We start from the raw sequence: 214363 nt of genomic DNA, 5'->3' as shown, positions 1-214363 counted from the left end.
TACTACGCCGCCGAACGCGGCCTGGTCGACGACGTCATCGACCCCGCCGAGACCCGCGAGGTCCTCATCAACTCCCTCGCGATGCTCGCCAACAAACACGCCGACCGCCCGGCCCGCAAACACGGCAACCCCCCGCAATGACGCACCCGCGCTGACCCGGACAGGCACGCGGTGACGCCCACGACCGGAGGTCCCATGCCCGCAGCAGCCGACATCCGCATAGAAAAAGGCGAGGTCACGGACGCCGAACTGGCAGCCCTGACCGTCCTGCTCCTCTCCCTCACCACCCCCCGCCCCACCACCCCCTTCACCCCCACACCCCCCACCACAGCCTGGCGCCGAGACAACTACCGGCCCCCCCACAGCTGGCAGACCTGACTCCCCCACAAGCAACAAAAAGGGATCGGCTCCCCCAGGAGCCGATCCCTTCCCTTTTGCGGCGGCACCGGATGCTGGTCATGGCACAGGAAGACGCGACCTGGACAAGTTCGCGCCTCCCCGAAGCAGCTGAGAAGTCAGTGAAGGGGTGCAGCGCCGCTTGGTCTTCGGCCGAGGCAAGCACGGCGTTGCCGTTCCCGGCTCAGTCGGCGGTGCCGGGCTCCGCGACCCACTCGGCTCGCAGCCCGCTCACCGAGGCGATCATGTCGAAGTCGCCGTCGTAGTGCAGGAGCGTGGCCCGGTGCCGTTCGGCGGTTGCCGCGATGAGGACGTCGGCCAGCGACAGCGTCCGGTGAAAGCCGGCGTTCAGCGCCAGAGCCTGGATCGCGAGCGCCCGCTCGAACTCCTCGTCATTGCAGGGCATGTAGTCGAAACCACGGAGCAGCGTACGCAGGCGCAGCGCCTCGGGCTTTCCGCGCGCCGAGTACAGCACCTCGTACTCGGTCGGGGCGCAGACCGCCAGGAGCCCATCACGGTCCAGCGCATCCAGCCGCGCCCGCACCGCCGGCTTGCCTCGGCGGGCCAGCGCGGACTTGTCGATGAGGTAGCGCCCCTTCACGCCGCCGAAGCCCCGCCTTCGCGCTTCAACGAGCCGTCCGGATTCCGCGGCCCCGTCTGCGACCGGATCTCCGCGAACGCGTCCTCGAACTCACCCTCGTCGATGGCATCGAACAGCTCCCGGCGCAGCCTCAGCCGCACCCCCTCCTCCACGGCCGCCCGCACCGCGGCGGCCTTGGTCCATCCAGCACATCCAGCACCACACGGCCGGACAAATTGTGTACACATGGAACACTCGGTACGCTTGAGCGCATGACGCAGCCGCTGCCCATAGAGTCCATCCGCGACGTGCGCGCCCACCTGGCGGAAGTCGTGGAGCGCGCGGACCGCGACGACGTACCCACGGTCATCACGCGCCGGGGCAAGGAGGTCGCCGCCGTCGTCTCCATCGAGGTGTTGCGCAAGTACCAGGAGTGGGAAGAACGCGAGATCAACCGGATCATCGACGAGCGCATGGCGAACCCCGCGCCCGGCATCCCGATCGAGGACATCATGAGGGAGACGCTGGCACGCGGTGAGTGAGTACCGAACCGTCTTCCGCCCCGAGGCGCAGGCCGAGCTTCGGAAGATCCCTCGCGACATGGCGCTGCGCATCCTGGCCAAGCTGACCGAGCTGGAGAGCGATCCCCTCGGGTTCAACACCACCGCGCTCGTGTCGCAGCCGGAACGCCGCCGGCTGCGAGTCGGCGACTACCGGGTCGTCTACACGATCGACAACGGAGAGCTCGTGGTGTGGGTCGTCCATGTCGGACACCGGTCCACCGTTTACGAGACCTGATCGCCGCTGACCCCGCGTCAGAATATCCAGCACCCATCCAGCACGGTGACGGCGAAGGGATCGGACTCGACAGAGTCCGACCCCTTCTGACCTGCATGTTTGCCACGTCAGCGACGTGGTGTTAATTCATCCGCTCAGACGTTGAAGCGGAACTCCACCACATCCCCGTCCTGCATCACATACTCCTTGCCCTCCATGCGGGCCTTGCCCGCCGCGCGGGCCTCGGCTACCGAGCCTGTTTCGACCAGGTCGGCGAAGGAGATGACCTCGGCCTTGATGAAGCCCTTCTGGAAGTCCGTGTGGATGACGCCGGCCGCCTCGGGGGCCGTCGCGCCGCGCTTGATCGTCCAGGCGCGGGATTCCTTGGGGCCGGCCGTCAGGTACGTCTGGAGGCCCAGCGTGCGGAAGCCGACGTGGGCCAAGGTGGCGAGGCCCGGCTCCTCCTGGCCCACCGACTGGAGGAGTTCGAGGGCCTCGTCGTCGTCCAGTTCGGCGAGGTCCGCCTCCAGCTTGGCGTTGAGGAAGATCGCCTCCGCGGGGGCGACCAGCGCGCGCTGCTCGGCCTTGAAGTCGTCGTCCGTCAGCTCGTCCTCGTCGACGTTGAAGACGTAGAGGAAGGGCTTGGTGGTGAGGAGGTGGAGGTCGTGGAGGAGCTCCGAGCGCTCCGAGCCCTGGACGACGCCCTGGGAGAAGAGCGTGTCGCCGCGCTCCAGGATCTCCTTGGCCTCCTCCACCGCCTTGACCTTCGGCGCGACGTCCTTCTTGATGCGCGATTCCTTCTGGAGGCGCGGCAGGACCTTCTCGATGGTCTGGAGGTCGGCGAGGATCAGCTCGGTGTTGATCGTCTCGATGTCGTCCTTGGGCGAGACCTTGCCGTCGACGTGCACGACGTTCTCGTCCTTGAAGGCGCGGATGACCTGGCAGATCGCGTCCGACTCGCGGATGTTCGCGAGGAACTTGTTGCCGAGGCCCTCACCCTCGCTCGCGCCGCGCACGATACCGGCGATGTCGACGAAGTCGACCGTCGCGGGGAGGACCTTCTGCGAGGAGAAGATCTCGGCCAGCTTCGTCAGGCGGGGGTCGGGGACGCCGACGACGCCCACGTTCGGCTCGATCGTGGCGAACGGGTAGTTGGCCGCCAGCACGTCGTTCTTGGTCAGGGCGTTGAACAGGGTCGACTTGCCGACATTGGGCAGACCGACGATTCCGATCGTGAGCGACACGTTGCGACTTCCCGTACGTCAGGGCTGGGTGGGGCGGCCCTTCGTACCCGCGCCTGGTGCGTGCGCTTCGTACGGGGGCCGATCCACCAGTCTACGGCGTGCCGCCGGCTGCCCCTCCGGACGGCCGCCCGCCCGGCCCCCGCCCGGTCCTCTGCCCGTCCTGTCCCGGCCGCTCCCCGTCGAACGCATGGCCAAGGTCACTCAAAGGGCGTGTCCCGCGCCTGATTCCGCGCGGGAGCCGACCTAGGTTGGTCCAGTGGAGCAACACAGGACGCGTCCCCCTCAGCCCGACCCGAAGGCCGCCCCGGCGGCCCGGTCCCGACGGACCGCGCCCCTGCCCCCGCAGGGCAGGGCCGCGCGGCCCGGCACGGTGTACCGGGCCGCGGCCCGGTCGCGCCGTCCCGTCCCGCCGTTCGTCGAGGCGCTGCGCCGCGCCCCGCTGTACCGCAGGCTGCGGCAGCTGCCGAACCCGCGGCTGACCGGGCTCGGCAGCGGGCTGTTCTGCGCGACCGTGATGTTCCTGTTCGCCTGCCTGCTGCGGCTGCTCTTCGGCGGTTCCCTCGTCGCGTACGGCGTGCTGTTCCTGCCCGTGGCCGCGCTCACCGCGTTCTGGGTGCGCCCGGCCGACCTGGTCACCGCGCCGGTGGTGGTGCCGATCGCCTTCGCCGCGGGCGTCCTGCCGATCTCCGGCGGCAGCGGGGGGTTCGGCGGCCAGTTCATGGGGCTCGTGACGTCGCTGGCCCTGCACGCCGGCTGGCTGTACGGGGGCACCCTCGTCACCGGGGTCATCGTGACCGTGCGCAAGGCGCGGCTGATGACCGAGCGGCGCAGGACTCCCCGTCCGGCGCCCCGGCGGCCCGACGGCAAGGGCGTGCCCGCCGCCTGACCTCCCGGGACGCCTTCCCGGACGTCGGCCCGCGGCTACGCCTCGCCGGCCGCCGCCATCGCCGCTCCGACGATGCCCGCGTTGTTCTGGAGCTGGGCGGGGACGATCTCCGCCTCGATGCCCTCGATCAGCGGCAGGAACTTGTGCGCCTTGCGGCTGACACCGCCGCCGATGATGAACAGCTCCGGCGAGAACAGCATCTCCACGTGCGCGAGGTACTTCTGGACGCGCCGCGCCCAGTGCTCCCAGCTCAGGTCCTCGTCCTCGCGCGCCTTGGAGGAGGCCTTCTTCTCCGCGTCGTGGCCGTGCAGTTCGAGATGGCCCAGCTCGGTGTTGGGCACCAGCCGGCCGCCTGTGAACAGGGCGCTGCCGATGCCCGTGCCGAGGGTGAGCATCAGGACCGTGCCCGTGCGCCCCTTGCCCGCGCCGAAGTGCATCTCCGCGACGCCCGCCGCGTCCGCGTCGTTCAGGACGGTCACGGGGGCCCCGCCGAGCCGGTCGGAGACCAGCTTGCTGATGTCCTTGCCGATCCAGCTCTTGTCGACGTTCGCGGCCGTGCGCGCCGTGCCGTCGGTGATCACGCCGGGGAACGTGGCACCGACGGGCCCCGTCCAGCCGAAGTGCTCCACCACCTCGCACACGCCCTTCACCACCGCGTCCGGCGTCGCCGGATGCGGGGTCAGCACCTTGTGCCGCTCTTGCGCCAGGTCTCCGCGCTCCAGGTCCACGGGCGCGCCCTTGATCCCTGATCCGCCGATGTCCACACCGAAGATCTGCATGGCCCCCACGTTACGGCGAGGGTCGGCGCCGTGACAGCTCGGCCGGCACGATCAGCCCCGCGACAGCTCCGCCGCCTCGGCGCGCAGGTCCCTGCGGAGCTCCTTGGGCAGCGAGAAGGTGATGGACTCCTCGGCCGTCTTCACCGTCTCCACGTCGGCGTAGCCCCGCTCGGCGAGCCATTCGATGACGCCGTCCACCAGGACGTCCGGCACGGACGCGCCCGACGTCAGACCGACCGTGGTGACGCCCTCCAGCCAGGCCTCGTCGATCTCGCCGGCGTTGTCGACGAGGTAGGAGGCGGCGGCGCCCGCGTCCAGGGCGACCTCGACCATGCGGATGGAGTTCGAGGAGTTCTTGGAGCCGACGACGATGACCAGCTCGGCGTCCTCGGCGAGCTTCTTGACCGCGGTCTGGCGGTTCTGCGTGGCGTAGCAGATGTCGTCGCTGGGCGGCGACAGCAGGTTCGGGAACTTGCCCTTGAGGGCGTCGACCGTCTCCATCGTCTCGTCGACGGAGAGCGTGGTCTGGGAGAGCCAGACGACCTTGTCGGGGTCGCGGACCTCGACGTTCGCCACGTCCTCGGGGCCGTCGACCAGCGTGATGTGGTCGGGCGCCTCGCCGGAGGTGCCGATGACCTCCTCGTGGCCCTCGTGCCCGATCAGGAGGATGTCGTAGTCCTCCTTGGCGAACCGGACCGCTTCCTTGTGCACCTTGGTGACCAGCGGGCACGTCGCGTCGATCGTCGCGAGCTTGCGCTCGGCGGCCTCCGCGTGGACGGTCGGGGCGACGCCGTGCGCGGAGAACATGACGATGGAGCCCTCGGGCACCTCCGCCGTCTGGTCGACGAAGATCGCGCCCTTCTTCTCCAGGGTCTGCACCACGTACTTGTTGTGGACGATCTCGTGGCGGACGTAGATCGGGGCCCCGTACTGCTCCAGGGCCTTCTCGACGGCGATCACGGCACGGTCCACGCCCGCGCAGTAGCCACGGGGAGCGGCGAGCAGGACACGGCGGGAGCCAGGCGTTGCAGTCATGCCCCCCATCGTAAGGCCGCGTCCAGCGCGTCAAAGATCGCCGCGTTGGAGAGACTGGAGCCCTGCGTCGAGCTACGGAGGCACGATGTCCCGACAGTCCGCCAGTACGGGAGCCCACTCCGCGGGCGCCGACCCCGCCAAAGCCCCCGGGCCCGCCGAGGGTACGGGGCTGCGGCGCAGCCTCGGCTTCCGGGATCTCGTCGTCTACGGGCTGCTCTTCATCGCCCCCATGGCGCCGGTCGGAGTCTTCGGCACGCTCGACGCGAAGTCGCACGGCGCCGTCGCCCTCGTCTACCTGATCGCCACGGTCGCGATGGCGTTCACCGCTTTCAGCTACGCCCAGATGGTGCGGGTCGTCCCCCAGGCGGGGTCCGTCTTCGCGTACGCGCGCGTGGCGCTCGGCAAGGGCCCCGGGTTCATCGCCGGCTGGATGGCGATGCTGGACTACCTGCTGATCCCCGCGGTCGCCTACCTCTTCTCCGGGATCGCGATGAACTCGCTGGTCCCCTCGGTGTCCCGGTGGGTGTGGACGGCGATCGCGGTGCTCGTCACGACCGCGCTGAACCTGTGGGGCGTGCGGACGGCGGCACGGGTCGGCTTCGCGGTGCTCGCCATGGAAGTCGTGGTGCTGCTGGTCTTCGTCGTGGCCGCCGTGGTGGTCCTCGTGCAGGACGGGGCACGGCGGGACTGGCTGTCGCCGCTGACCGGGGACGGCTCGCAGGGGGCGTTCGCGCTGTCGGCGGTGGTGGGGGCGGTGTCCATCGCCGTCCTGTCGTATCTCGGCTTCGACGCGATCGCCTCCTTCGCGGAGGAGGTCACCGGCGGCTCCGCCAAGGTCGCGCGGGCGGTGCTGTTCTGCCTGGCGCTCGCGGGCGTGCTGTTCGTCGCCCAGACGTACCTGGTGGCGCTCCTGGAGCCGCTGTCCTCCGCCGAGCTGGCCGCCGAGCCCGGCAAGCAGGGGACGGCCTTCTACGACGCCGTGAACTCGGCGGCCGGGACGTGGCTGCACGATCTGGTGGCCGTCAGCAAGGCGATCGGCGCGGCGTTCGCGGCGCTGGCCGGGCAGGCGGCGGCGGGGCGGCTGCTCTTCGCGATGGCGCGGGAGCGGCGGCTGCCGAAGGCCCTGTCCCGGACGGACTCCGGCACTCCCCGGGTCGCGCTGCTGTGCGCGGCCGTGGTGACGCTGGTCGCCGCGGTGTGGGCGGCTCGGCGGGACGACGGGATGGATCACCTGGTGTCGGTGGTGGACATCGGGGCGCTGACGGCGTTCCTGCTGCTGCACGCGAGTGTCGTCGGGTGGTTCGCGGTGCGGCACCGGGAGGACGGGTTCAGCTGGTGGCGGCATCTGCTGGTGCCCGTGCTGGGGGCGGTGATCGTGGTGGCGGTCATCTGGGAGGCGTCCGGGGCGGCGCAGGTGGTGGGGGCGGTGTGGTTGGGGGTGGGGCTTGTCGTGCTTTTCGCACAGCGGGGCCGTTGGGGGGTGCTTTGAGCCGCCGCTTCGCGGCGGGTGTCTCCACCCACCCACCCGTTTACCCGGGGTCGTGCCCGTGCCGTAGGGACGCCCGGTTGCCCCGGGTCGCGTCCGTGCCGTAGGGGCGCTTTCGGTCCGCCCTGGGTGTCATACCCTCCGACTACGCTCGGCGCATGGCTCTCAACACGTCCGCGGACGCGCCGCTCCCCGTGGGGCAGGTGTCGCGGCTCATCGGTGGGTGGATCGACCGGCTCGGCGCCGTCTGGGTCGAGGGGCAGATCACCCAGCTGTCCCGCAGACCGGGCGCCGGCGTGGTCTTCCTGACGCTGCGCGACCCCTCGCACGACATCTCGGTGAGCGTCACCTGCTACCGCCAGGTGTTCGACGCCGTGGCGGACGTCGTCTCCGAGGGCGCCCGTGTCGTCGTCCACGCCAAGCCGGAGTGGTACGCGCCGCGCGGGCAGCTGTCCCTGCGGGCCGCCGAGATAAGGCCGGTCGGCGTCGGTGAGCTGCTGGCGCGGATCGAGCAGCTGAAGAAGAGCCTCGCCGCGGAGGGCCTGTTCGCGCCCGGGTGCAAGAAGCCGCTGCCGTTCCTGCCGCAGCTCATCGGCCTCGTCACGGGCCGCGCCTCGGCCGCCGAGCGGGACGTCCTGGAGAACGCCCGGCACCGCTGGCCCGCCGTCCGCTTCGAGGTGCGCGCCGTGCCCGTCCAGGGCGTGCACGCGGTGCCGCAGGTCGTCCGGGCCGTGCAGGAGCTGGACGCGCTCGACGAGGTCGACGTGATCATCGTGGCGCGGGGCGGCGGCAGCGTAGAGGACCTGCTGCCGTTCTCCGACGAGCAGCTGATCAGGGCGGTGGCGGCCTGCCGTACGCCGGTGGTCTCGGCGATCGGGCACGAGCCGGACAGTCCGCTGCTCGATCTCGTGGCGGACCTGCGGGCCTCCACGCCCACGGACGCCGCCAAGAAGGTCGTGCCGGACGTCGGCGAGGAGTACGAGCGCGTACGGGGTCTGAGCGAGCGCGCCCGGCGCTGCGTGGACGCCTTCCTCGACCGGGAGGAGCGCGGCCTCGCGCACGCCCTGGCCCGCCCCGCCATGGAGCACCCGCACCGGATGGTCGAGGAGCGCGAGGAGCAGGTCTCGGCGCTCGTCGACCGGGCCCGGCGCACGCTCGGGCACCTGTTGGACCGGGCGTCCTCGGAGCTGACGCACACGCACGCACGCGTGGTGGCCCTCTCCCCCGCCGCGACCCTCCAGCGGGGGTACGCGGTGCTGCAGAAGGCGGACGGCGCGGTCGTCCGGGCCCCGCAGGAGGTGGACGCCGGCGAGGAGTTGCGGGCCCGCGTCGCCGAGGGCGAGTTCACCGTACGAGCCGAACGGGCCGAACAGGCCGAACAGGCCGAGCCAGCCGAAGCAACCGCGCCGACCGAACCAACCGCACGAGCCGGACGAACCGCACGGAACGAGAATTAGGGTGACCGCATGACCAGCAAGACGGACGAGGCCGTGGGCCCGGCGGACGCGCTCGGGTACGAGCAGGCGCGGGACGAGCTGATCGAGGTCGTACGCCGCCTGGAGACCGGCGGCACGACCCTGGAGGAGTCACTCGCCCTGTGGGAGCGGGGCGAGAAGCTGGCGACGGTGTGCCGCCGCTGGCTGGACGGCGCGCGCGCCCGCCTGGACGCGGCGCTCGCGGGTGAGGGCGGGGAGGGGACCGGGGCCACCGAGGACGTCGACGACCCCGAGGACCCCCGCGACGGCGCGGACGTCTGAACGGGCGAGGCTTGTGAGGCGAATCACGACCCACCTCATTTGGTTGAAACTTAAACGTTGCGGTCGTACTATCGTCCATGCCTGTTGATATCCCGCCGTAACGAGAAGGTTGATCATGTCTCTCGCCCTTGACCCCGCCGCCCAGGACCTGCTCTTCCGCGAGGCCCGCACCGCGAACACCTTCACCGACGAGCCGGTCACCGAGGAGCAGGTCCAGGCGATCTACGACCTGGTCAAGTACGGCCCGACCGCCTTCAACCAGTCGCCGCTGCGCGTCACCCTGGTGCGCTCCCCCGAGGCCCGCGAGCGCCTGGTCGCGCACATGGCCGAGGGCAACCGCCCGAAGACGGCGACGGCCCCGCTGGTCGCGATCCTCTCCGCGGACAACGAGTTCCACGAGGAGCTCCCGGCGCTTTTCCCGCACTTCCCGCAGGCCAAGGACGTCTTCTTCGCCGAGCGCCCGGCCCGTGAGCAGGCCGCGCTGGTGAACGCCACGCTCCAGGCCGGCTACTTCATCGTGGGCGTGCGCGCCGCCGGTCTGGCCGCGGGCCCGATGACCGGCTTCGACTTCGCGGGCGTCCAGAAGGAGTTCCTGGACGACGACCACACCCCGCTGATGATCGTCAACATCGGCAAGCCGGGCGAGGACGCCTGGTTCCCGCGCTCCCCGCGGCTGGCCTACGAGGACGTCGTCACCACGGTCTGATCCGCACGGTCTGATCCGCGCCGTCTGATCGGCACGGTCTGATCGGCGGGCGCCCTCAGCGCCCGAACCGGCACGCGAAGGGCCCCCGGCACGCCGCCGGGGGCCCTTCGCGTGCCCGCGCACCCGCCCGCCCGGGCGGGTCAGCCGGTCCGCAGCGACTGCGCCATCTTCGTGAGCTGTCCGAACGACGCCGTGCCGGTGACGACGGTCGTCGCGCCCTTCTCGGTGCTCACCAGGGCGTCGTACGTCGAGCCCTCGTAGCGCTGCCACGTCCGGCCGCCGATCTTCTCGGTGGCGTCCGTCCTGCGGGCCTCCTGCGTGGCGCCCTCGATGAACCTGGCCGGCTTGGCGGTGGACTGCTTGATCGCCACGTACTCGCCGTCGGGGTCGAGGAAGCCCAGGTGCCACGCGTCGTGGTCGGCGCCGTCGAACCGCACGGACGTCGGCTTCCACTCCTTGGACAGGCCCTCGGGCGCCGCCACCGGATAGGCCGCGGCCCGCCGGGCCGTCAGAAGCTCCACGCGGTAGTCGACCCGCTTGACGGGGGTCTCGGACTCGTCATGCGGGACGAAGATGTAGATCACGCCCGCGACCAGGGCGATCACCACCAACGACCACAGCATGTTCTTGACGGTCTGGTTGCCTTGTCTGCCTGCCACGCCCCCATGGTCTCAGGCGCCGGCCGCGCCCCGTCGCCCGGTGCCCGGTCCGCTCATGCGTGGGGCCCACTGCTCATTTTGTCGGCCTACGGATAGAGTCGTTCACAATCCCTCATCCGGCCGTCGTCGTATCAGCAGAGAGGTGCGTCCCGATGACCGAGCATCATCTTCCGTCCGAGCTCGAGGTTTCCCCCGAGGCTCCCGACCGCAACCTCGCCCTGGAGCTCGTCCGGGTCACCGAGGCGGCCGCCATGGCCGCGGGCCGCTGGGTCGGCCGCGGCGACAAGAACGGCGCGGACGGCGCCGCGGTCAGGGCCATGCGGACCCTGGTCCACACCGTCTCGATGAACGGCGTCGTGGTCATCGGGGAGGGCGAGAAGGACGAGGCCCCGATGCTCTTCAACGGAGAGCGCATCGGTGACGGCACCGGCGCCGAGGTCGACATCGCCGTCGACCCGATCGACGGCACGACGCTGACCGCGAAGGGCATGCCCAACGCGATCGCCGTCCTGGCCGCCGCCGACCGCGGCGCGATGTTCGACCCCTCCGCCGTGTTCTACATGGACAAGCTGGTCACCGGCCCCGAGGCCGCGGACTACGTCGACATCAACGCGCCCGCGTCGGTCAACATCCGCCGGGTCGCCAAGGCCAAGAACTCCTCGCCCGAGGACGTCACGGTGATGATCCTGGACCGCCCCCGCCACGAGGGCATCGTCAAGGAGATCCGCGAGACCGGCGCCCGCATCAAGTTCATCTCCGACGGCGACGTCGCCGGCTCGGTCATGGCCGTGCGCGAGGGCACCGGCGTCGACCTCCTGATGGGCATCGGCGGCACCCCCGAGGGCATCATCTCGGCCTGCGCGATCAAGTGCCTGGGCGGCGTGATCCAGGGCAAGCTGTGGCCGAAGGACGACGCGGAGCGCCAGCGCGCCCTCGACGCCGGTCACGACCTGGACCGCACGCTCTCCACGGACGACCTGGTCAAGGGCGACAACGTCTTCTTCGTCGCGACCGGCATCACCGACGGCGAGCTGCTCCAGGGCGTGCGCTACCGCGCGGCGACCGCCTCGACGTCGTCCCTGGTCATGCGGTCCAAGTCGGGCACCATCCGCAAGATCGACTCCGACCACCGGCTCTCGAAGCTGCGGGCGTACAGCGCGATCGACTTCGACCGCGCGAAGTAGTCCCACCGCGCGAAGCGGCGCGTACGACGAAGGGGGCGTCCCGTGCGGGGGACGCCCCCTTCGGCATGGGCCAGCAGGGGGTCTGCCGCGCCGGGGCTAGCCGGCCGCGGCGATCCCCGTCGCGGCGGCCGCCTTCTTCAGTTCCACGTCCCGCCTGCGGCGGCGGGCCAGGACCACGCGGCGCTCGGCGGCGGTCAGGCCGCCCCACACGCCGTACGGCTCGGGCTGGAGCAGAGCGTGTTCGCGGCACTCGACCATCACCGGGCAGCGGCCGCAGACCCGCTTGGCCGCCTCCTCGCGCGAGAGTCTGGCCGCGGTCGGCTCCTTGGACGGGGCGAAGAACAGTCCGGCTTCGTCGCGGCGGCACACCGCCTCCGTGTGCCAGGGCGCGTCATCGGTCCGATCACGCGCGGGCCCCCGCTGAGCCGGGACAGCGGCGACCTGCAGGGACTGACGCGAGGGTTGCAGCACGGTCTACTCCTGACGACGGCTTCGCGAGCGAGAGACGATGCAGCAAGCTCTACCCGCTGTGTGCGCGCCTATGCACTGAGTTCCGACGCGCGGAAGTGCGGCCTCCCCTCGCGGCGCGCGGACCGTCAGTGCCCGAGGTGCTTGCGCAGCCTCTGATGCAGGTCACGGACGAACTTGCCGCGCTTGGGCCGCGCCTCGATGCTGCCGAGGATCGCCATGCCGTCCACGAAGACGACCGGGGCGTCCTGGTCGGGCGAGTCGAGGGTGTCCACCTCGAAGCTGCCGAGGACGCCCGTGCCGCTGCCGCGCAGCGAGACGTTCTCCGGGAGGCGGATCTCGACCGAGCCGAAGATCGCGATCGCCTTGATGACGACCTGGCGCTGCTCGAAGATCGCCTCGCTCAGGTCTATCTCGACGCTGCCGAAGACGGCGTACGCGTGGGTGCGCCGGGCCACCCGCCAGCGGCCCTTGCGGACGGAGCCGCTGAGGACGGCCACCAGGTTCTCGTCCGCGACCGGCGGGATCGCTCCGGGGGACGGCCTGGAGGGGACGGGGCCGGGGGTGGGCCCGGACGGGGTCCTGGGGTGGGCGGCGGAATCCTGGGCGGCGGGCAAGTCCCGTACCAGTGGCTGCAGCTCGGCCATCGTCTTGGCGCGATAGACGCCCTCGACGCGGTCCGCGTGCTCGTCGGCGGTGAGGCGGCCCTCGGCCAGGGCCTCGCGGAGGATGTCCGCGGTGCGGTCCCGGTCGGCGTCGGAGGCGCGGAGGGATCCCGGCTCCTCGGCTGGGGCGGGAGCGGGCTGCGGGAGACGCTTTTCGAGGTCCACGTCGGCAGCGTACCCAAACGCGATAGATCGCGACTACCCCTGTGGACGACCGGGCGCGGCGCCCCGGATCCTCTACTGAGCCTTACCTCACAGACTCCGCCCGCCGGGTGCGTTCTACGCTGGTTGGCGCGTCGCCAATGGAGGCCGCGCCGCTGTCTGCCGAGTGAGGAATGGCCGCAATGTCCGTTAGCCCCCGCCCGCCCATCCCGGCGTTCGAGTACTCCGACCTGCTCCCCCTGGGAGAGGACACCACCCCCTACCGGCTGGTGACCTCCGAGGGTGTCTCCACCTTCGAGGCCGACGGGCGGACGTTCCTCAAGGTCGAGCCGGAGGCGCTGCGCACGCTCGCCGCCGAGGCGATCCACGACATCCAGCACTATCTGCGCCCCGCGCACCTGGCGCAGCTGCGGCGCATCGTGGACGACCCCGAGGCGTCGTCCAACGACAAGTTCGTGGCGCTCGACCTGCTGAAGAACGCGAACATCGCGGCGGCGGGCGTGCTGCCCATGTGCCAGGACACCGGCACCGCGATCGTCATGGGCAAGCGCGGACAGAACGTCCTGACCGAGGGCGAGGACGAGAAGGCGCTCTCCAAGGGCGTCTTCGACGCCTACACGAAGCTGAACCTGCGCTACTCCCAGATGGCCCCGCTGACCATGTGGGAGGAGAAGAACACCGGCTCCAACCTGCCGGCGCAGATCGAGCTGTACGCGACCGACGGCGGCGCCTACAAGTTCCTGTTCATGGCCAAGGGCGGCGGCTCCGCCAACAAGAGCTTCCTCTACCAGGAGACGAAGGCCGTCCTGAACGAGGCCTCCATGATGAAGTTCCTGGAGGAGAAGATCCGCTCCCTGGGGACGGCCGCCTGCCCGCCGTACCACCTGGCGATCGTCGTCGGCGGCACGAGCGCCGAGTTCGCCCTGAAGACCGCGAAGTACGCCTCCGCGCACTACCTGGACGAGCTGCCGTCCGAGGGCTCCCCGACCGGGCACGGCTTCCGGGACAAGGAGCTGGAGGAGAAGGTCTTCGAGCTGACGCAGAAGATCGGCATCGGCGCGCAGTTCGGCGGCAAGTACTTCTGCCACGACGTGCGCGTGGTGCGCCTGCCCCGGCACGGCGCCTCGCTGCCCGTCGCCATCGCCGTCTCCTGCTCGGCCGACCGCCAGGCCACCGCGAAGATCACCGCTGAGGGCGTCTTCCTGGAGGAGCTGGAGCGGGACCCGGCGCGCTTCCTGCCGGAGACGACGGAGGAGACCCTCAACGACGACGCCGAGTCGGCGGACGTGGTCGAGATCGACCTCAACCAGCCGATGGACGCGATCCTCGCCGAGCTGACCAAGCACCCGGTCAAGACCCGCCTGTCGCTCACCGGCCCGCTCGTCGTGGCCCGTGACATCGCGCACGCCAAGATCAAGGAGCGGCTCGACGCGGGCGAGGAGATGCCGCAGTACCTCAAGGACCACCCGGTGTACTACGCCGGTCCCGCGAAGACCCCCGAGGGCTACGCCTCCGGCTCGTTCGGGCCGACGACGGCCGGGCGCATGGACTCCTACGTGGAGCAGTTCCAGGCGGCGGGCGGCTCCAAGGTGATGCTCGCCAAGGGCAACCGCAGCAAGCAGGTCACCGACGCGTGCGACGCGCACGGCGGCTTCTACCTCGGCTCGATCGGCGGCCCGGCCGCGCGGCTGGCCCAGGACTGCATCAAGAAGGTCGAGGTCGTCGAGTACGAGGAGCTCGGCATGGAGGCGGTCTGGAAGATCGAGGTCGAGGACTTCCCGGCCTTCATCGTCGTGGACGACAAGGGCAACGACTTCTTCCAGGACCCGGCCCCCGAGCCAACGTTCACGCACATCCCGGTCCGGGGCCCGGGCCTGGCGTAGCGCGGGAAACCGGCGGGTGCGCCCCATGAGGGCGCACCCGCCAGGGGCGCGGGGCGCGGCGCGGCCAGCCGCGACGCGCCCGCGGAAGGACGGCCCCTCAGGCGAACCGCTGATTCGCCGTCCCCGCACACTTCTGCAGCCGCAACGGCTCCTTGGCCCCCGCCAGGGTCAGACAGAGCCCGCTCGCGGCAGCGGCCCGCACGGTCCCGGCCTCACGGACGAACTTCTGGTTGCCGCCCCCGTGGCAGTTCCACAGGACGACGGCGGCGCCCTCCTTGTAGGCGCCGTCGGGCACGTCGAGGCACCGGTCCTGGGTCAGCCCGGTGTGCAGGGACTGCCGGTCGCCGTCGTACCACCAGGTCTGGTTGCGGTTGCCGGTGCAGTCCCAGCCCTGGACCTTGGTGCCGTTGCGGCTCTTCGAGGCGTCGACGTCCACGCACGTCCCCGTGCCCTCGTTCCTCAGCGGCTTGTACGCGTCGTCCCAGGCGCCCTTGTACAGCTTCGGGCCGCCCGTGCTCGCCGGGTCGGCGCAGCCCGCCTCGCGGTAGCCCGACTCCTGGAGCTGCGTCAGGCAGGAGGCGAAGGCGGCGTGGCCGCGGGCGTTGGGGTGGAAGGACTGGCGCACGGAGTTGGAGTCCGGCGGGAAGGGGTGGGTGACGTCCACGAAGAGGCCGCGCGCCCAGGTGTCCTCCATGCAGACCTCGTGGCCGTGGAAGAGGCGGGAGTTGTCGAGGTAGGTGGCGCCCGCCCGCCTCGCCGCCTCGCGCATGCCCGTCGCGAAGGTCGGCACCGCGTGGTTGCGGCCCCACTCGGTGTCCGAGTCGTAGCCGAGCCCGCCGCAGGCGAGCTTGCCCGGGAACGCGGGGTTGTCGCGGAAGTCCGGGCCGATCGGGCTCGGGTAGCCCATGGCGACGAGCCGGTAGTCGCCCTCCTGGTAGCCCGCGTCCCGCATGACCGTCCTCAGGTCGCGCAGGGACTGCTCGACCTTGGGCACGAGGGCGTCCACACGCGCCTGCCAGCCGTCGTGGTACTTGCCGGCGCACGGCCCCTGGCTCAGCAGGTAGCGGGTCACGCAGTCGGTCATCACCGGTGAGAACTGCAGGTCGTCGTTGGCGCCGACGACGAGCAGGATCGTCTTGATCCTGGTGTTGCGCGCCTTGATGGCGAGGTTGTCGCTCTGCACCAGCTCGTCGGCGTACTGCTTCTGGCCGCCGATCCTGATGTTGACCGTCTGGGCCCCGGAACAGGCCACGTTGTATGTCACGTCGGCGGGGATGCCGGTGCGGTGTATCGCGGCGTCCGGCGAGCGGTGGCACCAGTTGTCCGGGCCGTCGGTGCCCGGTTCGTACGTGCCGACGCCCTCCCCGGAGATCTCGCTGTCGCCGAGCGAGATCAGGCCCGTCTTGCGCTCCGCCATGGGGCGTTCGGCCGGGCCGCCGTACAGCTCGGTGGCCTCGGCCGCCCGGATCTTCTCCAGTTCGGGCGGAAGGGGCACCGCCGCCGACGTCCGGGCCCCGCCCCCGTCCGCCGCCTGCGCGGGTACGGCGGCCGCCGCGCCGAGCACGGTCGCCATCGCGGCGGCCGCCGCGAACGTCCCTCGCAGCCGGGCCCGTCCGCTGCGTCTGATGCGCTTCATCGCGCCTCCCCGGGTTGGTGTTACCCAGGGTTTTTACTGGTGGGTAGAGGTCTTGGGAATACCTGGAACAAGACAAGTGCTCAACTTTTCCGGGGCTTTCGACGGCCTCGGAGCGGAGAGGTAGGTTCACGGCATGACCAGCGACGCCAGCGACAGCGAGAACGGCACCGGCACCGGCGAGTACCGGATCGAGCACGACTCCATGGGCGAGGTGCGGGTCCCCGCCGGCGCCAAGTGGCGGGCGCAGACCCAGCGCGCGGTGGAGAACTTCCCCATCTCCGGGCAGCGCATCGAGCGCGCCCACATCGCCGCCCTCGCCCGGATCAAGGCGGCCGCGGCCAAGGTCAACGCGGGGCTCGGGGTGCTGGACGAGGACGTCGCCGAGGCCATCGTGGCGGCGGCGGAAGAGGTCGCCGAGGGGCGCTGGGACGCGCACTTCCCCGTCGACGTCTTCCAGACCGGCTCGGGCACCTCGTCCAACATGAACACCAACGAGGTCCTCGCCACGCTCGCCACCGAGCGGCTCGGGCGCCCCGTCCACCCCAACGACCACGTGAACGCCTCGCAGTCCTCCAACGACGTCTTCCCGTCCTCGATCCACATCGCGGCGACGGGCGCGGTCACCGGCGAGCTGATCCCGGCCCTCGACCACCTCGCCGCCGCCCTGGAGCGCAAGGCCGAGGAGTTCGCGGACGTCGTCAAGTCCGGGCGCACGCACCTGATGGACGCCACCCCGGTCACGCTCGGCCAGGAGTTCGGCGGCTACGCGGCGCAGGTGCGGTACGGCATCGAGCGCCTGGAGGCCTCGCTGCCGCGCCTGGCCGAACTGCCGCTCGGCGGCACGGCGGTGGGCACCGGCATCAACACCCCGCCCGGCTTCTCCGCGGCCGTCATCGCCGAGGTGGCGCGGGCCACCGGCCTGCCGCTGACCGAGGCGCGCGACCACTTCGAGGCACAGGGCGCCCGGGACGGCATCGTAGAGACCAGCGGGCAGCTGCGGACCATCGGCGTGGGCCTGACGAAGATCGCCAACGACCTGCGGTGGATGGCCTCGGGCCCGCGCACCGGCCTCGCCGAGATCAACCTCCCCGACCTCCAGCCCGGTTCGTCGATCATGCCGGGCAAGGTGAACCCGGTCATCCCGGAGGCCGCGCTGATGGTCGCCGCCCAGGTCACCGGCAACGACGCGACGGTCGCCGCGGCGGGTGCCGCCGGCAACTTCGAGCTGAACGTCATGCTTCCGGTCATCGCCAAGAACGTCCTGGAGTCGATCCGGCTGCTGGCCAACGTCTCCCGGCTGCTCGCCGACCGGACCATCGACGGCATCACCGCCAACCGCGAACGCGCCCGCGAGTACGCCGAGTCCTCGCCCTCCGTCGTGACGCCGCTGAACAAGTACATCGGCTACGAGGAGGCGGCCAAGGTCGCCAAGAAGTCCCTGGCCGAGCGCAAGACGATCCGCGAGGTCGTCCTGGAGGCCGGCTACGTCGACCGGGGCGACCTCACCAAGGAGCAACTGGACGAGGCCCTGGACGTGTTGCGCATGACCCGTCCTCAGGCGTGAAGGCTGTCGAGGGGCTCGGGACCGGCACCGAAGAGGCGTCTAATATCTGTCCATGACAGACCTCGACGGGAAGACGACGGACGGTGACGGTGCGGCGGCCCGGTGGGCCCCCGGCGACCACATCCTGTGGCGCTACCGGGAGAACGCCGGGGACCGCGTGCACATCTGCCGCCCCGTCACCGTCGTCCAGGACAGCCCGGACCTGCTCGCCGTGTGGATGGCGCCCGGCACCGAGTGCGTCAAGCCCGTGCTGGCCGACGGGACCCCGCTGCACCACGAGCCCCTCGCGACCCGCTACACCAAGCCGCGCGCGATCCGCAGGGACCGCTGGTTCGGCACCGGCGTCCTGAAGCTGGCGCGCCCCGGCGAGCCGTGGTCGGTCTGGCTGTTCTGGGACCAGGGCTGGCAGTTCAAGAACTGGTACGTGAACCTGGAGGAGCCCCGCGTCCGGTGGGCGGGCGGCGTCGACTCCGAGGATCACTTTCTGGACATCTCCGTGCGCCCGGACGGCAGCTGGCGCTGGCACGACGAGGACGAGTTCGCCGAGGCGCTGCGGGTGGGCCTGATGGACGCGGGAAAGGCCGCCGACGTGCGTGCGGCCGGGCGGGCCGCGCTTGACGTGATCCACGCGTGGGGGCCGCCGTTTTCGGACGGCTGGCAGCACTGGCGCCCCGATCCGTCCTGGGGCGTACCGCCCCTGCCGGATGACTGGGACCGTACGCCCGCGCGCGTGTCCTCATGAGACCCTTGATGCGCCCCCGTGGTTCAAACGTAGGATCGTCCTCCGCAAGGGCGCACAGTAACAACTCCGTGGGTTTGCGCGCTGTCTGACAGGAAGTCATCGAGGGGCGGCAGAACGTGAGCGAGGACCGCAGAGGCCAGGCCGAGGCCTTTGACGCCATCGGGCAGCAGTACGACGACGCCTTCGCGCGCAAGGAGGGCCAGCTCGCCGCCGGACGCGCTCTGGCCGACGCGCTGGCGCCCGGTTCCCGCGTCCTGGACGTGGGCTGCGGCACCGGTCTGCCCACTGCCCGGCAATTGGCCGAGAAGGGCCACTCGGTCCTCGGCACGGACATCTCCTCGGGCATGCTCGCCCTGGCCGAAAAGAACGTACCGGCCGCCGAGTTCCGGCAGATCGACATCGCGGACCTCACGGCCGAGGGGCCCGACGGCGTCGGCCGGTTCGACGGCATCACCTGCTTCTTCGCCCTGCTGATGCTGCCGCGCCGGGAGATCCCCGGGGCGCTGCGGCGGCTGCACGGCCTGCTGCGGCCGCGAGGCCTGATGGAGCTGTCCATGGTCGAGGCCGATCTGGACGACGCACCGATCCCGTTCCTGGGGCACACGATCCGGGTATCGGGATACCTGCGGGACGAACTGCGGCAGGTCGTGCGGGACGCGGGCTTCGAGATCACCGGCGAGGACACGTACTCGTACACTCCCGAGAGCACCGACGCCTCCCCGGGCCCGCAGTCCCGTGCGAGCAGGGAAGGCCCCAATCCGGAACATCAGATCTTTCTGCACTGCCGACGCGGCTGAGCGACGTGCAACGCTGGACGGCGCGCACGGCGCGCAGCCCCGGACGGACGGATTCAAGACGCGTGACGGAGCACCTCACCCCCCACGAGGGTCGCAAGGCACCAGCTGCCCGGCCGACCGCCCCCGCGGAGCCCCGCGGGGCGCTGCTGCGTTCCCGCGAGTCGCCACAGGGTGCGCGTGACACATCCCCGGGAGCATCGGTGCCGCCGACCAGTGAGCATTCCCAGCCGTCCGCCTCCGAGCCGGACCCGGGCCGGCCGCGGCCCGCCCCCGACGGCGTGCCGGCGCAGCCCGGTCCCGCGGGCCCGCCGGACGGCACGGAGCGCCGCACCGGTCAGCCGCGGCCCCCGGGCACCGGCCCGGCGGCGATGCGGCGCGACGGCGACCGGCTGCGCTTCGTGGGCGCCGCGACCCGGCGCATCGCCCGCGGCATCGACCTGGACGAGATCGTGATGGGCCTGTGCCGCGCCACGGTCCCCACGTTCTCCGACGCGATCCTCGTCTACCTGCGCGACCCGCTGCCCGTCGGCGACGAGCGGCCCACGGGCCCGCTGGTGCTGCGCCTGCGCCGCACCGACCGGCTGCGTTCCCTGGAGGAGGGCACCGAGGAGCAGCCCGGCGCCGAGGGCGGCACGCTGCCCACGCTCCAGGTGGTGCGGCCCGACGTCACCGATGTGACGGGCACCGCCGAGCTGTGCGAGGTGCGGCACGGCGGCGCGCTCGCCGAGGTGCTGCGCGGGGTGCGGCCGGTCTTCGCGGACTCGGCGGCGGCCCGGGCGGCGCTGCCCGAACTGCTCGGCGAGGGGCGGACCGTGCCGACCGGTCGGCGGGCCATCCTCGCGCCGCTGCGGGGCCGCCGCAGGGTGATCGGCGCGGCCGTGTTCCTGCGCCGCCCGGACCGCCCCGCGTTCGAGGCGGACGACCTGCTGGTCGCCGCCCAGCTGGCCACGCACAGCGCGCTCGGCATCGACAAGGCGGTCCTGTACGGCCGCGAGGCGTACATCGCCGACGAGTTGCAGCGCACGATGCTGCCCGAGACGCTGCCGCGCCCGACCGGGGTGCGGCTCGCCTCGCGCTATCTGCCGGCCGCCGAGACCGCCCGCGTCGGCGGCGACTGGTACGACGCGATCCCGCTGCCCGGCAGCCGGGTCGCCCTGGTCGTCGGCGATGTCATGGGGCACTCCATGACATCGGCGGCGATCATGGGCCAGCTGCGGACGACCGCGCAGACCCTCGCGGGGCTCGACCTGCCGCCCCAGGAGGTCCTGCACCACCTGGACGAGCAGGCGCAGCGGCTCGGCTCGGACCGGATGGCCACCTGCCTCTACGCGGTCTACGACCCGGTCTCGCACCGCATCACCATCGCCAACGCCGGACATCCGCCGCCGGTGCTGCTGCACCTGGGCGGGCGTGCCGAGGTGCTGCGGGTGCCGCCGGGCGCGCCCATCGGGGTGGGCGGGGTGGACTTCGAGGCCGTGGAGCTGGACGCCCCGGCGGGCGCGACGCTGCTGCTGTACACGGACGGCCTCGTCGAGTCCCGGCTGCGGGACGTGTGGACCGGCATAGAGCAGCTGCGCGAACGTCTCGCGGCGACCGCCCAGCTGACGGGCCCGGACCATCCGCCGCCCCTGGAGGCGCTCTGCGACGAGGTGCTCGACATGCTCGGGCCGGGCGACCGGGACGACGACATCGCGCTGCTCGCCGCCCGCTTCGACGGCATCGCGCCGAGCGACGTCGCGTACTGGTTCCTGGAACCGGAGAACGCGACACCGGCCCGCGCCCGCAGGCTGGCCCGCAGCGCGCTGGTCCGCTGGGGCCTCGAGGAGCTGACCGACTCGGTGGAGCTGCTGGTCAGCGAGGTCGTGACGAACGCCGTGCGGTACGCGTCGCGGCCGATCACGCTGCGGCTGCTCCGTACGGACGTACTGCGCTGCGAGGTCGGCGACGACGTCCCGCAGCTGCCCCGGCTGCGCCAGGCACGCGCCACCGACGAGGGCGGCCGCGGCCTTTACCTGGTCAACAAGATGGCGCGGCGCTGGGGCGCCACGCGGCTGAGCACCGGAAAGGTGGTCTGGTTCGAAGTGAACCGGAGCTAGCGCGCACAGTGCCTCCGTACAGGGCACAGCGCCCGTACGGGGAAGGCGCCCGGAACCTCGAAGGTTCCGGGCGCCTTTCCTTTCGCCGTGCGCGGGGCGGCCGTCAGTCCCTGCGGGGCCCGCGGTCGTCGGGATCGTCGGGGATCTCGATCGTCTCCGTGGGAAGCGGCTCGTGCGTGGGCGGCTTGGACGACGGGCTCTGCGACGGCGGCTTGGACGACGGGCTCTGCGACGGCGGCTTGGAGGACGGGCTCTGCGTCGGAGGCTTGGACGTGGGGTCCTTCTCCGGCTTCGTCGGCGTGCTCGACGGCTTGGCCGGCTCCTTGGACGGCGTGGGCTCGGGGGGCGGCGCGATGGCCGCGCCCATGTTCGTGTCGAGGTCGAACTCGCTCGGCGAGCCCATCGCGTCGAACGTGTACGCCGCCCAGATCTCGGCCGGGAAGCTGCCGCCGTCGACGCGCGGCCGGCCGCCGGCGCCCTTCATGGAGACCTGCTTGTTCTTCTCGGGGGTGCCGGGGGCGCCCTCGCCGAACAGGCCGACGGAGGTGACCAGCTTCGGCGTGTAGCCGGTGAACCAGGCCGACTTGTTGTCGTCGGAGGTACCGGTCTTGCCGGCGACGTCCTGCGCGGGGTTGCGCACCGCGTGGCCCGTGCCGTCGTCGACCACGCCGGTCAGCACGGAGGTCAGCGAGTCGGCGGTGCCGCGCTTGACCACCTCCTCGCCGATCGGGTCGGGCAGGTCGATCGTGCGGTCCTTGTGCTCGACGGAGCCGACGAGGGCCGGGGTGACCTTCTTGCCGTGGTTGTCGAGCGTGGCGTAGACGCCCGCCATCTCCAGCGGGCTCGCGCCCATGGAGCCGAGGGTCTGGGCGGGTACGGCGGGCAGGCCCTTGACGTCCATGCCGAGCTTGCCGGCCGTCTCCATGACCTTCGGCATGCCGACGTCCACGCCCATCTGCGCGAAGACCGAGTTGATGGACTTGTTCATCGCCTTCTGCACGGTGACGGGACCGTAGTCGACGTGGTCCTCGTTGGGCGGTGCGAAGGCGACGTCGCTGCCCCGGACCGGGCGCCCGCTGGTGCCGTCGTAGACGGTGCTCGCCGTGATCGGCGTGCCGTCCCGGGTGGTGGCGCCCTCCTCCAGGGCCGCGGCGAGGATCAGCGGCTTGAAGGTGGAGGCGGGCTGGTAGTCGCGGCGGGTGGCGTTGTTCGTGAAGTGCTTCACGTAGTCCTCGCCGCCGTACATGGCGAGCACCTTGCCGGTCTTCGGGTCGACGGACGCCGCGCCCGCCTGGACGCGGGCGTCGGCCTTGTTGTGCTTCCGGTCGAGCTTGTCGTTCAGCTTCCTGTCGACGGCCTGTTCGAGCTGCTTCTGCTTCTTGGGGTCGATGTTCAGCGTCACGGTGTAGCCGCCGGCCTCGAACTCGGCCTCGCTGAGGCCGCTGTTGCGCAGGACCTCCCGCTTGGCCTCCTCCACGAGGTAGCCGATCTGTCCCTCGCGGCCGGGCGGGGGCTTGGGCGGCTCGGGCGTGGGGAAGACGAGTTTCGCCCGCTTGCCCGCGTCGAGCCAGCCCTCCTCGACCATGTTGTCCAGGACGTAGTTCCAGCGCTGCTTGACGAGCTTCCTGCCGGTCGGCGTGGCGGAGGTCCAGTCGTACTGGCTCGGGGCCTGCAGGAGGGCGGCGAGATAGGCGCCCTGGTCCACGTCCAGCTTCTTGGCGTCGATGCCGTAGTACGCCTGGGCGGCGGCCTGGATGCCGTAGGCGCCGCGGCCGTAGTAGCTGGTGTTGATGTAACCCGCGAGGATGTAGTCCTTGCTCTTCTCGCGGTCCACCTTCAGCGAGATGACCAGCTCCTGCAGCTTGCGGCTAACGGTCTGGTCCTGGCTGAGGTAGTAGTTCTTCACGTACTGCTGGGTGATCGTCGAGCCGCCCTGCTTGCCCTTGCCGGTCACCGTGTTGAGCACACCGCGGGCGGTGCCCTTGAAGTCGACGCCCTCGTCCTTGTAGAAGGACTTGTTCTCGGCGGCGACGAAGGCCTTCTGGACCGGCTTCGGGACCTTGGACAGGTCGACGATCTCGCGGTTCACGTCACCGGTGCGGGCGATGACGTCGCCGTTGCTGTACCGGTACACGTTGCTCTGCATCTTCGCCGCGGCATTCCCCTGGGGAATGTCGACGACCATGTACAGGATCACGAAACCGAGTATGCCGAGCAGGCAGAACCCGAGGAACGTCCCGAGGAGCTTCTTCCAGGTGAAGAAGCGGCGTATGCCGGTGCGCTTGCCGCCGGACGGGCGCCCGCGCGCTGCCCTGCGGGCACCGCGCGTCCGCGCTTGTCGTTCTTCGGCTCGGCCCATGACTGAGAGTGCTCCGCTTCCGTCTCGTACGAGCCGTACGCCTCGTACGTCCCGTCTTCTCACTGGCAAGTCAGCTTGTCTTTGGTCAGCTCATGAAGCTAACACCGCACCTGGGGACAAAGGTCATCCGATCCGGTCTTTTGCGGACGTGACAATGAGCACCCGCCCTTAGGAACCGACGTTTTCCGGCCCCGGAAGGTTGCCCTCTTCTCGCACTCGTGATCTCCGGGAGAAATGCGGGAGCCCGCTCTACACGGGGCGTATACATCGCACGTATACACACGATGTAGAGTGCTCGGCATGTCCATTGGCCACACCCTTCTGGGTCTTCTGGAGTCCGGTCCCCGGCACGGCTACGACCTCAAGCGCACCTTCGACGCGAAGTTCGGGCACGACAAGCCGCTGCACTACGGGCAGGTCTACTCGACCATGTCCCGCCTGCTGAAGAACGGCCTCGTCGAGGTCGACGGCATCGAGGCGGGCGGCGGTCCCGAGCGCAAGCGGTACGCGATCACCGAGGCCGGCATCACCGATGTCCAGCGCTGGCTCGCCACCCCCGAGAAGCCGGAGCCCTACCTCCAGTCGACCCTCTACACCAAGGTCGTCCTCGCGCTCCTCACCGACCGCGACGCCGCCGAACTCCTCGACGTGCAGCGCGCCGAACACCTGCGCCTGATGCGCGCCCTCACCGACCGCAAGCGCAAGGGCGACCTCGCCGACCAGCTCATCTGCGACCACGCGCTCTTCCATCTCGAAGCCGATCTGCGCTGGCTGGAACTGGCCGCCGCGCGTCTCGGCAGGCTCGCCCAGGAGGTGCGCCCCGCATGACCCCCGCAGGTTCCCTTCTCACGGCGCGCGCACTGCGCAAGGCCTACGGACCCACGACCGCCCTCGACGGCGCCGCCTTCTCCATCCACCCCGGCGAGGTCGTCGCCGTCATGGGCCCCTCGGGCTCCGGCAAGTCGACCCTGCTGCACTGTCTCGCCGGGATCGTCCGCCCCGACGAGGGCTCCATCACCTACGACGGCCGCGAACTGACCGGCATGCCGGACGCGGCGCTCAGCGCGCTGCGCCGCGGCGAGTTCGGCTTCGTCTTCCAGTTCGGGCAGCTCGTGCCGGAGCTGACCTGCGTCGAGAACGTCGCCCTGCCGCTGCGGCTCAACGGCGTGAAGCGCAAGGACGCCGAGGCGGCCGCCCGCACGTGGCTGGAGCGCCTGGAGGTCGACGACGTCGCCGCCAAGCGCCCCGGCGAGGTCTCCGGCGGCCAGGGCCAACGCGTCGCCGTCGCCCGCGCGCTCGCCCCCGGCCCGCGCGTCGTCTTCGCCGACGAACCGACCGGCGCCCTCGACTCGCTCAACGGCGAGCGCGTCATGGAACTGCTGACCGACGCCGCCCGCTCGACCAACGCCGCCGTCGTCCTGGTCACCCACGAGACCCGGGTCGCCGCCTACTCCGACCGCGAGGTCGTCGTGCGCGACGGCAGGTCGCGCGACATGGAGCCCGCCCTATGAGCCGGGCCACCCGCGCCGGGGCACGCACCGCGCCCCCTCCGCCGGCCGCCCCGGCGGGCAGCCGCGGCGTGCTCCACGACCTCGCCCTGGGCATACGTTTCGCCGTCGGCGGCGGCCGTGAGGGCTGGACCCGCACGATCCTGACCGCCGTCGGCGTCGGCCTCGGCGTGGCCCTGCTGCTCGGCGCGTCCTCCGTGCCGAACCTGCTGCAGAACCGTGAGAACCACACGGCGGCCCGCTCCGGCGACGACTTCTCCGGCAGGCCCACCGAACGGAGCGACTCCACCGTCCTCCAGCGGGACGCCCCGACCGACTTCCGCGACTCCACGGTGGGCGGCCGCGTCCTGCGCGCCGAGGGCCGGCACCCGGTCCTGCCGCCCGGCCTGAAGAAGATCCCGGCGGACGGCGAGATGGTCGTCTCGCCCGCCCTGCGCGACCTCCTCGACAGCCCCGAGGGCGCCCTGCTGAAGGAGCGCTTCAGCGCCTACCGCGTCGTCGGCACCATCGGCGACGCCGGCCTGGTCCACCCCCAGGAGCGCTACTTCTACGCGGGCTCCGCCGCCCTGACCCAGGCCAAGGGCGGCCACCGCGTCGCCGAGTTCGGCCACCAGGAGCCCGCCGAACCCTTCGACCCGCTGCTGGTCGTCCTCGTCGTCCTGATGTGCGTGGTCCTGCTGACCCCGGTCGTCATCTTCATCGGCACCGCCGTCCGCTTCGGCGGCGAGCGGCGCGACCGGCGCCTCGCCGCGCTGCGCCTGGTCGGCGCCGACGCCCGCACGGTGCGGTGGATCGCGGCGGGCGAGGCCCTGTGCGGCGCGCTGCTCGGTCTCGCCGTGGGCGGTGTGCTGTTCCTCGCCTCGCGGCAGCTGGTCGGCACGGTCGACATGTGGCAGATCAGCGCCTTCCCCTCCGACCTGACGCCGGTGCCCGCGCTCGCCGCGCTGGTCCTCGCGGCGGTCCCGGTCACCGCCGTCGCCGTCACGCTGATCTCGCTGCGGGCGGTGTCCATCGAGCCGCTGGGCGTGGTCCGCAGCGCCAAGGTCCGCAGGCGCCGGCTGTGGTGGCGCGTGCTGATCCCGGTCCTCGGGCTCGGCATCCTGCTGGCCTCGGGACGCGCCGGGGGCGACTACGCGCCACCGGTCCTCGGCATCGGCGCGGGGGCGACCCTGACGCTGGTGGGCCTCGCGGCGCTGCTGCCCTGGCTCGTCGAGGCGAGCGTGTCCCGGCTGCGCGGCGGCCCGGTGCCCTGGCAACTGGCCGTACGACGGCTTCAGTTGAGCAGTGGCACGGCGGCCCGCGCGGTGAGCGGCATCACGGTCGCGGTGGCCGGCGCGGTCGCCCTGCAGATGCTGTTCGGCGCGATGCACGACGACTTCAACCGGGTGACCGGGGTGGACACCGCCCGCGCCAAGATCTCCGTGCGCGCGGACGTCGGCGACGCCGCGCTCGCCGACGAGATGATCGAGGGGTTCCGTGCGACCAAGGGTGTCAGGCGGGTCATCGCCACGGTGAGCACGTACGCGGTCAAGCCCGGCAAGCTCGCCGGCGAGAACCCCATGCGGCCCACCACGGAGCTGACCGTCGGCACCTGCGCGAACCTGCGCGAGCTGGCCCGTATCGGCGACTGCCGGGACGGCGACACCTTCGTCGTGCACACCGGGGACAAGGAGATGAACCGGTGGGTGGACCAGTCGGCCCGCCCCGGCAAGCAGCTCGACCTGAACCCCGTGAGCTGGGACGAGCCCGGCCACCGGCACCAGCTGTGGACGCTGCCCGCCGACGCGCGCGAGGTCCGCGCCCGGCCCGACCCGGGCGGCGAACTCCACGACGGCGTCTACGCCACTCCGGGCGCCGTCGAGCGGGCCAAGCTGGTCGACGCCTCGACGAGCGCCATGATCCAGATCGACCCGGACGTCCCGGACGCCGAGGAGTACGTCCGCAACACCGCGGCCCGCCTCGACCCGTTCCTCGGCGTGATGACGCTGCGCGAGGTCGAGCGCGACCAGCAGTACGCGACCGTGCACACCGGCCTCCAGGTCGGCGCGCTGGCGACGATGACGCTCATCGCGGCCTCGATGCTGGTGTCGATGCTGGAGCAACTGCGCGAGCGCAGGCGCCTGCTGGCGGTGCTCAGCGCCTTCGGCACGCGGCGCGGTTCGATGGCGTGGTCGGTGCTGTGGCAGACGGCGATCCCGGTCGTGGTGGGCCTCGCGCTCGCCGTCGTGGGCGGCCTGAGCCTCGGTCATGTGATGGTCCGCATGATCCGGAAGTCGGTCACCGACTGGTGGCTGTTCGTGCCCCTGACCGCGGCGGGCGCCGTGCTGGTCGCCCTGGTGACGCTGCTCAGCCTGCCGCCGCTGTGGCGGATGATGCGGCCCGAGGGCCTGCGCTCGGAGTAGCCCCGTGCGGCAGGCGGCTGTCGCCGGTGCGGGTCACACCACCCGCACCGGCAACGGCCGCACCGCCCCCCGCAGGGCCTGCGCCAGCTCCTCGTACTCGGCGGCCCGCGCGGCGCCCGTCCGCATGGCGAGCGCGATCCGCCGGGTCGGCGCCGGGTCGGCGAAGTACCCGGTGAGCAGCTGGTTGCTGCGGCTGGTCTCCACGCGCACGGCGGTGCGCGGCAGCAGCGTCACCCCGAGTCCGCCGGCGACGAGCTGGACGAGCGTGGAGAGCCCGGCGGCGGTCGTGGTCACGGGGGCGTCCGCGCGGCCCGCCTCCCGGCAGATGTCCAGCGCCTGGTCGCGCAGGCAGTGCCCCTCGTCGAGCAGCAGCAGGTGCAGCTCCTTCAGCGCCTCGCGGGGGATGCCCTCGCGGCCGCCGAGCCAGTGGTCGAGCGGCGTGACGAGCACGAAGTCCTCGTCGAAGAGGGGCAGCTCCGTCACCCCCGGGACACCGAGCGGCACCGCGAGCAACAGCAGGTCGAGCCGTCCGGCCGTGAGCCCGTCGAGCAGCGAGGAGGTCTGCTCCTCGTGCACCTGGAGGTCCAGGTCCGGGTAGGTCTCGTGGACGAGCGCGATCACCGTCGGCAGCAGGTACGGCGCGACGGTCGGGATCACGCCGAGGCGCAGCGCCCCGGTGAAGGGCGCCTTGACGGCGTCCGCCTCCTCCAGGAGCGCCTCGACCTCGCCGAGGACGGCCCTGACCCGTACGGCCAGGCGTTCCCCCGCCGAGGAGAGCAGTACCTTGCGGGTGGTGCGCTCCAGGAGCTGGACCCCCAGGGCCTCCTCCAGGGCGGCCACGGCGCCGGAGAGCGCGGGCTGGCTCATCCCGATCGCGGCGGCCGCGTCCCTGAAGTGCAGATGTTCGGCCACCGCGGCGAAGGCGCGCAGCTGCGCCAGGCTGGGCTGCCTGCCGCCGTTCTGCCTGCCCCTATTTATGGCTCTCACTGATAGCCACCTCCGATCAACACGACCCACTCTAGCTATTTCCCTAATCAATGCCCCCTGTGCCACCATCGGCATCAGTCCAACCCCCCAGGAAACTCCTCAAAAGGGCGTTTCTCTGTCGCAAGGAGTACGTGTGCTCACTGTCGGTGACAAGTTCCCCGAGTTCGACCTGACCGCCTGTGTCTCCCTGGAGAAGGGCGCGGAGTTCGAGCAGATCAACCACAAGACCTACGAGGGCAAGTGGAAGATCGTGTTCGCGTGGCCCAAGGACTTCACCTTCGTGTGCCCGACCGAGATCGCCGCGTTCGGCAAGCTGAACGACGAGTTCGCCGACCGTGACGCCCAGATCCTCGGCTTCTCCGGTGACTCCGAGTTCGTGCACCACGCCTGGCGCAAGGACCACCCGGACCTGACCGACCTGCCCTTCCCCATGCTGGCCGACTCCAAGCACGAGCTCATGCGTGCCCTCGGCATCGAGGGCGAGGACGGCTTCGCGCAGCGCGCCGTCTTCATCGTCGACCAGAACAACGAGATCCAGTTCACGATGGTGACCGCCGGTTCCGTGGGCCGTAACCCCAAGGAGGTCCTGCGGGTCCTCGACGCCCTGCAGACCGACGAGCTGTGCCCCTGCAACTGGAGCAAGGGCGACGAGACCCTCGACCCGGTCGCGCTGCTCTCGGGCGAGTGAACGGGAGCTACTGACATGGCACTCGACGAACTGAAGTCCGCCGTACCGGACTACGCCAAGGACCTGAAGCTCAACCTCGGCTCGGTCATCGGCAACAGCGACCTGCCGCAGCAGCAGCTGTGGGGCACCGTGCTGGCCTGCGCCATCGCGTCCCGCTCCCCGCGGGTGCTGCGCGAGCTGGAGCCCGAGGCGAAGGCGAACCTCTCCCCCGAGGCGTTCACCGCCGCCAAGTCGGCCGCCGCCATCATGGCGATGAACAACGTCTTCTACCGCACGCGCCACCTGCTCTCCGACCCGGAGTACGGGACCATGCGCGCCGGTCTGCGGATGAACGTCATCGGCAACCCGGGCGTGGAGAAGGTCGACTTCGAGCTGTGGTCCCTCGCGGTCTCCGCGATCAACGGCTGCGGCCAGTGCCTGGACTCGCACGAGCAGGTCCTGCGCAAGGCCGGCGTCGACCGCGAGACCATCCAGGAAGCCTTCAAGATCGCCGCCGTCATCCAGGCGGTCGGCGTCACGCTGGACTCCGAGGCCCACCTCGCCTGATCACCAGGCACAGTCGGCCCAGAACACGGAAAGGGGCCCGGAACCTATGGTTCCGGGCCCCTTTCCGTGCGCCTTCGTCCTATTGCTGCGGCGGCGGGTCGGAGGCGGAGACCTCCGTGGCCGTGGCGCCCCGGGGCCGCGGCGCCTGCTTCAGCGCGGCCTCGCGGGAGTACGCGCGCAGATAGCCGACGACCGTGTTCGTGACGGCGACCAGCGGGACCGCCACGACCGCTCCGCCGATCCCGGCGACCATGCCGCCCGCGGCGACGGAGAGGATCACCGCCAGCGGATGCACCCGCACCGCGCGGCCGAGGATGAACGGCTGCAGGATGTGCCCCTCGATCTGCTGCACCGCCAGGACCACCAGCAGCGCCATCACCGCGGTGAACACGCCCTGCGTCACGAGCGCGACGACGACCGCGAGGGCGCCGGAGACCACGGCGCCGACCAGCGGCACGAACGAGGCCAGGAAGATGATGACGGCCAGCGGGACCGCCATCGGCACCCCGAGGAAGTAGATGCCGAGGCCGATGAAGATGGCGTCGATCATGGCCACTATCACCGTGCCGCGCACATAGGCGGTGAGCGTGCGCCACGCCCTCGGGCCCGCGCCGGCGATGCCCGGCCGCGCCTGGGCCGGCACCAGCTTGAGGAACCACTGCCAGATGCGCCGGCCGTCGTACAGCAGGAACAGCGTCGAGAACATCGCGAGCAGGATGCCGGTCAGCGCCTCGACGATGACCGTGACGCCTTCGAGGCCCGCGGAGGTCAGCTCCTCGGTGTTGGCGCCGACCGCGTCACGCAGACTCGTGGCGATGTCGTTGATCTGGTCCTCGGTCACGTGGAAGGGGCTGTTGAGCAGCCACTTGCGCAAGTCCTCGATGCCGTCCTGGACCTGCCCGGACAGCTTGTCGGCGTTCTCCATGACCTGCCAGACCACGAACCAGCCGACCAGGCCCATGATGACGAAGCCGAGGATCGCCGTGACCGCGGTCGCCAGGCCGCGCGGCAGACCGATCCGGCGCAGCCGGGCCACCGTGGGCTGGAGCAACGCGGTGATCAGCAGCGCGGCCACGAAGGCCAGCACCACGAGCTGCACCGCGCTGATGACCTTCATCAGGACCCAGAGCGTGCCCGCGAGGACCAGCAGCCGCCAGCCGGCCTCGGCGGCGACCCGCATCCCCCACGGCACGGCCGCCGCGGGGTCGGGTCTGGCCGCCACGTCCGGTGCGTACGCGGGCGGCGGCGGCACCTGCTCGTGCTCCGCGCCCGGCACGTCGTCGGACTCGTCGGTGTCCTTGTCGCGCTGCTCGTTCAACTTCTGGCCCACCTCGCTCAGTCCGGCTCCCAGCCGGCCGAGCCACCCTGGCATTCGCGACATGATCCGTCCTCTACCCCCGTCTTTCCCCACCACTCCCCCCGCGGCTGTCCGCACCGACCGTACACGGGAGAGACCCCCCACCGAAGGACGGTGGAGGGTCTCCCGAGTCGAGCGCGGTACGGCCGCCGATCGTGGCCTAGTACCAGTGGTTGTTCTGCCAGAAGCCCCAGGCGCCGCACGGGCTGCCGTAGCGGTCGTTCATGTAGTTCAGGCCCCACTTGATCTGCGTGGCCGGGTTGGTCTGCCAGTCGGCGCCCGCCGAGGCCATCTTGGAACCGGGCAGCGCCTGGACGAGGCCGTAGGCGCCCGAGGAGGCGTTGGACGCCTTGTAGTTCCACGTGGACTCGTGGTTGACGATGTTGCTGAAGCACTGGAACTGGTCGCCGGGGACCATCTGCCGTGCCATCGCCTGGACCTGGGCGACCGTGTAGGAGCCCTGCGGCGAGAAGTCACCGGCGTCGCGGGTGGAGGAACGGCTGGCCTTGGTCTCGGCCTTCTCCTCGCGCTCCTTCTCCTTCTTCGCGGCGGCCTTCTGCGCCTTCTCGGCCGCCTCCGCCTTCTCCGCGGCCTTCTGCTTCTCGATCGCCGAGGCGGCGGCCTGCTTGCGGGCCTCCTCCGCGGCGGTCTTCTTGGCGGCGGTGTCGGCGGCCATGGCCTGCGCGTCGGCCTGCTGCGTCAGGGACGCGGTCTGAACCTGGGCCTGCTGGCCCGAGGGGATCTCTGCGAGGAGGGTCGCGTCGCTCGCCGCTGCCTCGAAGTCGTTCGAGTTCGAGGGCTGGGTGTTGCCCGAGGCGACACCCACGACGGCTCCGACGGTGGTGACCGCGGTGGCGGACGCCACGGCGAATCCCCGGACCGAAATCCGGCTCACACGGTTTCCTTCCAGCATCGCCCGCATAGGTGACCTCGCGGACGCAATCGTGCCCCTGGCGCTGGCCTCCGCTTGCGATCGGTCACGGGAGGCGCGGGCCCGGTGGACAACTCCCCCAAGGGGAGCGCCGCGTGGTGCTCGGGCGGCATGCGACGGCCACTATGAAGTTCTGGGGTTCAGTACCGCTGGGGGTACAGGTGTGTCGCATGCGGGGCCTGACAGGACTGAGACTCTGCCCCAGCCGGACACCGCAAGGCAATTCTCCGTTGCGTGGGAAAGCTCACACCCCGTTTGCCCCAGGAGTTTTTCGGAAAGAGGCGCGCACGACAACGCCGCCCGGCTAGGCTCCTTGGCTTCACCGGACGGCGTCAATTGCCGGGCATACAGCGTGAACTGACTCAGATGTGACCGTCCTCCAGCATTTCGGTCACCAGGGCCGCGATCTGCGAGCGCTCCGAACGGGTGAGGGTCACGTGTGCGAAGAGCGGATGCCCTTTCAGTTTCTCCACGACGGCCACCACGCCGTCGTAGCGCCCCACTCGGAGGTTGTCGCGCTGGGCGACGTCATGGGTGAGGACGACCCGGGAGTTCGCCCCGATGCGGGACAACACCGTCAGCAGGACGTTCCGCTCCAGGGATTGGGCCTCGTCGACGATCACGAACGCGTCGTGCAGCGAGCGGCCGCGGATGTGGGTGAGCGGCAGCACCTCCAGCATGCCGCGCGCGGTGACCTCTTCGATGACCTCCTTGCCGGCCACCGAACCGAGCGTGTCGAAGACCGCCTGCGCCCAGGGGCCCATCTTCTCGGCCTCGGTGCCGGGCAGATAGCCCAGTTCCTGGCCGCCGACCGCGTACAGCGGGCGGAAGACCATCACCTTCTGGTGCTGTCTGCGCTCCAGGACGGCCTCCAGGCCCGCGCAGAGCGCGAGCGCCGACTTGCCGGTGCCGGCGCGGCCGCCCATCGAGACGATCCCGATGTCGGGGTCCAGGAGCAGATCGAGCGCGATCCGCTGCTCGGCGCTCCTGCCCTTGATGCCGAAGACCTCCCGGTCGCCGCGCACGAGCCGGACGTTGCCCTCGGCGGTGACGCGGCCGAGGGCCTTGCCCCGCTCGGACTGGATGGTCAGGCCGGTGTGGACGGGCAGGTCGGCGGCCTCGGGCACGTACAGGTGGTCCTCCTCGAAGAGGAGGTCCACCTGCTCCGCCGTCAGGGCCAGTTCGGACATGCCGGTCCAGCCGGAGTCCGTGATGGCCAGTTCCGCGCGGTACTCCTCGGCGAGGAGCCCGACGGAGGACGCCTTGATCCGCAGCGGCAGGTCCTTGGAGACGACCGTGACGTCGTATCCCTCCGCCTGGAGGTTGCGCGCGACGGCGAGGATCCGGGAGTCGTTGTCCCCCAACCGGTAGCCGGCCGGGAGCACGCCGGGATCGGAGTGGTTGAGCTCGACGCGCAGCGAGCCGCCCAGGTCCCCGAGGGGGATCGGGGCGTCCAGGCGGCCGTGCCGGACGCGGAAGTCGTCCAGCAGGCGCAGGGCCTGCCGGGCGAAGTAGCCGAGCTCCGGATGGTGCCGCTTGGCCTCCAGCTCCGTCACCACGACGACGGGCAGCACGACTTCGTGCTCGTCGAAGCGGGTCAGGGCGTTCGGGTCGGCCAGCAGGACGCTGGTGTCGAGAACATAGGTGCGCCTGTCGGGCATGCGGCGCTTTGTGCTGGTCACCACGGAAGGACGTACCCCCTCGGATGAGGTCGGGGAGCGACGGGAGGGAATCCGGGCGGACTGGCGGGTGTGATCCAGGCCGGACGCGGCCGCGATGCGCGGGCCGAGCGCCGGCCCTCCACGTCGCCCGCGCTGTTCACACGGTCGTCCTGGTGCAAGGGGCCTCCCGGGCGGACGGCTGTTCGCCGTCCGCTGAGATACGACGTCCCTTTCGGACACTGCGCGGACGTCGACCTGGAAGGCTTATTCCCTCGAACAAGCGCGGCCATGCCAAGGCATATGACGACGCGTTGGTTAACTCCGGGTTACCCCGACCTCAGGGGCGTACGCGGGTCAGCCGCCGTAGCGGCGGTGGCGGGCGGCGTAATCGCGCAGCGCACGCAGGAAGTCGACCTTCCGGAAGGCCGGCCAGAAGACTTCGCAGAAGTAGTACTCGGAGTGAGCGGACTGCCAGAGCATGAAGCCCGACAGGCGCTGCTCGCCGCTGGTGCGGATCACCAGGTCGGGGTCCGGCTGGCCGCTGGTGTAAAGGTGCTTGGAGATGAGGTCGATGTCGACGCTCTCCGCGACCTCCTCCAGGCTCGTGCCCTTGTCGGCGTGGTCCAGGAGCAGCGAGCGCACGGCGTCGGCGATCTCCTGGCGGCCGCCGTAGCCCACCGCGACGTTGACGAGTATCCCGGTGTTGTCGTGGGTGGCCTGTTCGGCTTCCTTCATGACGGCCTGCGTGCGGGCGGGCAGCAGGTCGAGCGCGCCGACGTGGTGCACACGCCAGCGGCCGTCCGCGACGAGGGAGCGGACCGTGGCCTCGATGATGCCGAGGAGCGGGGTCAGCTCCTCCTCGGGCCGGTCGAAGTTGTCGGTGGAGAGCATCCACAGCGTGACGACCTCGACGTCGGTCTCCGCGCACCAGCCGAGGAACTCCTCGATCTTGTACGCGCCCGCCTGGTGGCCCTGAGCGGTGGTCCCGCCGGACGCCTTCGCCCAGCGGCGGTTGCCGTCGAGGATGACCCCGATGTGCTTGGGCACCTGGTCGTGGTCGAGGCGGCCTTCCACCCGGCGTGCGTAAAGTCCGTACACCAGGTCGCGCAGGTTCACGTGTGTCAGCCCCTCCAGCAGATGGTGGTCCCAAGGGGTGTGCGTAGGGCAGTCCCCGAGGGCGACACCCTACCGCTGCGCGGGCCGCCCTCCGAAGTCGGGTGCCCGCCGCTGAAGTAGCTTCATCCTCATGAACGACACCTTCGTGTACCGCCCGGCCCCGGACCGCTACGACACCATGGAGTACCGGCGCACGGGCCGCAGCGGCCTGAAGCTGCCCGCGGTCTCCCTCGGCCTCTGGCACAACTTCGGTGACGACAAGGCCCTGGACACGCAGCGCGCGATCCTGCGCCGCGCCTTCGACCTGGGCGTCACGCACTTCGACCTGGCGAACAACTACGGGCCGCCCGCCGGTTCGGCCGAGCTGAACTTCGGCAAGCTCTTCGCGCAGGATTTCGCCCCCTACCGCGACGAACTGGTCATCTCGACCAAGGCCGGGTACCTCATGCACCCCGGCCCGTACGGCGAGTGGGGCAGCCGCAAGTACCTGCTGTCCTCGCTGGACGCCTCGCTGAAGCGGATGGGCCTCGACTACGTCGACATCTTCTACTCCCACCGCTTCGACCCGGACACCCCGCTGGAGGAGACGATGGGCGCGCTCGCGTCCGCCGTCCGGCAGGGCAAGGCGCTCTACGTGGGCGTGTCCTCGTACAACAGCGAGCAGACCGCCGAAGCGGCGCGGCTGCTGCGGGAGATGGGGGTGCCGGCGCTCATCCACCAGCCGTCGTACTCGATGATCAACCGCTGGACGGAGGAGGACGGCCTCCTGGACACGCTGGAGCGGGCCGGGATGGGCTGCATCTCCTTCGTGCCGCTCGCGCAGGGGCTGCTCACGAACAAGTACCTGAAGGGCATCCCGGAGGGGTCGCGCGCCACGCAGGGCAAGTCCCTGGACCCCGAGCTGCTGAGCGAGGAGGTCGTGCGCCGGCTGAACGGGCTCAACGACATCGCGGCGGGCCGCGGCCAGTCGCTCGCCCAGCTCGCCCTGAACTGGGTGCTGCGGGACGAGCGGATGACGTCGGCGCTGATCGGCGCCTCCAGCGTCGCGCAGCTGGAGGAGAACGTGGCGGCGCTCGCGGGCCCGAAGCTGACGGAGACGGAACTGGCCGCCATCGACACCTTCGCGGTGTCGACGCCCGGCACCAACATCTGGGCCGGGCGCGGCTGACACCGGCCGGTCAGTTCCCGGGGCGCGGGCGGTCGAACCAGGCACCCGCGTCCCCCCGGGCCAGCAGGACGATCACCGCGATGGCGCCGAGCAGCGGCAGGAGACCGCCGGGGTTGCCGTTGGCCGCGCCGCCGAGCGCGCTCAGCGTCTGCAGCGCCATCAGGACGATGCACGCCACGCGGGTGCCGCCGCCGGCCCGCTGGAACCGCAGGGCCAGGCCCGCGGCCACCATGACCAGCACGTTCACTCCGACGGCGGCGCCCGCCGTCTCGGCGTCGCCGGTGGCGGCGATGACGACGGAGCCGAGCAGGACGAGCCCGGCGAGGACCCAGAGCACGATCTGCGCGGCGCGCACGGAGCCGGGCATCCGCTGCGGGGCCGTGGGGCCGTAGGCGTACGCGGGGTCCTGGGCGGGGCCGGGGTAGGCGGGCAGGCCCGCCTGGGGGTGCTGCTGCGGGGTGCTGGGGGGCGGCTGCGGCGGGGGAAAGTCGTTCGACATGTCCCTGACGATAACGAGGTGCGGCGACCTTGATCGTCGGGTTCCGGGGCCGTCATCGCCCGGCGATCGTCGGGTTCCGGGGCCTTGATCGTCCGGCGCCGGGACGCGGGCACAAAAAACGGGCCGGTCCGTGGGGGGGAGACGGACCGGCCCGAGGGGGGGTTTCCACCATAACCCTTCGTAAGTGATTCTGCGTGCATTGGCGCGCCGCAACTACTCTCCGACACCGGACGGCGACTGCGAGAGGCCGTTCTGCCTGCGGAATCCGGGGTTCGGGGGCTGGTTTCGGCCGGGCGGTGCCGTACTCCGCACGGGGGACCCCGGGAACGTTCGCAGACTTGACGTGGTGCGGGGTGACGGCTCGCGGTGCCGTGCGGCCCCCTCCACCGCACGGCACCGCCCACGGAGCTTTGCTCACGCGAATTAGCCTTGGTCTGAACTTACGGGACGGCGAGGAGCAGATCGAGCCAGTATTGATAACGATGCGGAATCAAGGCTTCGATTTAGGGGCCCGCGGGGGCCCGTTCGGGACCCTCGTGGGCCTACCTGACGGTGTGACGCGTAGGCGAACTTTGCCCGGATGGGCCGTCAGCTCTCCTTTCGCGCCTTGCCGGCCACGATCTCCTCTATGTGCTGCTCGCCCCACGCCCCGAGGGGGCCCAGGGCCGCGTTGAGGGACTGGCCGAGGTCGGTCAGGGAGTACTCGACCTTCGGCGGCACCTGGCGGTAGACCTCGCGGTGCACGATGCCGTCCGACTCCAGCTCCCGCAGCTGCTGGATCAGCATCTTCTCGCTGACGCCGGGGACGCCGCGCCGCAGCTCGCCGAAGCGCAGCGTCCGGCCCGCGTGCAGCGCCCACAGGATCATGGGCTTCCATTTCCCGCCGACGACGTCCACCGCCGCGTCCAGCCCGCACGCGTACGACTTCCCTGCCTTCAGCACGGCAACTCCTCGGCTCACCAGGACACTTACCGGACCGACAGTACCGACCGCGCGCGGCCGGCCCTACGGGTCCAGAGGCTTGCGGAGTTCGAAGAGGTGGCGGGTGCTGTGGGCGACGAAGGGGCCCTCGGCCTCGATCCGCTCGTGTAGTTCGCGCAGCCGCGGCCGGTAGGCCTCCACGCTGAAGCCGGGGACCATCCACACCACCTTGCGCAGGAAGTGGACGACGGCCCCGACGTCGAAGAACTCCATCCGCAACCGCTCGGCCCGCAGGTCCACGACCTCCAGGCCCGCCGCCTCGGCCTCGGCGCGCTCCCGGTCGGGGTGGCGGGCCGCGCGCACCTCGGGCGGCTGCGGCCCGAGGAAGTACTCGACGACCTCGAAGGCGCTGGCGGGGCCGACGTGCTGCGCGAAGTACGTGCCGCCGGGGCGCAGCACGCGGGCGATCTCGCCGAAGCGGGCCCGCACCGGGTGGCGGCTGGTCACCAGGTCGAAGGCGCCGTCGGCGAACGGCAGCGGGGCGTCCTCCGGGGACGCGACGACCGCGACGCCGCGCGGGTGCAGCAGCGCGGTCGCCTTGGCCACGTTCGCGGGCCAGCCCTCCGTGGCGACGGCGAGCGGCGGCAGGGTGGTGGCGGAGGCGAGCACTTCGCCACCGCCGGTCTGGACGTCGAGCGAGGCCCGCGCCCGCGCGAGGCGGCGTGCCATCGCCTCGGCGTACCGCCAGGAGGGGCGCGCCTCGGTGGCCCTCCCCTCGAACCAGGAGAAGTCCCATCCCTCGGTGGGCGCGGCCTGCGCCTCGGCGACGAGGGCCTCGAAGGCGGTGGGGTCGGGTCGGTCACTGGGGGCGGTGGGGCCGTTGTTCATGGGAGAAGCCTGGCATTACGGGCTCACGGCGGGGCCGCCGACCCGCGGCGGGGGTGCCGCGTCCCCGCACCCCCGCCCCGCCTCGCTCAGCCCGTGCCGGTCGCTCAACCCGAACCGGTCGCTCAACCCGAACCGGTCGGTCCGCCCGTGCCGGTCGCTCCGCGTGGGAAGGAGACCTCGACGCGGCGGTTCTTCTTGCGGCCCTCCTCCGAGCCGTTGTCCGCGATGGGGTAGTCCTCGCTGTATCCGCGTACGGAGAAGGTGACCTGGGGGCCGAGGTGGCCCGCCAGCTCGTCGTGCACGGCTTCGGCGCGGCGCTTGGAGAGCTTCTTGCCGTGGCCGTAGGAGCCGAGGTTGTCCGTGAAGCCGAACACCCGGACGTCCGTGGCCTTCTGCGCCTTGGCCTCCTCGGCGATCGCCTTGATGCGGGCGCTCGCCTCGGGGTTCAGCTCCGCGCTGTCCTTGGGGAAGAGGACCTCCGCCTGGAGCGCGAACTTCACGTCCGTGTTGGTGTCCTCACGGCGCTCCTCACCGCCGAGGTCCTCGACGACGGACTTGATGTCCAACACCTTCGCGGGCGCGAGCGTGGCGCCGTCGGCGAGCTTCAGCCCCGGGCTGTTGGCGTCGACCTCGGGGGGCGGGGAGGTGGTGGTGCTGCCGGGGGGCGTGCTGGGGCCGCCGTCGGCCCATGCGGGGACCGGGGTGAGGCAGAGGAGGGCCAGCGCGAGGGTTGCGGCGGCGCTTGCGCGGTGGGGGTGGCGGGTCATGGGTCACTCGCCGTCGGAGATTTCGAGGGGGGCGGGGGGCATGGCGCCTACTTGGAAATCGACCTTGGTCGTGCCTTCCGGGGGGGCGGGGAATTGGGCGTACCAGTCGGCGGTGTCTCCCCGCTTCACCCGGCCATCGAACTTGGTGCACAGGCACCGCCCTGACGTGTCCCTGAGAACGAGGTACTTCTTCTTCCCCTCGTTGTCGACCAGACTGGCTCCCGAGAGAGATCCACCGTTGGATCTCAATTCGCGCTCGTCACTGGCCCAGTTGGCACCCAACCATGACCGGTCTCCGTTGTTCTTCACCGTGCCGGAGACCGTGACAAAGCCACCTCCGTCCCGGACAGCCGAATGGATGGTGATGCTGACCTCGCCGTCCTTGGACTCCGCCAATACGCTGTCGGTCGAAGAAGCATCGTTCGGCTTCCCCTCATCACCTCCGTGACTTCCACCAGTTTTTGATGAAGAAGGGCTCGACTTCTCCGAACTGACTTCACCGTCATCCCCACCGCCGCAGCCGGCGACCGTGAGGACCAGCCCGGTGGTGATCGCCACAGCGGTCATTGCCCTGCGGGCCATCATGGTGCGCCGAACACTCATTGCTACCGCTTCCTTCTTTCGTCGATCTCCGGTCAGTCGACCAAGTGGACAGAGAAGAGCACGGACGGGTCAGGAAGGTCATCCGGGTCGAATTCCTCCGGGTCGATCTCGAAGGACCCTTCACCGTCGCAGAGGAACTTCACGTCCTTCTTCGGATTCGCCGAGGGATCCACATGACAGCGTGGCTTGACGACAGCGGTCGCATCGGCCTTGGCGTGCTGCGTCTCGGTGCCGGGGATGATCGAATCACCCACCGTGTAATTGGTCTCGATCGCTACACGGAACCCGGGGTATCCCTTCACCTCGACCGGCTCGACACCCCGGGTCCGGGAATCGTTCTCCGCCGCGAGGGCGTCGGCCGCCGCCTGGGCCGTGCCCATGCCGGTGATCTCGTACCCCGTCAGCCAGTCGAGCCAGTCGTCTCCCTGCCCGATGGACAGGCCCAGCCCCTCGACCAGATCGTCCCTCGACTCCTGGGCCGCCGCCAGAGCGGCCGCGTCAGCGGCGGACTGGGCGCCATTGCGCGCGGAGGCCGCCTGAGCGAAAGCGAAGAAGGCGAATGCGACGAAGAGCAGAATCCCCGTCAACCAGATGCAGATGAGAAGGCTCTGCCCTTGGTCACTTCGAAGGCGGCCTGTCAGCCACCACCGACCACGTCGTCGACCGCGTCCCCAATGGCTCCGGAGATCGTTCCATCCAGCCCGAGCTGGTCGATCAACGTGAAGATCCCCGCAATAAGAATCATGAGACCCGCATACTCCACGAACCCCGCCCCCGCGTCCCGATCCCTCCCTCGGATGCGGGATGTCACCGTCACCGTCCAGTCGACCCAGACTTCGAGCACGCGTTCCTTCAGCACGACGGCTCCTTCTCTCCCACCCGATACCGCGCCCTTTGTGGTCAGAGGCAACGTACGCCACACGGCGTACGTCGGCAGCAACTCCGCGCGACGTATGCGGTTTCCGGGGTGCCCGGCCCGCAAGTTGGCGGATTACCTTCCCCCTCGGTGAGATCACCATGCACGAAGTCCCCTCCCGCGAACCGTGAGCTCAGCTCCGACTGTCCCACATCGCATTGCAGCCGCGAAGGGGTTTCGCACAGTTGACGGCAGTTGAGGAAACCCGCTCATCAGCGCCCCAGAATCGAACCGAAGTCCGAGCCCGAGCCGAGGAACATTCCCGCCGCGATAAGGATCATCGTGGCGGGCAGCATGAAGACCAGGGTGACCATCGTCGCCTTGGGGATCGTTTTCGCCGCCCGGCGCCGGGAGTTCTGGGCGTCGGTGCGCCGCATGTCCGTGGCGATCTGGATCAGGGTGTCCGCGATGGGGGAACCCAGTTCCTCGCCCTGCTGCAGCGCGGAGACGAACTGCGCGACCTGCTCGGAGGCGTTGCGGCGGCGCAGCTCGTCGAAGGCCTGGCGGCGGCCGACGCCCATGTCCATCTGGCGCAGGGTGATGCGCAGTTCGTCCGCCCACGGACCCTCGTACCGCTCCGCCACCCGGTCCAGCGCCTGGCGGAAGCCGAGGCCGGCCGAGACGACGACCGCCAGGACGTCCAGGAAGTCCGGCAGGGTGCGGTCGATGACCTCGCGGCGTTCGCGGACGGCCTGCCAGATCAGGGCGTCCGCCGCCGTCGCCCCGAAGGCGAAGGTCAGCAGGCCGAGGAGCGGGGAGCCGTTGGTGAGGAAGACCAGGCCGAGGACGACGCCGAAGATGCCGTAGACCGCGCGCCGCGCCGCGTAGCGGTCGATCGTGAGGCCCCCGGGGTTGCCCGCCATGTCGATCCGGCGGCGTTTGGCGTCGACCCGTTTTCGGCCCATGAGGCGCAGGACGAGCGGTGCGAAGCGCATGCCGAGGCGGTCCACCGCCGAGCCCGCCGCCGAGACGCGGGTCCCGCCGACCTCCAGGGCGAGGGCCAGGTCGGACGGCAGTTTGGCGTCCGCGCGGTACATCCGGACGCCCTGGCAGGCGCCGGCCACGGCGAGGCCCATGACCACGGCTAACAGCAGGCCCAGCACGGCAACCCCCTTGTCGCGTACGGCATCTCAGACCTCGATCTTGCCGAGGCGTCTGATCACGAAGAAGCCGATCCCGTACAGCCCGAGGGAGATCAGGATCAGCGTCTGGCCCACCGGGGAGCCGGTCACCCGGGCCAGGGCGCCCTCGTTGGAGGAGTTGATCAACAGCAGCGAGCCCAGGCCGAGCAGCGGGACCGTGAACGCCGTCGCGTTGACCTCCGACAGCATCGTGCGGACCTCGCGCCGCGTCTCCTTGCGGTCCTCCAGGGTCTGCGTGAGGTTGCGCAGGGAGTTGACCACCGTGCCGCCCGCCTTGTTGGACAGGACGAGCGTCGTCACGAGGACGATCAGCTCGCGGGAGGGCAGGCGTTCGGCCAGTTCGCCGAGGGTGTCGTCGATGGACCGACCCAGCGCCAACTGGTGCGCGACGTGCGAGAGTTCCTCACCGGCCGGGGCCTCCAACTCCTCCGCCGCCATGGCCAGCGACGTACGCAGGGCCAGTCCCGCCGCCGTCGCGTTGGCCAGGATGCGGGCCACGTCGGGGAGCTGGTTGATGAACGCCTCGATGCGTTTCTGGCGCTGCCAGTTGAGGAAGGCGACCGCGCCCCATATCGCCACCACCCCCGCGATCGGGCCGAAGAAGGGCGCGAGGGTCGCCGCCGCCATCAGCCAGAGCGCGGCGACGACGGCCACGACGTAGGTGAAGAACTCACCGGCGGTCACGTCCAGGCCCGTCGAGGAGAGGCGCAGGTGGATGTCCCGGCCGAGGCGCGTGCGGCGCAGCCTGCGGTCGACGGCGGCGAAGCGGCGCGCGCGGCCCGTCGGACCGCCGTCCCCGCCGCCGGGGCCGAGCGCCAGCCGGTCGATGAGGGCCTGGCGCTGGGCGCGCCCGGACGCGTACGCGTGGATGCCCGCGACGGCCAGCGTGCCGGTCAGGATCGTGGCGCCGAGGGCGAGCGTCGCGGGATCGGTCATCGGTCGGCTCCCCGTTTGGTCATCGGCCGGCTTCCCACCTGGTCATCGGTCGGTTCCCCGTCTCGTCCTCGGTCGGCTCCCCACCTGGTCATCGGTCGGCTCCCGATCTGGTCATCGGCCGGCTTGCCCACCTGGTCGTCGGGGCGGTCATCCGATCGCTTCCCTCGTGTCCAGTACGTCGATCGCCTCCGCCACGCCGTACGCCGGGGGCACCGGTTCGCCCGCGCCGTACAGCTTGTCGGCGATCTCGCGGGGCAGCGGCAGGTGCTCGAACCAGCCGCGCACGACGCGGTCGGCGCCGATCGGCTGCGCCACGAAACGGGTGACCGGCGCGATGCGGAACTGCTGGCGGCCGTGCGAGACGAGCAGGACGATCTCGGAGACCTTGCGGGAGCCGTCGCTGTGCCGGGCGAGCTGGACGACCACGTCGACGGCCGAGTTGATCTGGTCCCTCAGGGCCTCGAAGGGAATCTGGACCTCCGACATGGAGCCGAGGGTCTGCAGGCGCATCAACGCGTCCTCGGCGGTGTTCGCGTGCACGGTGGCCAGCGAGCCGTCGTGGCCGGTGGACATGGCCTGGAGCATGTCGAGGGTCTCGCCGCCGCGGACCTCCCCGACGATGATGCGGTCGGGGCGCATGCGCAGGCTGTTGCGCACGAGGTCGCGGATGGTGATCTGGCCCTTGCCCTCGACGTTGGCGGGGCGCGATTCGAGCCGGATCACGTGGTCCTGCTGGAGTTGCAGCTCCGCCGAGTCCTCGATGGTGATGATGCGCTCGTGGGCCGGGATCAGGCCGGAGAGCGCGTTGAGGAGGGTCGTCTTGCCGCTGCCCGTGCCGCCGCTGACGATGAGGTTGAAACGGGCCCGCACGAACGCCGCGAGCAGCATCAGCATGTGCTCGTCGAGGGAGCCGAGGCCGATGAGTTCGGGCAGCGTGTACGCGCGCGGGAAGCGGCGGATGGTGAGGGTGGCGCCGGTCAGGGCGAGCGGCGGGATGATGACGTTGACGCGCTCGCCGGTGGGCAGCCGGGCGTCGACCATGGGGTTCGACTCGTCGACGCGCCTGTTGACCGTGGAGACGATGCGTTCGATGGTCTGCATCAGCTGGTCGTTGGAGGCGAAGCGCAGGGGCAGTTGCTCGACGCGGCCGGCCCGTTCGACGAAGACCGAGTCGGGGCCGTTGACCATGATCTCCGTGATGGAGGTGTCGGCGAGCAGCGGTTCGAGGACGCCGAGGCCGAGCGCCTCGTCCACGACGCGGCGGATCAGCTGGGCGCGTTCGGAGGTGGAGAGGACGGGGCCCTCGCGGCTGATGATGTGGCCGAGGACCCGCTCCAGGCGGACGCGGCGGTCCGCGGCGGCGAGCGAGGACATCTCGGCGAGGTCGATCTCCTCCAGGAGCTTGGAGCGGTAGACGGCGACGAGGTTGTCGTCGCGGCTCGGTTCGCTCTGCTGGGTGGGGGCCACGCGGTCGCGCAGGCTCATGGCGTCCTTCAACTTCCCTCAGGGGTACGGGTCTCGGTGGGTCGCATCAGGTCTCGGTGGTCGGCTGGTCTCGGTGAGTCGCACCAGGTCTCGGTGGTATGCGGGTCTCCGTGGTCGGCGGGTCTCAGTACTCGGCGTCGTCGTCGTTGGGCATCGTGGCCTCCTTGGTGACGCTCCAGCCCGCGTCCACGAAGGGCAGCAGTGTCGGTACCTGGACTTCGACCGTGGCGGTCGTCGTGTCGCCGCCCGAGCCGACCGCGATGGAAGAGCTGAGACCGCCGTCCATGGCCGCCGCGCCCGCCGCCTGCCCCGAGTCGCCCTGGGACGCCGCGCGGGCCGCCGCGCGGGCGCCGGAGCCGGCCTGGTTGGCGGCGTAGCCCACCAGACCCAGCTGGATGGCGGCGAGGCCGACGAGCAGCAGGACCGGCAGGAACCCGGCGAACTCCAGGATGGAGACCCCCTGGTCGTCGTACCGGCGACGCCACGGTCCCCCGCCGAAGCCACCGCCCGGGCCCCGGCCCGGGTCACACCGCCGACGGCGCAGGCCCCCGCCGAAGCCACCACCCCGGCCCCGGCCCCGGTCCGGGTCACACCACCGACGGTGCAGGCCCCAGCCCGAGCCACCGCGCCGGTCCCGGCGTGGGTCACACCCCCCACGCCGCAGCCCCCCGCCCGAGCCCCCGTCCCGGAGCCGGTCCGGCCCCCGGAGACGCCCCCGCCCAAAGGAACGCCCCCGCCCCCGTGAACGCCCCGGCGCCCTCATCCCTCATCCCCCTCCTTCGCCGCGCCCGCTTCCCCGTCCACGCGCCATCCCGCGTCGAAGCCGGGGAAGAACACCGGTACGTCCACCGAGACGCGGGCCTTCCAGACCGTGCCCTCGTCCGTGCAGGTGATCGCCGCGTCCTGCCAGGCGCCGGGCAGATGCTCCTGGCCCGCGGCGGAGCAGGCGGCGGCCTCGCCCTCCCCCGCCGCGTGCGCCGCGGTGGCAGCCCGCGCCGCCTCGTCCGCCGCGTTGCCGGCGAGGGAGTACGTGTAGCCGTACAGCGCGCACTGCCACAGGATCGTCATGACGACGAGCAGCAGGGGGAACATCCCGGCGAACTCCAGCGTGACGGCGCCCCGGTCGCCGCCCGCCGCCTTCCTGCGCAGGGCGATCCCGCTCCGCTTCCCGCCGCCCGCGGGCGCCCCTTCGACGATCCCCAGTTCGCCCGCGAGCCCCCACAGCGCCTGTTTGACCGTGGAGCGGCTCTCCAGGTCCTGCATGCGGCCCGCGTCGACCGCGGCCCGCAGTTCCTTGAAGGCGGCCGGCACGGTGGTGCGGGCCACCCGGGTGCCGGTGACGCGCTCCACCAGGGAGGGCTGGATCTCCGTGCCCTTGCCGTGGCGGTTGACGACGGTGAGGGTCTCCTCGGCCTTGCGGATCTGGAGGCGGTCCCACAGCCGCACCATGCGTTTGGCGGCGCGTACGGCGACGACGTCCGGGGTGAGGAGCAGCAGGGCGTGGTCGGCGAGCTCGACGGCGACGGCGCCCGCGGCGGTGACGTAGGCCCCGCAGTCGATGACGACGACGTCGTAGCGGGCGCGCAGGGCGGCGAGGATCTGCCGGGCGACGCGGTCGGTGACCTCCTCGCCCCGCTCGCCCTCGGCGGGGGCGAGGAGCAGGCCGACGCCGCTCTCGTGGGTGTAGACGGCGTCCTGGAGGATGCGGGGCGTGATGTCGCTGATGGCGGCGAGGTCGGTGACCGAGCGGCGGAACTGCACGTCCAGGTAGGAGGCGACGTCCCCGGACTGGAGGTCGAGGTCGAGGAGCGCGGTGGTGCGGCCCGACGCCTGGGCGGCGAGGGCGAGTTGCACGGCGGTCACGGTGGTGCCGACGCCGCCCTTCGCCCCGCTGACGGCGACGACGGTGCCCGCGCCGGGCGCCCCGGGGCCGGCCGTGCCGCCGTACAGTTCGAGCCCGCCGCCGCTGCCGAGGTGGCGGCGCATGCCGGCGGACCAGGCGGCGGCGGCCTGGACCCGTTCGGCGAGGGCCTCGTAGGCGAGCGGGAAGCCGACGATGCCGCGTGCCCCGGAGTCCATGGCTGCCGTGAGGGTGCCCGGGCTGGTGTCGGCGGCGAGCAGAACGACGCCGACGGCGGGGAAGCGCAGCACGAGGTCGCGGATGAGGTCGAGCGCCGGGACCGGCCCGATCCGCTCGTGGACGAGGACGACCTCCGGCAGCTCGTCGACCGACTCGGCGGCGAGCCGGGCGAGGGTGTCGAGCAGCGCGGTCGAGTCCCCGACGGGCAGGGCGGGTTCGGCGTCGGGCAGCTGCCCGGTGAGCGTGGACAGGGCGCGGGCGGCCTCGATGTCCCCGACGGCCGGCAGGATCCGAGTGGCCATGAGACCTCCTACTTGTCCTCGTCGAGGGTGTACGTGCGATCGCGCGGCGGCACGGTCGGGTCGCCGCCCGCGCCGATGAGGGCGAGGCGGACGTGCGTGGCGAACGACTCGGCGTACGCGACGCGCTGCGCGTCCGCCGTGCCGAGGGCGAAGGTGATCGGGACGGCCTCGGACGCCCGGCGGCGCGTACGGTCGTCCTGGTCGGGTTCGAGCGGGGTCAGCTTGCCGACGTCGAGCACCTTGGCGCCTTCCACGATGACTTTGGACTGGTCCTTCGCCTTGTCGCTCTCGCCCTTGAAGGTGGCGTAGATGTTGACCGTCGAACCGGGCGTGATCTTGCCCGCGACGCCGGTGGCCGCGTCGATCATGATGGCGATCTCCTGCTGGCCCGGGCCGAGCTCGGGGCGCTTGACGATCATGTCGGACTGGAGGAGCGAGCCCTCGCGCAGCTGGGTGACGGCGATCTTGCCGCGGATCTGGCGCAGGTCGGTGACGGCGTTGTCGGAGAGCCACCGCTTCGGCATCTCGACCTTCTCGAACTGCTCGGCGCTCAGCTCCTTGTAGGGCGCGATGTCCCCCTTGAGCTTGTACGCGGCGACCTCGGGGCCCACCTTCGAGTTCACGTCGCGGATCACCGACAGGACGCCCGCGAACGCGCCGAACGCGCACAGGACCGACAGGACCAGCAGGATGACGCCGCGGCGCTGGCGTGAGTTCATGGGCCGGACTACCTCGATCGAGTGCGAGTGGCTACGGACAGTGAGCGGGGTGGCGCGTAAACGGTCGTAGGTCGCGGACGGGGCGGGCGGGGTGCGGCTGGAGCGGAGACGCGGACGGGGCAGGCGGGCTCGGGCGCGGCGGGGTGCGGCTAGGGGGCGCCGCGGGGCAGGAGGGCACGGGCGGGCCGGTCGGGGCGTTCCTCGGGCGGCGGCAGCGGGGCGGCGCAGAACGCGCAGCGGTCGCCGATGATTTCGAGTCCGCACCAGTGGCAGTCCTCGCGTCGCACGGACGACACCAGTTGGTACAGGACGGAGATGTCGGGGATGGCGGCGGCGAACTCGACGAGCCTGCCGGTGGCCCACCAGCGCGTGGACTCGGCCGGCAGGCGGACTTCCTCGACGCCCTGGGCGTGCCAGGCGGGGGCCAGGGTGCCGGTGACCCAGGCGGGTGCCAGCTGCCCCGGGGCGTACAGCATCTTCGTACCGAAGCCGGGGCCGGGCAGGCTGGTGCGCGGGCCGGTGCCCGAGACCTTCACCAGCTCGGGCCGGGGTGTGGCGAGGACCGCGAACTGGGCGCCGGGCAGCCAGGACTTGGCGTGCGACTGGAGGGAGACGGGGACGCGGTCGAGGCGGGCGACGGAGCCGAGCAGGGCGCCCGCGTAGATGTAGTGGGACAGCAGGCGGGCGGCGGAGGCGAGGACGCCGGGGCTGAAGTCGCAGCTCGACAGCTGGCGCAGCTGGAGGGCGAGCACGGCGAGGCCCAGCGGCGGCAGCTCCGGGCGCAGCAAGGCGATCCGGTCGCTCTCCAGGATGGAGCGGACCGCGTACAGGCGCCGGGTGACGGACGCGGGCGTGGAGGCGGGGCACAGGACGATCACATAGCCGTGGTGCTCGACGAGCGTGTCCATCTCGGTGAGCGCCTGGTCCAGCGAGTACGTCCGCGGGGACCGCACGGCGGACTGCAGGACGGCGGCCGAGGGGGTGTGCCGGTCGGGCGAGGGCAGCACGAGGTCGGGGCCGGTGACGGCTACGGCGGTCGGCATGCGCGCCCCCCTGAGGCTCCCCCTGCACTTCTCCTCGGCCTCAGCACCATATCCAGGCGGGGCCCGCCCCGACACCCAACTTCCCAGTGTTCACGTGGAGGTGACGGTCGCGTACCGGGAAGCGGGGTGTCCGGGGTGAGGTGTTCGAGCGGGATGTACGAGGGGCGTGCGGGGGGATGTACGGAGGGGTGTACCGGGGGTGCGCAGGGGCGTACGGGGTTAGAAGAAGCTGCTCCAGTCCTGGTCGGCGATCTGCTTGACGCACAGCACGAGAAACAGCAGCCCCGCGATGGCCAGCATGCCGTTGCTGAGCCGGCCGTTGCGCCATTCCCGCGGTGTGCGGCTGGAGTTGAGCAGCCAGACCAGCGTGAGCGACAGGAACGGCATGAAGGCCGCGCCGAGGACGCCGTAGAGGATGATGAGCCGGAACGGCTGCCCCTGGAAGAGCAGGATCATCGGCGGGAAGGTCAACCAGAGCAGGTAGGCGCGGAACGGCACCGACTTCTCGCGGGCGCCCGAGGCCACCTCCTGGCCACTGAGCGCGGTGGAGTCGGCGCCCGCCCGCTGCTTGCGGTAGCGCTCGACGAAGTCCGCGAACATCAGGCTCACGCCGTGCCACACGCCGATCAGCGAGGTGAACGACGTGGCGAAGAAGCCGACGAGGAACAGCTTGGCGGTGCCCTGGCCGTACTCCTTCTCCAGGATGTCGGAGAGCTGTACGAGCCCCTTGTCGCCGCTGGCGATGGCGACGTTCGCGGAGTGCAGCATCTCGGCGCCGACGAAGAGCATGGCGACGACGAAGATGCCGGTGGTGATGTAGGCGACGCGGTTGTCGAGCCGCATCACCTTCATCCATCGGGTGTCGGTCCACCCCTTGGCGTTGACCCAGTAGCCGTACGCCGCGAGGGTGATGGTGCCGCCGACGCCGCCGATCAGGCCGAGCGTGTTGAGGATCGAGTCCTTCTCGTCGGGCAGGACGGGCAGCAGGCCGGCGAAGGCGTCGCCCAGGTGCGGGGTGACGCGGACTGCGAGATAGACGGTGACGACGAACATGATGCCGACGAGGACCGTCATGACCTTCTCGAAGACGGCGTACTTGTTGAACCAGACGAAGACGAGCCCGACGATGCCGGTCAGGATCGCCCACCATTTCAATGCCATGACGTCGGGGAAGAGCGCCTGGAGGGGCAGCCCGGAGGAGGACATGGCGGCCGCTCCGTAGACATACCCCCAGATCACGACGTAGGCGACGAAGAACCACGTCGTCCAGCGGCCGAGGCTCGCCCAGCCGTCGAAGAGGGTGCGTCCGGTGGCCAGGTGCCAGCGGCCGGCGGCCTCGGCGAGGGAGATCTTCACGACGCAGCCGATCACCGCGGCCCACAACAGGGTGTAGCCGAAGTTGCTGCCCGCGATGAGGGTGGCGACGAGGTCGCCCGCGCCCACTCCGGTCGCGGCGACGACGATGCCGGGGCCGATGTACTTCCAGCTCGACTTGCGCGGCTGGGGTGCCGTCGCGTCGGCGGTGGTGCCACTGTCTGTGGTTTCAGCCATGCCGATCAAGAAAGCGCATCGCGGCGCGCGGCACAAGTGGGTTGGCCGAAGACAGTGTTGACGGGGGCATGCCACGCATTGACGATGGGGCGGCGCACCCCGCATCACAGCCCGCATCACACCCGGCGCACGCTCCGGCACGCGCCACCGCACCCGGCGCACGCTTCCGCCCGCGCCACCGCACCCCGCATCCCGCACTCCCCCACCGCACACGTCGCACTGAATCACCCCCCACCCCTGAGGAGACTTCATGCGGCTCCGCATACGCGGCAGAAGATCCGCGACCCTCGCGGCCCTTCTCGCCCTCGCCGTGGCCCCCCTCACCGCCACCGCCGCGCCCGCCGACCCCGCCGACCCCGGCGCGAAGAGCACGGGGTCGGACGACGAGGCGATACGCCAGTACGAGATCCCCCTGACCGACGGCCGTGCCGCGCGGACCGCGCTGGCCCGTACCGGGGTCGCCGTCGACGAGGTCCACGCCCGCTCGGTGGTCGTCTCCGCCGACGGCCGCGAGGCGGCCCGGCTCAGGGAGTCCGGCTACGCCCTCAAGGCCCTGGCCGGACCCCCGAAGCGTACGGACGGCAAGGCGGTGGAGCCCATGGACTTCCCGCCCGCCGACGCGAAGTACCACAACTACGCCGAGATGAACGCCGCGATCGACCAGTACATCGCGGCCCACCCCGACCTGATCAGCAAGCGGGTCATCGGCAGGTCCTACGCGGGCCGCGACATCGTCGCCATCAAGATCAGCGACAACGTCGCCACCGACGAGGCCGAGCCCGAGGTCCTCTTCACCCACCACCAGCACGCCCGTGAGCACCTCACGGTCGAGATGGCGCTCTACCTGATGCGCGAGCTGGGCGACGACTACGCCACGGACGCCCGCGTCAAGAAGATGGTCGACTCCCGCGAGATCTGGGTCGTGCCGGACGTGAACCCGGACGGCGGCGAGTACGACATCGCCACCGGCTCGTACCGCAGCTGGCGCAAGAACCGCCAGCCCAACGCCGGCTCGTCCAGCGTCGGCACGGACCTGAACCGCAACTGGGGCTACAAGTGGGGCTGCTGCGGCGGTTCCTCCGGCTCCACCGGCTCGGACACCTACCGGGGCAGTGCCGCCGAGTCGGCGCCCGAGGTGAAGGTCGTCGCGGACTTCGTGCGCACCCGGGTCGTGGGCGGCAAGCAGCAGATCAGGGCCGGCATCGACTTCCACACCTACAGCGAGCTGGTGCTGTGGCCCTACGGCTACACGTACGCCGACACCGCCGCGGGCCTGACCCAGGACGACCGGGACGCGCACGCCGCCGTCGGCAGGAAGATGGCCGCGAGCAACGGCTACACGCCCGAGCAGTCCAGCGACCTGTACATCACGGACGGTTCGATCGACGACTGGCTGTGGGGCAGCCAGAAGATCTTCAGCTACACCTTCGAGATGTACCCGTCGTCGGGCGGCGGCGGCTTCTACCCGCCCGACGAGGTGATCGAACGCGAGACCTCGCGCAACCGCGACGCGGTCCTGCAACTCCTGGAGAACGCGGACTGCATGTACCGGTCCATCGGCAAGGAGCAGCAGTACTGCACTAGTTGACACCGTGGACGGACCCGCCCGAACGCTTCGGTGACGCTTCCTCACCGGGCGTTCGGGCCCATCGGGGCGGCCCGACCGTTCTCAGGCGGCTCGGCCGAGGTCCAGTCGTTCGGACGACGGCTCGTATCCGGCGGCCCTGTAGGCGGCGACGGCGGCAGCGTTCGAGGTCGGGGTGCTGACGAGTGCGCTTGAGGCACCCAGTTCACGCAGCGCCGCCGCGGCGGCGACGCTGATCGCCGTCCCGTGTCCGCGACCGCGGTGGTCGGCGTGCACGCCCACCGGCTCCAGCAGGCCGGGCCTGCCGGGCCCGGCCGACCAGACCGTCGCCGCGGCCACCGCGTTGCCCTGGTCGTCGTAGCCGATCAGGCAGCGGGCGTCGGCATAGACCGGCCCGGCCGCGAGGACGTGCCAGATCTCCTCGGTGAACGCCGGGCTGCCGAACGCCGAGCGATGCACCGCGGTCCGCACCCCCGCCGTCCGCGGACCGGCCACCTCGATCCGCAGGCCGCAGTCCCGCACCGGCTCGGCGAGGTCGCGGCGCAGCGGCGTCCACGGCTCGTCCGGAAGCCAGCCCGCCGCCAGGAGGACCTCGCGGAGCAGGGCGCCGTCGGGGACCTCGATGCCGACCTTCCCGGCGGGCAGGACCCCGCGCCCCGGATCATCGAGGTCCGCCAGCAGCCGGCGCGCCAGCTCACCGTCCTGTCGCAGATCCGGCGCGGTCGTCAGGCGCAGCACATCAGGGCCGTCCAGGTATCCGACGGCGATGATCCGTCCGTCCACGCTCCAGGTACGGACGGCCGCGGCCAGCCTCTCCGCCCCCAGCGCCCAGGCCCAGCCGAGGTCTCCCGGATGGAGCTGCAACGGCGCGCGGTCGTCCTGCCACCCGCGAAGGACATCCACGACCCGGCTCAGCCCGTCGACACCGGTCTCGCCCAGAACGATCCTCATGCCCCGCATCCCACAACATCGCAACACCCGCCCGCACCCGATTTTCCTCGGCCGGCCAGCGCGACGGGACGCCCTGCCGTGACGCCGACGTCAACATCCACGGCCGGTCGCGGGCGCCGCTCGGAACTACACGAAGACGCTCACGACCGCCGCCGCCGCGAAGCCCGCCAGGGACAGGACCGATTCCAGGATCGTCCACGTCTTGAGGGTGTCCCGTTCCGAGATGCCGAAGTACTTCGCGACCATCCAGAAGCCGCCGTCGTTCACGTGCGAGGCGAAGATGGAGCCCGCCGAGATCGCCATGATGACCAGTGCGACGAAGGCCTGCGAGTAGTCGCCCTCCGCGAGCAGCGGGGCCACGATGCCCGCCGTCGTGACGATCGCCACCGTCGCCGAGCCCTGGGCGACGCGCAGGACGAGGGAGAGCAGGTAGGCGAGGACGATGACCGGCAGGCCCACGTCCTGGAAGGTGTCCGAGAGGGCCTTCGCGACGCCGCCCGCCTTCAGGACCGCGCCGAAGACACCGCCCGCGCCGACCACCAGCAGGATGTTGCCGACCGGCTTCAGGGACGAGGTCGACACCCGTTCCAGGGACTTGCGGGACCAGCCGCGCCGGATGCCCAGCAAGTAGTAGGCCATGAACAGGGCGATGGTCAGGGCCACGAACGGGCTGCCGAAGAACTCGATGACCGAGCGGGGCGTCGAGGGGTCGAAGGCTATGGAGGAGAAGGTCGCCAGGAGGATCAGGACGAGCGGTGTGCCGATGATCGCGAAGACGGTGCCCAGCGGCACCGGCTTCTCCTGCGGGCTCACCCCGGCCGCACGCTGCTCGGCGGCCACCGCCGCCTTCGCCTCCTCGGCGGCCTCGACCATGTCCTGCGGGACCGGCACGAAGATGCGCCTGCCGATCCACGCGGCGTACGCCCAGGCGGCGAGCACCGCCGGCAGGCCGCAGACGACGCCCATCAGGATGACCCAGCCGAGGTCCACCTTCAGCAGTCCGGCGGCGGCCACCGGGCCCGGGTGCGGGGGCAGGAAGGCATGGGTCATGGACAGGCCCGCGAGGAGCGGCAGGCAGTAGAGCAGGATCGACTTGCCGCTGCGCTTGGCGGCGGCGTAGACGAGGGGGGCCAGGACGAAGATGCCCACGTCGAAGAAGACCGGGACGCCGAAGATCAGCCCGGTCAGGCCCATGGCCAGCGGGGCGCGCTTCTCGCCGAACAGGCCCAGCAGGCGCGACGCCAGCACCTCCGCGCCGCCCGACACCTCGAGGATCGCGCCGAGCATCGTGCCGAGGCCGATGATGATCGCCACATGCCCGAGGATGCCGCCCATGCCCGACTCGACGACCGAGACGGCGTCGGACCTCTGGACCGTGCCGAAGAGTTCGGTGACGGAGAGGCCGGCCGCGAGGCCGACGGCCACGGAGACCGCGAGCAGCGCCACGAAGGGCTGGAGCCGGACCTTGATGATCAGGAAGAGCAGCAGGGCGATGCCGAGCGCGGCGACGGTCAGCAGGCCCGCCGTGCCGTCGATCAGGGCGAGGAGGCCACCGGTGTGGGGTGGTGTCTGCGCGGCGGGGGCGGCCGCGAGCACGGCGGTGTGGGACGGGGACATCGTGGACCTCGTAAGGGCATAAGGCTTTCGGGGCAGGGGGGATCGCGGCACGGCGCCCCGTGCGGACGGGGCGCCGTGCCGTGACGACGTACGGCTTGCAGGAGGGGGAGGGGGATGCGGGTCAGCCGAGGACGGCGAGCGCGTCGATCTCGATGAGCAGGCCCTTGGGCAGACCCACGTAGACGGTGGTGCGGGCCGCGGCGGGAGCCGTGAGGCCCTGCTGCTCGAAGTACTCGTTGTAGATGTCGTTCATCTCCGCGAAGTGGTCCACGTCCGTGAGGTAGACGCGCATCATCATCACGTCGTCCCAGGTGGCGCCGCCCTCCTCGAGGATCGCCCTGACGTTGGCGAAGGTCTGGAGGGTCTGCTCGCGCAGGGTGGGGCCCGCCGGGGTGGGGGCCTTGCCCTCCTCGGCCGGCAGGAAGCCGACCTGGCCGGCGACCTGGAGGATGTTGCCCTTCTTGACGCCGTGGGAGAACTTCGCGGGCGGGGTGGTGTGGGTGGCCGGGGTGAGGGCTGTCTTCACGGTGGGCTCGCTCATGGACGTTCAGGCTTCCTTCAGGGGTGACTTGCCGGAGTACTCCCGGCTGATGGCGTCCGCCGTGCGGCGCACCAGCGGGAGCAGGGCGAGGAGTTCCTCGGCGGTGACGACGACGTTCGGCGCGGAGACCGACATGGCGGCGACGACGCGGCCGTCCGCGCCGCGGATGGGGGCCCCGACGCAGTTGATGGACTCCTCGTGGCCACCGAGGTCGGTGGCCCAGCCCTGTTCGCGCACCTTGTCCAGCTCGCGCAGGAACGCGCCGGCGTTGGGTGTCGAACGGGACGTGTAGGTGGGGTAGTCGAGCTTCTCCGCGAGGGCGCGGCGCTCGGCCTCGGGGAAGTCGGCGAGCAGGAGCTTGGCGACGGCGGCGACCGTGATGGCCACCGGTTTGCCGATACGGGAGTACATCCGCACCGGGTAGCGGCTCTCGACCTTGTCGATGTAGAGGACCTCGCCGTCCTCGTGGACGGCGAGGTGGACCGTGTGGCCGCACTTCTCGTTGAGGGCGAGGAGGTGGGGGTGGGCGATCTCGCGTACGTCGAGGTTCTCGACGGCCTCCTGGGCGAGGGCGAACAGGCGCGCGCCGAGGCGGTAGCGCTGGTCGGACTGGCGGAAGACCAGGCCGTGTTCGTGGAGGGTGCGCAGCAGCCGCAGCGCCGTGGACTTGTGGACGCCGAGCCGGTCGGCGACCTGGCCGAGGTCGGCGGGGCCCTCGGCGAGCAGCGGCAGGATCGACAGCGCGCGGTCGACGGTCTGGCTCATGGGGTACGTACCTCCTCCTCGGCCCCGGGCTCCTCCGGAGCGTCGGCACCGGGCTCCTCCGGAGCGGCGCCGCCGGTCTCCTCCGGCGCGTTCGCCGTCCAGCCGGGTCCGAGTCGCAGTGTCTCCCAGGCGGCGTCGTCGAGGGCGGCGAGGCGGTCGGCGTGTGCGCGGGCGCAGGGCCGGGCGAGGTCGCCGGGGACGGTGAGGGCGGCGGCGGCCATCAGGTGGCCGTGCCGCAGCCGCCGGGCGGCGCCCAGGCCGCGCAGGGTGGCGGAGAGGAAGCCGGCGGCGAAGGCGTCACCGGCGCCGACGGACGCGACGACGTCCACGCGCGGGGCGGCCTGGAAGACGGGCTCCTCGCCGTGCCGGAAGAGGGTGGCTCCGCGGCCGCCCTGTTTGACGACCAGGGTGGCGGGTTCGGGCAGGGCGGCGCGCAGGGCCTCGGGGCCGCCGGTGATGCCCCAGGCGGCCGCGGCCTCGTCCTCGCCGACGAAGACGAGATCCGCACCCCGGGCGAGGCCGAGGAGGACGTCCGCTCCGGCGCCGGAACGGTTCCGCCACAGCCCGGGGCGGTGGTTGACGTCGAAGGAGACGAGCGGGGCCCGATCCTCGCGCCGGGCGCACAGGTGGCGCACCAGGTCGAGGCAGTCGGCGGAGAGGGCGGGCGTGATGCCCGTCAGGTGCAGCACGCGGCCCGAGGCGAGCGCGCCCTCGTCGACGGAGCCCCGCGCCATGGCGGAGGCGGCCGAGCCCGCGCGGTAGTAGACGACCTCGTGGGTGTCGCAGTCGCGGTCGTCGGCGGTGCGGAAGTAGACGCCGGTGGGGCGGTGCGGGTCGCGGCCGACGGCGGAGGTGTCGACGCCGTAGCGGGCGACGGCCGCCACGAGGTGGTCGCCGAAGCCGTCGGCGCCGACGCGGCTGACCCAGCGGGTGGTGTGCCCGGCCGCGGCGAGGGCGCACAGGACGTTGGACTCGGCGCCGCCGATCCCGCGGTCGAAGGAGGGCACGTCGGCGAGGCGGCCGGGGCGCGCGGGCAGGAAGGTGACCATGGACTCGCCGAGCGCCACGACGTCCACGGCCGGCGGTGCGGACGCCTTCGCGGCTGCCTGTGCGGTCACGTTCTCCAGCTCCTCAACCGGCTCCCCGGACCCGTTGACCCGGCGTTGGCTCGGATGTTAGACAGCAGTACGCGACATACGCAATGAACGTTGCACATAATGCAACGCACCTCTGGAGGAGGCGCCCATGGCCGCCGACCACGCCGCCGACCACACCGTCGGACGTCCCGTCGATCCGCTGGCCGCGCTCGCGGACGAGCGGGTCGACCACCGCTTCAAGGGGCTTCCCCCGGACGCGACGGGCCGCACCGTCGGCGAGCTGGCGGCCGAGCGCCGGAACCTGTTCACCGGCGGCTTCACCACCCCCGTCCTCGCCCTGTCCGCCGAGCGCCTGGAGCACAACCTCGCGCTCATGGAGACGTACGCGAAGCGGCACGGCCTCGCCTTCGCGCCGCACGGCAAGACGTCGATGGCCCCGCAGCTGTTCGCCCGGCAGATCGAGCACGGGGCGTGGGGCATCACCCTGGCCGTGCCCCACCAGGTGCACGTGGCACGGGCGTTCGGCATCTCGCGGATCTTCCTCGCGAACGAACTGGTCGACGCGGCGGCACTGCGCCGCCTCGCGGGCGAACTGGACGCCGACCCCTCCTTCCGCTTCCTCTGCTACGTCGACTCCGTACGCGGTGTGGAGCTGATGCACGCCGCCCTGAGCGAGGCGGGCGCGACCCGGCCCGTGGACGTCGTGCTCGAACTGGCGGCGGGCGACGAGGCGCGCACCGGCGTGCGGACCGAGGCCGAGTGCCTGGAGATCGCGAACGCCGTCGCGGGCGCGGACACGCTGCGTCTCGTCGGCGTCGCCGGTTACGAGGGCGAGGTGCCGCAGCCCTCCACGGAGCGGGTCACGGCCTGGCTGCGGCGGCTCGTCGGCCTGCTCGTCGAGCTGGACGCGGCGGGGCGGTTCACCGACCTGCCCGAGGTCGTGGTCAGCGCCGGCGGCAGCGCCTGGTTCGACGCGGTGGCCTCGGTGTTCGCCGAGATCCCGGAACTGTCCGCGCCGGTCCTGAAGTTGCTGCGCTCGGGCGCGTACGTCTCCCACGACGACGGCCACTACCAGCGGCTGACGCCGTTCAACCGCGTCCCCGACGAGGGCGGTCTCGAGCCGGCGTTCCGGCTCTGGGCGCAGGTGGTGTCGCGGCCCTCGGTCGAGCAGGCGTTCATCAACGCGGGCAAGCGGGACGCGGCGTACGACCTCGATCTGCCCTCGGCGCGGGTCGTGCGCCGGGACGGCGTGGAGCGCCCCGCGGCCGGCATCACGGTCACGGGCCTGTCCGACCAGCACGGCTGGCTGCGGACCTCCCCGGAGGCCGACCTCGCCGTGGGCGACTGGGTGGGCCTCGGGCTCTCGCACCCGTGCACGGCCTTCGACAAGTGGCAGCTGATTCCGGTGGTGACCGACGGGGGGACGGTCGTGGACTACGTCCGCACGTTCTTCTGAGCCGACGCCGGGGCCCCCGGACACCTCACAGGCACCGCGCAGGCACCTCACAGGCACTTCGCAGGCGCCGCGCGGACGAGAGAGAGACACCCCATGGACCTGGTGATCCGGGACGTACGCGTCATCGACGGCACCGGCGGTGCCTCGTACCGCGCCGACATCGGCGTACGCGAGGGCAGGATCGCCGAGATCCGCGAGGAGCGGGCAGGCCCCGGCCCCCGCCCGACGGCGCGCCGGACCCTGGACGCCGAGGGCCTCGCGCTGGCGCCCGGCTTCATCGACATGCACGCCCACAGCGATCTCGCCCTGCTCCGGGACCCCGCGCACACCGCGAAGGCCGCCCAGGGCGTCACGCTGGAGGTCATCGGCCAGGACGGCTTGAGCTACGCCCCCGTCGACGACCGCACGCTCGCCGGGGTCCGCCGCGCCATCACCGGCTGGAACGGCGACGGCGGCGACATCGACTTCACGTGGCGCACCGTCGGCGGCTACCTCGACGCGCTCGACACCGCGCACGGCGGGGACGGCATCGCGGTGAACGCCGCGTACCTCGTCCCGCAGGGCACCGTCCGGATGTACGCGCTGGGCTGGGACGACCGCCCCGCGACCCCCGCCGAGCTGGACCGGATGCGGCAGCTCGTCGCCGAGGGGATGCGCCAGGGCGCCGTGGGCATGTCGTCGGGGCTCACGTACACGCCCGGCATGTACGCCGACGACTCCGAACTGACCGAGCTGTGCCGGGTGGTGGCCGCCCACAAGGGCTACTACTGCCCCCATCACCGCAGTTACGGCGCGGGCGCCCTCCAGGCGTACGAGGAGATGGTGACCCTCGCCCGCACCGCGCGCTGCCCCCTCCACCTCGCGCACGCCACCATGAACTTCGGCGTGAACAAGGGCAAGGCGCCCGATCTGCTCGCCCTCCTGGACGAGGCCCTCGCGCAGGGGGCGGACATCACCCTGGACACGTATCCCTACACCCCCGGCTGCACCACGCTCGTCGCGCTGCTGCCCAGCTGGGCGGGGGAAGGCGGGCCCGACGCGATCCTCGCCCGGCTGCGGGACGACGCGACCGCCGAGAAGATCCGCCACCACATGGAGGTCGTGGGCGCCGACGGCTGCCACGGGGTGCCCGTCGAGTGGGACACGATCGAGATATCCGGGGTCAACGACCCGGCGCTCGCCTCCTGTGTCGGCCAGACGGTCCGGAGCCTCGCCGACGCGCGGGGCGAGGGCCCTTGGGCGACCGCGCGGCGCCTGCTGATCGACGACAGGCTGGGCTCGACCATCCTCCAGCACGTCGGCCACGAGGAGAACGTACGAGCGATCATGCGGCATCGCGTGCACACGGGCGGCAGCGACGGCATCCTGCGGGGCGTCAAGCCGCACCCGCGCGCGTACGGCACGTTCCCGCGGTATCTCGGGCGCTACGCGCGGGAGTTGGGCGTCATGTCGCTCGAAGAGACGGTCGCCCACCTCACCGCGCGGCCCGCCGCCCGCCTCCGCCTGCCCGACCGGGGCCTGGTCCGCGAGGGGTACCGGGCCGACCTGGTGCTCTTCGACCCGGAGACGGTCGCGGCGGGCTCCACCTTCGCGGCACCGCGCACGCTGCCGACCGGCATCCCGCACGTGTTGATCGACGGCAGGTTCGTCATGCGGGACGGCCGGCGCACGGCCACCCTCGCGGGTCGCGCCGTACGCCGGACACCCTGACCGCGGGCGTCCTAGGGCGTGTTTCGAAAGTAGCGTCGTCCGCCCGCAGGGCGGGCCTGGCGGCGTCTGGTGCGTGCGATCGCAAGGCGGAGGGTCGCCCCGATACTGGTGGTATCGGGGCGATCCCGACAACGCGGCGAGCGTGCGTGCCAGGCGTCGCCAGGCAGACGGGACTTTCGAAACACGCCCTAGACCACCGAGGTGGGCCAGGTCTCCGACACGACGGGCTCGGGCACGACGGGCGCGGGCGCGGGGCGGCAGGTGAAGCCGAGGCCGCTCAGCGCCCGGGTGACCTCCTGCGCGGAGAAGTCGCGCCGGTCCTGCCGGGTGATCGCCTCCCCCACCTGCTTGACGGGGTAGTGACGACGCCCGATGATCACGGATTCACCGGTGACGGGCTCGGGCTTGACGCCCTTCATGGTCTGCTCGACCTCGCTCTTGAAGAGGTCGAAGGGGAAACGGGCGATGACACAGCGCATGGTGCCTCACAGGTGGGGAGGGGGGAGAGGGAGAGCCGGACGGGGGCGGTGACCGCCGGTGTCAGGCGGCCTTGCTCTGCGAGGGGCCCTGCGCGGCGCCACCCGAACGGGAGGCGTAGGCGCGGCGGGCACGCCCGTCGCGCGGGCGCCGGCCACGGGAGGGGGAGCCCGGGCGTCCGGAGCTCTCCCTCGGCGGGGCGGCGATGGTCACGGGGACGCCCGAGGGGGTCCGGGCACCGGTGATGCGGGTCAGCTCGGCCTCGCCGGAACGCACCTGCGCGGTCTGCGGGGTGATGCCCGCCGCGGCCATCAGCCGGCTCATGTCGCGCCGCTGCGCCGAGGTGACCAGCGTGACGACGCTGCCGGAACCACCGGCGCGCGCGGTGCGGCCGCCGCGGTGCAGGTAGTCCTTGTGGTCGGCCGGCGGGTCGACGTTGACGACGAGGTCGAGGTCGTCGACGTGGATGCCGCGCGCCGCGACGTTCGTGGCGACGAGCGCGGTGACCTGGCCGGACTTGAACTGGGCGAGCGTCCGCGTGCGCTGCGGCTGGGACTTGCCGCCGTGCAGCGCCGCCGCCCGCACCCCGCTGTTGAGCAGATGGGTGGTGAGCCGGTCGACGGCGTGCTTGGTGTCGAGGAAGAGGATGACCCGCCCGTCGCGCGCGGCGATCTCGGTCGTCGCGGCGTACTTGTCGGCGCCGTGGATGTGCAGCACGTGGTGCTCCATCGTGGTGACGGCGCCCGCCGACGGGTCGACCGAGTGGACGACCGGGTCGCTCAGGTAGCGGCGGACCAGGAGGTCGACGTTGCGGTCCAGGGTGGCGGAGAACAGCATCCGCTGACCGCCGGGGCGCACCTGGTCGAGCAGCTCGGTGACCTGGGGCAGGAAGCCCATGTCGGCCATCTGGTCGGCCTCGTCCAGGACGGTGACGGCGACCTGGTCGAGCTGGCAGTCGCGGCGCTCGATGAGGTCCTTGAGCCGGCCGGGGGTCGCGACGACGACCTCGGCACCGGCGCGCAGGGCACCGGCCTGCCTGCCGATCGACATGCCGCCGACGACGGTGGCCAGCCGCAGCCGCACCGCCTTGGCGTACGGGGTGAGCGCGTCGGTCACCTGCTGGGCCAGTTCCCGGGTGGGCACGAGGATCAGGGCGAGGGGGCGGCGCGGCTCGGCGCGCTGACCCGCGGTGCGGGCGAGCACGGCGAGGCCGAACGCGAGGGTCTTGCCGGAACCGGTGCGCCCGCGGCCGAGGACGTCACGGCCCGCGAGCGAGTTGGGCAGCGTGGCCGCCTGGATCGGGAACGGCGCGGTGACACCCAGCCGGGTGAGGGTCTGCACCACCGTGTCCGGCAGCCCGAGCGCGCCGAAGTCCTCGACGGGGGGCAGGGCGGGGGTGACGGTGACCGGGAGGGCGAATTCTCCCTGGAGCGCGGCGGGGCGCCGGGAGGAGCCGCCGCCCCTGGAGTAGGACCGGCCGGCGGACGCGGGTCGGGCGCCGCCCGCGTATCGGCTGTTCGTGCGACTTGAGCGGTTCATGAAGAACCTTCCTCGATGCGGCGCGTATCGAGGAATTCTCACGACGCGGAACAGCGTCGAGAATTGCAGGAACGGCCGGGGGGATTAAACATAATTCCGGCCGCCGGATTTATTCCGGGAGCGGCCGGTCAAGAAAGAAAGAGGGACACGCTCCGGGCAGAACCACCGGGGTGTCGCATCAGGTCATCGGGGAGTGCTCTCCCCGGAAACAGAACGAGCTGGGGCCCGCACCCAAGGTGCGGGCCCCAGCTACGAAGTGCGCGTCAGCGTCAGGCGGGAACGATGTTCTCGGCCTGCGGGCCCTTCTGGCCCTGCGTGACGTCGAAGTTCACCTTCTGGCCCTCCTGGAGCTCACGGAAGCCCTGGGTGGCGATGTTCGAGTAGTGAGCGAAGACGTCGGCGCCGCCGCCGTCCTGCTCGATGAAGCCGAAGCCCTTTTCCGCGTTGAACCACTTCACGGTGCCAGTAGCCATGTCATATCTCCTTCGGGGCAGTGCCCGTGGAATCCACACTGTGCGAACTCCGCGTCGCCGCAATGATTTCCCCGTCCGGAAATAACCGGCAATACAAAGTGCCCCGCCGACACATAACGCCGACTGAGCACTTGAAGTCTCTTGGGAACCACAACTGCAACTGATAACGACAGTAGCACGCTCTCGCCGCTCGTGCAGAGGTTTCTATAGCGTTCAGCCGCTCGGCGGATAAACCCTCATCGCGCATCACGCGAAATTCTGCATTTGCCGCCGTAGATATCCGGTGGCGCCGACGCGAGACCCGTGCCCACGGCGGGCTTTTTCAGGACGACTTGGCCCCCTCGGACTCGGAGTGGCGCAACTGCTCGTTGAGGCGCAGGGCCTCCTCCAGCTGGTCCTCCAGGATGACGATGCGGCAGGCCGCCTCGATCGGCGTGCCCTGGTCGACGAGCTCCCGGGCGCGCGCGGCGACGCGCAGCTGGTAGCGGGAGTAGCGGCGGTGGCCGCCCTCGGAGCGCAGCGGGGTGATCAGGCGAGCGTCACCGACCGCCCGGAGGAAGCCCGGCGTGGCGCCGATCATCTCGGCGGCCCGGCCCATGGTGTAGGCCGGGTAGTCGTCGTCGTCGAACCGGTCGGGACCTTGCTGATGAGTCTCTGGGGGCATCTGCACCTTTTCTGGAACGCGTCGAGGGGCCTGGTGCCGTACGACACCAGGCCCCGAGGGGTTTCAACACCATCTACCGGCCGTGTGTGCCGGCTCTCTGTATCCGCACGGCCGCCCGGCGGGGCGGGGATGCGGGGATCGCGGTTGCTTGACCGGGGACCACCTTCCAATCCGGGGCCTGCGCTACCCGGGCGAGATCGGACTCCGCCCAGGCGATCCTGATGGCGTCCCACTCCTCTCGTACTGCTGGAACTGCTGGTACTCGGTACTGCTGGAACGTCCTGTGTCGAACGTCTGTGACTACACGAAGAACTCTAGCCACGTCGGTTGCGCATGTCTACCGTAGCCACGACAGATTTTCGGGAGCGGAGGGAGAGGTATCCGGGCACCCACGCGCCCCTCCGCCTCGGTAGGCTCACCAGTCATGTCGAAGCCTGACGAACTGCTCGTCGACATCGCCTCCCTGGTCGAGTCCGAGCGCAGCAATCAGATGTCCCTCACCGTGGTCGCGGCCGGCGCCGTCATCACCGGACGGCTGGCCCCCGAAGCCCTGTGGCGGCGGCGCGTCGCCGAAGTCCTCAAGGACTCCGACCAGCTGCGCCCGTTCGCCGCCGCGTTCGAGAGCGAGGCCGACGAGGCGCCCGCCGCCCCGGCGCGGGAGACCGCGCCGCCCACCCATCTGCACTTCCATCTGGCCCGGATCCTCCAGGGCACCCTCGGCCTGCCGGAGACCGGGGGCATGTACCGCATCGCCCTCCAGGACGTGAGCGCCTGGACGGTGGGAGACCTCAGCTACTCGGACCACTGACCGCCCGGACTCGGGTCCGGGGCCGGCTCCCGCGAGAGCTCCCGCGCCGGACCTGAGTCCCACCTTGTCAATTTTCCTTCCTTGGGCTATATAGAAAAACGTAGGGCATCGCACCCAGTACCTGAGGAAGGGAGTGACCCGTGATGCTCATGCGCACCGACCCGTTCCGCGAGTTGGACCGCCTCACCCAGCAGGTCTTCAACAGCGCGCGTCCGGCCGGAATGCAGATGGACGCCTACCGCGAGGGCGACGAGTTCGTGGTCCACTTCGACCTGCCGGGCGTCGACCCGGAGTCGATCGACCTGGACGTGGAACGCCACGTGCTGAACGTGCGCGCCGAGCGCCGCTCCCCCGCCCGCGAGGGCGTGGAGATGATCGCGGCCGAGCGCCCCACCGGCAGCTTCTCCCGCCAGCTGTTCCTCGGCGACACCCTGGACACCGAGCGCATCGACGCCTCGTACGACGCGGGCGTGCTGACCCTGCGCATCCCGGTGGCCGAGCAGGCGAAGCCGCGCAAGATCCAGATCAGTGGTGGCGACAGCGGTCGCCGGCAGATCAGCGGCTGACGCCCTCGCGCGAGCAGCCGCGCGGCCACGCGGGGAGCGCGGCCGATCGACCAGATGAAACGGAGGAGAACGGCACGATGAGATGGAGCGAACTCATCGAGGCGGTCCGGGAATGCGGCCAGTACCCCACCGCCGCGCAGGCCGAGCGCGTGACGCGCACCGTCCTGGCCGCCCTCGGCGGCCACGTCGTCGGGGACGAACGCGTGGAACTGGCGGGGCAGTTGCCGGCCGAGGCGGCGAAGGTGATCGCCGACCAGGTTCCCGTGGCCCGACAGCTCACGGCCGCGGAGTTCGTCGAGAGCGTGGCGCAGCGCCTGGAGGGCGCCACGCCGGCCACCGCCCGATGGGACGTCAGCTCCGTCCTCACCGCCCTGGCGCGGGCGGTCGACAGCTCGCTCGTCGACCGCCTGCTGAGCCTGCTGCCGCCGGGCTACGCCCTGCTGTTCGGCCGGGCCGAGCTCGTGGCGGCGGCCTGAGGACCTGAGGGGCGGGTGCCGCCCGGGCCCCGGACAGGGGGCTCGGACGGCACCCGCCCTCGCGTTCGCTTCCCTGCCCGGCCGCCCGGGGGCCCCGCTACTTGGGCAGGGTGCAGCCGGGACGGTTCAGGTCGATCTTGTTGCCGGCGCCGACGCACGGCACGATCGTGTAGGTCTGCTGGCCGTAGTTGACGCCTTGGCGCACGGTGACCCGGCCGCTCTCGTCGACCTCGCAGGGGTTGTTGTCCGTGCACCGGCCGCCGTCGTCGTTGCCGGTGTTGTGGACGGCGACGACCTTGCCGGTCGCGTCATCGATCACCGGGGAGCCCGAGGTCCCGCCGATCGTCCGGCAGGCGGAGGTGTAGCGCAGGGAGTCCTTCCAGGTCCACTCCCCCTCCTTGAGGCGGTACGCGAAGCCGTCGATGGCGCAGCTGTAGGTCTTCTTCCAGTAGCCGGAGGCGATGGTGATCGCCCGGCCCCGCTCGGGGCGCGCCGCGCTCAGCTCCAGCGCCTTGATCCCGTACCTGCTCTCGATGTCGCGGTAGGTGCTGGTCAGCTGGTAGAGCGAGACGTCCGTGTCGGTCATCGTGCCGTACGCGATCTTGCTCGCCCTGACCTTGCCGAGGTTGCCGCCCGTGGCGTTCAGGAGCGTGAAGGTGCGCGAGGAGGGCTGGTCGACGACGACCTCGCCGGCCCCGGGGAAGCCGGTCTCCAGGCAGTGGCCGTTGGACATGACGAGCGCGGGGTCGCCGGGCTGCGAGGCGGGTACGCGGACGAGGGAGCCGGAGCAGTTGCTGAGCGCCACGGTCCCGGCGAAGCCGACGGCCTTGACCGCCGGCTGGACGGGGCGTTCCTCGCTGACGGCCGCCGCGGGCGCCGCCGTCGCTCCCAGGAGCAGCACGGCGGAGCAGGCACCGACGAGAGGCTTCTTCATGTGGGGGGTCCCCTCCGATGGCAGAGTTGTCATGCGCATTGTTGGGCCAGAGAACTCGCGGGACAAGACCGCCTCCGGGGCCCGCGCCCGCCGGGCGGGAGGCGAAATCCGCTCCGCCGCCCGCCGGAACACCCCGTAAGCTCACCGCCATGCAGGTCATCCAGTCGACGAAGCTCGCCAATGTCTGTTACGAGATCCGGGGCCCCGTGCTCGAGGAGGCCATGCGGCTGGAAGCGGCGGGCCACCGCATCCTCAAGCTGAACACCGGCAACCCCGCCGCCTTCGGCTTCGAGTGCCCGCCCGAGATCCTGGAGGACATCCTCCGCAACGTCGGCACCGCGCACGGCTACGGCGACGCGAAGGGGCTCCTGGCGGCCCGCCGCGCGGTCGTCATGCACAACCAGACGCTCGGCATCGAGACCGACGTCGAGCACGTCTTCATCGGCAACGGCGTCTCCGAGCTGATCGTGATGGCCATGCAGGGCCTGCTCGACGACGGCGACGAGGTCCTCGTACCGGCGCCGGACTACCCCCTGTGGACCGCGGCCGTCTCGCTGTCCGGCGGCACCGCCGTGCACTACCGCTGCGACGAGCAGGCCGACTGGATGCCGGACCTCGCCGACATCGAGCGCAAGGTGACCGACCGCACCAAGGCGCTCGTCATCATCAACCCGAACAACCCGACCGGCGCCGTCTACAGCGACGAGATGCTGCGCGGCCTGACCGACATCGCGCGCCGGCACAATCTGCTGGTCTGCTCGGACGAGATCTACGACAAGATCCTCTACGACGGGGCGACGCACACGCCGACCGCCGCCGTCGCGCCGGACCTGCTGACCCTCACCTTCAACGGCATGTCCAAGGCGTACCGGGTGGCGGGCTACCGCGTCGGCTGGATGGCGGTCTCGGGGCCGAAGGCGCACGCCTCCTCGTACATCGAGGGCCTGACGATCCTCGCCAACATGCGCCTGTGCGCGAACATGCCGGGTCAGCACGGCGTCGTGGCGGCGCTCGCCGGACGCCAGACGATCAACGACCTGGTGCTGCCGGGCGGGCGGCTCCTCGAACAGCGGGACACGGCGTACGACCTGCTCACGCAGATTCCCGGGGTGAGCTGCGTGAAGCCCAAGGGGTCGCTCTACCTCTTCCCGCGGCTCGACCCGAAGGTGTTCAAGATCAAGGACGACCGGCAGCTGGTCCTGGACCTGCTGCGGGCGGAGAAGATCATGGTCGTCCACGGTACGGGCTTCAACTGGCCGGAACCGGATCACTTCCGTGTCGTCACCCTGCCGACGGCGACGGACCTCGCGGAGGCCGTCCGGCGGATCGGGAACTTCCTGGACGGCTACAGCCAGCCCTGAGGCGTACGCCACCTGGGGCAGGCATAACTTTAGACAGAATCCAAGCTAGGATGGTGTCAAGCAACCCGCTTGGAGGCCATCCCGTGTACGAGCCGATCCGCACCAAGTCGGTCCATTCGACGGCCGACGACGCGAGCTTCCCCCACCGCTCCCGCGAGGAGGAGCTGGACATCCAGCTCGCCGGGCACCTCGCGGCGCTCCTCGCCGCCACCGACGAGCTGCGCGCCCTGGCCCCGGCCGCCGAGCTGGACGCCGCCGCCGAGCGGCTGGCGCGCGAGGTGGCGCGGCTGCGCCGCGGCGCGCAGCCGGTGCGGACCTCCGTCGCCGCCGGCCGGGCCCCCGGCCCGGCGCGCGGGAGCCACCCCCTGACCCCGCTCGCCGCCCTGCACCAGCGCGCCCACGCCCTCGCGGGCCGCGCCCTGGTCGTGGCGGCTTCCCGCGCCGACACCGCGGCGGCGATCCTGGCCGCCGAGCGCATGGACGCCCACGCGGACGCCGCGCGCCTGGTCGGCACCCCCTGAAACGGCCCCGGTCCGCGGCCGGTGAGGCCGCGGACCGGGTGCCACCAGCGGTGGCGACGGCACTGGGGGTGCCCTTGGCCCCGCCGATGAGCCTCGTCATTGAAGCACGCGGGGACCGCGCAGGTGAGGGCCGTGTGCCGAAAGCGTGAAGGACGCGTGCCTCCGCACAAGGACGCGTGCCCACGCATACGGGAGGGCCCCGCACGCCGTTGTGCGGGGCCCTTTCCGTGGCGCTGGAGCGTCAGCCGAGGCGCTGCACGAGCGCGCGGTACTCGTCCCACAGTTCCTGCGGCGTGTGGTCGCCAAAGGTGTTGAGGTGCTCGGGGACCAGCGCGGCCTCCTCGCGCCAGACCTCCTTGTCGACCGTGAGCAGGAACTCCAGGTCGGACGCGGGCAGGTCCAGGCCCTCGGTGTCGAGCGAGTCGACCGTCGGGAGGATGCCGATGGGGGTCTCGACGCCCTCGGCGCGGCCGTCGAGGCGCTCCACGATCCACTTCAGGACGCGGGAGTTCTCACCGAAGCCCGGCCACACGAAGCGGCCCTTGTCGTCCTTGCGGAACCAGTTCACGTAGTAGATCTTGGGGAGCTTCGCCTGGTCCTTGTCCTTGGCCACGTCGACCCAGTGGGCCATGTAGTCGCCCATGTTGTAGCCGCAGAAGGGCAGCATGGCGAAGGGGTCGCGGCGCAGCTCGCCCACCTTGCCCTCGGCGGCGGCGGTCTTCTCGGAGGCGACGTTCGCGCCGAGGAAGACGCCGTGCTGCCAGTCGAAGGACTCGGTGACCAGCGGGACCGCGCTCGCGCGGCGGCCGCCGAAGAGGATCGCCGAGATCGGCACGCCCTTGGGGTCCTCCCACTCGGGCGCGATGATCGGGCACTGGGAGGCGGGGGTGGTGAAGCGGGCGTTGGGGTGGGCGGCCGGGACGCCGGAGTCCGGGGTCCAGTCGTTGCCCTTCCAGTCGGTGAGGTGGGCGGGGGTCTCCTCCGTCATGCCCTCCCACCAGACGTCGCCGTCGTCGGTGAGCGCGACGTTCGTGAAGACGGAGTTGCCCCACAGCGTCTTCATGGCGTTGGCGTTGGTGTGCTCGCCGGTGCCGGGCGCGACGCCGAAGAAGCCGGCCTCGGGGTTGATCGCGTACAGGCGGCCGTCCTCGCCGAAGCGCATCCAGGCGATGTCGTCGCCGATCGTCTCGACGGTCCAGCCGGAGATCGTCGGCTCCAGCATGGCGAGGTTCGTCTTGCCGCAGGCGGAGGGGAAGGCGGCGGCGACGTACTTGCTCTCGCCCTGCGGGGGCGTCAGCTTCAGGATCAGCATGTGCTCGGCCAGCCAGCCCTCGTCACGCGCCATGACGGAGGCGATGCGCAGGGCGTAGCACTTCTTGCCGAGCAGGGCGTTGCCGCCGTAGCCCGAGCCGTAGGACCAGATCTCGCGGTCCTCGGGGAAGTGCGAGATGTACTTCGTGGAGTTGCAGGGCCAGGGCACGTCGGCCTCGCCCTCGGCCAGCGGGGCGCCGAGGGTGTGGACGGCCTTGACGAAGAAGCCGTCCTCGCCCAGCTCGTCCAGGACGGCCTGGCCCATCCGGGTCATGGTGCGCATGGAGACGGCGACGTACGCGGAGTCGGTGATCTCGACGCCGATCGCGGACAGCGGCGAGCCGACCGGGCCCATGCAGAAGGGCACGACGTACATCGTGCGGCCCTTCATGGAGCCGCGGAAGACACCGCCCTTGCCGTCGGTGCCGCGGAAGATCTCCCGCATCTCGGCGGGGGCCTTCCAGTGGTTGGTCGGGCCCGCGTCCTCCTCCTTCTCGGAGCAGATGAAGGTGCGGTCCTCGACGCGCGCGACGTCGGTCGGGTCGGAGGCCGCGTAGTAGGAGTTCGGGCGCAGAGTCGGGTCGAGCTTCTTGAACGTGCCCTTGGCGACGAGCTCCTCGCACAGGCGCTCGTACTCGGCCTCGGAGCCGTCACACCAGACCACCCTGTCCGGCTGCGTCAGTTCGGCGATCTCGTCGACCCAGGAGGCGAGCTCCTTGTGACGGGTCGGGACGGTGTTGGTCGGGACGGTGCTGGGAGCCGCGATGTCGCGCGCCACGATTGCTCCTAATCGAGGGGTTTTTGGGATGTATGCCCCGTGGGGGCTGCGACCCGGACGCTTCACGTGTACTTCCTTTGGCGCTCATCCGGTGCCGACCGCACTCATTTGATCATCCGACGCGTCCGCGCATCTGTCCAGAGGGCCTCACACCTGAGCGGCGTGAGGCTCGCCACTTGTACGGCTTCGGGTACGAGGGCGGGGTTCCGTCCGTTTTGATGGGGGGCTTTGGGTGCGGGGTGCCCGGGGCGGGCGGGGCGGGGGCGGGGTGGGGTCCGCCACTGGCTGATGACCGACTTACGGGCCCGTAGGTACGATGCGGACCATGACCGCCTCCGCCTCCGAACCGATCCCGGAACCCGGGGACGCCCCCTCCCTCGTCCCGTCCCCGCAGGACATGCCGCTGCCCGTCAAGCCGAAGATGCGCGGCTGGTTGCACGCCGGCATGTTCCCCGCGGTGGTCGTCGCCGGCCTGGTGCTGACCGCCCTCGCGGACACCACCCGCGGCCGGATCGCCTGCGGCGTCTTCGCCCTGACCGCCTGTCTGCTCTTCGGCGTGAGCGCGCTGTACCACCGGGGGAACTGGAGTCCGCGGGCGGACGGCGTCCTGCGCAGGCTGGACCACTCCAACATCTTCCTGATCATCGCGGGCACCTACACCCCGCTGACGATGCTGCTGCTCCCCGACGCGAAGGGGCGGTGGCTCCTGTGGGGCATCTGGGGCGCGGCCGTCGCGGGCATCGCCTTCCGCGTGTTCTGGGTCGGCGCCCCGCGCTGGCTGTACACGCCGTGCTACATCGCGATGGGCTGGGCCGCCGTCTTCTTCCTGCCCGACTTCATGCACACGGGCGGCGTCGCCGTGCTCGTCCTGGTGGTCGTCGGCGGACTGCTCTACAGCGCGGGCGGCGTGATCTACGGCATCAAGCGCCCCAACCCCTCCCCCCGCTACTTCGGCTTCCACGAGGTCTTCCACTCGCTGACGCTGGCCGCCTTCGCCGTCCACTACATCGGCATCTCCCTGGTGGCCTACCGACACGGCTGACCCCCGCCCCACCGCACACGCCCAGTGGCCCCGGCTCTTTGTCCGGGGTCACTTTTTCGTGCCCGGCCGTGTGCTCCCGGACGCCGGACCAGTCGCGGCCGGTCGCAGCCGGGTCGGTCGCAGCCGGACGGTCGCAGTCGGCCGGCGCCTGAAAATCCCCGGTGGCGGGCCGGCGCGCCGTGCCATCCTGACCCTATGAACGGTCCGGAGATCCTCGTAGGTTTCGCCCCTGAGCTGGGCGTTTTCGTCCCGCAGGAGCGAAGGGGCGGTCCCACGAGGGCTGTTACGGACGGTGCGTCCACGCTCGGGCACGTGGTCGAGTCCCTCGGTGTCCCCCTCACCGAGGTCGGCGCGCTCGTCGTGGACGGGCGCGAGGTCGCCGCCGGACACATCCCGGCGGCCGGCGAGAGCGTCCGCGTCCGCGCGGTACGCCGCCCCCAACCGGTGCCGGGCGCCCCCTTGCGGTTCCTCCTCGACGTGCATCTCGGCACGCTGGCGCGGCGCTTGCGGCTCCTCGGCGTCGACGCGGCGTACGAGAGCACGGACATCGGCGACCCGGCCCTCGCCGCGCGCTCGGCGGCCGAGCGGCGCGTTTTGCTGAGCCGCGACCGGGGCCTGCTGCGGCGCCGCGAGCTGTGGGCCGGAGCGTACGTCTACAGCGACCGCCCGGAGGAGCAACTCCGGGACGTGCTCGGCAGGTTCGCGCCTCGACTGCGGCCCTGGACGCGGTGCACAGCCTGCAACGGCACGCTCCGGGCGGCCACCAAGGAGGAGGTCGCGGACGTCCTCGAAGGCGGCACCCGGGGGACGTACGACGTCTTCGCCCAGTGCGGTGAGTGCTCCCGCGTGTACTGGCGGGGCGCCCACCACGACCGGCTGGAGGCGATCGTGGCGGGGGCCATGGAGGAGTTCGGCGGAGCCCAAGCCCTCGCCTGAGGCCGGCGGAGCCCTCACCCCATGTCGGCGGGGCCCTCACCTCATGCCGGGCTCACTTCCACGGGTCGGTGAACGACCGGCCCGGCACCGGCTTGGCGATGAGCGCCACGGCGGCGAAGAAGTTGACCTGGCCGATGGCGAACATCAGCGTGGCGAGCGCCTTGGGCTCGTAGTGCTCGGCCGCCTGCGCGTACAGCTCGTCGGGGACCCGCTCGCCCTGCGTGGCCGGCTGGAGCACCGCCTCCACCAGCGCCAGCGCGGCCCGCTCGGGGCCGGTGAAGTACGGCGAGTCCTGCCAGGAGGCCACCGAGGTGATCCGCTCCTGCGTCTCCCCCATCTTGTTCAGGAAGCCCGTGTGCAGCACGGTCAGGTAGGTGCTGCCGAGGATCTGCCCGGCACGCAGTTGCACCAGGCTGATCGTCGGGCGCGGCAGCGAGCCGTTGCCGACGACCTTGAACAGCGCCGCCGACACCTCCGCCAGCTCGGGCACGAGGGCCGCCGGGTCATCGGACATCCTCGGCGCCATCGGGATCTCCGCCGTGATCGAACGCGTTTCCATCGCCGTCTCCCTCGGGTTGCTGTGGTGCTTTCACTGCACTGACGGAGCGCGAGGAGAAAGTGTGACCGGGGGAGCCACACGCGTTTGGGCGGACCCCGCACGCGTTCCGGCGGGACCCCGGCCGGGTCCGCCTCAGGAGACGGGTCGGGTGGGCCTCAGGAGACGGACCGGGCAGGCGTTCGGAGACGGGTCAGGCAGGCGTTCGGAGACGGACCGGGGTGGGCCTCAGGAGAGCAGACCGGCCAGCGCGGCCGCGTCCGTCGTCGGGGCGTCACAGACGAAGCCCCGGCAGACGTACGCGGCGGGCAGCCCGCCGATCAGGCCCCGGCCCGCGAGCAGCGGCAGCTCCTCGGAGCCCTCCGGGCCCGCCGCGACGACCGCGCCGGGCGCGGCCCCGAGCAGTGCCGTGCGGTGCAGGTCCCCGAGGACGTCGCCCACCACGGCCACTTCGAGGGGCCCGGAGAGCGCCGCCTCGGCGACCGCGAGGCCGTGTCCGATGAACCGGGGCACGCGCGGCCCGAGCGCCTTGACGACGCCGAGGGCCCGCTCCGCCGCCGTGCGGTGCGGTGCGGCGCCGGTGTGCGCCGCGTACGACAGGAGCGCGCCGGCCGCCGCCGTCCACCCGGAGGGCGCGGCGTTGTCGGTGGGGTCCTGCGGGCGCCGGATGAGCCGCTCGGCGTCCTGCGCCGTGTCGTACAGCGCGCCGCTCTCCGGGTCCACGAACCGGGTGAGGACGTGGTCGAGCAGGAATCCGGCGAACTCCAGCCACACCCCCTCCCCCGTCACGGACGCCAGCGCGAGGAAGCCCTCGGCGACATCGGCGTAGTCCTCCAGGACACCCGCGTTGGCGCCGGCCCTGCCGTCCTTCGAGGTGCGGGCGAGCCGCGCGCGGGGGTCCATGTGCAGACGTACGAGGAGATCGCCGGCGCCGACGGCCGCCGCGATCAGGTCGGGCCGGTCGAAGTACGCGCCGACCTCGGCGAGCGCGGCGACGGCCAGGCCGTTCCAGGCGGCGACCACCTTGTCGTCCCGGCCGGGCGCGGGGCGCCGGTCGCGGGCCGCCAGCAGCCGCTCACGGATCGAGGCGAGCCGCGCGGCGTCCGCCACGGGCCCTTCCCGCAGCGGGAGTTGGAGGACGGAGGCGCCTTCCTCGAAGGTGCCCTCGCGGGTGACGCCGTAGCAGGACATCGCCAGTTCGGCGTCGGCGTCCCCGAGGACCTCCCGGAGCTGCTCGGGCGTCCATACGTAGTACGCACCCTCGACGTGCTTGCCGGTGGCCGGGTCCTCGCTGTCGGCGTCGAGCGCGGAGGCGAACCCGCCTTCGTTGGTGCGCAGTTCGCGGACCATGAAGTCGGCGGTCTCCAGGGCGACGCGGCGGGCGAGGTCCGAGCCGGTGGCGCGCCACAGATGGGCGTACGCCCGGCAGAGCAGGGCATTGTCGTACAGCATCTTCTCGAAGTGCGGCACGACCCACTCGCTGTCGACGGAGTAGCGGGCGAAGCCGCCGCCGAGCTGGTCGTAGATGCCGCCGCGCGCCATCCGCTCGCAGGTCTCGGCGGCCATTTGGAGGGCACCCTCGGAGCCGGTGCGGGCGTAGTGCCGCAGCAGGAACTCGATCACCATGGACGGCGGGAACTTGGGCGCGCCGCCGAAGCCGCCGTGCGAGGCGTCGTAGTCGCGGGTCAGCCCGAGCAGCGCCTGCGCCAGCTCGTCCTCGCCGGGCTTCTCGCCGGAGCCGTGGGTGAGCTGCCGCTCCCCCAGCTCGCGCACGATCTTGCCGGCGACCTCGGCGACCTCGCCGCGCCGGTCCGTCCACGCCCGGTGCACGCCGTCCAGGACCTGAGCGAAGGACGGCATGCCGTGCCGCGGCTCGGGCGGGAAGTACGTGCCGAAGTAGAAGGGCTCGGCGTCGGCGGTGAGGAAGACGGTCATGGGCCAGCCGCCCTGCCCCGTCGCGGCCTGCACGGCCTCCATATAGACGGCGTCGACATCGGGCCGCTCCTCGCGGTCCACCTTGATGTTCACGAACTTCTCGTTCATGAGCGCGGCCGTCGCCTCGTCCTCGAAGGACTCGTGCGCCATGACGTGACACCAGTGACACGCCGAGTACCCGACCGACAACAGTACGGGTACATCACGCCGTTTCGCCTCCGCGAACGCCTCGGGTCCCCACGGCCACCAGTCGACCGGATTGTCGGCGTGCTGAAGCAGATACGGCGAGGTCATACCAGCCAACCGGTTCATGAGACCCAGCCTCTCACAGCGCCTGGCACGGCCGGCGAAACCTTCGCGGGGTCGTTTGGCTCGGCTGAATTTGCGCCTGTGGACCGGCACGCGGTGGGTGACCCCCATCCCCATCTGGCCGGGCGGCCGGACATCTCGGAACAGTGGGCTTGGCGCAGCAGCGCCAGACCTGCCGAGGCTCCTCGAAGGAGGTCCACCATGGGAGCCGAGATGGTGGCGCCCGCGTGATGCATTCGCAGATCAGCGTGGAGCAGTACGACTCCTGGTCCGAGGAGCAGTGCGCCGGCATCGAGATCGTGGATGGGTTGGTCGTCGTGCGCCCGAGCGCCTCGAAGCGGCACAACCGACTGGCGCGGGTCTTGGCCAATGCCCTGGACGCTGCCGCAGGCCCCGACTGGAACGCGGACACGGACTTCGATGTCCGTCTCCAGGACGTTCCGCTCACCAACCGCCGTCCGGCCGTCATCGTCTACCGGGCGGAGACCATCGACCTCACACCCACCCGCCCCGAGCACGTACTCCTGGTCGTCGAGGTGGTGTCGCCCGGTTCGGAGACCACTGACCGGATCGTGAAGGTGGACCAGTACGCCAAGGCAGGCATCCCCTTCTACTGGCGCATCGAGCAGGCCGCCACCGGCGTCCCGATCGTCTACACCTACGTCCTCGACCCCGCGACCAAGGCCTACCGGGACGGCGAGATGTTCACCGGCACGGTAGAGACCACGGCACCGTTCCCCATCGCGGTCGATCTTGGGGACATGTAGAGAACGGAAAGGTCGTCCAGATACCGGGCCGATCCCGACCGCTCCGGATCGGGCCGCCAAGGGGACAGGCCGCACCCGGCGAGGCAATCGTCTGAATCCGCTCCGATGACGGAGACGGCTCTGCGATGATCCCAGCATTCCGAGGCAGGCCGAGCGGGGGAAACCAGTGACTGATGACGCGGCAGACGGCAGTGCGGACGAGCCTCTGGGGCGAGCCTCCTACCTGATAGAAGGGCGGCGGGTACTGGTTTCCGACCTCGTCCGCGCCGGTCTGCTGAGCCCGGGGACGCGCCTCACTTTCCGGCAGCGGCGGTCCGGGCAGGAGCACCGAGCACAGGTATCCGCGGACGGCAGAATCGAGTTGAGTGACGGCCGGCGGTTCAGATCCCCGTCGGCGGCCGCAGCCGCCGCCACCGGGCGAGGCCCATACGACGGGTGGACCGCCTGGGCACTGGACGACGGCACCCTGCTGGACCAGGTGAGGCAGAGTCTCCTGGACACGGCGGCGGAGCTGCCGCCTTCCGGCGACATCACGGCGAAGGACTCCGCGTTCCGGCACACGCGGCTGAAAGAGGCCCGGAGGCAGGCGGACGCCAAGGCCCCGGTCACACTCACCGTCCGCGATCTGCTCGGTTGGTGGGGGGCATCCCGGCGCGGCTACGTGGTCACCGAGCGGGTAGCCGCCGAGCTGGCCAACCACGGCCTGTCCACAGTGCCGGACTTCGCAGCCGTGGGGATCGACGACCGGGTCACCCTGGCCATCACCTCCGGGGACGCCGAGGACGAGGAGGACACGACCGAGCAGGGGCCGGTGGCGGGGCAGGAGGAGCCAGGGGAATCCGACATCCCAAGGCTTGCCACCCCCTCCGACAACGAGGAGGACAAGGGGGAACCGATCCAAGGTCAGACGGTCGGCAACCTGCCCTCAGCGCTCAAGGGCGTCGTGTCGGTGTCCTCCTCGGCGAGCTTCGAGGAGGTGTTCACCAAAATGCGGCTCAACGGGTACTCGCAACTGCCGGTACTGGGCGGAACTCGGAACCTGCGGGGCGCCGTCACGTGGGAGTCCATCGCCCGAGCGCGCTACGCGAACTCCGAGGCTCCCTTCTCCGATGCCATCGTCGCCGCTCACGCGGTCAGCTATGCCGACCACCTGATCGACGTCCTGCCCGATCTGGAACGGTTCGGCTTCCTCCTGGTCAAGGACCAGACGAATCAGATCGCCGGCATCATCACCATCGCCGACGTGGCCGCGGAATACGGTGCCACCGCCCGGCCCTTCCTGCTCATCGGTGACCTCGACCGGCAACTACGCCGTGTCATCTCGGAAGGCCTGGACCTCGCAGAGGTGGTCGCGCTCTGTGATCCGGACGGACGCCGGAAGCTCGCCGCCTTCGATCAGCTGTCCTATGGGGATTACCAACAGATCTTGGGCAATCAGCTGCAGTGGGACAAGCTGGGCTGGCCGTTGGACCGCAAGTCCTTCATCGCCCGCCTCGACGAGCTCCGCGAAATCCGCAACGAGCTGATGCATTTCAACGACAAGGACAAGGTCGGTGACTCGGCGATACCGATGCTCCGCAACATGATCGAACTTCTGCGCGAGCACGGCGGCTGAAGCGAGCGGCCACTCAGGTCCGGCCCGGGCCGATCTCCCGGCCGGGCCCCGCAGGCAACCGCAGAACACTCGCCATGGACGGGCTCGGTGAGCCGAATTGTGCTGGTGAGCCATCCCGCGGTGGGCAGTTCCATCCCTCTCCGAGCTGTGCGGCGGCTTCCCCTTCCCCCCTTCTTGTGCAAGTGACAGTAACTGAAGTAGCGTGCCCGGCATGCAAGTTGATGCCTGGTCCCCACCCCCTGTCCTGCTGACGGTCGATCTCGTGATCCTGACGCTGCGGGAGCATCGTCTGCACGTCCTCCTGGTGGAGCGGGGTGAAGATCCCTTCCAGGGCATGCTCGCGCTGCCCGGCGGATTCCTGAGCCACGAGGGCGAGGAGATCCTGGACGCCGCCCACCGCGAACTCAGTGAGGAAACGGCCCTGACCTCCGGCTGCGTGCACCTGGAGCAGCTGGCCGTGTACGGAAGCTCGGGCCGCGACCCGCGGGGCCGCGTCGTCTCCGTGGCTCACCTGGCGATCGCACCGGGGCTGCCCGACCCTGTCGCGGGGACGGATGCCGCCGATGCCGCGTGGGTCCCCGCGGAAGCCGTCCTGTCCGGCGAGGCCGCCCTCGCCTTCGACCACCGTCGCATCGCCGCGGACGGGATCGAACGGGCGCGCACCAAGATTGAGTTCTCGGCGCTGGCCACCGCGTTCTGCGGGGAGAGCTTCACCATCGCGGAGCTGCAGCAGGTGTACGAGGCCGTCTGGGGCACCCCGCTCGACACCCGCAATTTCTATCGGAAGGTCCAGGCCGCGAAGGGCTTCATCGTCCCCGCCGGCACGGACCGCAGGTCCACGGGAGGGCGGCCCGCGCGGCTGTACCGGGCCGGTCCGAACACCGTGCTGTTTCCACCGCTGATCCGACCCACGCCGGCTGCCAAGGAAGAGAACGCGAAAGGGGAAGAGGAGTAGATGCCGAAAGGCCCGGTGGTGATCCTCACCGCCCTCAATCTGGAATATCAGTCCGTGCGCCGACGGCTGGCGGATCTTCAGGTGCACCGCCATGAGCGCGGCACCCGGTTCGAAACGGGCACCGTCCGGGGCACCTCGTGCCGTGTCGCGCTCGGTCTGACGAATAAGGGGAACCACTCCGCCGCGGTGATCGCAGAACGCGCGATCCAGGAGTTCTCGCCGGTGGCCGTGCTGTTCGTCGGAGTCGCCGGCGCCCTGTGGGACGCCACCAGGCTGGGTGACGTCGTAGTGGCGTCCCATGTGTACGCCTACCACGGCGGGACCAGCGAGGACGACGGGCTCAAAGCCCGTCCCCGGGCGTGGGAAGCGCCGCACGGCATCAGCCAGCTCGCCTCGTACCTGGCCCGTTCGGACGACTGGGCGGACCCCACCCCCGGGGACGAGGACGGACCGCAGGTGCGTTTCGGGGCGATCGCCGCCGGTGAGATCGTCCAGAACTCAAGGATCTCGGCTGAGGCGAAGTGGATCCGGCAGCACTACAACGACGCGCTCGCCATCGAGATGGAAGCGGCCGGTGTGGCCCAGGCCGGCCATCTCAGCGGGGCGCCGGTGGCCATCGTCCGGGGGATCAGCGATCGGGCGGACGGCACGAAGAACAGTGCGGGGGACCGCAACTGGCAACCGCGGGCCGCGGCGAACGCGTCGGCGTTCGCCATCCGGTTGGCAGTGGAACTGATGGGCGAGCAGGAGGAGGCCGCGATGCCCGAGGACGACAGGGCCCGTTCGGCCGACCGGTTCGCCCGGCGCGTCAGCAACACGGTCCACAACAGCACCGTCGGCATCATGGCCGACTCGGTCACGGGCAGCAGTGTCCACATGAACGCGGCCCCGAAAGCGTCCGGCCCGACCGACCTGATCACGGAACTGCACGGTTTCCGCGAGCAGCTGGGCCGGCACCGCACCGAGGGCGCTCTCGACGAGGACAGCTACCGGGAGGCCCTGACCGATCTGGACTCCGCTCTCCGGTCGGCCGGGGAGCACACCCCTGGTTCGTCGAAACGGACGGTCATGACGCTCAAGAGGCTGCGCGGACTGGTCGCGGAGTGCCCCGCGCTGGTGGCCGCGTTGGCGCCCCTCGTTGCCGCGGCCGGTGACCTGGCATGAACCCCGCCGACGATGCCGCGTACAGCTCGGCCGCGTACAACTCCAACGTCGGGATCCAGGCCCAGGTCGTACACGAGTCCACCGTCAACTTCGTCCACCCGGACGCCTCGCCGCAGGAGAAGTACCGGGTCGGCGTGCAGCTCCTGGAGGACGGCGTCCCCAGCCGGGCCCGCGAAATGATCACTGATGCGATCGCCCACGGGTACGACGGCGCGGAGGTTCGTTTCCACTGGGTGCTGGCCATGCTCAGCGCACGCACCCACCACGACCTGACCACCGAAGAGGTCCAGCGGCTGCGCTACACCTCCAGGCTCGTACGGACCTTCCCCGAGGACGGGTGGAAGGAAGCCCTGTGCGTCACCTTCGACCTGTTGGCGGTGCTCAGCACCACCGGCAGCGAGACCGGCCCCGTGCTCAAGCAACTGCAGGGCCTGCCGCGCCACCAGCACGACGCGATCCTCCGCCACCTCGACCTCATGCTCACCGGAGGGCTGAAGGACGAGCTGTGGGCGGACACCCTCGGACGGGCCAGGGCAGAGCGCTTCGGCAACGACCGGAGCCGCCGGGTCTGGGCCTACTTCGCACCGATTCCCATCGGGGCGCGGGCCGCTGCGCCCCGGCCGAGCACCGCTGACGCCGTCAAGGCGGCCCTCCCTGTCCGGGCGGCCCTGTTCGTCGTCAGCAGTGCGTTCCTCTGGGGCCTGGCCCTGGTCGCGGATCCGGCGCGGGCGATCGTCGAGTTGCCGGTGGCGCTCGGCGCGGGCCTGACAGCGGCCCGCTTCGGTGTCCGGTGGTGGGGCCGGTCCCGGCCGACTCTCGCCGCCGGGGCCCCCGCGCCGCACCCGCACGACCCCGACTCCACCGCCACCACCGGCACCGCCACCGAGAGCGGTTTCACCAAGGGCGTCCGCCGTTCGTTCGATCACTACTTCAGCGTTCGCCGGTCCCACGGGTTCACCTCGGACGCCTGGCTCGCCCACACGGATCAGATCCGCGGCAGTCTCGCCGCCGAGATCGCGGACCTCTACCGGGAGTCCCGGATTCCCGTGAATCGGGTCGACTGGCTGATCCGGTACCTCGCCGAGGACGCCCGGAACCGCTACAACAACGGCACCTTGTTCGATCGGTACCGCCAGGACCAGGCTTCGGCCAGGACGAAGGCCCTGACCGTGGCGGCCCTCGCCACTCTCGCCGCGGCGGCTCTGTCCGCGTTTGGCACGGCGGTCTCCGGTGCCGGGCAACAGCGGGTGCTGTGGGCGTTCCTGGCCGTGCTCGGTGCGGTCTGGTCCGGGCACGCGACCGCCTCCCGATGGCTGGAGGTCCGGCGTGAGGAGCACCGGCTGGTCCGGGAGACCCGGGAGTACCAGGAAGACCTGACCGACCGACAGATCGCCTACCAGCGCTGGAAGTCGTTCCTGGATGAGACGCGCCCCAGCGAACTGGAGATGGAGACCTGGCTCACCTGCGACAAGACGTCGTTCGTCGACGAGGCACTCCGGTACCACCGGCTCACCTGGCGCGACCTGATCACCCACACCATCCTGGTGGCCCCCGCCCCCTCCTACAAACGGGGCCGGGTGCGAGGCGGCCCCTGGCGGTACTCGCACTACGTCTTCCGCCTGTTCCTGTTCACCCAGGACGGCATCCGCGAGATCAGCTCCGAGTTCAACTTCTCCGACGCGACGCGCAGGAACGAGCAGCGGAGCAACTACCGGTTCGACGCGTTGACCTCCGTACAGGTGACGGAGAACGCCGACATCGGCTACGACCTGGAGCTCCTCCTCGCCAACGGACCGGCCAGGAAGATCCGCGTCAAGGACGCCGACGCGCATCAACTGGCACCGACCGAGAATGCCCGGGAGATCTCCGAGATCAACCTCAGCGCGGCCGGCTCCACCCACACCTTCCGCCTCCTGGAGGGGATAGCCGCGGACGGGAAGAGCTGGATCGAACGGCACGGCCCCGACAGCCTGGCGCCCTTCCAGATGGCCGGCTGACCCTGGACTCAGCAGAGGAGCGCCTGTGACCTCCACGGATGACGTCACCGAGAGCAAAATCCTGCTGGCCGAGTACGACCGGCTCAAGGAGGAACAGAAGACCCGCATAGGGTTCCGCGACAACTTGCTCTACTTCACGCTCGCCGCCGCCACCGCGATCGTGGCCATCACCGCCCAGAGCGGCCGGTCCCGGCTGCTGCTCTCCGTCCCCGCGATCTGTCTGATCCTGGGCTGGACCTACCTGGTCAACGACGAGAAGATCTCGGTGATCGGCCACTACGTCCGCGACCGGCTGGGCCCCCGCCTGGGGGAACTCACCTCGGCCCAGGGTGCTTTGTTCGAGTGGGAGGTCTACCACCGCAGCGTCGCGGGCCGCGCCGTGCGCAAGCGGCTGCAGACCGCGGTGGACCTGTTCACGTACCTGGTCCTGCCCATGGTCTGCACGACCGCGTTCTGGTGCTCCGCCGTCGTTCAGCCCCTGCTCGTGCTCGCTTCGCTCGGGCAGACGCTGGCCCTGGCCGTACTGGGCTGGCGGTTCCTGCGCCGTACGGACGGGTAGCACCCGGCCCCGTCAGGCGCGTGCACCGGACGCCCGGTCAGCGTGCGCCGGGCCCTGATCCGCCGACTCCCTCGCGCCGGAGGCGTGTACGCACGACACTTGTGACCGCTGGTGACCGTTGCTCTCGGAGGGGGACCCATATGCGGGACAGCCATCGGGCCGAGGCCGAGCGGCTGTTGGCTCGGGCCGTGGAGGAGGAGGTGCGGCGTTCGGGCGGGCGCGTCGACGGGGGCGTCCTGCTCGCGCGGGCGCGCGGGTCGCTCGACGCCATGGCGCGTACGGCCGCCGAGGAGTACGAGACGTACACCCGGGCGCTCGACGAGGCCGACGCCGGGCAGCTCACCTTCGGGCAGCGCTACGCCCGCGAGGGCGCCGGGACGCCGCTGCTGGTGGCGGTGGTCGCCGCCGTCGCCGCCGGGGTCTGCGACCTGTCGTTCGGCACGGGCGCCGGCACGGCTTTGGGCACCGGCGCGATCGTCGCCGTGGCGGGCGCGGCGGCCACCGTCCTGAAGGTGACGGCCTCCCACGTGCCGGCCGCCGGCCGCCGCGCCGGGGCGCTCAGCCGGCCCGGCGGCGCCGAGCAGCTGCGGCTCCAGTGGCTGACCGCGCTGGAGGTGCGGGGCATCCGGCCCTTCCTCGACCAGCAGCGGCTCCTCGCCGCCGCCACGGGCACCCGTACGACGAAGAAGGCGACGCCCCAGCTGCGCGGCACGGACAAGAGCGCGGCGGCGCGCAGGCGTTCCGTGCTGGAGCAGTCCTTCGCCCAACTCCCCGAGGTCGCCGGGCCTTTCGCCGGGCGCAGGGCCGAGCTGGCGCAGATCGCCCGCTGGGTGCACGCGGCGCGGGCCAGCACCGACACCCGGCCCACGGTCGTCGTGCTGCACGGCGCGCCGGGCTCGGGCAGGTCCTCGCTGGCGGTGCGGGCGGCGCACGATCTGCGGGACCAGTTCCGGGGCGCGTGCGTGGTGGACCTGCGCGGCGACGCCCCCGGGGAGAGTCCGCTGTCCACGCGTGACGCGCTGCTGCACCTGCTGAACCGGTTGGGGGCCCCGCGCGATCAGCTTCTCTTCCGGATCGGCGTCCCCCCTGCCCGGGCGCAGGCGGCAGCGGCGGGCGGCTCCTCCCAGGAGCAGCAGGTCAAACGGCTGAGCGAGCTGTACCACCAGTATCTGACGGGCCTCGCGGTCACGGTCGTCCTGGACGACGCCGCCGACGCCGAACAGGTCCGCACCCTCATACCCGAGCGCTCCGACAGCCTGGTCCTGATCACCGCCCGCGAGCCGCTGGAGCTGCCCGCGGACCTGCCCGCCTGGGTGCACCGGCTCCCCGTCGAGGCGCTGGACGAGGCGGGCGCCGAGGAACTGCTGCGCGAGTCCGCCGAGGATCTGTCCGGACCCTACGACGCCGAATCAGCCGAAGCCGTACGGGAGTTGTGTGGCGGCCTGCCGCTCGCGCTGCGCGCCGCGGGCTCCTCGCTCGGACCCCGCTCCCCGCGTCGGCTGGCCGCCGATCTGGCCGCGTACGGGCCCGTCGGCAAGGTCGGTCCCGTCGAGCGCGTCCTGTGGCTGCGCTACACCGACCAGCCCGAGCAGGCCCAGCGGCTGCTGCGGCGGCTCGCGCTCGCCGGGCGCGCCTCGCTGGGACCGGCCGCCGCGGCGGCGCTGCTCGCCACCGACGAGCAGGAGGCGGGCCGCCGGCTGACCTCGCTCTCCGACGCGGGCCTGGTCGACCGGCTCCGGGGCGGCCGCTACCGTCTGCACGATCTCGTACGTTCCTTCGCCCTGGCCCGTCTCCTGGACGAGGAGGAGCCCGCCGAGCGCACGGCCGCGCAGGAGCGGCTCATCGTCAGCTACGGCGAGCTGGCCGACACGGTGATCCGCCTGGTCGACGGCAAGACGTCCACCAGGGCGGACCACTTCGGGCAGCACGGTTTCGCCTCCCTCGACGCGGCGCTGCGCTGGCTGGACGACGAGTCGACGTTCATCACCGCCGCGCTGCGGCACGCCGAGGGCGTCGACCAGCGGGCCGTGCTCAATCTCCTGGGCGCCCTGTGCGACTACTGCCTGCTGCGCGGCGACCTCTACCGCCTCGGCGAGATCAACGAACTCACCCAGTCCATCGACCAGGGCCCGCTCGGCCGCAGCGTGCAGTGGCGCACGGGCATCGCGGCCCGCCAGCTCGGCGAACTGGACCAGTCGCGCACCACGTTGAACTCCGTCGTCGACCTCTACTTCGAGGCCCACCAGGACGCGGCCGCCGCCCGCGCGCTCGGCTCCCTCGGCATCACGCTGCACCACCAGGGCAACCTCACGGAGGCCGCGGCCCGGCTCACCGAGGCGCTGGACCTCCAGGCCGCCGACGAACTGGCGGGCGACCGCGCCTGGACCCTGCACGCGCTCGCGGCCGTCGAGCGCGACCGCGCCCACCTCGCACACGCGCTCGACATGCTGGAGCGGGCGCTCACGCTGCACCGCGCCGGCGGCTCCGTGCACGGCGAGGCGTGGACGCACTTCCAGCTCGGCCAGCTGCGGCTGCGCATGGGCGACGTACCGAGCGCGGAGAGCGAGCTGCGCGCCGCCCTCGAACTGTACGGACGCACCCGCGACCAGCGGGGCGAGGCGTGGGCCATGACGCAGCTCGCGCGGGCCCGGCTGGTGGACGGCGACCCCTCACCCGCCGTGGACGGCCTGCGCCAGGCGGTCTCCCGGCACCGCGAGAACGAGGACGCGCGCGGGGAGGCGTGGACCCTGTACTACCTCGGCCAGGCCCTGGAGGAGACCGGCAGCCTCGATCAGGCGGTACGGGAGCTGGAGCGGGCCCGCACGATGTTCTCGCGGATGCGGGACGTGTACGGGCTGGCGTGCGCCCGGCACCACTCCGCGCGCGTCACCCGCGACCAGCGTGCCGCCCAGACCGGCTCGCTGCGCAACTCCGGCTTCGCGCGCCAGCTCCTGGTGGACGCCCGCGCCGACTTCCAGCGGATCGGCGTCGCGCACGGCGAGGCGTGGACGTGCCTGGAGCTGGCGGTCGTGGACGCGGGCAACAACCGTACGCAGCAGGCGCTCGCCCTCTGCGACGAGGCGGCGGAGCTGTTCGCCTCGTACGGCGACCGGCGCGGCGGCGACTGGGCCGGCTTCCTGCGCTGCACCCTGCTGCCGTACGCCTCGCCGGGCGGCTGGGAGATCGGCACGGCGGTCGCCCAGGAGGAGCTGAACCGCCTCGCCCGCGCCGACCACCCCACGCGGGACGGCAAGCTCGCCGACTACTTCCAGGCCTACGCCCTGCTCCTGGAGCGCGGCGCGGACCTGGAGACGGGCTGGCAGGCCTGGCGCCTCGGCATGGTCCCGAACCGCCACGCGCGGGAGGTCATGGGGGTGGAGGTGCCGGCAACGGGGTCGGGCTCGGAGGTGTCGGGGGCGGAGGTGCCAGGGGCGGCCGGGTGAGGGGGCGCGGGTGGGCGTGTGTTGGCGCCGGGGGGCGCATGGTCGCTGACCGGGGACGCCGTCCCTCCGCGCCGACCGGAGACGCCGCTCCCCCACGCCCACCGGCAACGGCGACGCCACTCACCCGCGACGCCGCTCCTCCGGCCACGGCCGCAGCCGCCTACGACCGTACTCCGCCCCCCACTCGATCATCCGGCGGCGCAGCCACGCCGCCCACAGGGTCAGGGGCGTCACCACGAGGCCGAACAGCAGCGCCGTCCACCAACTCGTACCGCCGTCGGCAAACCGCACGACCAGCACGGCGAACACATACAGCGCCGCCACACCCAACGCGTTCTTCGTCCGCTTCGAGAGCTCCACCGCCTCCCGCTACCCCGGTCACGGGACCCCGCGCACGGGACGTAGAAGATCTACGTCATCGTCTGCGGGGCCCTTCATCCGGCGCAAGGCCGGGTCCCTCGTACGGAGGCGGCGAACGGTTGTGCCGCTCAGGCGCGGCGAGGAGCGGGAAAGGATCACCGGCTCCCCCGGTTCCGGGCCCGCCCGCCACTCGAAGGTGCACAGCCGTGATCCTCGTCATCGTCGTCGCCGTGCTCGCCCTGCTCGTCGGGCTCGCCGCCAACCAGTTCCTGCGGCCCCGGCTGCTCAGCGAGGACGACGACACCGGTATGGCCGTGAAGGACCTCGTCGGCCCCCTGTTGACGCTGACCGTCCTGCTGCTGGCCTTCGTCCTGGTCACCGCCAACGGCTCCTACGGCAAGGCGGAAGTCTCCTCCCGCGGCGAGGCCCGCGCCCTGGACCAGCTCGTGGAGACCGCCGAGTACACGCCCGAGCCCCAGCGGGGGCGGATCCACGCCGACGCCGTCTGCTACGCCCGCGCGGTGCGCACGCAGGAGTGGCCCGCCATGGCCGACGGCAAGGGTTCGCGCGCGCCCAGCGTGTGGTCGACGGACCTCCGGCAGACGTTCCGCACCCTCCAGGGCAAGCCCGCCTTCGGCATGCTGGTCGGCGCCGACCACAAACGCTCCGACGAGCGCGAGGAACGCCTCACGCAGGCGACCGCCAGCATCCCCGGCGCCATCCTCTGGTTCCTGCTGGCCACCCTCGCCATCACCGTGATCGCACTCGGCATCTGCATCCCCCGCAGGAACAGCCGCGGCCAGCTGACCACGCTCGTTGTGATCACCGCGCTGCTCACCACCACGCTGTGCATCATCCGTGACGTGGACCGGCCCTTCGGCGGCATCATCGACGTCGAGCCCACCGCGATCACCGAGGTCGAACACCAGGCGCAGCGCGACTTCCTCGCCCACCACACCGCCGCCGAACTGCCCTGCGACGCCAAGGGCAACCGCCGCACGACCTGACCTGCGCAGACACCACCAGCCACCCTCGACCCCGGACCCTTGGCCCTCGGTCCTTACTGGGGCTAGCCCCACCGGAAGTCGGGCGGCAGCAGGATCGTGGTGGACCCTCGCGGCCGGACATCCTGATGGGGCCCGGCGCGGACGCCGCCGGTCTCCCCTCGATCTCCAGGAGTTGGCGCGATGCGTGAGCAGGCGTGGCAGAAGTTCCGTACCCCCGGCCGGCCGAACGGCGGACGGAACGGCCGGCGCGTGACCGCGACGGCCGCGCTGGCCCTCGGCGTGCTGACGCTCGGCGCCCTGGCCCAGCCCGCGGCGTCCGCCGCACCCGCCGCACCCGCCGCTCACGCGGAGCCCGCCACCGCCCGGCAGGACCCCGTCCAGCGGAGCCTGGACGCGCTGGTGCGCGACGGCGCCGTGCCGGCCGCACTGGCGAGCGTCAAGGAGCGCGAGGGCCACACCCGTACCTACACCGCGGGCGTCGGGGACCTGGCCACCGGTGCGAAGGTGCCGAGGGACGGTCAGGTGCGGATCGGCAGCAACACCAAGGCGTTCACCGCGGTGGTCGTGCTGCAACTGGTCGGCGAGGGCCGGATCCGCCTGGACGACCCGGTCGACACCTACCTGCCGGGCCTGGTCCGCGGCGAGGACATCGACGGGAGCCGCATCACCGTCCGCCACCTCCTGCAGCACACCAGCGGCCTCCCCGACTACGTCCCCCACCTCGACGACGAGATACGGCCCTACGAGCCCCGCGAACTGCTCGACCGGGCCCTGGCGCACAAGGGCGAGTCCGAGCCCGGCAAGAAGTGGCACTACAGCAACACGAACTACGTACTGGCCGGCCTGATCGTCCAAAAGGTCACCGGGCACTCCCTCGCCGAGGAGATCGACCGGCGCGTCATCGAGAAGCTCGGGCTGCGCCACACCTACTTCCCCGCGCCCGGTGACGTGACCCTCCACGAACGCCACCCCAAGGGCTACCACCAGAACGCCCCAGGTACGCCGCTGCTCGACGCCACCGAATGGGACCCCTCCTGGGCCTGGGCCGCCGGCCAGCTGGTGTCCACCAACTCCGACCTGAACCGCTTCTTCACCGCGCTCCTGGACGGCCGCCTCCTGCCGGACGCCCAGCTCGCCCAGATGCGCACCACCGTCCCGGCCGGCCACCCCTTCGCCGCCGGCGCCCGCTACGGCCTCGGCCTCGTGAGCACCCCGCTGTCGTGCGGGGGCGTCTACTGGGGCCACGGCGGCAGCATGACGGGTTACGAGACGCGGGGCGGCGTCACCGAGGGCGGCCGCGCCGCGAACATAGCGGTGACCACCCAGCCGACCGACCCGACGACGATGGGCCGGGTCGAGAAGGCGGTGGACACGGCCCTGTGCCGCTGACCGACCACCGCAGGGCGCCGGCGGGGCCGCGCACGGGGGTCAGGCCTACGCCCGGTGGATCTTCCGAGGCCGACGTCGGGACCCTCACCCGGCGAAGACCCCGCTAGTCGAAGGCGTTCGTCCCCGGATCGACGATCTCGTCCAGCACCTTCCTGACGGCCTCGTACGCGACGACGCAGACCTCCGCGTCCGCCGCCCCGCCCGGCCCCTGACTCCCCCCGTCACCGGCCCGCGCCCGCCAGCGCCCCTCCTCCTGCCGGGCCCAGTCCCGGGCCCTGCGAATCCTGCGCAACAGTTCGTCGGAGTCCACGACATCACTCATGCGCGAAAGCTACCCACGAACACCGTGCGGCTAGCCCGGGCGCACGAGTTTCTCCCGCTCCACGAGCATGAGGCGGCGTGAAGCGGCGCGCGACCGTGTGAGGCCGCACCAGCCCGGCCCCTTCTCTGAGCGGCCGGGCCCTTCACGCCGCGCGGGGAGCGGGCGCGCCGGGCAACCGGACCGCGGCTACTTCCCCGCGCCGGGGAGCTTCTTCTCGGGTGCGGCGACCTCGCCGGCCACCGCGCCGACCGGCTGCTTGCCCGATCCCGCCTGGGGCTCCGGCTCCGGCTCCTCGAAGTCGACCTTCCGCATGTGCCGGTTCATCGACTTCATCAGGCCCCACACCGCCAGGGCCATCACCGCGAAGACGATGAAGCCGAGGACGCCGGGGGTCACCTTGTCGTCGTCGACCTCCTTGGCAAGAGGGACGAGATGCGTCATTGCCAGATGTGCGTTCACGCTAGGCATTGTCGCGGATGCCCGCAAAGAGGTCGTCCTCGGGGAGGGACGTATCGACGAGCGACTTCGCCAGCTCGTACTCCTCCGTGGGCCAGACCTCCTTCTGGAGTTCCATCGGGACGCGGAACCAGCCGCCGTCGGGGTCGATCTGCGTGGCGTGCGCGATCAGCGCCTTGTCGCGGATCTCGTAGAACTCCGCGCACGGCACGTGCGTGGTCAGCGTGCGCTCGACGCGCTCGAACTCGTCCCACCGCTTGAGCCAGTCCCCGTACGGCGACTCCAGGCCGCGGTCGAGCATCGCCTGGTGCAGCGCCTCGGTGCGCGGGCGGTTGAAGCCCTGGTTGTAGTAGAGCTTCTGCGGCTGGAAGGCCGGGCCGTACTCGCTCTCCGGGTACTTCTCCGGGTCGGCCGCGCCGTCGAACGCCACCATCGTGATCTTGTGGGTCATGATGTGGTCGGGGTGCGGATACCCGCCGTTCTCGTCGTACGTCGTGATGACCTGCGGACGGAAGGAGCGGATCTGGCGCACCAGCTCGCCGGCGGCCTTGTCGACGTCCTCCAGCGCGAAGCAGCCCTCGGGCAGCGGCGGCAGCGGGTCGCCCTCGGGCAGCCCCGAGTCGACGAAGCCGAGCCACTCCTGCTTGACGCCGAGGATCTCGCGCGCCTCGTCCATCTCCTTCTTGCGCACCTCGTGGATGTGCTCCTGGATGTAGGTGTCACCCTGGAGCTTCGGGTTGAGGATGTCGCCGCGCTCCCCGCCCGTACAGGTCACGACGAGCACGTCCACCCCCTCGGACACGTACTTGGCCATGGTGGCCGCGCCCTTGCTCGACTCGTCGTCGGGGTGGGCGTGCACGGCCATCAATCGAAGCTGCTCAGTCAAGACTCGATCCTCAAGTTTTTGGGCGCCCTCGGTGATCCGGCGCAACGACCGGCTTCTATAGTGACGGAACCGGGGGGCGGAAAATTCCGGCATCCCCTGTTCCTGGAGGACGATCATGGCGGCGGTGGGTTCGAAGCCTTCCGAGGGCCCTTCCGAGGTCCCTGCCGACGGTTCGGCCGAGGGCCCGGCCGAGGGGCTCCCCCAAGGCCGGTACGGCCGCTCGCGCACGGCCGACGAGGCCGCCGACCGCAAGCTGAAGATCGTCGGCTCCGTGCTCGGCGTCGTCCTGCTCGGCGTCATCGGCTGGTTCGGCTACGACTACATCAACGGTACGAAGCTCAGCGCCGAGGTCATCAAGTTCGACGTCGTCTCGGCCACGACCGTCGAGGCGCACCTGGAGGTGCGCAAGGACGCCGACGCCAAGGGCTACTGCACCCTGCGCTCACAGGCCGAGTCCGGCACCGAGGTCGGCCGCGCCGACTTCCGCTTCGACCAGCACCGGGGCCGTATCGACAAGGTCGTCACGCTGCGTACGACCCAGAAGGCGACCAGCGTCGAGCTGCTGGGCTGCCACTCCGACTGAGAGACCGGGGTTTGGGTCGCTCACCTGCGTGGACGCATTTCTGGGGGGTTATGTCCTCCCCATGGAGCGCCTGAATTGTTAGGCTCGTGGTTTCGCCCACCCGTGAAGGAACATGCTTCTGGGTAGGGCGATGCTTTGTATTCCCAGTACCTACGAGGAGCACCTGTGACCCAGACCAGCGAGAACGTCACCTGGCTGACCCAGGAGGCGTACAACCAGCTCAAGGCCGAGCTGGAGCACCTGTCTGGTCCCGCGCGCACCGAGATCGCGGCCAAGATCGCGGCAGCACGCGAGGAGGGGGACCTGCGCGAGAACGGCGGGTACCACGCGGCGAAGGAGGAGCAGGGCAAGCAGGAGCTCCGCGTCCGCCAGCTGACCCAGCTCCTGGAGACCGCCAAGGTCGGCGAGGCCCCGGCCGCCGACGGTGTGGTGGCGCCCGGCATGGTCGTGACCATCGCCTTCGACGGCGACGAGGACGACACCCTGACGTTCCTGCTCGCCTCCCGGGAGTACGCGAGCGACGAGATCGAGACGTACTCGCCGCAGTCCCCCCTGGGCAGCGGGGTGAACGGCAAGAAGGTCGGCGAGAACGCGCAGTACGAACTGCCGAACGGCAAGCGCGCCGCCGTCAAGATCCTGGAAGCCAAGCCGTACCAGGCCTGAGCCGCACCGCAGAGCCAAGCAGCAGACAGGACACGGGCCCCCGCACCTCGGTCAGGTACGGGGGCCCGTGCTGTGTCCGGCCCTCGCCGGGGCAGCCGGACCCGGTCCTCGCCGAAGGGCGCCTGGGTCCGCCTTGACGCACCGTGGGGAATTCCTTCCAAACGCCCTCAGCGAAAGCGGGTGACTCAGGGGTTGCCCGGCCCCGCGCGGTACCCGGCCAGCTCGTCCAGGAGTACTGTCACCCGCGCCGTCATGCGTTTCGCATCGTCCAGCGTGATCCGGCCCAATGCGATCCGGTATTCGTCCACCGCGCAGCACCGGGGTCGCGGCTTCGCCCTACAGTCGATGGGCGGCTCCAGGCCGATGTCATCGAAGTCGACGCCCATGCGGCGAAAGGCGTTCACAAATGCGGTGCCTACGTCCTCCGCGGCTTCGCGGTCAGCGAGGGCCCAGTGGGAGCGGCCTACGAGTGGGTAGTCGTACTCCATGCATGCGCCTTCCACGGTGCGGTCCAAGTGGTGAGTGTGAAGCCGATTGCCTGGCCGTTCGAGCAGCGCGGGGCCGCCGGCGCGGCGAGCCGGACGCAGACGCGTGAGCAGTCCCGTGGCTGTCTGCCTCATCGCATGGAGACAGCCGCGATGAAGAACCCGATGGCGGCCAGGATCAGGGCGGTGCCCGCCACGGCCACCCGGCGGCCGTTCACAGGGGCCTCGGGGTTCGGGCGAGGAGTACCAGCAAGCGCACGTACTCGGCCGTCCTGCACGCGTGTTGGTGGAGCGTCTCGTCGTCGGTCTGTGCGGAGTACCTCGACGCCTCGACCTCGGCCTCGGCGCGCTTCGCGGCGATGATGGGCGTCTCGTACTGACCGATGTCCATCCTGAGCAGGTGGATCAGATCGTCGTGCACCTGATGGGCCAGGGCCGCCAGCTGATCGCTCCCCCGGGGGAGATCCTGCACTCTTTGGGCGTTCTCCACGAAGGTTTCCAGGTAGGCGTCATACCTGTCCCCGAGGATCTGGCGGGGGTCTCGCGTCTGGAACGGCCTCGGGTGACTCATGAGACCGGTACCACCGGGCGGTGTGCTGTTCTGGGGCCCGTGATGACCCACAGGCCGTGGTCTGTGAGGGTGAGCACCCGTCCGCCCAGGGATGTGCCCGGTCGTTTGGCCTCGACCCGGCGGTACGCCCCGGCCACCCAGATGTAGTCGCCCTCCTGGACGCTGTCCCCGTCCACCGTCGTGGGGACGGTGCCGCTGGGCGCGGCGTGCACCGCAGCGGCATGTGCCGGTGCGCAGCGGCCCGCCGGCACGTCACGGCTACGCCCGTCCCTGTCCTGGATGCGGAGTGTGTCGCCGTGGCAGCTGATCACCCTGGCGAACACCCCGCGCCCCGAGTCCCAGATCTCCTCGTCCGGCGCGAACTTCCGCACCCGCGGCGGAACATACGTTTCGCTCAGCCGCCGGCCCAGGGTGTGCGCCTGCGCCAGGCTGACCGACCCCAGCACGATGCGGGGCTCCTCGCTCAGCCAGTCCACGCGAATTTCCGGCAGGGGGGTACCGCCGTCAAGGAGCACCTTTCTCAGCGCTTCCAGGGTCGCCTGGGCCACGTTCGCGTCCTCGCTGATGGCGAACCGCGTGGGACACGTCTCCCGAGGGGAATCCATCGCCACTCCTCTCCGTAGCCGTTCCGCTACTCAGGTGGCTCAGCGTGGCCTACCCTTGCCATGTCCTCAACTTGCAGGCTTCGCACGGGTAGTTGGGCGGGAAGCAGTGAACCGAAAAGATCTGAACCCCGAGGAATCGCCCATCGCGGCGTTCGGTGAACGCCTGCGCAGGTCGCGGGATGAGCGGGGCTGGACGCAGGATGACCTCGGCGCCCGCATGGGTTACTCCGGGACGCACATCTCCGCCGTGGAAACTGGTCGGCGCCCCCCAACTCCCCGCTTCTCGGCAAGAGCCGACAAGGTGTTCGGTACGGGGGACAAGTTCGAACGGCAGGGCCGGGCCGCGCGGGACACGGCACTGCTGGAGGGTTTTCCCGAGTACCTCGGCTACGAGCGGCAAGCCGCGGAGATCCGGCTGTACGAAGTGGGCGTCATCCCTGGTCTCCTGCAGACACCGGAATACGCCGAGGCGTTGGCCGCCAGCGCGGTCAAAAGGGGTGCGATCACCGACGATCAGGCGCACGAACGGGTCTCGCTCATCACGGAGCGTCAGGCGTCGCTCATCAGGACGCCGCCACCTCTGGTCCTGGCCGTCCTCGACGAGAGCTGCCTTCGCCGTCCCATCGGCAACTCGGCGCTCATGGATGAGCAGCTGGCCCAGCTGCTGGAGTTCGCCGAGCTGCCGCACACCGCGCTGCAAGTCGCCCCGTTCACCATGGGGGCACGGCGTCCGTTCAATCTCCCCATCACCGTCCTCACGCTGGCCGACCGCTCCCTCCTGTCCTATGCCGAATCCGCCCAGCACAGCCACCTGGAGCGGGAAAGCACGTTCGTACTGCCAAGGCTTACGGCCTACCATCAGTTGCAGACCGAAGCGCTCTCGCAGAGGGCTTCCGTGGCCATGATCGAAGAACTTCGAAGGGGCACCTCGTGACCGACAACCCGCAGTGGTTCACGTCTTCGTACAGCGACAACGGCGGCCAGTGCGTTGAGGTCGCCGTCAATCTGGTCGCCTCGCGCGGCATCGTCCCCGTCCGGGACAGCAAGAACCCCGAAGGCCCCGCTCTGGCGATCTCCGACACCGCGTGGAACGTCTTCGTGGGCGCTGTGGGCGGCACCACGCGCTGACCCCATACGCCCAAAGCAAGAGCCCCCGTCCATATCCGTGACGGGGGCTCTCGTCGTCCGGCGCTGCCCGTCAGGCCGTCAGGCCGTCGCCGAGCGGTACTTGCGGACCGCCAGCGTGCGGAAGAGCAGGATGATCAGGATCGAGTAGAGCGCCGAGGCCCAGACCGGGTGCTGCATGGGCCAGGCCGTGGACGTCGAGACGCCCGGGTTGCCGAACAGTTCGCGGCAGGCCTGGACGGTCGCGCTGAAGGGGTTCCAGTCGGCGACATGGCGCAACCATGGCGTCATCTGGCGGGAGTCCACGAACGCGTTCGAGATGAATGTGACCGGGAAGAGCCAGATCAGGCCGCCCGAGGTGGCCGCCTCCGGGGTGCGCACGGTCAGGCCGATGAGCGCGCCGACCCAGGTGAAGGCGTAGCCGAGCAGGAGCAGCAGCCCGAACGCGCCGAGCGCCTTCGCGATCCCCTCGTGGGCGCGCCAGCCGACGAGCAGCGCCACGACCGCGAGGACCAGCAGTGTCAGCGCGGTCTGCACGAGGTCGGCGATGGTGCGGCCGGTGAGGACCGCGCCGCGCGCCATGGGCAGCGATCGGAAGCGGTCGACGAGGCCCTTGTGCATGTCGTCGGCGATGCCCGCGCCGGCGCCCGCGGTGGCGAAGGTGACGGTCTGCGCGAAGATGCCCGCCATCAGGAAGTTGCGGTAGACGGACGGGTCGGTGCTGGTGCCGATCTTCATGGAGCCGCCGAAGACGTAGCTGAACAGCACCACGAACATGACCGGCTGGATGAGCCCGAAAAGGATCATTTCGGGGATTCGGGACATGCGGATCAGGTTCCGCTTGGCCAAGACCAGGGAGTCCCTGATGGACTGGCCGATGCCCCCCGCGGGCCGGGGGCCCGTCGTGCGCATGGCGTCGGTGACGGTGCTCATGAGCCGCCCTCCGTGTTCTGGGTGTTCTCGGCGCCCTCCGCGACATGGCCGGTGAGGGAGATGAAGACGTCGTCCAGGGTGGGGCGGCGCAGACCGATGTCGTCTATCTCGACGCCCCGGACGTCCAGCTCGCGGATGACCTCGGCGAGCAGCTTGGCGCCACCCGTGACGGGCACGGTCAGCTTGCGCGTGTGCTCGGCGACGGTCACCTCGCCCTTGCCGAAGGCGCGCAGGACCTCGGAGGCGTCCGCCATGCGCTCACGCTCGTGCACCACGACCTCGACGCGCTCGCCGCCGGTCCTGGCCTTGAGCTCGTCGGAGGTGCCGCGGGCGATGACGCGGCCGTGGTCGACGACGCAGATGTCGTGCGCGAGGTGGTCGGCCTCTTCGAGGTACTGGGTGGTCAGCAGCAGCGTCGTACCGCCCGCGACGAGTTCCTGGATGACCTCCCAGAGCTGCTGGCGGTTGCGCGGGTCCAGGCCGGTGGTGGGCTCGTCCATGAACATCACGGGCGGTGAGACGACGAGCGCGGCGGCCAGGTCCAGGCGGCGGCGCATACCGCCGGAGTACGTCTTCGAGGGGCGGTCGGCGGCGTCGGCGAGGTGGAACCGGTCGAGCAGCTCGGCCGCCCGCGCCTTGGCCTCCTTGGCCTTCATCTGATAGAGCCGGCCCACCATCTGGAGGTTCTCACGGCCCGTCAGATACTCGTCCACGGCCGCGAATTGGCCGGACAGGCCGATGGACCTGCGCACCTCGTTCGGATGCTTGAGGACGTCGATCCCCGCGACGACGGCCTTGCCGCTGTCGGGTGTCAGAAGCGTCGTCAGGCAGCGGACCGCGGTGGTCTTCCCCGCGCCGTTCGGCCCGAGGAGTCCGAGCACGGTGCCTTCCGGGACATCCAGATCGACGCCGTCCAGTGCCCTTACGTCGCCGAACGTCTTCACCAGACCTTCGGCATAGATGGCGCCTGGCATGTGGGTTCTCCCAGTGGTGTGGGTGACTTCCTGGGGAAAAGCTTAGGTTTGCCGGACACCTCGCGCCCGGCGATCAGTGACGTGAGACACACCATAACGCGATACATCGCGAGTCCGCAGCTGTTTTCCCGAAAGTTCACCCCCTCCTTCTCCCCCGCGCTCTCCCCCGCCGGGCGGCGACGGCCGACCCGGCCCGGCCCTGGACTGCTCAGCCGATGATCGTGTAACCGGCCTCCCGGAGCGCCGAACCGACCTCCGCGCAGTGCTCGGGGCCCTTCGTCTCCAGGTGCAGCTCCACCTCCGCCTCCGTCAGACGCAGGCGCGGATCGGTGCGTACGTGGCTCACGTCCAGGACGTTGGCATCCATCACGGTCAGCACGCCGAGGAGCGTGGCCAGAGCGCCGGGGCGGTCGGTCAGGCGCAGCCGCAGCGAGAGGTAGCGGCCCGCCGCCGCCATGCCCTGGCGCAGGATGCGCTGCATCAGGAGCGGGTCCACGTTGCCACCCGAGAGCAGCGCGACCACCGGGCCCTCGAACGACTCCGGCCGGCTCAGCAGGGCCGCGACCGGACTGGCGCCGGCCGGCTCCACGACCATCTTGGCGCGCTCCAGGCAGAGCAGCAAGGCGCTGGACAGCTCGTCCTCGGAGACCGTCACGATGTCGTCGACCAGGTCCGCGATCAGCCGGAACGGCACGTCCCCGGGGCGTCCGACCTTGATGCCGTCGGCCATGGTCGCGGGGTGGGACATCGACACCGGGTGCCCGGCGGCGAGCGAGGGCGGGTAGGAAGCGGCGCCCGCCGCCTGCACGCCGACCACCCGCACGTCCGGGCGCAGCGCCTTGACGGCCACCGCGAGACCGGCCGCGAGACCGCCGCCTCCGACGCCGACGACGACGGTGCGCACCTCGGGGCACTGCTCCAGGATCTCCAGGCCGACCGTGCCCTGCCCCGCGACGATGTCGGGGTGGTCGAAGGGGTGGATGAACACCGCGCCCGTCGCGCGCGCGTACTCCTGCGCGGCGGCCAGCGTCTCGTCGACGACCTGGCCGTGCAGGCGCACCTCGGCGCCGTAGTCCCTGGTCGCCGCGGTCTTGGGCAGCGGCGCCCCGACCGGCATGAACACCGTGGAGCGCACACCGAGCAGCGAGGACGCGAGGGCCACTCCCTGGGCGTGGTTGCCCGCGCTGGCGGCGACGACACCGGCCGCGCGCTCCTCGGGGAGCAGTCCGGCGATGCGCACGTACGCCCCGCGCAGCTTGAACGAACCGGTCCGCTGGAGGTTCTCGCACTTGAGGTGCACCGGGGCGCCCACCAGCCGCGTCAAGTGCCGGCTGCCCTCCATCGCCGTCATCCGGGCGACTCCGGAGAGCATCTTCCGCGCGCCGTGCACGTCATCGAGGGTGACCGTCGGCAGGGACTGGGGCAAGCGGTGACTCATGTCGGCAAGTCTGGCAGCCGTCGCCCGGGGCCTCTCGCGGTGACCAAGGGTCGAGACCGTTGTGGGCGTAGGTTTGCGCAGCGCAGGTACGGTCCGCGCCGTGTCCGCGTACCCTGTCCCCCAACCCACCGCCCTCGCATGAAGTGAGCCCCCGGCCATGCCCACAACTCCGGACATGACGACCGCCAGCGAACCCGGTCTTCTCGACAGCCTGCAGCACCAGGTGGCGGTCTTCGCCCGCCGTGCCGAGCAGACCCGCCTCGGCGGCGTAGGCCAGGTCCGCAACTCCATGGACCGCGCCGCGTATCTGCTGCTCAACCGCCTCGACAAGGAAGGCCCGATGGGCGTCAAGGCGCTGGCCGCGAGCATGGGGATCGACTCCTCGACGGTCACCCGGCAGGTCGCCCCGCTGGTCGACACCGGGCTCGTCAAGCGCACCTCGCACCCGGAGGACGGCCGTGCCGTCGTGCTCCAGCTGTCGCCGCGCGGCCAGGCCAGGCTGGACGAGGTGCGCTCCTCGCGGCGCGAGCTGATGGCCGAGCTGACGCAGGACTGGGCCCCGGAGGAGCGGGAGAGCTTCTGCGCGCTCCTCACCCGCTTCAATGGCGCCCTCTCGGCGCGCCAGATGTCCCACGCGGCGCCCGGCGCGGAGGTTTCGGCCACTCCGGAGTCTTGACCCCGGCCCCGCGCCTGGCCTCATATGAGACCGGGACACTCCCTCGCCGGGGGTTGCCCTCTTCCCTGTGACCGGGAGGCGCGGTGCGAGGACGGCAGGCGCTCCAGGAAGCCCGCCGGGCCCGGGAGTTCGAGGCGTTCGTCGCGGGCGCGGCAGGCAGACTCTTGCATGCCGCGACGCTGCTCACCGCCGAACGCCCCGACGACAACCCACGCGCGCGTGCCCTGCTGACCGGCGCCCTCGCGCACACGTACGCCACGTGGGACCGCCCGCGCGGCGAGGACCCCTACGACCGCGCGCGCCGGCAGGTCGCCCTGCGCTTCGTGCGGGGCGCCTGGCGCCACCACCGCGGCCACGGCGGCGTACTGGAGCGGCTCGGCCCCCAGGAACGGCTGATTCTCGTGCTGCGGATGTACGAGGGGGTGGCCGAGGAGCAGACGGCGGCACTGCTCGGGCTGACCACCGAGCGGGTCCGGGTCACCTGCGCCCGCGCGATCGCGAGGACCCTGCACCCGCCCCGCGGGCCCGCCCCGGAGCTGAGCGGGGCCGCGCCCTCATGAGCCGGTACGAGCGCAAGGAGAGCGCCGTGCGGCGCCTCCTGGAGGGCGCGCAGCCGCCGGTCCCGCCCGAGCTGTGCGCGCAGGCGGTGCGGCGGGGCGGGCGGATGCTGCGGCGGCGCAGGGTCGTGCGGCGCCTGCTGTGGCTCGTCCTGCTGGCCGGTGCCGTCGCGTTCGCCGTGTGGGCGTCCGTGGCCCAGCCGTGGGCGCCGCCGCCGGCCGACACGACCCCGCCGCTCACCCGCTGGTGACCGGTGGCCTACCGGCCGGTGCCGAGGGCCTGCTGGAGGTCGGCCAGCAGGTCGTCGGCCGACTCGATGCCCACCGACAGGCGCACCAGGTCCGCCGGGACCTCCAGGGCCGAGCCGGCGACCGAGGCGTGGGTCATGCGGCCCGGGTGCTCGATCAGGGACTCGACGCCGCCGAGGGACTCCCCGAGCGTGAAGAGCTTGGCGCGGTTGCAGACCTCGACGGCCGCCTCCTCGCCGCCCTCGACGCGGAACGACACCATGCCGCCGAACGCCTTCATCTGCTTGGCGGCGATCTCGTGACCGGGGTGCTCCGGAAGGCCCGGGTAGAGGACCTGCGTCACGCGCGGGTGCCGGGTCAGCATCTCGGTGACCTTGGTGGCGTTCTCGCTGTGCCGGTCCATGCGCACCGCGAGGGTCTTGATGCCGCGCAGCACCAGCCAGGCGTCGAAGGGCCCGGCGACGGCGCCCATCGCGTTCTGGTGGTACGCCAGCTCCTCGCCCAGCGCGTCGTCGTTGACCACGAGGGCGCCGCCGACGACGTCCGAGTGACCGCCCATGTACTTCGTCATGGAGTGCACGATCACGTCCGCGCCGAGCGCGAGCGGCTGCTGGAGGTAGGGGCTGGCGAAGGTGTTGTCGACGACGAGGCGCGCGCCGGCGTCCCGGGCGATCTGCGCGACCGCGGGGATGTCGGTGATGCCGAGCAGCGGGTTGGAGGGGGTCTCCACCCAGATGACCTTCGTACGGTCGGTCAGCGCGGCCCGCACGGCCTCCGGGTCGGAGGTGTCGGCCACGGACCACTCGACGCCCCAGCGCGAGACGACCTTGGCGAAGAGGCGGAACGTGCCGCCGTAGGCGTCGTTCGGGATGACGACGTGGTCCCCGGGGGAGAGCAGCGCGCGCAGGAGGCAGTCCTCGGCGGCCAGACCGGAGGCGAAGGCGAGTCCGCGGCGGCCGCCCTCCAGTGCGGCCAGGTTCTCCTCCAGGGCGGTCCGCGTCGGGTTGGCGCTGCGGCTGTACTCGTAGCCGCCGCGCAGGCCGCCGACGCCGTCCTGCTTGTAGGTCGACACCTGGTAGATGGGCGGGACGACGGCGCCGGTGAGGGGGTCGGCCGTGTTGCCCGCGTGGATCGCCACGGTCTCGAAGCTCGGGGCGGTGGGCGTGCTGTGCAAATCACTCATGCGGCCTGAGCGTAATGCGCGGGAGGGACCTTTGGCGGCCCGGGCGCGGGGGTCGCCCTTCGGTGGGGGCGTCCGTCGGACATCCGGTGGGGACGGCCGCCGGACCATCCACCGGAACGTCCGCCGGGAGGTACGCCGGGAGGTCCGGTCGGTGCCGGTACGTCCCGGCAGGTTGGCCAATTGTCGGACCCGTCTGGTTCGCTTGTGCCATGGAGATTCTCTGGTTCCTGTTCGCGGTGATCATGATCGGTGCGGTCCTCGGGCCCGTGCTGCTGCGCAGGCGCGGCGGAATCAGGCAGGTGGAGCCGGGCTCCCCGGACGCCGCCGACCCGGCGGACTACGGCTTCGCGCGTCAGGAGGAGCTGGACATCCGCATGCCCGGCCCGGACGCCGACCTCGTCCAGGTCCTCGACCTCGTGCAGCGCACGCAGGAGTGGAAGGCCGCCTCGCAGTTGCTCGCGGGCACGGAGACGCACGGCGAGCTGCGCTGGCAGCGGGTGCAGGCCTTCGCGGGGGCGGCCTCCCTGGAGCTTCAGCACCGGCCCGGCGGCGTGAGCGACACCCCCGGCGGCCAGTGGCTGCGGGTGTGGCGGGCCGAGGCGCCCAAGGACGCGGGGGGCGCCGCGGTGCACGCGGAGTTCCTGGTGCAGCAGGCGTGGCGGACGGCGGTGCGGGGCACCGACGAGTTCCGGATCATCCTGGAGGAGGCCAAGGAGGCGTGCGCGCAGGCGGCGCTGCTCGCCCCCGGCGACCCCATCCCGTACATCATCGAGCTGTCCATCGCGCGTGGCCTCGCCTATCCGCGCGCGGAGTTCGAGCAGCTGTGGCTGAAGATCCTGGACCGCGCGCCCGCGCACATGGGGGCGCATTTGTCGGCGCTGCACTACTGGTGCGAGAAGTGGCACGGCTCGCGCGAGCTGGCGTACGCCTTCGCGGAGGCGGCCGCCGCGCGTGCCCCCCGGGCCTCCCTGCTCGCGGCGCTCCCGCTCTTCGCCGTCTACGAGCACATGCCCGAGGTCAATCTGGTCCGCGGCTTCTACGAGAGCGAGGTCGTCACCAAGGCCCTGGAGGGCGCCCTCTTCGCGGTGCACGCCGCGCGCCCGGACGACCCGATGCTGGCGCACGTCCGCCATCTCCTGGTGTTCTTCCTGGTCCGCTGCGAGCGCTGGGCGGAGGCGATGAACCAGCTGGTGCACGTGGACGGCCACGTCGGCGCCCTGCCCTGGACGCTCACCTCCGACCCCGCCGAGAGCTACGCGGTGTACCGCGCGCTGGCGGTGGCGGGCTACGAGGCGAACGGCGGCAGCCCGGCGACGCTGCCGCACTGACCCCGAGGAATGCCGGGGGCCGCCCGCACGTTCCCCTGATGCGTCCCCCGCACCCCTGTCAGGTCCCGTACGAGGAGAGACCCCCATGATCTTCGGCCGCACGCCCGAGCTCCCCACCCCCGAGCAGGCCCTGAAGGGCCGGGCGACCCCGGAATTCGAGGTCCCCTCCCGCCACACGGTCCTCGGCAACCCGCTGCTGGGCCCCTACCCCGAGGGCCTGGAGGTCGCGGACTTCGCGCTCGGCTGCTTCTGGGGCGCGGAGCGCAAGTTCTGGCAGACGGAGGGCGTCTGGACGACGTACGTCGGCTACCAGGGCGGCTACACCGAGAACCCCTCCTACGAAGAGGTCTGCTCCGGTCTGACGGGCCACACGGAGGCGGTCCGCGTCGTGTTCGACCCCACGCGCGTGTCGTACGCGGCGCTCCTGAAGCTGTTCTGGGAGTCGCACAACCCCACGCAGGGCTTCCGCCAGGGCAACGACGTCGGCACGCAGTACCGCTCGGCGATCTACACCCACTCCGCCGAGCAGGAGGCGGGCGCCAAGGCGTCCCTGGAGGCCTACCAGCGGGTCCTCACCGCCGCGGGCCACGGCACGATCACGACGACGGTGCTCCCCGCCGACCACAAGCCGTTCTGGCCCGCCGAGCCGTACCACCAGCAGTACCTGGACAAGAACCCCGACGGCTACTGCGGCATCGGCGGCACGGGCGTCCGCCTGGAGGACCCGTTCGAGACCAACTGGGGAGCGTCCTGCCCCACCGGCGTCGCTCCCGCACCGGAGGCGGCGGACCAGTAGATCCGCCGCAGCGGGCGCTCCGGCAGCGGCGGTTACCACAGGAGTCCTCACTCGGAACCCGTTTCCCGGCGGGTCACCACTCAAAGGGGGACCCCGTCGTCAGCATGGACGTTTCTCCACCCCCGGCTTTCCTTAAGATGTTTGCGTTGCCCCAGTCCCTGGTGACGGTCCCACGACCGTGAACTCCCGCCTCGCGGGAGCCTTTCCGCGAGGAACCCCATGGACAGCCACGATCCGTACGCAGCGACAGGCCAGGGCCCCGACCGCCCGGTCCCGGGAAGGCCGCCGCGCGCGAGTCGGCCTGTGCGCAGCTTCCTCACCCACGGCGTCACCGTGATCGAGATCCACGGTGACGTCGACGTGAGCACCGCCGCCGAGATCCAGGCGCACACCGATGCCGCCTCCGCCCCGCGAGGCGCCCGGCTGATCGTGGACCTGCGGCCGGTGACCTTCCTCGACTGCGCCACCCTCAACCTCCTCTGCCGCGCCCGGCACAGGGTCCTGCGGCGGGACGGACGTATGGCACTGGTCTGCGCGCACCCCTGGCACCTGCGGATCCTCGACACCGTGGGGCTCACCAAGCTCTTCGAACCCTTCGCCACCGTCCAGGACGCCCTGTCGGCGCACGGCCCGCCTCACCGGCACGTCAGTCCAGGGTGTGATGGGTGAGCACGTGGTCGGCGGTCTGGTGCAGGGGCTGGCCGTGGCGGAAGGCGTGCGCCCGCATCCGGGCCAGGGCGTCGTCCGGGGGCAGCCGGAACATCTCGGCGAGCGCGCCTGCGGCCATGTGGACGCTGGGCGGGTAGCCCTGCGGGCCGGGCCGGGTGGGGCGGTGCTCGGCGGTCAGCAGGTGGGGGTGCTCGTCGAGGGCGAGCAGGGCGAGGATGCGCGCGTAGGAGCGGGCCCGGGATTTCTGCCCGGCGGTGAGCAGGCCGGGCCTGGCACGGCACAGGTCTACCGCGCCGACGCACAGGTGGCCGGTGGCCAGGGGCAGCGCGGTGACGGAGCGCACCTGCTGCTCCGCGGCGGCCTGGGTGTACGCCGGCCACCGGGCGAACGCCTCGTACAGGTCCGCCTCTTCGACCGGCGCGCGCCGCACGTACGCGTCGGTGCAGGGGCCTTCGCCCGTGGTGAGCTGGGCGTCCTCCAGCCGCCGGGCGCGTTCGTCGGTGGCGTGGGCCATGAAGCGCAGCTCCCCGGCGACGACCAGGCTCAGCCCGAGGCAGTCGACCTCCAGGTCCGCCACGCAGGCCCGGGCGGCCGCGGCGAGGCAGACGCCGTCCTCGTCGGCGGCGATCCGGCGCCAGGCGGCGGCGGGGTCATCCATGGTGTGCCCAACGGTGGAGGGGTCAGGGACGCGGTACGGCTTCGGTGTCGAGCCGGCCCTCGATGAGCAGACGGCACACCTGGGACAGCCCGAGCTGCTGGGAGCGGGCGTAGCGGCGCAGGGCGTCGAAGGCCTCGTCCACGCCGGTGTTCCAGCGTTCGGCGAGGATGCCCTTGGCCTGTTCGATGACGATGCGGCTGGTCAGGGCCGCGTGCATCTGCGCGCGTTGCTGGTTGGCGTGGGCGACGGTGCGGTGCTGCAGGATGGCGATGGTCGCCACGTCCGCGAGCGACTGTGCGACCCGCGCGTCGACGGCCGAGAGGTTCTGCGCGCGGGCGTCGAAGAGGCTCAGCCCGCCGATGACCTGCTCGCGCAGCCGCATGGGCAGCGCGTGCGTGACGAGAAAGCCGCCTTCGCGGGCCCGGGCCGCGAAGACCGGGAAGGGGGCGGTCTGCGCGGACGAGAGGAGGTCGATGTTCAGCCGGGCCGTGCCGGTCCGGTGGCACTCCACGCACGGGCCCTGCTCGTGCTGGAGGGCGAAGAGTTCCAGCAGGCGGGTGTGCTCGTCGGAGGCGGCGATGAGCTGGAGCCTGCCTCCGGGATCCTCCAGGAGGACGCCCGCCGCCGACACGTCGAGCAGCTCGGTGCAGCGGGCGCACAGCGTGTGCAGGAAGTCGATCAGGTCGAAGTCGTCGACGAGTGTGTCGACCGCGTCGATGACGGCCGCCAGCAGGCGTTCTTCTCGAGTCATGGCCCTCAGTCCCTCCGCCGGCCACGAACGCCCGGCTCATCTCCGTCATCATGGTCAAAACGCACCCGCCGGGCCACCACGTCTTCGGCGACCTCGTTCAACGGCCGGCCGTGGCGGAAGGCGTACGCGCGCAGGCGGATCAGCGCCTCGGCCAGTGCCACGCCCGCCTGGACGCTGATCATCCCGGCGGCCTGGTGCACGGCGGCCCGGTAGAAGTGCGAGGTGTCCGCCGCGGCGGCGAACGCCGCCCACGGCTCGGTGTCCTGGACGAGCGCGGCGGTCAGCGCGTTCGTCACGATCCACGCGTCCGCCAGGGGTGTCTCCGCCGGCGGTCCCGCCGCGGCGCGCTGCAAGGTCAGGACGCCCAGGCAGGCCCCGCCGAGGTCGAGCGGGAGGCAGAACACCGCCCGGATGCCCAGCTCCAGGGCCTCGGGCAGCAGGGCGGGCCATCGGTCCGCCGGTTCGCGCGACAGGTCGGGCACCGAGACCGCCGTGCCCGACGCGGCGACCTGCGGGCCCGGTCCCTGGCCCAGCGTGTACTGGAGGTCCTCCAGGCGGGTGCTGGGGCCGCGGGTGGCCCAGAGCAGTTCGCTGAGCCCGCCGCCGAGGGTCACCGACACGGCGACCCCGTCGACGCCCAGCGCGCGGGCGCACAGGTCGGGGTCGGCCCCGACGAGCCCGGCGCTGCCGGGGGCCGGGCGCAGGCTCTCCAGTACGGCGGCGAGGTCGCTCCCGGCCACTGCCCGCACCCCCTTGCCCGAGCGGATCCGCTCGGAAATCGGCTCTGTCACTCTATGCCCGGCCGGGGCCCTGCCGGGGCGGACGCGGGCCACGCGGGGCCGGGAACGGGCGGCTTCGCGGATGCGGGTCCGCCGGGAGCGTACGGTGGAGGGGCAGGATGCCCGCACCCCAGCAGATGATTCGCCGCGTACGCGGGGAGTTCCGCCGGCTACGCGGAGGGTTCCACCGTGTACGCGGAGGGTTCCGCCGCGTACGGCAATCCTGACATTGGCTTCCGATCATGGGCGGCATCGGCGGTGAGTGCCAAAGATCGGAAGCACGGTCATGTACACACGCCCGGGCCCGCCCGCGGGTGCCCTCCCCTTCGTCCCTCTCCCGTGACGGCCTTCCGGGCGGCAGCCACCGAGCTGGCCGCCCTCCACGCGAACCGCCCCGACCCGTCGAGCAGTCTCGTCCGCGCGTGCCGGCGGGAACTGAGTCACGCCGGCTCGGTCGGGCTGACGCTGGCGGCGGACGCGGCGCTGGCTCAGCGGGTCTCCCTGGCCGCCGCGGGCCCACTCGCCGTCCGGGGCGAAGCCCTGCAGATCAACCTGGGCGAAGGGCCGTGCGCCGAGGCTCTGCGCCGTGGGCAGGCGGTGCTCGCCCCCGACCTGCACGACCCGGACCACACCGGCGACTGGCCGGTGTACGCCCAGCAGGCCCGCGCGCACGGCATCCGCACGGCCTTCGCGTTCCCGGTCGCCCACCCGCCGGAAGCCGATCCCCGGCCCGGCCTCGTCCTGTCCGTCTACCGCGACCGGCGCGGTGCGCTGTCCGACGCGGATCTGGCCACGGCCCGTACCCATGTCCACGCGGCCGAGCTTCTTCTCCTGAGCGTTCCGGTGCCCGGTGAGGACGACGTGACGGACGGCTGGCTCCTGCCTGCCGAGGCGGTCGTCCACCAGGCCACCGGCATGATCAGCTACCGCCACGCCGTCACCGCCGGCCAGGCCCTGGCCCTGCTCCGCGCCCACGCCCACGCCCGCCAGACCGACCTGGCCGACCTGGCCCACGCCGTCGTCCACCACGGCCTGCACCTACCGGCCCCACCACCCACCAATCCGTGACGACGGCTGGGGCCTGGCGCCGTCAGTCGACTCCGAGGTCCCGCCGCATCACGTGGCGCAGTTCGGCGATGGTCGCGTCGTTCGCGGCCTCCGCCTCGGCGTAGGCCGCGCTGTCGGCCGTCGCCCCTTCAAGGATGCGGTCCCGCGTCGTGCGCAAGGCGATGAACGCCGACCTCGCCGCCTCGACGACCTCCGACGGGGCGATGATGGCCAGCTGGTGGCGGATCTCGTAGGCGCCGGGCGCGAGGAAACCGTCGCGGACCTCGCGCGCGTACTCCTCGCTTCCGCGGGCCGCGCCGTCGGTGGTCCGCGCGCATTCGTGGAGTGCCGTACGGACGCGGGAGAGCGCCGCCGTGTACTCCGCGTACAACTGGCGTCGTGTCGTCGTCGCGCGGTCCTCGCTCTCCCGCCGCCACCGGATCCGGTCGGCCAGGAGTGTCGCGCCGACACCGATCCCCGCGCCCAGCAGCGTACTCACCGGCGAAATCCACTCCATGGGAACGCGACTCTAACGGCCCTCCCCCGCCCCTCCACCGCCGGCGAATCCGTCTCCGGCCGAGATTTCCGAGGCCGGGGGCGGCGAGGGGCAACAGCGGGCGTACCGCGCGATGTTGGTCAGGCGACGCTCGCCTTCACGCGGCCAGTCGTACCTCGCCCCAGGAAGACGTCCTGGACGGCCTCGCGGTGGGGAGGGCGGTCAGTTGGCGGTGGGCCAGGGAGAGGAGGTCGGAGAGGCCGAGGCCCAGGGCGTGGGCGGCGGCCGCGAGGACCTCGGAGGAGCCTTCCTTGCGGCCGCGCTCCAGCTCGGAGAGGTAGGGCATGGAGATCTGCGCGGCGTCGGCCACGTCCTTGAGCGTGCGCTCCTGCGCCAGGCGCTCGCGGCGCAGGACGTCACCCACGACGTCCCGCCAGAGAGGTTCCTTGGGGCGCTCCTCGACCGGTCGCAGGGGGATCACACGGGCTTCGTTCGGCTTCCGCCGCTCCTGGCTGCTCATCCTCCCAGCCTAGGAGCCAACCGCCCGGCGAGTCGCGCGGGGTGTTCCGCCACCCGCGAAATCCCGCCGACCGCGCCGCGTCGGGCCCCGCGCTACTTCGCCGCCGAGCCCACCGACGTCGCGTCCCGGCCCCAACTGGCCAGCAGCCGCAGGCCCTGCGCCGACGCCGAGTCCGGCTCCGCGTGGTACATGACCAGGGACTGGTCGCAGTCGTCCGGCAGCCGCAGCGTCTCGTACGCCAGTGTCAGCTCGCCCACCAGCGCGTGCCGCATCCGCTTGACGCCGTGGCCCTTCTCCCGCACGTCGTGCGTGGCCCACAGGTTCCTGAACTCCTCGCTCTTCACGGAGAGTTCACCGACGAGGGCGGACAGCTGCGGGTCGTCGGGATAGCAGCCCGCGTCCATGCGCAGGAAGCTCACGATGTCGGACGCCTTGTGCTCCCAGTCCACGAAGAGCTCCCGCGAACGTACGTCCAGGAAACAGATACGTGCCCAGTTGCGGTCCTTCGGCGCCAGCTCGCCCCAGTCGCCGAAGAGCGCCGCGGCCAGCGTGTTCCAGCCGAGGATGTCCGTCCTGCGCCCCACGACGTACGCGGGCACGCCGTCCAGGGAGTCCAGGAGCCGGCTCAGCGCGGGCCGCAGATACTGCTGGCGGGTGGCCCGCTTCTTCTTCGCCGCCTTCGGCTTCGCGAGCCGCGTGAGGTGCGCGTGCTCGGCGTCGCTGAGCCGCAGGGCACGCGCGATGGCGTCGAGCACCTCGCCCGAGACATTGCGGCCGTTGCCCTGCTCCAGGCGCGTGTAGTACGCGACGGAGACCCCCGCGAGCTGCGCCAGCTCCTCGCGGCGCAGCCCCGGCACCCTGCGGTGCCGCCCGAAGCTGGGCAGCCCGACGTCCTGCGGCTGGAGCCGCGCCCTGCGGGTGCGCAGGAACTCGCTCAGCTCGGCGCGGCCGTCCAGGGACACGGCCTCGGCGCCCCGGGGGTGCCCGGCGGTGGCCTCGGGGTTGTCGTCCATGCCTTCCATTGTCCCAGGCCGTGTGCGCGTGTCACCGGTCGTAGGCCCAGGAGCCTGACCCCGTCAGTAGTAGGACCGCTGGACGTAGGCAGAACGGGTGGCTGGGTGATGTCGCAGGTCAAGGGCAGTGTCATAGGTATGACTGAGCAGATCACCACCGTTTCCGCCTACGCCGCCCCCGCCCCCGACGCACCCCTGGAGCGCACCACCGTGCCGCGCCGCGCCGTCGGCGAGTTCGACGTCCTGATCGACATCAAGTACGCCGGTATCTGCCACTCGGACATCCACCAGGCCCGGGACGGCTGGGGCGAGGGCATCTTCCCGATGGTGCCCGGCCACGAGATCGCCGGCGTCGTCGCCGAGGTCGGCCCCGGGGTCACCAGGTTCGCCGTCGGCGACCGCGTCGGTGTCGGCTGCATGGTCGACTCCTGCCGCGAGTGCGAGAACTGCCGGGCGGGCCTGGAGCAGTACTGCGCCAAGGGCAACGTCCAGACGTACAACGCGCTGGACAGGAACGGCGAGCCGACCTACGGCGGCTACTCCACGCACATCGTCGTGGCCGAGGCGTTCACCCTGCGCATCCCCGACGGGCTCTCCCTGGACGTCGCCGCGCCGCTGCTGTGCGCCGGCATCACCACGTACTCCCCGCTCAGGCGCTGGGAGGCGGGCCCCGGCAAGAAGATCGCCGTCGTGGGCCTCGGCGGGCTCGGCCACATGGCCGTCAAGATCGCGCACGCGATGGGCGCCGAGGTGACCGTCCTCTCGCAGTCCCTGCGCAAGAAGGCCGACGGCGAGCGGCTGGGCGCCGACCACTACTACGCGACCAGCGACGACGCCACCTTCGAGCGGCTCGCGGGGTCGTTCGACATGATCCTGTCCACCGTCTCCGCGCCGCTGCCGCTGGACAAGTACCTGGGGCTGCTGCGCCCGGAGGGTGCCTTCGTGAACGTCGGCGCCCCGGAGGAGCCGGTCTCCCTCAACCTGTTCTCCGTCATCGGCGGCGGCAAGACCCTCGCCGGCTCCATGATCGGCGGCATCCGCGAGACCCAGGAGATGCTGGACTTCTGCGCCGAGCACGGGCTCGGCTCGGAGATCGAGCTGATCCGCGCCGACCAGATCAACGAGGCGTACGAGCGGGTCCTGGCCAGCGATGTCCGCTACCGCTTCGTGATCGACGCGGCGACGATCTGACGGCCTCCGTGGCCTGACGACCCCCGTGGCCTGACGGCCGCGTGGCCTGAAGACGCCTCGGTCGCGGGACCTGGTCCGCTGGGCGCGGCGGAACCGGGACCCGTGACCGATACGGGCGCCGGGTGCCCCGGCCTAGCGTGGGCCGTGTCCGCGCGGGGTCCGCGTCCGCGCGGGAGCACGCGGGTTTCCGGCACACGAGGAGGTCACACGATGTCCATCGAGTTGAACCACACGATCGTCCCGGCCATGGACAAGAAGGCGTCGGCACGGTTCCTCGCCGACATCCTGGGCCTCGAAGTGGGCCCACCGCTCGGCCCGTTCCTGCCGGTGGAGATCCCCGGCGGGGTCACCCTCGACTTCTACGAGAGCGACGGCGGCCCGATCACCCCGCACCACTACGCCTTCCTGGTGTCCGAGGACGAGTTCGACGCGATCTTCGGGCGCGTCAAGGAGCGGGGCCTGCCCTACGCGGCCGACCCGCACGGCCACCACCCGGGTGAGATCAACACGAAGGACGGCGGCCGGGGCGTCTACTGGGACGACCCGAACGGCCACCGCCTGGAGATCATCACGAAGCCGTACGGCAGCGGAAGCTGAGCCGGCACGAAACGGCGCCGACGGATACCGGCGATACGTGATCGCCGGTTCCGTCGGCGCCGCGCCGCGGGAACCGCGCCGACCGGGGTCGACGCGTCAACGGGGCAAGATCACTTGCCGTAGTACGCGTTGAGGATCGACACCGTCGACTTGTTCCCCTTCTTGTCCGTGATCTTGGCGTGGAAGGAGATCCCCTCGCCCTTCGCGGGGTTCTTCACGCTGACCTTCCCGGACCTGACCTTCACTTCCTTCCACGTCTGGCCGTAGTCGTAGGACACGTAGACGTAGAGGGTCTTGAGGTTCGAGCCCGCCGCCGCGCCCTGGACCGTGACCGGCACGGACTGGGTCCTGCCGGCCTCCGCCCTGCTGCGCAGGTCGACCGCCGGGCTGAACCGCGCCGTGGAGACGGGCAGGCTCGCGCCCTCCACCTTCTTGGAGCGGAACTTGAAGCTCGCGTCGACCCGCGTGGTGGCGGCCGCCACCTTCACGGAGCGCTTCACGGACGTCTTCAGCTCGTACGCGGCATCGCCCGCGGGCACCTTGAACGGCTGCGCGCCGACCAGCGGGTCCTCGTTCTCGCCGACCTTGGTGCCGTTGCGGTACAGCGTCGTCTTCGCGGACGTGTAGAGCGACGAGCCCACGTGGTTGGCCCCGTCCGCGAACAGCGGCAGGGAGCCGAAGATCTCGTTGCCCTGGCGGAAGACACCGAGGTCGCCACCGATCCGCGGCCCGAACACGGCCGTGTTGAACGTCTTCTCGTAGCTCTGGCCGGCCTTGAAGGTCTGCGCGGCACCGAGCGTGTAACCCGCGTCGACGATGGGCCAGCCGTCGGCGTCGAGTCCGGCGTGCTGCTCCATGGTCATGCCCCACTTCACCTTGTCCGCGGTGGACAGGTAGAGCGTCCGGGTGGTGGGCAGCGGCCGGGGAATGCCGATCGACGAGCCGCTCGAGCTGCCCGGGATGGCGCCCAGGGCATTGAGCGCGCCCTTCTTGCCGCTGGACGACGCGCCGAGGCGCGCCGTCACCTTGGCCAGCTCGTTCGCCTTGAAGTGCCGGGTGTACCCGGTCGCGAGCTGCTTGACCTTGCCGCCGGTGACGACGTCGTACTCGGTGTCCTCACCCTGGGTCCAGTGCCCGTCCCACTGCTGGAACAGCGAACCGTCGGTGATCTGCGGGCCGAGATGGGCGGTGCGGAAGTTCGCGTACGAGTCGAGGAACCAGCCGAAGCCGTAACCCGCCTCCGCGGTCTCGATGTTGAAGTCCGGCGCGGCGAACTGCATCTTCGCGCCCGCCGCCGGCACCGTGACGTCCACCGGCTTCGTCGTCCGCGCGTCCAGCGTCACCGTGGTGTTCCTGGTGATGCTCAGCTTGGGCTGGGCGATCCAGTCGGCGCCCTTGGCGAAGTCCGCCGGGTCCACGGTCATCCCGGAGTTCAGGATGTAACCACCCTTGGGCACGCGCACCTTGATGGTGCCCGACGCGTCGAACGGGTCGTACGACTCGTCCTTGGCGAGCCCGCTGACGCCTTCGAGGTCGACGTCGTAGTCCTTGGCCGGAGCGCCGTCGCGGCCGATCAGCTTCAGCGTCAGGTCGTAGGACTCGACCTCGTTGTCCACCACGGCGGCAGTCCGCACGGACTGCCCGTCGCCGGTCGCGACGACGTACGCGGAGTACGTGCCGTCCAGGGCGGCGCCCCGCTTGGGGTCGGCGGTCAGGTCGACCGCGGCCGTGCCGCCCGCGGGGACGGTCACCTTCTTCGCGCCGAGGGCGAAGAAGCCGGACGGGGCCGGGCGGCCCTTGGGGTCGCTGCCGGAGACCGTGACGTCGAGGGTGACGTCCTTCTTGCCGACGTTCCTGTACGTCACCTTCTTGGTGACCGACTTGTCGTCGGCGTGCGGCCACCGCTGCGTGCCGAAGCCGACCGACACCGGCTCGGCGAACACGCTCTGCTTGATGGCCCTGTCGACGGCGATACGGCCCGAACCCTGCTGGAACGGCGTGTACTTGCCGCCCTTCGTGGACGCCGTCAGGGCGCCCTTCAGCTCGGCGTACTTCCAGTCGGGGTGCTGCTGCTTCAGCAGGGCGGCGGCGCCCGCGACGTGCGGGGTCGCCATCGACGTACCGGAGATCGTCAGATAGCCCTCGGGCTGCTGGCCGACCTCCTTGTCGAGGACGCTGCCCGACGCGGCGGCCGCGGTGATGTCCACGCCCGGAGCCGTCACGTCCGGCTTGATGGCGCCGTCGCCGAGGCGCGGGCCCTGGCTGGAGAAGTCCGCCAGCTTGTCGTCGCCGTCGACCGCGCCGACGGTGAGCGCGGAGTCCGCGCTGCCGGGCGAGCCGACCGAGCCGGGAGCGCCGTCGTTGCCGGCGGCGATCGCGAACAGGATGCCCTTGTCCGCGGAGAGCTTGTCGACCTGCGCTTCGAGCGGGTCGACGCCCGGGGTGTCGCCGCCGCCGAGGCTGAGGTTGACGATGTCGGCGCCCTCGGCCGCCGCCCAGTCCATGGCGGCGATGACGCCGGAGTCCTCGCCGTAGCCGTCGTCGCCGAGGACCTTGCCGTTCAGGAGCTTGGCGCCGGGCGCCACGCCCTTGAATTTGCCGCCCGACTTGGCGCCCGTGCCGGCCGCGGTGGACGCGACGTGCGTGCCGTGGCCGTAGCGGTCCTTGGCGTCCGGCGAGGGCGTGAAGTTCTTCTCGGCGACCACCTGGCCCGCGAGATCCTGGTGAGTGGTGTCGATACCCGTGTCCAGGACGGCGATCTTCACGCCCTTGCCGTCGAACCCGGCGGCCCAGGCCTTGTCGGCGCCGATCTGCTTGACGCTCTTGTCCAGGCTCGCCTTGCGGACGCCGTCCAGCCACACGTGGCGGACACCGGCGGCGGCGGTACGGGTGTCGCCCTTGCCGCTGGTGAGCGCGGCCCACAGGTCGGCGGCGTCCCGCCGGGGCGTGGTGAGCGCGTCGGCGTTCAGCGACTTCAGGGTCCTGCGGACCGTGGTGTCACCGGCGGAGCGCACCTCGGCCCGGGCGCCGGTCGCGGCTCCCCGGTAGCCGACGATGACCTTCAGGCCCTTCTTCTGGGCCGCGCGGTTGCGCTTCTTGTTCAGCTCGGTGACGTCGAACAGCCGCTGGTCGATCCGGCCGTCGGCTATCAGGCGGCGCGCGTCGGCGGGTATCAGCAGCGTGTGTCCGCCACTGCGCCGGACCTGTACGGGGATGTGCTCGCGCCCCTTGGCCCGGTCGAGTCCGACCACGCGGCCCTCGGCGTCCAGGACGGCCCGGTCGCCGGTGATCAGCGTGAGGTGGGTGCCGGCCCCGGCGCTCGCGCCCCGGGCCTGGTAGGCGGGCCCGCCCGGCGTCGGCGCCGCGGTGGCCGGGCTGGTCATGCCCGCCGCCAGTGCCACGGCCGCCGCCGCGGCGACGGTGGCCCCGCCCGCTCTCTTCACTTGTCTGTGCAAGTCTCCCCCTGGAGGTTAAGGAGCTGTCGCCCCTCGGAGAGAGAAGTATGCCGATGGTCGAACATCTGCTCAACAGTGGGGCGAAAGGGGAGAGTTGGCGCCCCTGGTACGGGTGTGGACACAGGCGCGGCCCGCACCCCTCCTCGGAGTGCGGGCCGCGACCGTGCCGTGCCGATGGGACGGCACCGCGGGTGGAATCAGACGGCGGAGCCGGCCTTCCACTGCGCCCAGTCCATGTTCCAGCCGTTGAGGCCGTTGTCCGGGGCGATGACCTTGTCGCCGGTGTTGCGCACGTCGACCACGTCACCGGTGATGGTGTTGTCGAAGAACCAGGCGCCGGGCTTGCTCTTGTCGCCCGCACCCTTGGCGTCCTCGAGGCCGATGCAGCCGTGGCTGGTGTTGGCCTGGCCGAAGATCGACGGCGAACCCCAGTAGTTGCCGTGGATGAACGTGCCGGAGGAGGACAGGCGCATGGCGTGCGGCACGTCCTTGATGTCGTACTCGCCCTTGCCGTCGCCGTCCTTGAAGCCGACGGTCGCGCCGTCCATGCGGGTCTCCTTGAACTTCTCGGAGATCACCATCTTGCCGTTGTACGTCTTGTTCTCGGGCGAGCCGGCGGAGATCGGGATGGTCTTGACGACCTTGCCGTCCCGCGTCACCTTCATCGTCTTGGTCTTCGCGTCGACGATGGAGACCTGATTGCGCCCGATCTTGAACTGGACGGTCTTCTGCTGCACGCCGTAGACCCCGTCGGCGCCCTCGACGCCGTCCAGGTTCAGCTTCAGCGTGACCGTGGAGTTGCCCTTCCAGTACTGCTCGGGGCGGAAGTCCAGGCGGTTGTTGCCGAACCAGTGGCCGACGACTTCCTGACCGCTGGTGGACGACACCTTGATCGCGGACTGGACTTCCTTCTTGTGCGTGATGCCCTTGTCGAAGCTGATCGACACGGGCATGCCGACGCCGACCGTCGAGCCGTTCTCCGGCGTGAAGTTGCCGATGAAGCTGTTGGCCGGCGAGACGGTCGTGAACGTCGAGTTCTCGTGCGCCTTGCGGCCCTCGGAGTCCTCGGCGGTCGCCGAGATCCGGTACTTCGTGGCGCGTTCGAGCTGGGCGGTGGGCTTCCAGCTCGTCTTGTCGGCCGATATCTGACCGGCCACGGCATGGCCGTCGGCGGTCTTCATGGTCACCGAGCTGAGCGTGCCCTCGCTGACCGTGACCTTCGCCGCGCTGTTGATACTGGCGTTGTCGGAGCCGTCCTTCGGCGCGATCTTGATCTGGGCGGCGGAGGTCTTCTTGGCCGCCGCCTCGTCGACCTGGTTCTGCGACTCCTTGCCGCCGGAGGCCTTGTCGCCGTCGTCGCCGTTGCACGCCGAGAGCACCAGCACGCCGCCCACGAGAGCGGACACGGCCGCCAGGCCCCTGCGTCCACGTACTCGTCCGCGGCGCCTACTGTCCGTCATCACACGCATCTCCATAGTTGCCGAATCCCCGAATGCCGCCGAAATCCCGACCCGCCCCGGGAGTCCCTCGTAACCCCGCATAACGTCCTGCCCGGTTCGTCCCGTGCCACTACCGGGCGGACTGTGGGGAACACCACGTCCGCGGTACTGGAACCGTCCCGTGCCTCCACTGTGCGGCATGGGACGGCTCACACGAAAACGATCACCGTGCGGGGGCGGGACGACGGGACCCCGGACGGCGGTCGCTGTCCGGGGTCCCCGATTCCGGATCTTCCAATCCGGTAATCGCCGCCGAGCACTTCAGTCACGCGTCCGACCACACCGGTGACTACACCAGCTCGTCGTCCTCGTCGTCATCATCCTCGTCCGCCTCCCAGTCGGGCGAATCGGGGTCGTAGTCGATCAGCTCGCTGCTCCACGAGGCCTGCGTCAGCTCGATCCCGGGAACCTCGTCGACCAGGTCGAACGGATCCACCAGATAGGCGAGCGCCTCCGCCACGTCCTCCTTGACGGCGGCCTGCGCGTGCGCGCGCTCCTCGGCGGGCATCCGCTCGTCCTGTGCGACGCGGTCCAGCGCGGCACCCGTCAGCTTCCGGGCGTCATCGACCTCCACCACCATTTCAACCCGCAGTCGCACAAACCGTGATGTCTCGTCTCCAGTCATATGACGGAGCGTACGGCCCGGGCGCCCCGCGACTTTCCCGCGACCCGCGCCTTTCACTACCATCGCCCCACACGGCCAATTCGCCAGCACCACAAGGGGGATCCGATTCCGTGTCCGCACGTCGATCCATGCTGACCGCCACCGCCGCCGGAGCCCTCCTCGGCGCCCTGTGGTTCGTCCCCTCCGCGAACGCGACACCCACCCCCGCGCACGAGAGCGCCCAGGGCGAGCGGCCCGCGGCCTCGCCGGCCCGGCCCCACGAGGCGACCCCGACCACGACCACGGCGACGACCACCGCGGCCGGCAACCTCGCCGACACCGGCGCCTTCGACACCACCCCGTACGTGATCGGGGGTACGGCCTTCCTCGGTCTCGGGGCGGGCTTCGTCGCCTACTCCGTACGCCGGGAGCGCACGGGCGGCGCCCGGGGCGCGGCCTACTGACCGGCGGCGCCCCCGGGCGCCGGCGAGAGTTCGCCTAGGCGAGCGGTCCGGTGACCGGCTCCACCGCCGCGAGCAGCGCGCCGGAGCGTACGAACGCGTCGGCCGCCGCCAGATCGGGGGCGAGGAAGCGGTCCGGGCCCGGGCCCTCGACGCCCGCCTCGCGGATGGCCTCGACGACCGCCCGCGTGGCGGGGGCCGGAGTGAGGCCCTCGCGCAGCTCGACGGCGCGGGTGGCGGCGTACAGCTCGATGGCCACGACGCGGGTGAGGTTGTCCACGGCCGTACGCAGCTTGCGCGCCGCCGACCAGCCCATGGAGACGTGGTCCTCCTGCATGGCGGAGGAGGGGATGGAGTCCGCCGAGGCGGGCACGGCGAGCCGCTTCAACTCGCTGACCAGGGCCGCCTGCGTGTACTGGGCGATCATCAGCCCGGAGTCGACGCCCGCGTCGTCCGCGAGGAAGGGCGGCAGGCCGTGCGAGCGGTTCTTGTCGAGCAGCCGGTCGGTGCGGCGCTCGGCGATCGAGGCGAGGTCGGCGGCGGCGATCGCGAGGAAGTCCAGGACGTAGGCGACGGGGGCGCCGTGGAAGTTGCCGTTGGACTCGACGCGCCCGTCGGGCAGGACGACGGGGTTGTCGACGGCGGCGGCCAGCTCGCGTTCGGCGACGGTGCGGGCGTGCGCCATGGTGTCGCGGCCGGCGCCCGCGACCTGCGGGGCGCAGCGCACCGAGTACGCGTCCTGCACGCGCGGCGCGTCGTCCTGGTGGTGGCCGGTGAGCTGCGAACCGGCGAGGACGGCCAGCATGTTGGCGGCGGAGGCGGCCTGGCCCGGGTGCGGGCGGATGGCGTGCAGCTCGGGGGCGAGGACCTTGTCCGTGCCGAGCAGGGCCTCCAGGGTGAGGGCCGCGGTGACGTCGGCGGACTTGTAGAGCTTCTCCAGGTCGGCGAGGGCCATGATCAGCATGCCGAGCATGCCGTCGGTGCCGTTGAGGAGGGCCAGGCCCTCCTTCTCGCGCAGCTCGACGGGGGTGATGCCGTGTGCGGCGAGCAGTTCACCGGCGGGCTTCAGCTCGCCGTCGGGGCCCTCGGCATCGCCCTCGCCCATGAGGGTCAGCGCGCAGTGGCTGAGGGGGGCGAGGTCGCCGGAGCAGCCGAGGGAGCCGTACTCGTGGACGACGGGCGTGATGCGGGCGTTGAGGACGTCCGCCATGGTCTGCGCGACCTCGGGGCGTACGCCGGTGTGGCCGGAGCAGACCGTCTTCAGGCGCAGGAACATCAGGGCGCGGACCACTTCGCGCTCCACGCGCGGGCCCATGCCGGCCGCGTGCGAGCGGACGATGTTGCGCTGGAGCTGGGCGCGCAGGTCGGGGCCGATGTGGCGGCTGGCAAGGGCTCCGAAGCCGGTCGAGACGCCGTAGACGGGTTCGGGCTTGGCCGCGAGCGCGTCGACGATCTCCCGCGAGGCGGCGAGGGCGGCGCGCGCCTCGTCGGTCAGCTCGATCCGCGCGTTCCCGCGCGCGACGGCGATGACGTCCGCCGCGGTCGTCCCGGACGTCCCAAGGGCCACGGTGCCCACGCTGTGCATATCCATATTCAGCAGCGTACGTATTGAATCGCCAGGTGTCACGGGCGGATCCCACCCGGGCCGCTTACCGCCCTCCGGGGCGCGGCGCCTTACGGGCGGGGGTCGCGTCCCCGGAAGCGGCGGCGCTCCTGGGGGCCGCCCTCGCGCGGGGGCGTGTCGGCGAGGCGGACCACCGCGTCGGGGCCGCTCGCGCCGCCCTCGCGGCCCGCGACCACCGGCTTCGCCGAGCGCGCCGCCTTGGCGCGGTACTGGGCCGCGTCCGCGAGGCGGAACAGGCGCCGGGCCGAGCGCACCGGGCCGATCGGGTCCCCGGTGGACGCGACCCCGCAGGCGACCCCCTCCCCCAGCTCCAACTCCGCCGCCCGTAGGCACAGTTCGTCGGCGACCCGCACCACCTCGTCGGCACTCGGCCCGAGGGAGAGCAGGCAGAACTCGTCCCCGCCGAGCCGCGCGGCCAGTGTCCCGGGGAGCATCGCACCGCAGAGCGAGAGGATCGAGCCGAAGCGTTCCAGGAGGCGGTCGCCGACCGCGTGGCCCCGGGTGTCGTTGACCCGCTTGAGCCCGTTCAGGTCGCAGACGACGAGGCTCACCACGGCGCCCTCGACGCGGTGCCGCTCCACCGCCTCGTCGAGCCCGAGGTCCACCGCCCGGCGGTTGGCGAGGCCGGTCAGCGCGTCCGTGAAGGCCAGCCGGCGGACCTCCTCCAGGCGCTCGGTCTGGGCGATCCCGGCGGCGGCGACCGCCGCGAGGACGGTGGCGAAGTCGGCGTCGGCGCGGCCGAAGACGGGCGCCCCCACCGGCCGGGCCACATACAGCTCGCCCCAGGCCCGTCCGTGCAGCACGATCGGCGCGACCACGCAGCAGCCCCGGCCGCGCCGGCGCAGCGCCGTGACGCGCTGGTGGCAGTAGCCCGCCGTGCGGCCGCCCCGGGGCCCCTCGGCGGTCTCCACCCACGCGTTCGGCTCGCCGCCGCCCACCCAGCGCTCGTGCAGGAACTCGGTGATTTCCGGGAACTGGTGGACGGGGTAGGCCTCCCGCTCCGGGAACTCCTCCTCGCCCTCGGCGCGTTCGCCCGCGTTCACGAGCACGCGCAGCCGGCCGAGGTCGCGCTCCCACACGGACAGCGCCGCGAAGCTGCCGCTCAGCGCGCGGCAGGCACCGAGGGCGGCCGCCCGCCAGGACTCACGCGGAGTCTGCGCGGCGGCCATCCCCTGCGCCAGCTCCACCACGGCCCGCAGCCGGACATCCTCACCCATCACTCCAGGTTATGACGTTTACGGCAATGTGGAACTTCGGGGCACAAAGCCGTGTATATCCCGGGAAGGCGCTCACCCGCCGGGAAGGCGTTCACTCCCCGGGCCACTGGGGCGCGCGCTTCTCGTTGAACGCCGCGACGCCCTCCGCCCGGTCGCCGGAGAACGCCACCGTGCGCCACGCGGCGTCCTCCACCTCCAGGCCCGCCCGCAGGTCGAGGCCGTGCCCCAGGCGCAGGGCGCGCTTGGCGGCGCGCAGGCCGACCGGCGAGTTGGCGGCCATCCGGGCACCCAGCGCGAGCGCTTCGGCACGGGCCTCGCCGTCCCGCACCAGTACGTCGACGAGCCCCAACTCCCGCGCCTCGGGCGCCTCCACGCGCCGCGCCGAGAAGATCAGCTCGGCGGCGCGCGCGGCGCCGACACGGCGGGGCAGGAGCTGGGTGCCGCCGCCGCCCGGGATGACGCCGACGGACACCTCGGGGAGCCCGACGACGGCCGTCGGGTCGGCGACGATCACGTCGCAGGAGAGCGCCAGCTCGAACCCGCCGCCGAGGGCGAAGCCGCGGACGGCGGCGATGGTGGGCATGGGCAGCTCCAGCACGCCGGTGTAGCAGGCCCGGGAGATGGGCCGCTGGCGCAGCAGCTCGGCGTCGCTGAGGGAGTTGCGCTCCTTCAGGTCGGCGCCGACACAGAAGGCCCGCTCGTGGGTGGACGTCACGACGACGACCCGGGCGGCCGGGTCGTCGGACAGGGCGGCGCAGGCGGCGGTGATGGAGCGGGCCATCTCCAGGGAGACGGCGTTCATGGCCTTCGGGCGGTCCAGGACCAGCTCCACGACATGGCCGTGCCGCCTGACCGCCACGTACTGCCCGTACCGCTGCTCGTCGCCCATGACCGACGCCTCCTGTGGTTAACGACCGTTACCCCGGGATCATGTCAGCCGGGCGCCGCACCGGAAAGAGGCTCCGGGCCGCGAAGAGGACGCCGCACCGGAAAGAGGCTCCGCGCCCGGAAACGGGCCCGGCAGCGGGTCACCTCACGTACGGCGCGCCAGCAGCCACGGCTCGACGACACCGAGGCCGCGCACGGGCCGCTGCCACATCGGCTGGAGGGCGAAGCGGTACGAGGGCGGCTCCTCGCCCTCCTTCTCCGCCGCGGCAACCGCCTCCGCGGCCTGCGCCTCGGAGGCCGGCGCGTCACCGGTGCGCGTCAGCTCCTCCGCGAACGCCCCGTCCACGAGGACCGCGTCCCGGGGCGCTATCGAGGTGAGCCGGCTCGCGAGGTTCACGGTCGTGCCGAAGACGTCGCCCATGCGGGTCGTCACGGTCCCGAAGGCGATGCCGACGCGCAGCTCGGGCATCGTCTCGTCGTTGGCCATGGTCTCGATGAGCCGCAGCGAGATCTCCGCGGCGACGCCCGCGTCGTCGGCCGCGTACAGGACCTCGTCGCCCAGCGTCTTGATGAGCCGCCCGCCGTGCGCGGCCACGAGGTCCGCGGCGGTGGTCTCGAAGGCCTCGACCAGCTCGCCCAGCTCCTCTTCCTCCATGCGGCGGGTGAGCCGTGTGAAGCCGACCAGGTCGGCGAAGCCGACGGCCAGGCGCCGGTCGACCATCTCCTCGTCGTCCGCCGCCTGCACGACCCGGCCCGTGGCGGCGGCCAGCTGGCGGCGCCACACGTAGACGAGGAACTCCTCCAGCTCGGGAAGGAGCAGCTCGATCAGCGGGTACGTGACCTCGGTGCGGGTCATGCCCGGCTCCGGCGGTTCGGTGAGCCCCTCCAGGAAGGAGTCGATCTGCCACTCGGCGAGCCGCGCGGTGGTCTGGCCCGTGGAGCGGGCCACCTGCACCGCCATGGCCTCGCTCAGCAGCCCCGCCTCGACCAGACCGGCCAGCCGCCGCAGGGCCAGCACGTCGGCCTCCGTCAGCGCCTTGGCCTGGCCGATGTCGGGGAAGCCCATGGCCCGCCAGAAGCGGGACGCCAGCTCCATCGAGACGCCCGCGCTGCGCGCCGCCTGGAACGGGGTGTAGCGGCGGTCCGCGCCGAGGATGAGCTGTTCCAGCTGGAGGGCGAGGGGGTTCCTCGCGGGCCCGCCGTCCGCCTTGTCGTCCTTCTCGTCCACTTCGGGAATCCCGGAGGCGCCGGCCCCGGCGTCGGGACCGCGCCGTGCGCCCGCGCCCGAGCCCGTGTCGTCGACGCTCACGCCTGCTGCCCTTCCGATCTGCCGCGGTCAGGTATCGACCCGCGCCAACTTTACGGCAGGTGTGCCGCAGCTCACTCCCGACTCCCCGTGACCTCGCGCGCGGGCCCCTTCCGGCGGCCTGTGGTGTCCGTGCCGTTCCCGCGCCCCGCGGCCCCCCGGCGCTCCTCAGCCCGCCGGCCGCAGATGCACGATGTCGCCCGCCCCGACCGGCTCCTGCACGCCGTCCTCGGTGGCCAGGACCAGGCGGCCGTCGCCGTCCACCGCCACCGCCTCCCCCACAAGGGCCCGGTCGCCGGGGAGTTCCGCGCGCACCCGGCGCCCGAGCGTCGCGCAGCCCGCCGCGTACGCCTCCTGGAGCCGGGAGGCGCCCGGGTCGCCGTCCGCGTCCCGCCACAGCCCGTACCAGTGCTCCAGGGACCGCAGCACGGCCCGCAGCAGTGTGTCCCGGTCCGTGGTGGAGGCCCCGGCCAGGGCGAGCGATCCGGCCGTGGGCACCGGCAGCTCGTCCTCACGCAGCGTGACGTTGAGCCCGATGCCGATGACGACTCCGCCGCCGGACCCGACGGGGCCCCCGGCGCGCTCCACGAGGATGCCTCCCGCCTTGCGCTCCTGCTCACCGACCGTGACCAGGAGGTCGTTGGGCCACTTGAGTGCCGTGTCCACGCCGGCCACCCGGGAGAGGCCCGAGGCGACGGCGACGCCGGTGAGCAGCGGCAGCCACCCCCACCGCTCGACGGGCACCTCGGCGGGCTTGAGCAGCACGGAGAAGAAGAGCCCGGAGCGGGCGGGCGCCGACCACCGGCGGTCCAGGCGGCCACGCGCCGCGCTCTGCTCCTCGGCGACCAGCACGGCCCCCTCGGCCAGGTCCCCGGCCCGGGCCGCGAGGTCGGTGTTGGTGGACCCGGTGGTGGGCACCACGTCCAGGGAGGTCCACAGCCCGCCCTCCCGCAGCAGGGTCCGCCGCAGGGAGGCGGCGTTCAGGGGCGGTCGTGCGAGGTCGGACCAGCGGTTGTCTTCAGCATCTGGCGGCGTCATGCAAGCCACCCTAGGTGTGGTAAACGCCGCACTGCCGAACGGTATCCGCGCCGATACGCTACGGGTCAGTAGCCAGCCGCAAGCCGCCATACGCACCTTTGAGCAGGCAGGGAGCCGCATCCCTATGTCCGAGATCGACATCCACACGACCGCCGGAAAGCTCGCGGACCTCCAGCGCCGCATCGAGGAGGCGACGCACGCGGGATCGGCCCGCGCGGTCGAGAAGCAGCACGCCAAGGGGAAGTTGACGGCGCGTGAACGGGTCGGGCTGCTGCTCGACGAGGGCTCCTTCGTGGAGTTCGACGAGTTCGCCCAGCACCGCTCGACGCAGTTCGGCCTGGAGAAGAACAGGCCCTACGGCGACGGCGTGGTGACCGGTTACGGCACCGTCGACGGCCGCCCCGTGGCGGTGTTCTCGCAGGACTTCACCGTCTTCGGCGGTGCGCTCGGCGAGGTCTTCGGCCAGAAGATCGTCAAGGTCATGGACTTCGCGCTGAAGACCGGCTGCCCGGTCATCGGCATCAACGACTCCGGCGGCGCCCGCATCCAGGAGGGCGTCATGGCTCTTGGCATGTACGGCGAGATCTTCCGCCGCAACACCCACGCCTCCGGCGTGATCCCGCAGATCTCCCTGGTCGTCGGGCCGTGCGCGGGCGGCGCGGTCTACTCCCCCGCCATCACCGACTTCACGGTCATGGTCGACCAGACCTCGCACATGTTCATCACCGGGCCCGACGTCATCAAGACCGTCACCGGGGAGGACGTCGGCTTCGAGGAGCTGGGCGGCGCCCGCACCCACAACGCCACCTCGGGCGTGGCGCACCACATGGCGGGCGACGAGAAGGACGCCATCGAGTACGTCAAGTCGCTCCTGTCGTACCTGCCCTCGAACAACCTCAGCGAGCCCCCGGCCTTCCCCGAGGAGGCGGACCTGGCGCTCACCGACGAGGACCGCGAGCTGGACACGCTGATCCCGGACAGCGCGAACCAGCCGTACGACATGCACGGCGTGATCGAACACGTCCTGGACGACAGCGAGTTCTTCGAGACGCAGCCGCTGTTCGCGCCGAACATCCTCACCGGCTTCGGCCGCGTCGAGGGCCATCCGGTGGGCATCGTCGCCAACCAGCCGATGCAGTTCGCCGGCTGCCTGGACATCGACGCCTCCGAGAAGGCCGCGCGGTTCGTGCGCACCTGCGACGCGTTCAACGTGCCGGTCCTGACCTTCGTGGACGTCCCCGGCTTCCTGCCGGGCGTCGAGCAGGAGCACACGGGCATCATCCGCCGCGGCGCGAAGCTGATCTACGCCTACGCCGAGGCCACCGTCCCGCTCATCACGATCATCACCCGCAAGGCCTTCGGCGGCGCGTACGACGTCATGGGCTCCAAGCACCTGGGCGCCGACCTGAACCTCGCCTGGCCCACCGCGCAGATCGCGGTGATGGGCGCGCAGGGCGCGGTCAACGTCCTGCACCGGCGCACCATCGCGGCGGCCGGTGACGAGGAGGCCCAGGAGGCGGCGCGGGCGAAGCTGATCCAGGAGTACGAGGACGCGCTGCTCAACCCGTACACGGCCGCCGAGCGCGGCTACATCGACGCGGTGATCATGCCGTCGGAGACCCGCTCGCACCTCGTGCGGGGCCTGCGGCAGCTGCGGACGAAGCGGGAATCCCTGCCCCCGAAGAAGCACGGCAACATCCCCCTCTAGTCCCCCTAGTCCCCACCAGTCCCCCAATCCCCCAATCCCCCCAGGGAGCGGTCATGATCAAGGTCGTACGGGGCAACCCGACCCCGGAGGAGCTGGCCGCCGCGCTCGCGGTGGTCCAGGCGCGCGCCGCGGCGGTGGCGGACCAGCCGTCCGGCGCGCCCGCGCCGCCCGCCGCGTGGGCCGACCCGGCCCGGGTGGCCCGCGACCGCCTGCCGGCCCCCGGCCCCACGGCATGGGGCCGCACGTACTGGCCCGCCTAGGCGGAGCGGGCCGGGGGAACCTGAGTACGCGTACTCAGGCGTCCCCGGCCCGCGCGGGCGCAGTATCGGAGTCATGCTGTGGTCGGATCCGGAGAACAACCCGCCCGAGGACATGCGGGACATGCAGGCGAAGATGCGCCGCGCGGGATTCGTCCTCGCCCTGGCCATGGTGATCGCGATGATCGTCCTCGGCATCCACTGAGGGCGGGCCCGCCGCATCCGTACGCTCGCTACGCTGACCGGCATGAACGATCAGCCGCGCCGTCTCGTCCTCGCCTCGCAGTCCCCCGCCCGGCTCGCCCTGCTCCGGCAGGCGGGCCTCGCCCCCGAGGTGATCGTGAGCGGGGTCGACGAGGACAAGGTCTCCGCGCCCACCCCCGCCGAACTGGCCCTCGCGCTCGCCGAGGCGAAGGCCTCCGTCGTCGCCGCGCGGCCCGAGGCCAAGGGCGCCCTGGTGATCGGCTGCGACTCCGTCCTGGAGCTGGACGGCCGAGCCCTCGGCAAGCCCGCCGACGCCGCGGAGGCGACCGCCCGCTGGCAGGCCATGCGCGGCCGCGCGGGCGTCCTGCAGACGGGCCACTGCGTCCACGACACCCTCACGGGGAAGTACGCCTCGGCGACGGCGTCGACCGTCGTGCGCTTCGGCGAGCCCTCCGACGAGGAGATCGCCGCGTATGTCGCGAGCGGCGAACCGCTGCACGTGGCGGGCGCGTTCACGCTGGACGGCCGCTCGGCGCCGTTCATCGACGGCATCGAGGGCGACCACGGCAACGTCATCGGCCTCTCGCTGCCGCTGCTGCGCCGTCTGCTCGGTCAACTGGGCGTGGGCATCACGCGGTTGTGGGCGTAGGGCGGGCCGCCCTGTCGTAGGTTACGAGCGGCAGGACGATCAGGGCGAGCACGACCATCATGAACACGAAGGCGGGCCAGCCCACCGGGCCGACGCAGAAGGCGCCGAGCACGCCGTGCACGACCGCGCAGCCGATCAGCAGCAGGCGCCCGAGGCGGCCCGGCGCGCGGTCGCGGAGGCCGACGAGCGCCAGCAGGACGCCGCACAGCGCCAGATAGCCGCCGAAGAGGGCGCCGCCGATCCAGGCCGCGACGGTCATCGCGTGCGGGTCGAGGCCGGCCAGGGACATCTTCTGGTTGTCGACGACAAGGCCGAGGAACCAGTTGAGGAGCACGATCCCGACCGCCTCCACGAGGAGAACGATCGCGCCCACCCAGGCCACCGGTCTGCGCGCCACGGCACCCACCTCTTTCCGCCCCGCTGTTACCGCCAGTACGATCGAACATCGCGCACGCTACACGGACCCGCGTCGGGCCGCGGGCAAAGAATCATTGGGCCATTCGTAGGGACTCCACAAAGAATGAGTCCGTGCCGCGGTGCGGCTTCACAGAGACCTTGACCACACCGGAGGGCTAGGCTGCCGGGCAGGAACCCCGCGTACCGTGGTGGGACAAGGGTTTTCGCGGTTCGAGCGCGCCTCGCATCACACTCCGTGTGGGCAAGCTCACCCTTGGGGACGGGTCGTACAGCCGTGTCGGCAGTCCCTAAACTCGGCTTGTTTCAAGGAGGGAGCCATCGTGCGCAAGGTGCTCATCGCCAACCGTGGCGAAATCGCTGTCCGCGTTGCTCGGGCATGCCGGGACGCTGGGATCGCGAGCGTAGCCGTCTACGCAGATCCTGACCGGGACGCCCTGCATGTCCGGGCGGCCGATGAGGCGTTCGCGCTGGGCGGTGACACTCCGGCCACCAGCTACCTGGACATCTCCAAGGTGCTGGCCGCGGCCAAGGATTCGGGGGCGGACGCGATCCACCCCGGTTACGGCTTCCTTTCGGAGAACGCCGACTTCGCGCAGGCCGTCATCGACGCGGGCCTGAACTGGATCGGCCCGCCCCCGCAGGCCATCCGCGACCTGGGCGACAAGGTCGCCGCCCGGCACATCGCGCAGCGCGCCGGCGCCCCGCTGGTGGCGGGCACGCCGGACCCGGTCTCCGGTGCCGAGGAGGTCGTCGCCTTCGCGGAGGAGCACGGCCTGCCCATCGCCATCAAGGCGGCGTTCGGCGGTGGCGGGCGCGGCCTGAAGGTCGCCCGCACCCTCGAAGAGGTCCCGGAGCTGTACGACTCCGCGGTGCGCGAGGCGGTGGCCGCCTTCGGCCGCGGCGAGTGCTTCGTGGAGCGCTACCTCGACAAGCCGCGGCACGTGGAGACCCAGTGCCTGGCCGACAAGCACGGCAACGTGGTCGTCGTCTCCACCCGTGACTGCTCGCTCCAGCGCCGCCACCAGAAGCTGGTGGAGGAGGCCCCGGCGCCCTTCCTCTCCGAGGCGCAGGTCGCCGAGTTGTACGCCTCGTCCAAGGCGATCCTCAAGGAGGCCGGCTACGTCGGCGCGGGCACCGTCGAGTTCCTCGTCGGCGTGGACGGCACGATCTCCTTCCTGGAGGTCAACACCCGTCTCCAGGTGGAGCACCCGGTCACCGAGGAGGTCGCCGGCATCGACCTGGTGCGGGAGATGTTCCGCATCGCCGACGGCGAGGAGCTCGGCTACGGCGACCCCGAACTGCGCGGCCACTCCTTCGAGTTCCGCATCAACGGCGAGGACCCGGGCCGCAACTTCCTGCCCGCGCCGGGCACGGTGACGAAGTTCGAGGGCCCCTCCGGTCCCGGTGTCCGCCTGGACGCGGGCGTGGAGTCCGGCTCCGTCATCGGCCCGGCCTGGGACTCGCTCCTGGCCAAGCTGGTCGTCACCGGCGCCACCCGTGAGCAGGCCCTGCAGCGCGCGGCCCGCGCGCTGGAGGAGTTCACCGTGGAGGGCATGGCCACCGCCATCCCCTTCCACCGCGCCGTCGTCAAGGACCCGGCGTTCGCCCCCGAACTGACCGGCTCCAGCGACCCGTTCACGGTCCACACCCGGTGGATCGAGACCGAGTTCGTCAACGAGATCCCGGCCTTCACCGCGCCCGCCACGGACGCCGAGGCCGACGAGGAGCCGGGCCGCGAGACGGTCGTCGTCGAGGTCGGCGGCAAGCGTCTGGAGGTCTCCCTGCCCTCCTCGCTGGGCATGACCATCGCGCGCACCGCGGCCGCGGGCGGGGCCCGCCCCAAGCGGCGCGCCGCCAAGAAGTCCGGCCCGGCCGCCTCCGGCGACACCCTGGCCTCGCCCATGCAGGGCACCATCGTCAAGATCGCGGTCGAGGAGGGGCAAGAGGTCAACGAGGGCGACCTCATCGTCGTCCTGGAGGCGATGAAGATGGAGCAGCCCCTGAACGCGCACCGCTCGGGCACGATCAAGGGCCTCACCGCGGAGGTGGGCGCCAGCCTGACCTCCGGCGCGGTGATCTGCGAGATCAAGGACTGATCCTGGTCCTCGGACGCCGGACGGGCTGAATTTCCGGGTATACCAAGCCCGTCCGGTGTTCGAGGACCGACTCGGCGGAGCCCATGACCGACCGGGCCGCGCTGCGGGGCACCCCCGCAACCGGCCCGCCCCCGCCCCGCGTCCTCCCCCACGCAGAACCGAGGACCACGGGGGGCTTCAGTGACACGCACAGGGGAATTACTGGCGCTGCTGACCACCGCGGGCGCCCTCAGCGGCACCGGGTGGCTCGCGGCGACCGCCGACACCGGGCAGCGCTACGAGGCGGGGCTCGTCCTCGGCCTCACCGCGGGGCTCGCCGTGGCACTCCTGCGGCGCTTCACCGGGCTGCCACCGGCCCGGCGCCGCCCCTACACCTACGCCCTGCCGTGCCCCGCGCCCGACTGGCGCGCCCCGCTGCCCGACCCGGCCGGCGACCCCGACACCCTGCGCCCGTACGCCGAGCGGCGAGCGCGGCTCCTGAGCGACGCGTCCGCGCTCGGCGGCTCGCTGCGGCACAGCTGCGCGCTGGCGCCCCGGCTGCGGGACGAGCTGGCCGCCTTCGCCACCACGGCCTCCATCCAGGCGAGCAACTGCGTGCTGTACCCCGCGGGCGACGGGCCGAGCAGCCCCGACCCCGCGTACGACGCCGCGTACGCCCTGGGGGAGCTGGTGGCCGCCGTGGAGTTCAGCCGGATCGGGCTGCGGGCCGTGGAGGCCCTGGTGACCGAGCGGCCGCTGCGCGCCGACCCGCCCTGCTACTTCAATCCGCTGCACGAGCGCGGCCACGCCCGCCTGGCGATCGGGGACGCCGAGGAGGCCGCCGTCTGCCACGGCTGCGCCCGGCGGCCGGCGCCGCTGCTCGTGCCGTCGGCGGCCGGGCCCGTGCCCTACCACGACAGTGACGCCGTCGACCCGCGCTGGCGGCTGCTCGGTTACGGCGCGCTCGTCCCGGACAGCGGCGCCGCGATGATCGCCGCCGCCCAGGACGGCTGCCACGCGCCGCCGCGCGGTCGCGGCCCGCGCCGGGACCGGGCCAAGGCGCTCCGCGCGAAGGTGAGTTGATGATCATGGAAGAGCTGGTGGCCGGGGTGCTGAGCGGGCTCGCCGTCGGCACCTGTGTGACGTACCCGCTGGTGCTGTGGCTGATCCGGAACCTGCGCGGGGGCGCTCTGCCGCCGCACCGGCGCGAACGCAGGGCGCGAGCGGAGCTGGAGGCCTTCTTCGGGCCCGGGGAGGCATGAGCGCGGCCGCGCGGGGCGCGACCTCCGCCGATTCGCCCGAGGCGGCAGTGGCATCCTTGAAGGACGCGTACGTTCACGAAGGGTGCGGGGATGACGACCGGCATGGACCAGCAGGCGGGTGCGGCTCAGCAGTCCACGCGGGCCATGCGGGCCGACGCGCGCCGGAACTACGACCGGCTGCTCGCACAGGCGCGGGCTGCCTTCGCCGAGCACGGCACGGGCACGTCGCTGGAGGACGTGGCGCGCCGCGCGGGCGTCGGCATCGGCACGCTCTACCGGCACTTCCCCAACCGGCACGCGCTGATGAGCGCGGTCTGGGAGGACGCGGTCAGCGATCTCCTGGCCCGCTCGCGGGCGCTGCTCGACGATCCGCAGCCCTGTTCGGCGCTGGTGACGTGGCTGCGCGCCATCGTCACCCACGCGGGTGAGTACCGCGGTCTGTCCAGCGCCCTCATGTCGGCCTCGCAGGACGACAGTTCGGCGCTGGCCCGGTGCAGCGCGCCCATGCGGCAGGCGGGCGCGGCGCTGCTCGCCCGCGCGCAGGAGGCGGGGGCCGTGCGGCCCGACGTCTCCATCTCCGACCTGTTGCAGCTGACCAACGCGATCTCCCTGGCGGCGGAGGAGACCCCGGACGATCCGGAGCTGGCCGACCGGCTGCTCACGCTGACCCTGCGGGGCCTGAAGGCCGACGGCCGCGCGGCGGCGTGAGCACCGCGCCGCGCCGGCCGTACTCGGCCGTCCCGGTCCCGCCCCTCGGTCAGCGGCGGCGCAGGTCCGCGACGCGCGCGGTCCGCTCCCCCGGCTGTTCCGCCAGGAGGGCGTTGCGCAGCTGCTGACCGGGGCCCGCCGCGTGGTTGCGGCGCTGGCCCGGCAGGGGCACGTCCCGGCGCGGCGGGCGGCCCGCCTGGGCGGCATCGGCGCCGGGCCCGGTGCCGGGGCCGGCGGCGCCGCCCGTCACCGCGATCTGGACGCCCTGGTCGGCCAGGGCCTGCAGTTCCGTGCCCGCCCGGTCGTCGTGCGCCGGGGGCTCGTCGGTGACCAGGCGGGTGATGACATCCGTCGGCACCGTCTGGAACATCGTGTCGGTGCCGAGCTTGGTGTGATCGGCGAGGACCACGACCTCGGAGGCCGCCTGCACCAGCGCCCGGTCCACGCTCGCGGAGAGCATGTTGGACGTGGACAGGCCGCGCTCGGCGGTCAGACCACTGCCCGACAGGAACGCGCGGGACACCCGCAGCCCCTGCAGGGACTGCTCCGCCCCGCTGCCCACGAGGGCGTAGTTGGAGCCGCGCAGGGTGCCGCCGGTCATGACGACCTCCACCCGGTTGGCGTGGGCCAACGCCTGGGCCACCAGCAGCGAGTTGGTGACGACGGTCAGACCGGGGACCCGCGCGAGCCGTCGGGCCAGCTCCTGCGTGGTCGTCCCCGCTCCGACGACGATGGCCTCGCCTTCTTCGACGAGTCCCGCCGCGAGGTCGGCGATGGCCGTCTTCTCGGCGGTCGCGAGATGTGATTTCTGCGGAAAGCCGGACTCCCGCGTGAATCCGCCCGGCAATACCGCACCGCCATGCCGGCGGTCGAGGAGTCCTTCTGCCTCCAGCGCGCGCACGTCCCGCCGTACGGTCACTTCGGAGGTCTGGACGACGCGGGCGAGCTCGCGGAGCGATACCGCTCCGTTGGCCCGCACCATTTCGAGGATCAATTGGCGACGTTCTGCAGCGAACACGAAACTGACAGTAACCCCAACGACCGTCTGCTTTCAGCAGTATGCGCCGAATAACAGAAGTTGTTCGCACGGCCGCACAGGAAGTGGTATAGCTGCCCATCTCCCCGGCCCATGCCGCGCGCATGGGTGACAACAGCGCGTGACCTGCGGCGCGTTGGGCCAAGGGCCGCGCCGGTCAGCCCTCGCCCGCCGTCTTGCGCGTGTGGAGCTGGCGCGCCACCTCCGCGATCGACCCCGAAAGCGAGGGGTACACGGTGAACGCGTTCGCGATCTGCTCGACCGTCAGATTGTTGTCGACCGCGATCGAGATGGGGTGGATCAGTTCCGAGGCGCGCGGTGCGACGACCACACCGCCGACCACGATGCCCGTACCCGGCCGGCAGAAGATCTTGACGAAGCCGTCGCGGATGCCCTGCATCTTCGCGCGCGGGTTGCGCAGCAGCGGGAGCTTGACGACGCGGGCGTCGATCTTGCCCGCGTCGACGTCGGCCTGGCTGTAGCCGACGGTGGCGATCTCCGGGTCGGTGAAGACGTTCGCCGAGACGGTCTTCAGGTTCAGCGGCGTCACCGCGTCGCCCAGGAAGTGGTACATCGCGATGCGCCCCTGCATGGCGGCGACGGAGGCGAGCGCGAAGACCCCGGTGACGTCACCGGCCGCGTAGACGCCCGGGGCGGACGTCCTGGAGACCTTGTCGGTCCAGATGTGCCCGGAGTCCTTGAGCTTGACCCCGGCCTCCTCCAGGCCCATGCCGCTGCTGTTGGGGATGGCGCCGACGGCCATCAGGCAGTGCGTGCCGGAGATGACGCGCCCGTCGGCCAGCGTGACCTCCACCCGGTCGCCCACGCGCTTGGCGGAGGCGGCGCGGGAGCGGGACATGACGTTCATGCCGCGGCGCCGGAAGACGTCCTCCAGGACGGCGGCGGCGTCGGGGTCCTCACCGGGCAGCACGCGGTCGCGGCTGGACACCAGGGTGACGTTCGAACCGAGCGCCTGGTAGGCGCCGGCGAACTCGGCGCCCGTGACGCCCGAACCGACCACGATGAGCTCCTCGGGCAGCTCGTCGAGGTCGTAGACCTGGGTCCAGTTCAGAATCCGCTCGCCGTCGGGCAGGGCGTCCGGGACCTCGCGCGGGTGGCCGCCGGTCGCGATGAGCACGGCGTCGGCGACGAGGGTCTCCTCGCTGCCGTCGGCGGCCCGCACGACGACCTTGCGGGAGCCGTCGGACTCCTGCTGGCCCTCCAGGCGGCCGCGGCCGCGCAGCACGCGTGCGCCCGCCCGCGTGACGGACGCGGTGATGTCGTGGGACTGCGCGAGCGCGAGGCGCTTCACCCGGCGGTTGACCTTGCCGAGGTCCACGCCGACCACGCGCGCGGGCGTGTCGATGTGCGGGGTGTCGTCCGCGACGATGATCCCCAGCTCCTCGTACGAGGAGTCGAAGGTGGTCATCACCTCGGCCGTCGCGATCAGGGTCTTCGACGGCACGCAGTCGGTGAGCACCGACGCCCCGCCCAGACCGTCGCAGTCGACGACGGTCACCTCCGCGCCGAGCTGGGCGGCCACCAGGGCCGCCTCGTATCCGCCGGGTCCGCCGCCAATGATCACGATCCGAGTCACGTCCTCCATTGTCCCGCACGCTCGCGGACGGGGACGCGCCGGGGCCACCGTCCGGGCGAGCCCCTCCCGCGCGGGCGGTACTCCCGCCGCGGGACCTGCGTCCTTGATTGCTGCCGTACCCTCGACCACATGTCGCTCTACGCCGCGTACGCCGGCAATCTGGATCCGCGGCTCATGTCACGCCGCGCCCCGCACTCACCGCTGCGCGCGACCGGCTGGCTGACCGGCTGGCGGCTCACCTTCGGCGGGGAGCACATGGGGTGGGAGGGTGCCCTCGCGACGATCGTCGAGGCACCCCGCTCACAGGTCTTCGTCAGCCTCTACGACATCGCACCCATGGACGAGGAGTCCATGGACCGGTGGGAGGGCGTGGGCCTGGACATCTACCGGCGCATGCGGGTCCGCGTGGACACCCTGGAGGGCAAGGAGTCCGCCTGGGTCTACGTCCTCAACGGCTACGAGGGCGGCCTTCCGTCGGCGCGCTACCTCGGTGAGCTGGCCGACGCGGCGGAGTCGGCCGGGGCGCCCCACGACTACGTGATGGAGCTGCGCAAGAGGCCCTGCTAGGGCGTGTTTCGAAATAGCGTCGTCCGCCCGCAGGGCGGGCCTGGCGGCGTCTGGTGCGTGCGATCGCAAGGCGGAGGGTCGCCCCGATACTGGTTGTATCGGGGCGATCCCGACAACGCGGCGAGCGTGCGTGCCAGGCGCCGCCAGGTAGACGGGACTTTCGAAACATGCCCCAGCGGCCTCGGCGGGTCCTTGTCGGAAACGACAAGACAACGATCGGAATCCCGTGACCATCGTCATCTACGCGCGTAGGCCTTGACCGGCTACTCTCGTCGGCGTGAACGCTTCAGTTATTCCGGACGACATCCAGGGCGACCCCTACGCCGCCGCCGACGCCGCCGCCGCGCGGCTGCGCGAGCTGACGGGCGCCGAGACCCACGACGTCGCCCTCGTGATGGGCTCCGGCTGGGCGCCGGCCGTCGACGCGCTGGGCGAGCCCGAGGCCGACTTCGCCGTCACCGAGCTGCCCGGCTTCCCGCCGCCGGCGGTCGAGGGGCACGGCGGGCGCATCCGCTCCTTCCAGATCGGCGACAAGCGCGCCCTGGTCTTCCTGGGCCGCACCCACTACTACGAGGGCCGCGGCGTGGCCGCCGTCTCGCACGGCGTGCGCACCGCGGTGGCCGCCGGCTGCAAGACGATCGTGCTGACCAACGGCTGCGGCGGTCTGCGCGAGGGCATGCGTCCCGGGCAGCCGGTGCTGATCAGCGACCACCTCAACCTCACGGCGACCTCCCCGATCGTCGGCGCGAACTTCGTCGACCTGACGGACCTGTACTCGCCCCGGCTGCGCACCCTGTGCAAGGAGATCGACCCCTCCCTGGAGGAGGGCGTCTACGCGCAGTTCCCCGGCCCGCACTACGAGACGCCGGCGGAGATCCGCATGGCCCGCGCGATCGGCGCGGACCTGGTGGGCATGTCCACCGTCCTGGAGGCCATCGCCGCGCGCGAGGCCGGGGCGGAGGTGCTGGGCATCTCCCTGGTCACGAACCTGGCCGCGGGCATGACGGGGGAGCCGCTGAACCACGAAGAGGTGCTTCAGGCGGGGCGGGACAGTGCTACGCGCATGGGTGAGCTGCTCGGCAAGGTCCTCAACCGGATCTGACGGGGGCGTCTTGGGCGACGTCTTTGTCGTTGCCCCGGGTCCCGGCTCGCTCTCCGGCGCTCCGCGCCGGGTCTCCCACCCACCCACCCGTTTACCCCGCACACACCGGCGAGGTAGGGGCGTTCGCCCCCGCGCGGGTGGGTGGGCGGGGCCGTTTGCCCCGTGCCAACCGGCGAGGTAGGGGCATGGCCCCTGCTCGGGTGGGCGGACGGAACCGTTTAACCCGTACCACCCGGCGGGGTGGGGGCGTGACCTCCGCGCGGGTGGGTGGGACCGTTTGCTCCGCCGACCCCCATCCCATCCCCAGGACACACCGCCGACCGCTACAGCGACCGCCGCAACGAGAGGCTGACGACCCCGTGCAGGACAACCCCGTGCAGGAAAACTCCGAACTCATCGCGCGAGCCCGGACCTGGCTGGCCGAGGACCCGGACCCCGAGACCCGCGACGAGCTGGCCAAGCTCATCGACGCGCAGGACACCACCGAGCTGACCGCACGTTTCGCCGGCACCCTCCAGTTCGGCACGGCGGGCCTGCGCGGCGAGCTGGGCGCGGGCCCGATGCGGATGAACCGCTCCGTGGTCATCCGCGCAGCCGCGGGCCTCGCCGCGTACCTGAAGGCCGAGGGCCACACGGACGGCCTGGTCGTCGTCGGCTACGACGCCCGCCACAAGTCCGCGGACTTCGCCCGCGACACCGCCGCCGTGATGACCGGCGCCGGCCTGCGCGCGGCCGTCCTGCCCCGCCCGCTGCCGACCCCGGTCCTGGCCTTCGCCATACGGCACCTCGGCGCGGTCGCGGGCGTGGAGGTCACCGCCAGCCACAACCCGCCGCGCGACAACGGCTACAAGGTCTACCTGGGCGACGGCTCGCAGATCGTGCCGCCCGCCGACGCGGAGATCGCCGCGCACATCGACGCGGTCGCGAGCCTGCACGACGTGCCCCGCCCGGAGTCCGGCTGGCAGACCCTCGCCGAGGACGTCCTGGAGGCCTACCTGGCCCGTACGGACGCCGTCCTGTCCCCGGAGTCCCCCCGCACCGCCCGCACCGTCTACACGGCGATGCACGGCGTCGGCAAGGAGACCCTCCTCGCCGCCTTCGACCGGGCGGGCTTCCCCGCCCCCACGCTCGTCGCCGAGCAGGCCGAGCCGGACCCGGACTTCCCGACGGTCGCGTTCCCGAACCCGGAGGAGCCGGGCGCGATGGACCTGGCCTTCGCGACGGCGGCCCGCACCACCCCCGCCCCGGACCTGATCATCGCCAACGACCCGGACGCGGACCGCTGCGCCGCGGCCGTGGTGGACGGCGGCGCGTGGCGGATGCTGCGGGGCGACGAGGTGGGCGCGCTGCTCGCCGCGCACCTCGTGAAGCGCGGCGCCCGCGGCACCTTCGCCGAGTCGATCGTCTCCTCCTCCCTCCTCGGCCGCATCGCCGAGAAGGCGGGCCTGCCGTACGAGGAGACGCTGACCGGCTTCAAGTGGATCGCCCGCGTCGAGGGCCTGCGCTACGGCTACGAGGAGGCGCTCGGCTACTGCGTGGACCCCGAGGGCGTACGCGACAAGGACGGCATCACCGCGGCCCTCCTCCTCACGGAGCTGGCGTCCGAGCTGAAGGAGGAGGGCCGCACCTTCCTCGACCTCCTGGACGACCTCGCCCTCCAGCACGGCCTGCACGCCACCGACCAGCTGTCGGTCCGCGTGGAGGACCTCTCCCTGATCGCGGACGCCATGCGCCGCCTGCGCGAGCAGCCGCCGGCCGCGCTCGCGGGCCTGCCCGTGACGAAGGCCGAGGACCTGACGCGGGGCACGGAGACGCTGCCGCCCACGGACGGCCTGCGCTACACGCTGGACGGCGCCCGCGTCATCGTGCGGCCGAGCGGCACGGAGCCGAAGCTCAAGTGCTACCTCGAAGTGGTGGTCCCGCTGTCGGCCACGTCCGAGCTGCCGGCGGCCCGCGCGCGGGCGGCGGAGCTGCTCGCCGCGATCAAGCGGGACCTGTCGGCGGCCGCGGGCATCTGACCCGGGACGGGTGGCTCCGCCCCGGGAGCCACCCGTCCGAGTGATTCCGCTCCCGCAGCTGCCGCAGCGGAACGCTGCGCCGCCGGTCCCCCAGGAAGGGAGGACCGGTAGCGCACGTTCACCTCCGGGAGCCGCCGCAGTGCCGTACGGACCGATTCCCTCGACCGCCGCTCCCTCCCGGGTCCCGGCGTCGCGGCGCCCCCCGGGTGCCGCGCGGCCGCTGCCGGGCCTGCGCCGGCGCGCGGCCCGTGCCCTGCGCCACGCCCTGCCCGCGCTCCTGGCGTACGCGGCGGTCCGCGGGCTCGGCCTGCTGGTCTTCGCGCCCTGGGCGCACAGCGAACGCCGGAGCGTGCGGCATCTGCTCATGGCGTCCTGGGACTGCGACTGGTACCTGCGGATCGCCTCGCAGGGGTACACGCAGACGCTGGGCAGCGCGTACGACGCGAACAACCTCGCGTTCTTCCCGCTCTACCCCCTGCTGATCAGGGCGGGCGACACCCTGGTCCCCGGCCTGCCGCGCGGCGCGGCCGGCCTCGGCGTGTCGCTGCTCTGCTCGTTCCTCGCGGCGTGGGGGATCTTCGCGGTGGGCGACCGGCTGTACGGCCGCCGCACGGGGGTCGTCCTCGCGTTCCTGTGGGGCAGCCTCCCGGTGGCCCTCGTGCAGTGGATGGGCTACACCGAGTCCCTGTTCACGGCCCTCACCGCGTGGTCGCTGTACGCGCTGCTGACCGGGCGCTGGCTGTGGGCGGGCTCCCTGGCCGCGCTGGCCGGCCTGACCCGGCCCACGGGCGTGGCGCTGGCGGCGGCGGTCTGCGTGACGGCGCTGCTCACCCTGCGGCGCGGGCTCTCGGCACGCCCGCTCCTGGGCGCCCTCCTGGCGCCCCTGGGCTGGCTCTCGTACGTCGCCTGGGTGGGCCTGCGTCTCGGCCGCTGGGACGGCTATTTCGCCGTACAGAAGCTGTGGCACAACAAGTGGGACGGCGGCGTGGAGACGGTCCGGCGCATGCAGGCGCTGTTCATGACCGAGCGGCCCGCGCTGTTCTACGCGATGGTGACGGCGGTGCTGCTCGGCGCGGTCGTGCTCTACGCGCTCGGCGTCGCCGACCGGCAGCCGCTCCCGCTGCTGGTCTTCACCGGCCTGCTCCTGCTGATCGTGGTCGGCAGCAGCGGCGTGTACTTCCCCCGGGCCCGCTTCCTGCTACCCGGCTTCCCCCTGCTGCTGCCGCTCGCCGCGGCCCTGGCACGGGCGCGGACGCCGGTCGCGGTGACGCTGCTGACGGCGGCGGCGTTCGCGTCGGCCGTGTGCGGCGGCCACATGCTCCTGGGGTGGCACGGCCCGCCGTAAGACACGCCGCGCCGGATCAGATCAGGTCGGTCAGGCCGCGCCGGATCAGATCAGGTTGGTCAGGTCGCGTCAGATGAGATGAGTCAGATCAGGTCAGATCGCGTCAGGTCACCGCGAGGAGCACCGCGAGCAGCACCGCTCCCGCCACGGCCGGCGCGAGGATCTCGTAGGCCCAGCGCACCTCGGCCTCACCCCGCGCGGACTCGGCGTCGGCCTGGCGCTCGGCCAGCTCGCGCAGGTCGTCCATGGCCAGGTCGCCGCCGGAGCGCGTGGGCGGGGCGGACGGGTCGAGGAAGGGGCGACCGCCCGTCGGGTCACCGGCCGCGGCGGCCTGGGACCGGCTGCGGGCGGCCTTCTTGCGGCCGCGCAGCGAGACGGGGATGGCCCACAGCTGGTACTTGGCGCCCGAGCGGGTCAGGACCTCGTTGGAGTAGCCGGAGCGCAGCGCCGCGACGGACGCCCACGGCAGCGTGATGGTCCGGAAGGGGTTGCGCACGCGCAGCCTGTCGTCGTTGGCGAACACGACGGGCCGCACGGTGTACGCGACGACCAGCGGCACCGCGAGGAGCAGCCCGGCGAGCGCGATCCAGGGGGTGCGGCCCTCGCCGCGGATGACGGCGTCGAGGCCGAGCCACAGCCCCAGGGCGAGCAGCAGGACGCCGCCGGCGATGCCGGCGGGGGACCGGAAGGCGCGGTCCTGGTACGCGGGCTCCGCCACGGGCTTCTGGGGGTCGCTCATACCCTGATTCTGCCTGACGCGCGGCGCGGGCCCCGCGGGCCCACCCCTGTACAGCAGCTACGCGCGTAGATATGCTCCCCTCGTGACCATGCCCACTGCATTCGCTGACGTGACCGCGTCCGACAGCACGCTCCGCCGCTTCCTCCACGGGCTGCCCGGCGTCGACGCGGTCGGCCTGGAGGCGCGCGCCGCCTCGCTCGGAACCCGTTCGATCAAGACCACGGCGAAGGCGTACGCCATCGACCTGGCCATCTCGATGATCGACCTGACGACGCTGGAGGGCGCCGACACGCCGGGCAAGGTCCGCGCGCTCGGCGCGAAGGCCGTCCATCCGGACCCGACGGACCGGGGGGCGCCGCGCACGGCGGCCGTCTGCGTCTATCCGGACATGGTCGCCACCGCCAAGGAGGCCGTCGCGGGCAGCGGCGTCAAGGTCGCCTCCGTCGCGACCGCCTTCCCGGCGGGCCGCGCCGCGATCGAGGTGAAGCTGGGCGACGTGCGCGAGGCCGTGGCCGCGGGCGCCGACGAGATCGACATGGTCATCGACCGCGGAGCCTTCCTCTCCGGGGACTACATGACGGTGTTCGAGCAGATCCGCGCCGTGAAGGAGGCCTGCGGCACCGCCCGCCTGAAGGTCATCTTCGAGACGGGCGAGCTGTCGACGTACGACAACATCAAGCGCGCCAGCTGGATCGGCATGATCGCGGGCGCCGACTTCATCAAGACCTCGACCGGCAAGGTCGGCGTCAACGCCACCCCGGCCAACACCCTCCTGATGCTGGAGGCCGTGCGCGACTTCCGCGCGCAGACCGGGGTGCAGATCGGGGTGAAGCCCGCGGGCGGCATCCGCTCCACCAAGGACGCGGTGAAGTTCCTCGTCCTGGTGAACGAGACGGCGGGCCCGGACTGGCTGGACAACCACTGGTTCCGCTTCGGCGCCTCGTCGCTCCTCAACGACCTGCTGATGCAGCGCCAGAAGCTGGCCACCGGCCGCTACTCCGGCCCCGACTACGTGACGGTGGACTGACCCATGACTTCCACTCCCTTCGAGTACGCACCCGCGCCCGAGTCCCGCTCGGTCGTCGACATCGCGCCGAGTTACGGCCTGTTCATCGACGGCGAGTTCGTGGAGGCCGCCGACGGCAAGGTCTTCAAGACGGTCTCCCCCGCCACCGAAGAGGTCCTCTCCGAGGTCGCGCAGGCCGGCTCCGAGGACGTCGACCGCGCCGTGAAGGCGGCCCGCAAGGCCTTCGAGAAGTGGTCCGCGCTGCCGGGCGCCGAGCGCGCCAAGTACCTCTTCCGCATCGCCCGGATCATCCAGGAGCGCAGCCGCGAGCTGGCCGTCCTGGAGACCCTGGACAACGGCAAGCCGATCAAGGAGACCCGCGACGCGGACCTCCCCCTGGTCGCCGCGCACTTCTTCTACTACGCGGGCTGGGCCGACAAGCTCGACCACGCGGGCTACGGACCGAACCCGGCGCCGCTGGGCGTCGCGGGCCAGGTCATCCCCTGGAACTTCCCGCTCCTGATGCTGGCGTGGAAGATCGCCCCGGCGCTCGCGACCGGCAACACCGTCGTCCTGAAGCCCGCCGAGACCACTCCGCTGAGCGCGCTGTTCTTCGCGGACATCTGCCGCCAGGCGGGCCTGCCCAAGGGCGTCGTCAACATCCTTCCCGGGTACGGCGACGCGGGCGCGGCCCTGACGGCGCACCCGGACGTGGACAAGGTCGCGTTCACGGGCTCCACGGCCGTCGGCAAGGCCATCGCCCGCCAGGTCGCGGGCACGGACAAGAAGGTCACGCTCGAACTGGGCGGCAAGGGCGCGAACATCGTCTTCGACGACGCCCCCATCGACCAGGCCGTCGAGGGCATCGTCACCGGCATCTTCTTCAACCAGGGCCAGGTCTGCTGCGCCGGGTCGCGCCTCCTCGTGCAGGAGTCGATCCAGGAGGAGCTGCTGGACTCGCTCAAGCGGCGGCTGTCCACCCTGCGCCTGGGCGACCCGCTCGACAAGAACACCGACATCGGCGCGATCAACTCCGCCGAGCAGCTGGCCCGCATCACCGCGCTCGCCGACACCGGTGAGGCGGAGGGCGCCGAGCGCTGGTCGCCCGCGTGCGAGCTGCCCTCGTCCGGCTACTGGTTCGCCCCGACGCTCTTCACGAACGTCACGCAGGCGCACACCATCGCCCGCGACGAGATCTTCGGCCCGGTCCTGTCGGTGCTGAGCTTCCGCACGCCGGACGAGGCCGTCGCCAAGGCCAACAACACCCAGTACGGGCTCTCCGCCGGCATCTGGACGGAGAAGGGCTCGCGCATCCTGGCGGTCGCGAACAAGCTCCGGGCGGGCGTCGTGTGGGCCAACACATTCAACAAGTTCGACCCGACCTCGCCGTTCGGCGGCTACAAGGAGTCGGGCTTCGGCCGCGAAGGCGGCCGCCACGGTCTGGAGGCGTACCTCGATGTCTGACGCGCGACTTGACGTCTTCAAGACCTACAAGCTGTACGTGGGGGGCAAGTTCCCCCGCAGCGAGAGCGGCCGGGTGTACGAAGTGACCGACGCAAAGGGCAAGTGGCTGGCGAACGCGCCCCTCTCCTCCCGCAAGGACGCCCGGGACGCGGTCGTCGCGGCGCGCAAGGCGTTCGGCGGCTGGTCGGGCGCGACCGCGTACAACCGCGGCCAGGTCCTCTACCGCATCGCCGAGATGCTTGAGGGGCGCCGCGAGCAGTTCGTCCGCGAGGTCGCGGACGCGGAGGGCCTGTCGAAGTCCAAGGCCGCCGCCGTCGTGGACGCCGCGGTCGACCGCTGGGTCTGGTACGCGGGCTGGACCGACAAGATCGGCCAGGTCGTGGGCGGGGCGAACCCGGTCGCGGGCCCGTACTTCAACCTCTCGACGCCCGAGCCGACCGGTGTGGTCGCCGTCCTCGCGCCGCAGGACTCGTCCTTCCTCGGCCTCGTCTCGGTCCTCGCCCCGGTGATCGCCACGGGCAACACCGCCGTCGTGATCGCCGCCGAGCAGGCGCCGCTCCCGGCGCTCTCGCTGGGCGAGGTCCTCGCGACCTCCGACGTGCCCGGCGGCGTGGTCAACATCCTCACCGGCGGGACCGCCGAGATCGCGGCGCCGCTCGCCGCGCACCAGGACGTCAACGCGATCGACCTGACGGGCGCGGACGCCGATCTGGCCCGCGAGCTGCAGATCGCGGCGGCGGACAACCTCAAGCGCGTCCTGCGTCCACAGCCTGTGGACACGGACTGGACCGCCGACCCCGGCACGCGCCGCCTGACGGCCTTCCTGGAGACCAAGACGGTCTGGCACCCCACGGGCTCCCTGGGCGCCTCGGGCTCGGCCTACTAGCCGCCCGTCCCGCACCCGACGAGGCCCCGGTTTCCTCCGTCCAGGAGGCCGGGGCCTCTTCGTGCCATCGTCGTGCCACCGCCCCAGGTCGCGGCCTAGCCGGGCAGCAGGCCCGCCGCGTGGCCGACCAGTGGGAGGTCGGCCGCCGACGCGCCCTGGGCGAGCGGGCCGGTGGCGACAGCCGTGGTGACCGGCTTGAAGTCCCCGATCTGGGTGCCGAGGGAGTTGTCGAGCGGGTCGACGCCGGTGCCCGCGAGCGGGTCGAGCTGGAGGTTCTTGGCCGGTGCGAGGCCGCCCGCCGTCGCGTCGCGCACCGCCCCGGTGAGGGCCCCCACCGCCGAGGCGCCGTCGAGGTCGCCGAGCGGCGTGGGGATCCCGGCCGCGCGCGCCGCCTGGACGGGCTCGGCCGCACTCGCGCCCGCGCCCCCGGCGCCCAGCGCCGCGCCCGCCGCGCCGATGACCAGCCCGGCGCGCACCAGCGCCCGGGAGCCGGCGCGCAGAGACCTGGATGCCGCGTGTCGTGTCATGAGTACCGCCCATATCCGTGCGTCGTCAGTAATCGCGCGAGCACGTAGCGTAGTTGACAGGTGACGTGGCCGCCAATGCCGACCCGCGGGGGCGGTCGCGGGGCGCGATGCCGCACACTGTTCTCTCGTGACTTCCCATCCGCCGATACCCACCCGCGTCGTGCTGCTCTGCGGCCCCTCGGGCTCGGGCAAGTCGTCCTTCGCCGCCCGCTCGGGACTGCCCGTCCTGTGTCTGGACGACTTCTACAAAGAAGGCGACGACCCTACGTTGCCGCAGGTCCCCGGCAGTTCGGACATCGACTGGGACTCCCCCGCGTCCTGGGACGCGGACGTGGCGGTCGCCGCCATCGAGGAGCTGTGCCGCACCGGCCGCACCCGCGTCCCGGTGTACGACATCTCGACCAGCGCGCGGGTGGGCCAGGAGGACCTGGAGATCGAGCGCACGCCCGTGTTCATCGCGGAGGGGATCTTCGCGGCGGACATCGTGGAGCGGTGCCGGGAGATCGGCGTGCTCGCCGACGCGATCTGTCTGCGGGGGCGGCCCGCCACCACGTTCCGGCGGCGGCTTGTCCGGGATCTGCGGGAGGGGCGCAAGTCCGTGCCGTTTCTCCTTCGGAGGGGGTGGCGGCTCATGCGGGCGGAGCGGGCGATTGTGGCGCGGCAGGCCGCGCTCGGGGCGTATCCCTGCGGGGGGCAGGAAGCGGTGGGGCGGGTTGCCGCCGCGGCTGTTTCTGTGCCGGGGGGTCTGGACCGCCGCTTCGCGGCGGATTCTCTCCCACCCACCCGCCCGTTTGCCCCGCGTTGAGCCCGTACCGGACGAGCAGTTCGTTTGCCCCGCGTTGAGCCCGTACCGAACAAGCAGTTCGTTTGCCGGGTAAACAGAAGGACCGGAAAGGCCCCCCCGGCCTTCCGGTCCCGCTGTTTCCCCCGTGCCCCCGTGCTTCCGCCGCTTCCCCCCGGAGCGGCGGCCCCCGTTCCCCCCCAATCCTCAGGCGACCAACTCGCCGAAGGACTCCTCCTGGTCGCGGCCAAAGCTGAGGACCTCGTCCTCGCGCAGCCGGCGCAGGGAGCGCCAGATGCTGGACTTGACCGTGCCCACGCTGATGTCGAGGATGTCCGCGATCTCCGGGTCGGTGCGGCCCTCGTAGTAGCGAAGGACCAGCATCGTGCGCTGGAGTTCGGGCAGCCGGGCCAGGGCCTGCCACAGGACCGCGCGCAGCTCGGTGCCGCGCATCGCGTCCGTGTCGCCCACCGTCTCCGGCAGCTCCTCGGTCGGGTACTCGTTCAGCTTGCGGCGGCGCCACGCGCTGATGTGCAGGTTGGTCATGGTGCGGCGGAGGTAGCCCCCGACCGCCGCCTTGTCGCTGATCCTGTCCCAGGCCCGGTACGTCGAGAAGAGGGCGCTCTGCAGCAGGTCCTCGGCCTCGAAGCGGTCCCCGGTCAGGTGGTAGGCCGTCGCGTACAGGGAGGCGCGGCGCTCCTGGACGTAGGCGGTGAACTCCGCCTCCGACAAGGTCTTCCGCTCCCCCGAGCCCTCCCCGCACACGCTTGTCCCGCGCGGCGCGTCAACCACCGTCATGTACGTGGTGTGCTGACGCCCGGCGCCGCGAGCGCACCCCCGCCCGCTCACGGCACCGGACTTCTCAGAGCCCCGCCCGACGTCGTGGAGACGCGTGACAACTGCGCTTGAGCTGGTGCTGTGCAGCGTGTTCATCTCGCGCCCCCCGTCGGTGGAGTCCGGCTTGTTCCGTCTGGCTTCTGTACTTCTTGCGTGTGACCAGAACTCTGCCGGACCCACTTCATGACGGTGTCCGCCGACTGTCACAGGCCTGTCACAGGGCGCGGGGTCTCTCCTTCCGCGCGTGAGGGTGCGGTGAGGGAGCACGCCAACAGTCGAACTGGGGCCGAGCATGGGACAGAATGACCTCCGTGCCTTCCCTGTTGCTGATCGAGGACGATGACGCCATCCGGACGGCCCTGGAGCTCTCGCTGACGCGCCAGGGGCACCGGGTGGCCACTGCTGCCACCGGCGAGGACGGCCTGAAACTGCTCGGTGAGCAGCGGCCCGACCTGATCGTGCTGGACGTGATGCTGCCGGGCATCGACGGGTTCGAGGTGTGCCGCCGCATCCGGCGCACCGACCAGCTGCCGATCATCCTGCTGACGGCGCGCAGCGATGACATCGACGTGGTCGTGGGCCTGGAGTCCGGCGCCGACGACTACGTGGTCAAGCCCGTGCAGGGGCGGGTCCTGGACGCCCGGATCCGGGCCGTGCTGCGGCGCGGCGAGCGGGAGGCCAACGACGCGGCGACGTTCGGTTCGCTCGTCATCGACCGGGCCGCGATGACCGTGACGAAGAACGGCGAGGACCTCCAGCTCACGCCGACCGAGCTGCGGCTGCTCCTGGAGCTGAGCCGCAGGCCGGGGCAGGCCCTGTCGCGGCAGCAGTTGCTGCGCCTGGTGTGGGAGCACGACTACCTCGGCGACTCGCGGCTGGTCGACGCGTGTGTGCAGCGGCTGCGCGCCAAGGTCGAGGACGTCCCGTCCTCGCCGACGCTGATCCGCACGGTGCGCGGGGTCGGATACCGGCTGGACTCGCCTCAGTGACCACACCGCACGACGAGCTCCGCGGGCTGCCCGCGGCGCGCAAGGCCCTGCTGGCGGGGTGGCGCTTCACGAGTCTGCGGCTGCGGCTCGTGGTGGTGTTCGGCCTCGTCGCGCTCACCGCCGCCGTCACCGCGTCCGGCATCGCGTACTGGCTCAACCGCGAGGCCGTGCTGACGCGCGCCCAGGACGCGGCGCTCAAGGACTTCCGGCAGCAGATGCAGACCCGCGCGGGCGCGCTGCGGGCCGACGCCACCCAGGAGGAACTGCAGACGGCGGCCGGACAGATGGCCAACAGCGGCCAGCGCTACAGCGTGCTCCTGGTCGCGGAGAAGAAGGGCGGCGGCCGGATCGTCGGCTACTCCGACCTGGACGCGTTCACCCTCGCCAAGGTGCCGCACCCGCTGCGGCAGGCCGTGGCCAAGAAACAGGAGCTGACCTCCGGCAACGACAGCCCCTACCACCTGTACTGGCAGCGGACCGTGGACCACGGTACGCCGTACCTGGTGGGTGGGGCCACGGTGATCGGCGGCGGCCCGACCGGTTACATGCTCAAGTCTTTGGAGCCCGAGGCGAAGGACCTCAGCTCGCTCGGCTGGTCGCTGGCCATCGCCACGGCCCTCGCGCTGATCGGCTCGGCGCTGCTCGCGCAGGCCGCCGCCACGACCGTACTCAAGCCCGTGCACCGCCTCGGTGTCGCCGCGCGCAGGCTCGGGGAGGGCAAGCTCGACACCCGGCTGCGGGTGTCCGGCACCGATGAACTGGCCGATCTGTCGCGGACGTTCAACCGGACGGCCGAGAACCTGGAGAAGAAGGTCGCCGACATGAGCGCCCGCGACGAGGCGTCCCGGCGCTTCGTCGCCGACATGTCGCACGAGCTGCGGACGCCGTTGACGGCGATCACCGCGGTGACCGAGGTCCTGGAGGAGGAGCTGGACGCGCAGACCGGTTCCGTCGACCCGATGATCGAGCCCGCGGTGCGGCTCGTGGTGAGCGAGACGCGGCGCCTGAACGACCTCGTGGAGAACCTCATGGAGGTCACCCGCTTCGACGCGGGCACCGCGCGCCTCGTCCTGGACGACGTCGACATCGCCGACCAGATCACCGCGTGCATCGACGCCCGCGCCTGGCTGGACGCGGTGGAGCTGGACGCCGAGCGCGGCATCACCGCCCGGCTCGACCCGCGCCGCCTGGACGTCATCCTGGCCAACCTGATCGGCAACGCCCTCAAGCACGGCGGTTCCCCGGTGGAGGTGGCGGTGCGCCTGGAGGACCAGAAGCTCGTCATCTCCGTACGCGACCACGGGCCGGGCATCCCGCAGGACGTGCTGCCGCACGTCTTCGACCGCTTCTACAAGGCGAGCGCGTCCCGGCCCCGGTCCGAGGGCAGCGGCCTCGGCCTGTCCATCGCCCTGGAGAACGCGCACATCCACGGCGGTGACATCTCCGCGGCCAACTGCCCCGACGGCGGCGCCGTCTTCACGCTGTGGCTGCCGTGCGAGAGCGAGAGCGAGACCGGCTGCGGGGGCGCCGGCGAGGCAGCCGAGGGAGGCCAGGCATGACCGGTCGCAGGACGCGGGCGGCGGTGGCCGCCGTCGCGCTCGCCGCGGCGCTCGCGGGGTGCGGGATCAGGTCGACGGAGGTGCCCACCGACTTCGGGCCCGCGCCGTCGCGGGTGCCGTGCGTGATGTCGGGCCCCGACATCGCCTCGCAGTCGAGCGGCGGGGTGCCCGTGCAGGTCTTCCTGGTGTGCGCGGCGCAGCTGGTGTCCGTCGACCGGACGGTGCGCGTGCCGCAGGACAAGGCCGACACGGCGGCCACGGACCGGGTGCGCATCGCGCAGGCCCTCCTGGACGAGCTGGCCGTCTCCCCCTCGCAGGCCGAGAAGCAGGCGGGTCTCGCCACGGACGTGCGGGGCGGGACGCGGGTCCTCGGCCCCGCCGAGGGCGACCCCGAGGAGGCGCTGCGCTTCAGTACGCCGCCGGAGAACCTGTCCGCCTTCGCGCTCGCCCAGATCGTGTGCACGCTGGCCGACAGCGCCGCGGCGGCGGACGGGCCCTCGGTCGTGATGGGCGGCCCCGGGCACGGCCCGCCGCGGCGTTACACGTGCACCCCGGAGGTCCGCTCCCGGCCCGGCACGGTGGCGCCGCCCACCAAGACCCTGGAGTAACCGGCGCGCCGGTACGCGGAACCGATCCTGCCGCCTGAGGCGTCTTGGGGGGCGTGCGTCAAGGCTCGGGCGGCCGTACTGCCGCCATCCGCTTCCGTGCGGCAGGGGGATTCCTCCTCGTCGCACATCTTCTGCTCGTCGGATGGATCACGCTGCGTCCGCTGAACGTGCCCTGGGTGAGCGCCGCGAACCTGCGGCCGCTGGCCGGGATCAAGGCGGATCTGGCGCTCGGCGGCCTCCAGGCGGCCCGCCGGCTCGGTGAGGCGGTGCTGCTGCTCGCCCCGCTCGGGGTGCTGCTGCCCCTGGCCGGCGGGCGGCTCGTCGTCTCGCCGTGGGGTTCGCTGGTGCGCACGGTCGCCGCGGGGGCGCTGCTCTCGCTCGGCATCGAGCTGTTGCAGACCGGTGTGCCGGGGCAGGTCGTCGACATCGACTCGCTGCTCCTGAACACCCTCGGGGTCGCCGTCGCGCATGTCGCCGTGGTGCCCTGCGCCCGGGCGTGGCTGCGCCGCCGGACGGATCCCGCGCATGTCACGGCCCTCCTGCGGGAGGAGGCGTCTCAGGGGTCGACCCCGACGATTCCCAGGGTCGGGATCGCACCGTAGAGCGATGTTTTGGGGTACTTGGCAACCGTAGCTTCGAGGTATCGGGGTACACAGAGAGCCTCGGTCCCGACGGTTTGTGAAGGAGCCCGACATGAGTGCCCTTGCCCGCCCCACCCACGGCCGGATGATCGGCGGCGTGTGCGCCTCCCTGGCCCGGCGATTCGGCATGTCCGCGGCCAAGATGCGGGTGATCTTCGTGGTCTCCTGCCTGCTGCCGGGCCCGCAGTTCCTGCTCTACATCGCCCTGTGGATCCTGCTGCCCTCCGAGGACAAGGTCCGCCAGGCCTGGTGACGCGCGCGAAGGGCGCCCCTCCTGCCGGGAGGGGCGCCCTTCGGTGCGTCGCGCGGGGCGGGGGCTCAGCCGAGCGGCAGGCCGTTGAGGCCGGTGCCGCCGAGGGGCACGCCGCCGAGCAGGCCGGAGAGCGGGGAGGCGGGGCCGCCGGGGCCCTTGCCGTGGGGCGCCAGGCTCTGGGGGGCGGCCTTGTCGAGGGCGGGCTGCGTGGCGGTCAGGCCGCCCGCGACGGCGTTCTGGGCGGCGGCCAGGGACTGGGGGGCGCCGGCGGGGAGCGTCTTGGCGGCCTGCTCCAACGGAAGGACCGAGCTGACCGGACCCAGGGCCGAGGTCGCGTCCGGGAGACCGGCGGCGGCGCTCGCGGCGCCGGCACCGGCGGCGGCGATGGCGGCACCGAGCGCGGCGACACCGAGGGTCTTGGCGGCAGACTGCTTCATCTTGAATGCGTCCTTGCGAATTCGATGACGGGGATCTGCGGGGTTCAACGACCGCGCGCGGCCCGGATCACGGGCAGGGGACCGCGAAAAGCGGCCGGGTGACACGCACCCGGCCGCCCTATCGTCGCGACAGACGCGAAAAGGCCCGCTAACCCGCCACAGACGCGCTGGTCGGGACGGTCTGGCGGAACAGCCATTCGGACTTCAGCTCGGCGTAACCGGGCTTGATCACCTCGCTGATCATGGCGAGGCGTTCATCGAAAGGAATGAACGCTGATTTCATCGCATTGACTGTGAACCACTGCATGTCGTCGAGCGTGTAGCCGAAGGTGTCGACCAGGTGCTCGAATTCGCGGCTCATGCTGGTGCCCGACATCAGGCGGTTGTCGGTGTTCACCGTGGCCCGGAAATGCAGCTTCCGCAGCAGTCCGATGGGGTGCTCGGCGTAGGAGCTTGCGGCGGCCGTCTGGAGGTTGGACGTCGGGCACAGCTCCAGCGGGATGCGCTTGTCCCGTACGTAGGAGGCGAGGCGGCCGAGCTTGACGGTGCCGTCGTCGGCGATCTCGATGTCGTCGATGATCCGCACGCCGTGGCCCAGGCGGTCGGCGCCGCACCACTGGAGGGCCTGCCAGATCGAGGGCAGGCCGAAGGCCTCGCCCGCGTGGATCGTGAAGTGGTTGTTCTCCCGCTTGAGGAACTCGAAGGCGTCCAGGTGGCGGGTGGGAGGGAAGCCCGCCTCGGCGCCCGCGATGTCGAAGCCGACGACCCCGAGGTCGCGGTAGCGGTTGGCCAGCTCGGCGATCTCCAGCGCGCGGGCGGCGTGCCGCATGGCGGTCAGCAGGGCGCCGACGCGGATGCGGTGGCCGTTGTCCTTCGCCCGGCGCTCGCCCTCGCGGAAGCCCTCGTTGACCGCCTCGACGACCTCTTCGAGGGTGAGGCCGGCCTCCAGGTGCTGCTCGGGGGCGTAGCGGATCTCGGCGTAGACCACGCCGTCCTCGGCGAGGTCCTCGGCGCACTCGGCGGCCACGCGCCGCAGGGCGTCCTTGGTCTGCATCACCGCGCAGGTGTGGGCGAAGGTCTCCAGGTAGCGCTCCAGGGAGCCGGAGTCGGCCGCCTCGCGGAACCAGATCCCGAGCTTGTCGGGGTCGGTCTCGGGCAGGCCCTCGTACCCGCAGGCGCGGGCGAGGTCGACGACCGTGCCGGGGCGCAGGCCGCCGTCGAGGTGGTCGTGGAGGAGCACCTTGGGGGCGCGGCGGATCTGTTCGGCGCTGGGCGTTTCGCGGTCCGTGTGACCGCCCTTGATGGTCTGGCTCGTCATTTCGGCACTCTAACGCCTACGCGCGTAGAACTCACTGGTCGATACGTAACAGTGACCCTGCGGACGGGTGGCGTACACCGGGCCTTCTGACACTGTTCTGTCATGGCACACCAAGGGACGGCGCGGTCCGCGGACGCGCCGCGGCTCGGGCGCGCGATCGGCACGGCACCTTCCGCGGTGGGCGGCGCGGTGCTGCTGCTGCCCGGCGGCTGCGAGACCTCCACCCGCAGACCGTCGCCGCTCGCGGCGGGCGCCGTGCGCGCGCTCGGGCGCCGCCTCGCGCGGGACGGGCGCGCGGCGGGCCTCGCCACGCATGTCGTGCGCTACCGCTGCCGGGGCTGGAACGGCGTGCGGGCCCAGCCGGCCGAGGACGCCGCCTGGGCCGCGGACGAGATCGTACGGCGGTACGGCGACGTCCCCGTCTGTCTCGCCGGGGTGGACATGGGCGGCCGGGCCGCGCTGCGCGCGGCGGGGCACCCGGCGGTCAACTCCGTGCTGGCGCTGGCCCCTTGGCTGCCCGAGGACGATGTGGCGGCGCCGCCGGAGCCGGTGCGGCAGCTCGCGGGGCGGCAGGTTCTGATCGTGCACGGCACGAACGACGAGCGGACCGACCCCGAGCTGTCGTTCCGGCTCGCGGCGCGGGCGAAGAAGGCCAACCGTGACGTGTGCCGGTTCGAGGTGCACTCCGACGGGCACCGGCTGCAGCAGCATCACGCGGAGGTCCTGGCGCTGGCCTCCGACTTCGTACGGGGCGCGCTCTTCGGGGAGGACTTCGCGCGGCCCCTGCGGGACGCCCTCGCGGCGCCGCCGCCCCTGGGGTTGCGGATGCCGCTCGCCTCGGGGTTCGGACGGTCGCTGCGGCGGTGAGCCCGCGGGTGTGAGGTGCGGTCGATCGCCGGCTCCGCCGGGTTCGTCCTCAAGCGCCGGACAGGCTGTGACCCACTTCCGGCAGCAGTTTTCCCTTTCTGCTCAGCAGGAACTGCTTGAACGCCGCCACCGGCGGTGTGTCCGGGTGGCCGTCCAGCCAGGCCACGCCGATCTCCCGGACCGCCCGCTGGCCGGTCACCGTCAGCTCCACCACTCCGGGGCGGGGCACGGCGGGCGGCGGCAGCAGGGCGACGCCGAGGCCGGCCGCGACGAGGCCGCGCAGGGTCTCCGCCTCCTCGCCCTCGAAGGCCACGCGAGGCTTGAAGCCCGCTTCCTGGCAGAGGTCGTCCGTGATGCGGCGCAGGCCGTAGCCGGGCTCCAGGGTCACGAAGGCCTCGTCGGCGGCCTCGGCCAGACGCACGCGCTTGCGCGCCGCGAGGCGGTGGTCGTCGGGGACGACCAGGCGCAGCCGCTGCTCGTCGAGGCGGCGGGCGACCAGGTCCGGGGCGTCGGGCACGGGCGAGGTGAGGCAGAGGTCCAGCTCCCCCGCCCGCAGGCGCTCCAGCATCGCCTCGCCGTAGTTCTGCACGAGGCTGAAGCGCACCCTCGGGTGGTCCGCGCGGAAGGCGCGGATCAGGCCGGGCACGGTCTCCGAGCCCATGGTGTGCAGGAACCCGAAGGCGACCTTGCCCGAGGCCGGGTCGGCGTCGGCGCGCACCGACTCGGCGGCGCGCTCCACCTCGCCGAGCGCCCGCTCGACCGAGGCGAGGAAGGCGCGGCCGGAAGGGGTGAGCGAGACGGTGCGGCCCCGGCGGGCGAACAGGTCGACGCCGAGGTCGCGTTCGAGCCTCACGAGGGCGCGGGAGAGCGTCGACTGGGGGATCTGCATCTCCTGCGCGGCGCGGGTGACGTGCTCGGTGCGGGCGACGCCCGCGAAGTACGCGAGACGCGGCGCGAGCAGCGTCACGATGTCCTCCACGTCACTGTCGCGTGACAGGCGCTGCTGTGACCTCTGCTGATGCGGCATGGGAACGATTATGGCGATTCCATGCATTGGACGCATCAAAATGCGGGTCGTACGTTCATGGCATGCCTCCCGCCAGTAGCGGGGCGTCCGCCCTCCACGCGGACGCCCTCACCCCGTCGTCCCCCGCCGCCGATTCCCGACTGTTCCCGGGCGGTCCCGGCTACCGCCGGATGAGCTTCGCCCTCTTCCTCGCGGGCGTCGCCACCTTCGCCCTCCTCTACTCCACGCAGGCCCTGCTCCCCCTGCTCTCCGCCGACTTCGGCGCGAGCGCGAGCACGGCGAGCTGGACGGTCTCGGCGGCCACGGGCGCACTGGCTCTCCTCGTCCTGCCGCTGAGCGCGCTCAGCGAGCGCTTCGGGCGGCGCACGATGATGACCGCGTCGCTGGGCGTCGCGGTGGCGGTCGCGCTCCTGGTCCCCTTGGCCCCGTCGGTCGAGGTGCTCATCGCGCTGCGGGCCGTGCAGGGCGCGGCCCTCGCGGGGCTCCCGGCGTCCGCGATGGCGTTCCTGGCCGAGGAGGTGCGGCCCAAGGCGCTGGTCGGCGCGATCGGCATGTTCGTGGCGGGCAACTCCATCGGCGGGATGAGCGGCCGCATCGTCACCGGCTGGGTCGCGCAGGCCTGGGGCTGGCGTGCGGCGCTGGCCGTGGTGGGCGTCGTGGCGGTGCTCTGCGCGGTGGCCTTCCGCGCGCTGCTGCCCGCGCCGAGGCACTTCACACCGGGCTCGCCGACCCCCGGGTCGCTGGCGCGGACGGTCCGCACCCATCTGTCGGACCCGCTGCTGTGCAGGCTGTATGCGATCGGGGCGCTGTTCATGACCGTGTTCGGCGCGGTCTACACGGTGATCGGCTACCGGCTCACCGAGGCGCCGTTCTCGCTCCCCCAGGGTGTCATCGGCTCGATCTTCCTGGTCTACCTCGTCGGCACAATCTCCTCGGCGGCCGCCGGGAAGCTGGTGGCCCGGCTCGGGCGGCGCGGGGCGCTGTACCTGGCGGTGGGCACCACGGCGGGCGGGCTGCTGATGTCCCTGTCCTCGTCGCTGGTCCTGGTGCTGCTGGGACTCGTGCTGATCACCGCCGGGTTCTTCGCGGGGCACGCGGTGGCGTCCTCCTCGGTGAGCCGTACGGCCACCACGGGCCGCGCGCAGGCCTCCGCGCTCTACCAGTCGGCGTACTACCTGGGCTCCAGCGCGGGCGGCACGCTCGGCGCCGTCGCCTTCCACTCGGGCGGCTGGGCGGGGACCGTCGTGCTCGGGCTGTTCGCGGTGCTCGGCGTCGTGTCGGTCACCGTGTGGGGCTCGCACGCGGCGCGGGCGGAGCGCCGGCGCGGCCTCGTCGCCCGCTCCTGCTGATTCCACCTGCGGGTTTTCTCACTCCGCGGGCCGTTGTCAGTGGGCTGCGGTAGCTTCCGTTGTGTCGGGCCTCGAAGTGGTCCGGCGCCGGTAGCCGCAGGGGTGGGTGGGGATGGGCGACATCGCAGGGACGACGACCGATCTGGACGTCACGCTGGAGAAGTACCGGGTCGAACTGACCGGGTACTGCTATCGGATGCTCGGTTCCGCGTTCGAGGCCGAGGACGCCGTGCAGGACACGATGGTCCGCGCCTGGCGCAGCTTCGAGAAGTTCGAGGGCCGCTCCAGCGTCCGCTCCTGGCTGTACCGCATCGCGACGAACGTCTGCCTGGACATGCTGAACGCCGGCAACCGCCGCGCCCGTCCCATGGACCTGACGGCCGCCGCCCCGCTGGCCCAGGCGGCGCTCACCCCCCGCCCGGACAACACCTGGCTGGAGCCGATGCCGGACGCCCGTGTGCTGCCCACGCCCAGCGACCCCGCCGAGGCCGCCGTCGCCAAGGAGTCGGTGCGCCTGGCGTTCGTCGCCGCCCTGCAGAGCCTGCCGCCCAAGCAGCGCGCGGTGCTGATCCTGCGGGAGGTCCTCGCCTGGAAGGCCAGTGAGGTCGCCGAGCTGATCGACACCTCGGTCGCCTCGGTGAACAGCGCGCTCCAGCGGGCCCGCGCCACGCTCGCGGAGCGGCCGCAGGACGACACGGCCGTCTCCGATCCGCTGGACGAGGAGCAGCAGAAGCTCCTGGAGCGCTATGTCGCCGCCTTCGAGGGGTACGACATGGTGGCGCTGACCGCGCTGCTCGCCGAGGACGCCGTCATGACGATGCCGCCGTTCGACCTGTGGCTGCGGGGCACGGCGGACATCACCGGCTTCATGGCCACGATGGGCGCCAGCTGTGCCGACGGCCGCCTGATCCCGGTGGACGTGAACGGCTCGCCGGGCTTCGCCCAGTACAAGCCCGACCCGGACAACGGCGGCTTCATGCCGTGGTCGATCCAGGTCATCGAGATCTCACAGGGCCGTATCGCCGGCTTCCACTGCTTCCTGGACACCGAGCGGTGGTTCCCGCTGTTCGGGGTGCCCTCGCATCTCGACGGCTAGCCCGAGCAGTTCGGCCAGGCCGACGAGCCCGAGGAGGGACAGCAGCGCGGGGGCGGGGTTCCGCAGGCGGACCCGGGCCCCGGCCCTGCGGGCGGCGAGGTGCAGCCGGGCGAGGGCGTCGACGGTGGCGAGGTCGGCGGTGGTGACGCCGGAGACATCGCAGACGACGTCCCTGCTCGCGCCGTCGCCCGGCCCGTGCCGGGCGGCGGCGACCCGCTCGCACAGGGACGGGACGTCGGCCGGGCGCAGGGGGCCCGTGACATGGATGAGGTTCGCTTCGGAATCGGCCACGCAGGGTGGACCGGCGCGGCGGACGGAACTCATCGGTCCCCGCCCCCGCGATGGGCATGCCCGCGTCAGTCCCCGGGGAACGCGCTGGTGTCGATCGGCAGGCCGAATGGGGCGGGCAGCTTGATGCTCTCGCCGAACTTGCAGGCGCTCAGGAGGCGGTAGACGCCGCCTCGGGGCTCGCCGTAGAGGGTGACGGTGGGGCCGCCGGGGGCCCAGCGGTCGATGAGGAGGTAGAGGGGGATGCCGGCGGCGGCGTAGGCGGCGGGCTTGCTGACGCGGTCGTGGCGGGCGTTGGAGGGGGACGTCACCTCGACCACCAGTTCGGCGGCGCCGGCCGGAACGTACGTCTCCGGCCCGTCGATGTCGGCCAGCGGGACCACGACCAGGTCGGGGACGAACATGCCGGCTTTCGACGGCACCGCGAGGGACAGCGTCTGGTAGACGCCCCAGTCATCCGGAAGCACGGAGTACAGCAGGCGGTGCACTTTCTCCGCGATGAGATTGTGGTAATTGGCAGGACTGGGCGACACGGTGATGACCCCTTCGATGATCTCCACCTTGCTGCCCTCGGGCCACTCCATCTCCTCCCAGAGCCGGACGAGGTCGTCCCAGTCCTGGCCGGATCCGTGGCCCACGGTGAGTGCGCTCATGGCGGTCTCCTCTATCGGTGCGTCACCGATCCCAGCATGCCGAACGGGACCGGCGGCGGTCCACCGATCCCGTTCACCCGTACGAGTAAGCCCTGGCCAGAGCGGCGCGGGCCCAGCTGTCAGCCGATCCGGTCCAGCACGATCGGCGGCGCCGAGAAGTCCGTCCCCGGGGCGGCGATGTCGTACGCCCCTTCCACCGACTCCAGCGCGTACGCGAACCGCTCCGGGGTGTCCGTGTGCAGGGTCATCAGGGGTGCGCCCGCCTCGACGGAGTCGCCCGGCTTGGCGTGCAGCTCGACGCCCGCGCCGGCCTGGACGACGTCCTCCTTGCGGGCGCGGCCGGCGCCCAGGCGCCAGGCGGCGACGCCGACGTCGTACGCGTCGAGCCGGGTCAGGACGCCGGACGTCGGGGCCTTGACCACGTGCGTCTCGCGGGCCACCGGCAGCTCCGCGTCGGGGTCGCCGCCCTGGGCCGCGATCATCCGGCGCCACACGTCCATCGCCGAGCCGTCGGCCAGCGCCTTCGCCGGGTCGGCGTCCTTCAGGCCGGCCGCGTCCAGCATCTCGCGGGCGAGGGCCAGGGTCAGCTCGACGACGTCCGCCGGGCCGCCGCCCGCGAGGACCTCCACGGACTCGCGGACCTCGAGGGCGTTGCCCGCCGTCAGGCCGAGCGGGGTCGACATGTCGGTGAGCAGGGCGACGGTGCGCACGCCGCTGTCGGTGCCGAGCCCGACCATCGTGGACGCCAGCTCCCGCGCGTCCTCGATGTTCTTCATGAAGGCGCCGGTGCCGACCTTCACGTCCAGGACGAGCGAGCCCGTGCCCTCGGCGATCTTCTTCGACATGATGGACGAGGCGATCAGCGGGATGGCCTCCACCGTGCCGGTGACGTCGCGCAGGGCGTAGAGCTTCTTGTCGGCGGGGGCGAGGCCGTCGCCCGCCGCGCAGATGACCGAGCCGACGGAGTCGAGGACGTGCAGCATCTCCTCGTTGGAGAGCAGCGCGCGCCAGCCGGGGATGGCCTCCAGCTTGTCCAGGGTGCCACCGGTGTGGCCGAGGCCCCGGCCGGACAGCTGCGGGACGGCCGCGCCGCACGCGGCGACCAGCGGGGCGAGCGGCAGCGTGATCTTGTCGCCGACACCGCCCGTGGAGTGCTTGTCGGCGGTCGGGCGGGAGAGCGAGGAGAAGTCCATGCGCTCGCCGGACGCGATCATCGCGGCGGTCCAGCGGGCGATCTCCGCGCGGTTCATGCCGTTGAGGAGGATCGCCATCGCCAGGGCCGACATCTGCTCGTCGGCGACCGCGCCGCGGGTGTACGCGTCGATGACCCAGTCGATCTGTTCGTCGCTCAGCTCGCCCCGGTCGCGCTTGGTGCGGATGACGGAGATGACGTCCATGGCGGTCCTTCCAGCAGTACAGCGGCGTACGTAGACAGGGAGCCGACTCTACGCGCATAGAGCCGTCAGCTGAAGGTGGCCCCGCGGCCAAGATCGGGGCCGAGGGTCAGCTCGCCACGGTGGCGTCGGCCGGGGCGAGCATGCCCAACTGGTACGTCAGGATGGCGGCACGGACACGGTTGGGTGTGCCGAGTTTGAGGTAGATGGCCCTTGTGTGGTCCTTCACCGTCGCCGCACTGAGGTGTAGGCGCAGGGCGATCTCCGTGTTGGAGAGGCCCTCCGCCAGCAGGGCGCAGACCTCGATCTCCCTCGGCGTCAGGGTTCCGGCACGCTCGCGGATCGCGGGCGCGATTCCTCCCCGGTTGAGCAGACTGACGACCGTCGGCGACGCCGGGTTCGCCAGCACCTGGCCACCGGTGGCAGCGACGCGTATGGCACTCACGAGCATCTCCGGGGTGGAGTCCTGCTCAAGAACCCCGGAGGCGCCCTTCATCAGGGCGTCCGCTGTGAGGGAATCGTCGAGACGGCTGGCGAGCAGGACGACCTTGGGCGGAGTGCGGATGCTGTGCAGCACGTCGATGGACGACAGGGTCCGGGCGCGTGACGCGTGGTCGCCGAGGACAACGACTTCCGGTCGGTGACGTTCAACCGTCTCGGCCACGTCGGATCTTTGGCACGTCGCCACCACCCCGATGTTGAGTTCGTCCCCAAGAACGTTGCGCAACCCTGCTCGTAGCAGCGCTTGATCGTGCGCAATCACCACGTTGATCACGGATCCCCCTCATTCGCGAGAAACACGAGGTCAGCCGTGTCCTCGCCACTTAGCCTGCCCTTGATCAATCAGCAAATCAAGTTGAGCCAACCTTTCCCCCGAGGGCCGTAATGGTCTATTCCATTCGTGCCATGGGGAGGGGGAGACCCCCTCCAATCGGAGGGGTTGGCACCAGCCCGGCAGTGGATGTGTGCGCGTTCCCCCAGGCCTGATCATGTGTGCCGGAACCCGATTCACAAGGAACATCTGGGGGGAATACGTGCGTTCCGGACGTGGCGCCTTTGCGCCACTTGAGCTTCGAAGAGTCCCGGAGGTGAACCACCTCCTCACCGGTCTCGGCCTGGGTGAGCTGCGCTCCGAGGGCGTCGATTCCCTTCTCGGGCGCAATGAGAACTGGGCGGGGACCACGTCGGCCGGCTTCGGTGTGTTCGTGAAGCACCTGGACCGCGGTGGCACGGACGCCATAGAGCGCATCCACCGCTCCAGGGCCTTCGACTCGCTGATCCGTCAGGCCCGACGCCCCGGTCTCAGCACGCCCGAACTCATCGGGTACGACGAGGACGCGCGGATCCTCGTGTTCGACCTGGTCGCGGACGGCCGCACGCTGGCCGAGCACTTCGCGGACGGCGGGGCCGAGGACGAGTGGTCCGGCAGGGCAGGGCACGCCATCGGCACCTTGCACCGCCTCGGCTCCGCCGGCGCGGCCCTTCCGCTGGACACGTCACCGTTCCCGTTTCCCGACCTGCGCCTGCTCCAGGCGCTTCCGCTCCCGTCCTACTTGGGGCTCACGTTCGCCGAGGTGACCCTGTGGAACATCCTGCAAGGAGACGCGGTCCTCGCTGAGGCCCTCGCGGCTCTGCGGAGGAGCGAAGAAGAGGCGCCAAAGGTACCGACCCACTGCGACCTCAGGCTCGATCAGTTCCTCATCGGTGACGGGACGCTGTTCCTGACGGACGGCGAGGAGTTCCGGCTCGCGGACGGGGCCCGGGACGTGGGCGCCATCGCGGGTGAGTGGCTGTACCGGGCCGTCACCGGCATGGCCGGCCGCACCGTGGACGAGAGCGGCGCCGCCCTGGGGGAGGAACCCGACCACGCCGAGATCGTGGCTCGCGGAGTGCGGGAAGTGGACCGGGTGCGCCCCCTGATCGCCTCGTTCTGGTCCGGCTACCGCTCCGCTCGCGGCCGGGCCGACACCGGCCTCGCGACTCGCGCCACCGCATACGCCGGCTGGCACATGATCGACCGGGCCATGGCCACGGCCATGCGGGGCAGCAGGCTGCCGGCCGTGTCCCGCGCGGCCATGGGGATCGGCAGGAACGCGCTCCTGCGACCGGAGAAGTTCGTGTCCACGCTCGGACTGGGGGACGAGGCATGAGCAACGTGCTCAGTGACACGCTGAACAGCGCCCTCGACGCGATCCGGATCGAAGAGACCGAGAACGGCCTCTCCGCGCGTATCGGTGAGCGCACCGTCGAGGCCGACACCGCACTCGCCCTCAGGGATCGGCTCACGATGCTGATCTACGAGTGCCTGCATGCCGGTCGGCCCGAGTTGCCGGGAGGCTTGCCCCGTACGCTGCGCGACGCGGACCTCGAGCGGCTGCTGACCCAGGCCACACCCCACCCGACCACCGTGTGCCGTACCCGCCTGCTCGGCGGTGACGCGGGACAGGCGATCGTGGAGCTGGACGGTCTGCGGGTGCGGGTACCGAGGGAGACCTGCACGGAAGCCGGCCCCGGAGGGGCCGTTGACGTGGCTCTTCAAGCGGTACGCCCCGCGCTGTCCCCGGGCTTCTTCCTCGCCGACGGCTCCGCCGGTCGCCCCGAGGGCAAGGAACTGCTCAGGCTGTACGTCCACGTCACGGACAGCTCATACGCGCCCGATGTCTGGAACACCGTCTTGACGGCGCTCGAAGCCACGGGCGCCCCCTACCGGGCGAAGATCAGCTCCTCACCGTTGCTGTACCCGCGGCGCGACGCCCTGGTCGTCTACCTGGGCAGCGAGGCGCTGCACGTGGCGGACGCCGTCGTCCGGGCCGCTGCCGCGACCCAGGGACTGGGCAGCGCCGTCTCCCCGTTCACGCACGAACTGGCTCCCGGGCTCAGCTGCGCGTGGGAACCGACCGACACTCGTCCGGGCCGGTCGCACATGAGCTTCGGTGAGCACCGTTCGGCCGCCGTGGCCGAGGGACTGCTCAACCACGTCCTCACCCCGACCCGTTGCTCTCGCGCAGAGGCAGTCGCCTCAGCGCTGGCACAGGCGGGCATCGACCCCCGGCGGCCCGCGCGTGACCTCGTCTCCCCCGAGCTGCCCGTCCTCGAAGGGGTGTGAGTCATGGCCCGTCCTCCTGCACTCCCGTCCGAGGAGAAGGTGCGCATCGTGGTCTCCGTCCTCTCCAAGGACCGGACCGTCGCCGAGGCGGCCCGGGAGGCCCAGGTGTCCGAGCAGTCCATCTCGAACTGGCGAAGGCAATTCCTCCAGGGCGGCAGCGCGGCCCTGGGGGGAAACCTGATCAGCCACAGCACGACCCAGCGCGAACAGGCCCTCTCCGAAGAGGTCAGGAAGCTGAAGCAGGCGCTCGGCGAGGCGTATGTGGAACTGATGACCTGGCGCAGAACAGGGGACTACCGGCGGGTCCCTTCTGGTACCTCGAGGTAGTCCGGAATGAAACAGGAGTCAGCATCTCGAGGTTCTGCACCATTCTCGGCATACCCCGCCGCACCTACACCCGACGACTCCAGCAGCACAGAGCGCAGAGCACCACACAGAAGGGGCAGGAAAATTCGGAATCCGTCTGAGGTGGGCACACCTGCGATATCCGTTGCCGACCTGACCATGCGGTACGGGACCAAGGACATCCTTCGCGGGGTGGATCTCACCGTCAACCACGGAGAGGTCCTCGCTCTGCTGGGCCCCAACGGCGCGGGCAAGACGACCACCGTCGAGGTGCTGGAGGGGTTCCGGCGGCGCACCAGCGGTTCCGTCACGGTCTTGGGACGGGACCCGGACGACGGCGACGAGGAGTGGCGGGGGCGGCTCGGCGTCGTGTGCCAGTCCTGGCGCGATCACGCCCGCTGGCGAGTGGGGGAACTGCTGCACCACTTCGCCTCCTACTACGCAAATCCCCGTGAGGTGAGCGAGGTTCTGGAGGCCCTCCAGCTCGGCGACCAGGTCGACCAGCAGTGCCAGAAGCTCTCGGGAGGCCAACGGCGGCGGCTGGACGTCGCCCTCGGCATCATCGGCGACCCGCAGCTGCTGTTCCTCGACGAACCGACGACCGGCTTCGACCCGGTCGTACGGCGCGAGTTCCACGATCTGCTCACGCGTTTGAAGACAGACGGCATGACGATGGTTCTCACCACACATGACCTGCACGAGGCGGAGCGCCTCGCCGACCACATCGCCATCCTCATCGACGGCCGTATCACCGCGTCCGGAACGTCGGAGGAACTGAGTGAACAGGCCCGTTCCCAGGCCCGGGTGATCTGGTCGGCCGACGGCTGCCGACAGGAGGAACGGACCTCTGATCCCTCCGCCTGCGCCTGGCGGCTGCACAACGAATTCGGTGGGCCCGTACCCGACCTGGAGGTCCACCGGCCCACCCTTGAGGACACCTATCTGCGCATGATCGCGGAGGTGAAGTGACCATGACGCGTCCACTGGCCGCCGGAATCGACCGCGGTGTACTGGAGCTCCGGCAACTGCTGCGCAGCCCCCGTGACGTGTTCACCCAGCTGAGCACCCCGCTCATGTTCCTCGTCCTGGGATCGGTCCTCGACGGCGACATCCCCGGAAGCACCGTCCCCATGGCCGAACTCATGGTCGCCGGAGGGGTCGCGACCATGGTCATCCAGGCCGGGCTCCTGACGCTGACCCAAGCTCTGGCCGTGGAGCGGGAGGACGGCACCCTGCTGCGCGTGAAGACGCTTCCCGGTGGCATCCGCGCCTACCTCATCGCCAAGACGTTCGTCATGGTCGTGACCGCGCTGGGCGGCGCGGCCCTGATGCTGCTCGGCGGGACAGTGGTGCTCGGCTCCTCGCTGCCCTCGGATGCCACACGCTGGCTCACGCTGGTCTCGGTGCTCGTACTGGGACTCGTCGCCGTCGCACCGATCGGCGCGATCATCGGGTCGCTCCTGCCGAATTCGCGGGAGGCGCTGGGCACGGTGATGATCCCGCTGTTCGCGCTCATGATGTTCTCGGGCATCTACTTCCCGGTCACGGTCCTCCCGGAACTCGCCCAGGACGTGGTGGGGGCATTCCCGCTGAAGTGGATCGCCCAGGGCGTACGCGCCGCGCTGCTGCCGGACTCGGCACTGGCCGCCGAGGCGACCGACAGCTGGGAACTGGACAAGGTGCACCTGGTCATCGCCGTGTGGGCCGTCATGGGTTTCCTGTTCGCCCCCCGAGTACTGCACCGGATGACCCGCCGGGAGTCCGGCAGCCGACTGAAGAAGAGTGAGTCCGCGCGATGAGCGCCACCATGAATCACATCTCCACCATCTTCCCCATCCAGCCCGACTCGCTCGACCCCATGGTGGAGTTCGGCACCTTCGCCCGTGACCTGGGTGTGCGCCGGATCTGGCTCGGCCAGTCACTGCGCATCGAGACGCACCAGGCTCTCGCGGCCTTCGCGGCGCGTGTGCCGGGAGTTCCCCTGGGCACGAGCGTCGCGCTGACGATGCTGCGTCACCCCTACCAGGCGGCCGTCGAGGCCCGCTCGATCAGCGCGCTGTCGGGGGCCCCGTACGTGGCCGGCTTCGGTCCGGGGGCGCGCGATTTCCAGGCGTCGCTCCTGGGCCGGCCCTATGAGCGCCCGCTGAAGATGGTGGCGGAATACGCCACCCTCGTACGCAAACTGCTGGACAGCGAGGTGCTCTCCCACCAAGGCGATTACTTCACCGCCACTACCGGAATGCTGCACGTGCCGGCACCCGCTGCCGAGGTGGGCCTCGGTGTCCTGCGGCCCGGCATGGCCCGGACCGTGGGGGAGGTCGCCGACGTCGCCATCACCTGGCTCACTCCCCACTGGTACATCGCCGACCAGTTGATCCCGGCGATCGGTGAAGGCGTTCGGCGGGCAGGCCGCACGGGCACCCCGCGTGTCGCCAGCGTCGTGCACGCCGCGGTCACCCGGCCCGGCCGCAACCTGCGGCGGATCGTGTTCGCCGCCGCGGGACCGCACCTCACCTCGGAGCACTACACGGACATGCTGCGGCGTGCCGGAGTGGAGGTCAGCGCCTCGGACCCGCTCAAGGGCGCCGAAGAACTGCTGCGCAGGGAGGTCTTCGCCTCCGGCACGGTGGAGGACATCGCAGACGTCGTCCGGGCGCACCGGGCGAGCGGTGTGGACGAAGTGATCATCAATGTCTGCGGCGTTCACCTGACCGAGGGCACCCAGGCCGGCCTGCGGGACCTGCGGGAGATCCTTGAGGCGGTCGCGGACGATGACTGACCCCGGCGACGAGGCCGACAAGGGCGGACCGCCGCCCTTCGGTGGCCGTCGGCTCCTCTATGTGGTGACGGGTGCCCTCAGCGCGGCGCACACCCCGTTCTGGGTGAACTGGCTGAGCATGAGCTACCCGGAGCTGGAGATCAGGATCGCTGTCACGCGCAGCGCCGAACGATTCGTCACGCGCCAGGCGTTGGCCCCGCTCATCCCTGGGGACGTGTTCACCGACGCGTGGCCTTCGGAGGCAGCCACGGTCGCGCCCCATGTCGAGCTGGCCGAGTGGGCGGACACGGTGGTCGTGAACCCGGCCACCTTGAGCTTCGTCGCGCGGTTGGCCAACGGCCTCGCGGACACTCCCGTCATGCTGGCTCTGCAGTGCACGCGCGCGGCGGTGGCAGTGGCACCCTCGCTGCCGCCCGGTGGGGTGGACTCCACGGCCTTCGCGAAGCACGCGGCGGCGCTGCGCGCGCGCCGCAATGTGGTGCTGGCCCCTCCCGTGATGGGTCTGAGCGTCACCACCGGCCGGAACGATGCCGCGCTGAACGCCCCGCTGCCCGATGTCATCGCGGCGTTGGAGGCGTTGCGGGCCGGCACCGGGAGAGCCGCGTGAGCGCGCACGCCCTCACCCCGGAAACGCCGGAAACCCCAAAAACCCCGGAGCCGCCAGAGACGCCAGGGACGCCAGGGACGCCAGGGACGCCAGAGGCGCCGGAGACGCCGGAGATGCCGGAGACGCCGGTGGCGCACTTCGGCACAGGTTTTCTGACCACGCGGATACTGGGGAACGGCGTCGGCTACCAGTGGACCCGCGTCCCTGGTCCCGACCGCGAGGACCCCTTCACCTCGGTACCGGAGTCCGTCCGTGCGGCCACGGCCGCGCTCGGCCTCTCGGGTGTCCGGGTGGCGCTGGGCCGGGGCGGTCGGGCAGAGCGTCGGTATCCCGCGCCGCTGCCCTACACGCTCGCCCACGTGCTCACCACCTTGCCGGAGTCCCCCGACAGGTGGGCGGCCATGCCCCGACTGCTCCACGGCGTCGGGGTCACGGTGCGACGGGTGCACGACGAGGTACGAACCGGCCCGGTGGTGCGGCGTCCCAGCGGCGGCCTACGCCTGTCCCGGTGGCTGGCCCGGCGTGACGGTCCTGGCGGGGCAGCCCGGCTTTTCGAGGCAGCCGAGCACCGGCTGGGTCGGCTGCGCACGGACCGCGTTCGCCACTGGCTGGGCGAGTGGGAGCAGGAGCGTCCCGATGACGTCCTGGTGCTAGGTGCGGTCGGCCTCGGCGCGGTGATCCCCGCACGTCCACCCCAGGCCGGCGTCCTGCTGGCGGGCGAAGAGCTGGCGCGCGGCCCTCGCGCCCACGACCTGGGATGGCTGCTGGGCGAGCTGGCCGAGTTCCGGCTGCTGCACTTCGCAGGCCCCCGGCACACAGAGGCGGCAGCCCTCTGTGCGGCGGCTGCCCGTGCGGTGCTGCACGGGTACGGCCCCGAGGCGGCGGACACCGAGGCGGTGGAACGCGCCGCGGTACTTCGCGTGCTCCTCCATGCCCACGACTACGCGGCGTACGTCGGCTGGACCGAGCAGCTGCTGGACTACCTGGACCTGCTGGCCGACCTGATCGACACCCCCGCTGCCGCCGGCGCACCCGCCGAAGGCCCCTACGAGCCGACCGACTTGGAGAAGGCATGATCGCGCAGAACGCGCACTACAACGAGAAACTCGCCGGCGTCTACGAACAGATGTATCCGATCGGCTTCGACACCACGGCCGCGGTGGAGTTCCTCGACGGCATGCTCGAGCCCGGCGGCAAAGTGCTGGAGCTGGGCATCGGCACCGGACGGATCGCCCTGCCCCTGGCCGAACGGGGACACGAGGTCCACGGCGTGGACGGTTCCGAGGCGATGTTGGCACGACTCCGGGAGAAGGATCCCCACGGAGCGATCACGGCGGTCCTCGGCGATTTCACCCAACCGCTCACGGACTTCGACGAGTCGTACGACATCGTCACGCTGGTACTGAACACGTTCTTCGTCGCTGTCTCCAAGGAGGCGCAGGTGGCCTGCCTGCGCAACGCCCGCGAACGGCTGGCGCCGGGCGGGCGGTTCGTCCTCGAAGCGTTCGACCCCTCGCCGTACCACGTCATGGAGAAGCCGGACTTCTCCATGCGCTACCTCGACGAGAGCACGGTGATGCTCGACACGCTCACCGTGGACAAGACACAGCAGCTCATGGTGGCGACGCACACCATCATCGACGGAGGCCCGCCTTCGACCACGCACCACGTGCTGCGGTACGCGTTCCCCCTGGAGATAGACCTGCTGGCCGAATTGGCCGGTCTGCGCTTGGTGGAGCGCTGGAGCGGGTGGTACCAGGAGCCGTACTCCGTGACCAGCCCTCGGCACGTATCGGTGTACGAGCGGACAGAGTGAACGGCATTCACTCACCATCGACCCTAGGGAGAGGGAGAAAAATGGACGGTATATCCGTACTCATCGCAGCGGGCGTCACCGGCGCCCTGGGGATTGTCGGGGACCAGGCCGTACGCAAGCGGAAGAAAGCGTTCTGGAATCAGTACGGTTCTTATGAGGGGTTCCGCAGCCAGGTGGACGAGCAGAGGATTCGCTCCGTGCAGCGTGACCGCGGTGACATCGCGGCCGTAAAGGCGGTGCGCGACAACTATCCGCTGGCTTCGATGGCTATCGCCAAGAAGTATGTGGACGGCCTGTAAGGGGCAGTGATGTCGTGCGGGCGGGGGTGGAGCCGAAGGGTTCCATTCTCGCCCGCATTCTGCGCGCACGCCGCTGATCCGGTGCTACCCAAATTTTACCCCTGAAAATTCTGGGCCACTAATCTTTCGAACTAGCAGGTTCCCTTCCCGGCGTGTTAGAAATTCGTGCAGGCGGAGCTGTTCGCCGAATTTCCAAGTATTGAGGAGAATGCAATGAACACCACCGACCAGCTGATCTCCGGGTACGCGGCCTACGCGACGGCCGAGGAGGTCGGCGCCGCCCAGACGACCGGCGCTCCGGAGGCCAGCCCGGTGGCCCTGTCCGCCACCGTCGTGATCACCGAGGGCTCCTACGCCCTGAGCGCCGGCATCAGCATGAGCGCCGGTGTGACCTTCGGCAAGGGCTGCTGAGCCGTCGGCCACGCGCCGGTACCGGCCAGGCCGGTACCGGCATGGCGCCCTTCCCGCCGACGGTAGTACCAGGCAAGCGGACAGGAATATGCGAAGACTGACTCTGGACAACGGGCTTCGCGTGGTGCTCGATCCTCGCCCCATGGCCCCGGCGGTCGGCATGGCGGTGCACTACGCAGTGGGGTTTCGCAACGAGCCGGAAGGCCGTAGTGGATTCGCCCACCTCTTCGAGCACATGATGTTCCAGGGAAGCCGGAACACGGGCCCGAGTGAGCACTTCCGGCACGTCCAAGCCGCGGGCGGCACCTCGGGCGCCTCCACGCACCAGGACTACACCGACTTCTACCAGGTGTGCCCCACCTCCGCGCTGGAGCGGATGCTCTTCCTCGAAGCAGACAGAATGGCCTCGCTGTGGTTGACGCAGAGGAACCTGCGCACTCAGCTCAGCGTCGTCAAGGAAGAGGTCCGCGCGAATGTGACCAACCGCGCGTACGGCGGTTTCCCCTGGACGGTGCTTCCCGCCGTCCTCTACGGGACCTTCCCCAACGCGCACAACGGCTACGGGCACTTCGGGGACCTCGACCGGGCCACCCTCGACGACTGCCAGGCCTTCCACTACCAGCACTATGCGCCGGGCAACGCCGTGCTCACCATTTCGGGCTCCTTCGCTCCTGACCGGGTCACGGACATGATCCAGCGCCATTTCGGCCGGATTCCCGCCCGGCCCGTACCGTCGCAGCCCCCGTTGTGCGAACCGCCGTTGACCGGAGAGCGCCGGGGCACCCACCACGACGCGCACGCCGCGCTGCCCGCCGTCGCCCTCGGATACCGCATGCCCGATCCGGTGACCCGACGCGCCGACTACCTCGCCCACGTCGTGCTCTCGCTCCTCCTGACGGGAGGCGAGAACGCCCGGTTGACTCGAAGGCTCGTACGGGAGGGGGGCGTGGCCGCGTCGGTGCGGACCGGATGCGGATTCTTCGGCCCCCTGCAAGCGCGCCACCCCGATACCTTCCATCTGGTGGCCGCCCACCCCCCGCACACGGCTCTCGACGACGTCCTGGGCGAGACGGACGCCGAACTCGTGGACCTGGCCGCCACCGGACCCGAGGAGCCCGAGCTGGCACGGGCCCTGGCCCGATCGTTCACCGCGGCGGCCCGGGGCTACGACAACCTCCTGGTACGCACCCGCCACACGGGCGCGTTCGAGGTACTCCACGGACGGGCCGAACTGGTCGACGAACTCCCTTACCTGCTGCGGGCGGTGGACGCCGAGCAGGTGGCCCGGGCGGCGGGAGGACTTGCCGCCGACGCCAGGGGTGTGCTTGCCCTGGCGCCCGCGGTCGGAGCGCTGCGATGACACGCTCCGCCCTGCTGCCCGAGCCGGACGGCGACCAGCACTTCACCCTCCCTCCCTTCGTCGACACCTGCCTGAGCAACGGGCTGCGCGTGGTCACCGTGCACGCGCCGTCCGTGCCGATGGCGGAACTACGCCTCGCGATCCCCCTGCCCGCCCACACCGTTGACCCCGCGGCGGCTTCCGTGCTCGCCGCCGCGCTCGGCCGGCGCACGGCCCGGCACACCCCCGAGCAGCTGGACGACATCCTGGGACGTCGGGGTACGACGCTGGACGTCAGCTGGACCGGCTCCCAACTCACCCTGAGCTGCTCGCTTCCACAGCAGTATCTGGTGGACCTGCTCGCGCTGCTCAGCGAGGTCCTGACCGCTCCCGTCTATGGCGGCGCCTCCGGTCACGCGGCAATCCGCAAGGTCGTCGGCCATGTCCGGGCAAGGGCCGCGCAGCCCACCGCGATGGCGCGCGACGCCCTCCAACGGCACTGCTGCCCCGGTCTGAGCACGGGCGGACCGCCCGACGAGGCAGCCGTAGCAGCTGTGACCGCCGAGCAGCTCAGCGCATTGCACCGCGAGGTGGTGCGGCCCGACGGGGCGTACCTCGTCGTCGTCGGCGCGGCCGACCCGGCCGCCACGGCCGGTGCCGCCGCATCCACGCTGGAGGCGTGGCGCCCCCCGCCGTCCCCGCGATCCTTCACGACCCCGCCACCGATGACCAGTGCCGGGCTGCATGTGATCGACCGCCACAACGCCACGCAGACCCACATCACGCTCATGGCGCCGGCGGCCGCCCGCGTCGACCCCGACTTCCCCGCGCTCAGCATCGGCAACTGCGTGCTCGGTGGCTTCTTCTCCTCACGACTGTTCACCCGGCTGCGCGAAGACACCGGACTCGTCTACCAGGTCGAATCCAGCATCGAAGACGTTCTCGGCAGGCAGGTCGGCTTCATCGAATCGGCTACCGCCACCGAATCGGCGCCCAGAGCACTCGGAGAAATAAGCCAAGTGTTGCGCCGACTCTGCGATGACCCCCCGTCGGCCAAGGAGATTCACGCAGCCGGCACCTACATGACCGGAATCACGAGCATAGGTCAGACATCCCAAGCGGGGATGGCGTCCACGCTGGCTGGTGTGATCGGATACAGCCTTCCGCTCACGTGGCTGGTCGAGTTCCCCGAACAGCTCCGCTCCGTTTCCCCCCAGCAGGTGTCCGATGCGGTGCGTCGTCACTACCGGCCGGCAGCTTTCTCCGGCGTCCTGGTAGGGCAGCACAGCGCTTTGGGGGACGAAGTCCGGGCCCTCTGGGACGAAAGCTGGACGTAGCGACGCCTACGCAGCCGCGCACCCCTAAAGAAACAGCCGCCCCCGAGCTGCGCCAATTAAAATTCTTCCGGACGCATGACCGCAGTTGAGGGAGATTCTCCGGAAAGAAATGGGTTGGGCGCCGACGGCGCTATGTGAGAGAAATTCTCCAGTCAGTTCCGCATTACTCACAGGAGCAACAGTGAACACTGCCGACCAGCTGATCTCGGGTTACACCGCCTACACCGACTCCGCCGAGATCGGCGCGGCCTCCTCCGCCGACGCCCCCGCGATCACCCCGACGACCTCGGTCACGGTCGTCTCCGTCGAGAGCATCCTGGCGTCGGCCGGTGGCGCCGCCAGCTTCAGCGCGGGCTTCACGATGGCCAAGGGCTGCTGATCGGGCCCGGTCCGGGGCGTCGCCCGCCGGCGCCCCGGACCACCGCGCACGCCGCCGCACACCACGTCGATCCGGAAAGGGCCTCCCGTGCCGACAGGACCGAAGCCGTCCCCGCAACACCCGAGACGCCTGCGCCTCCTCGGCGAACTGTCCCGCGGCCACATCCTCCAGATCTCGCTCGCGGTGCTGCTGAGCCTGGCGGCGACCGCAGCGACCCTGGCGGTGCCGCTTCTGGTGAGGGAACTCATCGATGCCCTCGCCCGGCGGGAGAGCATCCTGCGGTGGCTCGCCGTCATGGTGCCGCTGGCGCTGACAGGGGCGCTGGCGGCGTCGTTCTCCGGCTACCTCCTGGCCAAGACGGGCGAGCAGTTCATCCTGCGGCTGCGGGGCAGGGTCATGGAGCACACCCTGCGCATGCCGCTCCAGGCCGTGCGCGCGGCCGGAGCCGGAAACCTCGTCGCCCGCATCACCTCCGACGCGGCGCTGCTGCGGTCAGTGATCGACGTCGGCGTCGTCCAGCTGCCCGTCGCCGTCGTGACAGCCCTCGCGACCCTCGTCCTCATGGCCCTGCTGGACTGGACGCTGGTACTTCTGACCCTGGCCGTGTTCGCCGTGGCCGGCTGCGCCATCTGGCTTCTGCTGCGCCGGGTCCGCCAGGGTTTCGAGGGAATCCAGACAGCCACCGGCGCGCTCGCCCAGCGCTTCACCACGGTGCTCTCGTCGCTGGTCACCGTCAAGGCGCACCGTGCCGAGAAGCCCACCAGCGCATCCCTGACCCGTGACGCCGAACACATCACCGACGGCATGATTTCCGCCGCGCGACTCCAGTCCGTCGTCATCCCCGTCATGTCGCTCGGTCAGGAAGTCGCCCTCGCCTGCATCGTGATCGCGGGCGGCGTACGGATCTCGCACGGAGATCTCAGCCTCTCCGACTTCATCGCCTTCCTGCTGTATCTGCTGCAGCTCGTCACCCCCATCACCATCATGGTGATGGGCCTGGGGCGTCTGCAGACGGGCCTGGCCGCGAAGGCACGGTTCGAGGACTTGCTCAGCGCCCCCGTCGAAGCCGCGGGCGAACCCGGCGCGGCCCGGCCCGCCGCCGGTGGTGACGCCGTGGTGTTCGACCGCGTGTCCTTCGGCTACGACGGTGAGCCGGTGCTGCGGGAGGTCTCCCTGCGGGTACCGCGGCGCGGGCTGACCGCTGTCGTCGGACACTCGGGGGCGGGGAAGTCCACCCTTCTCACCCTGATCGAACGGTTCGAGGACGCTGCCAGCGGGTCCATCACGGTGCTGGGGCAGGACGTCCGTGACTGGCCGCTCGACGCACTGCGCTCCCGGATCGGCTACCTCGACCAGTCCTTCACGCTTCTGGAGGGCACCGTCCGCGAGAATCTGCTCCTCGGGCACAGGGACTCGAACACCGACGATGCCGCGCTCATGTCAGCGCTCGCCGATGTCGGCATGGCGGACGTGGTACGCGCCCTTCCGAACGGCCTGGACACCGTCATCGGCCGTGAAGTGGACGTCTCGGGAGGCCAACGGCAGCGCATCGCCCTGGCCCGGGCCCTGCTCCAGTCCTGCGACCTCGTTTTGCTCGACGAGCCCACCTCACAGTTGGACTCTCTCAACGAGATGCGTCTGCGCGACGTGATCGACACCCTCGCACGAGACCGTTCGGTTCTCGTCGTGGCCCATCGCCTGTCCACGGTGATGCATGCCGACCACGTCATCGTGCTGACGGACGGCACTGTCGCGGAAACAGGTACCCACTCCGAACTGATGGCCAACAGCTCCCATTACCGCGACCTCGTCGAGGGCCAGCACTGGGCACAGGCCACAGCTGTATGACGGGGTCCCCGAACAGCGCTGTCCGGGGACCCCGACAAGAATCGCCCACTCCGCGCCGGCGTCAGTTGAGGTGCTGCGGGCCGAACGCGTCGGGGAGCATGTCCGCGAGCGTGCGTACGCCCGAGGCCGTCTCCAGGAGCAGTTCGGGGCCGCCGAACTCGTACAGGAGCTGGCGGCAGCGGCCGCACGGCATCAGGATCTCGCCCTTGCCGTCCACGCAGGTGAAGTGGGTCAGGCGGCCGCCGCCGGTGAGCTGGAGCTGGGAGACCAGGCCGCACTCGGCGCACAGGCCGAGGCCGTAGGAGGCGTTCTCCACGTTGCAGCCGACGACCGTCCTGCCGTCGTCCACCAGCGCCGCGGCGCCGACGGGGAAGCCCGAGTAGGGGGCGTACGCGCGGGACATGGCCTCGCGCGCGGCTTCCCGCAGGGCGTCCCAGTCGGTGTCGGCGGTGGTCGTCACTTGCCCTGTCCCTTTCGGTACGGCATGCCGTCCGCCTTCGGCATCCGAAGGCGCTGGGCGGAGAGCGAGAGCACCAGCAGGGTCACCACGTACGGCGTGGCGGTGACGACCTGGTTGGGCACCTCGTCGGTCAAGCCGTACCACAGGAACATCAGCGCGGAGATGGCCGCAGTGATCACCGCGGGCACGTACCGCTTGTGCCAGGCGAGGTAGACCGCGCCGATGACCAGCAGGATCGCCAGGAGCAGCAGCAGCGCGTGGACGTTGGTGCCGCCGCCCCGCAGCTTCAGGCTGTCGGTGTAACCGAACAGTCCGGCGCCGAGCGCGAGGCCGCCCGGCATCCAGTTGCCGAAGATCATCGCGGCGAGGCCGATGTAGCCGCGGCCGCCGGTCTGGCCCTCCAGGTAGATGTTGGAGGCGACCAGCGAGAGGAAGGCACCGCCGAGGCCGGCGAAGCCGCCGGAGATGATCACTGCCAGGTACTTGTACTTGTAGACGTTCACGCCGAGCGACTCGGCCGCGATGGGGTTCTCGCCGCAGGAGCGCAGCCGCAGGCCGAACGAGGTGCGCCACAGCACCCACCAGCTCAGCGGGACCAGCGCGACGGCGACCACGGTGAGCGGCGAGAGGTTGGTGAACAGCCCGCCGAACAGGCCCGCGAGGTCGGAGACCAGGAACCAGTGCTTGCCGTTGAGGTCCATGAGCCAGTCGGACAGCCCCGGCACGGAGAAGTCGCCGAGGGATTCGACGGGCGGCGACTGCTTCGACGTACCGCCCTCCTCGCCCTCGAAGACGAAGGTGGCGAGGTAGCGGGTGACGCCGAGGGCGAGGATGTTCAGGGCCACACCGGAGACGATGTGGTTGACGTTGAAGGTGACCGTCACGATGGCGTGCAGCAGGCCGCCGAGCGCGCCGCCGAGGACGCCGAACAGGACGCCCGCCCACGGGCCCCACTGGAAGCCGGCCCAGGCACCGAACCAGGTGCCGAGGATCAGCATGCCCTCGAGGCCGATGTTGACGACGCCCGCGCGCTCGGCCCACAGGCCGCCGAGGCCCGCGAGGCCGATCGGCACGGCCAGCTTGAGGGCCGTGGACATCTGGCCGGTGGAGGTGATGCCGTCGGCGCCGGTGATGACGCGCACCAGCGAGGTCAGCACCAGGACGCCCGCGACGCAGAGCAGGAGGACGGGGAGCGAGATGCGGCGGCGGCCCGCTGCGGGCTGCTTGACCGGGGGTTTGGCGACGGATGCCGTGCTCATCGGGCAGCCACCTCCTTCACGGAGTCGTTGTTGCCGTTGTTGGCGTTCGCCCGGGCGGCGGCGGCCAGTTCCTCACCGACGCGCCGCTGCTGGCGGCGCAGGCCCCAGCGGCGGACGGCCTCGGAGGAGACGACGACCGCGATCACGATGAGGCCCTGCATGATCACCGCGATCTCCTTGTCGTACGCGACCGGGGTGGCGTAGTCCAGGGCGGGTGAGGCCTTGTCGAGGAAGGCCCACAGCAGCGCGGCGAACGCGATGCCGACCGGGTTGTTGCGGCCGAGCAGCGCGATGCCGATGGCGGTGAAGCCGAGGCCCGCGGGGAAGCTGAGGCTGTAGGTGTGGGTGTCGCCGAGCAGGATCGGCAGGCCCGCGAGGCCCGCGACGCCGCCGGAGATCAGCATGGCCGTGAGCACCATGCGCTTGGCGTTGACCCCGGAGGCCGCGGCGGCGGACTCGGAGGCGCCGGTGGCACGCAGGTCGAAGCCGAAGCGGGTGCGGTTGAGGACCAGCCAGTACAGGATGCCGGCGAGGACGGCGACGAAGACGAAGCCGTAGACCTCACCGCCCGCCAGCTTGATGCCGGGGAACCAGCCGGACTCCTTCATCACGCCGGTGGTCTGGTTGTTGCCGACCGGGACGCCGAAGTTGTCGGTGAGGGTGAGGTAGCCGATGACGCTCGTCGCGATGGCGTTGAGCATGATCGTGGCGACCACCTCGCTGACCCCGCGCGTGGTCTTGAGCAGGCCCGCGATGCCGGCCCAGGAGGCGCCGGTGAGCATGGCGACCACGATGAGCAGCGGGATCTGCAGGGCGGCCGGCAGCGCGACGTGCGCGCCGACGACGGCGGTCACCACCGCGGCGAGGCGGTACTGCCCGTCCACGCCGATGTTGAACAGGTTCATGCGGAAGCCGATGGCCACCGCGAGCGCCGCCAGGTAGTACATGCCGGCCTGGTTGATGGTCAGGACCTGGACGTCGGAGTAGGAGATCTGCTTCAGCATCAGGGTGTACGGCTCGATCGGGCTCTTGCCCGAGGCGAGCAGCACGACCGAGGTCAGCGCCACGGCCACGACCAGCGCGATGACCGGGGCGGCCACCGCGAGGAGCACGCGCTCCTTGTCGAACTTCTTCATCGGGTCTCGTCCTCCTGTGAGCCGTCACCGGGCTCGATGTGTTCCAGGTGGCCGGAGGCCGCGCCCGTCATCGCCGACCCCAGCTCCTCCGGGGTGACGGTGGCCGGGTCGGCGTCCGCGACGAGCCGGCCGCGGTAGATCACGCGGAGGGTGTCGGAGAGGCCGATCAGCTCGTCCAGGTCCGCGGAGATCAGCAGGACGGCCAGTCCCTCGCGGCGGGCCTCGCGGATCTGGTCCCAGATCTGCGCCTGCGCGCCGACGTCCACACCGCGGGTGGGGTGGGCGGCGATCAGGAAGCGCGGCTTGTGGCTCATCTCGCGGCCGACGATCAGCTTCTGCTGGTTGCCGCCGGACAGCGAGGCGGCCGTCACGTCGATGCCGGGCGTACGGACGTCGTACTCCTCGACGATGCGGCGGGTGTCGGCCTGGGCGGCCTTGGGGTCGAGCCAGAAGCCCCGCGCGTTCGGCCGCTCCGTGACGTGGCCGAGGATGCGGTTCTCCCACAGCGGGGACTCCAGGAGGAGGCCGTGGCGGTGGCGGTCTTCGGGGATGTACCCGATGCCGTCCTCGCGCCGCTTGCGGGTGGGTACGGCGGTGATGTCGTCGCCCGCCATGCGGATCACGCCGGAGTCGGCGTGCTTGAGGCCGATGAGCGCGTCGATCAGTTCGGTCTGGCCGTTGCCCTCGACGCCCGCGATGCCGAGGACCTCGCCCTCGTGGATCGTGAAGGAGATGTCGTCCAGCAGGGCGCGGCCCGAGTCGCCCTCGGCGAGCAGCCTGAGGCCCTCCACCTGGATCATCGGGCGGTCGGTGACCGTGGACTCGGCGGTTTCGGGGGTGGGCAGTTCGCTGCCCACCATCAGCTCGGCGAGTTGGCGCGGCGTCGTCTCGGCGGGGATGGCCGTGCCGACGGTCGTGCCGCGCCGGATGACGGTGATGTCGTCGGCGACGGACAGGACCTCGCCCAGCTTGTGCGAGATGAAGATGACGGACAGGCCCTCGGACTTGAGCTCGCGGAGGTTGTCGAAGAGCGCGTCGACCTCCTGCGGCACGAGCACGGCCGTCGGCTCGTCGAGGATCAGCGTGGTGGCGCCGCGGTAGAGGACCTTGAGGATCTCCACGCGCTGGCGGTCGGCGACGCCGAGGTCCTCCACGTACGCGTCGGGGCGCACCCCGAGGCCGTAGCGGTCGGAGAGGTCGAGGATCGCGCGGCGGGCCGCGCCGCCGATGCCGTGCAGCTTCTCGCTGCCGAGAACGATGTTCTCCAGGACCGTCAGCTGGTCGGCGAGCATGAAGTGCTGGTGCACCATGCCGATGCCGCGGGCGATGGCGTCGGCGGGGCCGGCGAAGGCGACCTGCTCGCCGTCGACGGCGATGGTGCCCTCGTCCGGCTTCTGCATGCCGTAGAGGATCTTCATCAGCGTCGACTTGCCGGCGCCGTTCTCGCCGACCAGGGCGTGCACGGTGCCCTTGCGGACGGTGAGGTGGATGTCGTGGTTGGCCACGACTCCGGGGAACCGCTTGGTGATGCCGGCGAGTTCGACGGCGACGGGCGGAGGGTTGGTGGACGCGTCGATGGCGCACTCTCCTCGGGGGTGCCTGAAGGAAAGGGGCCGCCTACGCGCGCAGTGCCCCTGCTACTGGTGCTGCTGGGTGGTGCTGGTCGGTCCCCCGTACGGGATCACCCCGTACGGGCGGACGTCAGGCGTGGCCCGCGCGAACGGGGCGCGGGTGGACCATCGTCCCCCACACCCCGTCGCACGAGAATCACGCTGCCGTCACGGCGGTGAGCCCGCCGCTGCGGCGGTCACGGCGTCGAGTCGACCTTGATCTTGCCGCTCTTGATGCCCGCCTCGGCCTTCGCGACCGCGGCCCGGACGTCCTTCATCTTCTGGAACTCCGGGTTGGAGTCGGCGAGCGCGACACCGCCCGACTTGAGGTCGGCGCGGACGACGCCGCCCTTGGCCTTGCCGTCCTCGACGGCCTTGGCCAGGTTGTACACCGAGGCCGCGACGTCCTTGGTCGCCGAGGTCAGGATGTACTTCTTGTACTTGGCCAGCGCGTTCTGCTTGTACTGGTCGGAGTCGACGCCGATCGCCCAGATCTTCTTGGCGGCGGCGGCCTCGATGACGCCCTGACCGGAGAGGCCCGCGGCGTGGTAGACCACGTCGGCGCCCTTCTCGATCTGGCCCTGGGCGGCGGTCTTGCCCTTGTCGGGGCTGGTGAAGCCGCCGTCCTCGGCCTTCTCGGTCAGGTACTGCTTGACGACCTTGACCTTGGGGTCGGTGTCCTTGACGCCCTGCGCGAAGCCCGCCTCGAACTTGTGGATGAGGGGGACGTCCACGCCGCCGACGAAGCCGACGGTCTTGGACTTGGTCGCCTTGGCGGCGGTGACGCCCGCGAGGTAGGACGCCTCCTGCTCGCTGAAGACCAGGTCGGAGACGTTGTCGGCCTTGACGGTCTCGTCGTCGACGATGCCGAAGGAAGTCTTCGGGAACTTCGCCGAGACCTCCTTGATGGCCGGGGCGTAGGCGTAGCCGACACCGATGACCGGGTTGTAGCCCTGCTTGGCGAGCTGCGTCAGGCGCTGCGCCTTGTCGGCGTCCGACTCGCCGTCGACCGGCTCGACGGCCTTCTCGCCGGTCTTGAACTCCTTGGCGGCCTTCTTCATGCCCTCGGTCGCGGCGTCGTTGAAGGACTGGTCGCCGGCGCCACCGACGTCGTAGGCGAGGGCGACGCCCTTGTTCTTGTCGTCCTTGGCGGCGTCGCTGGACGTGCCGCCGCAGGCGGAGACGGAGACGGCGAGGGCTGCGGTCGCGGCGCCCGCGACAGCTATTCGAGACACCCGGCGCATAGGAACGAACTCCTTGAGGGAAGCAAGCACAAGCAGGTACGAGCGCCTACCCGGCGCTGATTTCGCCGCAGCGTAACGCGCGTAGACCTCACATAAGAACCCTTCTGTCCGCTCCGTTATCGAGCTGTGGCCACCAGCCGTCCGTGGCCTGAACACGCGGTGGGCGCCCCCCAGATGGGAGGCGCCCAGGCGCCGCAGGACGTACTACGTACAACGGCGGGGAGTGCGCGGGGAAGGTGCTACGTACAACCTTCGCGGGGTCCCCGTGCGGGGCGAAAGCCCCGGGAAGGCACTGGCCCGAGGAGCCGGTGGCCTACGGAGCCGTCCGGACCTTCACCTTGCCGCTGATGATGTCCTTCCTGGCCTTCTCCACGGCGGCGACGACGTCCTTCATCGCCGTGTACCTCGGGTTGGAGTCGGCGAAGCCGACGCGGCCGGACTCCAGGTCGTAGCGCTGCTCACCCTTCATCGGCTTGCCCTCGACGACCGACTTCGTCAGGTCGTACACCGCGCCGCCGACGTCCTTGAAGGCCGAGCCGAGGATGTGGTCCTTGTACTTGGCGAGCGCCTTCTGCTTGTACTGGTCGGAGTCGACGCCGATCGCCCACTTCTTCTGCGAGCCGACCTCCTGGATGACGCCCTGACCGGAGAGCCCGGCCGCGTGGTAGATCACGTCCGCGCCGGCCTCCAGCTGACCGCTGGCCGCGTTCTGGCCCTTGTCGGGGCTGGAGAAACCGCCCTCCTCGGGCTTCTCCGTCAGATAGCGCTTCTCGATCTCGATCCCGGGGTCGACGGACTTCACGCCCTGCACGAATCCGGCCTCGAATTTGTGGATCAGCGGAATGTCCACGCCGCCCACGAATCCGACGTGCTTGACCTTGCTCGCCTTCGCGGCGGCGACGCCCGCGAGATAGGAGCCCTGTTCCTCGTGGAAGACCAGATCGGCGACGTTGTCCGCCTTCACGGTGTTGTCGTCGATGATCCCGAAGGTGGTCTCCGGGAACTTCTTGGCGGCCGCCTCCACGGCGGGCGCGTAGACGAAACCGACGCCGATCACCGGGTCGTACCCCTGCTTGGCGAGCTGTTCGAGGCGCTGGACCTTGTCGGCGCTGGACTCGCCGTCGCCGGGCTCCATGTCCACGCCGCCGAGCTTGAACTCCGCGCGGGCCTTGCGGTAGCCCGCGTAGGCGGCGTCGTTGAAGGACTGGTCGCCCTTCCCGCCGATGTCGTACGCGAGACCGATCCCCTTGCCCTTGTACGAGGACGACGTGCCGGAGCCCTCCTCCTTGCCGCCGTCCTCCCGCGAGGCCTCGCTGCTGGTCTTGCCGCACGCCGAAGCGGCGAGGGCGAGCGACGCCACCGCCACGGCCACTTGGGAAAGTCTTGATACACGACGCACAGGACGCACCCCTCACATTTCCCAACACGCCGTTGACGGCGCGGATTTCGCGGCACATTAACGCGCGTAGAAAGGGAGGGGAACGGGTTTCCGCGGGGCCGTTACCCATTCGTGCCGAAGGCCGCGGACGCCGGCCTCGCTCGTTCTACGCCCCGGCCCGCTCCCGCGCGCCCGCGGTCCCCGGCACGCTCCCGCGCGCCCTCAGTCCTCGGCGCGCGCGTGGTCCAACAGGGCGGCGGCGGTGAACAGTTCGACGCCGACCGCGATGGCCGACTCGTCCACGTCGAAATCCCCCTGGTGGAGGTCGCGGACGGTGCGCTCCCCGGGCCTGCGCACGCCGAGCCGGGCCATGGCGCCGGGCACGTGCTCCAGGTACCAGGAGAAGTCCTCGCCGCCGAGGCTCTGTTCGGTGTCCTCGACCGAGGCGATGCCGCGCCGCTCGACCATGGCGTCGCGCAGCAGGTCGGCGACGCCGCCGTCGTTGACGACGGGCGGGACGCCGCGGACGTAGGTGACGTCGGACGTGGCGCGGTAGAGGCCGGCGATCTCCTGGACGGCGTCGTGCACCAGGTCGGGCGCCTCCCGCCAGGTCTTGAGGTCGAGGCAGCGCACGGTCCCGGACAGCTCGGCGTGCTGCGGGATGACGTTCGCCGCGTGGCCGGACTCGATGCGGCCCCAGGTCAGCGAGAGGCCCGAGCGGGCGTCGGTGCGGCGGGCGACCACGGCGGGGACCTCGGTGGCGACCTTGGCGACGGCCGTGACCAGGTCCGTGGTCAGGTGCGGGCGCGCGGTGTGTCCGCCGGCCCCGTCGAGCGAGACCTCCAGGCGGTCGCAGGCGGAGGTGATCGGGCCGTGCCGCAGGCCGATGCGGCCCGCGTCGACGCGGGGGTCGCAGTGCAGGGCGATGATCTTGCCGACGCCGTCGAGGACGCCTTCCTTGATGGCCTGCGCGGCGCCGCCCGGCAGGACCTCCTCGGCGGGCTGGAAGATCAGCCGCACCGCGAAGGGCAGCGTCCCCTCGCGCGCCATGGCGGCGAGGACCAGGCCGGTGCCGAGGACGACGGTGGTGTGCACGTCGTGGCCGCAGGCGTGGGCGCGGTCGGGCACCGTGGAGCGGTAGGGCACGCCGTGCTTGGTGTCGGGGATCGGCAGGGCGTCGATGTCGGCCCGCAGGGCGAGCATGGGGCGTGCGCCGCTGTGCGCGCCGCTCCCCACGTCGCAGACGAGGCCCGTGCCGCCGCCCAGTACCCGGGGCGCGAGGCCCGCCTCCTCAAGGCGGGCCTTGATCGCCGCGGTGGTGCGGAACTCCTGGTTGCCGAGCTCCGGGTGCATGTGCAGGTCGCGACGGAAGGCGACCAGCTCGGCACGCAGCGCTTCGGGCAGCTCGCCGGGGAGCGTTTCCGTGAGTTCGCACTCCATTGCGGACAAGCCGTCGGACACCTCTTCGGTCGCACAGGACATCAGTTGGTTCACCCTTTGAAGGGTAGGGCGATGCAACGGCCAACTGACCCACGATCAACAAAAGTTCAGCCCGATAGGGGAAGAAACTTTGGCCTCGTGGCGCATGGCCGCTGATCGGGATGGGTACACATTCACGCCGCCACGGGGGCCGCGCGAGCCGTCCGCCGCCGATGACAGGCGAGGGCGACCGCTGCCAGCAGGGGCGGCTAGGCGATCAGCGGTATATAGCAGACCACAAGCAGGGCGGTTTGCGCTGTTCTGTCCGTCACACCCGTTTCGCTCCCCAATCCGGCGATCTGTACATAGCGGGCTCGGCCCGGCAGGCACAAGAGCCCGGCCGCCCGCCCAGCACGGGTACCCAGCCGGGGACGATCTCACCCCACTCACGCACCGGACCGCGCGTGAGCAGCGCGAGCCCCTCGGACACCAGGCTGAGCAGCAGGATGTCCGCGGCCTCGCCGGCCTGTCCCGGGCGGGGGCCTCAGGCCGTGATCTCCCGGGCCGTTCTGGCGAACGCCGCCACCGCCCCCGTGGCGTGGCCGAGGCGCCACACCAGGCCGTAGCCGGTCGGTTCCGGGTCCGCGAAGGGGACGTAGGCGACACCCGGGCGGGCGTAGTAGGTGGCCGTGTGGGCCGGGGCGAGGAGTGCGCCCCGGCCGGCCGCGACCAGGATCAGGCCCTCCTGCAGATTGAGCACGCCTGGGCCCCGCTCGATCGGGCGGCCGCTCGGGGTGCGGGCGGGGACGTGGTGCTCCAGCCAGTAGTCGGGGACCTCGCCCGCGAGGGTGAGGAGCGGGACGTCCGCGAGGTCCTCCCGGGTCACCGTCTCCCGCGCGGCCAGCGGATGGGCGGCGGGCAGGGCGAGGACGCGGTCCTCGGCGAGCAGCTGCGGGCCGCCGTCGAGGTCGTCCTCCCGGACGGGGAACTCGGTGAGCTGCACGTCGAACTCGCCCCTGCGCAGCTGACCGTACGGATCGGCGAGGGGGACCTCGCAGACCTCCACGGCGAGGCCGGGGTGGCTGACGCGCAGCGCTTCCGTCGCCTTCATGACGATCTCGCCGGTCAGCGGGTTGGAGAAGCCGACGTGCAGCACCGCCTCGATGCCGCGCGCGGTGGCGGCGGCCCGGTCCAGGGCGTCCTCGATGGCGCGGTGGTGCGGCGCGAGGTCGACGCGCAGCTGCCGGCCGAGCCCGGTGAGGGCGACGCGGCGGCTGGTGCGGACGAACAGCGGAGCGCCCACCCGGCGTTCGAGCCGCTGCACGAGCTGGGTCACGCGCGCCCTGGACAGCCGCATCCGCTCGGCGGTGCGGCCGAAGTGCAGCTCCTCGGCGAGGAGGAGGAAGCACTCCAGTTCGTCGCGCTCGATCGGCATCGGGCCCCCAGGTCGTCGGATCGTTCAGCGTGCTTGAACGAACGTTGCGATCTTCGGCGTTGTTCCGCTCCGCCGCCCCACCGAAGGTGGTTGAGAAGGCAACAACAGCGATCGATCGCAGGAGAGTTGAGCCGCCATGAGCGCCCATGCCCCCGGCCCCGCCGAAGGACCGCCCCCCTCCTGGACCCCCCGTCAGTGGGGTGTCCTCCTCGTCCTGTGCGGGGCGATCTTCCTGGAGGGCATCGACATCGCCATGCTCAACGTCGCCCTGCCCGCCATCCGCGCCGACCTCGGCCTGTCCACCGGTTCCCTCCAGTGGGTGATGAGTGCCTACGTCCTCGGCTACGGCGGCTTCATGCTGCTCGGTGGGCGCGCCGCCGACCTCTTCGGGCGGCGCCGGATGTTCGTGTCCTGGCTCGCCGTCTTCCTCGCCTTCTCCGGGCTCGGCGGGCTCGCCACCGAGGGGTGGACGCTGATCGCGGCCCGGTTCGTCACCGGGATCGCGGCGGCCTTCATGACGCCCGCCGGCCTCTCGATCATCACCACCGGCTTCGCGCAGGGGGCGCAGCGCAACAAGGCCCTGCTCTTCTACTCCGGCACCGCGGCCGGCGGCTTCTCGGTCGGGCTCGTCGCGGGCGGGCTGCTGGCCTCGGTCGGCTGGCGCTGGGTGTTCTTCGCGCCGGTCGTGCTCTGCGCCCTGATCCTGCCGGCCGCCCTCGCCCTGGTGCCGCGGACTGCGCGTCCGGAGCGGGTGGCGGGCGGGGGTTTCGACCTGCTGGGCGGGCTCACCGTCACCGGCGCCATCGTGCTGCTCGTGCTCGGCGTGGAGCGCGCCCCGCACGCCTCGGCCGGCGGGACCGCGGCCACGGTCGGCGCCGGGCTCGCCCTGCTCGCCGCTTTCGTCGCGGTCGAGCGCCGCGCGGCGGCCCCGCTGGTGCGCCTCGGCATCCTGCGCGGCGGCGACCTCGTGCGCGCCAACCTCGCCGGGCTGCTCTTCGCCGGGGGCTTCTTCGGCTTCCAGTTCCTGGTCGTGCTCTACCTCCAGGAACTGCGCGGCTGGTCGACGCTACGGACCAGCCTCGCGATGCTCGTCATGGGCACCGACGCGATCCTCTCCCCCCTGCTCACGCCCAGACTGGTGGCCCGCTTCGGCAACGCCCGGGTGATCTTCGGCGGGCTGCTCCTGGCCGCGCTCGCGTACGCCCTGTTCCTGCCGGTCGGCGCCGACTGGACGTACGCGATGATGCTCCCGAGCCTGATCGTCGTCGGCCTCGCGTTCTCGCTGGCCTACGGGCCGCTCACCATCGCCGCCACCGAGGGGGTCGCCGAGGAGGAGCAGGGGCTCGCCGGGGCGCTGCTCTACACGTCCTTCCAGTTCGGCGCGGCGCTCGGCCTCTCGGCGGCCACGGCCGTGAACGTCGCCGCCACGGCGTCCGGTGCGCCCGCCGACCTGCTGGACGGCTACCGCGCGGCCCTGTGGGTGCCCCTGGCCGCCGCCCTGCTGGCCGCGCTGGTCAGCGCTTTCGGGCTGCGCGCCCGGCGAAGCGCGCTGCCCGGGCCGGTGGCGGCACCTAGTCTGCGGGCATGAGCGGCAGCGAGAACACGGGTACGGGGTGGCGGGCCGACGGCGCCGGGGTCCTGCGGCTGCCCTCCGGACGGCTCGTCCGGGGGCGGGGGCTCCGGCGCCCCCTTCCCGAAGGGGACGCGCCCGACTTCGGCGTCTACCTCCTCGGCAAGCGGCCGCCCGACGTCCCCTGGGAGGCCCGGTGGCTGCGCTGGCCCGACTTCCGGCTGCCGAGCGACCGCGGCCGGGCGCGGGAGCTGCTGGGCGAGGTGTGGGAGCGGGCGGCCGGGGAGCGCGTGGAGGTGGCGTGCGGGGGCGGGCGCGGGCGCACCGGGACCGCCCTCGCCTGTGTGGCCGTGCTGGACGGGGTGCCCGCCCGGGAGGCCGTGGCCTTCGTACGCGCGCACTACGACCGGCACGCGGTGGAGACGCCCTGGCAGCGGCGGTACGTGGCGCGGTTCGGCGGTTGAGGGCCTTGCTCGGCTCACCCGGCCGCCGGGGACCCCACACCCCTCGGGCCGCCGGCCGAGGTGATGACCGACGTCAGGCGGTGCACGTCCCGGGCCGTGCCCGTCACGCCGGACAGGAAGCCCTGGGCGCGCGGCGAGGCGTTCTCCGTGAGCCAGGCCGGGTCGATGTCGCAGACCGCCACCTTCACCCCGGTGCCCGCGAGGGCCAGCGGCAGGGTGTGGACGACCGTGGAGGGGAAGCTGAGGATCGTCGGGCCTATGGGGCCGCGGCGGGCGATCAGCTCCAGCGGCAGATCGGGGCGCACCACTTGGAGGCCCGTCTCCACCGCGAGCCGGTGGAGCTTCTCGGAGCTCTCCCGGCGGTGGGCGAAATAGCGCCGGGCGCCGTGGGCCAGGGCCAGGGCGCGGACCGCCTCCACGTAGCGGTCGGGGTCCACCACGCCCGTCTCGACGAGGGAGGTGCCGACCAGGTCGGCGCCGCCCGTGATGCGGGGCGGGCCGAAGCGTTCCTTCGTCCAGGCGAAGGCGTTGACGGTGATCTCCACGCCGGGCGGCGCCTGGTCGATCGGCATGGCGGAGAAGACCTCCACCGTGCGAGCCCCGCCGGGCGTGAGGCGGCGCCGGGCCGAGGCGGAGACCGGGGCGAAGACGAGGTCGCGGGGGCCGGGGCGGCCGCCCTTGCGGTGCCAGCGCACCAGGCGCTCGCCGCGGGCCAGCTGGGAGACGAACTCCATCGTCGCCGTGCCGTCGTCCACCACCACCAGGGAGCGGGCGCGGGTGATCGTCAGGAGGAGTTGTACGTAGCGGGAGAACGGGTCGCCTATGACGATCCGGTCCGCCTTGCGCAGCACGCCCGCGAGGCCGCCTATCGTGTGGAAGGGGGCGCTCGTGCCGCCGCGCGCCTCCTCCCAGCGCACTTCCACGCCCTCGTCGCGGACGAGCTGCGCCATGCGGCGCAACTGGCCCCGCGTCATGGGGTCGTTGGGCGACAGGACGACGACGGTGAGGCCCCCGGCCGGGCCGGTCGCGGCCGCGGCGTGCGCCCACTCCAGGACGTTCAGCAGCTGAACAGGGCTCTCCACGAAGGCGAGCGTGGAGGGGGCGGTGGTGTCGGCCGTGCGGCCGGCGCGGGGGCTCATCGTCGTCTGTCCGTCTCCCGGTGCTCGGTGGGCGCTCAGACCGCGACCGGCTCGGCGTCCGCCGACTCGGACTCGGCGACGACGCCCGTGACGCGGCGCAGCTTCTTCATCGGGCCGAGCTCCGACTCGTAGACCTTCTTGACGCCGTCGCCGAGGGAGGCCTCGATGGTGCGGATGTCGCGGACCAGCCGGCTCAGGCCCTGCGGCTCGACGGAGGCGGCCTGGTCGGAGCCCCACATGGCGCGGTCGAGGGTGATGTGGCGCTCGACGAAGGTGGCGCCGAGGGCGACCGCCGCGAGGGTGGTCTGCAGGCCCGTCTCGTGGCCGGAGTAGCCGATCGGGACGTTCGGGTACTCCTGCTGGAGGGTGTTGATGACGCGCAGGTTCAGCTCCTCGGCCTTCGCCGGGTAGGTGGACGTGGCGTGGCAGAGCAGGATGTTGTCCGAGCCGAGGACCTCGACGGCGTGGCGGATCTGCTTCGGCGTCGACATGCCGGTGGACAGGATGACGGTGCGGCCGGTGGCGCGCAGGGCGCGCAGCAGCTCGTCGTCGGTCAGCGAGGCGGAGGCGACCTTGTGGGCGGGCAGGTCGAACTTCTCCAGGAAGGCGACGGCCTCGGTGTCCCACGGGGAGGCGAACCAGTCGATGCCGCGCTTGGCGCAGTGCTCGCTGATGGCCCGGTACTCGGACTCGCCGAACTCCACGCGGTGGCGGTAGTCGATGTACGTCATGCGGCCCCAGGGGGTGTCGCGCTCGATGTCCCACTGGTCGCGCGGGGTGCAGATCTCGGGGGTGCGCTTTTGGAACTTCACCGCGTCGCAGCCGGCGTCGGCGGCCACGTCGATGAGCGCGAGGGCGTTCTCCAGGTCACCGTTGTGGTTGATGCCGATCTCGCCGGTGATGTAGACCGGCTGGCCGGGGCCGGCCGTCTTGGAGCCGAAGCGACGCAGACGGGAGGTGGCGTCGATCGAGGTGGTGGTGCTCATGGTGAGGCGTTCCTTACTTGTCGGGGGAGTCGAGAGAGGGGCCGAGGATCCAGCTGGCGATCTCTCGGATCGCGCCGTCACCGCCGGGCAGGGAGGTGACCGCGCGGGCCGCGCCGCGTACGACGTCATGGGCGCTCGCGACCGCCACGGGCCAGCCCACGAGGGCGAAGCACGGCAGGTCGTTGACGTCGTTGCCGACGTAGAGCACGCGCTCGGGCGCGATGCCCTGTTCCTCGCACCACTGCTTCAGCGCGAGGTCTTTGCGGTCGATGCCGTGCAGGACCGGGAGCCGGAGCTTCCTGGCGCGCGCGGCGACGACCGGGTTCTGTTCCGTGGACAGGATCAGCATGTGCAGGCCGCTCTTGCGCAGCGCCGCGATGCCGAGGCCGTCGCCGCGGTGCACGGAGACGAATTCCCGTCCCTCGGAGTCGACCAGCACCCTGTCGTCGGTCTGGGTGCCGTCGAAGTCGAGGACCACCGCGTCGATGTCGGCGGCGGTGGGGAGCGCGCCCTCGGGGCGTTCCGCGTCGAAGAGCGGGGCCAGGGCGCGGGCACGGGCGAGGTCGTGCGGGTCGTCGACCTCCAGGACGCGGGCCGGGTCGGTGCGGACCGGCTCGGTGTGCCCGAAGAAGCGGTGCTTGTGGGTGCGGAAGCCCGCCGCGTCCATCGCGTAGGCGGCGCCGGTCTCCAGGAGGTCCTGGGGGCGGTCCTGGCGGCGCGGCCGGAAGGACTTGTCGTGGTTGACGCCGTAACCGCCGCGCGTACGGGTGGAGTTGGCGAGGGTCGCCGTGCCGCCCACGGAGTCGGTGCGCCGCGCGGGGACGTCGGCGGGGCCGTCCGCGTCGTCGGCCGCGTCCCGCCAGATGAAGCCGTGGAAGGGGGCGACCGTGACGGCGGTGTCGGCGCCCTTGTCCAGGACGGCGCCAGCCACCCCGTCGACGTCCTCGCGGGTGAGGAAGGGGCTGGTGCACTGCACGAGCAGGACGACGTCGACCCGGGCGCCGTGCAGGGCCTCGTGGGCGTCCATGGCGTGCAGGACGGCGGCCTCGCTGGTCGCGGTGTCCCCGGCGATCGCGGCGGGGCGCAGCACCACCTCGGCGCCGACGGCGCGGGCGGCCTCGCCGATCACGTGGTCGTCGGTGGAGACCACCACGTCCGTGACGTGCCGCGCGGCCAGGCACTCGCGGACGGCGCGCACCACCAGCGGCACGCCGCCGACGGGGGCGAGGTTCTTGGCGGGCACCCCCTTGGAGCCGCCGCGGGCGGGGATGACGGCGAGGACGCGGCGGACCGGCGGCTCCGCTGGGCCGGGGTGGGACATGGGGACTCCTGGGAGTGGGAGGTCGTGGGAGTTCACAGCTCGCCCATCCGCCGGATGACGGGGGCCACGCGCTGTACTCCGTGGCGGTAGGCGCCGCGGGCCGCGCGGCGCACGATCTGCCGTACGGGGCCCGGGTCCTTGTCGGCGGCGGGGGCGCCCGGCAGCGGGGAGCCGTCGGGGCCGAGGTGGTGGCGGGCGAGGATGCCGGGCAGATAGCCGCGGGCGGTGGTGAGGCTGTAGTACGGCTTCAGGGGCGCGATGCGGCCGGCGGCGGCGTCGGCGAGGAGGTCGGCGACCTTGCGCCGCGCCTCGTCGAAGGCCCGTTCGTAGGCGCCGTCGGCGGCGACGCCCTGCCGGGCCAGCCAGCGCTCGTCGGGCACGGGCAGGTGGCCCGCGTCCAGCTGGTCCCAGGAGGCGAGGCACCCGGAGCCGGTGAAGTGGTGGTTGCCGAGCGCCTCGCGCACCCCGAGGTCGGTGAGGACCGCGGTGGGAACGCGCCGGTGCAGGGATTCCAGGGCGGCGGTGGAGCTGACGGTGACCAGCAGGTCGGTGCGGTCGAGGACCTCGCCCATGTGCCCGTAGACGAGGCGGCAGTTGCCGGGCAGGCCGCCCTCCAGCCGCTGGACCAGCTTCTGGTAGGGCAGTTCCTCGATGTGGGTGGTGTGCTCGCCGGGCCTGCTGCGCAGTTTGAGCAGGACTTCGCGCTCGGGGTGCAGGCGGGCGTGTTCGGCGAGCCGGCGCAGCAGGTAGACGCGGTGTGCGGCGCTCTCCGGGACGGAGGGCTGGGCGGCGAAGACGACCGTGTACGGGTCGTGCGCGGTGTAGGGCGCGCCGCCGAGGAAGGGCAGGGCGGCCTCCGTGACCGACGAGGCGTCGGCGCCCACTCCTTCGTACACGGCGCGGAAACGTTCCGCGTCCTGACGGGAGTTGGCGAGGACGACGTCGGCGCCGTGCCGCAGCAGGAGGCCGTCGGCGAGCTTCTCGTAGACGACGCCGACGTAGCCGGTGACGACGACGGGGCGCTTGGCGGGCCGCCCGGTGAGGCGGGCGTCCTCGGTGAGGCGGGCGAGTCCGTGCAGCATCGCCTGGACCGCCCCGCCCACCAGGGCGAGCACGATCACATCGGGCGTGTCCCGCTCCATCTCGCGCAGGAACTCGACGGCGGTGACCTCGCGCAGGCTGTCCGCGCGCACCCCCACCTCGTCGAGCTGCCGGGGCGTCGGGGTGGCCCGGCCTCGGAGCAGGAACCCGCTGAGGCGGTGGCCGTCGGACCCGGACCGGCTGTCCGACGCGATGCGGTGCGCGGTGAGGGCGCCCCACTTCCATCGTGTGTCGGAGTCGGCGAGCACGGCCACCCGCGGCGGGTTCTGGTTACTTGCTGGCACGTCCCAGACGCTAGGAAGCGATTTCGATTCGCGGCCCAACTCAGGTGCAACAAACGGTTAACAGCGTGCCGACGAATGGCGAAGCGGCTCCGGAAACGCCTCTTCGGCGGCCGGGTTAACCATTCCGCCACGCGTCGTTCACCTCGCATCTCCCTGCGGGTCGAGACGAATCACGGGCCGACACCTAACGTCACCCTCGTGGTTAAGCTCTCCGTCATCGTGCCGTTCTACAACGTGCAGCAATACGCGCCCGACACCTTGAGGAGTCTGCGCGCGAACGCGCGTGACGACTTCGAATTCATTCTCGTCGACGACTGTTCGCGCGACGAGACACCGGACATCCTGGAGCGTGCGGCGCGCGAGCTTCCCGGCGCCGTCCACCTCCGACACGAGAAGAACGGCGGGCTCGCGACCGCCCGCAACACCGGCCTCGACGCGGCGCGCGGCGAGTACCTCACGTTCCTGGACGGCGACGACTGGCTCGCCCCCGGGTACTACGAGCAACTCCTGGCGTCCATCGAGGACTTGGGCTGCGACTTCGTACGCACCGACCATGTGCAGTGCACCGCCCGGGCCCGTACGGTGCACCGGGTCCCGCACGGCAGGCGCGGCGAAGTGATGAGCCCGCGGGAGGTGATCCTGCCCGCCGACCGCTCGACGTCCGTCGACTACGCGTACGCCTGGGCGGGCATTTACCACCGCCGGCTCGCCGACGCGGGCCTGCTGCACTTCACCGACGGGCTGCGCACCGCCGAGGACCGGCCCTGGATCTGGCGGCTGCACCGCGAGGCCGAATCCTTCGCCGCAGTCGGCCTGCTCGGGGTGTTCTACCGGCGTGGGGTCGCCTCCTCGCTGACCCAGATCGGCGATGTGCGCCAGCTCGATTTCATCAAGGCATTCGACCAGGTGGTACGGGAAACCGCGGCGGACAGGGACGCCGAAAAACTCCTGCCGAAGGCCGTGCGCACCTATTGCGCGATCATCTCCCATCATCTGGGATCCATCGAAAGGTTCGAGCCGGCCGTGGCACGCAAATTGAAGTCGATGAGTGCGGCCGCGCTGAAGCGGATGCCGCAGGGCGTCCTTGACGACGCGCTGGACTCCATGGACCTCCAGCGGGCGACCCGGCTGCGCAGGCTGCGCCGCCGCCCCGTCTCGGCGGAGGTGGCCGCGTGATGACGACCTCACCCGCCGGCCGGCGCACCACGCAGATCTTCCTGGCCTCCACGCTGTACGGCGTCGCGACGCTCGCCGCCGCCCTGGACGCCGACCTCTTCGGCCCCGCCGACCGCCGCGTCCTGCTCGTCAGCAACAACGCGGCGACCCCGGAGACCACGCCCTCGCTCGACGGGATGCCGGGCTTCGAGCGGCTGCGCGGCCGCTTCGACGACGTACGGTCCTGGAACGAGGCCATCGCCCCCTTCCACCCCGGCGGCTGGTCCCCGCGCGGCGACGACGTCGTCCTGTGGGAGCGGTACGTGCGGCTGCTCTGGGACCTCGGTGACGACCAGGTGGAGCTGGCCGTCGAGTCGATCCAGGTCCATCCCGCGCTCGCGCTCACCCAGATCTTCACCGGCGCCCCCGTGGACGTCTACGCCGACGGCCTGATGAGTTACGGCCCCACCCGCAACAAGCTCGACCCCCTGGTGGGCACCCGCGTGCGGCGGCTGCTCCACCTGGACCTGGTACCGGGGCTCACCCCGCTGCTGCTCACCGAGTTCGGCGTCCGGCCCGAGATCGTGCCGACGGACACCTTCGTCAAGGTGCTCGCGGAACTCGCCGCGGACGGCGACGAGTCGGCAGGCGCCGCGCCGTCCGGTCCCGAGGCGCCCGCCCTCGTCCTCGGCCAGTACCTGTCGGCGCTGTCCATCCTCACCGCCGAGGAAGAGGAGGAGCTGCACATCCGCATGGTGCGCGGCGCCGCCGAACTCGGCCACACCCGCGTGGTGTTCAAGCCGCACCCCACCGCGCCCGCCCGCTGGTCGCGCGCCCTGGAGAAGGAGGCACAGGCGATCGGCGTCGAGCTGACGGTGCTCGACTCCCCCGTGCTCGCCGAGGTCCTCTACCAGCGGATGCGGCCCGCGCTGGTGATCGGCTGCTTCTCCACGGCCCTGCTCACGGCCTCCGCGCTCTACGGCCTGCCCGTCGCCCGCACCGGCACCGATCTGCTGCTGGAGCGCCTCGCGCCCTACCAGAACAGCAACCGCGTCCCCGTCACGATCGTCGACGCGCTGCTGCCCGAGCTGGGCGACCGCGCGGCGGTCGAGGAGCGGCGTCCGGGCCTTGGCACCGGCGAGCTGACCGACCTGCTCAAGGCGGTCGGCTTCGCCATGCAGCCGCAGATCTACCCGGCGCTGCGCCCCGCCGCCGAGCGCTATCTGACCCAGCACCTCGGCGCCGGCACCTGGCGCTACTTCAAGCGGCGCCGCCTGACCGCGCTCGCCCTGCCGGGGGCGCTGCCCTCCCAGCTCGCGTTCATCCCGCGCAACGCGGCGGTGCGGCGCGTGGCCCGCCGGGCCCGTTCGGTGCAGCGCTCCATCAAGCGGACCGCGCTCGGATGACGGCCCCCACCCCCACGCTCCCGGAGCTCTCCCCGGGGGCGGGCGCCGCCCCGCGCGCGGCCACCATCGTGCCCGCGCGCGCGAGACCCCGGCTGCGCGCCCTGGACGGGCTGCGGCTGATCGCCGCGCTCATGGTCGCCGCCTACCACTACGGCGGCCGGGACGGAGAGATATCCAAGGCCTGGGGCAGCTCGCCCAGGCTGCAGTTCCCTACCGCCCACGAGTGGTTCGCCTACGGCTGCCTCGGCGTCCAGATCTTCTTCGTGATCAGCGGTTTCGTCATCTGCATGAGCGGCTGGGGCAGGCCCCTGCGCTCCTTCTTCGCCTCCCGGGCGTCCCGGCTGCTGCCCTCCTACTGGGCGGCGATCGTCCTGGTGACGGCGGTCTTCGCGCTGCCGGCCGTGGCCTGGGACGCGGTCTCCCCCAGCGACACGCTGGTCAACCTCACCATGCTCCAGCAGCCGCTGGGCGCCGACCGGGTGCTCGGCGTGTGCTGGACGCTCTGGGCCGAGCTGCGCTTCTACGCCCTGTTCGCGCTCTGCGTCGTGCTGCCGGGGGCGACCCGCGCCCGGGTGGTGCTGTTCTGCGCGGTGTGGACCCTGGCGGCGGCGATCGCGGCGGGGGCCGACCAGCCGCTCCTCGACATGGTCCTGATGCCGCAGTACGCGCCCTTCTTCGTCGGCGGCATCGGCATGTACCTCCTCCACCGCGACCGCGCCGACCTCACCGCGTGGGGCATCGTGGGCGTGAGCTGGCTGATCGGCCAGCACTTCGCGGTCGCCGGGCTGTGGCACGCGCCGGACCCGGCCTTCTTCTCCCAGCGCTCCTCAGCTGTGATCATCGCGGTCGTCACGGCCGGCTTCGCCGCGGTGCTCCTCATCGCGCTCGGCCACCTGGACCGGGTGAACTGGCGCTGGCTGACGGTCGCGGGCGCCCTGACGTACCCCTTCTACCTCGTGCACGAGCATCTGGGCTGGGTGGCGGTGGAGGCACTGCACCAGGGCCTCGGGCTGCCGTCGCACGCGACCTTCGGGCTGACGATCGCCGGGATGCTGGCCCTCGCGTGGCTCCTGAACCGGTACGTGGAGGAGCGGCTGACGCCGCTGATCCGCACCGGCCTCTCCCGGAACCTCACGCCCCCGAGGTGACGAGCGTCGCCGCGACGCCCGCCACGACCGCGGCGAGCCCCGCCTCGAAGCCGCGGTCGTGGTCGGCGAACATCTCCTCGCCCGCCGCCGCGGCCAGCGGGTACGCGGCCAGGCGCGCGGCGCGCGCCGCGAGGTCGTAGCCGCCCTCGCCGCCGCCGGGGGCGGGGGCCGTGGACTGCTCCTCGATGACGTATCCGATGGTGTAGCTGTACACGGTGAACCAGGCGCGGGCGGCCGCGCCCGGCGTGAAGCCCGCCGCGACGAGCGTGCGCAGGAAGGCCTCCAGGGGGGCCGCGTACGACAGGTCCGTGTAGCGGGTGCCGCTGAACACCTTGGCACCGTCGCGGTGGCGCAGCAGGTGGCCGCGGAGTCCGCGCATCGCGCCGGTGAGGGCCTCGCGCCAGTCGCCGGCGGGCGCGGCCAGGAAGTCGTCGGCCATGCGCCGCATCATCTCCGTCGCCATCTCGTCGAGCAGCGCCTGCTTGTCCTTGAAGTGCCAGTACAGGGCGGGCGCCTGCACGTCCAGGCGCCGGGCGATGGCGCGCAGGGTCAGCCCTTCCAGGCCGGTCTCGTTCAGCAGGTCGAGCGCGGTGCGCGCCACGCGGGTGCGGTCCAGCTTCGTCGTAGCCACCTTGACAATTTAACACCGTTAAGCGCAGGCTCTGCGGCATGGAACTTAACAGCGTTAAGGAGACGTCGGTGCTCGTCGTGGGCGCCGGCCCCACCGGGCTCGCCCTCGCCTGCGACCTGGCGCGGCGCGGCGTGCACGCCCTCGTCGTCGAACGGGCCCCCGCCCTCTTCCCCGGCTCGCGCGGCAAGGGCCTCCAGCCCCGCACCATGGAGGTCTTCGACGACCTCGGCGTGGCCGGCGCGGTCCTCGCGGCGGGCGGCCCGATACCGGTCGGGATGGTGTGGCGGGAGGGCCGACGCCAGGGCGAGCACCGCATGTTCGACGCGCCGGAGCCCACGGAGAGCGCCCCGTACGCCGAGGCCCGCATGCTCCCCCAGTGGCGCACCCAGGAGATCCTCCTGGCACGGCTGCGGGAGCTGGGCGGGGACGTCGCGTTCGGCACGGCCGTGACGGGCCTGACGCAGGACGCCGAGCAGGTCACCGCCGAGTTGTCGACGGGCACGCGGGTGCGGGCGGCGTACGCGGTGGCGGCGGACGGCGGGCGCTCCACCCTGCGCCGGGCCCTCGGCATCACCATGACGGGCGAGACGGTCGACCCGAACCCGATCCTGGTGGCCGACATCCGCGTGTCCGCGCTGGACCGCGACAACTGGCACCTGTTCCCGGCCGCCGACGGCAGCGGCCTGTACACGGCGATCTGCCCGCTGCCCGGCACCGCCGACTTCCAGCTGACCGCGCAGTTCCCCGCGGGCACGGCACCCGACCTCTCCCTGTCGGGCATACGTGACCTCGTCGCCGCCCGCACCCATCTGCGTGCCGACGACGTGACCGAGGTCCGCTGGTCCTCCGACTTCCGGCCGCGCGCGGCACTGGCGGACCGCTTCCGGGAGGGCCGCGTCCTCCTCGCCGGGGACGCGGCGCACGTCCACTCGCCCGCGGGCGGCCAGGGCTTGAACACCAGCGTCCAGGACGCCTACAACCTGGGCTGGAAGCTGGGCGCGGTCCTGCGCCACGGCGCGCCCGAGGCGCTGCTGGACACCTACGAGGAGGAGCGGCGGCCCAACGCCGCGGCGATGCTGGGCCTGTCCACCCGCATCCACCGCGGCGAGGAGCGGCGCGGCGCGGCCACCCGGCAGCTCGGCATCGGCTACCGCGAGGCGTCGCTGGCGGTGGAGACCCGGACGGGCCTGCCGCCGCAGGCGCTGCGGGCGGGCGACCGGGCGCCCGACGGGCCGTGCGGCGCGGGGACCTTGTTCGACGCGTTCCGGGGCCCGCACTTCACCCTGCTCGCGGTGGGCACGGACACCGCGCTGCCGCCGCTGGACGGAGCGGAAGTGCGGGTCCACCGCGTGCCCGCGTACGCGCCGTACGGGACGGGCCTGTTCCTGGTCCGGCCGGACGGGTACGTCGGATGGGCGGGCGAGCGGGCGCGGGACGGGCTGGCGGACTACCTGGCCCGGTGCGGCTTGACCTCAAGTCGACTTGAGGTCCTACGTTCGGGCGCATGACGACCTTCACGTACTCGCACAGCGACGCGGACCTGCTCAACCAGCCCATCGGCTACTGGAGTTCGGCGGCGGGCGCGGCCGTGGTCAACCACATCCGCACCGCCCTCGCCGAACTCGGCCTCACCCAGCCCCAGTGGTGGATCCTCAACCAGCTCCAGGACGCGCCACCGGAGGGCCGCGACCGCGACGAGGTCGTGGCGGTCCTGCGCGGCTACCTCGAAACCGGCGAGAGCGCCCTGCGGCACAACATCGGCGCGCTGCACGACCGCGGCCTGGTCACCGAGGACGCGGCGGGCCGCATCGCCCTCACCGAGGCGGGCCGCGAGCTGCGGGACCGCGTGGCCGCGCGCCAGCGGGACATCCTCGCGGAGATCCGCGAGGGCGTCACGGACGAGGACTACGTCCACACCCTGAAGGTCCTCCAGCGGATGATCCACAACGTGGGCGCCTCGGCCTGGCACCACTGAGCCTGCCCGGCTCCCCTCAGAACGCGTCGACCGGCACATACACGCCCCACACCGCGCGCAGCGCGTCGCACACCTCGCCCACCGTGGCGCGGGCGCGCAGGGCGTCCTTCATCGGAGGGAGGACGTTGGCGTCGCCCTTCGCCGCGTCCGTCAGGGCGGCGAGGGCGGCGTCCACCGCCGCGCGGTCGCGTTCGGCGCGCAGCCGGGCCAGCCGGGCGGTCTGCCGCGCCTCGATGGCGGGGTCCACGCGCAGCGGCTCGTAGGGCTCCTCCTCGTCGAGCCGGAAGCGGTTGACGCCGACGACGACGCGGTCGCCGCTGTCCGTCTCCCGGGCGATGCGGTAGGCGTTGCGCTCGATCTCGTTCTTCTGGAAGCCGCGTTCGATGGCGTGCACCGCGCCGCCCAGCTCCTCGACGCGCTCCATCAGCCGCACCGCCGCCGCCTCCACGTCGTCCGTCATGCTCTCCACGGCGTACGACCCGGCGAAGGGGTCGACGGTCGCCGTCACGTCCGTCTCGTACGCGAGGACCTGCTGGGTGCGCAGCGCCAGCCGGGCGGAGGTGTCGGTGGGCAGGGCGATGGCCTCGTCGAAGGAGTTGGTGTGCAGCGACTGGGTGCCGCCGAGGACCGCGCCGAGGCCCTGGACGGCGACCCGGACGAGGTTCACCTCGGGCTGCTGGGCGGTGAGCTGGACGCCGGCCGTCTGGGTGTGGAAGCGCAGCATCAGCGACCTGGGGTTCCGCGCGCCGAACTCCTCCCGCATGACATGGGCCCAGATCCGCCTGGCGGCGCGGAACTTGGCGACCTCCTCCAGGATCGTCGTGCGCGCCACGAAGAAGAAGGACAGGCGGGGCGCGAAGTCGTCGACGTCCATGCCCGCCTTGATCGCCGTGCGCACGTACGCGATGCCGTCGGCGAGGGTGAAGGCGATCTCCTGCGCGGGCGAGGCGCCCGCCTCGGCCATGTGGTAGCCGGAGATGGAGATGGTGTTCCACTTCGGCATCTCGGCTCCGCAGTACCGGAAGATGTCCGCGGTCAGCCGCAGGGAGGGCTGCGGCGGGAAGATGTACGTGCCGCGCGCGATGTACTCCTTCAGTACGTCGTTCTGGATCGTCCCGGTGAGCCGGGAGGCGGGCACACCCTGTTCCTCGGCGACCAGTTGGTACATGAGGAGCAGCGGCGCGGCGGGCGCGTTGATCGTCATGGAGGTCGAGACCTGGTCCAGCGGGATGCCGTCGAACAGCACCCGCATGTCCTCGATCGAGTCGACGGCGACGCCGACCTTGCCGACCTCGCCGTGCGCGAGGGGCGCGTCGGAGTCGTGGCCCATCTGGGTCGGCAGGTCGAAGGCGACCGACAGGCCGGTCGTGCCGTGCTCGATCAGCCGCCGGTAGCGGGCGTTGGACTCGGCGGCGGTGCCGAAGCCCGCGTACTGGCGCATCGTCCAGGGGCGGCCCGTGTACATCGTCGGATGGACGCCGCGGGTGAAGGGGTACGCGCCGGGGGCGCCGAGCTTGTGGTCCGGGTCCCAGCCCGCGAGGGCCTCGGGGCCGTACACGGGTTCGATGGGCAGTCCGGACTCCGACTCGTGTGTCATGCCTTCAGCTTGCGCCTGCCGCCGGGACGCGTCACGCGCGGCAAACCGGGAAACACTCCCAGAAATGTTGTCCGGAGGCACCGGAGGCGTGATGGGCAGGGTCGCGATATCGGTGGGGGCCGTGGCGGTACTGGCGTTGACCGCGGGGTGCAAGGCGGTCGCGGTCGACGCGGAGGACGGGCGGTCGGGCGGGGCGGGCGCGGTCGGCGCGGACGGGACGCCGCGGGTCTCGGCGGCGGCGCCGCGGGGCCCATCGGCACCCCCCGGTGGTCCGAGCCCGCGGACGCTGCTGCGCGAGGGCGACCGGGGTGCGCAGGTGCGTGAGCTACAGGCGCGGCTCCGGCAGATCGGGTGGTTCCGCCAGGGCCCCTCGGGCACGTACGGCCCGGTCACGGCCGAGGCGGTCCGGGGCTTCCAGGGCAAGCGCGGCCTGCCTCCCACCGGCAGGACCGACACGCTCACGTGGCAGCGGCTCCTCGCGATGACGCGCGAGCCGGCGCGCTCCGAGCTGCACGCGGGTGGGGGCGGGCCGGCGGCGGTGCCCGCGCCCGCGCCCGCGCCGGACAAGCGGTGCCTGACCGGCCGGGTCCTGTGCCTCGCCAAGGGCAGCCGGACGCTGACCTGGATGATCGACGGCAGGGTGGTGTCCACGATGGACGTGCGGTTCGGCTCGCAGTACACGCCGACGCGCGAGGGCACCTTCCGCGTCTACTGGAAGTCGCGGCACCACGTCTCGACGCTCTACGACACGGCCATGCCGTACGCCCTGTTCTTCAGCGGCGGCCAGGCGGTGCACTACTCGGCGGACTTCGCGGCCAGGGGCTACGCGGGCGGTTCGCACGGCTGTGTGAACGTCCGGGACGAGAAGAAGATCGCGGCGCTTTTCGCGCAGGTGCGGGAGGGCGACCGGGTCGTCATCTACAAGTAGCGGGCCTCTCCCGAGAGGCGTCCCCCGGGAGGTGTCCCCGAAGAGGCGTCCCCCGGGAAAAGCGGCGTGGGCGGGATCGGGGGAACAGATCCCGCCCACGCCGATGGCACGGAGCCGAAGGTACGGGGGGAACCCCCGGCTCGTGCCCGGGCCGATGACCAGTCGGCTCACTACTTACTGCGCCGCGCCCCCGAAAAACGTCACACCTGGGGTGGGCGGCTTCTCCGGGGAGGGGTGGGAGGGGGATGAACAGGGGGTGCGAAGGGGGGTGTCCGCTGCTTGTCCGGTGGGTCCGGTCGCGTGGGGTCCGGTCGCACGGGGGGCGGCCGCCTTTCGGCGCGAGAGGGCGGTGCGGCGGGACCTGCGGCGGGGGACGCCGGGGTCCGCACAGGCGGGGGCGGGGCAGGCCGGTGTGCCAGGACCCCCCTGACTCGGGGTGCGGGGCTTGATCCGCCGGGAGGGGGCCGGCGCGGCTGGTGGGGACAGTACGGCAGGGGCGGCTGCCGGGCCCCGCGGCGCGTGACAGAGGCCGCGCTATCTGGGTCATGGGGTAGGGCAGTGTGCCGGGTGCCTTGGCTCGGGGTGCCGGGTGGGGTGCGCCGGGCGGGGGTCAGCGTGGCAGGCGGGGGGTTTGGCAGGCCGCGTGCCGGCCCAGCGGGCCGTGGCGCGGTCCGCCGGGCAGGCAGGGGCTGGTGCGGCAGAGCGGTGGGTCGGGCGCCGTGGGCCGGGGTGCGGGACGCGATTTTGCCGGGCGGGGGTCAGCGCGGCAGGCGGGGAGGCGCGGCAGAGGGGTGTGTCGGGCGCCGTGGCTCGGGGTGCGGGACGCGATTCGTCGGGCGGGGGCCAGCGTGGCAGGGCGGTGTGCCGCGTGCCGGGGCTCGGGGTGTGGTCCGTCCGGGCGGGGGTCAGCGCGAGGGGTGGGGAAAGTGCGGTAGGGCGCTGTAGGCGGTGGTGGGGGTGGGGTGTGGGAGGCCGGGGGCCGGGATGGTGTCGCCGCCCGAGCTGCCACCTGCCTCGCCGCCCGAGCCGCCGCCGGCCCCGCCGCCCGCCTCGCCGCCCGAGCTGCCACCTGCCTCGCCGCCCGAGCTGCCACCGGCCCCGCCGCCCGCCTCGCCGCCCGAGCTGCCGCCGTCTCCGCCGCTTCGGCCGCCGCCGCTCTGGCCGCCACCTTGGGCACCGCCGCCGTGGCGGACGCCGCCGGCCGTGCCGCCGAGGATTCGGCCGCAGAAGTCCTCCACCCGGGAGGAGCCCTTGGCGGCCTCTTCTAGGCGGCGTCGCTTGTCGCCCTGGAGGACGCCGCTGCGGTAGTCGCGGCAGGCGGAGATCACCTTGCGGTGCCACTTTTTGGTGTCGCCGCCGACGGGCGGCGTCCCCTCGGCGTCCGGGAGCGGTGTGGCAGCGCCGGGGTGCTCGCCGCCGGCCTCCGCCTCGGGGGGCGTACGGGTGTGGGGCTCACGCGTGGGTCCCTCACCGGGCGGCGCCGTGCCGTCCGGCAGCAGCTTCTCGGACGGCTCTTCGGGCTCGGCCGACGGTGTGGTCCGGGACGCCTCGGGAGTGGCGGCCGCCGACACGGACGAGGCGGGGGCCGGAGCGTCGTGCCCGCTGAACGGCGACGACAGCACGCCCGTCCCCGCCGCCACGGCGACACCGCCGGCCATGCAGGCCGCGAGCGTCGCGGCGAGCGCGAAACGCACCGGCCTGCCCCAGCGGCTGGGCCGCGGGCGATCGGCGTCCCGGCTCCGGCGTACGGTCTCGACCGCGGCGGCCTCATGGGCGGACGTCGCGTACGCGGCCGAGGCCCGGGCGTCCTTCGCGGAGCCGCTCCGGGCGGCGCGGAACGCGGCCAGCGCGGCGGCCTCGCCCGGGAGTTCGCCGGGCGCGGAGCCACTGCCGCCGGGCGCCGCCGACGGGTCCGTGGCGGCCAGCGCGCCGAGCGCCCGGGCCAGCCGGTCGGCCTGGGCACGTGCGTGAGGGTCGACGGCACCGAGGGGCTCACCGCGCAGCAAACGCTCCGCGGCCTCGCGGTCCAGCCACTTGTCCTGCTCGTCGGCCATCACATGTCCTTCTGCGTCCGCGTACGCGTTTGCGTCACACCGGCGGACGTCCCCGCGCGCTCGCGCGGCTCTCTCTGAGGGGGTACGGCGTCAAGGGCGCTCGCGGGGTCGGCGGGGTCCGCGCCGAGCAGTTCGGCGAGCCGTTTCAGCCCCCGGTGGGCAGCCGTGCGGACGGCTCCGGGGCGCTTGCCGAGGGTCTGGGCGGCGGTCTTGGCGTCGAGGCCGACGACGACCCTGAGCACCACGGCCTCGGCCTGGTCCTGCGGGAGCTTCGCTATCAGGGCCAGCGCCTCGCCGGTGGCGAGGGACTCCATCGCCTCCCCGGCGGTGTCGGCCTCGCCGGGCCTGCCGGTCAGCTCCGACTCGTCGCCGCCTGTCGCGGGGCGGCGGCCCCGCATGCGTATGTGGTCCAGGGCGCGGTTGCGCGCGATGCGGGCCGCCCAGCCCCGGAACCGGTCGGCGTCGCCGCTGAACCGGTCCAGGTCGCGCGCTATCTGCAACCAGGCCTCGGAGGCGACGTCCTCGGCGTCCGCGTCGGCGACCAGCGTGCGTACGTATCCCAGCAGCCGTGGGTGCACGGCGCGGTACACAGTCCGGAACGCGGTCTCGTCCCCGTCCTGCGCCGCAAGCACCGCGGCGGTCAGCTCCGCGTCGTCCCCCAGCACTCTCTCAATCCCGCCCACTCGGAGATCTGCGCCCGGCCGCGGCGCGAAGCAGCACGGTACGGCCTTGTCAGGGCCTAAGTCCATGTTTGTACAACCTGCAACCAGCAGGTGACGGAAAGCGGTGTGACACAAAACGCACGCACGGCGCTGAAGAGAGTACGGACCGCACGCCGGTCCGTGCCGTGCGCCGGCCGAGGCCTCTCCTGTGGGGGGTGGCGGCCTCGGTCGGTCGCTCGCTCCGCCACCCGGACCACCGGTGACGAAGTCCGCTTCCGTGCCGGCGCCCCGTTGTCCGGTGGCACCAGCACCACCACGAAGTCGGATGCTGGTAGGGGCGAATCGGCGCATCCCACCGGCCAGACTCGGGGCGGCACCCGTGCGACGGGCGACGACGGCGGCAGCGGAGGACATCTGCGGTGGACATCTTGCGGAACCAGGAACCTCCCCGTCCCCTCCACCAGAAGTGGGCGGGGCTCGGGGACGCGCCCTGGCTGGTGCGGCTCGGCCCGGCCTCCCTGGGGCGCATCGCCCTGGAGGTGTACGTCGCCGGAGCCCTCGTCGACGTGGTGGTGCCCAGTCCTCTGATGTCCGGCACGCTGCGCGGCGCCTGTTGTGCCACGGGAGGCGGCCGCCGGTTCACCCTGGCCTGGGGCGTGCGCGAAGGCGGCCGGACGGCCCCGCCCGAGGTGGTGTTCCGGCGCGGACGGCTGCGCGGGGCGCTGTACAGGGAAGGGGAGACCCTCTCGTTCGACGACCGGTTCTGGCTCAGCACCGCGCAAGGGCGCTTCACCACCGTCTCCGCCACGGACTCCGAGGGCGTCGAGCAGCGCCAGGGCGTGCCGGTACTGCGCGGCCGCGCCTTCCTCCGCATGGGCGGCCGGGTGGGGGACCCGGACGTATAGGCGCAGGATAGGGACGCCTCCCACACTCGAGCGACATGACGACACAAGATCCCGTACGAGGCGCCCGCATTCTGGGGATCGGCACCTACCGGCCGCGGCGGATTGTCGGGAACGACGAGTTCGAGGCCCGTACGGGCCGCTCCGACGCCTGGATCCGCCGCCGTACCGGCATCGTCGAGCGCCGTTACGCGGATCCCGGTGAGACGGTGATGGACATGGCCGTCGAGGCCGCCCGCAAGGCGCTGGCCGAGTCCGGTCTGACTCCGGGCCGGGTGGACATGGTGCTGCTGACGAGCATGTCCCACGTCCGGCAGAGCCCGGGCGGCGCCCCGGAGGTGGCCCACCGGCTCGGCACCGGGTCGGCGGCGCTCGATCTCGACGCGGCCTGCGCGGGCTTCTGTTACGGGCTGGGCGTGGCCGACGGGCTCGTGCGCAGCGGCACGGCCGAGCACGTGCTCCTGGTGGGCTCCGACAAGATGAGCGACATCGTCGACCCGTGCGACGCCTCCACCGCGTTCCTCTTCGCCGACGGTGCCGGCGCCGTGGTCGTGGGACCGGGCCCCGAGGGCGGCATCGGACCGACGGTGTGGGGCGCGGACGGCGGGCAGCGACAGCTCATCGCGCATTCGGCGACCTGGGTGGAGCACCGCGACGACCCGAGCCTGCCCTGGCCGACGATGCGGATGGCCGGCCCCGAGGTGTTCCGCTGGGTGGTCGAACGGATCCCCGCGGTCGCCGAACAGGCCCTGTCCGCCGCCGGGGTGCACGCGGCCGACCTGGCGGCGTTCGTCCCCCATCAGGCCAATCTGCGGATCACCGACGCGCTGGCCACTCGGCTGGGCCTGCCGCCGCGGGTCGCCGTGGCGCGGGACATCCAGTACGCCGGCAACACCTCCTCCGCCTCCGTTCCCCTGGCCCTCGACCGCCTCCGAGAGACCGGGGCCGTGGCCCCCGGCGGCCGTGCGCTGCTCACGGCGTTCGGTGCGGGGCTCTCCTGGGCGGCTCAGGTCGTGCTGCTGCCGTGACGGCCGGTTCCCGGTCGGCGTGCCGGTGACGGCGGGCCGACCGGGGTGCGGTCAGGCGACCGAGCGGACCGCCGTCGCGGGCGCCGGGAGGGCGCGGGCGAACAGCCGTACCAGCTCGTGGAAGCCGTACTGGGGGCGGCTGCCGGTGCTCACCTCCAGCAACCGGGCCTCGACCAAGTCGTCCAGCACCTGCTCGGCCGGGCCCACCGCGGTGCCCAGGGCCAGAGCGGCGGCCTCGGCCGGGAACCTCGCCACGGGCAGGGCGGCCAGCCTCGGCAGGGCGCCTCTGGCCCGCTGGTCGAGGCCCATGAGCGAGCTCAGCAGCCGTTGCTCCACGTCGAGTTCGCCGAAGCTCAGCTCCTCCAGGCGGTCCCGCGGCACGGACAGGCGGCGGGCCAGTCTGCCCGTGGACCAGTGCGCGTGGGCGGCGAGCCGCATCCCGCAGACCCGCAGCGCGAGCGGCAGGCCGGCACAGGCCTCGATGATCGCCCGGGTGGCGTCGGCGTTCTCCTGGATCCGTTCGGGGCCCGCCAGCGCGCCGAGGAACTCCAGCGCTTCGGTGGCCCCGAGCAGCGGCACGGCCAGCGCCACCCCGCCGGGCAACGCGGCGGGATGCGTCCGGCTGGTGACGATCAGGCCGATCCCGGGATCGCTGGGCAGCAGAGGGGCGATCTGCCGGTCGCCGGCGGCCCGGTCGAGCACCACCAGCAGCCGTTTCCCGACCGTGTGGGTGCGGTAGAGGCCGACCAGTTCATCGAGGTCGGCGGAGTCCGCGGGGGCGGCGCCGAGTGCCCGCAGGAAGCGCGAGAGCACCTCCCACGGGCTCCGCGGGGAACCGTCCGGGCGTCTGAGGTCGGCGTAGAGCTGGCCGTCGGGGAAGTCCGGCCGGCAGACATGTGCGGCCCGAACCGCCAGCGTGCTCTTGCCGATGCCAGGCATGCCGGTCAACAGGACCGTGCCGGATCGACCGGGCCGCCCGGTCAACACCGATCGGATGCGGCTCAGTTCGCTGCGGCGCCCGGCGAAGTCGGCGGGCTGCGGAGGCAGCATGGCGGGCACCGGACGAGGCCGCGGCAAGGTGGCGGGCCAGGCCGGGGCGGCCGCCACCTCTGACAGGAGAGTGCCGCGCAGGATCGCCTGGTACGTGTCGTTGAGCACCGGCCCGGGGTCGACGCCGAGTTCCTCCGCCAGTGTCCGGCGGCCCGCGTGGTAGGCGCCGAGCGCGTCGGCCTGCCGGTCGCAGCGGTACAACGCGGTCATCAGCTGGGACCGCAGCCGCTCGCGCAGCGGGTGCTCGCCGAGCAGGCCGGTCAACTCGGGGACGAGTTCGAGGTGCCGGCCGAGCGCCAGGTCGGCCTCGATGCGGTGCTCCAGCGTGACCAGCCTCGCCTCCTCCATGCTCGGCCGCTCCCGCTCGGCGAGGTGCTCGGTGACATTGGCCAGGGCGGAGCCCCGCCAGAGGGCGAGTGCCGACCGCAGGTGCGTCGAGGCGTCGTAGTAGCGGTGTTGGTCCAGGGCCTCGCGGCCGAGGCGGGCGGCACGGTCGAAGTCCTCCACGTCCAGGCGTGCCGAGCCGATGCGGATGAGGTACCCCTGGGCCAGGCGGACGAGATCGGCTTCCGGGCCGAGGTGTTTGCGCAGCCGTGACGCATAGGTGTAGATCTGGGCGCTCCTGGTCGCCGGCGGGTCACACCCCCACAGCGCGGTGCTCAGCCGGGCATCGGAGACCAGGGTGCCGTGGTTCAGCAGCAGGGCCGCGAGCACCGTGTGGATCTTTGTCCCGGAGAGCGGGACCGGCCCGTCGGCCCGGCGCGCCTCGACGGGACCGAGCAACTGGAATTCCATCGTTCCTCCTGCCACGCACACGCCGCGCGGATCTCGCGGCGTGTGGATGAAGCGGCGAAGGGGGTGAGCTCTCCCCCGTGGATCAGCTCTGACAGCGGGTCTTCGGCGGCCTGACGGCCGTCGGACCTGCGCTCGCAATTGTGCGCCCGGGTGACCGCCCGGACCGCTCCCGACGGGTGTCAAGAGGTTGCATGGGCAACGTCCTGCCATCGCTCCCGCGGGTCCCGCTTCTCCGGCGTCCGCGCAGGTCAGCCGCGTGGCCCCGCCGGTATCAGCCCGGCGGCACCGCTACCGCGCCACACCCGACAACCGCAGGTCGGCGGCGAGATGGCCGGCGACATGGCGCAGGAGGTCCGGCTCCCGGGGTTCGAGGTAGAAGTGGCCACCGGGGAACGTGCGGTACTCGGCTCGGGCCGCAGTCAGTTCGGACCAGGCGGCGAGGCGTTCGGGGGTGCATCCGTGGTCCTGGTCGCCGGAGTACACCACGATCGGGCAGGGCAGCCGCTCGGGGGAGGCCGGGCGGTAGGTCTCGATCAGGCGGAAGTCGGCACGCAGGGCGGGCAGGACGACCTCACGCAGGGCGGGGTGGGAGACCAGGTGGCCCGAGGTGCTGCCGAACCGGTCGATCTCGGCGCACAGCCTCAGGTCGTCGGCGAGGTGCAGCCGGGACGGCGGCACGGTGTGCGGGGCGCCCCGTCCGGAGGCGAACAACCGGGTCGGTCGGACGCCACGGCGCCGGTGCAGCCGCAGCGCGGTCTCATAGGCCACTGCGCTGCCCATGCTGTGGCCGAACAGGGCCAGTGGCCGGTCGAGGAACGGTTCGAGAGCCTCAGTGACCTGGTCGGCCAGCTCGGCCATGTCGGTGATCGGCGGCTCGGCAAGCCGGGTCTGTCGGCCCGGATAGCAGACCGAGAGCAGTTCGACGTCGGCCGGCAGCCTGGGCTGCCAGGTCCGGTAGCAGGTCGGCGACCCACCGGCGTGCGGAAAGCACACCAGGCGCAGCCGCGGTTCGGCCGGGGCGCCGTAGGAGTGGAACCACCTGCCATGCGTCATCTGGTCATCCTCGTCCCGGTCCTTCCTCAGGCCCTCCCGGTTTCTGTCCGGGAGTGCGGGCATCGCCCGTTCAGGCTGCCCGGAGCGTCCATACGCCTGCTATATCCAGGTCCGATATCGAAGCCGTATAGGTGTCTCCCGCACGGTCGCTTCGTGCGGCGGCGAGCCCGTCGCCACGAGCGCGTAAGGAGCACCTATGACGGCACCCGAACTGGCCTGGGCGCCACACGAGATCCGTCCGGCCGACGGCGCCGCACCGGCCGCCGCGGCAGGCCTGGCCGCCTTCCTGAGCGCCGGTCCGGCAGCCCTGGACGCAGAGCTGGTCGAGAACAAGGCGCTCGTCTTCCGGGGCTTCGGGGTCACCGAGGCGGGCCTGGACCCGGTCCTCGACCTGTTGCTGCCCGACCGGCTCTCGTACGTGCACGGCAACTCGCCGCGGACGAAGGTCGGCCAGAACGTCTACACCTCGACCGAGTACCCGGCCGAGTTCACCATTTCAATGCACAACGAGCTGTCTTATAGCACCAGTTGGCCCACCCGCCTGCTGTTCTTCTGCGCCGAGGCGGCCACGTCGGGCGGAGCCACCCCGGTGGTGGACGCCGCGCACTGGTTGAACTCGCTGGACGATGAAGTGCGGGACGCCTACGCCGGTGGCGTGCGCTACACCCAGAACCTGCACAGCGGCCTCGGGCTGGGCAGGAGCTGGCAGGCGACCTTCGAGACCACTGACCGCGACCGGGTGGAGGAGTTCCTCGCCGAGGCCGCGGCCGAGTGGGAGTGGCGCCGGGACGGCGGCCTACGGATCAGCCAGGTCCGGCCGGCCACCACCCGTCACCCCGTGACCGGCGCCGAGGTCTGGTTCAACCAGTCCGACCAGTGGCACCCGGCCGCGCTCGGCGAGGAGGGCGCCGCGCTGGCCCGCATGCTCCCGGCCGACGAGCTGCCGCAGTCGGTCAGCTTCGCCGACGGCCGCCCGATCCCGGACAGGTACGTGCTCCAGGTGCGCGACCGCGGCCTGGCCGGGGCCGTCGACGTCGACTGGCGCCCAGGTGACCTGTTGCTCATCGACAACGTCCTGGTCGCTCACGGCCGCAGACCGTTCACCGGCCACCGTCGGGTGCTCGTCGCGATGTCCGGCTGAGACCGGCCGCCGCGCGGGCGGCCCGCTAGAGAAGGGACCTATTTTCATGACCATGGCCACCCGGGCGGCCCCGGCAGCGGACGCCGACGCCCTCACCATCCGTCTGACTGGGCACGAGCAGCACGAACTGGCGCTTGTAGCCGCGGAGTTGAGCGAGCCGGGGTCCGGTCTCGTGGACGACCCCGACTGGCTGGCGGCGGCACGGCAGCTGACGTGCCGGATACCCCTGCGGCTGCGCGAGACGGTGCGCCGGTACCGATACGACTGCGGCCCGGACGCCGTTCTGCTGATCCGGAACCTGCCGGTGGAGGAGGAGGCGTTGCCGCGGACCCCTGCCGTGCGTGAGTCCGTGGAGCGGCGGGCCACCGGACCGGCCGCCGTGTCGGCTCTGCTGTCGCTACAGCTGGGCGAGGTGATTGCGTTCCGGGACGAGAAATCCGGCGCCCTGGTGCAGAACGTGGTGCCGGTGCCGGGGCTGGAGAGCTCGCAGAGCAACGCCGGGTCGGTGGATCTGGAGATGCACACCGAGAACGCCTTTCATCCGAACCGTCCGGACTACGTCGGTCTGCTGTGCCTGCGCAACGACCACACCGGGACGGCCGGCACCCTCGTCGCCTCGATCCGCCGGGCGCTGCCGCTCGTCCCGGACCGGGCGCGCCGGGTGCTCGGCGAGCCCCGCTTCGTGACCGAGCCGCCCCCCTCCTTCCACGCGGGCGGTACGACCGTGCCGCACCCGGTGCTGGGCGGCGACCCCGCCGACCCGGACATCCGGGTGGACTTCGCGGCCACCGTAGCGCTGGACGACGAGGGCAAGCAGGCCCTGGAGGAGCTGCGGGACGCTCTCGTGCCGGCGTCCGAGGTGGTCGTGCTGCACTCCGGGGACATGGCGTTCATCGACAACCGGCTCGCGCTGCACGGCCGCAGCTCCTTCGTGCCCCGCTACGACGGCCGCGACCGCTGGCTGCACCGCACCTTCGTCCACCTGGACAACCGGCGCAGTCGGCCGGACCGGCCCGGCAACGGAGCCGTGCTGTCCTGACCCGCCTCGGCCGCCGCACACCCCACCGTCCAAGCCCGGTGTGGTGCGCGGCGGCCCGATATAGACGCCCTATAGCGCGCCGTCCGAATCTTTGACCGGCCATCAGGCCGCATCGGCCGCAGGTGGCGTTGGCCCACGCGAGGCCCGCGTGAGGCGCCCTCCCTCGTTTCCCGCTCCGCACCGATCGACCGTCCGCGCCCTTCCCATCCGCGAGGAGCACCCGTTGACCAGCCCCCTGCTTCTGCCCCGTTCCTTCGCGCAGCAGGCAGTCCGGTCACCTGCCGCGACGGCCGTGCTGGACCGGGACCGCGAGCTCAGCTACGAGCAGCTCGCTGTCCGAAGCGGCCGACTGGCCGGCCGGCTGAGGGCCCTCGGCGTCGGCCCGGGCGAGCTGGTCGGTGTTCTCTTGCCCGCGGTGGCCGAGCTGCCGGTCGCGCTGCTCGCCCTCTGGCAGACGGGCGCCGCGCATCTGCTGCTCGACCCGACGCCGGGAGCGCCGTCGACCGCGTTGATCGACGAGGCCGGGATCCAGGTCGTCGTGACCTTCGCGGACTTGGCCGCGCACTGTGGCTCCGCCCGGGCGGTGTGCCTCGACCTGCCGACCGAGGCGGCCGGCGGCGATGAGGAGGCGGCGCCGGCGTTCGCTGTCCGCGAGGAGGCTGTGGCATTCGTTTGCCGCACCGCCGACGGCGCCCTGCTGAGCGTCGACCATGCGAGCGCCGCCCACTACGCGCTGGGCATGGCCGAGCGGCACGGGTTGCGGGCCGGCGACCTGGTGCGTTGCGCGGGGATCCCGGGCCGGCTGCCCTGGGAGGTGTTCGCGGCGCTGTCGGCCGGAGCCACCGTGGCGATGGGCGTCAGCGCCGGCGTGACCGTCATACCGATTGATCCAGGGGACGAAGGGCCCGCCGGTCACGACGCGGTCCGCGTGGTCGTCGCGACGGAGCGGGTACCGGACGAGCTGCTGGCCCGCTGGGCGGAGCACACCGGCGCGGAGGTGTGGCGGTCATACGGCCCGGAGATTTGCGGGGTGGAGTTCGCCGCCGAGCGGTTCGACCCGGCCGGGGCCGGTGGCGCCCTCTTGGCGGAGCAGCCCGAGGTGTGGGTGCTCGACGACTACGGCGACCCGGTGCCGCCGGGCGTCCCCGGTGAACTGCACCTGGGCGGACTTGGGTCCGGCTGCGGCTTCCCGGGGCGGCCCGCGCTGACGGCCGAGCGGTTCGTCCCGGACCCCGACGGCCTCGCGGGAGGCCGCCTCCTGCGGACCGGGGCGCTGGTGCGGCTCCGTCACGACGGCCGGCTGGAGAGCCTCGGCACGGTGGAGCCCTCGGCAGTCTCCACCACGACCGAACGCCCGCCCTACGTCGCTCCGCGCACCCCTGAGGAGCGGCTGGTCGCCGGGATCTGGTCCGAGCTGCTCGGCCAGGAGGACGTCGGCGTCGACGACAACTTCTTTCAGCTGGGCGGCCATTCGCTGCTGCTCACCCGACTGATCGAGCGCCTGCGGACCACCACGGGCCGACAGCTGCGGCTCGCCGATCTGTACGCCGCCCTGACCGTCGCCGACCAGGCGCGGCTCGTCTCACCCGACGGCGGCGACGGATCCGGCGAGAGTGCCGGTTCCGTCGCAAGTGACGCCGACGGTTCCCGCGGCCGTCACGGCGCGGCGTCCGGGCCCCGGGCAATTCCCCGTGACCGTCCGCTGCCGCTGTCCTCCGGGCAGCGTCGGTTGTGGCTGCTGGACCATGTCAGCCCCAGCCCGGAGTGGGTGATCCCGCTCTTCCTCCATCTGCCCGCCGAGGTCACCGACTCCGCCGCGCGACGGGCGCTCGACCTGCTGGCACAGCGCCACGAGTCCCTGCGCACCCGGTACGTCGAGGTGGACGGCGAGCCGATGCAGCTGGTCGGGGACGCCGAGCCGGTCGTCTGGCAGGAGCTCGCGGGGGACGCGCCCGACCGCGAGGCCGTCTTTCGTGAGCAGTTCGCCGCCACCTTCGACCTGGCCTCGGGCCGGCTGTGGCGGGCGCTGCTGGTGCGCGAGCCGGACGGCGAGCGCTGGCTGCTGGTCACCCTGCACCACATCGCCTGCGACGGCTGGTCCGCGACCGTGCTGGAGCAGGAGTTCGCCCGACTGTGCTCGGGCTCTGCCGAGTTGCCGCCGGTCGACGTGCAGTACCCGGACTTCGCCGTCCGGGAGCGGGAGCACACGTCCGAGGAGCGGGTGAAGGACCGTCTCGACTTCTGGCGGCACCGTTTGCGGGACCTGCCTCCCCTGGAGCTGCCGACCGACTTCGCCCGCCCGGCGGAGCGCGATCCCAGCGGCGATCTGGTGCCCTTCACCGTCCCTGCGCCGCTCGCCGAAGCCGTCCGCACGCTCGGACAGCGGCACAGCGCCACACCGTTCATGATCCTGCTGACCGCCTTCGCCACCCTGCTCGCCCGGCACTCCGGGCAGTGGGATGTCCCGGTCGGCGTGCCGACGGCGGGCCGGGAACAGCCCGGCCTCGAACGCACGGTCGGCTTTTTCCTCAACTCCCTGGTTCTGCGCTGCCGGCTGGACGCGGCGCTCGGCTTCACCGAGGCGCTGGAGTCCGTGCGGCAGACCGCGCTGGAGGGTTTCGCCCATCAGGACGTCCCCTTCGAGCGTCTGGTCGAGGAGCTGCGCCCGGAGCGCGACCCCTCGCGTACCCCGCTCTACCAGGTGGCGTTCAACTTCACCGACGGGCCGACCGGCGGTGGCATGCCCGACGAGGGGCACAGCGGGTACCTGTACCACCGGCGGGTCGCCAAGACCGACCTCACACTGTACGTCCGCACCGAGCGGGACGGCAGCTGGAGCGGCGCCCTGGAATACGCCACCGCCCTGTTCGAGCGGCGGACGGTCGAGCGACTGGGTGCCGGTCTCGTGCGGCTGGTCGAGTCCGTCACAGCCGCTCCCGACCGCGCGCTGGGCGCGGTCGAGGTCATGTCGTCCGAGGCCCGCGCAGAAGCACTGACCCGGTGGAACGACACGTGCGCCGACTGGGAGCGCGTCCCGGTCCTCGACCTCGTCGAGCAGCAGACCGTCGCCAACGCCGACGCGGTCGCCGTCCGCTACGGCGACGACGAGCTGACGTACCGCCTACTGGACGAGCGCGCCAACCGGATCGCCCATCACCTGCGGGATCTGGGCACCGGGCCGGGTACGACGGTCGGCGTGCTGCTCCACCGGGGTCTCGATCTGCTGCCCGCGCTGCTGGGCGTGTGGAAGGCGGGCGCCGCATACGTCCCGATGGACCCGGCGGTCCCGGCCGAGCGCATCGAACACATCCTCGCGGACAGCGGGGCCGCGCTGCTGGTCACCGAGTCCGCCTTGGTCCCGGACGGCCACCGGGGGCCGCGGGTGCTGCTGGACGCCGACCGGACGGCCGTGGACGCCCGGCCCGCGACGCCGCTGCCCCGCGCGATCAGCCCGCAGGAGCTGGCATACGTCATCTACACCTCCGGTTCCACCGGCCGCCCCAAGGGTGTGATGGTGACCCACGCGGGCCTGTCCAACCACCTCCAGTGGGCCGTGCGGGACCTCGTGACGACCCCGGGCGGAGCGCCGCTGTTCTCGTCGATCGCCTTCGACCTGCCGGCCACCAACCTCTTCGCCCCGCTGATGGCCGGGCAGCCGGTCCACCTGCTCCCCGCCGACCTGGACCTCGGCGCGCTCGGCAGGACCCTGGCCGCCGGTGGACCGTACAGCTTCATCAAGCTCGCCGCCGGACACCTGGAGCTGCTGGCCCACCAGCTGACCGACGAGCAGATGTCCGCTCTGGCCCAGTGGATCGTGGTCGCCGGGGAGGCGCTCGGCGCCCGGACCGCCAACCGCTGGCGGGAGGCGCTCGGTGACGGCCGGCTGATCAACGAGTACGGCCCGACCGAGAACTCCATCGGCTCCACGACGCACCCGGTCACCCGCCCGCACGACACCACCGTGCCGCTCGGCCTGCCGCTGCCGAACACCACGGCCTACGTGCTGGACGCCGGGGCCAGGCCGGTGCCGCCCGGTGTCGCGGGCGAACTGTGCGTCGGCGGGGAAGGGCTGGCCCGCGGCTACCTGGGCCGCCCCGACCTGACTGCCGAAACGTTCGTGCCCAACCCCTATGGGCCGGCCGGCAGCAGGCTGTATCGCACCGGTGATCTCGCCCGGCGGCTGGCCGACGGCTCGATCGCCTTCCTCGGCCGGATCGACGACCAGGTCAAACTGCGCGGCTACCGCATCGAGCCGGGCGAGATCGAGAGCCGGTTGCTGAGCCTCCCCGCGGTCCGGGCGGCCGCCGTGGTGGTGCGGGAGACCCCGGCCGGGGAGAAGGCGCTGGTCGCCTACCTGGTCCCGGCGGACGGCACGGCGCTGGACACGGACCAGGTCCGTGACCGACTGGCCGCCGCGCTGCCCGACTACATGGTCCCAAGCGGTTTCGTCGCTCTGGACGCGCTGCCGCTCACCTCGAACGGCAAGCTCGACCAGCGGGCACTGCCCGCCCCCGGGGTCATCGACCCCAAGCGGCCGACGGTCGCCCCCGCCTCACCCGCCGAGGAGCGGATCGCGGAGATCTGGTGCGAGGTGCTCGGCCTGGAGCGCGTGAGCGTCGAGGACGGCTTCTTCGAGCTGGGTGGTCACTCGATCCTGGCGATCCGGATGGTGTCGATGGTGCAGGACGCCTTCGACGTCGACATCCCGATCCGGGCCGTCTTCGAGAGCGCCACCGTCCGCCGCCTCGCCCAGGCCGTCGAGGACCTGATCCGCGCAGAGCTGGAGCAGCTGTCCGAGGCCGAGTTGGAGGAGTACTCGACATGAAGCCGTTCGCACTGATCACGGACGAGGACCGGCGGCGGCTGCCCGAGGACGTGACGGACGCGTACCCACTGTCCATGGCTCAGGCCGGGATGCTCGTGGAAATGCGGGCTGCGGACCACGGACCGGTCTACCACGCCCTGCACGCCCTGCATGTCCGGGAAGAATGTCCGTTCGAGCAGACGGTCTTCAGCCGGGCGGTGGCGCTGCTCACCGAGCGCCTCACGCTGCTGCGTACCTCGATGGACCTGACCGGCTACTCCCGCCCCTTGCACCTCGTCCACGCCACGGGCCGGGTCCCCGTGGGCGTGCACGACCTGCGAAAACACGACCAGGACCGGCAGGCGCGGGAACTGGCGGCCTGCACGGCCGCGCGGCGGGCCACCCCGTTCGACCCGGCCGCCGCACCGCTGCTGCGGTTCGACGTCCACGTGGAGTCCGAGTGGGCCTGGCGGCTCACCGTCACCTACTGCGGGGCGCTGATCGACGACGCCGACGCCTTGTGCGAGGCTCTGCTCGCCCTGTACCGCGGCCTGCGCGACAGCGGGCGGCCGCCCGTGCTCCCGCCACCCGGCCCGGACCCTGCCGAGCGGGTCTCGGCCGAACTGGTCGCCGTGGACGACCCCGATGCCCTCGTCCCCTGGCGGCGGCTCACCGCCACACACGCCCCCCTGGTACTGCCGGAGGCCTGGGCCGACCGGAACGGCCCGGTGGAACGGTACCGGCTCGGCGTGACGTTCGAGGACCTGGTGGACGGGTTGCGCGCGCTCGCCGACCGGGCCGACACCTCACTGCGGACGGTACTGCTCGCCGCGCACCTGAAGGTGATGGCTTCGCTCACCGCCGAAGAGGCCTTTCACACGGGCGTGGTCAGCCGCGACACACTCGGTGCGCCGGGCACCGAACGGGTCGTGGGGCCGCCGCCGGACACGCTGCCGTTCCCGCACCGCGGTGCCCCGGCCACCTGGCTGCGGCTGGTCGCGCAGACCGAGGCCCAGGAGCGTGAGCTGCACCGTCACGCCCGCTGCCCGCTGCCCGCGATCCAGCGGGTGGCCGGGGTGAATCGGCTGGTCACGGTCGTCTTCGACCACCTCGACAGGCCCTCTCTCGGGGTCGAACGCCACCTCGCCGACACGGAGTTCGCGCTTCAGGTGACCAGTGTCGACGGCCGCCTTGAGCTGGCCACCCGCACAGACGCCATCGGGCGCGATCACGCGGACCTGCTGACCGCGATGTACCGGCACGTCCTGGAATCGATGGCGGCCGACGCGGAGGGCGACACGGGGACCGCATCCGCCCCGGAGCCGATCCGGCAGCATGCCCTCGTCGGCGCTCCGCTCTGTGTGCACCGAGCCTTCGAAGCGCAGGCCGCCCACACTCCCGACGCGGTCGCTCTGGTCTTCGAGGACGAACAGCTCACCTACCGCGAACTGAACGAGCGGGCCAACCGCATCGCCCACCGCCTGCGTGCCCTGGGTGCCCGCCCCGACACCCTGGTCGGCGTCTGCCTGGAACGCGGCACCCACCTCATCCCCGCCCTCCTGGGCGTCCTCAAGTCCGGCGCCGCCTACCTCCCCCTCGACCCCGCCAACCCCCCCGAGCGCCTCGGCTGGATCCTCCAGGACGCACACGCCACACTGCTCATCGCCGACGACACCACCGCCGCGGTCGTCCCTCCCACCTACCACGGCACTCTCGTGCCCCCGGACGGCGGTGACGAGCACCCGGATGACAGCGATCCGGACCTCCCCGTCTCCCCCGGCAACCTGGCGTACGCCATCTACACCTCCGGCTCCACCGGCCGCCCCAAGGGCGTGGCCGTGCCGCACAGCGCCCTCGCCACCCTTGTCGGGGCCTTCGGCTGGCTGTCCGGCGGGCCCGGGGCCACCTGGCTCGCCTCCACCTCGGTGTCGTTCGACATCTCCCACCTGGAGATCCATCTGCCGCTCACCACCGGCGCCCGGATCGTGCTCGCCTCGCGTGCACAGGCCGGCCGTCCCGACGCCCTGACCGCGCTGGTCGCGGCACATGGCATTACCCACGTCCAGGCGACTCCCTCCGGCTGGCGGGTGCTGCTCGCCGCCGGTTTCGACCGGCCGGGGTTGGTGGCGCTGGCGGGCGGTGAGGAGTTGCCCGTGCGGCTGGCGCAAGAGCTGCGCTCCCGGGTCGGCCGTCTGGTCAACGTGTACGGCCCGACCGAGGCGACCATCTGGGCGTCGGCCTGGGAGGTGCCGGACGCGCCCCTGCCCGGCGTCCCGCTCGGCGCGCCGCTCGCCCACTACCAGCTGCACGTGCTGGACAGCGCCGGCCGTCACACCGTGCCCGGCGTGCCCGGAGAACTGCACATCGGCGGCCCGGGTCTGGCCCGCGGCTATCTACGCCGCCCCGACCTGACCGCCGAGAAGTTCGTCCCCGATCCGTACGGCCCGCCCGGCAGCAGGTTGTACCGCACGGGGGACCTCACCCGGCGCCTGCAGGACGGCACCCTCGAATTCCTCGGCCGGATCGACACCCAGGTCAAGATCCGCGGCTACCGCATCGAACTGGGTGAGATCGAGTCCGCGATCACCAGCCATCCCCGTATCCGCGAGGCCGTGGTCACCCTGCGGGAGAACGGCATGCTGGCCGCCCATGTGGTGGGCGGTGGCCGGATCGACGCGGCCCGATTGCGTCGCTATCTGGGAAGCACCCTGCCGTCGTACATGATCCCCGGCACCTTCGTGCCGGTCGACCGGATCCCACTCACCATCAGCGGCAAGGCCGACCGACGGGCACTGCCCTGGCCGGACAGTCCGGCCGCCGTCTCCCGGCCACCCGAAGGAGAGCTCCAGGAACTGCTCGCGGGCTGCTGGAAGGACGTCCTCGGCAGCGCACCGGCGAGCGTCGACGACGACTTCTTCCAGTCCGGCGGCACTTCCGTACTCGCCGTCCGGCTGGCGGAGCGACTGCACCGCGAACTCGGGTGCGGCATCGGCGTCCGCACCGTCCTGGACCACCCCACCGTCGGCCGACTGGCCGAGGCGGTCGAACGCATTCGTACCAACGTCCTTACCGAGGAGTACACGGCATGAACACCGACGACATGGTTGCCCACCCGCAGGACGCGGCCTCGGTACGTGCCGAACTGCTCCGCCGCCGACTGGCCGGGGAGGGCGGCCGCACCGCGCGCCGCCCCCTGATCGACCGTGCGGACCGCGACGCGCCACTGCCGCTGTCCTTCGGCCAACAGCAGATGTGGTTCCTGAACCGGATGGACCCGGACTCCGTCGAGTACGTGGTGCCGCTCGTGCTGCGGCTGCGCGGCCCGCTGGACGTCGAGGCGCTGGCCGCCGCCTGGGAGCGGATCCTGGAGCGCCACGAGATCCTGCGCACCCGCTACACGCTCGGTACGGACGGCGAGCCGGTACAGCTGATCGACGCGCCGCGGCCGGTCGGCCTGCCGGTGCTCGACGTGCCCGACGAGGCCGGGATGCGGGCCGCGGTGGAGGCCGAGATCGCGCTCCCCATCGACCTGGAACGGGACTGGCCGGTGCGGGCCACGCTGGTCGGGCTGTCCGAACACGAGCACGTCCTCGTCGTCGTCTTCCACCACATCGCCTGCGATGCCTGGTCGATGCGGGTGTTCGCCCACGAACTCAGCACTCTGTACGGGGCTTCGGTCACCGGCGCCACCGCCACACTCGAACCGCTCCCGGTCCAGTACGCCGACTACGCCGCATGGCAGCGCCGGCACCTGACCGGTGAAACGCTTGAGCGTGAACTCTCCTATTGGCGCGCTCAGTTGGCGGACAGCGGCCCGCTCGACCTACCGACCGACCGACCCCGGCCCGCGGTCCGCGCCTGGGCGGGCGACTCCGTGCCGTTCACCGTCCCGGCCGCACTGGCGGACCGGGTTCGCGAACTGAGCCTGGAGCACGGCACCACGCCGTTCGCCTTCCTTCTCGCCGTCTACCAGGTGCTGCTGTCCCGCTACACCGGTACGTCCGACATCCCGGTCGGCGTCACGGTGTCCGGTCGCAACCGCCCGGAACTTCAGCAGGTCATCGGCTACGGCATCAACACTCTGGTCGCCCGCGGCCGCTGGTCCGGCGATCCCGGCTTCAGCGCGCTGCTCACGGCCACCGCCGCGACCGTCCTGGACGCCTTCGAGCACCAGTCGGTGCCCTTCGCCCGTCTCGTCGACGACCTCCAGCCGGAACGCGACCTCGCCCGCACCCCGCTCTTCCAGGCCGACTTCGTCATGCACGAGGACCGGACGACGGCCTTCGACCTGCCCGGCCTGGACGTGGAGCCGGTCCTGGAGGACCGGATCGCCAAGTTCGACCTGACGCTGAATGTGACGCACGCCTCCGAGGGGCAGCCGATGCAGGCCCGACTCGGCTACGCCACCTCGCTGTTCGACCGCGCGACGGTCGAGCGGATGACCGGGCACTACCTCCGGCTCCTGGAGTCGGTCACGGCCCGCCCCAAGGACCCGCTGTCCGCGCAGGCCATGCTGTCTGTCGAGGAGATGGGGCGGTTGCTCGGTGAGTGGAATCGTTGTGTCCCTGAGCCGGTCGATGTCTGTGTGCACCAGGCCTTCGAAGCGCAGGCCGCCCGCACTCCCGACGCGGTCGCTCTGGTCTTCGAGGACGAGCAGCTCACCTACCGCGAACTGAACGAGCGGGCCAACCGCATCGCCCACCGCCTGCGTGCCCTGGGTGCCCGGCCCGACACCCTGGTCGGCGTCTGCCTGGAACGCGGCACCCACCTCATCCCCGCCCTCCTGGGCGTCCTCAAGTCCGGCGCCGCCTACCTCCCCCTCGACCCCGCCAACCCCCCCGAGCGCCTCGGCTGGATCCTCCAGGACGCACACGC

206 protein-coding genes and 1 pseudogene are annotated in these 214363 nt (G+C 71.7%); 108 read left to right on the top strand and 99 right to left on the bottom strand.

Translation table 11 applies throughout. The annotated features are described in order from the left end of the window. Together ACZ516_RS31815 and ACZ516_RS31810 are read left to right on the top strand one after the other, a co-directional pair. Positions 1-141: carboxyl transferase domain-containing protein (locus ACZ516_RS31815; protein WP_358590560.1), on the top strand; the 141-nt coding region annotated here is incomplete at its 5' end. A 54-nt stretch (positions 142-195) separates the two neighbouring features. After that, on the top strand, positions 196-378 hold the full coding sequence (locus ACZ516_RS31810) for an acyl-CoA carboxylase epsilon subunit (RefSeq protein WP_358590557.1): 183 nt from the start codon (positions 196-198) through the stop codon (positions 376-378). Between the two features lie 202 nt (positions 379-580). Here ACZ516_RS31810 and ACZ516_RS31805 read toward each other — a convergent pair whose 3' ends face one another. Both ACZ516_RS31805 and ACZ516_RS31800 read right to left on the bottom strand, forming a co-directional pair. Continuing rightward, positions 581-997, bottom strand: a complete 417-nt coding sequence (locus tag ACZ516_RS31805; RefSeq protein ID WP_358590554.1) for a PIN domain nuclease — start codon at positions 995-997, stop codon at positions 581-583. After that, positions 994-1137 carry a hypothetical protein gene (locus ACZ516_RS31800; protein WP_469013038.1) on the bottom strand — a complete coding sequence of 48 codons (144 nt, stop codon included), beginning with the start codon at positions 1135-1137 and terminating at the stop codon, positions 994-996. The genes ACZ516_RS31805 and ACZ516_RS31800 overlap by 4 nt, the downstream gene beginning before the upstream one ends. A gap of 111 nt (positions 1138-1248) precedes the next feature. Between ACZ516_RS31800 and ACZ516_RS31795 the strand changes: the two genes are divergently transcribed. Both ACZ516_RS31795 and ACZ516_RS31790 read left to right on the top strand, forming a co-directional pair. Further along, positions 1249-1518 (top strand): type II toxin-antitoxin system Phd/YefM family antitoxin, encoded by a 270-nt coding sequence (locus ACZ516_RS31795; protein ID WP_019434848.1) that lies wholly within the window; start codon positions 1249-1251, stop codon positions 1516-1518. Beyond that, positions 1511-1774, top strand: a complete 264-nt coding sequence (locus tag ACZ516_RS31790; RefSeq protein ID WP_099889685.1) for a type II toxin-antitoxin system RelE family toxin — start codon at positions 1511-1513, stop codon at positions 1772-1774. The genes ACZ516_RS31795 and ACZ516_RS31790 overlap by 8 nt, the downstream gene beginning before the upstream one ends. 134 nt (positions 1775-1908) lie before the next feature. On the opposite strand, the gene ychF is transcribed toward ACZ516_RS31790, so the two are convergent. Next, positions 1909-2997 (bottom strand): redox-regulated ATPase YchF, encoded by a 1089-nt coding sequence (gene ychF / locus ACZ516_RS31785; protein ID WP_358590547.1) that lies wholly within the window; start codon positions 2995-2997, stop codon positions 1909-1911. 256 nt (positions 2998-3253) lie between these two features. On the opposite strand from ychF, the gene ACZ516_RS31780 reads away from it, so the two are divergent. Then, complete coding sequence (locus ACZ516_RS31780) at positions 3254-3883, top strand: DUF6542 domain-containing protein (RefSeq protein WP_358911965.1); 630 nt, start codon at positions 3254-3256, stop codon at positions 3881-3883. A 35-nt stretch (positions 3884-3918) separates the two neighbouring features. Here the strand turns inward: ACZ516_RS31780 and ppgK are convergent, their stop codons facing one another. Together ppgK and ACZ516_RS31770 are read right to left on the bottom strand one after the other, a co-directional pair. Continuing rightward, the gene (ppgK, locus tag ACZ516_RS31775) at positions 3919-4662 is read right to left on the bottom strand and encodes a polyphosphate--glucose phosphotransferase (protein WP_358590511.1); all 744 of its coding nucleotides are present in this window, start codon (positions 4660-4662) and stop codon (positions 3919-3921) included. Positions 4663-4713: 51 nt separating this feature from the next. After that, the gene (locus tag ACZ516_RS31770; protein WP_469013035.1) at positions 4714-5706 is read right to left on the bottom strand and encodes a 4-hydroxy-3-methylbut-2-enyl diphosphate reductase; all 993 of its coding nucleotides are present in this window, start codon (positions 5704-5706) and stop codon (positions 4714-4716) included. A 76-nt stretch (positions 5707-5782) separates the two neighbouring features. Between ACZ516_RS31770 and ACZ516_RS31765 the strand changes: the two genes are divergently transcribed. From ACZ516_RS31765 to ACZ516_RS31750, 4 genes are all read left to right on the top strand, one after another. Beyond that, positions 5783-7186, top strand: a complete 1404-nt coding sequence (locus ACZ516_RS31765; RefSeq protein ID WP_469013033.1) for an APC family permease — start codon at positions 5783-5785, stop codon at positions 7184-7186. 155 nt (positions 7187-7341) lie between these two features. Then, the gene (gene xseA, locus ACZ516_RS31760) at positions 7342-8640 is read left to right on the top strand and encodes an exodeoxyribonuclease VII large subunit (RefSeq protein ID WP_469013032.1); all 1299 of its coding nucleotides are present in this window, start codon (positions 7342-7344) and stop codon (positions 8638-8640) included. A gap of 9 nt (positions 8641-8649) precedes the next feature. Then, positions 8650-8940 carry an exodeoxyribonuclease VII small subunit gene (locus ACZ516_RS31755; protein ID WP_361087495.1) on the top strand — a complete coding sequence of 97 codons (291 nt, stop codon included), beginning with the start codon at positions 8650-8652 and terminating at the stop codon, positions 8938-8940. A gap of 115 nt (positions 8941-9055) precedes the next feature. Then, positions 9056-9646 carry a malonic semialdehyde reductase gene (locus tag ACZ516_RS31750; protein WP_358589890.1) on the top strand — a complete coding sequence of 197 codons (591 nt, stop codon included), beginning with the start codon at positions 9056-9058 and terminating at the stop codon, positions 9644-9646. Between the two features lie 140 nt (positions 9647-9786). Here ACZ516_RS31750 and ACZ516_RS31745 read toward each other — a convergent pair whose 3' ends face one another. Then, entirely contained in the window at positions 9787-10305 is a 519-nt protein-coding gene (locus tag ACZ516_RS31745) for a DUF4245 domain-containing protein (protein WP_358697447.1), read from the bottom strand. Between the two features lie 152 nt (positions 10306-10457). Here ACZ516_RS31745 and glpX point away from each other — a divergent pair, with 152 nt between their 5' ends. Beyond that, complete coding sequence (gene glpX, locus ACZ516_RS31740) at positions 10458-11489, top strand: class II fructose-bisphosphatase (protein WP_127909988.1); 1032 nt, start codon at positions 10458-10460, stop codon at positions 11487-11489. 96 nt (positions 11490-11585) lie between these two features. Here the strand turns inward: glpX and ACZ516_RS31735 are convergent, their stop codons facing one another. Next, positions 11586-11960: a WhiB family transcriptional regulator gene (locus ACZ516_RS31735; protein WP_358589894.1), complete on the bottom strand. Its 375-nt coding sequence runs from the start codon at positions 11958-11960 to the stop codon at positions 11586-11588. A gap of 125 nt (positions 11961-12085) precedes the next feature. Beyond that, positions 12086-12787: a DUF1707 SHOCT-like domain-containing protein gene (locus tag ACZ516_RS31730; protein WP_358697445.1), complete on the bottom strand. Its 702-nt coding sequence runs from the start codon at positions 12785-12787 to the stop codon at positions 12086-12088. A 203-nt stretch (positions 12788-12990) separates the two neighbouring features. On the opposite strand from ACZ516_RS31730, the gene ACZ516_RS31725 reads away from it, so the two are divergent. Next, complete coding sequence (locus ACZ516_RS31725; RefSeq protein WP_358589897.1) at positions 12991-14667, top strand: fumarate hydratase; 1677 nt, start codon at positions 12991-12993, stop codon at positions 14665-14667. Positions 14668-14764: 97 nt separating this feature from the next. Here the strand turns inward: ACZ516_RS31725 and ACZ516_RS31720 are convergent, their stop codons facing one another. Further along, positions 14765-16303 (bottom strand): ricin-type beta-trefoil lectin domain protein, encoded by a 1539-nt coding sequence (locus ACZ516_RS31720; RefSeq protein ID WP_467464482.1) that lies wholly within the window; start codon positions 16301-16303, stop codon positions 14765-14767. A gap of 133 nt (positions 16304-16436) precedes the next feature. Here ACZ516_RS31720 and ACZ516_RS31715 point away from each other — a divergent pair, with 133 nt between their 5' ends. From ACZ516_RS31715 to ACZ516_RS31700, 4 genes are all read left to right on the top strand, one after another. After that, positions 16437-17867 (top strand): class II fumarate hydratase, encoded by a 1431-nt coding sequence (locus ACZ516_RS31715; protein ID WP_361087504.1) that lies wholly within the window; start codon positions 16437-16439, stop codon positions 17865-17867. Positions 17868-17919: 52 nt separating this feature from the next. Further along, positions 17920-18609 (top strand): cytidylyl-2-hydroxypropylphosphonate hydrolase, encoded by a 690-nt coding sequence (gene fomD, locus ACZ516_RS31710; RefSeq protein ID WP_361087507.1) that lies wholly within the window; start codon positions 17920-17922, stop codon positions 18607-18609. A 116-nt stretch (positions 18610-18725) separates the two neighbouring features. After that, positions 18726-19406 (top strand): class I SAM-dependent DNA methyltransferase, encoded by a 681-nt coding sequence (locus ACZ516_RS31705; protein ID WP_358581864.1) that lies wholly within the window; start codon positions 18726-18728, stop codon positions 19404-19406. A gap of 62 nt (positions 19407-19468) precedes the next feature. Next, a complete protein-coding gene (locus ACZ516_RS31700; RefSeq protein WP_469013027.1) occupies positions 19469-21502 on the top strand; it encodes a SpoIIE family protein phosphatase in 2034 nt (677 codons plus the stop codon). 103 nt (positions 21503-21605) lie between these two features. Here the strand turns inward: ACZ516_RS31700 and ACZ516_RS31695 are convergent, their stop codons facing one another. After that, positions 21606-23861: a transglycosylase domain-containing protein gene (locus tag ACZ516_RS31695; protein ID WP_469013024.1), complete on the bottom strand. Its 2256-nt coding sequence runs from the start codon at positions 23859-23861 to the stop codon at positions 21606-21608. A 300-nt stretch (positions 23862-24161) separates the two neighbouring features. Between ACZ516_RS31695 and ACZ516_RS31690 the strand changes: the two genes are divergently transcribed. Genes ACZ516_RS31690 through ACZ516_RS31680 form a run of 3 tightly spaced genes read left to right on the top strand, consistent with a single transcriptional unit; the run spans position 24162 to position 27771 of the window. Further along, on the top strand, positions 24162-24689 hold the full coding sequence (locus ACZ516_RS31690; RefSeq protein WP_469013022.1) for a PadR family transcriptional regulator: 528 nt from the start codon (positions 24162-24164) through the stop codon (positions 24687-24689). Beyond that, on the top strand, positions 24686-25372 hold the full coding sequence (locus ACZ516_RS31685; protein WP_358581874.1) for an ABC transporter ATP-binding protein: 687 nt from the start codon (positions 24686-24688) through the stop codon (positions 25370-25372). The genes ACZ516_RS31690 and ACZ516_RS31685 overlap by 4 nt, the downstream gene beginning before the upstream one ends. Continuing rightward, positions 25369-27771 carry an FtsX-like permease family protein gene (locus ACZ516_RS31680; protein WP_469013018.1) on the top strand — a complete coding sequence of 801 codons (2403 nt, stop codon included), beginning with the start codon at positions 25369-25371 and terminating at the stop codon, positions 27769-27771. Before ACZ516_RS31685 ends, ACZ516_RS31680 begins: the two co-directional genes overlap by 4 nt. A 33-nt stretch (positions 27772-27804) precedes the next feature. Here ACZ516_RS31680 and ACZ516_RS31675 read toward each other — a convergent pair whose 3' ends face one another. After that, positions 27805-28758 carry a LysR substrate-binding domain-containing protein gene (locus ACZ516_RS31675; RefSeq protein WP_469013017.1) on the bottom strand — a complete coding sequence of 318 codons (954 nt, stop codon included), beginning with the start codon at positions 28756-28758 and terminating at the stop codon, positions 27805-27807. Positions 28759-28891: 133 nt separating this feature from the next. Between ACZ516_RS31675 and ACZ516_RS31670 the strand changes: the two genes are divergently transcribed. Together ACZ516_RS31670 and ACZ516_RS31665 are read left to right on the top strand one after the other, a co-directional pair. Beyond that, positions 28892-29446 carry a peroxiredoxin gene (locus tag ACZ516_RS31670; RefSeq protein ID WP_127909977.1) on the top strand — a complete coding sequence of 185 codons (555 nt, stop codon included), beginning with the start codon at positions 28892-28894 and terminating at the stop codon, positions 29444-29446. A 15-nt stretch (positions 29447-29461) separates the two neighbouring features. Next, the gene (locus ACZ516_RS31665) at positions 29462-29992 is read left to right on the top strand and encodes an alkyl hydroperoxide reductase (RefSeq protein ID WP_358581880.1); all 531 of its coding nucleotides are present in this window, start codon (positions 29462-29464) and stop codon (positions 29990-29992) included. 79 nt (positions 29993-30071) lie between these two features. On the opposite strand, the gene ACZ516_RS31660 is transcribed toward ACZ516_RS31665, so the two are convergent. The 4 genes from ACZ516_RS31660 to ACZ516_RS31645 form a co-directional block, all read right to left on the bottom strand. Then, a complete protein-coding gene (locus ACZ516_RS31660) occupies positions 30072-31373 on the bottom strand; it encodes an AI-2E family transporter (RefSeq protein WP_361087517.1) in 1302 nt (433 codons plus the stop codon). Positions 31374-31509: 136 nt separating this feature from the next. Then, entirely contained in the window at positions 31510-32244 is a 735-nt protein-coding gene (locus ACZ516_RS31655; protein WP_467464472.1) for an aggregation-promoting factor C-terminal-like domain-containing protein, read from the bottom strand. Between the two features lie 398 nt (positions 32245-32642). Next, positions 32643-33965 carry a PhoH family protein gene (locus ACZ516_RS31650; protein ID WP_469013012.1) on the bottom strand — a complete coding sequence of 441 codons (1323 nt, stop codon included), beginning with the start codon at positions 33963-33965 and terminating at the stop codon, positions 32643-32645. 330 nt (positions 33966-34295) lie between these two features. Continuing rightward, positions 34296-35057, bottom strand: a complete 762-nt coding sequence (locus ACZ516_RS31645) for an isoprenyl transferase (RefSeq protein WP_358581888.1) — start codon at positions 35055-35057, stop codon at positions 34296-34298. A 130-nt stretch (positions 35058-35187) separates the two neighbouring features. Here ACZ516_RS31645 and mgrA point away from each other — a divergent pair, with 130 nt between their 5' ends. Next, positions 35188-36225, top strand: a complete 1038-nt coding sequence (gene mgrA, locus ACZ516_RS31640; RefSeq protein WP_469013009.1) for an L-glyceraldehyde 3-phosphate reductase — start codon at positions 35188-35190, stop codon at positions 36223-36225. Positions 36226-36235: 10 nt separating this feature from the next. Here the strand turns inward: mgrA and ACZ516_RS31635 are convergent, their stop codons facing one another. From ACZ516_RS31635 to ACZ516_RS31565, 15 genes are all read right to left on the bottom strand, one after another. Then, positions 36236-36724 (bottom strand): hypothetical protein, encoded by a 489-nt coding sequence (locus tag ACZ516_RS31635; protein WP_361087524.1) that lies wholly within the window; start codon positions 36722-36724, stop codon positions 36236-36238. 588 nt (positions 36725-37312) lie between these two features. Continuing rightward, the gene (locus ACZ516_RS31630) at positions 37313-37666 is read right to left on the bottom strand and encodes a winged helix-turn-helix transcriptional regulator (protein ID WP_469013008.1); all 354 of its coding nucleotides are present in this window, start codon (positions 37664-37666) and stop codon (positions 37313-37315) included. Positions 37667-37729: 63 nt separating this feature from the next. Beyond that, a complete protein-coding gene (locus ACZ516_RS31625; RefSeq protein WP_469013007.1) occupies positions 37730-38533 on the bottom strand; it encodes a class I SAM-dependent methyltransferase in 804 nt (267 codons plus the stop codon). 122 nt (positions 38534-38655) lie between these two features. Continuing rightward, complete coding sequence (locus ACZ516_RS31620; protein WP_469013005.1) at positions 38656-39300, bottom strand: OmpA family protein; 645 nt, start codon at positions 39298-39300, stop codon at positions 38656-38658. 3 nt (positions 39301-39303) lie between these two features. After that, positions 39304-39903 carry a hypothetical protein gene (locus tag ACZ516_RS31615; protein ID WP_469013002.1) on the bottom strand — a complete coding sequence of 200 codons (600 nt, stop codon included), beginning with the start codon at positions 39901-39903 and terminating at the stop codon, positions 39304-39306. Between the two features lie 32 nt (positions 39904-39935). Next, the gene (locus tag ACZ516_RS31610; protein ID WP_469013059.1) at positions 39936-40544 is read right to left on the bottom strand and encodes a pilus assembly protein TadG-related protein; all 609 of its coding nucleotides are present in this window, start codon (positions 40542-40544) and stop codon (positions 39936-39938) included. After that, positions 40541-40747 carry a hypothetical protein gene (locus ACZ516_RS31605; protein ID WP_358912095.1) on the bottom strand — a complete coding sequence of 69 codons (207 nt, stop codon included), beginning with the start codon at positions 40745-40747 and terminating at the stop codon, positions 40541-40543. The genes ACZ516_RS31610 and ACZ516_RS31605 overlap by 4 nt, the downstream gene beginning before the upstream one ends. Positions 40748-41031: 284 nt before the next feature. Next, entirely contained in the window at positions 41032-41922 is an 891-nt protein-coding gene (locus ACZ516_RS31600; RefSeq protein WP_358581904.1) for a DUF5936 domain-containing protein, read from the bottom strand. A gap of 27 nt (positions 41923-41949) precedes the next feature. Further along, positions 41950-42897: a type II secretion system F family protein gene (locus tag ACZ516_RS31595; protein ID WP_469013000.1), complete on the bottom strand. Its 948-nt coding sequence runs from the start codon at positions 42895-42897 to the stop codon at positions 41950-41952. A gap of 147 nt (positions 42898-43044) precedes the next feature. After that, positions 43045-44382 carry a CpaF family protein gene (locus ACZ516_RS31590; protein WP_361087540.1) on the bottom strand — a complete coding sequence of 446 codons (1338 nt, stop codon included), beginning with the start codon at positions 44380-44382 and terminating at the stop codon, positions 43045-43047. A 124-nt stretch (positions 44383-44506) separates the two neighbouring features. Then, positions 44507-44833: a TadE/TadG family type IV pilus assembly protein gene (locus tag ACZ516_RS31585; RefSeq protein ID WP_358581966.1), complete on the bottom strand. Its 327-nt coding sequence runs from the start codon at positions 44831-44833 to the stop codon at positions 44507-44509. 308 nt (positions 44834-45141) lie between these two features. Beyond that, positions 45142-46764 carry an AAA family ATPase gene (locus tag ACZ516_RS31580; protein ID WP_469012998.1) on the bottom strand — a complete coding sequence of 541 codons (1623 nt, stop codon included), beginning with the start codon at positions 46762-46764 and terminating at the stop codon, positions 45142-45144. Positions 46765-46772: 8 nt separating this feature from the next. Further along, the gene (gene cpaB, locus ACZ516_RS31575) at positions 46773-47483 is read right to left on the bottom strand and encodes a Flp pilus assembly protein CpaB (RefSeq protein WP_358699055.1); all 711 of its coding nucleotides are present in this window, start codon (positions 47481-47483) and stop codon (positions 46773-46775) included. A gap of 149 nt (positions 47484-47632) precedes the next feature. Next, positions 47633-48526: a hypothetical protein gene (locus ACZ516_RS31570; RefSeq protein ID WP_469012996.1), complete on the bottom strand. Its 894-nt coding sequence runs from the start codon at positions 48524-48526 to the stop codon at positions 47633-47635. Between the two features lie 219 nt (positions 48527-48745). After that, positions 48746-50077 (bottom strand): Nramp family divalent metal transporter, encoded by a 1332-nt coding sequence (locus ACZ516_RS31565; protein WP_361087551.1) that lies wholly within the window; start codon positions 50075-50077, stop codon positions 48746-48748. Positions 50078-50327: 250 nt separating this feature from the next. Between ACZ516_RS31565 and ACZ516_RS31560 the strand changes: the two genes are divergently transcribed. Then, positions 50328-51665: a M14 family metallopeptidase gene (locus tag ACZ516_RS31560; protein ID WP_469012994.1), complete on the top strand. Its 1338-nt coding sequence runs from the start codon at positions 50328-50330 to the stop codon at positions 51663-51665. Between the two features lie 81 nt (positions 51666-51746). Here the strand turns inward: ACZ516_RS31560 and ACZ516_RS31555 are convergent, their stop codons facing one another. The 5 genes from ACZ516_RS31555 to ACZ516_RS31535 all read right to left on the bottom strand — a co-directional run bounded on the left by ACZ516_RS31555 (position 51747) and on the right by ACZ516_RS31535 (position 56585). Further along, positions 51747-52613 (bottom strand): GNAT family N-acetyltransferase, encoded by an 867-nt coding sequence (locus ACZ516_RS31555; protein WP_469012992.1) that lies wholly within the window; start codon positions 52611-52613, stop codon positions 51747-51749. Positions 52614-52739: 126 nt separating this feature from the next. Next, positions 52740-54230 (bottom strand): GntP family permease, encoded by a 1491-nt coding sequence (locus ACZ516_RS31550; RefSeq protein ID WP_361087560.1) that lies wholly within the window; start codon positions 54228-54230, stop codon positions 52740-52742. Positions 54231-54351: 121 nt separating this feature from the next. Further along, positions 54352-54771 (bottom strand): RidA family protein, encoded by a 420-nt coding sequence (locus ACZ516_RS31545; protein WP_469012989.1) that lies wholly within the window; start codon positions 54769-54771, stop codon positions 54352-54354. A gap of 6 nt (positions 54772-54777) precedes the next feature. Continuing rightward, positions 54778-55536, bottom strand: a complete 759-nt coding sequence (locus ACZ516_RS31540) for an IclR family transcriptional regulator (RefSeq protein WP_358699919.1) — start codon at positions 55534-55536, stop codon at positions 54778-54780. Next, positions 55533-56585: a sugar kinase gene (locus ACZ516_RS31535; RefSeq protein WP_467464680.1), complete on the bottom strand. Its 1053-nt coding sequence runs from the start codon at positions 56583-56585 to the stop codon at positions 55533-55535. Before ACZ516_RS31535 ends, ACZ516_RS31540 begins: the two co-directional genes overlap by 4 nt. 196 nt (positions 56586-56781) lie before the next feature. Between ACZ516_RS31535 and ACZ516_RS31530 the strand changes: the two genes are divergently transcribed. Together ACZ516_RS31530 and ACZ516_RS31525 are read left to right on the top strand one after the other, a co-directional pair. Next, a complete protein-coding gene (locus ACZ516_RS31530; RefSeq protein WP_469012985.1) occupies positions 56782-58089 on the top strand; it encodes an amino acid deaminase in 1308 nt (435 codons plus the stop codon). Positions 58090-58182: 93 nt separating this feature from the next. Beyond that, positions 58183-59799: an N-acyl-D-amino-acid deacylase family protein gene (locus ACZ516_RS31525; protein ID WP_361087570.1), complete on the top strand. Its 1617-nt coding sequence runs from the start codon at positions 58183-58185 to the stop codon at positions 59797-59799. 188 nt (positions 59800-59987) lie between these two features. Here the strand turns inward: ACZ516_RS31525 and ACZ516_RS31520 are convergent, their stop codons facing one another. The 4 genes from ACZ516_RS31520 to ACZ516_RS31505 form a co-directional block, all read right to left on the bottom strand. Further along, on the bottom strand, positions 59988-60278 hold the full coding sequence (locus ACZ516_RS31520) for an SCO5918 family protein (protein WP_358581938.1): 291 nt from the start codon (positions 60276-60278) through the stop codon (positions 59988-59990). Between the two features lie 61 nt (positions 60279-60339). Then, positions 60340-61815, bottom strand: coding sequence for a DEAD/DEAH box helicase (locus ACZ516_RS31515; RefSeq protein WP_358581940.1), 1476 nt, complete (start codon positions 61813-61815; stop codon positions 60340-60342). Between the two features lie 269 nt (positions 61816-62084). Continuing rightward, a complete protein-coding gene (locus tag ACZ516_RS31510; protein ID WP_046930152.1) occupies positions 62085-62288 on the bottom strand; it encodes a cold-shock protein in 204 nt (67 codons plus the stop codon). Between the two features lie 322 nt (positions 62289-62610). Continuing rightward, positions 62611-62952: a MerR family transcriptional regulator gene (locus ACZ516_RS31505; RefSeq protein WP_361077367.1), complete on the bottom strand. Its 342-nt coding sequence runs from the start codon at positions 62950-62952 to the stop codon at positions 62611-62613. A gap of 424 nt (positions 62953-63376) precedes the next feature. Here ACZ516_RS31505 and ACZ516_RS31500 point away from each other — a divergent pair, with 424 nt between their 5' ends. The 3 genes from ACZ516_RS31500 to ACZ516_RS31490 all read left to right on the top strand — a co-directional run bounded on the left by ACZ516_RS31500 (position 63377) and on the right by ACZ516_RS31490 (position 64802). Further along, positions 63377-63760 carry a hypothetical protein gene (locus tag ACZ516_RS31500; protein ID WP_358581946.1) on the top strand — a complete coding sequence of 128 codons (384 nt, stop codon included), beginning with the start codon at positions 63377-63379 and terminating at the stop codon, positions 63758-63760. Positions 63761-63903: 143 nt separating this feature from the next. Then, positions 63904-64326 carry an Hsp20/alpha crystallin family protein gene (locus ACZ516_RS31495; RefSeq protein ID WP_361077370.1) on the top strand — a complete coding sequence of 141 codons (423 nt, stop codon included), beginning with the start codon at positions 63904-63906 and terminating at the stop codon, positions 64324-64326. Between the two features lie 77 nt (positions 64327-64403). Beyond that, the gene (locus ACZ516_RS31490; protein ID WP_358581951.1) at positions 64404-64802 is read left to right on the top strand and encodes a DUF2267 domain-containing protein; all 399 of its coding nucleotides are present in this window, start codon (positions 64404-64406) and stop codon (positions 64800-64802) included. A gap of 97 nt (positions 64803-64899) precedes the next feature. Here ACZ516_RS31490 and ACZ516_RS31485 read toward each other — a convergent pair whose 3' ends face one another. Continuing rightward, positions 64900-65736 carry a trypsin-like serine peptidase gene (locus ACZ516_RS31485; protein ID WP_361077376.1) on the bottom strand — a complete coding sequence of 279 codons (837 nt, stop codon included), beginning with the start codon at positions 65734-65736 and terminating at the stop codon, positions 64900-64902. 149 nt (positions 65737-65885) lie between these two features. On the opposite strand from ACZ516_RS31485, the gene ACZ516_RS31480 reads away from it, so the two are divergent. Together ACZ516_RS31480 and ACZ516_RS31475 are read left to right on the top strand one after the other, a co-directional pair. Continuing rightward, the gene (locus ACZ516_RS31480) at positions 65886-67097 is read left to right on the top strand and encodes a pyridoxal phosphate-dependent aminotransferase (protein WP_358581956.1); all 1212 of its coding nucleotides are present in this window, start codon (positions 65886-65888) and stop codon (positions 67095-67097) included. An 83-nt stretch (positions 67098-67180) separates the two neighbouring features. Next, a complete protein-coding gene (locus tag ACZ516_RS31475; protein ID WP_361077380.1) occupies positions 67181-67618 on the top strand; it encodes an SCO4983 family protein in 438 nt (145 codons plus the stop codon). A gap of 241 nt (positions 67619-67859) precedes the next feature. Here ACZ516_RS31475 and ACZ516_RS31470 read toward each other — a convergent pair whose 3' ends face one another. Continuing rightward, complete coding sequence (locus ACZ516_RS31470; RefSeq protein ID WP_469012979.1) at positions 67860-69707, bottom strand: phosphoenolpyruvate carboxykinase (GTP); 1848 nt, start codon at positions 69705-69707, stop codon at positions 67860-67862. 325 nt (positions 69708-70032) lie between these two features. Between ACZ516_RS31470 and trhA the strand changes: the two genes are divergently transcribed. Further along, positions 70033-70749: a PAQR family membrane homeostasis protein TrhA gene (gene trhA / locus ACZ516_RS31465; RefSeq protein ID WP_469012978.1), complete on the top strand. Its 717-nt coding sequence runs from the start codon at positions 70033-70035 to the stop codon at positions 70747-70749. Positions 70750-70944: 195 nt separating this feature from the next. After that, positions 70945-71685 (top strand): Mut7-C RNAse domain-containing protein, encoded by a 741-nt coding sequence (locus ACZ516_RS31460; RefSeq protein WP_358912000.1) that lies wholly within the window; start codon positions 70945-70947, stop codon positions 71683-71685. Positions 71686-71737: 52 nt separating this feature from the next. On the opposite strand, the gene ACZ516_RS31455 is transcribed toward ACZ516_RS31460, so the two are convergent. Together ACZ516_RS31455 and ACZ516_RS31450 are read right to left on the bottom strand one after the other, a co-directional pair. Continuing rightward, positions 71738-72244 carry a carboxymuconolactone decarboxylase family protein gene (locus ACZ516_RS31455; RefSeq protein WP_358587853.1) on the bottom strand — a complete coding sequence of 169 codons (507 nt, stop codon included), beginning with the start codon at positions 72242-72244 and terminating at the stop codon, positions 71738-71740. Positions 72245-72469: 225 nt separating this feature from the next. Further along, positions 72470-74488: a thioredoxin domain-containing protein gene (locus ACZ516_RS31450; protein ID WP_469012975.1), complete on the bottom strand. Its 2019-nt coding sequence runs from the start codon at positions 74486-74488 to the stop codon at positions 72470-72472. A gap of 198 nt (positions 74489-74686) precedes the next feature. Between ACZ516_RS31450 and ACZ516_RS31445 the strand changes: the two are divergent. The 7 genes and pseudogenes from ACZ516_RS31445 to ACZ516_RS31415 all read left to right on the top strand — a co-directional run bounded on the left by ACZ516_RS31445 (position 74687) and on the right by ACZ516_RS31415 (position 84985). Then, a pseudogene (locus ACZ516_RS31445) lies at positions 74687-75252 on the top strand (Uma2 family endonuclease). A gap of 166 nt (positions 75253-75418) precedes the next feature. After that, positions 75419-76867 carry a restriction system modified-DNA reader domain-containing protein gene (locus ACZ516_RS31440; RefSeq protein WP_469012974.1) on the top strand — a complete coding sequence of 483 codons (1449 nt, stop codon included), beginning with the start codon at positions 75419-75421 and terminating at the stop codon, positions 76865-76867. Positions 76868-77078: 211 nt separating this feature from the next. Continuing rightward, on the top strand, positions 77079-77822 hold the full coding sequence (locus ACZ516_RS31435; protein WP_358587848.1) for an NUDIX hydrolase: 744 nt from the start codon (positions 77079-77081) through the stop codon (positions 77820-77822). Further along, a complete protein-coding gene (locus ACZ516_RS31430) occupies positions 77823-78986 on the top strand; it encodes a 5'-methylthioadenosine/S-adenosylhomocysteine nucleosidase family protein (RefSeq protein WP_469012971.1) in 1164 nt (387 codons plus the stop codon). After that, complete coding sequence (locus ACZ516_RS31425) at positions 78983-80983, top strand: hypothetical protein (protein ID WP_469012969.1); 2001 nt, start codon at positions 78983-78985, stop codon at positions 80981-80983. Before ACZ516_RS31430 ends, ACZ516_RS31425 begins: the two co-directional genes overlap by 4 nt. 25 nt (positions 80984-81008) lie before the next feature. Beyond that, a complete protein-coding gene (locus ACZ516_RS31420) occupies positions 81009-81542 on the top strand; it encodes a hypothetical protein (RefSeq protein WP_361077409.1) in 534 nt (177 codons plus the stop codon). A 140-nt stretch (positions 81543-81682) separates the two neighbouring features. Further along, entirely contained in the window at positions 81683-84985 is a 3303-nt protein-coding gene (locus tag ACZ516_RS31415) for a tetratricopeptide repeat protein (protein ID WP_469012968.1), read from the top strand. Positions 84986-85105: 120 nt separating this feature from the next. Here ACZ516_RS31415 and ACZ516_RS31410 read toward each other — a convergent pair whose 3' ends face one another. Further along, complete coding sequence (locus tag ACZ516_RS31410) at positions 85106-85345, bottom strand: hypothetical protein (RefSeq protein ID WP_469012966.1); 240 nt, start codon at positions 85343-85345, stop codon at positions 85106-85108. Between the two features lie 206 nt (positions 85346-85551). Between ACZ516_RS31410 and ACZ516_RS31405 the strand changes: the two genes are divergently transcribed. Together ACZ516_RS31405 and ACZ516_RS31400 are read left to right on the top strand one after the other, a co-directional pair. After that, complete coding sequence (locus tag ACZ516_RS31405; protein WP_469012964.1) at positions 85552-86352, top strand: bestrophin-like domain; 801 nt, start codon at positions 85552-85554, stop codon at positions 86350-86352. A 180-nt stretch (positions 86353-86532) separates the two neighbouring features. Beyond that, positions 86533-87741 carry a serine hydrolase domain-containing protein gene (locus ACZ516_RS31400; RefSeq protein WP_469012962.1) on the top strand — a complete coding sequence of 403 codons (1209 nt, stop codon included), beginning with the start codon at positions 86533-86535 and terminating at the stop codon, positions 87739-87741. Positions 87742-87844: 103 nt separating this feature from the next. On the opposite strand, the gene ACZ516_RS31395 is transcribed toward ACZ516_RS31400, so the two are convergent. The 3 genes from ACZ516_RS31395 to mca all read right to left on the bottom strand — a co-directional run bounded on the left by ACZ516_RS31395 (position 87845) and on the right by mca (position 89405). Beyond that, complete coding sequence (locus ACZ516_RS31395) at positions 87845-88063, bottom strand: hypothetical protein (RefSeq protein ID WP_361077424.1); 219 nt, start codon at positions 88061-88063, stop codon at positions 87845-87847. Between the two features lie 186 nt (positions 88064-88249). Beyond that, positions 88250-88504 (bottom strand): hypothetical protein, encoded by a 255-nt coding sequence (locus ACZ516_RS31390; RefSeq protein ID WP_469013055.1) that lies wholly within the window; start codon positions 88502-88504, stop codon positions 88250-88252. Positions 88505-88523: 19 nt separating this feature from the next. Beyond that, positions 88524-89405 carry a mycothiol conjugate amidase Mca gene (mca, locus tag ACZ516_RS31385; protein WP_358584739.1) on the bottom strand — a complete coding sequence of 294 codons (882 nt, stop codon included), beginning with the start codon at positions 89403-89405 and terminating at the stop codon, positions 88524-88526. 124 nt (positions 89406-89529) lie between these two features. On the opposite strand from mca, the gene ACZ516_RS31380 reads away from it, so the two are divergent. Beyond that, positions 89530-89988, top strand: a complete 459-nt coding sequence (locus ACZ516_RS31380; RefSeq protein WP_361077430.1) for a DUF4307 domain-containing protein — start codon at positions 89530-89532, stop codon at positions 89986-89988. A 165-nt stretch (positions 89989-90153) separates the two neighbouring features. Then, on the top strand, positions 90154-90651 hold the full coding sequence (gene greA, locus ACZ516_RS31375; protein WP_469012958.1) for a transcription elongation factor GreA: 498 nt from the start codon (positions 90154-90156) through the stop codon (positions 90649-90651). 185 nt (positions 90652-90836) lie between these two features. Here the strand turns inward: greA and ACZ516_RS31370 are convergent, their stop codons facing one another. The 3 genes from ACZ516_RS31370 to ACZ516_RS31360 form a co-directional block, all read right to left on the bottom strand. Then, on the bottom strand, positions 90837-91166 hold the full coding sequence (locus ACZ516_RS31370) for a hypothetical protein (protein WP_469012957.1): 330 nt from the start codon (positions 91164-91166) through the stop codon (positions 90837-90839). Between the two features lie 184 nt (positions 91167-91350). Continuing rightward, positions 91351-91707, bottom strand: a complete 357-nt coding sequence (locus ACZ516_RS31365; protein WP_469012956.1) for a hypothetical protein — start codon at positions 91705-91707, stop codon at positions 91351-91353. Then, complete coding sequence (locus tag ACZ516_RS31360) at positions 91704-92312, bottom strand: hypothetical protein (protein WP_361077442.1); 609 nt, start codon at positions 92310-92312, stop codon at positions 91704-91706. Before ACZ516_RS31360 ends, ACZ516_RS31365 begins: the two co-directional genes overlap by 4 nt. 106 nt (positions 92313-92418) lie before the next feature. Between ACZ516_RS31360 and ACZ516_RS31355 the strand changes: the two genes are divergently transcribed. Beyond that, entirely contained in the window at positions 92419-93246 is an 828-nt protein-coding gene (locus tag ACZ516_RS31355; RefSeq protein WP_469012953.1) for a helix-turn-helix domain-containing protein, read from the top strand. After that, the gene (locus tag ACZ516_RS31350) at positions 93243-93440 is read left to right on the top strand and encodes a DUF397 domain-containing protein (RefSeq protein WP_469012950.1); all 198 of its coding nucleotides are present in this window, start codon (positions 93243-93245) and stop codon (positions 93438-93440) included. Before ACZ516_RS31355 ends, ACZ516_RS31350 begins: the two co-directional genes overlap by 4 nt. 78 nt (positions 93441-93518) lie before the next feature. On the opposite strand, the gene ACZ516_RS31345 is transcribed toward ACZ516_RS31350, so the two are convergent. The 3 genes from ACZ516_RS31345 to ilvA all read right to left on the bottom strand — a co-directional run bounded on the left by ACZ516_RS31345 (position 93519) and on the right by ilvA (position 96782). Beyond that, on the bottom strand, positions 93519-94370 hold the full coding sequence (locus ACZ516_RS31345) for an ABC transporter permease (RefSeq protein ID WP_469012949.1): 852 nt from the start codon (positions 94368-94370) through the stop codon (positions 93519-93521). Further along, entirely contained in the window at positions 94367-95344 is a 978-nt protein-coding gene (locus tag ACZ516_RS31340; protein ID WP_469012947.1) for an ATP-binding cassette domain-containing protein, read from the bottom strand. The genes ACZ516_RS31345 and ACZ516_RS31340 overlap by 4 nt, the downstream gene beginning before the upstream one ends. 208 nt (positions 95345-95552) lie before the next feature. Further along, positions 95553-96782, bottom strand: coding sequence for a threonine ammonia-lyase (gene ilvA / locus ACZ516_RS31335; RefSeq protein ID WP_358584722.1), 1230 nt, complete (start codon positions 96780-96782; stop codon positions 95553-95555). Positions 96783-96939: 157 nt separating this feature from the next. On the opposite strand from ilvA, the gene ACZ516_RS31330 reads away from it, so the two are divergent. From ACZ516_RS31330 to ACZ516_RS31320, 3 genes are all read left to right on the top strand, one after another. After that, entirely contained in the window at positions 96940-97458 is a 519-nt protein-coding gene (locus tag ACZ516_RS31330) for a MarR family winged helix-turn-helix transcriptional regulator (protein WP_358584720.1), read from the top strand. A gap of 83 nt (positions 97459-97541) precedes the next feature. Continuing rightward, positions 97542-98018 (top strand): sigma factor-like helix-turn-helix DNA-binding protein, encoded by a 477-nt coding sequence (locus ACZ516_RS31325; protein ID WP_361077455.1) that lies wholly within the window; start codon positions 97542-97544, stop codon positions 98016-98018. Beyond that, positions 98015-98266 (top strand): hypothetical protein, encoded by a 252-nt coding sequence (locus ACZ516_RS31320; protein ID WP_361077458.1) that lies wholly within the window; start codon positions 98015-98017, stop codon positions 98264-98266. The genes ACZ516_RS31325 and ACZ516_RS31320 overlap by 4 nt, the downstream gene beginning before the upstream one ends. Before the next feature lie 8 nt (positions 98267-98274). On the opposite strand, the gene ACZ516_RS31315 is transcribed toward ACZ516_RS31320, so the two are convergent. Then, the gene (locus ACZ516_RS31315; protein WP_361077461.1) at positions 98275-99447 is read right to left on the bottom strand and encodes a cystathionine gamma-synthase; all 1173 of its coding nucleotides are present in this window, start codon (positions 99445-99447) and stop codon (positions 98275-98277) included. Between the two features lie 209 nt (positions 99448-99656). Here ACZ516_RS31315 and ACZ516_RS31310 point away from each other — a divergent pair, with 209 nt between their 5' ends. The 3 genes from ACZ516_RS31310 to ACZ516_RS31300 all read left to right on the top strand — a co-directional run bounded on the left by ACZ516_RS31310 (position 99657) and on the right by ACZ516_RS31300 (position 102240). Then, positions 99657-100775: a hypothetical protein gene (locus ACZ516_RS31310; RefSeq protein ID WP_358912030.1), complete on the top strand. Its 1119-nt coding sequence runs from the start codon at positions 99657-99659 to the stop codon at positions 100773-100775. Between the two features lie 85 nt (positions 100776-100860). Beyond that, positions 100861-101571 carry a peptide-methionine (S)-S-oxide reductase MsrA gene (msrA, locus tag ACZ516_RS31305; protein ID WP_469012943.1) on the top strand — a complete coding sequence of 237 codons (711 nt, stop codon included), beginning with the start codon at positions 100861-100863 and terminating at the stop codon, positions 101569-101571. Between the two features lie 303 nt (positions 101572-101874). Next, positions 101875-102240, top strand: coding sequence for an STAS domain-containing protein (locus ACZ516_RS31300; protein WP_469012941.1), 366 nt, complete (start codon positions 101875-101877; stop codon positions 102238-102240). Here ACZ516_RS31300 and ACZ516_RS31295 read toward each other — a convergent pair. From ACZ516_RS31295 to ACZ516_RS31285, 3 genes are read right to left on the bottom strand one after another with little or no spacing between them, the layout of a single operon-like run. Continuing rightward, the gene (locus tag ACZ516_RS31295; protein WP_361077466.1) at positions 102218-102898 is read right to left on the bottom strand and encodes a VOC family protein; all 681 of its coding nucleotides are present in this window, start codon (positions 102896-102898) and stop codon (positions 102218-102220) included. The genes ACZ516_RS31300 and ACZ516_RS31295 overlap by 23 nt on opposite strands. Positions 102899-102920: 22 nt before the next feature. Then, positions 102921-103649: a GAF and ANTAR domain-containing protein gene (locus tag ACZ516_RS31290; RefSeq protein WP_361077469.1), complete on the bottom strand. Its 729-nt coding sequence runs from the start codon at positions 103647-103649 to the stop codon at positions 102921-102923. A 5-nt stretch (positions 103650-103654) separates the two neighbouring features. Beyond that, on the bottom strand, positions 103655-104389 hold the full coding sequence (locus ACZ516_RS31285; RefSeq protein WP_361077471.1) for a GAF and ANTAR domain-containing protein: 735 nt from the start codon (positions 104387-104389) through the stop codon (positions 103655-103657). 378 nt (positions 104390-104767) lie between these two features. Here ACZ516_RS31285 and ACZ516_RS31280 point away from each other — a divergent pair, with 378 nt between their 5' ends. Beyond that, positions 104768-105496: a GAF and ANTAR domain-containing protein gene (locus tag ACZ516_RS31280; protein ID WP_469012938.1), complete on the top strand. Its 729-nt coding sequence runs from the start codon at positions 104768-104770 to the stop codon at positions 105494-105496. Between the two features lie 22 nt (positions 105497-105518). Here ACZ516_RS31280 and ACZ516_RS31275 read toward each other — a convergent pair whose 3' ends face one another. From ACZ516_RS31275 to ACZ516_RS31265, 3 genes are all read right to left on the bottom strand, one after another. Beyond that, on the bottom strand, positions 105519-105974 hold the full coding sequence (locus ACZ516_RS31275) for a hypothetical protein (RefSeq protein WP_361077477.1): 456 nt from the start codon (positions 105972-105974) through the stop codon (positions 105519-105521). A 154-nt stretch (positions 105975-106128) separates the two neighbouring features. After that, the gene (locus tag ACZ516_RS31270; RefSeq protein WP_358584709.1) at positions 106129-106491 is read right to left on the bottom strand and encodes a helix-turn-helix domain-containing protein; all 363 of its coding nucleotides are present in this window, start codon (positions 106489-106491) and stop codon (positions 106129-106131) included. 92 nt (positions 106492-106583) lie between these two features. Beyond that, positions 106584-107504, bottom strand: a complete 921-nt coding sequence (locus ACZ516_RS31265) for a helix-turn-helix domain-containing protein (protein ID WP_358912032.1) — start codon at positions 107502-107504, stop codon at positions 106584-106586. A 138-nt stretch (positions 107505-107642) separates the two neighbouring features. On the opposite strand from ACZ516_RS31265, the gene ACZ516_RS31260 reads away from it, so the two are divergent. Both ACZ516_RS31260 and ACZ516_RS31255 read left to right on the top strand, forming a co-directional pair. Beyond that, the gene (locus ACZ516_RS31260) at positions 107643-108695 is read left to right on the top strand and encodes an NAD(P)-dependent alcohol dehydrogenase (protein WP_469012936.1); all 1053 of its coding nucleotides are present in this window, start codon (positions 107643-107645) and stop codon (positions 108693-108695) included. A 210-nt stretch (positions 108696-108905) separates the two neighbouring features. Next, the gene (locus ACZ516_RS31255; RefSeq protein ID WP_469012933.1) at positions 108906-109292 is read left to right on the top strand and encodes a VOC family protein; all 387 of its coding nucleotides are present in this window, start codon (positions 108906-108908) and stop codon (positions 109290-109292) included. Positions 109293-109402: 110 nt separating this feature from the next. Here ACZ516_RS31255 and ACZ516_RS31250 read toward each other — a convergent pair whose 3' ends face one another. The 3 genes from ACZ516_RS31250 to ACZ516_RS31240 all read right to left on the bottom strand — a co-directional run bounded on the left by ACZ516_RS31250 (position 109403) and on the right by ACZ516_RS31240 (position 114871). Next, complete coding sequence (locus tag ACZ516_RS31250) at positions 109403-112735, bottom strand: S8 family peptidase (protein WP_469013054.1); 3333 nt, start codon at positions 112733-112735, stop codon at positions 109403-109405. A 209-nt stretch (positions 112736-112944) separates the two neighbouring features. After that, positions 112945-114207: a L,D-transpeptidase gene (locus ACZ516_RS31245; RefSeq protein WP_358584700.1), complete on the bottom strand. Its 1263-nt coding sequence runs from the start codon at positions 114205-114207 to the stop codon at positions 112945-112947. Positions 114208-114535: 328 nt separating this feature from the next. Then, positions 114536-114871, bottom strand: a complete 336-nt coding sequence (locus tag ACZ516_RS31240) for a hypothetical protein (RefSeq protein ID WP_358584698.1) — start codon at positions 114869-114871, stop codon at positions 114536-114538. Positions 114872-114999: 128 nt separating this feature from the next. On the opposite strand from ACZ516_RS31240, the gene ACZ516_RS31235 reads away from it, so the two are divergent. Then, positions 115000-115314: an LPXTG cell wall anchor domain-containing protein gene (locus ACZ516_RS31235; RefSeq protein ID WP_469013051.1), complete on the top strand. Its 315-nt coding sequence runs from the start codon at positions 115000-115002 to the stop codon at positions 115312-115314. Positions 115315-115348: 34 nt separating this feature from the next. Here ACZ516_RS31235 and hutH read toward each other — a convergent pair whose 3' ends face one another. The 5 genes from hutH to ACZ516_RS31210 all read right to left on the bottom strand — a co-directional run bounded on the left by hutH (position 115349) and on the right by ACZ516_RS31210 (position 121384). Then, positions 115349-116887 carry a histidine ammonia-lyase gene (gene hutH, locus ACZ516_RS31230; RefSeq protein ID WP_469013049.1) on the bottom strand — a complete coding sequence of 513 codons (1539 nt, stop codon included), beginning with the start codon at positions 116885-116887 and terminating at the stop codon, positions 115349-115351. A gap of 98 nt (positions 116888-116985) precedes the next feature. Then, the gene (locus ACZ516_RS31225) at positions 116986-118152 is read right to left on the bottom strand and encodes a GGDEF domain-containing protein (protein ID WP_358584696.1); all 1167 of its coding nucleotides are present in this window, start codon (positions 118150-118152) and stop codon (positions 116986-116988) included. A gap of 91 nt (positions 118153-118243) precedes the next feature. After that, positions 118244-119041, bottom strand: a complete 798-nt coding sequence (locus ACZ516_RS31220; RefSeq protein WP_361077492.1) for an enoyl-CoA hydratase/isomerase family protein — start codon at positions 119039-119041, stop codon at positions 118244-118246. A gap of 144 nt (positions 119042-119185) precedes the next feature. Then, the gene (locus tag ACZ516_RS31215) at positions 119186-120277 is read right to left on the bottom strand and encodes an adenylate/guanylate cyclase domain-containing protein (protein ID WP_361078357.1); all 1092 of its coding nucleotides are present in this window, start codon (positions 120275-120277) and stop codon (positions 119186-119188) included. A gap of 237 nt (positions 120278-120514) precedes the next feature. After that, a complete protein-coding gene (locus ACZ516_RS31210; RefSeq protein ID WP_361077495.1) occupies positions 120515-121384 on the bottom strand; it encodes a biotin--[acetyl-CoA-carboxylase] ligase in 870 nt (289 codons plus the stop codon). A 124-nt stretch (positions 121385-121508) separates the two neighbouring features. Here ACZ516_RS31210 and ACZ516_RS31205 point away from each other — a divergent pair, with 124 nt between their 5' ends. The 4 genes from ACZ516_RS31205 (at position 121509) to ACZ516_RS31190 (ending at position 124202) form a co-directional block, all read left to right on the top strand. Beyond that, positions 121509-123092 (top strand): acyl-CoA carboxylase subunit beta, encoded by a 1584-nt coding sequence (locus ACZ516_RS31205; protein WP_358584690.1) that lies wholly within the window; start codon positions 121509-121511, stop codon positions 123090-123092. A gap of 53 nt (positions 123093-123145) precedes the next feature. After that, positions 123146-123352, top strand: a complete 207-nt coding sequence (locus ACZ516_RS31200) for an acyl-CoA carboxylase epsilon subunit (RefSeq protein ID WP_469012929.1) — start codon at positions 123146-123148, stop codon at positions 123350-123352. Positions 123353-123425: 73 nt separating this feature from the next. Beyond that, positions 123426-123554 carry a morphogenic membrane protein MmpB gene (mmpB, locus tag ACZ516_RS31195; protein ID WP_358590315.1) on the top strand — a complete coding sequence of 43 codons (129 nt, stop codon included), beginning with the start codon at positions 123426-123428 and terminating at the stop codon, positions 123552-123554. Positions 123555-123596: 42 nt separating this feature from the next. Next, entirely contained in the window at positions 123597-124202 is a 606-nt protein-coding gene (locus tag ACZ516_RS31190) for a nucleoside triphosphate pyrophosphatase (protein WP_361077502.1), read from the top strand. Here the strand turns inward: ACZ516_RS31190 and ACZ516_RS31185 are convergent. Continuing rightward, complete coding sequence (locus ACZ516_RS31185; protein ID WP_469012926.1) at positions 124183-124599, bottom strand: hypothetical protein; 417 nt, start codon at positions 124597-124599, stop codon at positions 124183-124185. The two genes, ACZ516_RS31190 and ACZ516_RS31185, sit on opposite strands and share 20 nt — an antisense overlap. 340 nt (positions 124600-124939) lie before the next feature. Between ACZ516_RS31185 and ACZ516_RS31180 the strand changes: the two genes are divergently transcribed. From ACZ516_RS31180 to ACZ516_RS31165, 4 genes are all read left to right on the top strand, one after another. Further along, the gene (locus ACZ516_RS31180) at positions 124940-126715 is read left to right on the top strand and encodes an acetyl/propionyl/methylcrotonyl-CoA carboxylase subunit alpha (RefSeq protein ID WP_358699836.1); all 1776 of its coding nucleotides are present in this window, start codon (positions 124940-124942) and stop codon (positions 126713-126715) included. A 180-nt stretch (positions 126716-126895) separates the two neighbouring features. Further along, positions 126896-127777 (top strand): hypothetical protein, encoded by an 882-nt coding sequence (locus ACZ516_RS31175; RefSeq protein WP_469012924.1) that lies wholly within the window; start codon positions 126896-126898, stop codon positions 127775-127777. Next, positions 127777-127956: a hypothetical protein gene (locus ACZ516_RS31170; protein ID WP_358701666.1), complete on the top strand. Its 180-nt coding sequence runs from the start codon at positions 127777-127779 to the stop codon at positions 127954-127956. Before ACZ516_RS31175 ends, ACZ516_RS31170 begins: the two co-directional genes overlap by 1 nt. Before the next feature lie 144 nt (positions 127957-128100). Beyond that, entirely contained in the window at positions 128101-128664 is a 564-nt protein-coding gene (locus tag ACZ516_RS31165; protein ID WP_358590318.1) for a TetR/AcrR family transcriptional regulator, read from the top strand. A gap of 49 nt (positions 128665-128713) precedes the next feature. Here ACZ516_RS31165 and ACZ516_RS31160 read toward each other — a convergent pair whose 3' ends face one another. After that, a complete protein-coding gene (locus ACZ516_RS31160; protein ID WP_469013045.1) occupies positions 128714-129646 on the bottom strand; it encodes a DeoR/GlpR family DNA-binding transcription regulator in 933 nt (310 codons plus the stop codon). Between the two features lie 211 nt (positions 129647-129857). Next, the gene (locus tag ACZ516_RS31155; protein WP_358589827.1) at positions 129858-131306 is read right to left on the bottom strand and encodes an NAD(P)H-quinone dehydrogenase; all 1449 of its coding nucleotides are present in this window, start codon (positions 131304-131306) and stop codon (positions 129858-129860) included. A 120-nt stretch (positions 131307-131426) separates the two neighbouring features. On the opposite strand from ACZ516_RS31155, the gene ACZ516_RS31150 reads away from it, so the two are divergent. The 4 genes from ACZ516_RS31150 to ACZ516_RS31135 all read left to right on the top strand — a co-directional run bounded on the left by ACZ516_RS31150 (position 131427) and on the right by ACZ516_RS31135 (position 136329). Continuing rightward, positions 131427-131864 carry a gamma-glutamylcyclotransferase family protein gene (locus ACZ516_RS31150; protein WP_361077513.1) on the top strand — a complete coding sequence of 146 codons (438 nt, stop codon included), beginning with the start codon at positions 131427-131429 and terminating at the stop codon, positions 131862-131864. A 277-nt stretch (positions 131865-132141) separates the two neighbouring features. Next, complete coding sequence (locus ACZ516_RS31145) at positions 132142-132966, top strand: purine-nucleoside phosphorylase (protein WP_361077516.1); 825 nt, start codon at positions 132142-132144, stop codon at positions 132964-132966. 374 nt (positions 132967-133340) lie between these two features. After that, positions 133341-134984 (top strand): phospho-sugar mutase, encoded by a 1644-nt coding sequence (locus ACZ516_RS31140; protein WP_469012921.1) that lies wholly within the window; start codon positions 133341-133343, stop codon positions 134982-134984. A gap of 139 nt (positions 134985-135123) precedes the next feature. After that, on the top strand, positions 135124-136329 hold the full coding sequence (locus tag ACZ516_RS31135; RefSeq protein WP_469012919.1) for a glycosyltransferase family 39 protein: 1206 nt from the start codon (positions 135124-135126) through the stop codon (positions 136327-136329). A gap of 103 nt (positions 136330-136432) precedes the next feature. On the opposite strand, the gene ACZ516_RS31130 is transcribed toward ACZ516_RS31135, so the two are convergent. Then, complete coding sequence (locus ACZ516_RS31130; RefSeq protein ID WP_358912050.1) at positions 136433-137068, bottom strand: PH domain-containing protein; 636 nt, start codon at positions 137066-137068, stop codon at positions 136433-136435. Between the two features lie 88 nt (positions 137069-137156). Between ACZ516_RS31130 and deoC the strand changes: the two genes are divergently transcribed. The 3 genes from deoC to ACZ516_RS31115 are packed head-to-tail and all read left to right on the top strand — an operon-like array spanning position 137157 to position 140424. After that, positions 137157-138095 carry a deoxyribose-phosphate aldolase gene (deoC, locus tag ACZ516_RS31125; protein WP_358585340.1) on the top strand — a complete coding sequence of 313 codons (939 nt, stop codon included), beginning with the start codon at positions 137157-137159 and terminating at the stop codon, positions 138093-138095. Positions 138096-138098: 3 nt separating this feature from the next. Continuing rightward, positions 138099-139538, top strand: coding sequence for an aldehyde dehydrogenase family protein (locus tag ACZ516_RS31120; protein ID WP_469012915.1), 1440 nt, complete (start codon positions 138099-138101; stop codon positions 139536-139538). Continuing rightward, complete coding sequence (locus ACZ516_RS31115; protein WP_358699725.1) at positions 139531-140424, top strand: aldehyde dehydrogenase family protein; 894 nt, start codon at positions 139531-139533, stop codon at positions 140422-140424. The genes ACZ516_RS31120 and ACZ516_RS31115 overlap by 8 nt, the downstream gene beginning before the upstream one ends. Positions 140425-140519: 95 nt before the next feature. Here the strand turns inward: ACZ516_RS31115 and ACZ516_RS31110 are convergent, their stop codons facing one another. Continuing rightward, positions 140520-140951, bottom strand: a complete 432-nt coding sequence (locus ACZ516_RS31110; protein WP_469012912.1) for a hypothetical protein — start codon at positions 140949-140951, stop codon at positions 140520-140522. 127 nt (positions 140952-141078) lie between these two features. Here ACZ516_RS31110 and ACZ516_RS31105 point away from each other — a divergent pair, with 127 nt between their 5' ends. Further along, positions 141079-141756, top strand: coding sequence for a uridine kinase family protein (locus ACZ516_RS31105; protein ID WP_361077532.1), 678 nt, complete (start codon positions 141079-141081; stop codon positions 141754-141756). Between the two features lie 183 nt (positions 141757-141939). Here the strand turns inward: ACZ516_RS31105 and ACZ516_RS31100 are convergent, their stop codons facing one another. After that, positions 141940-142665: a SigE family RNA polymerase sigma factor gene (locus ACZ516_RS31100; protein ID WP_358585330.1), complete on the bottom strand. Its 726-nt coding sequence runs from the start codon at positions 142663-142665 to the stop codon at positions 141940-141942. A gap of 215 nt (positions 142666-142880) precedes the next feature. Here ACZ516_RS31100 and afsQ1 point away from each other — a divergent pair, with 215 nt between their 5' ends. From afsQ1 to ACZ516_RS31075, 5 genes are all read left to right on the top strand, one after another. Beyond that, positions 142881-143558, top strand: a complete 678-nt coding sequence (gene afsQ1 / locus ACZ516_RS31095) for a two-component system response regulator AfsQ1 (RefSeq protein ID WP_358585328.1) — start codon at positions 142881-142883, stop codon at positions 143556-143558. After that, complete coding sequence (locus tag ACZ516_RS31090; protein ID WP_361077535.1) at positions 143555-145117, top strand: HAMP domain-containing sensor histidine kinase; 1563 nt, start codon at positions 143555-143557, stop codon at positions 145115-145117. The genes afsQ1 and ACZ516_RS31090 overlap by 4 nt, the downstream gene beginning before the upstream one ends. Further along, complete coding sequence (locus tag ACZ516_RS31085) at positions 145114-145725, top strand: hypothetical protein (RefSeq protein WP_358585324.1); 612 nt, start codon at positions 145114-145116, stop codon at positions 145723-145725. Before ACZ516_RS31090 ends, ACZ516_RS31085 begins: the two co-directional genes overlap by 4 nt. Positions 145726-145778: 53 nt before the next feature. Beyond that, complete coding sequence (locus tag ACZ516_RS31080; RefSeq protein WP_469012909.1) at positions 145779-146327, top strand: VanZ family protein; 549 nt, start codon at positions 145779-145781, stop codon at positions 146325-146327. A 91-nt stretch (positions 146328-146418) separates the two neighbouring features. Further along, positions 146419-146619 carry a PspC domain-containing protein gene (locus ACZ516_RS31075; protein ID WP_358698992.1) on the top strand — a complete coding sequence of 67 codons (201 nt, stop codon included), beginning with the start codon at positions 146419-146421 and terminating at the stop codon, positions 146617-146619. A 65-nt stretch (positions 146620-146684) separates the two neighbouring features. On the opposite strand, the gene ACZ516_RS31070 is transcribed toward ACZ516_RS31075, so the two are convergent. Further along, complete coding sequence (locus ACZ516_RS31070; protein WP_361077539.1) at positions 146685-147056, bottom strand: ATP-binding protein; 372 nt, start codon at positions 147054-147056, stop codon at positions 146685-146687. Between the two features lie 148 nt (positions 147057-147204). Next, positions 147205-148374: an adenosine deaminase gene (locus ACZ516_RS31065; protein ID WP_469012907.1), complete on the bottom strand. Its 1170-nt coding sequence runs from the start codon at positions 148372-148374 to the stop codon at positions 147205-147207. Between the two features lie 102 nt (positions 148375-148476). Here ACZ516_RS31065 and ACZ516_RS31060 point away from each other — a divergent pair, with 102 nt between their 5' ends. Continuing rightward, the gene (locus ACZ516_RS31060) at positions 148477-149241 is read left to right on the top strand and encodes an alpha/beta hydrolase (protein WP_361077542.1); all 765 of its coding nucleotides are present in this window, start codon (positions 148477-148479) and stop codon (positions 149239-149241) included. A 49-nt stretch (positions 149242-149290) separates the two neighbouring features. Here the strand turns inward: ACZ516_RS31060 and ACZ516_RS31055 are convergent, their stop codons facing one another. Beyond that, positions 149291-150268 (bottom strand): LysR family transcriptional regulator, encoded by a 978-nt coding sequence (locus ACZ516_RS31055; RefSeq protein WP_361077545.1) that lies wholly within the window; start codon positions 150266-150268, stop codon positions 149291-149293. Between the two features lie 62 nt (positions 150269-150330). Here ACZ516_RS31055 and ACZ516_RS31050 point away from each other — a divergent pair, with 62 nt between their 5' ends. Continuing rightward, positions 150331-151617 (top strand): MFS transporter, encoded by a 1287-nt coding sequence (locus ACZ516_RS31050; protein WP_361077548.1) that lies wholly within the window; start codon positions 150331-150333, stop codon positions 151615-151617. Between the two features lie 112 nt (positions 151618-151729). Further along, entirely contained in the window at positions 151730-152713 is a 984-nt protein-coding gene (locus tag ACZ516_RS31045) for a sigma-70 family RNA polymerase sigma factor (RefSeq protein ID WP_469012904.1), read from the top strand. On the opposite strand, the gene ACZ516_RS31040 is transcribed toward ACZ516_RS31045, so the two are convergent. The 4 genes from ACZ516_RS31040 to ACZ516_RS31025 all read right to left on the bottom strand — a co-directional run bounded on the left by ACZ516_RS31040 (position 152624) and on the right by ACZ516_RS31025 (position 155823). Continuing rightward, entirely contained in the window at positions 152624-153004 is a 381-nt protein-coding gene (locus ACZ516_RS31040) for an STAS domain-containing protein (RefSeq protein ID WP_469012902.1), read from the bottom strand. The two genes, ACZ516_RS31045 and ACZ516_RS31040, sit on opposite strands and share 90 nt — an antisense overlap. Before the next feature lie 65 nt (positions 153005-153069). Beyond that, a complete protein-coding gene (locus ACZ516_RS31035) occupies positions 153070-153654 on the bottom strand; it encodes a Uma2 family endonuclease (RefSeq protein WP_469012900.1) in 585 nt (194 codons plus the stop codon). 119 nt (positions 153655-153773) lie between these two features. Beyond that, the gene (locus tag ACZ516_RS31030; RefSeq protein ID WP_358585304.1) at positions 153774-155051 is read right to left on the bottom strand and encodes a thymidine phosphorylase; all 1278 of its coding nucleotides are present in this window, start codon (positions 155049-155051) and stop codon (positions 153774-153776) included. Positions 155052-155157: 106 nt separating this feature from the next. Then, on the bottom strand, positions 155158-155823 hold the full coding sequence (locus ACZ516_RS31025; RefSeq protein WP_361077562.1) for a response regulator transcription factor: 666 nt from the start codon (positions 155821-155823) through the stop codon (positions 155158-155160). 313 nt (positions 155824-156136) lie between these two features. Here ACZ516_RS31025 and lxmK point away from each other — a divergent pair, with 313 nt between their 5' ends. The 15 genes from lxmK to ACZ516_RS30950 all read left to right on the top strand — a co-directional run bounded on the left by lxmK (position 156137) and on the right by ACZ516_RS30950 (position 169314). Then, positions 156137-157198, top strand: a complete 1062-nt coding sequence (lxmK, locus tag ACZ516_RS31020) for a class V lanthionine synthetase subunit LxmK (RefSeq protein ID WP_469012897.1) — start codon at positions 156137-156139, stop codon at positions 157196-157198. Next, positions 157195-158154 carry a T3SS effector HopA1 family protein gene (locus ACZ516_RS31015; RefSeq protein ID WP_361077568.1) on the top strand — a complete coding sequence of 320 codons (960 nt, stop codon included), beginning with the start codon at positions 157195-157197 and terminating at the stop codon, positions 158152-158154. Before lxmK ends, ACZ516_RS31015 begins: the two co-directional genes overlap by 4 nt. A gap of 3 nt (positions 158155-158157) precedes the next feature. After that, the gene (locus ACZ516_RS31010; protein WP_230901786.1) at positions 158158-158481 is read left to right on the top strand and encodes a transposase; all 324 of its coding nucleotides are present in this window, start codon (positions 158158-158160) and stop codon (positions 158479-158481) included. A gap of 210 nt (positions 158482-158691) precedes the next feature. Beyond that, a complete protein-coding gene (locus tag ACZ516_RS31005) occupies positions 158692-159468 on the top strand; it encodes an ABC transporter ATP-binding protein (RefSeq protein WP_361077571.1) in 777 nt (258 codons plus the stop codon). Positions 159469-159470: 2 nt separating this feature from the next. Next, positions 159471-160298 (top strand): ABC transporter permease, encoded by an 828-nt coding sequence (locus ACZ516_RS31000; RefSeq protein WP_469012893.1) that lies wholly within the window; start codon positions 159471-159473, stop codon positions 160296-160298. Further along, entirely contained in the window at positions 160295-161278 is a 984-nt protein-coding gene (locus ACZ516_RS30995; protein WP_361077577.1) for an LLM class flavin-dependent oxidoreductase, read from the top strand. The genes ACZ516_RS31000 and ACZ516_RS30995 overlap by 4 nt, the downstream gene beginning before the upstream one ends. Beyond that, entirely contained in the window at positions 161271-161885 is a 615-nt protein-coding gene (locus ACZ516_RS30990; protein WP_361077580.1) for a flavoprotein, read from the top strand. The genes ACZ516_RS30995 and ACZ516_RS30990 overlap by 8 nt, the downstream gene beginning before the upstream one ends. A gap of 113 nt (positions 161886-161998) precedes the next feature. Further along, on the top strand, positions 161999-162961 hold the full coding sequence (locus ACZ516_RS30985; protein ID WP_469012891.1) for a hypothetical protein: 963 nt from the start codon (positions 161999-162001) through the stop codon (positions 162959-162961). After that, a complete protein-coding gene (locus ACZ516_RS30980; protein ID WP_361077585.1) occupies positions 162958-163701 on the top strand; it encodes a class I SAM-dependent methyltransferase in 744 nt (247 codons plus the stop codon). The genes ACZ516_RS30985 and ACZ516_RS30980 overlap by 4 nt, the downstream gene beginning before the upstream one ends. A 41-nt stretch (positions 163702-163742) precedes the next feature. After that, complete coding sequence (locus tag ACZ516_RS30975; protein WP_361077588.1) at positions 163743-164000, top strand: hypothetical protein; 258 nt, start codon at positions 163743-163745, stop codon at positions 163998-164000. Positions 164001-164213: 213 nt separating this feature from the next. Next, positions 164214-164411 (top strand): LxmA leader domain family RiPP, encoded by a 198-nt coding sequence (locus ACZ516_RS30970; protein ID WP_230901794.1) that lies wholly within the window; start codon positions 164214-164216, stop codon positions 164409-164411. 88 nt (positions 164412-164499) lie between these two features. After that, a complete protein-coding gene (locus tag ACZ516_RS30965) occupies positions 164500-165771 on the top strand; it encodes a M16 family metallopeptidase (RefSeq protein WP_469012887.1) in 1272 nt (423 codons plus the stop codon). Further along, a complete protein-coding gene (locus ACZ516_RS30960) occupies positions 165768-167087 on the top strand; it encodes a M16 family metallopeptidase (protein WP_469012885.1) in 1320 nt (439 codons plus the stop codon). Before ACZ516_RS30965 ends, ACZ516_RS30960 begins: the two co-directional genes overlap by 4 nt. A gap of 181 nt (positions 167088-167268) precedes the next feature. Further along, positions 167269-167466, top strand: coding sequence for an LxmA leader domain family RiPP (locus tag ACZ516_RS30955; RefSeq protein WP_230901797.1), 198 nt, complete (start codon positions 167269-167271; stop codon positions 167464-167466). Positions 167467-167553: 87 nt separating this feature from the next. Continuing rightward, on the top strand, positions 167554-169314 hold the full coding sequence (locus ACZ516_RS30950; protein WP_361077597.1) for an ABC transporter ATP-binding protein: 1761 nt from the start codon (positions 167554-167556) through the stop codon (positions 169312-169314). Between the two features lie 61 nt (positions 169315-169375). On the opposite strand, the gene ACZ516_RS30945 is transcribed toward ACZ516_RS30950, so the two are convergent. From ACZ516_RS30945 to ACZ516_RS30910, 8 genes are all read right to left on the bottom strand, one after another. Further along, positions 169376-169774, bottom strand: coding sequence for a cytidine deaminase (locus tag ACZ516_RS30945; RefSeq protein ID WP_358585302.1), 399 nt, complete (start codon positions 169772-169774; stop codon positions 169376-169378). Further along, positions 169771-171033, bottom strand: a complete 1263-nt coding sequence (locus tag ACZ516_RS30940; RefSeq protein ID WP_469012882.1) for an ABC transporter permease — start codon at positions 171031-171033, stop codon at positions 169771-169773. The genes ACZ516_RS30945 and ACZ516_RS30940 overlap by 4 nt, the downstream gene beginning before the upstream one ends. Continuing rightward, positions 171030-172169, bottom strand: coding sequence for an ABC transporter permease (locus ACZ516_RS30935; protein ID WP_358585298.1), 1140 nt, complete (start codon positions 172167-172169; stop codon positions 171030-171032). Before ACZ516_RS30935 ends, ACZ516_RS30940 begins: the two co-directional genes overlap by 4 nt. Continuing rightward, the gene (locus ACZ516_RS30930; protein WP_361078360.1) at positions 172166-173746 is read right to left on the bottom strand and encodes an ABC transporter ATP-binding protein; all 1581 of its coding nucleotides are present in this window, start codon (positions 173744-173746) and stop codon (positions 172166-172168) included. The genes ACZ516_RS30935 and ACZ516_RS30930 overlap by 4 nt, the downstream gene beginning before the upstream one ends. 230 nt (positions 173747-173976) lie before the next feature. Further along, a complete protein-coding gene (locus tag ACZ516_RS30925) occupies positions 173977-175023 on the bottom strand; it encodes a BMP family lipoprotein (protein ID WP_358585296.1) in 1047 nt (348 codons plus the stop codon). Between the two features lie 313 nt (positions 175024-175336). Then, positions 175337-176422, bottom strand: a complete 1086-nt coding sequence (locus tag ACZ516_RS30920; RefSeq protein ID WP_358696699.1) for a BMP family lipoprotein — start codon at positions 176420-176422, stop codon at positions 175337-175339. Positions 176423-176623: 201 nt separating this feature from the next. Next, positions 176624-177841: an amidohydrolase gene (locus ACZ516_RS30915; RefSeq protein WP_361078363.1), complete on the bottom strand. Its 1218-nt coding sequence runs from the start codon at positions 177839-177841 to the stop codon at positions 176624-176626. A gap of 523 nt (positions 177842-178364) precedes the next feature. Next, the gene (locus tag ACZ516_RS30910) at positions 178365-179255 is read right to left on the bottom strand and encodes a LysR family transcriptional regulator (protein ID WP_469012878.1); all 891 of its coding nucleotides are present in this window, start codon (positions 179253-179255) and stop codon (positions 178365-178367) included. A 136-nt stretch (positions 179256-179391) separates the two neighbouring features. On the opposite strand from ACZ516_RS30910, the gene ACZ516_RS30905 reads away from it, so the two are divergent. After that, the gene (locus ACZ516_RS30905) at positions 179392-180843 is read left to right on the top strand and encodes an MFS transporter (protein WP_469012876.1); all 1452 of its coding nucleotides are present in this window, start codon (positions 179392-179394) and stop codon (positions 180841-180843) included. Next, positions 180840-181289 (top strand): protein-tyrosine phosphatase family protein, encoded by a 450-nt coding sequence (locus tag ACZ516_RS30900; RefSeq protein ID WP_469012873.1) that lies wholly within the window; start codon positions 180840-180842, stop codon positions 181287-181289. Before ACZ516_RS30905 ends, ACZ516_RS30900 begins: the two co-directional genes overlap by 4 nt. 14 nt (positions 181290-181303) lie before the next feature. On the opposite strand, the gene ACZ516_RS30895 is transcribed toward ACZ516_RS30900, so the two are convergent. The 4 genes from ACZ516_RS30895 to ACZ516_RS30880 are packed head-to-tail and all read right to left on the bottom strand — an operon-like array spanning position 181304 to position 186120. Then, positions 181304-182428 carry a hypothetical protein gene (locus tag ACZ516_RS30895; protein ID WP_469012870.1) on the bottom strand — a complete coding sequence of 375 codons (1125 nt, stop codon included), beginning with the start codon at positions 182426-182428 and terminating at the stop codon, positions 181304-181306. Positions 182429-182463: 35 nt separating this feature from the next. Next, a complete protein-coding gene (locus tag ACZ516_RS30890; protein WP_361077619.1) occupies positions 182464-183414 on the bottom strand; it encodes an N-acetylneuraminate synthase family protein in 951 nt (316 codons plus the stop codon). A 13-nt stretch (positions 183415-183427) separates the two neighbouring features. Next, positions 183428-184735, bottom strand: a complete 1308-nt coding sequence (locus tag ACZ516_RS30885) for a cytidylyltransferase domain-containing protein (protein WP_469012867.1) — start codon at positions 184733-184735, stop codon at positions 183428-183430. Between the two features lie 32 nt (positions 184736-184767). Then, a complete protein-coding gene (locus ACZ516_RS30880; protein ID WP_469012865.1) occupies positions 184768-186120 on the bottom strand; it encodes a DUF6716 putative glycosyltransferase in 1353 nt (450 codons plus the stop codon). Between the two features lie 198 nt (positions 186121-186318). Here ACZ516_RS30880 and ACZ516_RS30875 point away from each other — a divergent pair, with 198 nt between their 5' ends. From ACZ516_RS30875 to ACZ516_RS30865, 3 genes are read left to right on the top strand one after another with little or no spacing between them, the layout of a single operon-like run. Continuing rightward, positions 186319-187296 carry a glycosyltransferase family 2 protein gene (locus ACZ516_RS30875; protein ID WP_361077627.1) on the top strand — a complete coding sequence of 326 codons (978 nt, stop codon included), beginning with the start codon at positions 186319-186321 and terminating at the stop codon, positions 187294-187296. Then, a complete protein-coding gene (locus ACZ516_RS30870; RefSeq protein ID WP_361077630.1) occupies positions 187296-188681 on the top strand; it encodes a polysialyltransferase family glycosyltransferase in 1386 nt (461 codons plus the stop codon). Before ACZ516_RS30875 ends, ACZ516_RS30870 begins: the two co-directional genes overlap by 1 nt. Beyond that, positions 188678-189829, top strand: a complete 1152-nt coding sequence (locus ACZ516_RS30865) for an acyltransferase family protein (RefSeq protein WP_469012862.1) — start codon at positions 188678-188680, stop codon at positions 189827-189829. Before ACZ516_RS30870 ends, ACZ516_RS30865 begins: the two co-directional genes overlap by 4 nt. Here the strand turns inward: ACZ516_RS30865 and ACZ516_RS30860 are convergent. Then, positions 189813-190469 carry a TetR/AcrR family transcriptional regulator C-terminal domain-containing protein gene (locus ACZ516_RS30860; protein WP_469013042.1) on the bottom strand — a complete coding sequence of 219 codons (657 nt, stop codon included), beginning with the start codon at positions 190467-190469 and terminating at the stop codon, positions 189813-189815. The genes ACZ516_RS30865 and ACZ516_RS30860 overlap by 17 nt on opposite strands. A 29-nt stretch (positions 190470-190498) precedes the next feature. Here ACZ516_RS30860 and ACZ516_RS30855 point away from each other — a divergent pair, with 29 nt between their 5' ends. Next, complete coding sequence (locus ACZ516_RS30855) at positions 190499-191968, top strand: FAD-dependent monooxygenase (protein ID WP_469012860.1); 1470 nt, start codon at positions 190499-190501, stop codon at positions 191966-191968. Continuing rightward, complete coding sequence (locus ACZ516_RS30850; protein ID WP_358701854.1) at positions 191965-192435, top strand: MarR family winged helix-turn-helix transcriptional regulator; 471 nt, start codon at positions 191965-191967, stop codon at positions 192433-192435. The genes ACZ516_RS30855 and ACZ516_RS30850 overlap by 4 nt, the downstream gene beginning before the upstream one ends. Positions 192436-192451: 16 nt before the next feature. On the opposite strand, the gene ACZ516_RS30845 is transcribed toward ACZ516_RS30850, so the two are convergent. Then, positions 192452-194032, bottom strand: a complete 1581-nt coding sequence (locus tag ACZ516_RS30845; RefSeq protein ID WP_469012857.1) for an acyl-CoA mutase large subunit family protein — start codon at positions 194030-194032, stop codon at positions 192452-192454. 64 nt (positions 194033-194096) lie between these two features. On the opposite strand from ACZ516_RS30845, the gene ACZ516_RS30840 reads away from it, so the two are divergent. Then, positions 194097-194960: a L,D-transpeptidase family protein gene (locus ACZ516_RS30840; RefSeq protein ID WP_469012856.1), complete on the top strand. Its 864-nt coding sequence runs from the start codon at positions 194097-194099 to the stop codon at positions 194958-194960. A 905-nt stretch (positions 194961-195865) separates the two neighbouring features. Here ACZ516_RS30840 and ACZ516_RS30835 read toward each other — a convergent pair. Both ACZ516_RS30835 and ACZ516_RS30830 read right to left on the bottom strand, forming a co-directional pair. Beyond that, positions 195866-197014, bottom strand: coding sequence for a hypothetical protein (locus ACZ516_RS30835; protein ID WP_469012854.1), 1149 nt, complete (start codon positions 197012-197014; stop codon positions 195866-195868). Then, positions 197014-197679 (bottom strand): RNA polymerase sigma factor, encoded by a 666-nt coding sequence (locus tag ACZ516_RS30830; RefSeq protein WP_361085775.1) that lies wholly within the window; start codon positions 197677-197679, stop codon positions 197014-197016. Before ACZ516_RS30830 ends, ACZ516_RS30835 begins: the two co-directional genes overlap by 1 nt. A 416-nt stretch (positions 197680-198095) precedes the next feature. Here ACZ516_RS30830 and ACZ516_RS30825 point away from each other — a divergent pair, with 416 nt between their 5' ends. Both ACZ516_RS30825 and ACZ516_RS30820 read left to right on the top strand, forming a co-directional pair. Then, positions 198096-198581: a hypothetical protein gene (locus ACZ516_RS30825; RefSeq protein WP_469012851.1), complete on the top strand. Its 486-nt coding sequence runs from the start codon at positions 198096-198098 to the stop codon at positions 198579-198581. 35 nt (positions 198582-198616) lie between these two features. Then, positions 198617-199606, top strand: a complete 990-nt coding sequence (locus ACZ516_RS30820; protein WP_469012849.1) for a beta-ketoacyl-ACP synthase 3 — start codon at positions 198617-198619, stop codon at positions 199604-199606. A 51-nt stretch (positions 199607-199657) separates the two neighbouring features. On the opposite strand, the gene ACZ516_RS30815 is transcribed toward ACZ516_RS30820, so the two are convergent. Both ACZ516_RS30815 and ACZ516_RS30810 read right to left on the bottom strand, forming a co-directional pair. Next, entirely contained in the window at positions 199658-201451 is a 1794-nt protein-coding gene (locus tag ACZ516_RS30815) for an AfsR/SARP family transcriptional regulator (protein WP_469012846.1), read from the bottom strand. A 288-nt stretch (positions 201452-201739) separates the two neighbouring features. Then, a complete protein-coding gene (locus tag ACZ516_RS30810; protein ID WP_469012843.1) occupies positions 201740-202504 on the bottom strand; it encodes a thioesterase II family protein in 765 nt (254 codons plus the stop codon). Positions 202505-202700: 196 nt separating this feature from the next. Here ACZ516_RS30810 and ACZ516_RS30805 point away from each other — a divergent pair, with 196 nt between their 5' ends. The 5 genes from ACZ516_RS30805 to ACZ516_RS30785 form a co-directional block, all read left to right on the top strand. Continuing rightward, a complete protein-coding gene (locus tag ACZ516_RS30805) occupies positions 202701-203645 on the top strand; it encodes a TauD/TfdA family dioxygenase (RefSeq protein ID WP_469012842.1) in 945 nt (314 codons plus the stop codon). 52 nt (positions 203646-203697) lie between these two features. Further along, complete coding sequence (locus ACZ516_RS30800) at positions 203698-204684, top strand: TauD/TfdA family dioxygenase (RefSeq protein ID WP_469013041.1); 987 nt, start codon at positions 203698-203700, stop codon at positions 204682-204684. 223 nt (positions 204685-204907) lie between these two features. Further along, entirely contained in the window at positions 204908-209509 is a 4602-nt protein-coding gene (locus ACZ516_RS30795; RefSeq protein ID WP_469012839.1) for an amino acid adenylation domain-containing protein, read from the top strand. Then, a complete protein-coding gene (locus ACZ516_RS30790) occupies positions 209506-212577 on the top strand; it encodes a non-ribosomal peptide synthetase (RefSeq protein WP_469012837.1) in 3072 nt (1023 codons plus the stop codon). The genes ACZ516_RS30795 and ACZ516_RS30790 overlap by 4 nt, the downstream gene beginning before the upstream one ends. Continuing rightward, positions 212574-214363, top strand: a 1790-nt coding sequence (locus tag ACZ516_RS30785; RefSeq protein ID WP_469012835.1) for a condensation domain-containing protein, incomplete at its 3' end; no start/stop codon positions are given. The genes ACZ516_RS30790 and ACZ516_RS30785, both read left to right, overlap by 4 nt.

This window comes from Streptomyces sp. NPDC034037 (assembly GCF_055575715.1).
The sequence above is the reverse complement of the archived record's forward strand: the minus strand, read 5'-3'. Positions and strand labels throughout refer to the sequence as shown.

Excerpts from the sequence above, each read along its gene's own strand:
- ACZ516_RS30975 (WP_361077588.1), top strand. The coding sequence starts at position 163,743 with ATGGACGGTATATCCGTACTCATCGCAGCGGGCGTCACCGGCGCCCTG.
- ACZ516_RS31500 (WP_358581946.1), top strand. The coding sequence starts at position 63,377 with ATGTCGAAGCCTGACGAACTGCTCGTCGACATCGCCTCCCTGGTCGAG.
- ACZ516_RS31315 (WP_361077461.1), bottom strand. The coding sequence starts at position 99,447 with ATGAGTGATTTGCACAGCACGCCCACCGCCCCGAGCTTCGAGACCGTG.
- ACZ516_RS30910 (WP_469012878.1), bottom strand. The coding sequence starts at position 179,255 with ATGCCGATCGAGCGCGACGAACTGGAGTGCTTCCTCCTCCTCGCCGAG.
- ACZ516_RS31220 (WP_361077492.1), bottom strand. The coding sequence starts at position 119,041 with ATGGGCGACGAGCAGCGGTACGGGCAGTACGTGGCGGTCAGGCGGCAC.
- ACZ516_RS31045 (WP_469012904.1), top strand. The coding sequence starts at position 151,730 with ATGGGCGACATCGCAGGGACGACGACCGATCTGGACGTCACGCTGGAG.
- ACZ516_RS31565 (WP_361087551.1), bottom strand. The coding sequence starts at position 50,077 with ATGGCTGAAACCACAGACAGTGGCACCACCGCCGACGCGACGGCACCC.
- ACZ516_RS30840 (WP_469012856.1), top strand. The coding sequence starts at position 194,097 with ATGTTGTCCGGAGGCACCGGAGGCGTGATGGGCAGGGTCGCGATATCG.
- ACZ516_RS31160 (WP_469013045.1), bottom strand. The coding sequence starts at position 129,646 with ATGGTGCGGGCCAACGGAGCGGTATCGCTCCGCGAGCTCGCCCGCGTC.
- ACZ516_RS31130 (WP_358912050.1), bottom strand. The coding sequence starts at position 137,068 with ATGAGCGACCCCCAGAAGCCCGTGGCGGAGCCCGCGTACCAGGACCGC.
- ACZ516_RS31620 (WP_469013005.1), bottom strand. The coding sequence starts at position 39,300 with ATGACCCGCCACCCCCACCGCGCAAGCGCCGCCGCAACCCTCGCGCTG.
- ACZ516_RS31425 (WP_469012969.1), top strand. The coding sequence starts at position 78,983 with ATGAACCCCGCCGACGATGCCGCGTACAGCTCGGCCGCGTACAACTCC.
- ACZ516_RS30980 (WP_361077585.1), top strand. The coding sequence starts at position 162,958 with ATGATCGCGCAGAACGCGCACTACAACGAGAAACTCGCCGGCGTCTAC.
- ACZ516_RS31085 (WP_358585324.1), top strand. The coding sequence starts at position 145,114 with ATGACCGGTCGCAGGACGCGGGCGGCGGTGGCCGCCGTCGCGCTCGCC.
- ACZ516_RS31240 (WP_358584698.1), bottom strand. The coding sequence starts at position 114,871 with ATGACTGGAGACGAGACATCACGGTTTGTGCGACTGCGGGTTGAAATG.
- ACZ516_RS31345 (WP_469012949.1), bottom strand. The coding sequence starts at position 94,370 with ATGAGCACCGTCACCGACGCCATGCGCACGACGGGCCCCCGGCCCGCG.
- ACZ516_RS30850 (WP_358701854.1), top strand. The coding sequence starts at position 191,965 with ATGACGACCTTCACGTACTCGCACAGCGACGCGGACCTGCTCAACCAG.
- ACZ516_RS31795 (WP_019434848.1), top strand. The coding sequence starts at position 1,249 with ATGACGCAGCCGCTGCCCATAGAGTCCATCCGCGACGTGCGCGCCCAC.
- ACZ516_RS30900 (WP_469012873.1), top strand. The coding sequence starts at position 180,840 with ATGAGCGGCAGCGAGAACACGGGTACGGGGTGGCGGGCCGACGGCGCC.
- ACZ516_RS30925 (WP_358585296.1), bottom strand. The coding sequence starts at position 175,023 with ATGCGCCGGGTGTCTCGAATAGCTGTCGCGGGCGCCGCGACCGCAGCC.
- ACZ516_RS31255 (WP_469012933.1), top strand. The coding sequence starts at position 108,906 with ATGTCCATCGAGTTGAACCACACGATCGTCCCGGCCATGGACAAGAAG.
- ACZ516_RS31430 (WP_469012971.1), top strand. The coding sequence starts at position 77,823 with ATGCCGAAAGGCCCGGTGGTGATCCTCACCGCCCTCAATCTGGAATAT.
- ACZ516_RS31545 (WP_469012989.1), bottom strand. The coding sequence starts at position 54,771 with ATGAGCGAGCCCACCGTGAAGACAGCCCTCACCCCGGCCACCCACACC.
- ACZ516_RS31295 (WP_361077466.1), bottom strand. The coding sequence starts at position 102,898 with ATGGATGACCCCGCCGCCGCCTGGCGCCGGATCGCCGCCGACGAGGAC.
- ACZ516_RS31755 (WP_361087495.1), top strand. The coding sequence starts at position 8,650 with ATGACCAGCAAGACGGACGAGGCCGTGGGCCCGGCGGACGCGCTCGGG.
- ACZ516_RS30970 (WP_230901794.1), top strand. The coding sequence starts at position 164,214 with ATGAACACCACCGACCAGCTGATCTCCGGGTACGCGGCCTACGCGACG.
- ACZ516_RS31660 (WP_361087517.1), bottom strand. The coding sequence starts at position 31,373 with ATGTCGCGAATGCCAGGGTGGCTCGGCCGGCTGGGAGCCGGACTGAGC.
- trhA (WP_469012978.1), top strand. The coding sequence starts at position 70,033 with ATGACCGCCTCCGCCTCCGAACCGATCCCGGAACCCGGGGACGCCCCC.
- ACZ516_RS31485 (WP_361077376.1), bottom strand. The coding sequence starts at position 65,736 with ATGAAGAAGCCTCTCGTCGGTGCCTGCTCCGCCGTGCTGCTCCTGGGA.
- ACZ516_RS31435 (WP_358587848.1), top strand. The coding sequence starts at position 77,079 with ATGCAAGTTGATGCCTGGTCCCCACCCCCTGTCCTGCTGACGGTCGAT.
- ACZ516_RS31265 (WP_358912032.1), bottom strand. The coding sequence starts at position 107,504 with ATGGACGACAACCCCGAGGCCACCGCCGGGCACCCCCGGGGCGCCGAG.
- ACZ516_RS31290 (WP_361077469.1), bottom strand. The coding sequence starts at position 103,649 with ATGACTCGAGAAGAACGCCTGCTGGCGGCCGTCATCGACGCGGTCGAC.
- ACZ516_RS31310 (WP_358912030.1), top strand. The coding sequence starts at position 99,657 with ATGGAGATTCTCTGGTTCCTGTTCGCGGTGATCATGATCGGTGCGGTC.
- ACZ516_RS31665 (WP_358581880.1), top strand. The coding sequence starts at position 29,462 with ATGGCACTCGACGAACTGAAGTCCGCCGTACCGGACTACGCCAAGGAC.
- ACZ516_RS31515 (WP_358581940.1), bottom strand. The coding sequence starts at position 61,815 with ATGAACCGCTCAAGTCGCACGAACAGCCGATACGCGGGCGGCGCCCGA.
- ACZ516_RS30845 (WP_469012857.1), bottom strand. The coding sequence starts at position 194,032 with ATGACACACGAGTCGGAGTCCGGACTGCCCATCGAACCCGTGTACGGC.
- ACZ516_RS30805 (WP_469012842.1), top strand. The coding sequence starts at position 202,701 with ATGACGGCACCCGAACTGGCCTGGGCGCCACACGAGATCCGTCCGGCC.
- ACZ516_RS30965 (WP_469012887.1), top strand. The coding sequence starts at position 164,500 with ATGCGAAGACTGACTCTGGACAACGGGCTTCGCGTGGTGCTCGATCCT.
- ACZ516_RS30800 (WP_469013041.1), top strand. The coding sequence starts at position 203,698 with ATGGCCACCCGGGCGGCCCCGGCAGCGGACGCCGACGCCCTCACCATC.
- ACZ516_RS30905 (WP_469012876.1), top strand. The coding sequence starts at position 179,392 with ATGAGCGCCCATGCCCCCGGCCCCGCCGAAGGACCGCCCCCCTCCTGG.
- ACZ516_RS31190 (WP_361077502.1), top strand. The coding sequence starts at position 123,597 with ATGAACGATCAGCCGCGCCGTCTCGTCCTCGCCTCGCAGTCCCCCGCC.
- ACZ516_RS31685 (WP_358581874.1), top strand. The coding sequence starts at position 24,686 with ATGACCCCCGCAGGTTCCCTTCTCACGGCGCGCGCACTGCGCAAGGCC.
- ACZ516_RS31340 (WP_469012947.1), bottom strand. The coding sequence starts at position 95,344 with ATGCCAGGCGCCATCTATGCCGAAGGTCTGGTGAAGACGTTCGGCGAC.
- ACZ516_RS31070 (WP_361077539.1), bottom strand. The coding sequence starts at position 147,056 with ATGAAGCAGTCTGCCGCCAAGACCCTCGGTGTCGCCGCGCTCGGTGCC.
- ACZ516_RS31635 (WP_361087524.1), bottom strand. The coding sequence starts at position 36,724 with ATGTCGAACGACTTTCCCCCGCCGCAGCCGCCCCCCAGCACCCCGCAG.
- ACZ516_RS31715 (WP_361087504.1), top strand. The coding sequence starts at position 16,437 with ATGACCAGCGACGCCAGCGACAGCGAGAACGGCACCGGCACCGGCGAG.
- msrA (WP_469012943.1), top strand. The coding sequence starts at position 100,861 with ATGATCTTCGGCCGCACGCCCGAGCTCCCCACCCCCGAGCAGGCCCTG.
- ACZ516_RS31260 (WP_469012936.1), top strand. The coding sequence starts at position 107,643 with ATGACTGAGCAGATCACCACCGTTTCCGCCTACGCCGCCCCCGCCCCC.
- ACZ516_RS30935 (WP_358585298.1), bottom strand. The coding sequence starts at position 172,169 with ATGAAGAAGTTCGACAAGGAGCGCGTGCTCCTCGCGGTGGCCGCCCCG.
- ACZ516_RS31540 (WP_358699919.1), bottom strand. The coding sequence starts at position 55,536 with ATGAGCCAGACCGTCGACCGCGCGCTGTCGATCCTGCCGCTGCTCGCC.
- ACZ516_RS31750 (WP_358589890.1), top strand. The coding sequence starts at position 9,056 with ATGTCTCTCGCCCTTGACCCCGCCGCCCAGGACCTGCTCTTCCGCGAG.
- ACZ516_RS31110 (WP_469012912.1), bottom strand. The coding sequence starts at position 140,951 with ATGACACGACACGCGGCATCCAGGTCTCTGCGCGCCGGCTCCCGGGCG.
- ACZ516_RS31395 (WP_361077424.1), bottom strand. The coding sequence starts at position 88,063 with ATGAGTGATGTCGTGGACTCCGACGAACTGTTGCGCAGGATTCGCAGG.
- ACZ516_RS30815 (WP_469012846.1), bottom strand. The coding sequence starts at position 201,451 with ATGGAATTCCAGTTGCTCGGTCCCGTCGAGGCGCGCCGGGCCGACGGG.
- ACZ516_RS31590 (WP_361087540.1), bottom strand. The coding sequence starts at position 44,382 with ATGAGCCTGCGCGACCGCGTGGCCCCCACCCAGCAGAGCGAACCGAGC.
- ACZ516_RS30990 (WP_361077580.1), top strand. The coding sequence starts at position 161,271 with ATGACTGACCCCGGCGACGAGGCCGACAAGGGCGGACCGCCGCCCTTC.
- ACZ516_RS31455 (WP_358587853.1), bottom strand. The coding sequence starts at position 72,244 with ATGGAAACGCGTTCGATCACGGCGGAGATCCCGATGGCGCCGAGGATG.
- ACZ516_RS31320 (WP_361077458.1), top strand. The coding sequence starts at position 98,015 with ATGAGCCGGTACGAGCGCAAGGAGAGCGCCGTGCGGCGCCTCCTGGAG.
- ACZ516_RS31400 (WP_469012962.1), top strand. The coding sequence starts at position 86,533 with ATGCGTGAGCAGGCGTGGCAGAAGTTCCGTACCCCCGGCCGGCCGAAC.
- ACZ516_RS30960 (WP_469012885.1), top strand. The coding sequence starts at position 165,768 with ATGACACGCTCCGCCCTGCTGCCCGAGCCGGACGGCGACCAGCACTTC.
- ACZ516_RS31505 (WP_361077367.1), bottom strand. The coding sequence starts at position 62,952 with ATGCCCCCAGAGACTCATCAGCAAGGTCCCGACCGGTTCGACGACGAC.
- ACZ516_RS30915 (WP_361078363.1), bottom strand. The coding sequence starts at position 177,841 with ATGGAGTGCGAACTCACGGAAACGCTCCCCGGCGAGCTGCCCGAAGCG.
- ACZ516_RS31555 (WP_469012992.1), bottom strand. The coding sequence starts at position 52,613 with ATGAGGATCGTTCTGGGCGAGACCGGTGTCGACGGGCTGAGCCGGGTC.
- cpaB (WP_358699055.1), bottom strand. The coding sequence starts at position 47,483 with ATGAACTCACGCCAGCGCCGCGGCGTCATCCTGCTGGTCCTGTCGGTC.
- ACZ516_RS31150 (WP_361077513.1), top strand. The coding sequence starts at position 131,427 with ATGTCGCTCTACGCCGCGTACGCCGGCAATCTGGATCCGCGGCTCATG.
- ACZ516_RS31065 (WP_469012907.1), bottom strand. The coding sequence starts at position 148,374 with ATGACGAGCCAGACCATCAAGGGCGGTCACACGGACCGCGAAACGCCC.
- ACZ516_RS31765 (WP_469013033.1), top strand. The coding sequence starts at position 5,783 with ATGTCCCGACAGTCCGCCAGTACGGGAGCCCACTCCGCGGGCGCCGAC.
- ACZ516_RS31530 (WP_469012985.1), top strand. The coding sequence starts at position 56,782 with ATGGCCGCCGACCACGCCGCCGACCACACCGTCGGACGTCCCGTCGAT.
- ACZ516_RS31225 (WP_358584696.1), bottom strand. The coding sequence starts at position 118,152 with ATGGGTGAGGATGTCCGGCTGCGGGCCGTGGTGGAGCTGGCGCAGGGG.
- ACZ516_RS31390 (WP_469013055.1), bottom strand. The coding sequence starts at position 88,504 with ATGACGCATCTCGTCCCTCTTGCCAAGGAGGTCGACGACGACAAGGTG.
- fomD (WP_361087507.1), top strand. The coding sequence starts at position 17,920 with ATGACAGACCTCGACGGGAAGACGACGGACGGTGACGGTGCGGCGGCC.
- ACZ516_RS31120 (WP_469012915.1), top strand. The coding sequence starts at position 138,099 with ATGACTTCCACTCCCTTCGAGTACGCACCCGCGCCCGAGTCCCGCTCG.
- ACZ516_RS30985 (WP_469012891.1), top strand. The coding sequence starts at position 161,999 with ATGCCGGAGACGCCGGTGGCGCACTTCGGCACAGGTTTTCTGACCACG.
- ACZ516_RS31720 (WP_467464482.1), bottom strand. The coding sequence starts at position 16,303 with ATGAAGCGCATCAGACGCAGCGGACGGGCCCGGCTGCGAGGGACGTTC.
- ACZ516_RS31550 (WP_361087560.1), bottom strand. The coding sequence starts at position 54,230 with ATGTCCCCGTCCCACACCGCCGTGCTCGCGGCCGCCCCCGCCGCGCAG.
- ACZ516_RS31810 (WP_358590557.1), top strand. The coding sequence starts at position 196 with ATGCCCGCAGCAGCCGACATCCGCATAGAAAAAGGCGAGGTCACGGAC.
- ACZ516_RS31115 (WP_358699725.1), top strand. The coding sequence starts at position 139,531 with ATGTCTGACGCGCGACTTGACGTCTTCAAGACCTACAAGCTGTACGTG.
- ACZ516_RS31365 (WP_469012956.1), bottom strand. The coding sequence starts at position 91,707 with ATGAGTCACCCGAGGCCGTTCCAGACGCGAGACCCCCGCCAGATCCTC.
- ilvA (WP_358584722.1), bottom strand. The coding sequence starts at position 96,782 with ATGAGTCACCGCTTGCCCCAGTCCCTGCCGACGGTCACCCTCGATGAC.
- ACZ516_RS30890 (WP_361077619.1), bottom strand. The coding sequence starts at position 183,414 with ATGAGCACCACCACCTCGATCGACGCCACCTCCCGTCTGCGTCGCTTC.
- ACZ516_RS31460 (WP_358912000.1), top strand. The coding sequence starts at position 70,945 with ATGAACGGTCCGGAGATCCTCGTAGGTTTCGCCCCTGAGCTGGGCGTT.
- ACZ516_RS30865 (WP_469012862.1), top strand. The coding sequence starts at position 188,678 with ATGACGGCCCCCACCCCCACGCTCCCGGAGCTCTCCCCGGGGGCGGGC.
- ACZ516_RS31060 (WP_361077542.1), top strand. The coding sequence starts at position 148,477 with ATGGCACACCAAGGGACGGCGCGGTCCGCGGACGCGCCGCGGCTCGGG.
- ACZ516_RS30870 (WP_361077630.1), top strand. The coding sequence starts at position 187,296 with ATGACGACCTCACCCGCCGGCCGGCGCACCACGCAGATCTTCCTGGCC.
- ACZ516_RS31075 (WP_358698992.1), top strand. The coding sequence starts at position 146,419 with ATGAGTGCCCTTGCCCGCCCCACCCACGGCCGGATGATCGGCGGCGTG.
- ACZ516_RS30835 (WP_469012854.1), bottom strand. The coding sequence starts at position 197,014 with ATGGCCGACGAGCAGGACAAGTGGCTGGACCGCGAGGCCGCGGAGCGT.
- ACZ516_RS31200 (WP_469012929.1), top strand. The coding sequence starts at position 123,146 with ATGATCAAGGTCGTACGGGGCAACCCGACCCCGGAGGAGCTGGCCGCC.
- ACZ516_RS31450 (WP_469012975.1), bottom strand. The coding sequence starts at position 74,488 with ATGAACCGGTTGGCTGGTATGACCTCGCCGTATCTGCTTCAGCACGCC.
- ACZ516_RS31030 (WP_358585304.1), bottom strand. The coding sequence starts at position 155,051 with ATGGACGTCATCTCCGTCATCCGCACCAAGCGCGACCGGGGCGAGCTG.
- ACZ516_RS30995 (WP_361077577.1), top strand. The coding sequence starts at position 160,295 with ATGAGCGCCACCATGAATCACATCTCCACCATCTTCCCCATCCAGCCC.
- xseA (WP_469013032.1), top strand. The coding sequence starts at position 7,342 with ATGGCTCTCAACACGTCCGCGGACGCGCCGCTCCCCGTGGGGCAGGTG.
- ACZ516_RS31205 (WP_358584690.1), top strand. The coding sequence starts at position 121,509 with ATGTCCGAGATCGACATCCACACGACCGCCGGAAAGCTCGCGGACCTC.
- ACZ516_RS31525 (WP_361087570.1), top strand. The coding sequence starts at position 58,183 with ATGGACCTGGTGATCCGGGACGTACGCGTCATCGACGGCACCGGCGGT.
- ACZ516_RS31270 (WP_358584709.1), bottom strand. The coding sequence starts at position 106,491 with ATGAGCAGCCAGGAGCGGCGGAAGCCGAACGAAGCCCGTGTGATCCCC.
- ACZ516_RS31155 (WP_358589827.1), bottom strand. The coding sequence starts at position 131,306 with ATGGAGGACGTGACTCGGATCGTGATCATTGGCGGCGGACCCGGCGGA.
- ACZ516_RS31560 (WP_469012994.1), top strand. The coding sequence starts at position 50,328 with ATGCGGCTCCGCATACGCGGCAGAAGATCCGCGACCCTCGCGGCCCTT.
- ACZ516_RS31330 (WP_358584720.1), top strand. The coding sequence starts at position 96,940 with ATGCCCACAACTCCGGACATGACGACCGCCAGCGAACCCGGTCTTCTC.
- ACZ516_RS31580 (WP_469012998.1), bottom strand. The coding sequence starts at position 46,764 with ATGGCCACTCGGATCCTGCCGGCCGTCGGGGACATCGAGGCCGCCCGC.
- ACZ516_RS31510 (WP_046930152.1), bottom strand. The coding sequence starts at position 62,288 with ATGGCTACTGGCACCGTGAAGTGGTTCAACGCGGAAAAGGGCTTCGGC.
- ACZ516_RS30940 (WP_469012882.1), bottom strand. The coding sequence starts at position 171,033 with ATGAGCACGGCATCCGTCGCCAAACCCCCGGTCAAGCAGCCCGCAGCG.
- ACZ516_RS31695 (WP_469013024.1), bottom strand. The coding sequence starts at position 23,861 with ATGGGCCGAGCCGAAGAACGACAAGCGCGGACGCGCGGTGCCCGCAGG.
- ACZ516_RS31480 (WP_358581956.1), top strand. The coding sequence starts at position 65,886 with ATGCAGGTCATCCAGTCGACGAAGCTCGCCAATGTCTGTTACGAGATC.
- ACZ516_RS31570 (WP_469012996.1), bottom strand. The coding sequence starts at position 48,526 with ATGCCGACCGCCGTAGCCGTCACCGGCCCCGACCTCGTGCTGCCCTCG.
- ACZ516_RS31170 (WP_358701666.1), top strand. The coding sequence starts at position 127,777 with ATGATCATGGAAGAGCTGGTGGCCGGGGTGCTGAGCGGGCTCGCCGTC.
- ACZ516_RS30810 (WP_469012843.1), bottom strand. The coding sequence starts at position 202,504 with ATGACGCATGGCAGGTGGTTCCACTCCTACGGCGCCCCGGCCGAACCG.
- deoC (WP_358585340.1), top strand. The coding sequence starts at position 137,157 with ATGCCCACTGCATTCGCTGACGTGACCGCGTCCGACAGCACGCTCCGC.
- ACZ516_RS31495 (WP_361077370.1), top strand. The coding sequence starts at position 63,904 with ATGCTCATGCGCACCGACCCGTTCCGCGAGTTGGACCGCCTCACCCAG.
- ACZ516_RS30790 (WP_469012837.1), top strand. The coding sequence starts at position 209,506 with ATGAAGCCGTTCGCACTGATCACGGACGAGGACCGGCGGCGGCTGCCC.
- ACZ516_RS31245 (WP_358584700.1), bottom strand. The coding sequence starts at position 114,207 with ATGACGGACAGTAGGCGCCGCGGACGAGTACGTGGACGCAGGGGCCTG.
- mgrA (WP_469013009.1), top strand. The coding sequence starts at position 35,188 with ATGAACGACACCTTCGTGTACCGCCCGGCCCCGGACCGCTACGACACC.
- ACZ516_RS31520 (WP_358581938.1), bottom strand. The coding sequence starts at position 60,278 with ATGCGCTGTGTCATCGCCCGTTTCCCCTTCGACCTCTTCAAGAGCGAG.
- ACZ516_RS31000 (WP_469012893.1), top strand. The coding sequence starts at position 159,471 with ATGACGCGTCCACTGGCCGCCGGAATCGACCGCGGTGTACTGGAGCTC.
- ACZ516_RS30820 (WP_469012849.1), top strand. The coding sequence starts at position 198,617 with ATGACGACACAAGATCCCGTACGAGGCGCCCGCATTCTGGGGATCGGC.
- ACZ516_RS31625 (WP_469013007.1), bottom strand. The coding sequence starts at position 38,533 with ATGAACAACGGCCCCACCGCCCCCAGTGACCGACCCGACCCCACCGCC.
- ACZ516_RS30885 (WP_469012867.1), bottom strand. The coding sequence starts at position 184,735 with ATGTCCCACCCCGGCCCAGCGGAGCCGCCGGTCCGCCGCGTCCTCGCC.
- ACZ516_RS31615 (WP_469013002.1), bottom strand. The coding sequence starts at position 39,903 with ATGAGTGTTCGGCGCACCATGATGGCCCGCAGGGCAATGACCGCTGTG.
- ppgK (WP_358590511.1), bottom strand. The coding sequence starts at position 4,662 with ATGCAGATCTTCGGTGTGGACATCGGCGGATCAGGGATCAAGGGCGCG.
- ACZ516_RS31010 (WP_230901786.1), top strand. The coding sequence starts at position 158,158 with ATGGCCCGTCCTCCTGCACTCCCGTCCGAGGAGAAGGTGCGCATCGTG.
- ACZ516_RS31165 (WP_358590318.1), top strand. The coding sequence starts at position 128,101 with ATGCGGGCCGACGCGCGCCGGAACTACGACCGGCTGCTCGCACAGGCG.
- ACZ516_RS31680 (WP_469013018.1), top strand. The coding sequence starts at position 25,369 with ATGAGCCGGGCCACCCGCGCCGGGGCACGCACCGCGCCCCCTCCGCCG.
- ACZ516_RS31210 (WP_361077495.1), bottom strand. The coding sequence starts at position 121,384 with ATGACGCCGCCAGATGCTGAAGACAACCGCTGGTCCGACCTCGCACGA.
- ACZ516_RS31050 (WP_361077548.1), top strand. The coding sequence starts at position 150,331 with ATGCCTCCCGCCAGTAGCGGGGCGTCCGCCCTCCACGCGGACGCCCTC.
- ACZ516_RS31770 (WP_469013035.1), bottom strand. The coding sequence starts at position 5,706 with ATGGGGGGCATGACTGCAACGCCTGGCTCCCGCCGTGTCCTGCTCGCC.
- ACZ516_RS31535 (WP_467464680.1), bottom strand. The coding sequence starts at position 56,585 with ATGGTCACCTTCCTGCCCGCGCGCCCCGGCCGCCTCGCCGACGTGCCC.
- ACZ516_RS30895 (WP_469012870.1), bottom strand. The coding sequence starts at position 182,428 with ATGAGCCCCCGCGCCGGCCGCACGGCCGACACCACCGCCCCCTCCACG.
- ACZ516_RS31100 (WP_358585330.1), bottom strand. The coding sequence starts at position 142,665 with ATGAACACGCTGCACAGCACCAGCTCAAGCGCAGTTGTCACGCGTCTC.
- ACZ516_RS31055 (WP_361077545.1), bottom strand. The coding sequence starts at position 150,268 with ATGCCGCATCAGCAGAGGTCACAGCAGCGCCTGTCACGCGACAGTGAC.
- mmpB (WP_358590315.1), top strand. The coding sequence starts at position 123,426 with ATGCTGTGGTCGGATCCGGAGAACAACCCGCCCGAGGACATGCGGGAC.
- ACZ516_RS31235 (WP_469013051.1), top strand. The coding sequence starts at position 115,000 with ATGCTGACCGCCACCGCCGCCGGAGCCCTCCTCGGCGCCCTGTGGTTC.
- ACZ516_RS31690 (WP_469013022.1), top strand. The coding sequence starts at position 24,162 with ATGTCCATTGGCCACACCCTTCTGGGTCTTCTGGAGTCCGGTCCCCGG.
- ACZ516_RS31035 (WP_469012900.1), bottom strand. The coding sequence starts at position 153,654 with ATGAGCGCACTCACCGTGGGCCACGGATCCGGCCAGGACTGGGACGAC.
- ACZ516_RS30855 (WP_469012860.1), top strand. The coding sequence starts at position 190,499 with ATGGAACTTAACAGCGTTAAGGAGACGTCGGTGCTCGTCGTGGGCGCC.
- ACZ516_RS31360 (WP_361077442.1), bottom strand. The coding sequence starts at position 92,312 with ATGGATTCCCCTCGGGAGACGTGTCCCACGCGGTTCGCCATCAGCGAG.
- ACZ516_RS31015 (WP_361077568.1), top strand. The coding sequence starts at position 157,195 with ATGAGCAACGTGCTCAGTGACACGCTGAACAGCGCCCTCGACGCGATC.
- ACZ516_RS31490 (WP_358581951.1), top strand. The coding sequence starts at position 64,404 with ATGAGATGGAGCGAACTCATCGAGGCGGTCCGGGAATGCGGCCAGTAC.
- glpX (WP_127909988.1), top strand. The coding sequence starts at position 10,458 with ATGACCGAGCATCATCTTCCGTCCGAGCTCGAGGTTTCCCCCGAGGCT.
- ACZ516_RS31415 (WP_469012968.1), top strand. The coding sequence starts at position 81,683 with ATGCGGGACAGCCATCGGGCCGAGGCCGAGCGGCTGTTGGCTCGGGCC.
- ACZ516_RS31595 (WP_469013000.1), bottom strand. The coding sequence starts at position 42,897 with ATGACCGATCCCGCGACGCTCGCCCTCGGCGCCACGATCCTGACCGGC.